Below are 230,686 nucleotides of genomic sequence, written 5' to 3'. Positions count from 1 at the left end.
AATCAGCAATAAATTTTTCACCTTCGGCTGATAAGTTACGATGTAGATCAACAACTAAGCTACCTTTAATATTACGAATATCATAAGGTTTTTTTAATTCGATTACCTGTACTCTTCCCTCTTTATTTAATGAATTAACATCGAAATTAGAAATAGCAAAGAGCACCAATCGTTGTGATTCTTGACGAATAATCGCTGTAAAAAATAGCCATGCAAAACTTAACAGCCAGCCGTAAAAAACAATACTACGAGAATATTCAATACGAACCATAAACATAATAGTTATAGCAATACCAAATACGCTAAGTAAAACGGGGAGAATATAAAACTTCCGTTCAACTAATAGATAGCTAGTAATACGTGGGAGTGTCATTGCTGTCGCTAAATAACAAATTCCAACCATCCACATTGAATTGATTACACTTTCTCGCCCATTAATAGGGGCGACAAACAACTGCAATACTACCAGAACAAAAATAATTCCTATGCTATGGCAAAGATAAGAATTTGATAATAACTTTTTCATAATAAAACTTTATCTACTCTAAGTTATACTGAATAACTCATATAGGGTTATTTTGATTTTTTAAATCCCAAATATGCATAAAAACAAAAATAATATAAGCTTTGTGCAACACTTAATTTTTCAATTTCTCGATATAATCGCCATTGATATTTAGCTGCATTTTTTTTATTGGAAGACACACTATTAGGCTGTATCGCTAAATAATCAGCAAGAATATCATCCAGTCCCCAAGCATAATCAACTTTTTTCAATATCTTTAACCACAATCCTAGATCCTGTCTCTTTGATATATTAGGCATATAAACTTTACCTAATTTATCAGCATCATAAATAGCAGTTAAACAACCTATACGATTACTCTTCAGCATATCAATATATGATACTTGTAATTTTGGATGATATGCACTGAGTATATTACCCATTGAATCAATTCGATTATATGCGGTATATGATAGTGCAATATTTTTTTCTTTCATAAATGAAATTTGTTTTGTTAACTTTTCAGAGTGCCACAGATCATCACTATCTAAAAATGCTATATATTGCCCTTTTGCTTTTTCTATAGCAATATTTCTTACAATAGCGGGTCCTGCATTCCAATTTTGTTTAATAAGTTGTATACGTGAATCTATACTCATATACTCTTCAATAATCTGACAAGAATTATCCGTTGAATTATCATCAACAATAATCATTTCCCAATCAATTAGTGTCTGATTAATAACTGATTTTATTGTTTTTCTAATCGTCAATGCAGAATTATAAGATGGTGTAATAATCGATACTAAAGGTTTTATGGGCATATTAATTCTCAACTAATGTCATCTAAATATAAGTTAGACAAATGATTTTATTACATTCTTTATTGCATTTTTTTTATAAATTATTTTTATCTTCTTTATACAAAATAGAACATATAATAAATTACCTCTAATTAAACCATTGGCAGCCTTGAACATTTCTAACTTTGTTTTAAGCTTCATTGGCGTAGAGTAAAAATCTTGTCCTGATGAAATAAGAGGATGATAAGTACACACCTTGCGTGTCTTTATAATTTCCTTGCCCTTATCCAACAAATTACACGCAAAAATATACTCCTCACCAGAAACGTATTTAGCACCTAACCCAAAATTTTCATTAAATCTAATGCCATTAAGTAGATCTACTTTTATAATCATATCAATTGAAGAAATAGATGCTGCAGATATTTTATTTATATTTTGTTCTTTATTACCGGGAAGATATTCAATTTCTTCATGAGAATGTGACACAACCAACATCGATAATTTAGGATGTTTTTTCAAATAATCTTCAACATAAATCAAAGCAGAATCATGAATTCCAACATCATCATCCATAATCCATAAATATTCAGCATTTGTATTTTCAATCGCTAAATTCCGGCTTTTTGATAAACCAACAGTATTAGATTTTATATAACGAACATTTTTAGGTAATGTTTGTATGTAATCACTATAATCTACATCATTTGAAATCTGATGTATTATAAGATAATTAAAATCATCTCGAAACTTAGGATTGTAAATGCCATCATTTAACGTTGATATAGCGACTTCAATATTTAGTGTTGAGTCTAACATTATAACGCCTCCCAGCACTTAACATACTTATCTGAAACTTGTTCCCAAGTTAATAATTTATTATCAATATCTTTTCTTTCTTTTGCATTATATTGCAATATAATTGCTTCTTCTAATTGTTGTTTATTATCGACAACTATATAACCATTAGATAATGTGATAAATTCATTGATACCGACTAGATTAGAGGTAATAACATAACATTGAAAATTTATAGCATCTGCGACAGCTAAAGAAAAAGATTCGAATTCACTATATTGAATAAATATTTTCGATTTCGACAATGAATCAAATACTATGTCTTTATTACAAAAACCAAAGTCTTTAACAAAAGAAAAACTATTTATTTTACTTGAGTCAATTCCATGCTCTCCAAAAAGATTAACTTTGATATTTAAATCATGTTTGTCATTTATTTCTTTAATTACTTCACAAACTTCAAAATGTCTTTTTTCTTTACGACCACCACCTATAAGTGTAATTAAATTTTCTTGTTTTAATATAGTTGATTTGGCTGTAAAGTTAACACCATTGGGTATTACAATTACTTTTTTATTTATTTTTGCTTTTTCTGCCAACAAGTTTGATACTGGCATAATCTTATTTGCACATCTCTGTTGTATTAATTCAAAAATTCTTCGATGTGATGCTACTTTTCTAAATTGTGACTCCATGCTAAGGCTACCATGCATAGTCATTGATGCTTTTTTTCCACATAATAGTGAAAATAGCATAAGCATCACTCCAAGAAATGATACTCCAGAAACATGAACAACATCTATATTATGAATTTTCTTTACAATAGAAAAACTTATTTTTGTCGTGGATTGAAGAAACTCTACTTGATTACTTTGGTTTGACTTTTCAATACTATTTCTAACATTAATATCAACAGTACTTGGCCCATTACCTTTAATAAAATCACCAATATAAAGCACTTTCATTAGTTCTTTAGACTCCGCTTAATTAATACATATGCAGTAGCCAAAATTAGCCTTATTGATTTACTTAGCGGATATTTCACCAAAACTTTATATATGTTTTTTATGGTAAAAATTGCAGCAAAATGGAAGGCTGTTTGTTTTAAAATCTCCGTAGTTAACATATCAAATTTAAGATTTGTATCAATTAAATCAAAAACACCCAATGGACTATTTTTTAGTAACTTTTGATATGAATCACTCAAGCCATTAGGCAAATATTCACCGGAAACTACCTCATAATTAAAACAATTAGCCTTTTCCATATAAAATATTTTATTAAAAACAACTGATTCAGTAACAAACTTCTCATTCTGATGCTCAGGAAACTGATATTTTATTAATATATCTCTTTTAAATACAAATAAACGATCTCCACGAATACCTAAAAATTCGTCTAATGTATAAAGCTTTTTTTTGAAATCAGACGATTGAGTGATAGCATGTTTGAAAATTGATATTGACGAATAACTATTTTTTATAATTATATCTAAACCATTAGGTAATAAATAATCATCACTATCAATAATTGTTATATATTCACCACGAGCATGAGAAAAACCAACATTTAAGGCTGTATGCTTTCCTCCATTTTCTTTTTTTATATATTTAATTACTAATCTATCATCAGCAATAAATTCATTAATAACGCCTTTAATATTATCAACTGAACCATCATCGACAATAATCCATTCTGTTTTTAATAATAATTCTTTATCATTATCCACAATACTTTCGTACAATACTTTTATTTCTTTTTCTCTATTATATACAGGTGTTATTATTGAAATAAACATTTAATACCTTTTAATTCTTTAACATATTGAATAGGATTAAATATTAACATATAAGCTTTAGACTGCGTTATAAATAACATTCTAGATTCTTTAAATATAATTAGTGATAAATAATTTGCAATTAAATATGCAACAAATGAAGATCCAACAGCACCAATAATACCAAATGTAGGAATAGTATATAAATTCAACCCTATATTAACTATCGCAGCTAGAATAGTTTTTACTATTTCAACCTTATAGAATTCATTTGCATACAGATATCTTGATGTAAATGCACCAGAGAAAATAAACAATGAACACCAAATATGGAATGATAATACTAAGCTAATATTATTATTTTCCCCATATAATGATGATGTCAAATATGGTGCAATTAACATTGTTATAAATGAACCAATGATACAAAATATAGTTACTGTCGTAATGGCTATTTTAATAAATTGAAGTTTATCATTATTAGTTAACTTTACTATTTTCGGATAGAATGTATTAGCTAGAATGCCTGCTAAAATAAATATTGATGTAGATAATCTTGTCGCTGCAGAGAATTCGCCAGTCGCTGTATTACCAATAAAGTATTTAATCATCAATACATCAGTTTGAGTAAATAACATAACACTTAATGTCGATAAAATTAAACTTACACCAACTTTAGAATATTCCTTACATTTATTTTTATTAATGGAAAAAACATATGAAGCCTTAAAAAGGTATTTATTTACAAACCATGAAACCACAAATTGAATAACATAATATATAGCATAAATAAACAATACATATTCTTTATTTTTAATTAAATCTAAATAAACACTAATAACTGGTATAAAAATCAAAAAACTAATGACGACTGCAATAGTTCTATACTTGGATTCGACTAAAGCTGAATAATTCCAATAAAAAGATTTTGATAATATAATAAAAAAATTAGCTATCAAAATTGATGTTATTGCATTTTTAATAATAATATCACTATTATCAAACACAATTAATGATGTTATCATAACAAAAACAAATCCTATAAGCTGGATTATTATTCCAGAATATATATACTCACCCGTTTTATTTTTATTATTAACAATATCTTTTATTACAATAACATCAATTCCAAGAATGAATATTGATATTATAATCGTTACCATATTTAATGTATAAGCCCATTGACCATAATTACTAATACCTAATGTTTGTACATAATATGATGCCATCCATATTTGAAAAACAAGCATAGCCACCCTATCAAAAAGAATAACACCAATATTTAACAAATACTTTTTCATTATTTTATTAGTTACCTTGTGTTAGATATGGTAATTCTTCCGTTAATCTATTTGCAATTAATATAATTAAATCAAAAATATTAGAACGAATTGGCTTAAAAGACATAAAGTTAAGATCGCTACCAAGTAGAGTTACATTATAAAACAAATATAACGCTGGAACTAAATTAATCAGAACAATAGAAATAAGTATTACATACTTTAATTTGAAATTTATATTGCTACTCAAAATAGGATATAATAACAATCCAGGGAAAGCACACATAAATAATGCAAATCGATTCGACATTGCAGGTATGTTTATAAAAACCCAAAAAAGAAGAAAGCTAATGACGCCAAAGAAAATTAGGAACAAACTATTTTTCTCTTTATTTATCTTATGTCTAAACATATATAACAAGATAAATATAATAACTATTTGACTATTATATATGATTATTTGAGATATATTTAATTTTGAAAAACTGACATTTGAGTTAATCAACTTACTTATAATATAGTGATAAAAACCAAGCTCATATGCCGTCAATAATCCGATAAATAATATTGGTGTAATTAAGTATAATACTTTTTTAAATCTTTTCGCATTTATAATAACAATTAAACTTATAGGTATTACAGCTGATGTATGAGATATAATACTAAGAAAACCATATATGATACTTTTCTTATTAAATTTAACTATCATCATAAAAACAAATAACATTGAAATCATTTGCCTTATAAAATATGAATTAGCTTGAACAAAACCATAACTGAAAAATATGCAAAAAAACAACAATAGATAAAATTCATTTGTCATTTTTTTACAAACAATCATTAAAAGAGTAAAAATTAATGCATATATTGAAACTAAAAAAGCAAATTGATTACCTTGTGTTATAAAATACACAACTTTCATTAAGATAAGAATAAAAAACTCAATACCTTTACCAAAACGTGTATAATGAAAAATATCTATAGTATTTATATTATTATATATATGAAGATATTCAGATAAATCACCAAATGGTTGTAATGTCGCATAGAAAAGAACACTAAATATAATTATAACTATTGATGCAATTTTTAGCTCTAATTTGGAAAAAAAGGGACTAAAAACACATATAGCAGCAACACCTAAAAGTGGACTTAAACTAAAAAAAACTAAGAACAATATGAATACAAAAACATCCACTTTCATCAGACTACTGCTAACATTCATGATATTACTACTTATTTATTAAATTCGCTTTTTATTAACACCAAAGAAAAGCCAAAAAATAGCCCAACTACAGAACTAATAATGATTATTAATTTATTTTTTCCATAATTAGCCTTACTAACAGATTGCTCTGACATTATTGATATTTTATAAAAATCCAACTTATTTGATATGACAACTTTATCTAAGGATTTAATATTTTCTGTTACATAAGATATTTCTGGTGATATTAAGCTCAAATCTTTTATGTTTTTTAATATCTCTAATTTTTCAGATAGCACCCTACTACCAAAATAAAAATCAGAATCATTACTTGAAGGAATAGGATTAATAAGTCCTATTTTCTCTGCAATTTTAAGATTATATTCCACATTTTTCTTTTCAATATTTATTTTTACTTTTGCTCGTTCTTCTAATCTATTAAGTTTAACAATTTCTCTTATTTTATTTTCATCTAATATATGATTTAAGGTAGTTATGATACTTTTATTAGCTACTTCTTTGCTATATTCAATATACTTATTAAGTAAATTAGATATTTGTTTTTTGTTTTCACTATTAATAATTATTTTATATTGCTCATTATTATTAATAACCTTAATTACAATTTTCTTAATCTTATCTTTTGATGATGTAGAATTTATCATATTAATAAAATCTACTTGGTTATCAGTTGACTCAATCGTTTCAATATACTCTTTAGCTATATTCTTATTGCTAAAGAGTAATTTAATTTCATTCGATGTTTTCTTATTTGTCGCTATATTATCAAGTAATATTTGTGTGTTCTTTGGAAGGAAATAATTTTTATTAATGCTAACTTCTGTTGCTGTCGTCCATAGCAACGTACTACGATAAGAATAGAAAATAGCGAATGATATAAATAGTATTGACATTATAAAAATTGTTAATCGCCCTCTCCAAAGGGTTTTAATTAACTCTGCACGACTATTATTTATACTATCGATTGTATTCATGAGGCAGATATAGATCCTTTATCCAAAAACGCTACCGCCCTTGGGATATGCTATAAACCCACAAAGCAGTTGTTCTAATTTTTAAACTTACTCATAACAACACGTTATAACATGTTGTTATGCCATTAATTTATCGCTATATTGCTGCACTAATAGCCAATCACTTGGGCTTAATTCACTTTTTGCATCCAATAAGCTTTGTTTTACTTTCTGCTGTATTTGTGCAATATCATCAATACCTTGCTGTTCACAATCAGCAGCGGCAAGTGATATATGCCCACGTAAATAGCCGCCTGCAAATAATTCATCATCCGTTGCAGTATCGATATTGTCATCAATAAGCTGTAATAGTTTATGTTCGTAATCGTGGATCATGTTCTATCCTTGCTGTTAGGTATAATCAGTTAATGGAATCGGCTTAGGAAAATCAGCAGCTGTTAATGGTGCAATACCATAAAAATCACGGAAGGCATCAGAAAGCATTTTAGCTCGTTCAGGAATACCGTTTGTTAAATAACTGATAACTTTATCGCGTACTTTTAAAGTAAAACCAACTCTATCTGGCTCACAGTTACCACTTAAATTATCGCAACTTACCTGATATTTGAACCCACAGCTGGCAGATAAAATCCACTCTATTGCTTGTGGATTAATCTCAACAACCTCAAATGCAGCTTGTACTTCAGCGCTACGTCCGTCGGGTTGATACCAATAACCATAGTCTTCCAATAACCGTCGTGCTTCACCAGCAATACACCAGTGCCCTAATTCATGCATTGCAGAGGCATAATAACCACGCGCAAAGATAATTTGATGATGAATGCGTTCCTCTGAGGCAGGAAGATAGATAGGCTCATCGCCACCTAATAATAGCTCAGTATTTAAACGTTCTAGAAATACCGAGTTAAACAAACGAATAAGATCGTTATAGTCATGATTTATATGTTTTTTCATCTAATTCTATTTAATATGTCATTATGGTTTAACGCTCAAAGTATATAGGTTTTCATAACCAAGCGCGACTTATCACTACCTTTTATGCGGTATAGTCATTATTTTTATAAATACTATAAATATTATTTTTACATGAGCTCAATTCATCTCTAAATTAATTCTTTTCATTAGAAGTTGAGAACCGTCACTATTACAATGCCCTATCTTCATGATTAACAACGGCCATCACAGTTATTATGCTACTTTCTATCTTATACATTATCGGTATTACTGCAGAAGCAATGACGGGCGCACTCGCCGCGGGTAAACGTCACATGGATTGGTTCGGTGTTATGTTAGTCGCAAGTGCTACCGCTATCGGTGGTGGTACTGTAAGAGATATTTTACTCGGTCATTACCCTTTAGGCTGGGTCGCACACCCACAGTATTTAGTCATTACTTGTCTTGCAGGCTTATTAACAACTGTTTTAGGCAAATGGGTAGTACGTTTTCACAAGATTTTCATCATTCTTGATGCCATTGGCTTAATTGTATTTAGTATTATCGGCTGCCAAGTGGCGATCACGATGGGCTTATCACCAATTATCTGTGTTGTCGCTGCGGTAGTAACGGGGGTTTTTGGTGGCTTACTTCGCGATATGATCACTCGTCGCAAACCAATGGTATTACATAAAGAGCTTTATGCGTCAGTCTCTTTTCTTGCGGGTATTATGTATGTCACCATGTTGCACTTTAACGTACCAGCAGACATTACAACGTTGACAACACTAGTCGTCGGTTTTGGTTTACGTATGGCGGCAGTGTTCTTTAGCTGGAGCTTACCTGTATTTAAGTTCGAAGAAGCGTAAAGCAGGGAAAGCAGGGAAAGCAGGGAAAGCAGGGAAAGCAGGGAAAGCAGGGAAAGCAGGGAAAGCAGGGAAAGCAGGGAAAGCAGGGAAAGCAGGGAAAGCAGGGAAAGCAGGGAAAGCAGGGAAAGCAGGGAAAGCAGGGAAAGCAGGGAAAGCAGGGAAAGCAGGGAAAGCAGGGAAAGTGTATTTTAGTTATTGAATAATAACAACAATAACTAAAAATCAGCCATAAATTCTCATTATTCTCTTCTTTCCTGATTCCCTAGATCCTCGAACCTCGTTCCTAAAAACCTCGTCCCTTGCTTCCCCTCGAAACCTCTATCTATATCTTTGGCGTTGTTGTTACAACATCTGCATTTTGACCACGGTGACGTAACAAATGATCCATAAGAGTGATCGCTAACATCGCTTCAGCAATCGGCACCGCACGAATACCAACACATGGATCATGACGACCTTTAGTGATAACTTCGGCTGACTCACCCTGCTTAGTGATTGTTTCACCTGGAACGCTGATACTTGAAGTCGGTTTTAGAGCAATATGCGCAATAACATCTTGTCCTGATGAGATACCACCAAGAATGCCACCAGCATGGTTAGTTTTAAACCCTTGTAATGTCATAGCATCACGGTGCTCACTGCCCCGTTGTTCAACCACATCAAAACCATCACCAATTTCCACCCCTTTAACGGCATTAATACTCATCAGTGAATGAGCAATATCCGCATCTAAGCGATCAAATACTGGTTCGCCTAAACCTACTGGCACATTACGAGCAACCACGGTAATTTTAGCGCCAATCGAATCACCGTCTTTTTTAAGGTGACGGATCAGTTCATCAAAGGCATCAACTTTATCTACATCAGGGCAGAAAAAGGCATTTTGTTCTATTTGTTGCCAATCAACCTTCTCTATTTTTACATCACCCATCTGGGATAAGTAAGCACATACTTCTATACCATGCACTTGTTTAAGGTATTTCTTAGCAACAGCACCCGCAGCAACTCGCATTGCTGTTTCACGTGCAGATGAACGACCACCACCACGGTAATCACGTACACCATATTTTTGATGATAAGTGTAATCAGCGTGACCGGGACGAAATAAATCTTGAATATTAGAGTAATCTTTTGAGCGTTGATCGGTATTTTCAATTAATAAGCCAATTGAAGTACCTGTAGTTTGACCTTCAAAGACGCCGGATAAAATTTTAACTTCATCCGCTTCACGACGTTGAGTGGTGTATTTTGAGGTGCCAGGACGACGACGATCAAGATCGTGTTGCATGTCTGCTTCGGTGAGCGCTAATCCTGGTGGGCAACCATCAATAATACACCCTAATGCTACCCCATGACTTTCGCCAAAGGTGGTAACGCGAAACAATTGTCCTATGGAATTTCCGGCCATGACTTCCCCTGTGAGATATCTATGCTTACATGCATTTTTAATTATGGTGATTAATACATACTGCAAAGATGTGATTTGAAAAGCAAGGAATAAAGTAGGGGCGAGGTTTCGAGGAAGAGCAGTAGCAAGGGAAATAAGGGACGAGGAAGAGCAGTAGCGAGATCATTAGTGCCAGAATGACTTTACCTATTATTCGTCATCTCGGAAGTTGAGGTACCAAACTATCCGTGATCTAATCACCGCGTGATTGAGCCTTAAAGAAGTCTGTGGAAATTAGGTAAAAGCGAGGTTTTGAGGGGTGAGGTTTCGAGTTTCGAGGAAGAGCAGTAACGAGATCCATTATCGCGAACTCGAAACTCGCGACGAATATACTCGTAATCTCGTCCCTTACTCCCCTTCCACAAAAAAAACGACAGGCTTTCACCTATCGCTTTTTATTTTTTATATTTTATTAATCTCGGCACTCGAAATCTAGCTTCAGCTCTTCCTCGTCCCTGCTCTTCCTCGCCCCTAAAGACCCCTACGCTACCACTAACACTTTATCCGCTTTTGCTTTACGGAATTTCTTCAGTGATACCGCTACCAGTGCTGTAACTACCATACCTGTTGCCATACATACTAATGCAAGCAATGGCTTATTCATCGCACCTAGTAATGCAACCACTGGACCACCGTGAGCTACGCTGTTAGTGATACCAAACGAGAATGCCATTACTGCTGCAACCATGCTGCCTAATACGTTTGCTGGAATAACAGAGATTGGATCTTGCGCTGCAAATGGAATCGCACCTTCAGAGATACCGACTAAGCCCATTGCACCCGCCGCTTTACCTGCTTCAATTTCTGATTGCTCAAAGATATTGAGTTTACGACCAATTATCGTTGCTAGACCCATACCCAGCGGTGCTACAGGAATCGCACATGCCATCGCACCCATAAATTGTGTTTGGCCATTGGCTATCATGCCAACAGAGAACAAGAATGCCACTTTGTTAAATGGACCGCCCATATCAAAGCCAGCCATACCACCTAATACAATACCCAGTAAGATTACGTTACCTGTACTCATTTCAGTTAGTACGGTGTTCATGGTATGCATTAGACCTGCAATTGGCGCACCAATAACAAAGATAAACGCACTTGCAATGAATAATGTACCTGTAATCGGTGCAATAAGAATTGGCACTAATGGTTGTAATAACTTGTGATATTTACGTGTTGCAACCCAACGTACAAAGTAACCCACTAATAGACCTGCAATGATGGCACCGATAAAACCTGTACCGGCATCTGCACCATAAAATGAGCCGTTATTCGCAATCCAGCCACCAATGAAACCCGGAGCTAATGCAGGACGATCACCAATCGCATACGCTATGTAACCTGCAAGCACTGGAATCATTAATGTAAAGGCGACCACACCGACATCGAGTACTTTTTGCCACATACTACCGACAGGGATCTGCATTCCCGCATCCGTTGGCTGTCCACCAATCGCTAATGCCAACGCAATTAACAAACCACCAGTAACAACAAACGGGATCATGTGTGATACGCCGTTCATTAAGAAACGGTATAAATCAGAACGGGCTTTAGAAACTTTACTTTCACCGTCATCTAAGCCATCGCCATTAGCATCAAATGGTTTCGCAACTAATGCTTGTTGAATAACGCCTTTACCATCTTTAATTGGTGCTTTTACGCCAGTCTTAATTAATTTCTTACCCGCAAAACGATCCATATCGACTTGCTTATCACAACTAACAATGATCGCTTCTGCACGGGCAATTTCTTCAGCGGTTGGTGAATTTTTAACACCAATAGAGCCGTTAGTTTCAACTTTGATTTCGTAACCTAATTCAGCCGCCGCTTTTTCTAATGCTTCTGCTGCAAGGTAAGTATGCGCAACGCCAGCTGGACAGCCAGTCACCCCAATCAATAAGCCTTTATCTTGTGGTAATGTTGCTACCGCTTGTTTTTCAGCAAGCAACAATGCCAATGCATCAGCTGGTGTTTTAGCCGCTAGGAAGGCGTCAATAAAACCATCTTCAATCAATTTTGATGACAACTCAGCCAATACTTCAATATGGTGATTATCACCACCATCAGGAGAAGCAATCATGAAAAATAGTTTTGATGGCAAGCCGTCTTCTGCACCGTATTCAATACCTGTACGGCTAACACCAATCGCAACCGCAGGTTTAATAACGGCCGCACTCTTAGCGTGTGGTAGCGCAACACCGTCTTCAAAACCTGTGTTACCTAATTCTTCACGTGCTTGAATGTCTGCTAAAAATTGGGTTTTATCCGCAACGCGACCTTGTTGAACTAAAATATCTGCCATTTCAGCAAACACTTCATCTTTAGTGGTCGCTTTAAGGTTGATGTTAATCAACTGCTCATTGATGAGGGTGGTAATCATATTCTATCCCCGATAATTTTATTATGGGCTCGATGACATTGTATTGGTCATCAGCATGGCAATATTGTCGGTTTTTTAATGGGGATAAAGTAGAGTACAAAACAGGCTTTAACTGGAAATTTGTAACATTAAACTATCAGTGTGAGCTATCACTCATAATTTTTACCATATATAAAACAAGTTGAACCGCATTTAAAAATTAATTATTTCAATCACTTAAATTTATTATTCTATGTGAATATTTCAAAAAATGATTATCAAATTATTTTTATAACTATCTAAATGAGGCTTTACTTAGTGTGGATATTGGATTTTTTAGTGCGATAGATCACAGAAAGAGTGAGGGAAACAAGGGACGAGGTTTCGAGGAAGAGCTAAAGATGGCGAATGTCGAGATGTTAGTGATGAGTAAGAGCAGTCGCGAGATCATTAGTGGCGAGAATGACTTAGCCCAATATTCGTCATCTCGGAAGTTGAGGCACGAAGCTATTTGGGATCTCTTTAACACGTACTTGAGCTTCAAAGACACCAGTGGAAACTAGGTAAAAACGAGGTTTTGAGGGGCGAGGAACAGCAAGAGCAAGAGCTGTTACACTGAGTTTAAGACACTCTCACCTCGTCCCTGCTTTTTCCTCGCCCCTTTAAATCCCTGCTCTTCCCTATAACCCTTTAGTTATACGCACGCGCAAACATACCATCACAATGCGCTGAATATGCCTTTGCATAAGCAGGAATAAACACTGACTGACCTTTTTCAAGCGTCAATGTTTCACCATTTTGATGCGTCACTGTTAGCGGTGCATCAATCGCAAATAAAATTTCAGCACTGGTATTTTGTAATGCAATATCATTAACTTGCTTATAAACGCTAAATTTAAAATCAGGCACTGGGATCTGATAATCTAAACCACCAGCAACCATTGTTGGCGCCAGTAATAATTCATTCGCCGCCATGCTCTTAAATTCTGTATTAGCGACTAACTCTGGTACATCCATAAATTTCGGCGTCAAACCTGCACGTAGCACATTGTCTGAGTTAGCCATGATCTCAAGGCCAGTTCCTTTAATGTAGGCATGTGGAGTACATGCACTTAGGAACATCGCCTCGCCTGGTTGTAATGTTAATACGTTCAACATTAATGGAACAAACAGACCGATATCACCAGGGTATTGTTCAGATAAATCAATCAATAACGCAAATAATGGCTGATCTTTATGTTCATGACAGAACGCTAAAAGTCCATTAACAGCAGACTCTTTACGCTCACCTTCAAGCGATAGCATCGCTTCAAAGAAATCTCGTAAACCTGCATCCGTTTGATTAGCTGCAAAAGTATTAACCAGATCACTGATCACATCGAGATTGATTGTGGTAAATAATTCAACGATTTCAGCTAACTCACGGAAACCATTCATTGCTTGATAAGGTGTTAACGCAAACACTAGCTCAGGTTTATGGTTAGGATCTTTGTAGTTACGGTTAGCGGCATTACGCGCAATACCGATTTTTTCTTCTTTTGCATAGCCTATTTCAGCTTGATGCTTACTTGGGTGAACTTGCACTGATAACGCTTTTTCAGCTGCTAACACTTTAAATAAGTATGGTAACTCAGCAAATTTAGCTTGAGTTTCTGCACCAATAATTGCGTCAGGATCGGTGGCAATAAAATCAGCTAAGCGTACTGCTTCACCATTAACCGTGATTACTGAGCAACCATTAGCATGGGCACCCATCCACATTTCAGCTTGTGGCTTTTGATCTAGATTTGGAATAGCAAACAGTTGCTCAATTGATGTTACACTGCCCCAAGCATAATCTTGGATCACGTTATCCATCTTAAAAAAGACAGTGCGGGTAGAGTCAGTCATTGTCAGGTCCTATTCTTATTATTGCTCACGATATTTATGGTATGGCATCAACCATTATTATTGACGTCATACGCTAACTGACAGCACTATAACAAAACTTAATCGGTTTATTCAGCACAAACTAATAATCCTGCTACCACCATTCCAAACATGAAGTGAATACCATGGATAATGTTTTCTTTAATTTAATTGATTCTGTGTTGACGGAACGGGAAAGTTTTAATCGAATTTGGTTTGCTGGCGGTAAAACTCAACCACCACAATTTAGCTATCAGGTAAATTTTCCACGCCTCGAATTGGTACTAAAAGGCGAATATATTAACCAACTCGATGATGGTGATAATGGCATCTGTCAAATTAGTCTAATGGGGGGTGATGCTATCTATATTCCGCCCAACAGTTGGAACCAACCAAGTTGGAATACTGAATGTTCGGTGTTGAGCCTGCTGTTTGGTAAGCGTCAATTGGGCTTTAGTCTGGTCAGTAAAACCAAGGATAGCCCCAAGTTTTATGATGTTCAAAAACACTCGATTCAAGCATGGACAGGACACGCAGTTGATCCCATTTTAACAGCACTGAATATGTTAGCGACAGAACACCAACAGCAGCCAATGGATGAGCATTTATTACAAGCTTTACTCAGCTACACCCAAAATATGCTCCATGTTCCATTGCACCAATCAAAAAATCGTACTGAAGATCTGTATCAAGGGATCTGTATTTATATTCAAGAAAATTTTCACCGCGCCATTAGCCGTGACACAATTGCCAATCGATTTAACATTACACCCAATCACCTATCGCGTTTATTTCGTCAACAAGGTCATATGCGACTCGCGGATTATATTTGTTGGGTACGAATTGAACGTGCCAAATTTATGTTACGCCAATACCCGTTTCGATTAACTGAAATTGCTAGCCGCTGCGGGTTTGTCGATGTGAATTATTTTTGTCGTGTATTTAAAAACAAAACGGGTCGTACGCCATCAGAATACCGAGGTGTTACCTAACGTTGCTATCTTAACGCTTCAATAATTAATGCTTTTAGTTCTTGAGGCTGTTGGGCTAATGTTAGTGCAGTACAATAATCTTCGTTTAATAAACATTTTGAAAACTGCGCAAAGGCCATGATCACGACTTTCTGAGGTGGCTTGGGCAAGATCATCGCAACCGCACGGCTAATATTACCTCGTGACGATCCCCAATCAATAGCCTGAGGGTGACACACTATCGCCATTGCTGGTTTTGCGATCATTTCATGCATCACATGTGGCAAGGCAATACCCGGCCCCATAACAGTGGCAGAAACATTTTCTCGAGCCAATAGTGCTTGTTTTAATGCGGGCTGTTGTTCAGAAGTGATCGCCTGTTGCGCCACCAGCATCTGGCTTAATTGCGTAATGGTGTCTATTTTATGATTCTCACCGCCATCAGTCCAACCAATACTGGTTAATGGCAAACTGATCTTAAATGGTACGGATGGAGTGTATTGTGTCAGCGATAGTGCATATTGAGCAATAAAATCAGTTAACACTAAATTCGCTAATTCAGCATCGCTACCATTGATAATTAATTGGCATAACGCATGGGGTTTATTCGCCAACGATAGCATTTTTAATGGCTGTGATACTGGCGCGCGCGTCAATTGACTCACATTAAATAATTCAACTTGTGATTGAAAATAACCCGTCAGTTTTTTCAGTTGGTTAAGTTGGTAAGAAGGCAAACCTGCTGCGCCGCAATAGAAGGTGATCCGTCGCTCTAACATCCGTTATCCCTGCCGTGTTATGACCTGTATTATTAGTATGAAAATTATTGACACAATTGCTGGCAACGTTCAATCACTGCGGTTGCATCAACTAAGACTTCTTCTATCGTCACACAATGAATACGGCTACCGGTAAAACGCGCCCGTTGTTCAACTTCAATATCCGAGGCAATTAAGACAATATTTGCAGCTGCGATATCTTTGGCGGTTAAAAAGTTCTCAATCCCCATTGCACCTTGGGTTTCGACTTGAATCTTGATTCCCATCTGATGCGCGGTTTTGTTAAGTACATCCGCAGCCATATAGGTGTGAGCGATACCCGTTGGACAGGCTGTTACCGCGACAATTTTCATTTTTAATCCTTAAGTAAATAGTGGGGAGGTTTCGAGGGGCGAGGAGAAAAAGAGGCGAGAAGAAAAAGGGACGAGGAAAGAGCAGTGGCGAGTGGCGAGTGGCGAGTGGCGAGTGGCGAAAAATAATGTTCAAAAAAACGAGGAAAGTTAAGCGGTTATTATTGGCTTCACTTTTCCTCGTTTCTGTTTTGTCTCAAGCTCTACGCTCTTCCTCGATACTCGAAACCTCGTCCCTGCTCTTCCCTATCTTTTGCTCTTCCTCAAGACTCGAAAACTCGTCCCTGCTCTTTCCTATCTTCTACTCTTCGCGCTTTGATTTCCACTTCTTAATACCATTGCTCTTACCGCCAAAACTTGGCTTAGTATCACGGCTTGGTGCAGAAGTACGCGCTGGACGATCGTCATTATTACGACGAGCTGCATCACTACGACCGCCACGGCTTTCATTACGACTATGACGATCTTCGTTGGTGCGACTGCTACGGTTAGCACCATCGGGACGACGATTAAACTCACCAGTACCACGGTAAGTTTTAAACTGCTTCTCAGCGGCATGTTTTTCATTACGTGCTTCTTGCGCACGGTGATCATACAACTTCGCATCTGTTGCTTTAGCAATCGTACGACCTTCAGCATCGGTTTTTGATGCTTCTTCAGTGCCGCTTGATTGTGAAATTAACTGTTGAATTTCAGTAATTTCAGCTTCAGTTAAATAACGCCATTTACCGTTTGGTAAGCCATCAATAGTGATGTTCATGATGCGTACGCGACGAAGTTTATACACTTCATAACCTAACGCTTCACACATACGACGAATTTGACGGTTTAAGCCTTGTGTTAAAACGATACGGAATGAGAAATTCGTTTCTTTCGTCACTTTACATGGCAAAGTAACCGTATCTAGAATCTCAACCCCTGATGACATTTTTTCAATAAATTCAGGCGTGATCGGCTGGTCTACACGAACAACGTATTCTTTCTCATGCGAGTTACCTGCACGCAGAATTTTATTAACGATATCACCGTCATTGGTTAAGAAAATAAGACCATCAGACGGCTTATCTAAACGACCAATAGGGAAAATACGCTTACGGTGACCAATGAAGTCAATCACGTTACCTTCAATATGGCGTTCAGTAGTACAGGTGATACCTGTTGGCTTATTAAGTGCAATGTAAATTGGACGTTCTTTACTACGTAGTGGTTTATCATCAACCAATACTTCGTCTTTATCCATTACACGCATACCCATTTCAGGCGCAGTGCCATTGATGGTTACACGTCCCTGATCAATCAGCTTGTCCGCCTCACGGCGTGAGCAATAGCCAGTATCACTGATAAATTTATTAAGTCGAACCCCTTTCGGGCTCTGTTGGTCAGTAGAATGTTGTGACATGTTTTTCTTCTATAAAGGGCTTTAGGTCGATCAGGGCAATAAACCACTTAATTGTAGTTTACTTGCTCGATAGTTGTTATGGAGAGGAGTTTAACTGATTGTCGATTAAAGAGGTAGTTTTGATGTAAAGCTCTTAAGTAAAGGACAAAGGGCGTTGATGTTCTGGCACCAAATATAAATATATTCAGCATCCTCGACACTTTGCCCTCGTCCTTCGTCCCTAAATACGCTTACTTCGGTAAATCACCGTGACTAATACGACCAACATAATCATGCTGCAATTCTTTTTCTAATTGCGCTTCAATATAGCCTGGTGATTTAGTTTTAGCTGATAACAGACGGTACATCGCTGGAATCACTAATAATGTTACCAAGGTAGCAAATGCCATTCCAAAGAACACTACCGTACCCACAGCGATACGACTCTCAGCCCCCGCCCCCATTGATAAAATCAGTGGTAAGGCGCCAAACAAGGTTGTAAACGCGGTCATTAAAATAGGTCGTAAACGACGTACAGACGCATCAACAATTGCTTGTTCAAACTCAATGCCTTTGTCACGTAACTGGTTAGCAAATTCAACGATCAAAATACCGTTTTTAGTCACCATACCAATCAACATGATCATCCCGATTTGACTATAAATATTGAGCCCTTGCCCCATTATCCATAATCCAGCCAGACCACCAAAAATACCCATTGGTACAGTTAGCATCACCACCAGCGGGTTAATAAAGCTTTCAAACTGCGCCGCGAGCACTAAATAAGCAACCAATAACGCTAATCCAAACACCATTGCAATACTGCTTTGGTTATCTCTAAAGTCTTGTGATTCGCCAGCATAATCAATCGAAATATCTGACGGTAAATTATCAATCACTTGTTGATCAAGGAAATCAAGCGCTTCACCAAGAGTATAACCATCAGAAAGACTCGCTTTTAAGGTGATCGATTTCTGTTTTTGGTTATGACTTAACTTCTGTGCTGATGCTACTTCATCAATAGACGCAACAGTATCTAAGGTAACGAGCTTGCCATTTTTTGCGCGTAGGTAAATCTGACTAAGATCGGTCGAGCTATTAAAGCTATTTTCGTCACCGCGAAGATAAACATCATATTCTTCACCACGCTCAACAAAGGTTGTTTCACTGCGACCGCCAAGCATTACTTCTAATGTTTCTGCGATTTCAGTGACGGGAATGCCTAATTCAGCCGCACGCTCACGATTAACATTAACCAATAGCTCAGGTGTTGTTTCTGCATAGTCTAAATCAACCCCTTCCATTAATGGACTATCTTCAGCAAGATGTTGTAGCTTTGTCGCCCACTTAAATAGTTCTTGGTAATCAGCGCCACCTAATACAAATTGTACTGGTTCTGATGATCCACCGCCAAAACCTGGCATCATCGGCATCACTCGCACATCAGGAATACCCGCCAGCGTTTTACTGATCATGCCCAGTGCTTGTTGTGCTCCGACTGAACGATCATTCCAATCTTCTAATTGCATGATCACAAAGCCCGTTTGATCCCCCGCGCGCCCACCAAATGCAGGTGATTGAATACTGACAGATTTCAATACTCCTTTACCTAACAATGGTAATAAACGTGCTTCCACTTGATCCATATTACCAATCATACGGTTATAACTGGTACCTTCAGCGCCTTTCACAAACGCAAACAACACTCCGCGATCTTCTTGTGGTGCAAGTTGAGCGGGAATTACCTTCATTAATCCGCCACTGGCAGCAATACAACCTAAAACCACTAATGGTGCAATAAACCGTTTTTTCACTGCCACGGTAACAATTCGACGATAACCGTTTTCTAATTTATCAAATTGACGATCAATCCATAGGTTGAACCGATTGGGCTTCACATTGACTTGCAATAACTTACTGCACATCACTGGCGTTAACGTTAATGCAATTAATGATGAGAAAATCACTGACATCGCCAGTAATACGGAGAACTCAGTAAATAGTCGCCCAACCATTCCTTCCATAAAAGAAATCGGTAAGAATACCATTACTAATACTGCGGTCGTTGCCACCACCGCAAAACCAACTTCTCGAGTGCCTTTATAAGCGGCTAATAAGGGTGATTCTCCGCGTTGTAAATGGTGAAAAACGTTTTCCACCACCACAATCGCATCATCAACCACCAATCCAATCGCTAAAATTAACGCCATTAGGGTTAATAAGTTAATTGAAAAGCCAAAGAAATAAGCAGTAATAAAGGCTGAAATTAAAGATACAGGTACCGTAACCGCAGGAATTAACGTTGCTCGAACTTGGCCAATAAAGATATATAGCACCAGAATAACCAGTGCGCCAGTGACTAATAGCGTGCTGTAAACTTCATTAATCGAACGTTCAATGAACACAGTGGCATCATAATCCACCGTCAACGACGCGCCTTGCGGTAAAAACTGCTGCATCTTAGCAACTTCAGCGCGCACTTCTTTAGCGACATCAAGCGGATTAGCATCGGACATAGTCACAATGCCGAGACTTAAATTAACGGCACCATTACTTTTAAAGGTCGAATTTTCATTTTCAGCACCAATCGTCACCTCTGCCACATCTTTTAAATAAATCGGTGTGCCAGCTTCTGTGGTACGAATAACGAGATATTTAAAATCATCAACGGTTTGGTAAAGTCGCGCAGTACGCACCGACATTACCGTTTGGTCATTACGTACTTCACCACCGGGTAATTCTACGTTTTCATCATTTAATGCGTTGACAATATCTTTGGTAGTAACACCGCGTCCTGCCATTAATACCGGTTGTAATTTTACATACATTACCTTGTACAATGCGCCACTCAGGCTCACTGAACTGACGCCATTTAACAGGCTAAAACGATCTTCTAAAACGCGCTGAGCGTAATCGGTTAATTGAGTACGATCCATTTCAGATGACGACAAATTAATGTAGATCGCGGGTTCACCCGAACCATTATCTTTTGACACAATCGGATCATTGGCATCATCAGGAAGACGACGTTGCGCGCGAGCAACCGCATCTCGAATATCACTGACACCTTCGGTAAGATCCCAGTCCATATTAAATTCAACCGTGATCCGCGACATACCATTACGGGTAACAGAGGTAATATTATCAATACCACTGATCCCTGAAAGTTCATCTTCTATCGGGGTGGTGACTTGGCTTTCCATTACCGTTGCTGATGTACCGTCATAAGTGGTCATGATGGTCACAACCGGACTTTCAACATCCGGCATTTCACGAACAGCCAGTTTAGAGAATGAAACAATACCAAACACACACAACAGCAAACTTAATACAATGGCGACAACAGGCCGTTTTACTGAAATATCCGATAACCACATTAGCTCGCTACTCCAGTCGTTGGAGTAATGTCTTTAATTGTTATTCCATCACGCATATTCACCAGTCCTTGTACAACAATACGCTCGCCTGTCTTTAAGCCTTTTTTAATGACCACATTATTATCAATACGCTCACCCAACTCAACCAAGGTGCGGTGTACTTTTTGTTGTGAATCAACAAGGTAAACATAACGTTTAGTGCCTGAATATTCTAACGCTTGAACCGGAATAATCGCTTGTTGCTGCGGAATGAAATCAAGCTCTGCTGCAAGTAGCATTCCAGGCTTTAGCGCGTGATCGCTATTTTCAAACACAACGCGTACTTTAATATTTAAAGAGTCGGCTTGAACACGAGAATCAATGGCTTGAATTTCACCACTAAAGGCACGATCACCCCATGCTTGGCTTTTTGCGGTAACTTTAATTCCGACCTTTAAAAAAGAGATATATTGCTCTGGAACTTCAATATCCAAACGCATAGAGGAAAGGTCATCAAAATTAAATAATGCACCGCCAGCGGCGACCATGTGGCCAGGGCTAAAATCATATAACCCAACAGTGCCATTGAATGGGGCACGTATAGCATGATCATTAAGATTAGCTAAAGCGGCTTTTAAACGAGCATTTGCAATACTGGCGCTGGCAGATTGAGCATCGATTTCAGTTTTAGTGATAGCACCACGAGATAATAACCGTTGAAATTCAGTTAATTTACGTTTTTCATCATTACGATATGCCAAGGCTTCATCATAAGCAGCAACGGCTTTATCATTATCAAGTTGAATTAATAATTGCCCTTTGGTTACCGTACTATTTACAGGAACCACAATCGTTTTTATTTTAGCCGAGACTTCCGCCGCAACATTAACCGCATGTTCAGCCTTTAACTTACCCACTAATGATAGTGATTGAGCAACCGCTAAAGAGTTAACTTCTCCGGTTGTTACCGACACAACACGTGATGATTGCGCCGACTGAGATTTATCTTGCGCAGCATGTGATGTCCCTTGAAAGTAAAAGTAACTCCCCGATAATGCGGCGGTGACTAATACGGCTACGGCTATCTTTTTCATTTATTAAAAACCATCATAAAAATCCTAGTCGAATAATATCTGAACTAAAGGTCGAGTAACGTCAAGAAATGTAAAGTTAAGCAAAAATTAGCTTACTGATGAAAAATCCAGCAAGCACTCGATGATATTGATAAAAAAGGTTTACAGCGCTGAAATGTTTGTTATTATCCGCCCCGCACTTGTGGTGGGGTTCCCGAGTGGCCAAAGGGAGCAGATTGTAAATCTGCCGGCACTGCCTTCGAAGGTTCGAATCCTTCCCCCACCACCATTAATTTTGAAGAATTGTTTTATAACAGTTTTTCGATGGTTAAAGTGGCCTTTAATCATCATAGTAACGAATAACTATTGCGACTCAAAATAGAGTAGCAAGCAACATCCCGTGGTGGGATTCCCGAGTGGCCAAAGGGAGCAGATTGTAAATCTGCCGGCACTGCCTTCGAAGGTTCGAATCCTTCTCCCACCACCATCATTTTGAAAAGTTGTTGATAATAACTTTTCGGTTATTGAAGTGGCCTTTAATAACCATAGCTTCAACAAATTATTGTAATACCCCGTGGTGGGGTTCCCGAGTGGCCAAAGGGAGCAGATTGTAAATCTGCCGGCACTGCCTTCGAAGGTTCGAATCCTTCCCCCACCACCATCATTTTGAAAGGTTGTTTAATAACAGCACTTCAGTGATTAAAGTTAAGCTTTAATCACCATAGCAACATCCCGTGGTGGGATTCCCGAGTGGCCAAAGGGAGCAGATTGTAAATCTGCCGGCACTGCCTTCGAAGGTTCGAATCCTTCTCCCACCACCATCATTTTGAAAGGTTGTTTTATAACAGCATTTCAGTGGTTAAAGTTGGTCTTTAATCACCATAGCAATACCCCGTGGTGGGATTCCCGAGTGGCCAAAGGGAGCAGATTGTAAATCTGCCGGCACTGCCTTCGAAGGTTCGAATCCTTCTCCCACCACCATCATTTTGAAAAGTTGTTGATAATAACTTTTCGGTTATTGAAGTGGCCTTTAATAACCACTGCTTCAACAAATTATTGTAATACCCCGTGGTGGGATTCCCGAGTGGCCAAAGGGAGCAGATTGTAAATCTGCCGGCACTGCCTTCGAAGGTTCGAATCCTTCTCCCACCACCATCATTCAGCCAGTTGCTTAGCAGCTGGCTTTTTCATATCAAAAAAATAACACCATATAAACATCAACAAATTAGACTAACTTATTTTATATGTGCAATACTGCATATGGTTGTCTGGTTTATATATGGATTGTTATGACAGAAGCTTCTACTTACACCAATATTGATTGGGCACAAGTTAAGGTACTGATTATTGATGATCAGCTATCTTCTGCATTACTCATTCAAAATATTCTCCACAGCATCGATCTTACTGCGATTGATATTGCAACTAACAGTGTCAATGCGATTCGACTTTGTAAAACCACCGCTTATGATCTAATCCTGCTTGATTTTCATCTTGATCCACAACTCAGTGGTAGTGAACTTCTTACCGTAATGAGAAAAAATAACTATATCAGTGCCTATTGCGGCATTATCTTTATCTCAGGCGATCGCACCCCTGAAGTTATCGTGACCTCGATTAGCCTAGATGCTGATAGTTTTCTCAGTAAACCATTAAATATTGGACAATTAAAACAACGTATCATAACGGTTTATCAAGCATGCTTAATTCGCAAACCAATTTATATCGCAATAACAAACAATCAAACATCAACAGCCATATTCTTATGTCGACAGTTATTACAACAGCATGGTCATAATCTTGAAATTGAAATCCTATTGCTTGATTTATTAATCAGCCAACAAGACTGGTTACCCGCTCAGCAATTATTAAGCCTATTTAGTGAGCGTAGCCAACACCACAAACTGGGATTACTTCAAGCCCAATTAATGCATAAGCAAGGCGATACCATTGCGGCTATTCAACGGCTACAAACACTGATTAAACAAGTGCCCTTATTTGTCGAAGCCTATGACGAACTCGCACTGTTATTGCACCAGCAACAACAGCCATGTGAAGCAAAAGCCATTGCCTACCAAGCCCTAATGCTTACGCCAAGTATCAGCCAACGTTCATTAATGGCTGCTCAATTAGCCGTTTGTACTAATGATCTCTCTTTATTTATTAAAACAGGAAAAACATTCGTTACTCACTTACCTATTATTAATCAAGATTGGATCATTTACTTTGCCCAATTTACAGCTTTATTTGAACAACTTCATAGTCAGCAATTATCACCACTGTCGCAACGAAAACTTCTTAAACAATTAAAAAATATCCATCGTTTAGCACAGCAACGATTAACCTCAAGCCAAAAAAAACACCTTGCAGCATTTTGTCATATAACCCTGGCAAGATTTGCTGTAACCAATAACCAACCATTAAAAGCAAAACGCCGTTTATTGCATGGCCTAAAGATATATTTTGGTCAAATGTCACAGGCACCCGCGGCCATTATGGTTGATGCATTGCCTTTATTGGTGTATTTCGGAGAGACTCGATTAATTAAAGAAATATATCAAGTATTAATGACGCGTAGTGTATTAGATGAACATAGCCATCATCGTCTTAGCCAACTGCAACGTAATAAATTTATTATTGAAAACATTCGTCTGTTAGTTGATCAACTGGCAACCGCAAAAGCGACAATATCACCAGACCCTCAACGCGCTTACCATATCTATCACACCATTTTGCGTGATTATCCTTATAATACAGAAGCACATTTAGGGCGCATGAATAGCTTACTTGTGCTGCAACAAATACATCATCCAGAAATTGATATCAGCTTACAACAAATTAAAAAGATGCCACTCGCTTCACCATTACAAGAATGGTTCATTCAATTACAGCAATTGTATCTTGATAAACACAGTGTGGTTTACCCTTAACTTTCACCATCACTATTATCACTTGGTGCACCTTGTCTGTATTTATCATTCCGATGTTCTTGATCGCTATTCTCTTGATCCTGACGCTCTGTTGTTGTCGCTTCAGGTTCCGCACCAAACATACGCTTTATAAAATCGAACATACTCTACTCCATGACTATAGCGTCAAAACAACGCTGGGGTTAATAAACAAGTTAGCACAGTCATTACTCGGCATAAGCCCAAACGAATGTGACAACGATAACACCATCTACTTAGTGACATGTCAGCGGATTATTTAAAAACAATAACTTGTCATAAATGATATATTTCCTTTTAGCATAGACCCGCATCTTCGTTATACCCAAATAAACTTACACTACAGGTATGATCGCTTCTGATTGAATGGATCATATATCGAAGTGATAGTGCAATGTGCTAATATCAGTAACCAATAATCATTCGCAGTTATGGACACTAAATATGAAAGTTATTTCTTTTAATATCAATGGGCTACGTGCTCGATTACATCAACTACAAGCTATTATCGATAAACACCAGCCTGATGTTATCGGTTTACAAGAAATTAAAGTTCATGACGAAGCTTTTCCGTTAGCGGATGTTGAAGCAATGGGCTACAAAGTCTACTTTCATGGTCAAAAAGCCCATTACGGCGTTGCAATGTTATGTAAACAAGAACCGATTAGTGTTCAGAAAGGGTTTCCAACTGACGACGATGAAGCGCAACGTCGAATGATCATGGCGACGTTTAAACAAGAAGATGGCAGCAATATAACGGTAATGAACGGCTATTTCCCTCAAGGCGATAACGTTAAGCATGAAACCAAATTTCCGGCAAAAGAGAAGTTTTACGCTGATCTAATGAACTACCTTAATACCGCGCACACCAATGATGAACAACTCATCGTGATGGGTGACATTAATATTAGCCCTATCGATTTAGACATAGGTATCGGCCCCGTCAACGCTAAACGTTGGCTAAAAACAGGCAAATGTTCATTCCAGCCAATTGAACGCCAATGGTTACAAACACTATTAGATTGGGGTTTTATTGATACTTTCCGTCAACTTCACCCAGCAGTAGATGATCAATTCTCATGGTTTGATTATCGTTCAAAAGGCTTTGTTGATAATCGAGGCCTGCGTATTGATGTGATTCTAGCAACGCCAACATTAGCGAACCGTTGTACCGAAGCCGGTATTGATTACGAATTACGTGGAATTGAAAAGCCTTCTGATCACGCTCCAATTTGGTCAACTTTCAGCAATTGATATGCGCATTAAGCTTCAATAATCACCATCACCAAAACAAATAATCACAGCTGAAGCCGACTATCTTATTGGTAGCGGCTTTTGTCTGTTTTGCATATATATTCACCAAAATACTGGCACCATACCTTTACAGTATCGATTTAAACTATATTGATGAATATTATCCATCGACAAGATGAATATAAAAAAAGTTGAATCAATATTTTTTAAACGGCATAAATACGTTAAAAAAAAACAGACAAAATCATAACTTATTGATTTTAAATGATGCTTTATTTTGTGATCATGGTTAGAAAATTATGAAATTAAATTACATTAAAATTTTTTTTAGTTTTATCAAAAAAATTATACCGTTACAATTCAAATGATTACATTATTTTGCAGTGTCACAATATGTCTAATTTTGTTATAAATTTTCACCGCAATGATCCAGATCAAATTTATGATTCACAACCTTTGCTATTATTCTGGCAGCCAAATTTAAACCATTAAAGAGCACTCCTGTGAAAATGGAAACGAATCCTTTTGACTCACTGATGCCACCAGCTATGGCACATAAAGCCGAAGAAGTCGGTGTTTATAAAGCGACAAAACACCCGTTACAGTCATTCTTTTTAGCGATAACTGCAGGTGTCTTTATCTCAATTGCTTTTGTATTTTATACAACAGTAACTACTGGCGCTGGTGATATGCCTTGGGGTATGTCTAAATTTGTCGGTGGTTTAGCTTTTAGTTTAGGTTTAATCCTAGTAGTTATATGCGGTGGCGAGTTATTTACCTCTTCTGTATTAACCACTGTTGCTCGTGCAAGCGGTCGCATTACTACTGGTCAGTTAATGAAAAACTGGGGCATTGTTTACCTCGGTAACTTTGTTGGTGCAATTTTCTTTGTTGCCTGTATTTGGATTGCAGAACAACACCTTGGCGCGAATGGCCAATGGGGTATTAACGCAATGAAGATCGCCCAACATAAACTTCATCATGATTTTGGACAAGCTGTTGTTTTAGGTATGTTATGTAACCTAATGGTTTGTCTTGCAACATGGATGACTTTCTCATGCCGTAGTGCTACTGATAAAGTTATGGTAATGTTGCTACCCGTTGCAATGTTTGTTGCATGTGGTTTTGAGCACTGTATTGCAAATATGTTTATGATTCCTATGGGTATTGTAATTCATGCTTTCTCTGGTCCTGAATTTTGGGCTATGACAGGTGTCGATCCTGCACAATTTGCAGACTTGAACATTCATAATTTTGTTGTTAACAATCTAATCCCAGTGACCATTGGTAATATCATTGGTGGTGGTGTATTAGTTGGTCTAACATATTGGATTATTCATCGTCGTCCAGAACTTAACGGCAATAGCCATCACTAAGTTTTGACGCGGTAACATTTATTTTTTTCTACTGAATAGTATAGGTAGGTATACAATGGCAGAGCAATTTGCTGCATGGGAAGGCTTCACAGCTGGTGATTGGCAGAACGAAGTAAACGTTCGTGACTTTATCCAAAAGAACTACACTCCTTTCGAGGGTGACGGCTCTTTCCTAGAAACAGAAGCGACTCCAGCTACAGCTAAGCTTTGGGAAGCTGTAATGGTAGGCATCAAACAGGAAAACGCGACTCACGCACCTGTTGATTTCGATACTGACGTTGTTTCTACTATCACTGCACACGACGCTGGTTACATCGACCAAGAACTTGAAACTATCGTAGGTCTTCAAACTGACGCGCCTCTTAAGCGTGGTTTGATCCCTAACGGTGGTATCCGCATGATCGAAAACTCATGCAAAGTATACGGTCGTGAACTAGATCCTACTATCAAGAAGGTTTACTCAGAGCTTCGTAAAACACACAACCAAGGTGTTTTCGATATCTACACTCCTTCTATCATCAAGTGTCGTAAGTCTGGTGTTCTAACTGGTCTTCCTGATGCATACGGCCGTGGTCGTATCATTGGTGACTACCGTCGTATCGCACTTTACGGTATCGACAAGCTAATGGCTGACAAGCTAGCTCAATTCAAATCTCTAGAAGAAATGTTTGAGAATGGCGAAGATCTTCAAATGACTATGCAACGTCGTGAAGAGATCTGTGAACAGCACCGTGCTCTTGGTCAAATCAAGACTATGGCTGCTAAATACGGTTGTGATATCTCTCTTCCTGCTGCTACTGCACAAGAAGCTATCCAGTGGACTTACTTCGGCTACCTAGCTGCTGTTAAATCACAAAACGGTGCTGCAATGTCTCTAGGTCGTACTTCGACTTTCCTAGACATCTTCATCGAGCGTGATATCGCTGATGGTAAGATCACTGAAGCACAAGCTCAAGAAATGATCGACCACTTCGTAATGAAGCTACGTATGGTTCGTTTCCTACGTACTCCTGAATACGATGAGTTGTTCTCTGGTGACCCAATCTGGGCAACAGAATCAATGGGTGGTATGGGTCTTGACGGTCGTACACTAGTTACACGTTCAAACTTCCGTTTCCTAAACAGCCTATACACAATGGGTCCTTCTCCAGAGCCAAACATCACTGTTCTTTGGTCTGAGCAACTACCTGTAGGCTTCAAGAAGTTCTGTGCGAAGGTATCTATCGATACTTCTTCTATCCAGTACGAAAACGATGACCTAATGCGTCCAGACATGAACTCTGACGATTACGCAATCGCTTGTTGTGTATCTCCAATGGTTGTTGGTAAGCAAATGCAGTTCTTCGGTGCTCGTGCTAACCTTGCTAAGACTATGCTTTACGCAATCAACGGCGGTGTGGATGAGAAGCTTAAGATCCAAGTAGGTCCTAAGACTGATAAAGTAACTGCTGAAGTTCTTGACTACACAGATACTATGGATCGTCTAGATCACTTCATGGATTGGTTAGCAACGACTTACGTTTCTGCGCTAAACGCTATTCACTGGAGCCACGACAAGTACAGCTACGAAGCATCGCTAATGGCTCTACACGATCGTGACATCAAGCGTACAATGGCTTGTGGTATCGCTGGTCTTTCTGTTGCTGCTGACTCACTATCAGCTATCAAATACGCAACTGTTAAGCCTATCCGTGACGAAGATGGCATCGCTATCGATTTCGAAATCGAAGGTGACTATCCTAAGTTCGGTAACAATGACGCACGCGTTGATGACATCGCATGTGACCTTGTTGAGCGCTTCATGAACAAGATCCGTACTCACAAGATGTACCGTGATGCGATCCCTACTCAGTCTATCCTAACTATCACATCTAACGTTGTGTACGGTAAGAAGACAGGTAACACTCCAGACGGTCGTCGTGCAGGTGCTCCTTTCGCACCAGGTGCTAACCCAATGCACGGTCGTGACGAAAAAGGCGCTGTAGCTTCACTTACTTCTGTAGGTAAACTACCGTTTGCACACGCTAAAGATGGTATTTCATACACATTCTCTATCGTTCCAAACGCACTAGGTAAAGATCTTGATACTCAAGAAACTAACCTAGCTGGCCTAATGGATGGTTACTTCCACCATGAGTCAGGCATCGAAGGTGGTCAACACCTAAACGTTAACGTTCTTAACCGCGAAACTCTAGAAGACGCAGTTAAGCACCCTGAGAACTACCCACAGTTAACTATCCGTGTATCGGGTTATGCTGTGCGTTTTAACTCTCTAACTGCTGAACAGCAGGCTGACGTTATCGCTCGTACTTTCACAGCGTCTCTATAATATAGAGCATTCTGTGTAGGAAGTTCGCTTCCTAATAAAAACCGGCTTATATAGCCGGTTTTTTTATGCCCAAAATTTAAGAATAAAAACACGCTTCGTTACATTTCTTCGATTGTACCTATCACATTTTATAGATATTCTGCGCCGCCCTATTTCAAGCATTAATTTACTTCTGTATTTAAGGACATGACTTTCTGATGCGAAGATCTCAATCGGTATTGATTGTCGACGACAGTAGTATTATCCAACAAACAACCAAGCTTATTTTGGTTAATGGGCAATTCCAAAGTGCCAATATTTATTGTGCCTCAAACGCCTCTGAAGCGATTAAGTATTGCCAGCAGCAGACCTTTGATATTCTCTTTCTTGACTTTAATCTTGGCTTTGGTAGTACCGGACTACAATTACTTGAGCGTCTATATCACAATAAATTATTGCAGCATTCACCGCTGATTTTTATTTTAACTGCTGATGACTCACCCGCCGTTCTAATGGGTTTTTCTGAATACCAACCCGATGATTATTTGGTTAAGCCTTTACGATTAAATACCTTAAAGCAACGCTTAGAATATGTTTTTGAACAACGCGTCATCAATGATCGTGCTTTTGAGTGTTACTTACATTCAGGCATTGATGGTGTTGAAGAGATGTGTGCGAAATCAAATGTAACCGTCAGCACCTATTGCACTACGATTACTGCTGTTGCTAAACGCTTATTTAATCAAAAACAGCCTCATCTTAATGCTGATATTGAAACACTACTAACCCTGATTCAGCAGCATTACCACAGTCTACCAGCACAACTTTTACTGTCTCAACTGTGGTTACAGCAACAAAATTTTCAGGCTCTTAATCCATTATTAAACCAATTAAGAGACTTATATCCTGATCATTTAATGCTACTTGAATACAGTGCCTGCTCTGCATTATTACAACAAAAAATCACCCAAGGTTATGATTTTTGGTTAAAGGCACATAATGTCAGTAAAAATAACTTACATCGCTTATTTGGCCTATTATGGATTGAATGTCATTTCCATAACCACAGCGCCATGCAACAACACTTACGTGAAGCCATCTCATATCTTCGCCATTCAGTATGGGATAAACCTTGCTATCACGCGTTTATTGTTTGGCTGCAACTACAACATAGCGATAAAAAGAATTTACCAATAGAACGGCTCTGGCGCACAATTAGCCAACAAAAAACCATAACTAAACATGAACGTGCGTTTATTTACTTATTACAAGCATGGCAATATTTAGACAATGACAGCAATCTTCATGCCTATAAAAGCTATATTGCTGCGATAGAAACGATTCAACAAACAGCGCCAGAACAGCACAGTTTTGAATTTGATGCGATTGCCCTTTGTATTAGCAAACGCTTAGCCATGACTCGTCATCAAATAGACTGTTATCAACGATTACAACACAATCTACATCAGCACCAAAATGAGCCGCATTCGATTATAAAACAGATGTGGTTAGAAACAATGCAGCCAACAACTAGCCATCACACAGATGAACAATACCGTTATGCGCTTAGATTGTTAAAACAAAAATATTATATTGAGGCTGGTCAATCGATGTTGCTATTATGGCCTCAATATCGTTTTGATGATGTTTTAGCTCGGTGTTTAATTGAGTTATCTTCACGGGGTTATATAGATAATGATCCACAGCATCGACAATGGATTAGAGAAGCGAGATGGACCTTTGAATCACAAGAGTTTAAACCTGACTGGTATTTAAGATTAAAAGCGCAATATCGCTTTCTTCAACAACCATTATATTAATGTCTTGATTTGTTCTTCTAGGTAGCTCTACATGCGAAACTTTATACTGCTGCTAGTACTGATATTACCACCTTTTATACAGACCATTTATGCTAATGAATTAACGCATAAGACGACGGCTAAACCCATTTTAACTGTTGGCTATACCTCGCTTAATTGGGCACCATTATCTTTTAAACATGGCGATAAAATTGTCGGTTTGTTACCTGATTTGATGGATACTATTGCAGCAAAAGCAAACTACCAAATAAAAAGTGTCTATTTCCAAAGTTTTGATGAAATGCTCGCAGCATTTAAAAGTAACGATGTTGATCTATTGATTGGTATAGCGGCAACATTTAATCGTCAAAAATACATGGTATTTAGTGATCCTATTCTAAGCTCATCATTTGCGATGCTTAGCCGATCGCCTCTGTACACCAAAATATCAGATCTTAATGATGCTACTATTAGTGTTGAAAATGGCTTTGCTATTAAACAAAAAATAATAGATCTTCATCTTAACGGTCAAATTCTAGCAATGCCATCCAGCACCGTGGCACTTAATGCTGTTGATACAGGTCTAGCCGATGTTTATATTGGTAATAGCCTGATCCTACACCACTCACTCACAACTAATAAGCAACAACCACCACTTTATTTCTCACCGATAACTACATTGCCTTTTGAACGCTTATACATCACAGCTACACGAAATAATAGAGTCCTCATCGACAATATTAATCAAGCTTATAGTCAACTTCATCCCGCAGTCTTAACCGCAATTTATGATCGCTGGCTAACGCCAATACAAAAAAAGATGTTAAGTGATCCGCATACGGTTCATTTAACCGCAGCTGAAAATAATGCCTTACAGCAGCAGCAGAATATTCGTATCGGCTATAAATACCCTATGTCGCCAATATTGAACAAAAATGATTTTATTTTAAGTCAACTCAACGACACTTTAACCAAAATAAAAGATAAGCTTCCTATCACCACCACCATTGTTCCCATCGATAATTATCAAGATGGTAAGCAAAAACTGCTCAATAATGACATTGATATTATGGCTGCGGTAGCGATAACAAACCAACGTCATAAGGAACTGACCTTTACGACCCCTTATTCTAACGATCGGTGGGTTATGCTTGATCACATCAACCATAAAAAATTAACCTCCATTAATTCAACGGATACCATTGGTGTTCTCGCCTTTGGATTTGGAGGAAAACTTGTCAAAGAATATTACCCAACAGCGAAGATTCGCTTATTTAAAAATAAATTTGATATTCTCAACGCCGTGGTCGATGGGGAGATTAATTATGCGGTAATTTCGTTATCTACCGCGAATGTTTTATTACAAAACAATTTCTTAGGGCAATTAAAAATCATTACAAGTCGTATTGATGATTATGATCGAAAAGTTGCCTTTGCTCTGTCAAAAAATAACCTTTTACTGCGTAATATTTTAAATAAAACCATTGATTCTCTGCCACCAACGACTATTCAAAAACAATGGCATACTTTCACAATAAAAAATGATGGTATTTACAATCGATTAATCTTATTTATCATGATAATGGGCGCGGTTATTAGCTGTATTATTGGGGCCATTACCATTTGGAACCGCCGTTTAAGTAAAGAAATTAAGTACCGTAAAGCGGCAGAAGATAAATTAACTTATTTAACCAATAATTTTGATGGTGTTCTGATTCAACATCACCAAAAAAGTGATGACCCAATGGATATTGATATCCAATTTATGAGTGAAAAAATTATTGATTTTACGGGTATTTCAGCCAGTAAATTCTATTTTTTTCCACACTTATTGAAAGATCGCATCTCTATGCGAGATGATTATTCAAGCTTAGTTGCCGAAATGCGTAATGCTGTACAGCAAGGCTATTGGCGTACCGAGTTACAAATTAAAATCAATGAATTAAGTGCACCTTGTTGGATTGAACTACGTTGTCAAATTACGCCAGCAGCAATCGGTTGGCAGTGGAATAGCATCCTGATTGATATTACTCAATTAAAACAGCAACAATTAGCACTGACAATCGCCAAACAAAAATCGCAAGCAGCCACAATAGCAAAATCACGCTTTTTAGCCATGATGAGTCATGAAATTCGCACGCCAATCAGCGGCATTATTTGTTTATTAGATTTAATGAAACCTTATGCTCAACAGCCTGAACTTTATCAAATCCATAAAAATCTCACCTTTTCAGGTGAAAACCTACTTAATATTGTGAATGATGTTTTAGATTTCTCTAAGCTTGAATCAAAAAAACTAGAGATCAATCCGCAACAAAAAATAATGTATAAAATAGCCACAGTGTTAGTACAACCTCATGCTATTCATGCCGCACAGAAAGGGCTAGATTTTAAATTATGGCTTGATCCTAATATCGCCAAAAGTTTACGTTTTGATAGTTTTCGTCTTAAACAAGTGCTGAATAATTTACTTAATAATGCGATTAAATTTACGTCTCAAGGCGCTATACACCTTGATATTAATTTATTATCCCAACAAAATAACCAGCAAACTATTAGCTTTACAATCACAGATACTGGCATAGGTATTGCGGCTAAAAATATCAATAAACTCTTTCAGCCATTTGAACAAATAGAGCAAAACACCGATCGTCGCTATGATGGCACCGGATTAGGGCTATCAATTTGCCACCAACTGATCCAATTAATGAATGGAACGATTTCAGTATCAAGCCAACTTAATAAAGGCACTAGCTTTACGATCACTCTCACGTTTGATATCTGCCAAGCCGCTGAGGTTAAATCATTAAACAAGCACTGTGGCTTACTCTCGATAGTCAATGATCTTATTTTAACCAACTATTTAACAGCTTGGGGTTGTTCTATCTCGCGGTTAAATGTCACCACCAAAGAACAACTCGCAGTTGCAATATCAACCCAATGTATTGATACTATTTTTGTGCCTCAATCATGGGCAAATCAACATAATATTGATCTTAATTGGATTGCAATTAACTTACCTTCGGTTAATTGGATTACTATAACCTCTACTGATGTCATACTTACGTCCAACATTAATGCCCGTAATATTTCCCTTAGCCCGCTTTTATCTCAACAACTTTATCGTGCATTAACAGAGCCCTTTCAACCGTATAACAATGACAATCAGTCTCGCTATAATGTGCCTATAACGCTAACTCGTGAACAAGCTATCGCAGATAACCGTTATGTGTTGGTCGCAGAAGATCATCCAATTAACCAGCAGATACTCAAACAACAATTAGAGCAACTTAACTATGCGGTAGATATTGTTGATAATGGAAAACAAGCTTTAGTTGCATTAGCACAGACTAATTACAATATTTTACTCACTGATTGCCATATGCCAGAAGTCGATGGCTATGAGTTAGCCAAAATAATTCGAGAGCAAGAACAACGAACAGACGCGATAGCTTTACCTATTATCGCGATTACAGCCAACGCTCTCACTAATACCTGTCGTTTTCAAACCATGGGTTTTAGCGATTATTTAATTAAGCCATTAAAGCAACAACAGCTAAAAGATATATTAGCAAAATGGATAAAACCATTAAGCATAGACCAAAACGTCAAAAAAATGTCACAATTAACTATCGAGCCAACAATATCGTCAATAACATCAACCACACCAAAACAAGTTATTGATATAAATGAACTATTACCCATATTTGGTGACAGTGAGCTGTGTCAGTTATTGCTACAACAATACTTAGAATCTTGTTTTGACGATTTATCACAGCTTAAAACAGCAATATCACAACAAAATAATGATAGTATCTTTATGGTTAGCCATCGCATGAAAGGTGCTGCACGGATGATGGCTTTTCATCCATTAGCACAAATAACCCAGAAGCTTGAATTACACTCGCAACAAGCGCAAATAGACTCGACCGATTTACAACAAGACTACTTGCACATTGAGCAACTAATCGAACAATTATCACACCAAATTAACAGTAAATAGGATCGAAGAATGAACATATTATTGATTGAAGATCATGACTTTCAACGTCAAGTTCTTGCAACCCAATTAGCTCATCTTATCGATCCAAATCAAGACCATATACACTGTGCAACTAATGGTGTGTGCGGATTGAAGGCGGTAGCACTATATCAACCGCAGTTACTGTTTTGTGATCTCAACATGCCACAAATGGACGGCATCAGTTTTCTCGGTCATCTTGCTGAACAGCAATTCACTGGTGCAATTATTATCACTAGCGCATTAAATGCGGATGTACTTCTTAGTGTCAATAAAATGTGTAAAAACTATGGCCTTAATTTATTAGGTACATTAGCGAAACCAACCCATCTTGAGCAACTAAAACAATTATTAGCTTTAGCGGTCAATCAACAACCGTTGGGCGATGCACCAATATCAGCATTACAACTCGCACTCACAGAGCAGGATATTATTGATGCTTTTAATGCTAACTACTTAACCCCTTATTATCAGCCCATTGTTAATTTAAAAACTGGCGAATGGGTCGCTAGCGAAGCATTAATTCGATTTATTCACCCAGATTATGGCATTGTGCCTGCAAGTAATTTCATCCAGCACTTAACCCAAATAGGTAAAGACAGCCATCTCGCCTTACTCATTATCAATCATGTAATCAGCCATCAAGCTATATTTGAAGGCCGAAGAGTTGCTGTCAATATCTCAGCCAAAACCTTAGTTGAACGTAGTTTTATTAATCATGTGCTGGCATTACATAATCAATATCCACAATTGCATCACTGGCTTTATTTTGAATTAACTGAGTCAGATTTATTTGAGTCGGCAGGCAAAGCTCTAGAAGCTGCTGCTCGATTAGGCATGCATGGGTTTAATCTTTCGATTGATGATTTTGGTACGGGTTATTCATCGCTAAAACAACTCGATATCTTGCCGTTTAAGTCGCTAAAGTTAGACATTAGCTTTGTGCAGGCGATGCCAACAAATTACACCGCTAAAGTAATTATTGAGACTTGTTTATTATTAGCACATCGACTTAATTTAACAGTGATAGCTGAAGGTGTTGAAGATATTACATTGTGGTTAAAGCTACAAAAAATGGATTGTGAACTCGCGCAAGGTTATTTTATTTCACCACCGTTACCTTTTAGCCAAATTCCAATTTGGCATGATCAATGGCAACAACGAAGCCAACAATTACTCAATAATTCAGCCTCCAAAGAGATATTAACTAAAACACAAGAGAGATGAATATCACCCACTCTTATCTGATCCATGCTAATGAGGGATCCTGAGTTTTCGCTATATTCACACCTCGTTTTGTAATAAAATAACATATAAATAAAACGCAGTATGCGGAGAAATAGAACAATGTCAGTAACAGGTCGTATTCACTCTTTCGAATCTTGCGGAACCGTCGATGGCCCAGGAATTCGGTTTATTGTATTTCTGCAAGGTTGCTTAATGCGTTGCCAATATTGCCACAATCGTGATACATGGGATACCCATGACGGTCGTGAAGCGACTATTGAAGAATTAATGCATGAAGCAAGATCATACCGTCACTTCATGAATGCTTCTGGTGGTGGTGTTACCGCCTCTGGTGGTGAAGCAATGCTACAACCAGAATTTGTCCGCGATTTCTTCCGTGCTGCGCAAGCAGATGGAATTCATACTTGTCTTGATACCAATGGCTACATTCGTAAACATACCGATGTGGTTGATGAGGTATTAGATGCTACCGATCTTGTGATGCTTGATCTTAAACAGATGAATGATAGCGTTCACCAAAACTTGGTTGGTGTTTCCAATAAACGTGTGCTTGATTTTGCACGTTACCTACACCAGCGTGGTCAAAAAACATGGATCCGTTACGTAATTGTACCGGGCTACACTGATGATGAACAATCTGCACACCAATTAGGTGAGTTCATTAAAGACATGGATAATATCGAAAAAATTGAGCTGCTGCCCTACCACCAGCTTGGTGAGCACAAATGGGAAGCTCTTGGCTTTGAATACCCATTAACTGGGGTTAAGCCACCGAAAAAAGAGACAATGGAAAATATTAAAAACATTCTTGCAAGCTATGGTAAGAAAGTTATGTATTAAACAACTGTGTCATAGTTGTTAATACAAAAAAGAGCGGCTTATCTTTATCTCTAAGGAGTTAGATAAGTCGCTCTTTTCTATTTAAACTGAAAAGATAAAATAGTATTTATCGTGACAACGGTAAAATTGTGACAAGAAAAGAGATTAACAACACCATAATTAACAATGAGATTGGTACTGTATACTTCCACTTAGTTACAGGTTCTTGCATCATAACTTCCTTTGCTAAATTTACACCCTACTTGATCAGGGTCATTTTTATATGGCACATACTTTAAATGCAGAGCAAAAAACAACCAATAACTAATAATGAAATAATACATTCCATTATCAATAAAAACTAAAAACATCACCTCTTTATCTTCCACTAAATAGCAATAGCCCCTATAAAAAAACCATAAAAGGATATTTATCCATGATAAAATTATGGTATAAACCAAAAGCAAACGTTTGCGTTAATGCAAAAAGACAGATTTGCAGTTAAAAAAGCGTTCAATATCAGCATTAATATTACTCTATCTGCCTATGAGGAAATAAGCTCTCATGAAAAGTGACATCGAAATTTGCCGAGAAACGCGACTCACTCCCATTGATCGCATCGCCTTCAATGCCGGCATTGAAGCACAAGATCTTACGCCTCAAGGCAGCTTAAAAGCGAAAGTAAAACCCGCTATTTTAAAACGGTTAAGCAACAAACCTGAAGGTAAGCTCATTTTAGTAACGGCTATTACTCCAACCCCACTCGGTGAGGGTAAAACAGTAACAACCATTGGTTTAGCACAAGGGTTAGCTAAAATTAAGCGCTCAGTATTTGCCTGTATTCGCCAACCATCAATGGGGCCAGTATTTGGTATTAAAGGCGGAGCGGCAGGAGGCGGTTATAGCCAAGTAGCACCAATGGAAAAGCTCAACCTACACTTAACGGGGGATATTCATGCCGTAACCGCAGCGCATAATCTTGCAGCAGCAGCATTAGATGCTCGTCTATACCATGAATCACGCTTAGGCTACGACGGTTTTACTGCACATACGGATTTACCCGCCCTACGGATTGATATTAATAATATTAGCTGGAAGCGAGTAATGGATCATAATGATCGTGCATTACGTATGATTACAGTTGGTCAAAATGAGCCAGGGAAAACCATTAATGGCCTTGAACGCCACGATGGATTTGATATATCTGCCGCTTCTGAATTAATGGCAATTTTAGCCCTTGCCACAGATTTAGCCGATATGCGTCAACGTATCGGAAAAATCGTGGTTGCTTATAACCTTGACGGTGAGCCTGTTACAACAGAAGATCTACACGTTGCAGGCGCAATGGCTGTCACTATGTGTGAAGCGATTGAACCGACGTTAATGCAAACCTTAGAAGGGGTGCCAACACTTATTCATGCCGGACCTTTTGCGAATATTGCTCACGGTAATTCTTCGATTATTGCCGATAAAATCGCATTAAAATTAAGTGAATTTACGGTGACTGAAGGCGGCTTTGGCTCTGATATGGGATTTGAAAAAGCCTGTAATATTAAAGCACAACAAGCACAGCGTGGTCCTGATTGCGCAGTCGTTGTTGCAACTTTGCGTGGCCTAAAAGCAAACTCAGGACTCTATGATTTACAGCCAGGGCAATCATTACCTGATAGTATTTTTGAACCGGATAGTACAGCTTTATTAGCTGGTTTTGAAAATTTACGTTGGCATATTAATAATGCCGCCAAATACGGTGTGCCCGTTGTAGTGGCGATTAATCGTTTTCCACAAGATACTGATCAAGAACTTGAACAATTAAAACAACTGATTTTAACCACAACCTTTAATGTACATGTTGATGTTGCACTCAGTGAAGCTTTTGCCAAAGGTGGAAACGGTGCAGTTGAACTCGCCCATGCGGTGGTTAACGCTTGTAAAACACCAGCAAACTTCACACCACTGTATCGCTTGAATCAAACCATTGAAGAGAAATTAATGGCAGTGGCTGAAATTGGGTATGGCGCGAAAAATCTTGAGCTATCACCTTTAGCCACACAACAGTTAGCTAAGTTAAAAGCGCAAGGGTTTAATGATTTAGCGATCTGTATGGCAAAAACACCTTTATCTATTACTACAGATCCTCATATTAAAGGTGCACCAACAGATTTTACGGTTCCAGTAAGAGAGCTAAAATTATGTGCAGGAGCTGGGTTTATCTATGCTTTATGCGGTAATGTCATGACCATGCCTGGTTTACCTGAAAAACCTGCATTTATGAATCTTGATCTTGATGCTGATGGCAATATTATTGGCCTAAGCTAAAGCCATACCATTAAATACTCAGGTATCGGTGATCATCATGGTTACCGATACCCAGCCTCACATTGGCCACCAATTCAATTGCAATCCTATTTAACGATTAAATAAACCTACAAAAATAGTGGTTTTTAATTAAAATCAATTAGATATGTTTTTTATCAACATATCAATTGGATAACATTCGTTAACAAAAAATAATCCTATTCGTGGTGTCAGATCATTTTATTTTACACTCAACCTGCTAATCTCACGCTCATAACAAATATTCCTTGTGCTCACTATCGCGATAAAATCACAACTGAGTGAGTGCAATCTATAAAAAATTTGAGGCTTACTACAATGGAAATGACTAACGCTCAACGTCTAATTCTATCGAATCAATATTACATCATGTCAAAACTTGCACCTGAAAATGCTGACAAATACCGTCGTTTACAAATGATCATTGAACGTGGTTACTGTTTACAGATGCGTGAGCTTAACAAAGACTTTGGTGAAGTTTCTGAAGATGAATGTAAACAAGTTCTTGAAATTATGGAAATGTACCATGCTCTACAAGAATCATTTAATTTAGAAGATTGCCGTTGTGATGGTGCTAAAGACATTGACCAGCGTCGACTACAATTTTTAGGCTTTGATGTAATTACTGAAGCTAAGTTAGTTAATTATGTTCGCTTTCTTACCAATGATGAAGGCCTATACCCACAGTTTCCTAAAAATGAACACCAGTTCAATAGTCATGTACCAATGCTAGACAAATACCTACGCATGCTGACTATTTGGCGCGCATGTCCACGCCATTACCACTTATCTTGCAGTGAAATCCAACAAATCATTACTGCATAAGTTTGATAAGCATTCACAATAAAACCGAGTTAATCAACTCGGTTTTTGTTTTTATTCTCATACAATGATAATAAAACACAAAACTGAAACGTGATCCATTGTTTACGATAACACCACTCTCTCACACTAATAACAGCCGTTGTTTTGTTATAAAAACTATTAGTGATCATTTCTGTCGCTGACGTATAATTACGTCTACTTCTTCACGCTATTAATACGTAATCTAGCAAGGTTACATTTATTAGTAATATGCCATTTAAATTTGAATAGATAATAACAATGATTAGCTATGTAAAAAATAATACCATTGGTAATCGTCTGACCTCTGCCATTATATTAATGGCATTCTTAACGATCAGTGTCAGTGTTATTGCCGCATTAACATGGCAAAAATTAAGTCAACAAATAGGCACTATTGCTAATGATAATATGCCAACTTTACGATCAAGTTATCGTTTAGAGCGCAGTACGGCAGAATTACAAGCCGCATTAACAGCATTAGACATGAATACTAATCCGTTAAAACATAAAGCGATTAAAAAAAATATTGTCTCTATTTTAACGGCGATTAGACAATCAATAGATAATATTTCAAGTTTATATTACTACCCCAAAATAAAATCGGGTCAGCAACTATTAGTTGCTAATATCGATAGCTATATCGCATTATTACAGCAGCGAAATACCCAGCGATTAGCATTAAAACAAATAGAAAATACCATTAAATGGCTACATCAAGATTTAATTGATGAGTTACAACCACTGCGACTAGAAATCGAGTGGCAAATGATGCGATTACTGAATAGCCCTCAGAAATTACCGCAAGATCATGATACTAATATCAAAAATATCATGGCTGAGTTTTCTGTTATTCAAACCATTACCGTCAATGTCAATGAATTACATCAACTGATAGAAGACAGCATTCTTCACCGTCAACATAATGACATCAATACCGCTTTTGATGCTATTGCTCAAAAAATATTACAACTCAATAAAATCAGTAAGCAATTAAATAATTACCCTTCGACAATTACATACCGTCAATTACAGCAAGAATTTACACAATTAGTGACACCTAATGGCCACCTTCAAAAGCTCTTAATCTTAGATAATATAAATAGTGTAAAGATCACTCAATCTCAGCGTGATATTCGAAATCAATTAACACAACAAGAAAATATAATTCAAACACTTGTGGGTCACGCTGATAATGCACTCGCAAAATTAAATGGCAAAACAAGACATTCGATCTGGATCAGTAATTTAGTTTTATTTGGTGTGGTATTTATTACCATTATTCTTAGTGTTATTTTATCAATTTATTTAGTGGGTCGTGGCGTAGTAAAACGCTTAAACCTTCTAGGTCAAGATTTACAAGCTATTGCCAATGGTAATCTCAACGCCCATATTCAAACAACGGGCGTTGATGAAATAGGTATTTTAGGGGATAACCTGCGCTACTTCTGCCAGCAGATGCAAGAAATACAAAACTCTAATGCGCTTAATCTCATCAATAATACGCAAGCCAGCATTATTACTTGTGATCTCAATGGTGCAGTTGAATCTGTAAACCCTCAAGCATTAAAACAATTAAATTTTTGTAATGTCACCAAAAAGCATCAGGTTTGGGATCTATTTAATATCTCAACCCTAACCAAGCTACAACATTTATTTACTACCAATGGGCCATTAATGACCAATGGCGCTTATAACATGACCGTCAAATTAATTACCAAAAATGGTCAAAGCTTATATTTACGACTAGATTTCCGCACTTTTACTCAAGGCAATGATGACAAAGTTATTATTACAATGACGGATATCACCGAACAAGAAAATACTGCTCGCTGGCTTGAAAATACGGTGGCAGAGAAAACGCAATCATTAACTATTCGAAACCAACAACTGCGCGATGAGATTGAAGATCGTAAACGCATTGAAGGTGATTTAATTGAAACGCAAGATGAATTAATCCAAGCGGCAAAAATGGCCGTCGTAGGTCAAACGATGACATCACTTGCACATGAACTCAATCAACCATTGTCAGCAATTTCAACTCGAATATTTAGTGCAAAACTTGCACTTGATCATAAAAAATACGAAAATCTACCCACAAATCTGACAAAAATAGACGATCTTGTTACTCGAATGAGTAAACTGATCGTAAACTTTAGAAACTTTGCTAAAAAGCAATCAGCAACCAGGCCATTAAGCAAAGTGGATGTTCAAGATTCAATTAAACAAGCATTAATCTTGGTAGAAAGTCGCGCTAAAGTACAAAAAACAACAATGGTGAATACCATTGATCACCCTCTTTACGCACTTGCAGATCAAGTCCAGTTTGAACAAATTTTAGTTAATTTATTAGTTAATAGCTGTGATGCGGTTGCCCATTGTGAGCAACGAGAAATAACAATTATTCTACTAAATAGCCCATCTAATAAAATTCGGTTGGCTGTTTATGATAGTGGCGATGGTTTTGATGCCACGATCATTGACAAATTATTCATTCCCTTTACCACCACCAAAGATGTTGGGTTAGGCCTTGGGTTAAGTATTTGTGGTTCAATTATGACGCGACTAAAAGGTGAAATCTTCCTTGCTTCTAGTTTAACAGGTGGAGCAATGGTCGTACTGGAGTTAAATAAATATGATAAGTGATGATATTGAAGTATTGATTGTGGATGACGATCATGATGTTGTCGAAGCCTATCAAGAACTACTTGAAATAGCTGGATTTAAAGCGCAAACAGTGACAGATTCCACCTTGGTTTTAGGAATGTTAAAGCGTAATTGGCCCGGTGTTATCGTGTCGGATATGTATATGCCCGGCTTAGATGGCATGGAATTATTAGCCAAAATTCAACAGTATGATCATGAATTACCTGTAATTATTATTACAGGTCATGGTGATATTCCAATGGCTGTTGGTGCCTTGAAAAAAGGGGCGGTTGATTTCTTACAAAAACCATTACAGCCTAAAGAGTTAATTACGCTACTTGAAAAGTATTTACCTCAACGTCGCCAAATTATTGAACAACGTAACACCTTGCACACGACAACCGCAGAAGTATTATTGGGAGAAAGCCCACTCATCATTAAAATTCGCGAGCAGTTAAAAACTATCGCATTAACGACTAAAGATGTGTTAATTGAAGGTGAAAGTGGTACAGGTCGCCATACGGTTGCAAAATTACTTCATCAAAATAGCCAATTAAGTAATGGCCCTTTTGTTGAAGTCAATGCCGCAAATATTACTCGTACGCCGGATTTACAACGCAGCATGATTTCAGCTCGTAGTGGGTGCTTATGTTTATCTAACCCCCACCACATGCCCATTGAAACTCAACAGTGGTTGTGTCGTTTTTTACTTGAGCAAGAACGCCAAGGTAAAAAAGAAGTCCGCGTTATCGCTTTATTTGATGGTGATCCGACGGAATCTGTTGAAACTGAACAATTTTTACCTGAATTATTCTACTTTTTAAGTCAGGTACGATTTAACTTACCAACCTTGCGTCAACGTAGTAGTGATATCACGTTGATATTTAAACACTATATTAAGCAAAGTTGTAAGAAATTGAACAAAGCAATCCCCGCTATTGATAAAGCTTATCTGGCGATTTTAAATCGTTATGAATGGCCGGGAAATGTATTAGAACTTAAAAATGTGGCTGAATTATACGCCATAGGGATCGTAAAACTTGCAGGGCAAGAACGCTCAAAACCGTTAGATCAAATGAGTAGTCCACTTGATGATCTGGTTGATGGTTATGAAAAGCAAGTCATTGAAGATGCGTTATACCTCTTTTCAGGCCGTATCAATGAAGTGTCATCATACTTACAAATACCCCGTAAAAAATTGTATTTGAGAATGAAAAAACACGGTTTAGATAAAGCTGAATATAAAGTACGCTCAAACCAACCGCTATAAATCACAATCTATTCCCCAGAATTTGAACTATTCTGGGGAATTTTTTTATTATAATTCTAATGCCCACCGTATAAACTTCTTACGCTGTTCTTTATTTGCCTGTTGATATAGTTGTTGTAAGAGTTGATCCGTTTGTTGAGCCGTTAAATGCGTAGTATCAATCGATGTAACCGCAGTGCTTTTCGAATGTGACATCTGTTTATTTGTCACCATCGCTACGGGCACAACCGCTTCTCCCACCGACTCATTTAATAATTTATTGTAATCAGTAAATAATGGCGATCCCGTCATTGGAATAACTTTTTGCTCCAGCGCTAATTGAGAGCCATCGTCATTATATAACTTAAAATAAGGTTGCTTTGCGAAACGGTTAATTTCTTGCGGCGTATCTAATCGTGGTATTTTCACGGTTACTGTCGCTTGATCATCAAGCTTAAAACGCAATAAAACAGGTGACGAATTCACATATCCCATCGTCTGCCCTGTCGAGTGAGGATTTTCTGGACTATCAAATCGCACCAATAATTGCTGTTGCCCTGCGGGTAACGTCACCTGATGCTGAGTATTTTTTAAATAAACGGCTTTGGTTGCTAAAATTTCAACATTACTTGGTGTTTGTAAGTTTGTCTCTGCCCATGATGGTGCACTCATTGACGTAAATATAACGCCAGCAATAATTGCAGATGTTTTAATGTTCATTTATATCCCTCAACATAACTAAGCCAGCATTTTCTCTGCTGGCTTAATTGATACTTATTTATTTACGCAATAAGATTAGAACTCGTAACGTAAACCGACGTTGAAGTAATCTTCTTCAGGATTATTCCAGCCATTCCAATCGGTACCGACGATAGAGCCATCGCCTTTTTTACCATCACGGAACACATAACTACTGAATATTGATGAACGACTGGTTAACTTATACTGCGCTTCAAAGGTGGTATCTTTATATTCCGTTTCATCGCCGCCTTTATTTTCAAGTGAACGGTAACCTGCACGCAATACCCAATCGGCAGTTAAATCATAAACAGCTGTTAATTCATATACTTTATCTGTGCTGTCACCACGACCATTATTAAAGGCTAATTGGCCTTCAGAATACATCGCACCTAGCATCAAGTTATTGTAGTAATAACGCGTACCAGCACCCCAGAAAGTATAGTCTTTAGCATCACTACTAATGGTGTTATCTGACTTATCATATTGATACGCAATTACAGGTGCTAATTTACCTGCATCACCAAAATCAAAGGTGTAACGTGCGGCAGCGTTGTAGCCAGTTTTTAAATTAGAAGTGCTGTTACCAAAAATATAGGCGGTAGAAACATCAAGATTACCAAACGTGTTTTGATATTGAAGAGTGCCATCTTGACGGAAAACTTGTGTTGCAGTGGAATCAACAGCGGAAACTTGTCGAGCAATCGTAACATCAGAGGCTGAGAATACATCCGCAATATCCGTAAGCATAATTAGACCAGAGGCTACCCGTCCTCCTGTTACCTTACCGTATTGTGATGCATCAATTCCGGCCCAAACATAACGTGCGGTCAGATCTTTACTATCCGGATTAAGGTTATTCGCATATTCAGCAGCATTAACTTGGTATTCAGCCCAACCGATAACAGAGACCGTATCGTTAACAGTTTGAGATCCACCCAAACCAAAACGGCCATCAAAATTACCATCAACACCAGATTGATCAGGATTATTATCACGATCGGTTAAGTTAAATCCTAAACGGCCATAAACATCAACATGAGAACCATCATCTGCTTCATAAACAGTGGCAGCCTGCGTGACACCAGCAACCAATAATGCGGGTAATACTACTGCTAATCTTGTTTTTTTCATTTTATAACGTCCTATTATTATTTCGTATGTCCGCCTTAACTGAAGTAATGCAAACAATACGACTACATTGCTGTAATAAAAAAATCAATATCGCTAATTAAAACTATGTCTGTGGTACAAAAATAATCTCTAAAGAAAACAATCTAACGCTGTTTTTCTCGATTATTTATTCACTTTTATGACTACAATAAGCAATAATCCTGAACAATTACTGAACAGTATTTTCTTATTTCACGATAAAAATTATTAATCAACAACTGTGAAATAGATCGTTTTTTAAACAACTTTTTTTGTGACGTGTCTGCTGGTCAAATAGATGATTTAAAGGTATATGAGGGAAATATGAATAATAAATAATGCTTATTCTATATAAAATAAATATAAAGCACGTGGGAGTAGTTCAAGCTATAAATTCCGATTACACTATGCAGCTGTTTTTCAGCTTTGGTCTATTACATGTCTTATCAATGCCCTTTATGTCACTTGCCCCTTAATGTCGATGCTAACAACACATCATCAACATCTTACCGTTGTAGCAATAATCATCAGTTTGATCAGGCAAAAGAAGGCTATGTAAATTTAATGCCTGTACATCATAAAAGTTCGAAAAACCCTGGTGACAATAAAGAAATGATGCAAGCACGACGCTTATTTCTTAACACTGAACATTATCAGCCACTACGCGATGCTGTTATGGCACAGTTACGTCAGTACTTACCGCAACAAGCTACAGAACTGCTTGATATTGGCTGTGGTGAAGGTTATTACACCTCTGAATTTGTTCAATTACGCCAACAATTTCCGACTATCAACATTCATGGATTAGATATTTCTAAAGTTGCGGTTAAATATGCCGCCAAGCGTTACCATGATTGTGATTTCTGTGTGGCTTCTAGTCACCGCTTACCATTTGCCGATCACTTTTTTGATGGTGTCGTTCGTATTTATGCCCCATGTAAAGGTGAAGAGTTACATCGCGCGATTAAATCTGGTGGAATTCTTGTTGCAGTAACCCCTGCACCACGCCATCTATATCAACTAAAAGAATTAATTTATGACGGCGTTAACTTGCATGATGTGCCAGTAGAGAATATTGAAGGATTTGAGTTAGTCGTAGATCAACAATTGCATTACGACATGACATTAAGTGGTGAAGAAGCAACAGCACTAATGCAAATGACGCCTTTTGCATGGAAAACATCAGAACAAGTATGGCAACAACTGGCACAAGCCCAAAATTTCGAATGTGAAGCTGATTTCGCTATTCGTGTTTATCGTCGCCAATAGTTACATATAGTGAGATTGATTATCATTTGATATTGATAATCAATCTCAAGTTGTCTATTATTTGCCGTTTATTCTCTCGGTATAACGACAATGAAGTCATTAATTTGTTTAGGTGTTGCAAGCTTATTAATTGGTTGCGCCTCTCCCCCGTCAGCCAATAACACTCTCGCCTCCACCAGCACCGCAACCACCATGTATGATTACACTATTGCAAGTCCTCAAGGTGAGCCTCTTTCCGTCGTTCAATTAGCACAAGCGCTACGTGACGCTGATATTATTTTAGTTGGTGAATGGCATAGCCACCCCGCAGCCCATCTTTTACAAGCTCAATTATTGGCAGCACTGTACCAACAAAATCCTAAAATCACCTTATCAATGGAACAATTTACACGTGACAACCAACTGATCCTTAATGATTATTTAGCTGGTAACATCGGTGAAAAAACATTAGTCAAAGAGGCCAATGCATGGCCTAACTATGACAGCGATTACCGCCCATTAGTTGAGTTTGCAAAACAAAATAACGTAGATGTTATTGCAGCAAATGCACCAAAATCAATTGTTCGTTGTGTTGGACGTCAAGGGCCGGAATATCTTAATAAGCTTCCCCCTAATGAACGATTATGGGCCGCGCGTTCATTAACACTAGCCACAGATGCTTATCAACAAACCTTTATTGCTTCGATGCACCATGGCGATGAAGCACAAACTAAACGTCAATTTGCGGCCCAAACGACATGGGATGACACCATGGCAGAAAGTATGGTTGATTATTTAAAACAACACCCACAACAACAAATCATTCATGTTGCTGGACGGTTTCATACTGCAGAAGGATTAGGTACTGCATCACGAATTCAAGCGCGAAACCCAAAGCTTAAAATAATGATGGTGACCCCAATTTCAAATCAAGTCACATTGCATGCGAACGCACCTGATTTCACTGTAAAAATGCAGCCTTTACCACAACGGTATGTACAAAAAGATAAAATGATGGCGGCAATGACTGCCATGGGGAAAAGAAATTCTGATTTAAAATGCTATTAATATAAGTCAATAAACACAATAGCAAACGCTAGATAAAGAAGAACCCCATCGGCGGCCAAGCAGTTGGGGTTCTAAGAGAGATAACAGCTATATCTCAAGTTACTGAGCAATTATACCTTAGTAACCTGTTTATTGCCTGAATAATCATTCATTATCGAATAATATTCGCGCTATAATACGGTTATAGCATGACATTATAGTTACTGCATAATGTCATTTAAGTGTTCCTATACGAATAAGACCACAGTGAACAAGATTAGTTGCAAAAAAGAACGCGTTTACTGAATATTTTTTTATCGCACGAATTTCAGCCTTACCCCATCGCTACCCACGCCAATTTACAGTAAAATAAAACCAGAGCTCTTTTCTTTGAGCCAAATTAATTAGGAAAACAATGAAAAAAACATTTGCTTTAACTCATCCCAAGAAAGCGTCTGCGCGTGTTGTAGAAGCAATTAAACACGATGTAAAAAAATACATTCGTCGTGAGCGTAATAAAACATTACCTGCTGGTACTGATTTTTGGGATTTTGATTGCAAGTTTGGTCATACCGAGCAAGAAGCAAAAGTTATTCACGTAAAAGAAATCAACAAGTACATTGATGAAGCTGAAAAGCTAGAACTTCCATCATTATACTTAGAGATTCTGGCAAAGCCTGCAACACGTGCACCACGTCCAGATTTTGATTTCGACGAAGAATAATTGCTCATTAGCCATTATGTAATGTGCTATAGATCCAAACAAAAAAAGAGTCGCTAATGCGACTCTTTTTTATTATAACAAAACAAATGCTATTGCTTAGAACCAACGATCTAATGCATGTCGATCTAATTGCTTGAATGCTCGATTTAATACATCCGCTAATTCTTGGTAGCGTGGCTGCGATTTTTTAGGCTGCATTGCATGCCCTTCACTAACAATCTTCTGATAAATTTCGCTATACCACTTCGCGAGTGATGGCGGCAAAGTCGTTTGACTGCGTTTCCCCAGCCACCATAAGCCTTGTAATGGCATTGAAATAGCTAATAACGCAATCGCTATGGCTTGTGGCATTGCATCATAATTATGAAACGCCATTTGAGTAAGAATACTAATTGCAGCGACCGCAGGCATCACTTTTGTCGCAAATTGGGTGGCTTTAATATACCGATGCTCAGGAAAAACAGCCGCCAGCTCTTTGCGCATTGGCCATGTCGTCATGTAATGCTGACCATTCTGAAAGTGTTTCCACATTGTATGTTGAGCCATAATGCACCACTCATCAAAAAAAATTATAACATTTAAAAAAAATACACAACAAACTTGATTCAAATTAAAATATTCTAAAAATCTTTTTGTTATATTGCGTAACAATCGGTTATTCTAGACCAGCCTAGATGTAATTGTTGCTGTTAATGACCTTAACTGCAAGCTAGGCTCTGTCAAGGATGACCCAGAATTAGAGGTAACTCAATTCTATTTCTCAGGAAAGAGCGTGATTTTTCCCTCTAGTAAGACGTGTCATAAATATTCGTCTATTCTAGGGGTACTTTTTTATTCAAAAATGAATATCAACTTTCAGACAGATTATAGGTAGTCACTCTCATGTCTAAGCTGGTTTTAGTTCTAAACTGCGGTAGTTCATCTCTTAAGTTCGCAATCATTGATCCAGTATCAGGTGAAGAACATCTTTCAGGTCTAGCAGAATGTCTAGGCCTTCCTGAAGCTCGTATCAAGTGGAAACTTGATGGTAAGCACGAAGCACAACTAGGTGACGGCGCTGCTCACGAAGAAGCTCTAGCATTCATGGTTGATACTATTCTTGCTTCTAAGCCAGAACTTAAAGAATCTCTAGGCGCTATCGGTCACCGTATCGTACACGGTGGCGAGCAGTTCTCTGCATCAGCACTGATCGACGATGTTGTTCTTCAAGGTATCGTAGATGCGTCTGATTTCGCACCTCTACACAACCCTGCACACGTTGTTGGTATCGAAGCTGCTAAGCATAACTTCGCTGGCCTGAAGAACGTTGCTGTATTTGACACTGCTTTCCACCAGACTATGCCTGAAGAAGCATTCCTATACGCTATCCCTTACAACCTATACAAAGAAAACGGTATCCGTCGTTACGGCGCACACGGTACTTCTCACCGTTTCATCGCTCGTGAAACAGCGATCCTTCTTGACAAGCCTCTTGATGAACTAAACATCATCAACTGTCACCTAGGTAACGGCGCATCTGTATGTGCAATCAAAGGCGGTAAATCTGTAGATATCTCTATGGGTCTAACGCCTCTTGAAGGTCTAGTAATGGGTACTCGTTGTGGTGACCTTGACCCAGCAGTTATGTTCCACCTACACGATCGTCTAGGTATGAGCGTTGCTGAAATCAATACTATGTTCACTAAAGAGTCTGGCCTACTAGGTCTTACTGGTGTGACTTCTGACTGTCGTTTCGTTGAAGAAAACTACGGCGTTAAAGAAGAAGCAACTCGCGCAATGAACGTATTCTGTCACCGTCTTGCTAAGTACGTAGCTAGCTACGCAGCAACAATGGACGGTCGTCTAGACGCAATCGTATTCACAGGCGGCATCGGTGAGAACTCTGCACCAATCCGTGAAGAAGTACTTAAGCGTCTAGCTATCTTCGGTATCGAAGTAGACAGCGAAGCTAACCTTAAAGCTCGTTTCGGCGGCGAAGGTGTTATCACTACTGCAAACAGCCGCATTCCTGCAATGGTTGTTTCTACTAACGAAGAATTAGTAATCGCAGAAGATACAGCGCTTCTAGCTGAAATCTAATCTTACGATTATTAAAACGGCTGACTTTTTGTCAGCCGTTTTTTCATGGCATTTTGTCATATTTTACTGTGGTGCTGCTCTATGATTATTCTACTTAAATACTAAGTCGAATTGTTATTGAACAGTGCTGTATCGATTCAATAGTCAGAGGAATCTATAGTGTCTCGTACTATTATGCTTATCCCAGTTGGCGCTGGTGTTGGTCTAACAAGCGTTAGTCTTGGTGTGCTTCGTGCAATGGAACGCAAAGGCGTTCGTGTTTCATTCTTCAAGCCTATCGCGCAACCACGTCAAGGTGGCGACCAGCCTGATCTAACAACAACGATCATCCGTGCTAACAGCGATATGCAAATCGCTGAGTCATTCTCAATGGCAAGCGCAGAAGAACTTATTCGTAACGATCAAACTGACGTTCTTCTAGAAGACATCGTTGCTCGCTTTAAAGCAGCAACAGCAGATGCTGACGTAACGCTAATCGAAGGTCTAGTTGCTACTCGTAAGCACCCTTTTGCAAACCAAATTAACTTTGAAATTGCAAAAACACTAGATGCAGAAATCGTATTCGTTGTCTCTCCTGGCACTGATAACCCAGCGCAACTTAAAGAGCGTATCGAAGTAGCATGTTCTAACTTCGGCGGCATCAAGAACAAGCAAATCTCTGGTGTTATCGTTAATAAACTTAACGCACCAGTTGATGCTGAAGGCCGTACTCGCCCAGATCTTTCTGAGATTTTTGACGATGTTGAAGGCACTGTTCCTTCAAACGTTGAAATCATGCAAGTGTTCAACTCTAGCCCTATCCGTGTACTTGGTTGTGCACCTTGGAGCGCAGAGCTAATCGCTACTCGTGCAACAGATATTGCTCAGCACCTAAATGCTGACATCATCAATGCAGGTGATCTAGAAACACGTCGTATTAAGAGCATCACTTTCTGTGCACGTTCTATCCCTAATATGGTTGAGCACTTCCGTCCAGGTTCACTACTTGTGACGTCTGCTGACCGTCCTGACGTTATCGTTGCTGCATGTCTTGCTGCAATGAACGGCGTTGAGCTAGGTGCACTTCTACTAACAGGTGGTTACGACCTACCTAAACCTGTTATGGATCTATGTGAGCGCGCATTCGCAACAGGTCTTCCTGTTATGACGGCACAAGGTAACACTTGGCAGACATCGCTTAACCTACAGAGCTTCACTTTAGAAGTTCCTGCAGACGATAAAGAGCGTGTTGAGTTTGTTAACGAGTACATGGCAAGCCACATCGACGGTAACTGGATTGAATCTCTAACTGAAGGTTCAAACCGTGAGCGTCGTCTAAGCCCACCAGCATTCCGTTACCAGTTAACTGAACTTGCTCGTAAAGCAGCTAAGCGTATCGTTCTTCCTGAAGGTGATGAGCCACGTACAGTTAAAGCTGCGGCTATCTGTGCTGAGCGCGGTATCGCTGAATGTGTACTTCTAGGTAACCCTGAAGAAATTCGTCGCGTTGCTGAGCAACAAGGCGTGGTTCTTGGTGCTGGCGTAACTATCATCAACTCTGATGAAGTACGTGAAAACTACGTTGCTCGTTTAGTTGAGCTACGTGGCGCGAAAGGTATGACTGACGTTGTAGCGCGTGAGAAACTACAAGATTCAGTATTCCTAGGCACAATGATGCTTGAGAATGGCGAAGTTGACGGTCTAGTGTCTGGTGCAGTTCACACAACTGCGAACACTATCGTTCCTCCATTCCAAATCATCAAGACTGCACCTGATGCGTCTATCGTATCATCTGTATTCTTCATGCTACTACCTGACCAAGTATTGGTTTACGGTGACTGTGCGATCAACCCAGATCCAACAGCAGAGCAACTTGCTGAAATCGCTATCCAATCTGCAGATTCTGCAAAAGCATTTGGTATCGACCCTCGCGTTGCTATGATCTCATACTCTACTGGTACTTCTGGTAAAGGCGCAGACGTAGATAAAGTACGTGAAGCAACTAAACTTGCTCAAGAGAAGCGTCCTGATCTAGTGATCGACGGTCCTCTACAGTACGATGCTGCAATCATGGAAAACGTAGCGGCTTCTAAAGCGCCTAACTCTCCAGTAGCAGGTAAAGCAACTGTATTTGTATTCCCAGACCTAAACACGGGTAACACAACTTACAAAGCGGTACAGCGTTCTGCAGATCTAGTCTCTATCGGTCCAATGCTTCAGGGCATGCGTAAGCCAGTTAACGACCTTTCTCGTGGCGCACTAGTAGACGATATCGTTTACACAGTTGCACTAACTGCGATTCAGGCAGAACAAGCTAACGCTAAGTAAGTTCTTTTTTCTTACTTAAAAAACTGTTCTAACGCCCCTGCACAATAATTTTGTGCAGGGGCGTTTTTTATTGCTGGCAACAGCGGATTTAAGCCTTTATGCTAATTGTCTACTTAGGTTAAGGATGACCCAATAGCATGGATGTGCTCAATACCTTAGGGCTTTTTATCGGCTCTTTAGTTTCAAATACCCTCGCTTCACTTTCTGGTGGTGGCGCTGGTTTAATTCAATTCCCATTACTTCTTTTTCTTGGTTTACCGTTTGGTATTGCCCTTGCTACCCATAAAGTTACCAGTGTTGCTTTAGGTATTGGTGCTACCGTTAATCATCTCCGTAATGGCAACTTACCGTGGAAACTTACCCTCTACGTGATTAGCGTTGGCGCTATTGGCGTCATTATTGGGGCAAATCTCATTCTCGCCATCCCCGTTAAATTTGCCGAAGCCGCCTTAGGTGCATTGATCATTAGCCTAGGTATTTATTCTGTTACTACTAAAGATCTTGGCCAAACATCCACACCACAACGTCGGCATAGTTTAGGATTTATTATTGGCGCTATTATTTTATTTATTATCGGCATGATTAACGGCTCACTGACCGCGGGGAGTGGTTTATTTGTCACTATGTTCTTAGTGCGATGGTTTGGATTTGACTATAAACAAGCTGTCGCCATCACTTTAGTCAGCGTTGGATTATTTTGGAATGCCATCGGTGCCATTGCTATCTACCAAGCGGGGGCAACCATTTACTGGCCGTGGCTACCAGTATTATTGATTGGATCGTTACTCGGTGGCTATCTTGGTGCTCACCTTGCCCATCAACGTAGTAATCAGTTAATTAAACGTTGCTTTGAAAGCTTAACCTTTGTGATTGGTTTTAAATTATTACTCGACCTTTAATAATAACCATCGCCTCAAACAGGAATTAACATGAATAAAGCCACCATCGATATTTATTATTGTCGTCAGTGTAATTGGATGCTGCGAGCAACATGGATGACACAAGAATTACTGCATACCTTCAGTGAAGAAATCACTTCCATTAGCCTTCATCCTGATACCGGTGGACGTTTTGAAATTTTTTGTAATAAACAGCTTATTTGGGAACGTAAAGTCGATGGCGGCTTTCCTGATGCAAAACAACTTAAACAACGGATTCGTGATGAGATAGATCCCGAACGTGATTTAGGTCATATCGATAGATAATCTTGCTTTCAACAAAAAAGCGCATGCTCGATAGCTCAAGCATGCGCTTTTTATTAATGGCTAAGATGCTAATTAAGCACTGTTTGTGCCAACACCTCACCCTCAAAACTAATCACAGATAGCTGATTACCGTCTAATAAACCGTAGCTTGCAGGTAAACCGTTACGAGGAATAGCAACGGAGCCAGGATTAAAGGCGTAGTAATCCGATTTTAATTCAGCAACAGGAATATGCGTGTGGCCAGATACAATCACATCACCATTCATCAACGGTGGATGCTTATCGGCATTATAAATATGACCATGAGTTAAAAATAACCGTCGACCATCAGCTAACATCACCAAGTTATAATCTGCCATCATTGGAAAATCTAACAGCATTTGATCAACGTCGCTGTCGCAATTACCTCTTACCGCGGTAATTCGATCTGCATACTGATTTAATAATTCAGCCACTTTGATCGGATCGTACCCTTCAGGTAACGCATTGCGAGGCCCATGATTAAGAATATCACCTAATAAAATAAGATACTTAGCCCCACTTTTTTCAAAAGCAGCAATGGCTTTTTGAGCAGCAACGAAACTACCGTGAATATCTGATGCAAAAAATAATTTCATGATTAAGCTCGACCAAAAAATCGTAAATATATTGATTCAGTCTACGTGAGCTGCAATAAAAATACTATTATCACAATCAAGCCATAATGTGATCAGCCAGTATCACTTATACTGTGAAAGTAATTGGCAATAATAATATTCATTGCAGCACAAACTTGCTTACAGCATCAGTTAATTTAATATAGTACATCGATAACCGCGAGGAATAACACTATGAAAATCTTAGTGACGGGCGCGACAGGGCTCATCGGTAAAGCACTGCTTCCCCATTTAAATCATGATGAAATTACGGTTATTAGCCGTGATCCCGCTCGCGCTTATCAACAATTAGGTCATCATATTAACGCGCTTGATTTACTTGAGTCATTACCTAGCCTTGATCAATTCGATGCTGTTATTAATCTTGCGGGTGAACCAATCATTGGCAAGCGTTGGAGTGCTCAACAAAAACATGTTATTGAAGACAGCCGCTGGAATATCACCCAACAACTGGTTGATAAAATAAAAGCCAGTGATAACCCTCCTCATACATTTATTAGTGGCTCGGCTGTTGGTATCTACGGTAATCAGCACGATCAAATCATTGATGAAACATTTAATATTACACCTAATAATACTGATTTTTCCCAGCAAGTTTGCTCTCAGTGGGAACAAATAGCCCTTGAAGCACAATCTGATAAAACGCGTGTATGCTTATTAAGAACGGGGATCGTACTTGCTAAACAAGGCGGTGCATTGGCGAAAATGTTATTACCTTATCAATTTGGTGTTGGTGGTCCTATTGGCGATGGTCAGCAATATTTCCCATGGATCCAACTACAAGATATGGTGCGAGGAATTTTATTTTTACTTAATAATAATGATGCTCAAGGTCCGTATAATATGACCGCTCCCAACCCGGTCACTAATCGTGTTTTCAGTGCTACCCTTGCCAACACCTTACATCGCCCACATTTATTGTTTACCCCTGCTTGGGTATTAAAATGTGCCCTTGGAGAGTCTTCACAACTGCTATTAGACGGTCAACGCGCATTACCGAACAAATTACTGGCTGCAGGGTTTAACTTTACCTTCCCTGATATTGAGCAAGCGTTAAAGCAGACGTTGGGGGATTAATTAAGTGTATTTGCACAATAAAAGCAGACTAGAATAACAGCCCTGTAGAGTAATAACCCTGTAATAAATTCATCAGATATTAGGCCTAAATATCTTGCTATAATTATCCCCACCCAATAACATGTATAATAAATACAACATTGGAGTTTGTTATGTTAGATCTCACCAATCTTACTGTTATTAAATCTCTTATATTTTTAACTATTGAATCTATCGCTTTAATTTTAATGGTTTCACTACCTATTTTATTAACATCAGCACTGATCATTAAAAATATTCGATCTTTTTTTAATCCAAACAAATAATGATCTGGCTATAGTTAAAATATAGATAACGTTGCCTTAATCATCGTAACGGTAACAACAATTTATTAATCTGCGACCATGACACCAAATACACCAATGCTATCGCTAGCAGTGGCAACCCTAACCACATTAGCGGATGTAAACTAAACGGCAGTTCAAACCCTTTAACCACCAGCAAACCGACCACAAACTCTGCGCCTATCGCAGCAATCATACCGGCTAACACAGCAATAATGCCGTACTCAAACCACAGAGTAGCGGCAATACGCTTTCGGCTGGCACCTAAAGTTCGGTATAACTGAATTTCGGTTTGGCGCTCTGAAATACTCAACCGCAACAACGTCATGATCAACAGTAAGCCGCTGACAACACCTAGCCCAGCTAACACAGTCAACGACCAACTCACTTGCGCCAACAAGCCTTGAATACGGGTTGCCATCATCCGTAAATCAAGCACACTCACAGTAGGATATTGACTGGCTAACGTATTTAATAATCCATTTTGTTGCTTACCAACCCGAAAACTGACTAATCCCGTTGCAGGAAATGACTGCAACACATCCGGCGTAAAAATAAAGTAAAAATTGGGCTTCATATTGCGCCATTCAACATGTCGAATGCTGTTAACGGTGGCGTTAAATTCCAACCCGCCAACGGTAAATACCAACTTATCACCCAACTGAATATTCAATCGTTTGGCAATTCCAGATTCAACTGAAACACCGTCCGCTTTACCCCATTGCCCTTTGGTAACCACATTATGGCTTGGTAGTGTTTTCGCCCACGTAAAATTAAGTTCACGCTTTAAAGCAGGATCAACACTTTCATCATCTGCCTTTCGATTTAGCTCATTACTTATCTCAGTATTATTTTCAGCTTGATCAGTCGCCGTTTCATTTGATGTAGCGTAAAAACGTTGATCGTTAATTGCGACTAACCGACCTCGCGTTACTGGATAGCCTTGCGAACGGGTTAGATTAGCTTTATCTAAATCGGCTAAATAGCTTTGCTGTTGCTCAGGGGCGATATTGAGTGCAAACACATTCGGCGCATTCGCAGGTAGGGTATTTTGCCAATCCGCGAGTAATTCATTACGTAATAATCCAATCACCGCCAATAACATTAATGAGCAAGTTAACGCCACCAGTTGAGTCGCAGTTTTGGTTTTACTGCGATTCACACGGCTTAACGCTAAACTATAAGTTGCACCTAATTTCACTCGTTGTAATAACGCGATAGCAGTCACACCAATACCCGCTAAAACCAACAACAACCCCACGATACCTAACAGGGTTAACCACACTAAAAAATTAGTGCCAATCCACACGATAGCCGCTAACACAGGAGGCAATAACAGTAACCATGCCAAACGACTAGAAGTGGGGGCTATTGTCGATACTTGTACTGAATTGATCGCGGAGGTTTGAACTAACCGTGACAGCGGGATCCCTAACGCTGGTAGTGCAATTAACAATGCCAACAATAAACTGATCGCAAAAGGCGCAATTCCCATCGCAGGTAGCTGATCGGGTAATAAGTTTTGCAGGGGATAACGCAGCAACCACTCAAGTCCTAATCCGAGCATTAAACCAACAATGATCGCAACCACAAACACGAGGCCGATCTGAGTTAATAGCCAGCGCCATAAAAAACCTTGGGTCGCACCAAGACTTTTCATCATCGCCACCGCCGTCTTACGCGTTGCCGCATAGTGTTGGCAAGTTAGCACTAATGTGGCAGCAGCCATTAATACCACCAGCACCAATGTGAGCGATAAATATTGCCGCGCACGTTCAATAAAATCACCACTGCGTCCAGCATCATTTTCAGTTAGCCACCGTTGGCTTGGAGTTAAGATTAATAGCTGACGAATATCATCTAATACTTGATTGGAACCAGAGAAATAATAACGATAGCTGATGCGACTGCCGGGCTGCACACCACCGACAGCTTCAATATCTTGTTGATGAATAAACACCGTCGGCATTTGGCTAAACGGATTAAACGATAATTCAGGATCTTGGGTAATACGGCCACTAACGGTTAACTCAGCATCACCCAGCATGAGTACATCACCAATTTTCACGTTTAACAGCGAAAATAAACGCTCAGTTAGCCATAATTGCTGCGGTTTTACATGGTGTTCTAATAACGCGGTATCTGCACTTTGTAAGTTAAGTTCACCCCGTAATGGAAAGCCTGAGTCGACAGCTTTAACACTCACCAACTGCATGCCGTTATCACTAAATGCCATAGTACCAAAACGGATTTGCTGAGCGACTTTTACCGCATCGGTTGATAATGCTTTAAGCTGCGAAAGATCAATCGGCTGTGAAGAAACAAGCACACTATCAGCCGTTAATGCAGATCGTCCTTGATCAACAATGATCGCTTCCACTCGGCTCACTAATGCTGATAACGCAAACACACACGCGATAATTAAACTCAACGCTAAAGTGACTAACCATAATTGACCTTGGCGAATTTCACGCCATGCCCAACGCACAATAAATGTTCGATTATTAGCAGCAACAGCAGTATTAAACATCGCGATCGTCCTTATTTAATGGCTCATTATCAGTCCTATTTTGCACTTGATTTAATATGCCATTATCTAATCGCAGTAGTCGATCGCACCGTGCGGCTAAGGCATCATCATGAGTCACTAATATCAGGGTAGTACCGTTGTCTCGATTAAGCTCAAACAATAACTCAATCACCATTGCAGCCGTTTGTTGATCTAAATTTCCTGTTGGCTCATCGGCAAACAAAATTTTAGGGTTGATCATAAACGCGCGTGCTAATGCTACCCGTTGTTGCTCGCCACCTGATAATTGGCTCGGTATATGAGTCTCTCGTCCTTGTAAACCAACAACAGCTAATAGTTGTTTAGCACGTTCAATATCGAGCGCTTTATTTTGAATCAAACATGGCAGAGTAACGTTTTCTAACGCATTTAAGGTCGGCAATAATAAGAAGTTTTGAAACACAAACCCAATCGATTCACTGCGCAGCTGTGCCCGTTGTTCATCATCTAAGCGCGTTAGATTATGACCTAATAGTTCAATCTCACCGGCAGTTGGCACATCTAACCCTGCCAGCAACGTCATTAGGGTCGATTTTCCTGCACCTGATACACCCACTAACGCAATTGACTCGCCTTGCTCGACCTCAAGCGAAACATCCTGCAAAATGGTCATTGGCGACAAGGCTGTCGTAACCTGTTTAGAAACAGCGTGTACTTTTATTACGGAGATTGACATGATACGAATCCTTTCATTATTAATGCTGTTATTTTCATCGACAGCATTTAGTCAAACGCTATTAGTCTTGGGTGATAGCTTAAGTGCGGGTTATCAAATGCCAACCAATAAAAGCTGGCCTGTACTACTACCTGAAATATTAGCCCAACAATCCCAACCAACGACAATTATCAATGCCAGTATCTCAGGCGATACCAGTGGTAATGGGTTAGCACGACTGCCGCAACTGCTTAAGCAATACCAACCTGACATAGTATTAATCGAATTAGGTGCAAACGATGGTTTACGCGGTTTTGATCCTAAAATACTACGCAATAATCTCGATCAGATGATCACTTTAATTAAAGAAATGGGATCACAGCCGTTATTAATGCAAATCGAAATTCCACCTAATTATGGTAAGCGTTATAACATGTTATTTCGTAATACTTACCCAGAGTTAAGCCAATCATTGAACGTACCACTGTTGCCTTTTTTCCTTATTGACATCATTGTTAAACCTCAACTGATGATGAAAGATGGTCTTCATCCAACAGCGGAAGCACAACCGCTTATCGCCCAATTTATGGCAAAGCAACTTCAACCGTATCTTAATCAGGAAAGTTCACAATGACGACTTCTATCTTAATTACTGGCTGTAGTTCTGGTATTGGCTACTACTGCGCCGCCGAGCTCAATAAATTAGGCTATAACGTCATCGCCAGTTGTCGCCAACAACGCGATGTAGAACGATTAAATAGCCAAGGTATTCCTTGTATTCAACTGGATCTTCGTTGTTCTGAATCGATTGATCGCGGATTAAAACAAGCATTAGTTTTAGCAAATGGTCAACTAGATGTGTTATTTAACAATGCGGCTTATGGCCAACCAGGAGCATTAGAAGATTTATCTACAGAGGCATTGCGCGCTCAGTTTGAAACTAACTTCTTTGGCTGGCATCAACTAACTCGTGCAGTAATCCCGTTGATGCTACAACAAGGCCACGGCAAAATTATTCAAAACAGTTCAGTATTAGGTTTAGTTGCGATGAAATACCGCGGCGCCTATAACGCCAGTAAATTTGCCATTGAAGGTTATACTGATACGCTTCGATTAGAATTAGCGAACACCCCCATAAAAATTGCCTTAATAGAACCGGGACCTATTGAAAGTCATTTTCGTCAAAATGCTAAATCTCAATTTGAACAACACATTGATATTAATCATTCTCGTCATCATGATGCTTATCAACAAACATTACATAGATTAGGCACGACAACCCCAAATAATAAGTTCACTTTAAGCCCCGATGCCGTATTTAAGCAAGTGTTGGCTATAATTAACAGTAAGCGCCCAAAAGCACGTTACTATGTTACTCAACCAACATATATTTTTGGCTTTCTTCGTCGTATATTACCGACAAAATGGTTAGATAAACTGCTAATAAAGAGTAATTAATTAAATATAAGCCATAATAACAAGGTTTATTATGGCTGATTTTAATTTATTGAATTCAGATAAAATGGTGACAAAAACAACAATCAAAAAATAAACAAAGAAAAATACATCACATTTCCGTGCTTAAAGTTAAACAAATAACCTTTATACCAACATTCTTCTCTATCAATGACAAAATCTATAATAACGTCATATTAGTGTCACAATAAAACGCTACAGTAAGCGCAAGTCAAAAAACTTATATCATCAAAATTGTCTTATCTGAGGTGTAGTATGTCGTTGCGCCAAATTAATCTTATCTGTCTCTGTATCACACTCGCGGTTATGCTTACCTTTAATAATTAATGTCATTTAATGCTCTTTTCTTGATTCGTCTCGATTCATCCCCATATATTTGATATAGCCTTTCAAATAGCCAACGGATATCAGCACATGTATCAAAATGTCGCTCTTGAATTAAACGAACAGAATCTTCAGCAAATCATCGATCAATCAATACAAACACCGGTGGTGATCAGTTTTTGGGCGCCTTCAATGCCAGAAACGCTAGAAGTAAATGCAATCCTTGAAAAAATTGCCCGTGAATACCAAGGACAATTTACGCTAGCAACGGTGAACTGTGAGACTCAACAGATGGTTGCTTCTCAATTTGGTGTACGTGGATTACCTACTGTCGCTCTATTTAAGGGGGGCCAACCTACTGATGGCTCAGCGGGTCCACAAACAGAACAAAGTTTACGTGAAATGCTAACCCGTCATTTACCAACCCCCGAAGAATTACAACTGCAACACGCATTAGCGTTAGTAAAAAGTGAAGATTACAATCAAGCACTCGCATTACTACGTCAGTTAGCACAAAAATTTCCTAAAAATAGTGTGATTGAGCTGGCGATTGCTGAATGCTTAGTGGCTGCGGGATTATTTGATGAAGCAGAGTTAATTCTTGAAACCATTCCGATGCAAGATCAAGATGCACAATATAAAGGACTACTTGCCAAGCTTGAATTACATAAACAAGCGGGTAACTCGCCTGAAATACAATTATTAGAAGAAAAATTAGCGGCAAACCCAAGTGATGCCAATATTGCTTTTGAGCTTGCGGTTCAATACAGCCAAGTAAACCGTAATGAAGAAGCATTAGCACTCTTATTAAATATTCTTCGTAGCGATCTTAATTTTGCTGACGGTAATGCTAAAAAGACCATGATGGATATTTTAGCGGCACTCGGACAAGGCAACCCGATTGCAGGAACTTATCGTCGTCAACTGTATTCTTTACTATATTAAGTGATAGACCAATAAAAAGGCCCGTCAGCGTCATGCTTACGGGCCTTTTTTATTCAGCAAATTAAACCTAACTGCTAACGTGCATTCGTTTTTTCAAACACTAAAAATTTATTGCCTGAGTCAATAACCAAAGTATTATTAATAACTTCAATACTGGTCGCACTACGTAATACATTCAACATATTTTCTTCCTGAGTAACAAGTTCAGGTAAGCAAATTCTACGGGTGACACTAGGTAAAGTAAAACTACCATCCGCCGCAATTAGGCGTCCTTTAAATTGATTACAACCTGTAAAACCAGACACTTTCATATCAGCATTAATATCTAATTTAGGTTTATGCTTTGTTACACCAGGGATACATACGCCACCCTTTAGTGTCCATTCCCCTACAAGTTGAGTTGATTTATTCATTTGTTGATTAGAAAAACAACCGGTCAATGAAATGGCTAATAGTATTAATAAACAAAATTTACTTTTTTTCATCATCGCTCTATAACTCAATCTTAATCTCAATAGACTGCTTTTTCATTTAGAAACAAGCTATTGAGATAACAATCGCATAAAACAATGCCGATGATCTCTCATCGGCATTAATATTCAAACTATACAGCCTGTACTATCGTCTTAATTACTTAAGGATGATTTGTACTGAACGCTGAACGTAGTTAGTGCTGTCAGCTGAGTTAGTTTGGATTGGGTTGCTGTTAGCTACGTGAGAAACAGTTAGGCGAGATGCGCTAATACCGTTTGCTTCTAGGAAGCTAGCAACGTTCGCTGCACGTTCTGCAGAGATTTTTTCGTTGATTGCTTGGCTACCAACTTTATCAGTACGACCGATAATTTGAGCGTTAACTTCTGGGTTAGCTTGCATAGTTGCAACAACTTCGCCTAGGTTGTAACGGCCGTAGTCGTTTAACTTAGTTTGACCATTTTGGTATGGAAGAACGTAAGAAGAACGAGTTGGGATTTGTGCTTCAACAGCAACTTCTTTAACAACTTCTACATTGTTAGTAACAATTACAGGTGTTGCAGGTTGACCAAACTTGTATGTCATACCCCAGTACGCTTGAGTTAGATCAGCGTGACCTTGTGAAGTACGTAGGTTTTGGTAGTAATCAGCACCGATTTGAGTAGATAGTGCGTTAGTGATCTGGTAAGACAGACCTAAACCACCAGTTGCTGAGAAGCTATCAGAGTGCATGTGGAATGCATTGTCAGCAAAATTCTTGTCATTTGCATAGATGTAAGTACCACCTACTTTAGCAAATGCAGATAGTTTTTGTGTAAGAGGTAGATTACCTTTAATACCTACAGTTGCAAGGTTTAGGTCAGAGTTACCTAAGTCATGCATGAAGTCGTAGCTAGCATATACACCAACATATTGGTTGAAGTCGTAACCAGCATCTAATTTAGCACTTGGAGCATTAGTTTGGCCGCCAAATGCTTGAGAGTCTGCGCTACCTACGTAACCCATACCTAGTGCACCACCAACCCAGAAGCCGTGGCCTTGACCAGCGTACCAGTGACCAGTTGCAGCTGATTGAGTTAGAGCAGTGTTATTTGTAGCCGTTGCTGGTGCATCAGCAGCCATTGCAGATGTAGCAACGCCTAGAGATAAAGCTGCTACTACAGCTAGAGATAGAGATTTCAATTTCATGTTTAACTCCATTGGTTAAATGCTTTAAAACTTTCTAATTGTCTGTCCATATAAGTGCGTACTATCTATTTTTTTAAGCGTGTATCGCAGGACAGTCTTTGTTAGGAACCCCACCATTTTGTGACTGAGTTGGCATTAAGGCAAATAATAAAAAATGATGTTCACAATTAATTGTTGTTTTTTCACACGTGTCAAAAAAATGACTTCTGAAAAATAAATCTTTCAGAAATAATTTAGATAAATGAAAATAACGTTTTTTTTAAACGATTTAATTCATATAAAAAAAGATAAAAATAACACAAGCAACCAATATAACCATTTACAAACAATGACTTACAGACAAAACACCACATAAGCGTCACTTAAAAAAAAATATGAAAAATATACTTTTTTATACTATAGATAATGTAATAAATAATCATATATCGCTATTTAAGGTGCAAATTATCCTTTATCATCTCTTCCATAAATATTTTTTTTTGTTAGCATTTGCTTTGAAAATAAAGATCCGAGATGTGTAATAGACTTTTTCATGGTCGAAATAGAAGAACTAACTCCCTTGTTACGCTTTTATCTCTACCAAAAAATGATGATTTTATGTCGCTATAAAAACCAGGCGCTTCGATACTGAAAGCAATAACAATAAAAAGCAGTAGTCATATAAAACATACGCTGCGCAAAACAGATACTAAGATAGGTAGTTAGAGCCATGATCATATATAAATACGGTAAGGATGTTTTTGAACCGCAAAAAAGCGCTTATACCAACCAAGAAGCCACCACTAAACTAAGTGCTAGCGAAACAAAAATCCTCCAATTTTTAATTGATAACAGTGGCGAAATTATCAGTAGAGAAAAACTACTTGAAATTGGTTGGCCAGATAAGGTTGTGGTACCAAACTCATTGAATGTTGCTATTGCTAACTTACGCAAAGCATTTAAGAGCAAAAATGAAATTATCATTACGATTAAAGGTGCGGGTTTTACTATCGCGAATAACACTTTTATTCAGCAACAGTTTCAACCTGAAGTTGTTATCGATAATGAGCAACATCAAACAGAACAATTACAACCAGCCGATAACCTTACTGAAAATAATGCGGCAGGTACTGAAACAAATAACACTAAAACACCGTCAAAGAACAACGCATTTCCTACCATGGCAAAAATAGGTTATAGCGTTTGTTTAACGGTTATGTTTGCTTGGATTATGCTTTGGGCCAGTAGTTGGCAATCACCGCCTTGCGTTACCGTTAATAATCAAAAGATTTGTGGTAATATTGAATTGCTCAATCTACAAAAGTTGCCACAAAACTTGAGTGGTAAAAATACGGTTTACATTGATACCACTGGAAAAATGTATGAAAAAATTTAAATATATTGTCATAGCATTATTACTTCTAATGCTATACCCCGTTATTAACGGTATGGGGTGTGACTTTAACTATAAATACGTAAATTCCAATCACGAACAATTTGGCAGCTGTAAATTCGGCCAATACACATTAATTGACTATCCTAATCCTAAACAAGATAACGGCTACACGGTATTAAAAGGACTCTATTTTTATGCCTTTGGTAATGCGGCAGTATTAGTCGTTGATACAGAAGATCACACGAAAAAAATCACCGATGCTGCAATTGAAAGCCTCAATTGGACTCATGAACGTTTTTGGCATCAATTTAATCTCAAACGATTAGATAAAAATACAATGGTCAGCTATAGCTCATCACCTAAAAAAGCACTACATGTCATTCCTTATGATGGTACCTTATCTATGACTGATAGTGATCACTAACAAACTAACGGCTAAATAATCATTATTTAGCCGTTTTTCGTTAGGCTTTCCAAAATCGGGCAATGCGCACTTTTGTCTCCCGGACACTGATCCGTTAATGCCGCCAATGTTAATTTAATTTGCTTTAACTCTTCAATTTTATGATCAATTTCTATCAATTTTTGCAGTGCTTTTTGCTTAACATCTCGACTATGACGATCTGGATTTGTCGATAAAGCCAATAACTGCTGGCATTCCTCTAATGAAAAACCAATCATTCGTGAACGTTTAATTAATAACAATTCAGCAATGTGACTTTCATTATAATAACGGTAACCATTGGAGCCACGAGGCGCAGCACTGATCACCCCTTTACTTTCATAAAAACGAATCGTTTTTGCCGTCAATCCTGTTTGTTTAGCTACATCACTGATACTCATCATCACTTATTCCCTCTATATAGTTAAACAACTCTTGACATTATAGTTACTGGAAGGATTATGCTAGGTGCATTATTTCATCTAAGCATAAAAAGGCGAGCACATGAATACAATAACTCTTCCTCTTGCCAATGTAAGTTGTATGCATTGCGTCAATAAAATTCGTGATGCTATCAGCCTATTACCTAACATCCAACTCATTGATATAGATACTGAACAACTAACAGTATCTGTAGACAGCTCTTTACCTAATTTGTTCGATGCTATTTCAGCATTAGGCTACCAAGTCGGCTTCCATTATCAATTGCCTCTTACAGGGTTATCTTGTGGACGCTGTGTGGCAAAAATAGAACAAGCCTTAACCGCACGTCATGACATTGCACACTTTAATATTACTAAACAGTTAGCAGATGTTTATGGTGCAATCAGTGAGCAAGCACTAACAAACATAATTGTCGAATTAGGCTATCAAGTCGTAACACATTCAGCGGCACAACATTATGATTTCACATTAAATGGCCTTTCTTGTGGTAAATGTGTGGCTAAATTAACCACAGCATTAACTCAAGACAATATTGAAATTATTACACTAGATAAAAATGCACTCAGTGTAATAACGTCATTAACTGCTGACGATATTATCGCCATTGTGACCACAACCGGCTATCAAGCAACATTACATACTGATATTGAACCAATAACTGAGACCGATACAGTGATCGCCCCTGAGCCTGAGCCTATTATCGCACCTCAAGACAATGCAACTCAATTACTGCTATCAGGGTTAACTTGTGCCAGTTGTGTTGCATCAGTAGAGAAAGCCATTAAAGCGGTTGATGGGGTTAGTAATGTTAACGTTAACCTTGCTGAGCGTACGGCTTTAATTTACGGCCAAGCACCGTTACAAGCAATTATACAGGCTATTGAAAGTGCAGGTTATGGCGCAGAAGAGAGTGAAGATGACCAAACCCGCCGAATTCGTCAACAACAGCAAAATCAACAAACATTTAAAACCCATATCCGTAATGCTACAGCCTCTCTTGCATTAGGTGTGCCGTTAATGGCATGGGGGATATTTGGCGGAAGTATGGTGATTAACTCAACGACCAGCCAGATAAGTTGGGGCATTATCGGTTTGATCACTTTGGCGTTATTAGTTACAGCAGGTAAAGACTTCTATATCAATAGTTGGAAAGCTTTCCTACATCACCGTGCCACCATGGATACCCTTGTTGCGCTAGGTACAGGTGCTGCATGGCTATTTTCAATGACAGTTGTTCTTGCTCCTAATTTATTCCCATTGGCTGCTCGTCACGTGTATTTTGAAGCATCAGCAATGATAATTGGTCTAATCACTATTGGTCATGCATTAGAAGCGCGTGCTCGTAGTCGTACATCAAAAGCGTTAGAACGTTTAATCGATCTTCAACCTCAAACCGCAATTGTGGTTGAAAATGGTCAAGAAATAGAACGTCCTCTAAGTGCCGTTATTGCAGGAATGACATTACGTTTAAAACCTGGGGCCAAAGTTGCAGTTGATGGTCTTGTTGTTGAAGGAACAAGCTATCTTGACGAATCAATGCTGACAGGAGAGCCTCTTGCGGTGCATAAAAAAGCGGGGGATCACGTTCGCGCAGGGACAATTAATCAGCAAGGCAGTTTACTTTTTAAAGCAGAACATATTGGCAGTGACACCATGCTGGCACGTATTATTCAATTAGTCCGCCAAGCACAAAGCAGTAAACCCGCACTGGCACGATTAGCAGATACTATCTCAAGTGTCTTTGTACCAAGTGTTATGATCATTGCCATAATAACCGCCATGGCTTGGTATTATTTTGGTCCACAACCCGCATCTGTATATATGCTTGTTGCCGCAACAACGGTACTTATTATTGCCTGTCCATGTGCATTAGGCTTAGCAACACCAATGTCAGTAACCGTTGGTGTTGGCCGTGCAGCAGAGCTGGGTATTCTTATTAAAGATGCCGAAGCGATGCAACAAGCTGCAAGTATTGATACCGTGGTATTAGATAAAACGGGTACATTAACCGAGGGTAAACCACAAGTTGTTGATTATAAAATTTATAATACACTAACTCGTGAGCAGCTAATTCAATTGGCTGCAAGCTTAGAGCAAGGATCTGAGCACCCACTTGCCAATGCTATTGTTAAATCAGCACAGCAACAACAGTTACAATTGTACCCACACAGTGACTTCATGACGTATTCAGGATTGGGTGTTTCCGGCACAGTAGATCAACACCAACTACTGTTAGGTAATGCTAAATTCATGGTTCAAAATGCTATTACGATTACCCATGCTGAAATGGATTTTGATTTCATCGCTAATCAAGGTGCAACACCTGTCTATCTTGCACAGAATGGTGCTTTAGCTGGCATTATTGGTATTAGTGATCCATTACGTAAAGATTCATTGTCCGCTGTTAAACGGATGCAAAAAATGGGTCTTAAAGTCGTTATGTTAACAGGTGACAGTGTTAAAACTGCCAAAGTTATTGCCAATAAACTCGGTATCACTGACGTCGTTGCTGAAGTATTACCAGATGGTAAAGCGGCACAAATCACCTTATTACAACAACAAGGTCGACGCGTAGTTATGGTGGGTGATGGTATTAATGATGCGCCAGCTCTAGCATTGGCTGAAGTTGGTATTGCAATGGGTAGTGGTACTGATGTTGCGATTGAAAGTGCGCAATTTACCTTAATGCGTCATTCACTACACGGTGTTGCTGATGCATTAGAGTTATCAAAAGCAACACTACGAAATATCAAAGAAAATTTATTTGGTGCCTTTGTTTACAATACATTAGGCATTCCAATTGCTGCTGGTGTGTTATTCCCTCTTACAGGAACACTGCTTAGCCCTGTTATTGCAGGTGCAGCGATGGCGTTGTCATCCATTACCGTAGTAAGTAATGCTAACCGGTTACGTTTATTTAAGCCAAGCCGACAAGATCAGGAGAAATAATATGTGTTTATTATTAGGCGTTGCCGCAATTGGATTTATTGTCTGGTGGTTCTGGCTTAATCCACGTTCTCGTAATTCAAAATAATACGAGTCCAATAATTAGATAATCATATTAAGGCTACTTCGGTAGCCTTTTTTGATCTCGTTTTCTATCAATCTTTGGTATAACTTAATCAATGTTTCTTAATCGGTGGTACGCATGTTCAAATCTCTCTTATCAAAGGCATTATTAGTGCTGCCTTTTATTGCTCAACCTATACTTGCCGACCCTATTGTATGGAAAATTTATGACCAACAACGTGAATTTTATGTCCTAGGCTCAATTCATGCGGGTAAAGAGGCAATGTTCCCTCTGCCTGATATATTTCTTGAGCAATGGCAACAAGCTGATGCCTTAATTGTAGAAGCTAATATACTACAACAATCACCAGTTACGCCCACACTATCCCCGCCCTTTACGCACCAAGCATTACCTGAACCAGTCCTCAAAAAATTAAAAAAAATCACGACTACATTGAACATTCCATTTGAAGCATTATTGCAACAACCACCGTGGTTAACGGCCGTAACGCTACAGTTAGCTCTAGCTAATAAGCTCGACCTTAAATCAGACTATGGTATTGATTATGTATTGTTGCAGCGTGCTCAACAGCAACATCTTCCTATTCTAGAATTAGAAAGTGTTAGCCAGCAATTCAATATGCTTGAAAACCTGCCTGAGAATGGTGCACCAATGCTGATAGAAACCATCAATGAATGGGATAGAACCCAGTCATCATTACGTTGTTTGGTTAAAGTATGGCAACATGGAGACAGTGAAAAACTTGAGCAACTTTTCCAAGAGAGCCAAATTGATCCAACTACTGATGATGCTTTAATTTTTGATCGTAACAAGCGTTGGGCTGAAACACTTGCACACACCGCCCCCTATCAATCAGGAAAATTTATGATTGTGGTTGGTGCCTTTCATTTAATTGGCGATCAAGGACTGCCTAATCTAATGAAACAGCAAGGCTTTAAGGTTGAGAAAATCACCTCAAGTACAGAAGCCAATTGCAACTAAAGTGGGATTTCTTAATAGTAGTCGGTGAAGAGCTAGATTCTAATATTGGTGAACCCCCGACCCTCTGGTTATCCAAACTACTATCCATTTTATATAGACGAAAAAAAACCTGAATCTTTCGATTCAGGTTTATTAATAGTGGTCGGTGAAGAGCTAGATTCTAATATCAGTGAACCCCCGACCCTCTGGTTATCCAAACTACTATCCATTTTATATAGACGAAAAAAAATCTGAATCTTTCGACTCAGGTTTCTTAATAGTGGTCGGTGAAGAGCTAGATTCTAATATCAGTGAACCCCCGCCCCTCTGGTCCGCCACACCTAACATCAGAGATGCGCTATCAAACTGTGCTATTCACTATTACCACACACTACAGACGAAAAAAAACCTGAATCTTTCGATTCAGGTTTCTTAATAGTGGTCGGTGAAGTGCTAGGTTCTAATATCAGTGAACCCCCGACCCTCTGGTCCGCTACACCTAACATCAGAGATGCGCTACCAAACTGCACTATTCACTATTACCACACACTATAGACGAAAAAAAACCTGAATCTTTCGATTCAGGTTTCTTAATGGTGGTCGGTGAAGAGCTAGATTCTAATATCAGTGAACCCCCGCCCCTCTGATCCGCTACACCTAACATCAGAGATGCGCTACCAAACTGCACTATTCACCACTTTCTACAGGCGAAAAAAAACCTGAATCTTTCGATTCAGGTTTCTTAATAGTGGTCGGTGAAGAGCTAGATTCTAATATCAGGGAACCCCCGCCCCTCAGGTCCACCACACCTAACATCAGAGATGCGCTACCAAACTGCACTATTCACTATTACCACACACTATAGACGAAAAAAAACCTGAATCTTTCGATTCAGGTTTCTTAATGGTGGTCGGTGAAGAGGGATTCGAACCCCCGACCCTCTGGTCCCAAACCAGATGCGCTACCAAACTGCGCTATTCACCGACTAATTCTTTTCTAGGAACGCTGCTAGAAGGGTCAACCCTCTGGTCCGCTATTCCTAACATCAGAGATGCGCTATAAAACTGCGCTATTCACCGACTTTGTTTAGGCTTATAAGGCCAAGGTCTCTAATAAAAGATAACCTGAAAATGGGGTGGCTAACGAGGCTTGAACTCGCGACAACCGGAATCACAATCCGGGACTCTACCAACTGAGCTATAGCCACCATTGTAAGTGGTCGGTGAAGAGGGATTCGAACCCCCGACCCTCTGGTCCCAAACCAGATGCGCTACCAAACTGCGCTATTCACCGACAATAATAATGGTTTAACAAACCACTATTATTTAAATAGTGGTCGGTGAAGAGGGATTCGAACCCCCGACCCTCTGGTCCCAAACCAGATGCGCTACCAAACTGCGCTATTCACCGACAATAATAATGGTTTAACAAACCACTATTATTTAAATAGTGGTCGGTGAAGAGGGATTCGAACCCCCGACCCTCTGGTCCCAAACCAGATGCGCTACCAAACTGCGCTATTCACCGACAATAATAATGGTTTTAACAAACCACTACTTTTAAATAGTGGTCGGTGAAGAGGGATTCGAACCCCCGACCCTCTGGTCCCAAACCAGATGCGCTACCAAACTGCGCTATTCACCGACAATAATAATGGTTTAACAAACCACTACTTTTAAATAGTGGTCGGTGAAGAGGGATTCGAACCCCCGACCCTCTGGTCCCAAACCAGATGCGCTACCAAACTGCGCTATTCACCGACTTAATTCTGTATGCTTGTAAACAAGCGGGCTTTAAAAGCCAAATGCTGACAGGAGATCAACATCTTATAATATGGGGTGGCTAACGAGGCTTGAACTCGCGACAACCGGAATCACAATCCGGGACTCTACCAACTGAGCTATAGCCACCATTGTAGTGGTCGGTGAAGAGGGATTCGAACCCCCGACCCTCTGGTCCCAAACCAGATGCGCTACCAAACTGCGCTATTCACCGACTAATTTTTATTAAGAATGCAGCTAGAAGATTAACCCTCTGGTCCGCTATTCCTAACATCAGAGATGCACTATCAAACAGTGCTATTCACCGACTTTTCAACGCGCTATGCGTTGTTGAGGTCGCTTATAATACTCGCCATTTTTATTTTAGCAACCCCTATACGGTATTTTTTTTGTAACTAAAAAATATGCTTACTAATCCAGCTATTTTAAGAGGTAACAATGACTTATTCTGTATAAAATACAATCAACTATCCACTTTTGCAGTAATTCCAAAGTCTTAATGATAAATATCATTACATGACATAGTTGATATTAAATGAATTTAAGTGCTTAAACCCTTAAATAACTACCTTTATCTTTCTTAATATATTCACTTTTGTTTCAATTAAGCGCAGGTATACTAAAATTATTGCTTAATTATAGTGAGCCTATTATGTCTAATAATGAATTAGATCTCTTTAAAGAGATGATGGCCGATGTAGCGCCGATAAAACAAGATACAATTTTAATCCAACAAAAATACCAAGTGTCTGAAGCTCAACTTGCTCGACGTCTTGCGGCACAAACACTGGCAAATGGTAATATTGATTATCTCTCGCTTGATAACGCTAATATGGTCAAACCTGATGACATGATTGAGTTTAAACGTGATGGGGTTCAATTAGCTGTATTTAAGAAAATGCGACAAGGTAAATATGACATTCATGCCCGTCTAGATCTTCACAAAAAGACCTTATCTCAAGCTCGAGATGAAATACTGGCTTTTTTAAAACAATCCCAACGTTTAGATATTCGCACGGTTATGATTGTTCATGGCAAAGGAGAACGAAGTAATCCTCCTGCATTAATGAAAAGTTTTGTCACCACTTGGCTAGAACAAATTTCTGATGTGCTTTGTTTTCACTCCGCATTGCGCCAGCATGGTGGAACGGGGGCACTTTACGTAATGATCAAGAAAAGTGCAGAAAAGAAACAACAAACCCGCGATCGACATCTAAACCATCGAGACGCCTAATAAAATATAACCAAGGACAATGATTAACAAGTTACTGATAAAAAAAGAAAATACAACTACTTCGATAAAAAAGACACCATTAGCCAAAGAGTAAGATAAATATACCCTAGGGTTAAATTGTTTTGAATTTAATTATCATACAATTTAAGTAAAGTCGCCGCCCTAGGAGATTATTCATGAATTCAGAAATACGCCCAATGCTGCTAATGCTAGTGTCTACATTTAGCTTATCAGTAACAGGATTGTTAGCTAAATGGCTAACCCACAGCTTTGACCCTGCATGGCTATGTTTTTTTCGACTCTTATTCCCTGCGATTCTGGCCTTTTGGTTAATGGTGATCACCCAATGGTCACAACCCAATAAACAAGCGTGGAGTGGTTTAATCGTTCGCGGTATTTGTATTACAGGTAGCCAACTTTGTTTTCTGGCCTCAATTAAACACCTTAGCCTTGTTGAAGCCGTTGTTTTATTTGGTACCAGTCCTTTATTTGTTCCAATTTTAGAACGTATCTTTTTTAAAACACCGATCAAGCGCCTGATTATTATCAATTTAGGTATTACGTTTACTGGCTTACTTTTTATTGCGGGTAACCTGGAACAAATGAAATTTGGTGGCAGTTTATTATTAGGTTTAGCGGGCGGTATTTTTAATGCCGGCTCACAAGTGGCGATGTACCGATCAAGTAAAAGTAACCTAACACCTTTAGGGGTAAGTGCTTGGAGCTTTATTATTGCCTCAATATTTTTAGTACCATTCTTGATGTTCTCACCAATGACAACGGCGGTAGAGTGGCACACATTAACGGGTTGGCAGCATCCTTTATTATTACTCTTGCTATTTATGGCGGTATGTACGGTTAATACGCAAGTGTTCCGCGCCAAAGCTTACCAACTTGCAGAATCAGGTTCGCAATTAGCACCGATTATTTTTACTAATTTAATTTTCTCAGCAATTTGGCAATTCATGTTCTTTAATCACCCAATGTCATGGAACAAAATTGTGGGAGTTAGCTTAATTATATTAGCGACACTCTTAAATACTTTTGTACCCATTTGGTTACGTAACAAAAGATACCAGCCTAATTGTTAATATAAAATAGCCGAACTCAGTTCGGCTATTTTGATGTTTTGGTATAATTAAGCTAACCACACCACACGTAATGCTAATCCCAGTAAAACTATCCCTGACAGACGATCGATCATTTGTGCTTTTGTTCTTAACACTGTGAGAACGCGTGGATAAGATAAAATACTCGCAATTAATGTATACCATATTCCATCCACCAATAGTGGCGTGGCAACAATAATTACTTTTGATGAAACTTCATTACCTACCGCGACAAATTGACTAAACAGCGCTAAAAAAAATAACGCTAATTTAGGATTAAATAACGAGATCATCACCCCATCACGCGCAGCTTCAAGCAATGAGCTTGATTGTCCCTGTGCTAATTTTGCAGCAACACCGCCTTTAGAACGTAATGCATTAAGTCCTAAATAAGCTAAATACCCAGCACCAACATAACTGACACTGGTAAATAATAGGGGTGATTGATGCAGAACGACCGCTAACCCAAGTAAGGTAAGTAATGCGTAACATCCCACACCACAAGCATGAGCCCACGCACAAACAATGCCATGCCAACGTCCACCGGATAGGCTATGTTTGGCCACTACCGCTAAACTGGGTCCCGGTGACATCGCACCTAATAGACAAATGAGTAATAAAGAAAGCCAAATAGTAATAGTCATTGCTAATCTCCTTTTATCAATGAATATATCGGGATTCTTTATTACCCCAATGCGTTGTTATTGGTTAATCTTGTTTTGCGATAAGTGCAAAATGACCACTGGTTAATGCCACTAAATCTTTCGCGGCTAATTCTATTTCCAAACCACGACGCCCGGCACTAACACAAATAGTATCAAACTGCTCTGCGCTACTATCAACAAACGTCGGCAAGCGTTTTTTCTGTCCTAGCGGACTAATACCACCCACAATATAGCCTGTCACTTTTTCGGCTAATTTAGGATCTGCCATTTCTGCTTTTTTACCACCAGCGGCTTTAGCGGCTGCCTTTAGATCTAACATCCCTGCGACAGGAACCACTGCCACAGCCAAGTTTTTAGGATCACCATTTAATGCAAATAATAGTGTTTTAAAAACTCGATGAGGATCTAACCCTAAAATTTCCGCAGCTTCATGACCAAAGTTATTATTAGCAGGATCATGTTCGTATTGATGAACTTGAAATTCAATTTTATTTTTTTTTGCTAATTTAATTGCAGGTGTCATAACATTTTCTCTTACAACTTGATTAATCAAACAGTTGTAATTAGCTCCCCTTTTATTCACATCATATCCATCAAAGAAGCTAACCACATCTGTTTACCAAAACAGAACTATATACCGAGATATATTTTTTAAAAAGTATAAAAAAAAGGCGCTGAAAATTCAGCGCCGTAAAAAATAGATTTAGATAATAGTCATCACTTATTTATAAATAACCTCACCTTTTGGTGCATATTTATTAACGTCAATTGGGCTATTATGTTGTAAAAATTCTTTTAAAACTTCTGCATCAACAAATCCGGTATTGACATAACCTGAGTGATGACTAACTTTTGGATAACCATCGCCACCCGCAGCATTAAAACTTGGTACAGTAAAACGGTAAGTCTTATTCATTAATAATGGCTGACCACCAATCTTCACATCACTCACTTGCCCCTTAGCAATCGTCATACTAATGCCATAAAATTGCGCGTAAGCACCTGAATCAATAGGCTTAGTTGCGACAACATTTAAATAGTCTAAAACTTCTTTTCCTGACATATCAATATAAGACACAATATTGCCAAAAGGTTGTACTGTCAGCACATCTTTATAGGTAATGTCACCAGCATTAATTGAATCACGTACACCACCGGAATTCATCACCGCAAAATCAGCTTTCGCACGTTGCATGTGTGAAGCAGCAATTAAGCGACCTAAATTAGTCTGCTTAAAACGCACCACATTACGATCACCTTCTAACTTACCGTTAGACTCTGCAATTTTAACCGTTAGTTGTTCTTGACCTTTTTCTTGAAATGGCGTTAAAAACGATAGTACTTCTGGATTTTGTTGAATTTCATTTTGAATAAACACCCGTTTTTGAGTGCCATCTTCTAATTTGATTTTTTTCTTTAAATTCACAGGAATTAAATCATAACTAATTAGATTTAATTCACCATTTTGAAATTCAAAATCAGCACGCCCAACGTATTTGCCCCATTCATGAGCTTGGACTATCCATGTACCATTTTGTTGATCAGGCGTACATTTATCACCTGGCTTAAAGTTGTTATTGGTTTTATTTGGCCCTTCCATACAAACAGGTTCTTGTGAGTGGCCACCAACAATCATATCAAGATCGCCATCATCCACATAACGCGCCAGTGCAACATCACCAGGCGCATTAATACCGCGTTGACCATCTTCATAGTGACCCATATGAGTCGCAGCAATGATAACGTCTGGCTTTTCATTTTGTTCAAGCTCAGCGATCACACGCTTAGCTTCAGCTTTTGGATCTCGAAATTCAATAGCACCGATATATTCTGGATTACCAATTTTTGCAGTATCTTCAGTCGTTAATCCAATAACCGCAATTTTGATCCCTTGTTGTTCAAAAATCTGATATGGCTTAAATAAACGTTCACCCGTTTTTTTATCGTAAATATTAGCCGATAACATCGGGAATTTAGCCCATTGTTGCTGTTTACGTAAAACATCAAGTGGGTTATCAAATTCATGGTTACCTAATGCCATCGCATCATAACCTAACATGTTCATGCCTTTAAAATCAGGCTCTGCATCTTGTAAATCTGATTCTGGCACGCCAGTATTAATATCACCACCTGAAAGCAATAATGTAGTGCCACCTTCAGCTTTTACCTCTGCACGAATATTATCTAACAACGTTTTACGTGCCGCCATTCCATACTCACCATTTTGGTTTTGCCAAAAACGGCCATGGTTATCATTAGTATGCAAAATAGTAATGCGATAGGTTTTATCTGCATTCCATTTTGTCGCAGTATCAGCTGTCGATGTCGCACACCCAGACAGTACAGCAAGTAGCGCAGCAGTTAATGCAGTTTTAGCAAATAGACGTTGTTTCATGTTATCCACCTTAACGATTTTAATCATCGATGCCATCATTTTGGATAGCAAAAAACAACTAAAATTGATGCAAAAATAATCGTGTTATTTGATTAAATAGTAATAATAAATAACAGCTTAAAAATAATTGCGCTCAGTGTAAGTGAATCAAAAATAACCACGTCTATAGCGTCACTATTTTGCAATCAAGATCACTGTTACAACATTCAAAACCAATAGTGGATCACAAACCATAAAAAAAGCTCGGACACTGCCGAGCTTTTTTAAAAAATATTGAGCAAATTTAGCCTCTAAAATTTGTCATTTAAGCCTAAAATACTTTTTCAAATTTAGTCGCTGAACGGCGAATAAAAATAGCAACCAACGCTGAAATGGCTAAAAAGAAACAATAGTAAGAATGAGACACTATTTCTAATGGTGATAACTTAAATACCGAACCTAACAATAGGGCTTGCGCACCATAAGGTAACACCCCTTGTATTACACAAGAGAAAATATCCAACAGGCTCGCAGAACGACGTGGAGTAACGCCATTTTCTTTGGCAAGCTCACGAGCTACACCACCAGATACAATAATTGCTACGGTATTATTTGCAGTACAACAGTTAGTTAAACTGACTAAGCTCGCAATGCCTAACTCACTTGCGCGTGAATTTTCTGAAAGACTATGCTTTGAACTAAACTTACCAATCACACGACTAATCAGTTGGGTTAAAAATGCTAAGCCACCTTGCTGACGCATTAATTCACTCACACCACCAATCAACATTGAAAGTAAGAAAATTTCCTGCATGTTGCCAAAACCACTATAAATATCTTTACCAAATGTAGTTAGGCTATAACTATCAATCGAGAATAAGCCAACACCACCAGCAAGCACAATGCCCAAACTCAGCACAACGAATACATTCACCCCAGAAATAGCAAGGATTAAAATGGTGATATAAGGTAAGACCTTAAGCCATTCAATAGGGTTAGCAGCAGGTAGGGTCGTCACTGAGCTACTGAAAGCAAACAACACCATCGTCACTATCGCTGCGGGTAAGGCGATCTTAATATTTTCACGAAACTTATCTTTCATCTGACAACCTTGAGAACGGGTTGCAGCAATCGTCGTATCTGAAATAATCGATAAATTATCACCAAACATTGCACCACTAAGAACAACACCAGCCGTTAATGCTACATCCATTCCAGCCGCTTGAGCGATACCTAATGCCACAGGTGCCACTGCAGCAATAGTGCCCATAGACGTACCCATTGAGGTAGCAATAAACGCTGAAATAACAAAAATACCCGGTAAAATCATACTCGCAGGCAATATTGCCATACCTAAGTTTACCGTTGCATCAACACCACCAGAAGCCTTAGCAACCGCCGCAAAAGCACCCGCTAATAAATAAATCATGCACATTGCAATAATATCGCTATGACCAACGCCACGGATAAATTGTTCTATTGCTTTATTTAATTTTTCTTTGCTCAGCAAAATAGCCACTATTACGGCAGGTAATGCCGCAACGGGTGAAGGCAATTGATAAAATGCGAAGTCGACACCTTGATAAGTAAGGTAACTACCGACACCGATAAATAAGGATAAAAAGATCCCCAATGGCAGCAATGCCAATGCTGAAGGTGTAATTGCTGCTGGTTTAGTTGTGTTTGACATGCTGATAATGAATATCTATTTTAGAATTTCCCTTAGGTTAATGGGATGTGTCATCACTGTCAACATCTAGACGTCTAAACATCCATATGCGCAATAATAACTCTCCGTAAAAAACCGTCAAAAAAACATTTACGCCAATATTTTGACTGTATTCCCCGTCATTAGCGCCAATAAAAAGTCATAAAATATCAACATCTTACCCCATTTAAAATAAAATATTTAATCATAACTGAATCAATTGTAATGCCAGTTAGAATTTGCTCTCATAGGGTATATTTTTACTCATGAGATGAACTAATGCAGTTTTCACTCAAACAAAAACTGATCATTGCTAGCGTATCTGCGGTGATAATAATGGCAACAGCATTAACATGGTTGGCTGCCAAGCAACTCGATAATGAGACTCACGCCAGTACCTCAGAGCGTGCTCATAGTATTGCCTCTACAGCAACAATAGGTATTGCCGACTGGATGAATATTCGCCGTGCAATTACACAATCATTCGATAAATATTATGATCAACCCAATAGTGTGATGTTTTTAGAGCAAGCACGTAAAAGCGGTGGCTTTGATGATATTTATTTTGGTGCCATAGATGGCGCCATGGAGCGATCACATCCTGAACGTAATCGTGCTGACTACGATCCACGTACTCGACCTTGGTATCGCGATGCACAAACAGCGGGCAAACAAATCATTACCACCGCTTATAAAGATGCGATTACTAATGCTTTATTAGTCACGATAGCTCAGCCATTACAAGCTAAAGGCCAAATGGTGGGCGTTGTGGGTGCTGATGTTCTCATCGATCAATTAATCAATGATGTTATTAGCCTTGATGTTGGTGATAATGCTTTTGCCATGTTAATCAATAAACAAGATGGCACTTTTCTCGCTCACCCGAATAAGCAACTATTACTCAAACCATTAGCGCAATACAGTAACCAATTAACATTAGCCAATATTGAACAGCAGGTTGCAACGAACAAATCCCAAAGCTTAACTATAAATGGCCACCAGAAAGTATTCTATTTTTCTAATGTACCGAATACCGACTGGATTTTAGCGTTAGAAATGGATCGAGCAACAGAAGAAGCCAATTACTATTCAGCGTTACAGCAGTTAATTATTACTGCAATCGTTATTACACTATTAGTGATCGCAGCCTTAACAGTATTAGTTAATTTCCTCTTTCGCGATCTTAATCGAGTATCAGCAGCCTTAGCAGAAATTGCGAGTGGTGAAGGTGATTTAACCCGTCGTCTTGAACCTCATAGCAATGATGAAGTGGGTCAACTAGCACATAACTTCAACTTATTTGTGAGTAACCTCCATAGCATGCTGACGCGTTTAAGTCTCGTATCTAGCACCTTAAACCAACAGTCACATATTACAGCTTCTCAAGCAGAAGAACGCAGTACTCGTATTCAATTTCAACAAGATGAAATTAATATGGTGGCGACTGCAATTAATGAGATGGCAGCTGCTACCCATGAAATTGCATCAAATGCAGAAAATACTGCTCGCACCTCAGAAGAAACGGTGATTGCTTCAGGCCATGGCAGCGTCCAAGTTAACCAAAGCCAACAATCAATCGCGAGTCTTGCCCAAGAAGTAGAAACGGCAACGGGTGTGATCAGCGCATTAAACAGCCATGCACAAAGTATTAATACCATTCTTTCTACAATTCAAGGTATTGCAGAGCAAACCAACTTATTAGCCCTGAATGCAGCTATCGAAGCGGCACGTGCGGGTGAACAAGGACGAGGATTTGCTGTTGTTGCTGATGAAGTTAGAGTATTGAGTCAACGTACCCATGCTTCCACTCAAGAAATTCAGCAGATGATCGAAACGCTGCAGCAAACCACCAGCCAAGCGGTGGGAATCATGGATGATAGCCGTCATTTAGCAGAAACCAGTGTTGATGATGCTAATTCGGCCTCTGCAAGCTTGTCTCAAATCACGACAGCTGTAAATAATATCAGTGATATGGCAACACAAATTGCTTCTGCGGCAGAAGAGCAATCATCGGTGACATCTGAAATTACTCGTAACACTGAGGGAATTCGTGATGTATCAAATGAATTAGCAATAGAAGCTAATGAAGCAGCAAAACAAGCTGCTGAGTTATCAACATTGTCACATGAACTGCAACAAGAAATTAATCGATTTAAACTGTAATTATTCGCTATCCAGTTAATGACCAACAATAAAGGCTTGCCTACCCTGCTGCTAGTTGAAACTAGAAACAGAGTAGCAAGCCTTTATTTTTATGCTTTAGGTCGCTACCATTTTACTTAACCATATTAAATACAATCGCACCAACCGCTAAACACCCCATCAATAAGATGAAATACGTGCTTATTTTGCCGCGATATATTTTTAAGCTTTCAATGTGATATACCGCCAGCATAGGCATTAAAAATAGAATCATCGCAATCACTGGCCCAGACAGCGCTTCCATCATACCTAAAATACTTGGGTTCATTACCGCTGCAAACCAAATGCTGATAAACATCACAACAATGCCGATCTTATCAATGGTCTTTAATGATAAAGAAGTCTGCTTAGCAACTAAGCCATTAAAACTCTCACGAGCCCCCATGAAATGCCCTAAGAACGATGATGTAATTGCAATAAAAGCAATTAATGGCCCTAAAATCATAATAAAAGGGCTGTCTTCAACATTGGCTAAATACGATAACACTGACACATTATCCACTTTCGCTTGCTGAAGTTGTGCTGGCGTTAAGCTCAGTACACATGAAAAAACAAAAAACAGTACAAACGCAATTAACATCACTGACGTACGTTTTAGAATTGTTTCTGATTTGGTATGTGCTTGTTTACCATATTGACGGCGCTGAGCATTAACAAAACCGGAGACCACTGGCGTATAGCTAAAAGCAAAAACAACCACGGGAACAGCTAACCATAACGACGCACTCAAATCACCAATACTTTGATGAAAGCTAAAATCAGGCATATGCCAACTTGGGATCAAATAAATTGAAATGCCCGCTAAAATAAGTGCCAAAGGGTAAACAATCATACTAAATACTCGTAGCATGGTTTTTTCACCTGCAAGCATAATAGCGATCATACCAAACACTAACCCACCGGATAGCAAAACGCGTGACGGTGGAGCCATATTAAGTTGGTGCACCATAAAGCTATCAACCGTATTGGTTAAGCCGACACCGTATATAAGTAATATAGGAAAGATAGACAGAAAATAAAGCAGTGAGATTAAGCGTCCATAACGCTGGCCGAAATGCTCTTCAACCACATCAGTAAAATCTGCATCTTTTTGGGTAGATGATAAAACAAACCGAGCCAACCCGCGATGAGCCCAAAATGTCATAGGCCCTGCCAATAATGCCATGATCACTAATGACCAAAAACCACCAGAACCAATATTAATCGGCAAAAATAAAATGCCAGCACCAACGGAGGTCCCAAATAAGCTTAACATCCAACTGGTGTCATGCTTAGTCCAACGAGACGAAACGGTTGCGGCTTCAGATGCGGAAAGATCTTGTGATATTGACACGGTAACTCACTACGACTTAATAAAACTGGCCATCAGTATGAAACGAGCATCGACAAGACTCAAAAAAAGAGTGACACAGATCACCCTAAAATAACAGAGTTCAATATCCTACAGTCACTAATAAAGCAACAATAAGCAATATATTAAACTGCTTTTATGGTTAAATTTTAGAATAAACAACCAAAATTTTCAATTAAACAATTTTTTCAACATCGCGTGATTTTTACACAAAAAAACCCTATGAACAGAATTCATAGGGCCAAAAAGCTATCTCTAATAGATAATTAGTTCACTTCGATTGGTGCAAAACTTTTAATTAAATCATCTAATTGTTTAATTTGCGCAAGGAAAGGCTCAAGCTTATCAAGTGGGAAAGCAGATGGACCATCACAACGTGCAGAATCTGGCGTTGGGTGTGCTTCCATAAATAAACCAGCAATACCTGTCGCGATACCTGAACGCGCAAGATCAATGGTTTGCTCACGACGACCACCTGACGCAGCGCCTAGAGGATCGCGACATTGAAGTGCGTGCGTTACATCAAAAATAATTGGACTACCTTTTGATGCTTTTTTCATTACATCAAAGCCTAACATATCAACCACAAGGTTATCATAACCATGCAATACGCCACGCTCACATAGAATCACATTGTGGTTATCGCACTCAGCAAACTTCTCGACAATGTTACCTACTTGGCCAGGACTCATAAACTGTGGTTTTTTCACATTGATCACGGCACCGGTTTTTGCCATTGCTTCAACAAGATCAGTCTGGCGAGCAAGAAAAGCAGGTAGCTGAATCACATCAACTACATCAGCAACAACTTGTGCTTGTTCTTTTTCATGAATATCAGTAATGATTTTCACACCAAAAGTGTCTTTTAGTTCTTGGAAGATTTTTAAACCTTCTTCTAAGCCAGGACCACGGTACGAATGTACAGATGAGCGGTTAGCTTTATCAAAAGACGCTTTAAATACGAAAGGAATACCCAATTTGTTGGTTACTTCTACGTAGTGCTCACAAATTTCCATCGCTAAATCACGCGACTCTAGCACATTCATACCACCAAAAAGGACGAATGGCTTATCGTTAGCAACATCAATATCACCAACACGAACAATTTTTTGTTGCATCATATTTATCTTCTCATCTAGTGCAAGGTAAGAGGCTCTTCATATAGAGCATCAACTTGAAGTTTAAGTAAATCAGCAGCAGGATCTTCAGGGCATTGCTCAATAAAATAAGAATAATCTACCGCAGCCGCATGAAGACAATCAAGTTGCTGGTAAATATAGCCCCGATCACGAATTTCGTGTGGATCGCCTGGATTTAATACGAGTGCTAAATCACTGCAACGTAACGCATCAGTAAATTGTTCTTCTCGTAATAACGCACTTTTCATTACCGTTAACCAGCGCGATAAAATAACGTTATTTTGTTGTTCATCAAGATACTCAGATTTAAATTCAGCAAAAGGACCACGATGACCAATCAACCAACTCCGTAAAATATGGGTGCTAACAAATTCACCATCAAAAGGATTGATGTATTGAATATCATCTTTCGACCACACAACTTTCAATAAAAATTGAGTTGGAAAACCAACGTTTTCAACAGGTAATTCTAGCTGCTTAGCCAGATACAACAAAATTGCCCCTAAACTAACTGGGATCCCTTTGCGTCGTTCTAATACTTTATCTAAAAATGCATTTTCTGATGAGAAATACTGCTGAAGATCGCCTTGAAATCCCCACTCACGATAAAACAGTCGTAATAACCCATCTAAACGTAAACGAGGGTTAACCTCCCCCATTAGCATTTGTTCAGCTTCTTGTGCTAACTGTGTCAAGCGCAGCTGTACCCATGTTGTTGGGAAATCAGCCTCGACTTCAGCCATGAAAGCAATCGCGCCATCAACCAACGGCATCTGATTAAGCTCTTGTTCATTAAATGGCATCATGATTTTACCTGCATTAGCCTAAGATAGGTGTTTTAGTGATCGCTAATTGTGCCGCTAGCACTAGCCAGCCAATTGCGCCTAAAAAGGCAAACGTCTTAAAGACTTTATTCTTTCCATGATGAAGAGTGAAATAACCTAATGCTATATAAGCAAGAACACAGGTTAATTTTTCTGTTAGCCAGCCATTACCAGCGGTAAAAGGCATAAAGCCAGTAATAAAAATTAATGCCACACCAGACGCTAACATGATCGTATCAATGATATGGGGAGTAATCTTAAAGAATTTTTTCTGTATCATTGATGAGTTTGCCATCACCATTATATAGCGTGCGACAAACAATAAGACACTTAACGCAATTGCAGTAAGGTGGATGTGTTTCATTGCCATATACATCATTGTTAATGATCTCCTTGCCAGCAACCCATCGTAACACGATCGAGCCCAGCATAATCCTGACATGTTGATACCTGCACATAGCCTAATTGCTCAAGAATCGTTCGAACGGCTGCGCCTTGTTCAAAACCATGTTCCATGAGTAACCAACCGTCAGGCAATAAATATTGGCGTCCATATTGGCTAATAATACGAATATCAGCGAGTCCGTTATCACTAGCGACTAACGCACTTTTAGGTTCAAAGCGTACATCACCTTCAATCAGATGTGGATCCGCTTCATCTATATAAGGCGGATTACTGACAATGACGGCAAATTGAGGCTGTTGTTCAAGTGGGGAATACCAACTACCGCATAAAAAACGGCTATTGGTAATATCTAATCTGTGGCTATTTTCAGTGGCTAATGCGACGGCTTCGGGGCGTAAATCAATTCCAGTAACGGCAATATCCGCTCGTTCAGATGCGATAGCTAAGGCTATGGCGCCTGTTCCGGTCCCTAAATCTAGTACCTGACATTGATGCGTTGGAATTTTCTCTAACGCGAGTTCAACCAATCTTTCAGTATCAGGACGGGGAATTAATGTCGACGGAGCCACTTTTAATGACAATGACCAAAACTCACGTTCGCCGACAATATAAGCAATCGGCTCACCCGCTATTCGACGGGCTAATAACGCTGAAAATATGTCAAATTGCGTATCATCAAGCTGCTTTTCAGGCCATGTTAACAAGTAACTACGTGGTTTATCGAGTACATGACATAACAAAACGGCACTGTCTAACTGCGGGCTATTAGAGCCCGCAGTCGTAAGTTGTGCACTGGTCTGTTGTAATAAACATTCAATGCTGCGTGGCATTAGTTTTGCTCAGCCATTGCAGCAAGCTGATCGGCTTGGTATTCAGTAAATACAGGTTGGATCAATGCGTCTAAGTCACCTTCCATCACTTCATTTAAACGGTAAAGTGTTAGCGTAATACGGTGATCAGAAACACGACCTTGTGGGTAGTTATAAGTACGAATACGGTCAGAACGATCACCTGAGCCTAACAAGTTACGACGCGTACTTGCTTCTGCTTCATGACGACGTTCCTCTTCCGCTTTAATAATACGCGCAGCAAGAACAGACATTGCTTTCGCTTTGTTCTTATGTTGTGAACGTTCATCTTGACACTCAACCACAATACCTGTTGGTAAGTGAGTAATACGAATTGCAGAATCGGTGGTGTTAACGTGCTGACCACCTGCGCCAGATGAGCGGAAAGTATCGATTCTTAAATCACCTGCATTAATATCAGGAATTTCAGCTTCTGGAATTTCAGGTAAAATTGCGATAGTACAAGCAGAGGTATGTACACGGCCTTGAGATTCAGTTGCTGGTACACGTTGTACACGGTGGCCGCCTGACTCAAATTTTAATACGCCATAAGCGCCATCGCCGTTTACTTTAGCAATCATCTCTTTGTAACCGCCTTGCTCTGAACGGTTTTCATTGATGATCTCCATACGCCAGCCGCGACGCTCAGCATATTTACTGTACATACGGAACAAGTCACCCGCGAAAATACCTGCTTCATCGCCACCAGCACCTGCGCGAATTTCAACGAAACAGTTACGATCATCATTAGGATCTTTAGGAATCAATAATAGTTGTAACTCATCCGCTAAACGTTCAATTTCAGCTTTCGCGTCTTTGATTTCTTCTAGTGCCATTTCGCGCATTTCAGCGTCATCTTCTTGCGCCATTTCTTCAGCGGCTTCAAGATCATCTTTCGCTTGTTGGTACGCTTGGAAACACTTGGTCACTTCTTCAAGCTGAGAATACTCTTTTGATAGTGCGCGGAATCGGTTTTGATCACTAAGAACACCGGGATCACCCAGTAAATGTTGAACTTCTTCGTAACGTTCAACCAGCGTTTCTAATTTAACTAAAATTGATTGCTTCATAATCTTCTAATTAGGGTGCGGAGTGAAGGCCTAGGCCATCAACTACTAATCGTTATAGGAATCCAGCCCAAGTGCTTCACGGATCACAACCAATTTGTCAGATTCACCATCTTTGGCGACCTGTTGCATGGCTTTCGTCGGGGCATGGATAAGCTTATTGGTTAATTTATTACTCAATTCTACCAAGGCTCTTTCAGGATCGGTGCCATTGGCGATTGCTTGTAAGCTGCGTTGTAACAGCTCATTTTTTATTGCTTCTGCGTATTGGCGATAATCACGAATACTATCCACCGCTTCCAGTGAACGTAGCCACTGTAAAAAGGCAATACTTTCTTCAGCTATTATCGCCTCAGCTTGAATCGCAGCCACTTTACGTTGCTCACGATTTTTCTCGACAATCGAATGCAGATCATCAACAGAATATAAATAGACGTCATTAAGATCGCCCACCTGTGATTCAATATCACGTGGTACGGCGATATCAACAAAGAGCATTGGCTGATTGCGACGTTGCTTCAACGCGACTTCGACCATGCCTTTACCGACAATGGGTAATGGGCTTGCCGTTGAGCTAATCACAATATCAGCACAATGAAGGTGATTGGGAATATCTTCTAAACCAATCACTTCAGCACCAAATTCTCGCGCTAGATTAGCAGCACGCTCACGGGTTCTATTGGCAACAATTAAACGGTTACAGCCTTGTTCAACTGCATGACGAGCAACCAACTCAATGGTCTCTCCTGCTCCGATGAGCAACATCGTCACACCTGATAAAGCTTCAAAAATTTGTCTAGCCAACGAACATGCAGCATAGGCGACAGACACCGCATTACCACCGATATCGGTTTCAGTGCGTACTCGCTTTGCGACAGTAAACGTTTTTTGAAACAATTTTTCTAAGGTACCAACCACAGTTCCATTGTCTTTTGATTCCGAATAAGACTGCTTCACCTGTCCTAGGATTTGCGGTTCGCCTAATACTAACGAATCTAAGCCACACGCCACACGCATTAAATGTCGCGCCGCAGCTTGTTGTTCATGAAAATACAGGCTTGGCATCAATTCTTCGGCTGTGATCTGATGAAATTTGGTCAACCAGTCAATAATCACACCCGGTCCTGACTGTGATAATTCACAGTAAACTTCGGTACGGTTGCATGTCGATACAATAACCGCACTTGATACCTCAGGATGGTTTTTAAGCTCCTGCAGTGCCAAAGACAGTTTTTCAGGAGAAAAAGCTACCTTCTCACGCAAATCAACAGAAGCTGTTTTGTGGTTGATTCCTAATGCAAGCAAGGTCATGGAAACAGTATACCCACTTTGGCAGTGAAAAAATCTAAGGTGCAGATTTTACTTGATGCCATGTCGTAATAAAAGGCAACAGACGTAATCAATCCATAATGACACCATTTTTATCGTTTTTTAGCCACCTTATTAGCTTCGTTAGGGGGTATAATTTGGTATTCGATTAAATTATCGCTATTGTTTTGACTCATTTTGATAGAGATCCCCTACGATGATATTGCGTAATCTTGTTAAAAATATTACTTTCACGTCGGTAACCCCGCCACTCAAAAATGTGGTTACAGCACATCAAAAAAAATGGCTTAGTGCATTTTTCGCTTTATCGCTATCACTGCTTGCAGGTTGTGCCCAGCAACCGACAGTAACGCATAAAGCCGATTGGCCCCTCCATCAAGCCCAATTAAAACAACTCACCAATTATCATGCTCAAGGTGTCTTTGGTTATATTAGCCCACAACAACGGGTGACGCTGTCCTTTAATTGGCAAAACCAACCTGATGATTATCAACTTATTTTAACCAAAATGTATAAAACGATCCTTAAGTTGGATGCTCGTCCTAATGCGGTGACGCTGACCGATCCTGATGGTAAAACCTACCATGGAACCAATGCAGCACAACTCGTACAACAGCTCACAGGCATTAGCTTACCACTCCAACAAATGCAAGATTGGCTAATCGGTTTACCCACAGGAGCCGATCATTACCTACTCAATAAAAATGACCAAGTCGCCTTTTTAACCAAAAAAATAGCGGGTCGAACTTGGGAGATGCATTACAGTACTTATGACAATACTCAAGTACCCTCACTGCCAACACTAATGACCTTAAAGCAAGGAAATTTAACCATAAAAATAAAAGTCTCCCAATGGAAAACAGCGTAATAACCTTGGTTTATTCATATTTTAAATTTACGTAATAATGAGTTATTTTCATGAACCACAACGCCAAATTTGATATTGCCACTCAGTGGCCAGCACCTGCAAAACTTAACCTTTTTCTTTATATTACAGGTCAGCGAGACAACGGTTATCATGACTTGCAAACATTATTTCAGTTTGTTGATTATGGCGACACATTAACCATAACAGCCCGTCAAGATAGTGAAATAACCCTAACACCCACCATTACAGGTGTTGCCACCGAAGATAATTTAATTTATCGCGCAGCCATTGCTTTGCGCCAAGCCGCGCAAGTAAATTTTGGAGCAGAGATTCACATTGATAAAATTTTGCCTATGGGTGGCGGTTTAGGTGGTGGTTCATCCAATGCCGCAACAACCTTAGTCGCATTGAATTTTTTATGGCAAACACACCTCTCCGTTGATGAACTTGCCGCTATCGGCTTAAAACTAGGGGCTGATGTGCCTGTTTTTGTTCGAGGTCATAGTGCATTCGCAGAAGGAATTGGTGAAAAATTACAACCTGCATTACCACAAGAAAAATGGTACCTCATCGCTAAACCCGATATTAGCATCGCAACTGCTGAAATTTTCAACCATCCGCAACTACCACGTAATACAAAAAAACGCAGCTTAGATGCCCTGTTACGTGGGGTTTACGAAAACGATTGCGAAAAAATTGTAAGAAGTCTTAATCCCGAGGTTGATCAGGCGCTTTCATGGCTGTTAGAATATGCACCGTCAAGATTAACTGGTACTGGCGCTTGTGTGTTTGCTGAATGTGACTCCGAGCAAAATGCCAATGATATTTTGAATAATTTACCTGACTGGCTCCAGGGATTTGTCGCAAAAGGTGTTAACGTATCTCCTTTGATGACAACGCTAGCCACATATTCTATGGATTGTCAGTAATTACAACTTGGACGCAACCTGAGGTTTACACCGTGCCTGATATGAAGCTGTTTGCTGGTAACGCTACACCAGAACTAGCCCAACGCATCGCTGATCGTCTTTATATTTCATTAGGAGACGCAACGGTTGACCGTTTCTCCGATGGTGAAGTATGTGTGCAAATTAATGAAAACGTGCGTGGTAGCGACGTATTCATTATTCAATCAACTTGTGCACCAACTAACGACAACCTAATGGAACTGGTTGTTATGATCGATGCATTACGTCGTGCTTCTGCAGGTCGTATTACTGCTGTGATTCCATACTTCGGTTATGCGCGTCAAGATCGTCGTGTACGTTCTGCTCGTGTACCAATCACTGCCAAAGTTGTTGCTGACTTCCTTTCTAATGTAGGTGTTGACCGCGTACTAACGGTTGATCTACACGCTGAACAAATCCAAGGTTTCTTCGACGTTCCTGTCGATAACGTATTTGGTAGCCCTGTGCTGCTAGAAGATATGTTAGCGAAAGACCTACAAGATCCAGTGGTTGTTTCTCCTGATATCGGTGGTGTTGTACGTGCGCGCGCGATTGCAAAACTATTAGATGATACTGATATTGCTATCATCGATAAGCGTCGTCCACGTGCTAACGTTTCTCAAGTTATGCACCTAATCGGTGATGTTGAAGGTCGCGATTGTATTATCGTTGACGACATGATCGATACTGGCGGTACATTATGTAAAGCGGCTGAAGCACTAAAAGAACGCGGTGCTAAACGTGTATTTGCATACGCGACCCACCCTGTATTCTCGGGTAGTGCGCTACAAAACATCACTGAATCTGTCATTGATGAAATCATTGTGACTGACTCAATTCCACTAACAAAAGAAATTGCTGCAACAGGTAAAGTATCAGTACTTACGCTGTCAGGCATGCTAGCTGAAGCGATTCGTCGTATCAGCAACGAAGAATCAATTTCTGCGATGTTTGAGCACTAATCACGTTCGATTAGAATGAGATTTATCTCAGCTAAATTCTTAGCTAAATAAAAACCAACGCCTCGCTTTTGCGGGGCGTTTTATTTTTTATTGACTGCTGAAAAACCCGATCACCGCAGAGTCGTATCAATTTCACTTGATTTAGTATAATATAGCGCGCGTTTTGAACCCGACTATTGCTCGGTTTAGCCATTACAGTGGTCATCACAAAACGCTATCACTACTGCTATATGACAAGAGAGACAAGCGTGAGTAATAATATTCGGTTACTTGTCGGCCTGGCAAACCCTGGCCAAGAGTATGCACAAACCCGCCATAATGCTGGTGCATGGGTCGTTGAAGAACTAGCTCGAGTCCATAACGTTACCCTACGTCAAGATCCAAAATATTTTGGTCTAACAGGCAGGATCATAACTAATGGTCAAGATCTTCGCTTGTTGATCCCAACCACATTCATGAATTTATCGGGTAAGTCTGTTGCTGCGCTTGCTAATTTTTTCCAAATTAAACCGGAAGAAATTTTAGTGGCGCATGATGAACTTGACTTACCTCCTGGTGTTGCCAAGTTTAAAAAAGGCGGTGGTCACGGTGGTCATAATGGCCTACGTGATATCATTAGCAAAATGGGCAATAACAAAGATTTCTATCGTCTAAGGATTGCCATTGGCCACCCTGGCGATAAAAATAAAGTCGCTGGTTATGTGCTAGGAAAGGCACCGGCCAAAGATCAAGAACTTATTAATGCAGCTGTTGACGAATCAGTGCGCTGTATTGATGTGCTTCTAAAAGACGGCCTCAGTAAGGCACAAAATCGTCTTCATTCATTCAAGGCAGAATAGCACACTGGTAACAGTACTGTTTTGTCGTTATAGACTCACCATTGAGTACTATAGTTGAGTTGTTACAGAATAATCACCAAAAGGGTTACAAGCCATGGGTTTTAAATGCGGTATCGTAGGTCTACCAAACGTTGGTAAGTCAACACTGTTCAATGCCTTAACAAAAGCAGGCATCGAGGCAGCTAACTTCCCATTCTGTACTATCGAGCCAAACACAGGTGTTGTACCTGTGCCAGATCCTCGCATGGATGCATTAGCAGTATTCGTTAAACCAGAACGTATTCTGCCAACCACAATGGAATTTGTAGACATCGCAGGCCTTGTTGCTGGCGCATCTAAAGGTGAAGGTCTTGGTAACAAGTTCTTAGCTAACATTCGTGAAACTGATGCTATTGGTCACGTTGTTCGTTGTTTTGAAAATGAGAACATCGTTCACGTTGCTGGCCGTATTGACCCTCTTGAAGATATCGATATCATCAACCTTGAATTAGCAATGGCTGACCTTGATACCTGTGAGCGCGCTATTTTCCGTGTCGCTAAGCGAGCTAAAGGCGGTGATAACGATGCTAAAACTGAGATCAAAGTACTAGAAAAAATGCTGCCAATATTAACTGACGGCGAAATGCTACGTTCAATGGAACTAAGCAAAGAAGAAAAAGCAGCAATAGATTACCTGCACTTCTTAACGCTAAAGCCAACCATGTACATTGCTAATGTTAATGATGACGGTTTTGAAAATAACCCATTCCTAGACAAAGTTATTGAGCGTGCTGCAACAGAAAACGCGATTGTTGTGCCTATCTGTGCGGCAATGGAATCTGAAATCGCAGAACTTGACGATGAAGATCGTGAAGAGTTCTTGGCTGACATGGGTATCGAAGAACCTGGTCTTAACCGTGTTATTCGTTCTGGTTATGAACTACTATCACTACAAACCTACTTCACGGCTGGTGTTAAAGAAGTGCGTGCTTGGACTATCCCTGTTGGCGCTACTGCACCAAAAGCTGCGGGTGTTATCCACACAGACTTTGAAAAAGGTTTTATTCGTGCTGAAGTTATCGGCTACGATGATTACATCGAATGCGGCGGCGAATCAGCAGCAAAAGATGCGGGTAAATGGCGTCTAGAAGGTAAAGATTACATCGTTAAAGATGGTGATGTAGTACATTTCCGCTTCAATGTATAATCGTTTCTATTCAATTATTATTGATATAACGATGAATTGATGAATAAGCCAGCATTATGCTGGCTTATTTTTTATCACCTCAAGCCTAAAAATAAATCAGCGCTAGGTCACAATTTTAATTATTGTTAGCTGACAATTCATATATCAGTTTGTGATTCGCCCAGTTCGCCCAAATAACCGACGAACAAACGAATTTTCGCTGTTTTTCAAAAAAAACTATTGACGGTTTTAGCTGGTATGAGCATAATGCGCCCCGTTCCCAACGAAGCGGCTCACTAAGAGCAGTGGCTGTTGGAAGCAAAATGGCTACGTAGCTCAGTTGGTTAGAGCACATCACTCATAATGATGGGGTCACAGGTTCGAATCCCGTCGTAGCCACCATTTCAATTTTATTATAAGATTGAAAGTCAATGCTTGTTCATTGATAAAATGCGGAAGTGGCGGAATTGGTAGACGCACTAGATTTAGGTTCTAGCGCCGTAAGGTGTGAGAGTTCAAGTCTCTCCTTCCGCACCATTCTCTCAATAGAGTTGAGAGATAGCTTGAAAAAGCACACTGTAGGTCTATCGCCAAGCGGTAAGGCAACGGCTTTTGATGCCGTCATACCCTGGTTCGAATCCAGGTAGACCTGCCACTCTTTAAGAGTATTGATTTATTTCAGTATTCTATGTTGGCTACGTAGCTCAGTTGGTTAGAGCACATCACTCATAATGATGGGGTCACAGGTTCGAATCCCGTCGTAGCCACCATTTATTCTTCAACTAAGTATTTACCTATACTTAATTGAAAAATACAATCAGAGACAACAGTTATTTATAACTGACAATATGCGGAAGTGGCGGAATTGGTAGACGCACTAGATTTAGGTTCTAGCGCCGCAAGGTGTGAGAGTTCAAGTCTCTCCTTCCGCACCATTCTCTCTGATTTAAAAGTCTTGTTACTACCCAACAAGCAACGCTTATGTATTTAAGCACTGTAGGTCTATCGCCAAGCGGTAAGGCAACGGCTTTTGATGCCGTCATACCCTGGTTCGAATCCAGGTAGACCTGCCATATTTAGATTAATTGTTGCGACAGTTAATCATTGCGGAAGTGGCGGAATTGGTAGACGCACTAGATTTAGGTTCTAGCGCCGTAAGGTGTGAGAGTTCAAGTCTCTCCTTCCGCACCATTATTCTTCATCTTAACTACGGTTAATGTGAAAAATACGATCAGAGATACAACAGTTATTCGTAACTGACAATATGCGGAAGTGGCGGAATTGGTAGACGCACTAGATTTAGGTTCTAGCGCCGCAAGGTGTGAGAGTTCAAGTCTCTCCTTCCGCACCATTCTCTCTGATTTAAAAAGTCTTGTTACTACTCAACAAGCAACGCTTATGTATTTAAGCACTGTAGGTCTATCGCCAAGCGGTAAGGCAACGGCTTTTGATGCCGTCATACCCTGGTTCGAATCCAGGTAGACCTGCCATTATTTAAAAGTATTGATTGGCTATATTTGTTATAAATTATAGTTGTTCAGTATTTTAAATCGGCTACGTAGCTCAGTTGGTTAGAGCACATCACTCATAATGATGGGGTCACAGGTTCGAATCCCGTCGTAGCCACCATTTCAATTTTATTATAAGATTGAAAATCAATGCTTGTTCATTGATAAAATGCGGAAGTGGCGGAATTGGTAGACGCACTAGATTTAGGTTCTAGCGCCGTAAGGTGTGAGAGTTCAAGTCTCTCCTTCCGCACCATTCTCTCAATAGAGTTGAGAGATAGCTTGAAAAAGCACACTGTAGGTCTATCGCCAAGCGGTAAGGCAACGGCTTTTGATGCCGTCATACCCTGGTTCGAATCCAGGTAGACCTGCCACTCTTTAAGAGTATTGATTTATTTCAGTATTCTATGCTGGCTACGTAGCTCAGTTGGTTAGAGCACATCACTCATAATGATGGGGTCACAGGTTCGAATCCCGTTGTAGCCACCATTTATTCTTCAACTAAGTATTTACCTATACTTAATTGAAAAATACAATCAGAGACAACAGTTATTTATAACTGACAATATGCGGAAGTGGCGGAATTGGTAGACGCACTAGATTTAGGTTCTAGCGCCGCAAGGTGTGAGAGTTCAAGTCTCTCCTTCCGCACCATTCTCTCTGATTTAAAAGTCTTGTTACTACCCAACAAGCAAAGCTTATGTATTTAAGCACTGTAGGTCTATCGCCAAGCGGTAAGGCAACGGCTTTTGATGCCGTCATACCCTGGTTCGAATCCAGGTAGACCTGCCATATTTAGATTAATTGTTGCGACAGTTAATCATTGCGGAAGTGGCGGAATTGGTAGACGCACTAGATTTAGGTTCTAGCGCCGTAAGGTGTGAGAGTTCAAGTCTCTCCTTCCGCACCATTATTCTTCATCTTAACTACGGTTAATGTGAAAAATACGATCAGAGATACAACAGTTATTTATAACTGACAATATGCGGAAGTGGCGGAATTGGTAGACGCACTAGATTTAGGTTCTAGCGCCGCAAGGTGTGAGAGTTCAAGTCTCTCCTTCCGCACCATTCTCTCTGATTTAAAAAGTCTTGTTACTACCCAACAAGCAACGCTTATGTATTTAAGCACTGTAGGTCTATCGCCAAGCGGTAAGGCAACGGCTTTTGATGCCGTCATTCCCTGGTTCGAATCCAGGTAGACCTGCCATATTTAGATTAATTGTTGCGACAGTTAATCATTGCGGAAGTGGCGGAATTGGTAGACGCACTAGATTTAGGTTCTAGCGCCGTAAGGTGTGAGAGTTCAAGTCTCTCCTTCCGCACCATTATTCTTCATCTTAACTACGGTTAATGTGAAAAATACGATCAGAGATACAACAGTTATTCGTAACTGACAATATGCGGAAGTGGCGGAATTGGTAGACGCACTAGATTTAGGTTCTAGCGCCGCAAGGTGTGAGAGTTCAAGTCTCTCCTTCCGCACCATTCTCTCTAGTTTGTGAAAGTCTTATGAAAATAAGCACTGTAGGTCTATCGCCAAGCGGTAAGGCAACGGCTTTTGATGCCGTCATACCCTGGTTCGAATCCAGGTAGACCTGCCATATTTAGATTAATTGTTGCGACAGTTAATCATTGCGGAAGTGGCGGAATTGGTAGACGCACTAGATTTAGGTTCTAGCGCCGTAAGGTGTGAGAGTTCAAGTCTCTCCTTCCGCACCATTATTCTTTAAATCGACTTTTTACCAATTACTGATTTAAACAATACACTAGAGAAATACGGTTATTTATAACTGACAATATGCGGAAGTGGCGGAATTGGTAGACGCACTAGATTTAGGTTCTAGCGCCGCAAGGTGTGAGAGTTCAAGTCTCTCCTTCCGCACCATTCTCTCTAGTTTGTGAAAGTCTTATGAAAATAAGCACTGTAGGTCTATCGCCAAGCGGTAAGGCAACGGCTTTTGATGCCGTCATACCCTGGTTCGAATCCAGGTAGACCTGCCATATTTAGATTAATTGTTGCGACAGTTAATCATTGCGGAAGTGGCGGAATTGGTAGACGCACTAGATTTAGGTTCTAGCGCCGTAAGGTGTGAGAGTTCAAGTCTCTCCTTCCGCACCATTATTCTTTAAATCGACTTTTTACCAATTACTGATTTAAACAATACACTAGAGAAATACGGTTATTTATAACTGACAATATGCGGAAGTGGCGGAATTGGTAGACGCACTAGATTTAGGTTCTAGCGCCGCAAGGTGTGAGAGTTCAAGTCTCTCCTTCCGCACCATTCTCTCTAGTTTGTGAAAGTCTTATGAAAATAAGCACTGTAGGTCTATCGCCAAGCGGTAAGGCAACGGCTTTTGATGCCGTCATACCCTGGTTCGAATCCAGGTAGACCTGCCACTCTTTAAGAGTATTGATTCATTTCAGTATTCTATGTTGGCTACGTAGCTCAGTTGGTTAGAGCACATCACTCATAATGATGGGGTCACAGGTTCGAATCCCGTCGTAGCCACCATTTATTTTCTGATGACAGTTAAGAATAAAAATTTGCGGAAGTGGCGGAATTGGTAGACGCACTAGATTTAGGTTCTAGCGCCGTAAGGTGTGAGAGTTCAAGTCTCTCCTTCCGCACCATATTAGAGACCTACTCTTTGAGTAGGTTTTCTTTTATCTGCAATATAGTGATCATCTCTATTGATGACGACGGCAAATAAAAGAATAAATAAAAAGCCGAGTAATTAATTTTACTCGGCTTTTTGTTTTTATTTTCGTTACAAAAGACATTCAATACTATCGTTATATCCCCATTGCATACTTCAATACGTGTTTTTTTATCACACCAGTATGATCAGCAGCCCGTAATCCAACATTACGCAGTAACTTTAATGGCCCAATATTATTACTAAACGTGCTGTAGAAAAAATCCATTCCAGTTTGCATAATCAAATTATCAGGCCGACGACAACGTTCATAATTAGCCAGAACGTGAGGTTGTTGCCACTCACCACCAGCTTGGCTGATTTTATCGATTAAACAAGCAACATCTTTAAAGCCCAAATTAACCCCTTGCCCAGCTAATGGATTAATGGTGTGGGCTGCATCACCTAATAACACCACATTGGGTTTATAGTATGTTTGTGCATGACGACGAGTTAAGGGAAAGCTACCATGATTAAGCACGGTAAACTCGCCTAATTCACTCGGGAACGTTGCCATGATCTCTGCCTGTAATTGCGCGGCAGGCATTGCTGATAATTGACGAATTCGAGCAGGAGAGTCATACCAAACAAGTGATCCTTGATGGCCTGGCAAAGGTAAAAATGACCGCGGCCCCGCGGGGGTGAACTGCTGCCAAGTAATATCCTGTTGTGGCAAAGCCGTCGTGATATTAATTAGCATACAATGTTGACGATAATCCCATGCGGTAATACCAATATTTACTTGCTGGCGTACTTGAGAGTTAGCGCCATCAGCACCAATCAGTAAACCACAATTAAGCAGTGAGCCATCGTCTAATTCAATCTGATAACCATCATCAATCGCAGTTGCTGCCACCATGGTTGCTGGACACAATAAAGTAATATTGTCGTATTGTTCAAACTGTTGCCATAGCGCTAATTGAAGTACACGGTTTTCAACAATATAACCCAATTGCTGCAGATGCATCTCATCGGCATTAAACCGCGTGCGACACTCAGAATGTTCCCACGTTTCAAGACGCTTAAAGGGACATAAACGCATCGCCATTACAGATTGCCATGCGCCTAATTGTTCTAATAGGGCAACTGAACGTGGAGAAATAGCCGAAACACGTAAATCCATCGCTTGGGCTAACATAAAGGGCTGTGGTGCATAGCCTTCAATTACAGCCACATCTAGCCCTTGTTGCGCTAAACCAATCGCGGTAGCAGCCCCCACCATACCGCCGCCGGCAACAATGACATCATATTGTTCCATATCTTTACCTACCTATTATGCCCAAGCTTATTATTTGGTTATAATCTTTCAAACCATTGTGTTAGATGATTGTATAAGAAAATACGGTTATTGGGATACTACCATAATGTATTCATCGCTAATCGCCCATTAGCGACTCCCTCTCATCGCTGACAGGAATCCAACCACCATGCTGGCAGGCTTTAAACGTTTTACTATTAAACTTATTTTAAGCGCGTTAATTGTGCCTATTGTGCTAATCATTATTTTTAAATTTATCAACCCACCGTTTTGGGGCTGGGAAATTAGCCGTACTCTATTCCCACCACAAGGTTATCCAAAGCAAACACATCATCAATGGGTTAATTTGGATAAGATTTCAAAAAATATGCAATTAGCAGTGATAGCCTCAGAAGATCAAACCTTTCCAGAACATCATGGTATCGATCTTAGTGCCACTTTATCTGTACTTGAACACAGTGGTAAAAACGGCCCTAGCCGAGGAGCCAGTACCATTACTCAACAAACCGCTAAGAATGTGTTTTTATTTCCCAGCCATTCTTTCATTCGTAAAGGCATCGAATTGTATTTTGCATTATGGATGGAGGTTATTTGGGGCAAAGATCGTATTTTAGAAACCTACTTAAACGTCATTGAATTTGGTCCAGGGATCTATGGTGTTCAAGCGGCTAGTGAGCATTTTTTCCATATTCCAGCGAGTCGACTTAGCGCTCAGCAAGCAGCACAACTAGCCGCAGTATTACCTAATCCGTATAAAATAAAAGCCAGTCCAATGAGTAATTATGTCTATCAACGAACATTATGGATCCGTAAACAAATGCGTCAACTAGGTATGGTTACGCTAAATAAGGTCTATGATGAACAATCACTTTTTAAATCTTTTAATCTCTATCGCTAGTCAATTCCAAAAGACCACACTTTTTTCAGGGTGGTGATGATCTAGTCAGACCGAGTTTAAAGCAGTACAATACGCGGCTTGCTACAGGGCATTACCTTTTACATACGGTAATGCGGCCTGTCAGCCCGTAATCTGAATGTAATGAATCAACACTACGAGCGAAGAGAGATGGCGAAGAAACTGCTGATTAAAACCTGGGGCTGCCAGATGAACGAATACGATTCATCAAAAATGGCCGATCTTCTTAATGCTGCTAATGGCTTCGAGTTAACAGAAATCCCAGAAGAAGCAGATGTTCTGCTACTTAATACCTGTTCGATCCGTGAAAAAGCACAAGAAAAAGTTTTCCACCAGCTAGGCCGTTGGAAAAAACTAAAAGATAAAAAACCTGATCTAGTGATCGGCGTTGGTGGCTGTGTAGCGACTCAAGAAGGCGATTCTATTCGCAAACGCGCACCTTACGTTGATGTTATCTTTGGTCCACAAACCCTACACCGTTTGCCAGAGATGATTAAACGTTCTCAATCAAATGAAAAAACCGTGATGGACATTTCATTCCCTGAGATTGAAAAGTTCGATAGTTTGCCTGAGCCTCGTGCAGACGGCGCAACAGCATTTGTGTCTATCATGGAAGGCTGTTCTAAATACTGTACGTATTGTGTAGTGCCTTACACCCGTGGCGAAGAAGTTAGCCGTCCAATTGATGACGTGTTATTTGAAATTGCTCAACTGGCAGATCAAGGTGTACGTGAAGTTAACCTACTTGGCCAAAACGTGAATGCATTCCGTGGTCCAACACATGATGGTGAACTTGCCAGCTTTGCTGAACTTCTACGTTTAGTAGCGGCGATTGACGGTATTGACCGTGTACGTTACACAACCAGTCACCCGATTGAATTTACTGACGACATTATTGACGTTTATAAAGATACCCCTGAGCTGGTTAACTACTTACACCTACCAGTACAAAGTGGTTCAGATCGTATTCTAACAATGATGAAGCGTCCTCATACGGTACTTGAATATAAGTCAAAAATTCGTAAGTTACGTAAAGTACGCCCAGATATCACCATGAGCTCAGACTTTATTGTCGCGTTCCCAGGTGAATCTGATCAAGATTTCGAAGATACCATGAAACTGATTCGTGATATCGATTTTGATATTAGTTACAGCTTTATCTTCTCACCTCGCCCTGGTACGCCAGCAGCAGATTACCCATGTGATCTGACTGAAGAAGTGAAGAAAGAGCGTCTGTACGCCCTACAGCAACAACTAAATAGTCAAGCTATGCGCCATGCTCGTCAAATGCTTGGCACAGAGCAACGTATTTTAGTTGAAGGTCCATCGCGTAAAAATGTGATGGAACTACGCGGTCGTACTGAAAACAACCGTATTGTAAACTTTGAAGGCTCTGCTGAGTTAATTGGTCAATTTGTTGATGTAAAAATCATCGATGTATTTACTAACTCATTACGTGGCGAACTTGTTCGTACTGAAGCAGAAATGGATCTTCGCGTTGCAATGTCACCAGCAGCAATGATGGCAAAAACGCGCCGTGAAGATGATTTAGGTGTAGGCGTATATACTCCAGAATAACTGTCGTTCACTGCCGTCAAATCACGCGCAGTAATCACTATTATTCAAAGTAAGTCGCATGCCCTGAAAATATGGTCGCCTACATTTAGGCGACCTCAATGAGAGGCAAACCTTGAGCAAGATAATTACTGTAGAATTTGATCTGGAACCAGCTGATAATCAGCGTCTTTCCAGCCTTTGTGGTCCTTTCGACGACAACATCAAACAACTAGAACGTCGTTTAGGTGTTGAAATCAATCATCGCAGCAACCACTTTAGCGTCGTGGGTCAACCACACACTGCTGATATTGCCACCAATATCATTAAAGATTTATACGTTGATACGGCTCCCGTACATAACAACATTCCAGATATTGAACCCGACCATATTCATCTGGCGATCAAAGCTTCTGGCGTCCTAGAACAAACCGTAGAAACAAGTATTCCTTTTGGTAAAGAAGTCCATATAAAAACCAAAAAAGGGATCATAAAACCACGTACACCCAACCAAGCCCAATACATTGCCAATATCGTAACCCATGATATTACCTTTGGTGTTGGCCCTGCGGGTACTGGTAAGACCTACCTTGCTGTTGCCGCCGCCGTTGATGCGCTTGAGCGCCAAGAAGTGCGCCGTATTCTGCTAACTCGTCCCGCGGTTGAGGCTGGTGAAAAGTTAGGCTTCCTACCAGGTGATTTAAGCCAGAAAGTCGACCCATACCTACGCCCACTTTATGATGCTTTATTTGAAATGCTCGGTTTTGAACGGGTAGAAAAACTGATTGAGCGTAATGTGATTGAAGTCGCACCATTGGCTTATATGCGTGGTCGAACACTGAACGATGCCTTTATTATTTTAGATGAAAGCCAAAATACTACTGTTGAACAAATGAAAATGTTCTTAACTCGTATTGGCTTTAATTCTCGCGCCGTGATCACCGGCGATGTCACTCAAATCGATTTACCGCGTGGCGCACGTTCAGGTTTACGTCATGCGGTTGAAGTATTATCGAATGTTGAAGATATTAGCTTTAACTTTTTCTTAGCCAATGACGTTGTGCGCCACCCTGTTGTAGCTCGCATTGTTCAAGCTTATGAAGTTTGGGAAAGTGAAGATCAAAAACAACGTAAACAAGCAGAACAACGTCGTCGTACAGAACAAGACGCCAAAGACGCCGCCTTATTCGCCGTTGCGACTGCCGCTAAAATTGAATCACAAAAGAGTAACTAATGGCGATTTATCTTGATCTACAACTTGCAACAGCAGACGAAACTGGATTACCGACTGAAGCTGAATTTCAACAATGGCTAAATGCCGCAGTCACCCCATTTCAGGCCGATGCTGAAGTTACTATTCGATTAGTTGACGAGCAAGAAAGTCATGCACTCAACCTTGAGTACCGTGGCAAAGATCGACCAACAAACGTACTTTCATTTCCATTTGAAGCGCCACCTGAAATCGAAATGAATTTACTTGGCGATTTAATTATTTGTCGTCAAGTTGTCGAAGCGGAAGCCATTGAGCAACAAAAACCGCTTAATGCACATTGGGCACATATGGTTGTACACGGCAGTCTGCATCTGCTAGGTTATGATCATATCGAAGATGATGAAGCAGAAGAAATGGAAGCATTAGAGACTGAAATAATGCAAAACATGGATTTTGTCGACCCTTACATTTCTGAAAAGTAGTAACATACCAACGAATATTCCGCGGCTTACTAAACCAAGCCGCATTTCCGTGGCAATGTCCACTTAGTTGATAAAGTAAATAATGAACGAAGATAACTCTCCAACAACTGAAGGTCCGAGTAGAAAATCCTTCTTTGAACGTATTGGCCAATTTTTCCAAGGCGAACCACAAAACCGTGAAGAATTAGTTGAAGTATTCCGTGATTCGGAAGAAAACGATTTGATAGACCATGACACTCGAGACATGCTTGAAGGTGTAATGGAAATTGCTGAAATGCGTGTACGTGACATTATGATCCCACGTTCACAAATGACAACTATCGAGCGTTCTCAGAAGCTAGAAGATCTTATTGATTTAATTGTTGAAGCTCAGCACTCTCGCTACCCTGTTATCAGTGATGATAAAGACCATGTTGAAGGCATTCTATTAGCCAAAGACTTACTGCGTTATTTATTGCCTGATAGTGAACCTTTTGATATCGACAAAGTATTACGTCCTGCCGTTGTAGTGCCAGAAAGTAAGCGCGTTGATCGACTATTAAAAGAATTCCGCGAAGAGCGTTACCACATGGCAATTGTGGTTGATGAGTTTGGTGGTGTATCTGGTGTTATCACTATTGAAGACATTCTTGAGCAAATTGTTGGCGAAATCGAAGATGAATTCGACGACGAAGAAGAGCAAGAAGTTCGTCAATTAAGTAAGCATACTTACGCGGTCAAAGCCCTAACAACCATTGAAGATTTCAATGAACTGTTCCATACCTCATTTTGTGACGAAGAAGTCGATACTGTCGGCGGCTTAGTTATGATGAGTTTTGGTCACCTGCCATCACGCGGTGAAGTTGTTGAAGTTAATGGTTATTCTTTTAAAGTGACCTCGTCTGATAACCGCCGTGTTATCCAGTTACAAGTAACTGTACCGGACGAAGCATTTCAACCTACCATTACTCCGTAAATGATGACAAAAAAAACACTCATCTCATTGGGACAGTTGCTTGCAGCTGTCCCTGCGGGTGCGATTGCAACCTTGTCTTTTGCTCCTTATGACTACGCATTTATCGCCCCATTAACACTGATTCTGTTTTTCCTTTTATTACAGAAACAATCTCCTAAACGTTCAGCACTGATTGGCTTTTTTTATGGTCTAGGCATGTTTGGTACCGGTATCAGCTGGGTACATGTCAGCATTGATACCTTTGGTGGTATGCCTAAAATTGCCAGCATGCTCTTAATGTTTTTATTAATTAGCTATTTAGCGTTATATCCAGCGTTATTTGGCTATTTATTTAATCGCTTTAACCGCCAACGTCCTTTGCACCAATTACTGCTATCTGGCCCTGTTATTTGGTTGGTACTTGACTGGATCCGTGGTTGGCTCTTTACTGGCTTTCCTTGGCTATGGATGGGATACAGCCAGCTTAATACGCCATTGGCACACTTCGCACCCATTTTTGGTGTCGAAGGGATCACCCTCGCATTAGTGCTCATCTCGGGATCGATTACTGCGACCCTCTACTACCGTAACTGGCGTCCATTCATGGTTGCGGTGTTAGTGGTAATATTAGCCGTATTAGCGGGTATTCCGCAGTGGGTAAAACCCGATCCTAAGCACAGTGTCAGCGTTGCTTTAATTCAAGGTAATATTTCACAAGAAGAAAAGTGGTTACCTAGTCATCGCTGGCCAACCTTGATGAAATACATGGATCTCACCCGTGATAATTGGGGTTCAGATTTAATTATATGGCCAGAAGCTGCTATTCCAGCGCTTGAAGAAGATATTCCGACCTTCTTGCAGAATCTTGATGCTGCAGCACGTGCCAATAACAGCACGGTGATTACAGGTATTTTAGATCAAAAAGCCGATGGTGAGTTTTTCAATAATATATTGACACTGGGTGTCGATGCAGATGGGCCGTATAACTACAATACAGCCACGCGTTATACTAAGCATCATCTGTTACCTTTTGGTGAATTTGTACCGTTTGCGAGCATTCTACGTCCATTAGCACCGTTCTTTAACCTACCGATGTCATCATTTAGTCGTGGCGCTTATATTCAACCAAATATTCAAGCGCATGGTTATTCAATTGCACCGGCTTTGTGTTATGAGATTGCGTTTGGTGAGCAAATTCGTGAAAACATCACCAAAAAAACCGAGTTACTGCTCACGCTTTCTAATGATGCTTGGTTTGGGCGCTCAATCGGGCCCTTCCAACATATGGAAATAGCCCAAATGCGGGCGCTTGAGTTTGGTAAGCCGTTATTACGTGGCACAAATACTGGTATTACTGCCGTGGTTGACCATAATGGTCACATCACCAAAGAATTACCACAATTTGTAACAGGTGTTTTAAAAGATAAAGTGATCCCAACCATTGGAATGACACCGTATACCACTTTAGGCAGCTGGCCATTATACGGTTACTGTTTATGGGCGTTAGCGTTATCTTGGCTACTTGTTCGACGTAAACGCGGACATTTCCGTGACTTACCTCCAACGGAAACAGAATAAACTATAAGGTGAAGCTAATAACTTCACCTTTTTTTTTACGGTTAGTTTATTGTACTTTCATTGGCTAATAACAACCGCAATTCCGCAGACATTAACCACCCGCGGCGAGATAAGGAACGATAGATGAAAACGACACATAAAATTTTTACAACTTTGTGTTCATTATTAATGTTGATAATCTCAACACAAGCACTTGCTCAAGAACAACAAAATGACACCAAAGACGCATTAGCTCTTTTTTACAAATCCCCACAAACACAACCTTTTTTCCATTCTGCTTATGGGTATGCCGTGTTTCCATCGGTAGGTAAAGGGGGCTTTTGGATTGGTGGTGCTTATGGTTCTGGCGTAGTATTTAAAGCCAATCAAGCAATGGGATTTGCTAAGCTTTATCAAGTGTCTATCGGACTCCAATTTGGTGGCCAAGCCTTTAGTGAAATTTTATTCTTCCAAGATAAACGCGCTTACGATCGTTTTATTGATGGTGGATTAGAATTAGATGCTCAAGCGTCAGCGGTTGCCTTAACAGAAGGTGCCTCAGCTAAAATAGGTACCGCAGGTGCAGGAATGAATGCCGGTAGTGACTACATGACCCAAAGCTACATTAATGGTGTTGCTATCTTCACCCGCGCTAAAGGTGGCGCGATGATTGAAGCATCATTAGCAGGTCAAAAGTTCACTTACGAGCCAATGACAGCCGCAACTCGCCAAATCAAAGGCTACAATGATGTTCTGCCAACATTTAACAAGGAATATAAGCAGTCACCTACTGTGCCTCAACCACAACGATCACAACCGATGCAAAAGCCAGCCGATACGATTAAACCGGCAAACTCTGCTGTTGTCGTTGATATCATTGAAAAACCAGACTATTAATTAAATAGCTAGGTCTTGAGCAATAAAAAACGCAGCCCTATATGGCTGCGTTTTAGTTCATTTTAAAATAACGTTTCGAGTTAGTTATGGATTTAAAGGCAAACGCGTGAAATGCTTGCAGCCACACTTCACACATGGTGCAATGCGCGTTACATGAGTGATCATTTCTGTATGGCCACATTGTTCACACACAAGATTACCCAAACCAACAAGCTCACCCGCCTGATAAACACCTTTATGCTGAATATCATCCATCACTTCAATCCACTCTAATTGTGTTTTATCTGTGATCTCTGCTAAATTTTTCCAAATACTTTCACTGACTAACTTATAAAATGGACTTTCACTGAAAGGCTCTGAGCTATTTTTCACTTCTTCCGTAAAAGTTTTTAGATCGCTTTTGACATAAGCTTCAACTAATGACAATTCATCTTTAGTCATATCGCTGGCCGCTTTACCATAAAGCTCGGTCGTTTTAAGATCACTTTTGATGTACGCTTCGATCAATGCAAGCTCATCTTTGGTCATATCACTGGCAGCTTTACCGTAAAGCTCAGTTATTCTAAAAAACTTCTTTAGCTCTTCTGGACTATGCTTAAGCGCTTCAGTTACTTTTTCTAATACCGCTTCATAATGCTTTTGTTGCTGAGTCATGGGATTAATCCTCCGCCAATGTGCGAAATAATTACGTAATTACGGCCAAATGTAAGATTAAGGTCGCCGAATCGCTATCAGCTATTGTTGACACCTTTACCTTTGGTTATCCTATGTCGATTACAATGAATGTGTTTGTATTAAACTCACAAAATTCTGGATGTCATCGATGCAAGAACAATATCGTCCACAGGACATTGAACAAAAAGTTCAAGAACATTGGGATAACAATAAGACCTTTGTTGTTAGTGAAGACCCTAATAAAGAAAAATTCTACTGTCTCTCCATGTTCCCGTACCCAAGTGGTCGCTTGCACATGGGTCACGTGCGTAACTACACTATCGGTGATGTTATCTCTCGCTACCAGCGCTTACAAGGCAAAAATGTTATGCAGCCAATTGGTTGGGATGCATTTGGCCTGCCAGCAGAGAACGCAGCAGTAAAAAATAACACTGCACCTGCGCCTTGGACATACGAAAACATCGAGTACATGAAGAACCAACTTAAACTATTAGGTTTTGGTTACGATTGGAGCCGTGAATTCGCAACCTGTACTCCTGAGTACTACCGTTGGGAACAAGAGTTCTTCACTAAACTGTATAACAAAGGCCTAGTTTACAAGAAGACATCTTCTGTGAACTGGTGTCCTAACGACCAAACTGTACTTGCGAATGAGCAAGTAGAAGACGGTTGTTGCTGGCGTTGTGATACCCCTGTTGAACAAAAAGAGATTCCACAGTGGTTCATTAAAATTACTGAGTACGCACAAGAGCTACTTGACGATCTTGATACCCTTGATGGTTGGCCTGAAATGGTGAAAACCATGCAGCGTAACTGGATCGGCCGTTCTGAAGGTGTTGAATTAACGTTTAACGTTAAAGGTCAAAACGATTTAGAAGTTTACACCACCCGTCCAGATACCCTAATGGGTGTGACATTTGTTAGCATTGCTGCAGGTCACCCTCTGGCTGCAAAAGCGGCTGAGAACAACCCAGCCCTAGCAACATTTATCGATGAGTGCCGTAACACCAAAGTTGCTGAAGCTGAACTGGCAACAATGGAAAAGAAAGGCATGGATACCGGCTTTACTGCTATCCACCCATTAGATGGTCGTGAAGTACCTGTCTACGTTGCTAACTTCGTATTAATGGATTACGGCACAGGTGCTGTAATGGCGGTTCCAGCTCACGATCAACGTGACTTTGAATTTGCAACCAAATACAACATCGACATCATGGCAGTTATTAAGCCAGAAGACGGTAGCGAATTTGATATCTCTGAAGCTGCATTCACTGACAAAGGTATGTTGTTTAATTCTGGTGAATTTGACGGCCTAAACTTCCAACAAGCGTTTGATGCCATTGCAGCAAAACTTGAAACGGAAGGTAAAGGTAAGAAGACGGTTAACTTCCGTCTTCGTGACTGGGGTGTTTCACGTCAGCGTTACTGGGGTGCACCAATCCCAATGGTAACGACTGAAGATGGTCAAGTACATCCTGTTGCTGCCGATCAACTACCGGTTATTCTTCCAGAAGACGTGGTAATGGATGGCGTAACAAGCCCTATCAAAGCGGATCTAGAGTGGGCTAAAACTACCTTTAACGGCGAACCAGCACTACGTGAAACAGATACCTTTGACACCTTTATGGAGTCATCTTGGTACTACGCACGTTACTGTTCACCACAAGCAGATGATATTTTAGATCCTGCGAAGGCGAATTACTGGCTACCTGTTGATCAATATGTTGGTGGTATTGAACACGCTTGTATGCACCTATTGTACTCACGTTTCTTCCACAAATTGCTACGTGATGCAGGTTACGTAACCTCTGACGAACCGTTTAAGCAACTACTATGTCAAGGCATGGTATTAGCAGATGCGTTCTTCTACACCACAGATAAAGGTGGTAAAGAGTGGGTTGCGCCAACAGATGTAACAGTTGAACGTGATGGCAAAGGCCGTATCACAACAGCGGTTGATTCTAAAGGCCATAATGTTGAACACTCAGGCATGATCAAAATGTCTAAGTCTAAAAACAACGGTATTGACCCACAAGAAATGGTAGACAAATACGGTGCAGATACCGTACGTCTATTTATGATGTTCGCATCACCGGCTGATATGACGCTGGAATGGCAAGAATCTGGCGTTGAAGGTGCAAACCGCTTCCTTAAACGTGTATGGAAACTTGTGCGTGAGCATGCTGAAAAAGGTGAAGCTGAATCAGTAGATACAGCAGCACTAAACAGCGATCAAAAAGCACTTCGCCGTGACATTCATAAAACCATTGCTAAAGTAAGTGATGATATTGGTCGTCGTCAGACATTCAATACCGCCATTGCTGCAATCATGGAATTAATGAACAAGTTAGCGAAAGCGCCACAAGAATCAGCACAAGATCGTGCTATTCTTGATGAAGCACTAAAAGCTATTGTTACTATGCTTTACCCAATGACACCGCATATCTGTTTTGAAATGTGGCAAGCACTGGGTCAAACAGACATTGACCATGCAGTATGGCCACAAGCTGATGCAGCAGCATTAGTTGAAGATGAAAAACTGATCATTGTACAAGTTAACGGTAAACTACGTGCTAAGTTAACGGTAGCGGCAGACGCAACCAAAGAGCAGGTAGAAGCGTTAGCAATGGCTGATGATGGCGTAACTCGCTTCACTGATGGCAACACAGTACGTAAAGTTATTTATGTACCAGGTAAACTGCTAAACATCGTAGCAAACTAATCAAGGTTACTTTGTTTTGTTAGCAAGCCTAATAAAGACAAGTGCCTTAAAGATCCCCGCTTCTGCGGGGATCTTTATAATTATGGTCATATTTAATTTTGCGCCCAGCGCACCTTCTTTTCTTTCAAGGAGCTGACTTTCGTGAAAAGTTTTTTCTCGGCCAACAGCCTAACTCGACTACTTATCATCACTCTTCTCGCGCTTACAACAGCTTCTTGCGGCTTTCATCTTCGTGGTAACTACATGCTACCAGAAGGCATTGCCAAGCTATCGTTAACCAGTTTTGACCCCTACGGCCAATTAACCCGTATGGTAAAATACCAATTTAAACTGCATGGTATTGAAGAAGTAAAACCAGCAGCAACCGTACCAAATCTTAATATCACCAGTGAATCAACTGGCGACAGTACGTTATCGCTATATCAAAATAACGGTAAAGCAGAATACGATTTAACGTTAACGGTTAACTACACTGTGACAATTCCTAATCAAGGCATTGAACAGTTTAGTACTAAAGTCACCCGTACTTTCCTAGATAACCCACTTTCAGCACTTGCAAAATCAGTAGAACGTGATGAATTAGTCAATGTGATGCGTGAACAAGCAGCACAACAAATCATGCGTAAACTGGCGCGTCTGACCACAGTGTTTAATAAAATGGAAGAAGACAAACTCAACGCTGAATTAGACCAAATATTGCATAATCAAAAAGTATCGATTAAAGATGGTAGTACAACCACTATCACCACAACACCTGCGATAATACATAAAAAACAAGATAATAACGCCCGATGAGAGTCTACCCTGAACAACTGACGCAGCAGCTAACAAAAGGCCTGCGTCAGGCTTATTTGTTGTTTGGTAATGAACTATTATTAAAACAAGAAGCGGGCGATAACATAAAGCATATCGCCCATCAACAAGGCTTTCTTGAACGACATAGTTTTACTATCGATAATAGTCTCGATTGGAATGCAGTATTAGATTGCTGCAATGCCATGAGCTTATTTTCAGCACAACAAATTATCGAGCTTGAAATTGCTGAAACTGGATTAAATACCAATCAATCTAAAGCATTACTCGAAGTGATAACGGCGCTAAATCCTGATATTTTATTGATCCTTACCGGTCCTAGAATCAATAAAAAACAAGAAAGCACCAAATGGTTTAAAGCGCTGGATAATATCGGCCTGTATGTGCCTTGCAATACACCAGACCCACGTCAAATGCCGCGTTTTATTCAAGGTCGTTGTCAGTTATTAGGTTTAAAGCCCGATCACGAATCGGTACAAATGCTCGCGCAATGGCATGAGGGTAATTTACTGGCGCTATCGCAAAGTTTGCATAAATTAGTACTATTGTATCCCGATGGCATTCTCACCATCGTACGATTACAAGAAGCATTAAGTCGCCATAATCACTACACGCCATTTCAATTAATTGATGCTTTATTAGCCGGGCAAGCGAAACGAAGCCAACGCATATTGCGTCAATTACAAGCGGAAGGTGTTGAAGCGACTATTTTATTGCGAACATTACAGCGAGAATTAACTCAACTGTATAAAATGCAAGAAATGGGTAAAAAAGGTACGCCACTCAATCTCATCTTTGAACAATTTAGAGTGTGGCAAAACCGCCGTGAAATGTATATTGGGGCGTTACATCGACTGTCTCTAACAACCTTAGTAACGATTATTCATCAACTAACGTTAGTAGAAATTCAAGTCAAAACCGACTATGACACCCAACCATGGTCGGCCTTGAGTTGCTTATGTGCAGAGATGTGCGGTATTCCAACCCACTTACAACCACGAGATTAATATCAATACAGGTCAAAATTGCGACTTTTTGCCAGTTTGAAGCAAATCACTCAACAAACATGCGAAAAAATACCGTCTGAACCTTGTCCGCTTATCGCTGTCTGATAAGAGCATGGTATACTGCGGCACAATTCATGGTCAGTATGTCTATTTGACATTATAGATGCTAGTTATAGCGTCATTCGGCCACTACTATACTAACACTCAAGTGAGGGAATCCCTTTGCAGGTTCAAGAACTACACGATTTCATTGTTGATAAAATTGACGACATTAAAGCACAAGATATCGTAACTATTGATGTTCGCGGTAAATCAAGCATCACCGATTTTATGGTTATTTGTACTGGTACATCTAACCGTCACGTGGCATCTGTTGCTGATCACGTAAATAAAGAATCTAAGCTTGTTGATTTTCCTCCTTTCGGCATCAGTGGCGAAAAAGAAGGTCAATGGGTTATTGTTGATATGGGCGATGTTATGCTTCATATCATGCAAGAAGATGCTCGTGAGCTTTACCAACTGGAGAAGCTTTGGAGCTAATTGACCATGAAGCTTCAACTGATTGCTGTTGGTACTAAAATGCCAAAATGGGTTGAGGAAGGCTATAAAGAATATAGCCGCCGCTTCCCAAAAGATATGCCTCTGGAATTGATTGAAATTTCAGCGGGAAAGCGTGGCAAAAACGCTGATATTCCTCGCATTCTACAAAAAGAAGGCGAAGCCATGTTAGCTGCAGTTGCTAAGGGCAACCGAATTGTTACTCTGGATATTCCCGGTAAACGCTGGGATACAGGACAATTGGCACAACAATTGGATGCATGGAAACTAGACGGACGCGATGTATCAATTTTGATCGGCGGACCTGAAGGACTTTCTCCTGCATGTAAAGCAGCGGCAGAACAAAGCTGGTCATTATCACCATTGACTTTACCACACCCATTGGTGCGCGTGGTAATGGCAGAAAGCTTATACCGTGCATGGAGTGTCACGGCTAACCATCCGTACCACAGGGAATAATCATAAATGAGACAAAAGCGAACCCAGATCCGCGATCATCGCGCTGAGTCGGCATTATTTTTTCGTCGAGCTCTTGTCTCATTTATTGGTATCGCAATACTTGTAGGCCTGCTGCTGTTTAATCTGTTCCATATTCAGGTTGAGCAACATCAGGACTATCAAACCCGCTCAAATGATAATCGCATTAAAATTGTCCCTGTCACCCCTAATCGCGGCCTAATTTACGACCGTAATGGCGTGATCTTAGCGGAAAACAGACCCATTTATAGTCTTGAGATCACCCTAGAAAAAGTCTCTGAACTCGATCAGACTTTTGCCGATCTTAAACAGATCATGGGCATCACTGACGAAGATATTGCCAACTTCCAAAAAGAGCGCCGTCGTACTCGCCGCTTTAAGTCTGTGCCTATTCTTGATCACCTCAATGAAAAGCAAGTTGCACTGTTTTCTGTTAATCAGCATCGCTTGCCTGGTGTAGAAGTAAAAGCACACTTAAAACGCTATTATCCTTACGGTGATACCCTCACCCACGTTTTAGGTTATGTTGCTAAAATTAACGATCGTGACCTTAAAAAACTGGATAAAGAAGGTAAGTTAAGTAATTACAAAGCAACCCGCGACATGGGTAAACTCGGTATCGAGCGTTACTACGAAGAACTATTACATGGTACCTCTGGCTATCAAGAAGTTGAAGTCAACAGCCGCGGTCGTGTTATTCGTACCCTTAAATATATTCCGCCTATTCCAGGTAAAGATATCAAGATCAACATTGATATTAAACTTCAGCAATATGTTCAGAACTTACTTATTGAGCATAAAGTTGATCCTGTTACAGGCAAAGAGATCATTAAACATAAACGTGGCTCAATTGTTGTATTAGACCCTAAAGATGATGCAATTTTAGCCATGGTATCAAGCCCTAGTTACGATCCAAATTTGTTTGTTCGCGGTATCTCAAGTAAAAAATACAACGCCTTGCTCAATAATCCAGATCGTCCATTGGTGAACCGCGTTACGCTGGGTATTTATCCACCCGCATCAACGGTCAAGCCACTGATTGCCGTTGCCGCATTAACCGAAGGGGTGATCACACCCAATACCACCCGTAACGATCCCGGTTGGTGGCAAATCCCTAATTCAACCAGCCGTAAATTCCGTGACTGGTTACGTTGGGGACATGGGCGTGTCAATATTTACAAAGCAATTGAAGAGTCAGTAGATACTTACTTCTATCAAGTTGCTTACGATCTGGGTATTGATCGTCTTTCAACCTGGATGAATAAATTTGGTTATGGCGAATACACAGGCATTGATATTCACGAAGAAAGTAGAGCCAATATGCCAACCCGTGAATGGAAACAAACACGCCACAAACGTCCATGGTATCAAGGTGACACTATTCCTGTGGGCATAGGTCAAGGTTATTGGACGGCAACACCATTACAGATAGCCAAAGCCACATCGGTGTTAGTAAATAGCGGTGTAGTACATCGTCCGCACCTGCTGAAAAATATTATTGATGATAAAGTCGAAGCACCGGCTAAATTTGAAAACTTTCCACCTATCACAGGTGTAGATCCTAAAACATGGGAAATTGCGCGAGAAGGTATGCACCGTGTCCTTTATGGTCACCGAGGTACTGCGCGTAAAGCCTTTTACAACACCCCTTATCAAGCAGGGGGTAAATCAGGATCTGCACAGGTGTTTGGTTTAGCTGAAAACCAAAAATATAACGCTGATGAGTTAGAAGAGCATTTACGTGACCACGCCCTATTTACTGCATTTGCACCGTTTGATAAACCGCAAGTGGTGGTCTCAATGGTATTAGAAAATGCCGGCGGTGGCTCAAGTAATGGTGGTCCAATAGCTCGACAAATATTTGACCATATGCTGATAGAGCCACCAGCCACGGTTCCTTTACAATTAGCGGCACCAACACAAGCTACTGCGGAAGTACGTTAATGAGCATCATGGCAACAACAGGGTCAAAGCCAAGTATAAGTGACCGCTTACATATTGATATCCCCTTGCTATTGGGATTATTAGCCATCATGAGTTTCTCATTGGTGATCATGTACAGTGCCAGTGGTCAAAGCATGCCGATGATGGAACGCCAAGCAATGCGAATGCTGCTGTCACTTGGAGTCATGTTTGTTCTTGCCCAAATTGCACCACGCCGTTATGAAGCATGGGCCCCTTATTTATTTGGTCTTGGACTGATACTGCTCATTAGCGTACTTTCTTTTGGTGAAGTATCTAAAGGCGCACAACGCTGGCTTAACTTAGGCTTTATTCGATTTCAACCATCAGAATTAATCAAACTTGCAGTGCCATTAATGGTGGCACGGTTTATTGGTAACCGTCCGCTCCCGCCCACGTTTACCCATATTTTTGTTGCACTGGTATTAATTTTCACACCAACGATTTTAATTGCCAAACAACCTGACCTTGGCACTTCAATTTTGATTGCCGCATCAGGGATATTTGTTCTGTTTCTGTCAGGAATTAGCTGGCGAGTGATAATTGGTGCATTGGTATTACTCGGTGCCTTTATTCCTGTGTTATGGTTCTTCCTAATGCATGACTACCAACGTACTCGCGTAATGACCTTATTTAATCCCGAATCTGATCCTTTAGGAGCGGGATACCATATAATCCAATCAAAAATAGCTATTGGTTCAGGAGGAATCACTGGTAAAGGCTGGCTTCATGGTACTCAATCACAATTAGAATTTGTTCCTGAACGTAATACTGACTTCATTTTTGCGGTGATCGCCGAAGAATGGGGATTAGCCGGTGTTATCGGTTTACTCGCAATGTATCTGTTTGTATTGGGGCGAGGATTATTACTTGCAAGCCGTGCTCAGACCGCGTTTGGGCGTATGATGGCAGGCAGTATTGTACTTAGTTTTTTTGTTTATATTTTTGTTAATATCGGAATGGTAAGTGGACTATTACCTGTTGTAGGTGTTCCTCTTCCCTTAGTCAGTTATGGTGGTACCTCAATGGTTACTCTCATGGCTGGTTTTGGTATTCTGATGTCTATCCACACTCATAGAAAAATGTTGTCTAAGGCGACCTAATAAATGCGTTCACTATTTGTAGTTTTTTTCCTAATCCTTGCTGGGTGTAGTTCTTCGCCTGAACAAACTCAACAGCCACAAACAAAACCGGATACAACCGCTAAACCTGTTAAAGTGATTAAAATCGTCAAAGTCACCAAACCAAACACTGATGATCCTAACGCTGGACGCTATTCTCTTAAGGATGATCGCGCACCGACAGTCATACCTGATTTTTCAAAAGTAAAATTAGTCACCCCTCATTACGAAGCTTATAGTCGAGGTGGTAATAAAGACTACACTTTACGCGGTAAACGCTACCATATTATTAAGAATCCTAAAGGGTATACCGAAACTGGATTTGCTTCATGGTATGGCGAAAAATTCCATGGCCATAAAACAGCCAATGGTGAAGTGTATAATATGTTTGCGATGACAGCCGCACACAAAACTCTGCCATTACCAAGCTTTGTCCGTGTCACAAATACCTTAAATCATAAATCAGTAATTGTTCGCGTGAACGATCGCGGTCCATTCCATGATGGCCGTATTATTGATTTAAGTATGGCAGCCGCTTCTAAATTAGGCGTGATCAGCTATGGTACTGCTCCGGTAAAAATTGAAGTGCTTACCATTCCGAAGCCATCAACCACTGCCGAAATTAAGAAAGCGCCAATTCCAATTCAATATTTTATTCAATTAGCCGCGGTGAATACCCAACAAAAAGCGGATCAGATGCAACGTGAAGTAAAAAAACGCTACAGCACCAGTGTTGATATTGAAAAAATTGCGAACCGAGCTGTTTTCCGCATTCGATTAGGGCCATTTTTAGATCATAAAGATGCTGATTTATTGCTCGCTCAGGTGAAGAATAAACATTATCCGCAAGCATTCATGATCACTGAAAAACGATAACTGAACCTTATTGTTATTTTATAATCATACTTATTGCCTATAGTTTTTTATTAAAATCATAAAACTATAGGCTTTTTATGGCCTCACCCTATAACAATAGCCTCAATGTTGAGCTTAATCCCCTAATGTCAGAACTTTGGAAACTTCCGTTCAGGCACTGATTGCCAATGTGTTATCTGTTATAGTGAGCCCACTTTTTAGCCACAGATTAATTAAAGTTAAATATATCATGAAGAAAACAGCTGTGCTTTTCCGTTCTGTAGCCATCTCCGCCACTCTGCTGGCTTCAGCTACTGTTGCTGCATCACCAGCAGTAGTACCTGAAGCTCCACAAATTGCGGCTAAAGGTTATGTTCTTATTGACTACAACTCAGGCAAAATCATTGCTGGTCATAACCAAAATGAAAAATTAGCGCCTGCAAGCCTAACAAAAATCATGACCAGCTATGTGATTGGTCAAGAAATTAAAAATGGCAATATCTCTCCCAACGATAATGTCGTTATCAGTAAAAATGCTTGGGCGAAGAACTTCCCTGGCTCTTCTAAGATGTTCTTAGAAGTGGGTAAAACCGTAAAAGTATCTGATCTTAACCGCGGTATTATTGTTGATTCAGGTAATGATGCCTGTGTTGCAATGGCTGAACATGTTGCAGGTTCACAGCAAGCATTCGTTGAGTTAATGAATAGCTGGGCAAAAAATCTGAAGATGAAATCGACTCACTTTACTAATGTTCATGGTTTAGATAATCCAGACTTGTACACAACCCCTTATGATCTTTCTATTCTTACACGTGCGCTTATTCATGATTTACCCAATGAATTTAAGATCTACGATGAAAAATCATTTACTTATAACGGTATCACGCAATACAACCGTAATGGTTTATTGTGGGATCAAAGCATGCACGTTGATGGTCTAAAAACAGGCCATACTAATAATGCAGGTTACAGTTTGGTAAGTACTGCCACTGAAGGCAACATGCGTCTTATTTCAGTGGTAATGGGAACGGCAAGTAAACATGCGCGTCTTGCTGAAAGTAAGAAACTATTAACCTATGGTTTCCGTTTCTTCACAACCTTAACGCCATATAAGAAAGATCAAACATTTGTGACTGAAAAAGTCTGGATGGGTGATACAGATAAAGTCGATCTTGGTGTTAATGAAAATACTTACGTTACGATTCCACGTAGCCAAGCAAAAGATTTAAAAGCAAGCTTCGTGTTAACTAAAGAATTAAAAGCGCCAATTCAAAAAGGCGAAGTAATGGGTACGCTTTATTACCGTCTAGGTGATACTGATATTGCTCAATACCCTTTAGTGGCACTTACTGAAGTAAAACAAGGCAACTTTTTTAGCCGCTTAGTTGATTATGTAACAATGCTGGTACAAAGCTGGTTCTAAAGCTTAATTGCAAGCAAAAACACTCATAAAAGAAGCGGCCAATGGCGGCTTCTTTTGCTTTTCAAGCTTGCATACACATTTTCCAATAACCAAGATAATCACAACCTTGTTTTCCAACTACTGACGCATTAAGATGCCTGCATATTACCGTGATTTGTGATCTATACCACGGTGTAAAGCCAGAGAAACCTGAACCTTGGAGTTCTATTATGCAAGATTTAAATAAAGAGCAACCAAAACTTAAAGATCTACTTGAATTCCCTTGTAGCTTTGCCTTTAAAGTTATGGGTGAGAATAAGCCAGAATTGGCTGATCGTGTTGTTGAAGTTATTCAAAAAACAATCCCTGGTGATTACGTTCCAACGACAAAGCCAAGCAGTAAAGGGACTTATACCGCAGTCTCTGTAACGGTTAATGCTACTAATATTGAACAGATTGAAACACTATATAAAGAACTTGGCGCGATCGATATCGTGCGTGTTGTTCTATAATAGCAAGTCAGATGGCGGCTTCTTATAAGTCGCCATTCTTTTTTATCCCCCCCCCCTTCTTTTTACGCATTTCTTGCTATTTTTCCTCTATTTTCACTTCACCACATAACTCTTAAAACTATTAATAAGCCCTGAATAACGGGTTAATCATGCATCTTTGAACAGTTTAGGTATAATGGTCTGGTTCACAGCCAGTAAATGGCGCTTTGCGTTATATCAATAAATAGGCACAAATTTGCAAAAATCTCTTATTATTAGAAATATGGGCCGTTGTGATTACCAAACCACCTTTGATGCTATGCATCAATTCACCAATGACCGCACTGATAACTCAGTCGATGAAGTATGGTTGGTTGAACATCACCCCGTCTTTACTCAAGGTCAAGCTGGCAAGGAAGAACATCTACTCAACACAGGTGAAATTCCCGTCGTCCAAAGTGATCGTGGAGGTCAGGTGACATATCATGGTCCAGGTCAGCAAGTTGCTTATATATTGATTAACTTACGCAGAAAAAAACTCAGTGTTCGTGACCTAGTCAGCCACATCGAAAACACAATTATAAATACACTATCTCAATTTGGGATTACATCTAATGCTCGCCCTGATGCACCAGGTGTCTATGTCGACAATCGCAAGATATGTTCATTAGGATTACGCATCAGACGCGGCTGCTCTTTTCATGGTCTGGCACTTAATATAAATATGGATTTGGCCCCATTCCAACGTATCAACCCTTGTGGCTACGCTGGAATGGAAATGACGCAAACAGCATCATTAAACGGCCCGAGTGAACTGATGGAAGTTCAGCCGGTACTCATTGAAGAATTAACAAAATTACTCGACTACTCACAAGTCGAGTGGATGACGGAAAGCAATCAACTATGAGCAAACCAATTAAAATTGAACAAGGCGTTAAATACCGTGATGCAGATAAAATGGCATTAATTCCGGTACGTAATGTAGCCCAAGAAGAAGCACCCAAAGACGTGTTACGTAAGCCTTCATGGATGAAAATAAAACTGCCATCTGACAGTAAGCGCATTCAAGAAATAAAATCAGCCCTACGCAAAAATAACCTGCATTCTGTTTGTGAAGAAGCATCATGCCCAAATTTGGCTGAGTGTTTTAACCATGGCACCGCTACCTTTATGATTTTAGGTGCCATTTGTACACGCCGTTGCCCGTTTTGTGATGTTGCCCATGGTCGTCCATTAGCACCTAATGCTGAAGAGCCAAGTCATTTAGCTCAAACCATTGCGGATATGAAATTACGCTATGTGGTTGTAACATCTGTAGACCGTGATGATCTTCGTGATGGTGGCGCACAACATTTTGTTGATTGTATTAATGCCATTAGAGCTAAAAGCCCACAAATTCATATTGAAACCCTAGTGCCTGATTTCCGTGGTCGTATGGATCGCGCACTGGATATTTTTCAAGATACAGCGCCAGATGTATTTAACCATAACCTAGAAACTGCACCACGCTTATACCGTAAGGCACGTCCTGGAGCAAACTATCAATGGTCATTGGATTTATTAAAGAAATTTAAAGAAATCCACCCAACAGTACCAACAAAATCAGGCGTTATGATGGGACTGGGTGAAACCAAAGAAGAAATAATTCAAGTTCTAAAAGATTTGCGCGCTCATGGCGTTACTATGCTAACCCTTGGTCAATACCTTGCACCAAGTCGTCATCACTTACCGGTTGAACGTTACGTGCCGCCTGAAGAGTTTGACGAGCTAAAACAAATTGCACTTGATCTTGGTTTTACACATGCGGCTTGTGGTCCATTTGTACGTTCGTCTTACCATGCCGACTTACAAGCTCAAGGTGTCGAAATTAAATAATGAATTAATTCGTTCATTAATTTCCATAAAAAAACCGCTTTAGTCTGCACTAAAGCGGTTTTTTAACAACTAAACCACAAGGTTAATTATTTAGCAAAAGCAGCGCCAAATACAGGAGCAATAGAATCTAATACAGAAACTGTTACTGGCTTACCTTCGTTATCAGTAATGTTCAATGATGTACGATTACCTAGATCACCAACTAAAATACGATATTTGTCATTGGTTAAATTCATCGGCTTCGTACCTAACTGAGTCCAAAACGCATCATCAGGTTGACGGTATTTAACTTCAATTAGACCTTGTGAACGATTACGATCTTCAATAGTAAAGCCTAACTGTTGTAGCATTGCAGGTAAGCGTTCCCACATATCTTCATACGACGCACGCGCAATAATAATCGGTAAACCACTACGATCGGTTCCCATTACTACTGGAATGTTTTTCAATTGCTCAGCTGCCGCTAAACGCGCTTGCTCACGAGCCATATTGTCGTACTTAGACATCACTAAATTGGTCATTAAAATGCTGTAGCGACGCTTATTATCTGTACTAACTGGTTTCACATCACCATTTTCACGCCAATCAGTTAGCGTAATACGGTAGCTATTAATGTTAGGCGTTTTTTCTATCGTGTAACGGCTACTGATCTTGGTATCTTCGTCATCATTAGTCCAAGAAACCCAATCAGTATCAATACGATCAGCGCTTTGTTTTATAATACCGACATTATTATCTGTGATCAGCTTTTGTGTCACACGCCAGATCTTCATCAGATCATTTGACGATGGCATAAACAAGGTTACGCCTTGTTGATCAATCGCAGAAGTGACTCCTGGAATCAATTCTAGCACTTGTAGTGGTGGACGAATATCAACCTTAGTGCCCACTTCGCCTTTATAAACCTGTTGCGGGATCGCATAGTTAGTATTACTAAAGGGTTGAGCCCCTGCCGGCAACGTCCAACTCTCAAGCGATGGCGTATTAAGATAATTAAAATCTTGCGCTGCCTGTCGACGACTATCCGTACCACTAGAACATGCGGTAATCGTTGTCACTACGACGGCGGCTAATGCTAGCCGGTATTTATAATTCATTTATGCTCCTGCGCTCCTAGATTGTTACAACCACGAATGAATAACTACGTATTATAATACGTTAGCATCAATAAGTGCTTGTTTAACAACAGGCTGCTGTGATTCGCTTAAAACAGTAAGCGGAAGTCGTAAGTTATCGTGTTCAATTAACCCCATTTGATGAGCAGCCCACTTAACGGGAATCGGGTTAGCTTCAACAAACAGTTTGGTGTGTAACGGCATTAAACGTTGATTGATCTCTTGAGCCGCATCAATGTTACCTTCTAAAGCAAGGTTAAACATTGTCGCCATTTCTGCTGCAACAATATTTGCAGTAACAGAAATAACGCCATGACCACCTTCAGCAACAAAATCAACCGCAGTTGCATCATCACCGCTTAGTTGGATAAAATCTGCGCCACAAAGTTCCCGTGTTTTTTTAACGCGAGTAATATCACCGGTTGCGTCTTTAATACCAATAATGTTGTCAAGTTTTGCTAAACGAGCAACAGTTTCAGGCAATAAATCAACCGCAGTACGACCCGGTACATTATATAAGATTTGTGGTATATCCGTCGATTCAGCAATGGCTTTATAGTGTTGGTATAAACCTTCTTGGGTTGGTTTATTATAGTATGGTGTCACACTTAAACAGGCAGCAATTCCCGTACCAGAAAACAGTTTAGTAATGGTTATTGCTTCATGGGTTGCATTTGCACCCGTACCTGCAATAACAGGAATACGCCCATCAACATACTCTAATGTTTTTAAAACAACTTTAATGTGTTCGTCAACGGTTAGTGTTGTTGATTCACCTGTTGTTCCCACGGCAATAATTGCAGTTGTACCTGCTGCAATGTGGTAATCGACCAATTTCTTAAGGCCGATATAATCAACTTCGCCTGAAGGATCAAATGGTGTTAATAGTGCTACCATGCTTCCTGAAAACATGTCTGTCTCCCCTGTTTTATATATCGTAACAATTCTAAACTAACAACATTAACAACCAATCATTAAAAATGGTTACGGTATATAGCTAGTTAATAAGTCATGGTACTTTTGCATGGCTATAAACTCAAGCAAAGGGTGACTGAAAACCGTTAACTGACGCGCTTTATCGTATTCATGTTAAGCCCATCAGCAATGTTTTACGTATCTTATCCCTAAAAATGTTTTTTTTGAGTCATTATTATTGTTAACCCTACAATTATAATAAAAAATTTTGTGATTATTGATGGTGAATTGCACTCATTGGAATAATGAGTCTGTGCTAACATGCTAGTAATGATCACGAAAATATGGCGCTAAATATGGAACATTACCTCGTAATAACAGCTGTAGGTACTGACCGCCCAGGTATCACCGATGAGATAACCCATCTTGTCGCAAACAGTGGCTGTAATATCATTGATAGTCGAATTGCTCTTTTTGGCTCAGAATTCACCCTGATTATGTTACTTTCAGGCAATAGCAATGCGATCTCAAGAATCGAGTCTACATTGCCCCTTAAAGGCCAAGAACACGACTTAATCACGGTAATGAAACGCACCAATAAACATATTTCTCGTTTCTTTCCATACACGGCTGATTTTCATATTGAAGCAAAAGATAGCCCAGGGTTGATTAAGCATTTCACGCATTTTATTGCGAGTCGCAAGATTGATATTTCAACCCTGAGTGCCAATACGATTGAAAATGGCCATGATGATATCGACAATAAATTAGTCCTTCAAATCAGTACTAATTTACCTGAAGATTGTAATTTAATGAGTCTACAAGAAGAATATGAAGCACTCTGTAAGCAGCTCAATGCTCACGGCACAGTCAACTTTATAGGTCATCACTGATATTATTCTCTTTCAACAGTCCACCATAACAACACATTTAAATTTGTGTTTATAACTTATTAATAAGGACCGCTGCATGAATACATTAACACCGGGAATGCTCGCCCCCGCTTTTACCTTACTTAACCAAGATAACCAGCCCATCAGTTTACGTGACTTTGCGGGTAAGAAAGTATTGGCTTATTTCTATCCTAAAGCAATGACACCTGGCTGTACGGTTCAAGCTTGTGGCTTACGTGATAGCAAAGCCGAACTCGATGCACATAACGTGGTTGTTTTAGGCATCAGTATTGATCCCGTTAAGCGGTTACCTAAATTTATTGAACGAGACAATCTTAACTTCACCTTATTATCAGATGAAGATCATGCAGTGGCTGATCAATTTGGTGTTTGGGGTGAGAAAAAGTTCATGGGTAAAGTGTACGATGGTTTGCACCGCATCAGCTTCTTAATTGATGAGCATGGCAAAATTGAGCACGTATTTAATAAATTTAAAACCAAAGATCATCATCAAGTAGTGTTGGATTACCTTAATCAGTAATATTGTTATAACGCTCCTTAAATAAAAAAGGCCAATCAAGGCCTTTTTTATTTATGGTTATTTGTATCAAGCCGTTTTAATAACTCACTGGTGGGACAGTTTCTTTCATTACTAATGCGCCCCACACAGCTTTGACTAAAGTTGCTAATGGAATCGCAAAGAAGACGCCCCAGAATCCCCACAGACCACCAAACACCAACACTGCAACTATAATTGCCACAGGGTGTAAATTAACCGCCTCAGAAAACAGCACGGGGACTAAAACATTACCATCTAATGCTTGAACAATACCGTATGCTGCAAGTAACCACCAGAACTCAGGTGTCCATCCCCATTGGAATAAACCAACCATCGCAACAGGTATTGTAACGGCAGCGGCACCGATATAAGGAATTAAAACGGATAAGCCGACTAACACACCAAGTAAGGCTGCATATTGAAGCCCCATCACCATAAACACGATATAACTGGCGATACCAACAATAAAAATTTCAATCACTTTGCCACGAATATAATTAGAGATTTGCTGATTCATCTCAGCACTCACTTTACTCGCTAAACGACGATTACTCGGTAAAACGTCAATAAATGAACGTAAAATCGTGTCTTTATCTTTCAATAAAAAGAATATTAATAATGGCACTAAAATCAAATAGACACCAAGAGTAGCTAAGCTCACTAATGAAGAAAGAGATCCTTTAACGACACTGCCGCCAACGGCTAATACTTTTTCACGTAAAGTATCGGTTAATACTGTCACTTGGTGTGGCTGTACAAAATCAGGATAACGTTCAGGTAAACTTGAGACATAAACCTGTAAATCATTAAACATTTTTGGTACATCAGCACTTAAATTGGTAATTTGATGCCAGATAGTGGGTACTAAACCAAATAAAGCCAATACCATTAATCCAGCAAAGATAATCAGCACGATAGCAACGGAAATTGTTCGCGGTAAGCCCCATTGAGTAAGGCGAGCAACAGGTGATTCAAGCAGATACGCTAACACAATCGCAACCAACAATGGCGTGATTAACCCACCAAAGAAATACAAGGTTAAAAAAGCACCGGCTAAAATGATCATTAAACTCACAGCATGAGGATCAGAGAATCGGCGCTGATACCAATTTTTAAACATATGCAGCATGAAAATTACAGTCCTTTTTTCACAATAATAACCAGCTGATAGGTATTTTCAGCCTGTATATCAAGAATAAATCCATTGTTTTTTAAATAACGAATAATATCCATTTGAGTGCCGTCGGCTAAAACCTTAATTTCAAGTTTCTGGGTCGACAATAAATCGCGACATTCTCGCTTTACCATCAATAATGCTAATGGACAACGGTGAGCCATGAGATCAAGTGTTAGGATTTCCATTCCAATTGCGTGACAGTGATTATCCATTATCGTATTGTAACCTTAACCGCAAGGAATAAGCGAGATAACCACAAGACGAAATATAACAATAGCGAACCTAAGCTAAAATTCGCTGTCATAACAACGCAGAAGGTTATCGATAATTACCCCGTTATCCCATATTAATCGACATGGTGGTTGTATTACTTATATGTTCCAATTTGCTAAAGCACCAACTTATCTCTTACTGTCAGCCTTGCTAACAACAAGCTTGCCAGCTATAGCGAATAATGCCTCTTTGCCTGATATTGGTACCACAGCAGCATCAACCCTCACTATTGATAAAGAAATTGAATATGGTGAGATGTACATGCGTATGATGCGTGCCAGTCGTCCTATTATTAATGACCCCGTATTAACAGAGTATATTCAAGATCTTGGGCATAAATTAGCCGCTAATGCTGACGGTGTTAAAACCCCATTTAATTTTTTCTTAATTAAAAATTATGAGATCAATGCCTTCGCACTCTTTGGTGGCAATATTGGTATTCACTCAGGATTATTTTTACATGCCAAAACTGAAAGTGAACTCGCCTCAGTTATCGCACATGAAATTGCTCACGTCACCCAACGTCACCTTGCACGTTCATTAGAAGATCAAGCGAAAAAAAATCCAGCAACAATGGCAGCAATGCTAGGCTCGCTACTATTAACAATTGCAGCACCAGAAGCAGGAATAGCAGCACTCCATGCAACCACTGCCATCTCAATGCAAGGTATGTTAAATCACACCCGTAGTAATGAAAAAGAAGCGGATCGCATTGGCATATCCACCCTCGCTAAGGCTGGATTTAATCCACAAGCCATGCCACATTTTTTTGAACGGTTAGCTGAACAATACCGCTATACCACTAAACTACCAGCAATGTTACTCAGCCACCCATTACCTGAATCACGTATAACTGACAGTCGCTTACGTGCTAATAACTATTCAGTGGTAAGATTACCGCCTTCAGAACGCTACCTATTAGCAAAATCACGAATGGTGGCTCGCTATGTCGGTTTTAGCCAAACATCAGCCTTAAACTGGTTTAACGCTGAACTTAAAAAGACGCCAGTTAATCAACGTAAAGAACTGAACTATGGTAAAGGATTGGTTTATCTTGATAGTGGTCAATACGCTAAAGCCCAGCAATTATTATTGCCACTCCTTGCAGCTGAGCCAAATAATGCTTTTTACATAGATGCCGTTACAGATTTAAATCTCTACCAAAAACACTATGACAAAGCGATAAACCGTTTAGAAAGTGCCTTACAATATCAACCAGAAAGTAGCGTATTACAGTTAAATTTAGCTAATGCCTTATTTGAAGCTCAACGTTATCAACAAAGCATTAAAATATTGAACCGCTATAGCTATCAACATCCCAATGATATTAATGGCTGGGCATTATTAGCGCAAAATTATGCTAAACAGAATCAACGAGATGGTGAATTAGCAGCGATGGGAGAATTAGCAGCATTACGAGCTCAATGGGGGCTAGCAATTAGCAACTACACTCAAGCGGCGCAACGAGCAAAACTAGGCTCTCTTGATCAAGCACGTTATGATGCACGATTGGATCAACTTCGCCTTCAACAAGCCAAATTTGAAGCTTTACGTTCTTCTTTTTAGTGGCTCTTTTTATTTATAAGGAATTTATTATGACCATCACTATTTATCACAATCCACGTTGTTCAAAAAGCCGCGAAACATTAGCCATACTGACAGAGCAAGGTATCACTCCCACAGTAATTCATTACTTAGATACACCACTGACAATTGAACAACTTCAACAGCTTTACCGCCAACTTGGCTATAACAATGTCCGTAAAATGATGCGTACTAAAGAACAACAATATAAAGAACAACAACTCGATGTGGAAACACTCACGGATCACACTTTATTTGAAGCAATAGTGTCATGCCCTAAATTACTTGAACGTCCGATTGTGGTTAACAGTGACAATGATAAAGCAGCAATGGGCCGTCCACCTGAGCATGTATTGAGTATTTTATAATGACTAAAATCTTAGTGCTCTATTACAGTCTTCATGGCAATACGCGTCAATTAGCACGTCATATTGGCCGTGGTATTGAGCAAATAACAGATTGTGAAGCAGTACTAAGAACCGTGGCTGACATTTCAACAGCAGCCACATCACAGCTAACAACAGCGTCAGACCCCATTGTCAGTCATGATGATCTCAAGCAGTGTGCAGCCATGGCGATGGGAAGTCCGGTTAGATTTGGCAATATGGCAGCGCCACTCAAGCACTTTTTAGACAGTACCAGTGCTGAATGGCTATCAGGTACATTAATTGGTAAGCCTGCCTGTGTGTTTACCTCATCGTCATCATTACACGGGGGACAAGAAACAACGCTACAATCTATGATGTTACCGTTGTTACATCATGGAATGCTAATTGTTGGTATTCCCTACTCTGAACCGTTATTACATACAACGCACCATGGAGGTACACCTTATGGCGCATCGCATGTTAATAACGGCACAAATAAACAATTACACCCAGATGAAATAGCACTTGCTCAAGCCATTGGACGGCGTTTAGCAACCACAGCATGTAAATTAAACGGCTAAGAAAAGGAATCTTCATGCCCAAAATGCAACGATTGACCTATTTCTGTCGTCAAACTGCATTATTCAGTCATTGTAGTTTGATTATTTTTATTGGCCTATGGCAATTATTGTTATCGCCTCATCCTCAATTATCAGCCCTCATCATTACCGCATTATGGGTCATCCCCTTATTATTCCCCTTACTCGGAATGCTGGCAGCAAAACCTTATACCCATGCGTGGGCAAATTTTATTTTACTGTTTTATGTTCTGCATGCCGTTACGCTTATCACCCTCAATGATGGAGAACAAGGATTAGCTATCATCGAGTTGATTATTGTTAGTGTTTGCTTTGTTAGTAACATTCTGTTTGCACGTTTACGCGCTAAAGAGCTAGGCATAAAATTAAAACGATTATCACTAGTTGAGCGTGAAGAGCGAACCCGTTATAACGATTAATTAACTGCCGTCACCGCTAAAAATATCAAAAAAAGCCTCGGTATCATTACCGAGGCTTAGATTTAACGATCACGCTATTGTTATAATGCGACGCTATCAGCTATTCCAATAATAAATATTTTGTGGTGTTACTGTTAATACGCTCACTGCAGGCACAGAAGACGGTGTAGTTGCCGCTGTCGAAGTTGCTGTTACTGGTGTTGATACCGCAGGGTCAGCCGCAAAAGCTACACCAGATTGAGTTTGACGAATTTGATCATCGTGGCTAATTTCTTGATGGAACGCCTGCTCAGAACCTTGAAGATTCAATTGAAAAATAACACTATTGCCTTTAATTCTCATGGCATTCGCGCTGTGCACTGTCGTTAAACCATTGAGCATTTTTTCTAATGCAAAAAAGTTTTCTGTTGAGTGAATATTATCAACTTCAATATTAATATTCCCCCCCGCTGCGCCACCTAAAACAACGGCATATTTCTTAGCTAGATAATCAGTCACTTGATTAATCATCTTAGTTGACGTCTGCGCTAATGTACCCGATGTTGTGCCACTAATCGGTTGTGTCTCTGTCGTTGCTATTTTGCTTGGCTGTTGTGGGTAAAACTGCCAATTTAAGCTAACATTTCCGTCAGGCTGTTGTTGTGCTTTAACCAGCAATAATCCATCAGCATTATAATGTGCGCTAGCAGAGGCAATAGGATCAATAAAATCACCCCATAAATCTGACGCATTGACCGCTGTTGCATCAGTCATGTCACCAACAGGGAACGTTAATGGTAAACCTCGACTGTCCGCCGCTTGTTTGGTGTCGTTCACCAACCCATTAGTTGATTGATCCCACAAAATATTACGTTGTTGACCATCGCTATCAACCATCCATACTAAAATATTTGGACGTTGATCTTTCCAAATACTTGCTTTTGATTTAATCAGCAATTGCTTAATTTGGTGTTTATCAAAACTTAAATCAATGGCCCGCTGACCATTCACTTGGCTGTAACCAAACTGACTAATATAGTGACCACTGTTAGTAATCGCGGTTTTAATTGCTGCGTTATCAAGAACATCAGTATTACCTGATATTTTCACCAACACATTCGCTAATCCTTGTTCGCGAGCAGCTTGATCTGCTTGTTGATCATTCCCAATCAAAGTAACTTGGGTTTGATAAAGATCATTCACCGTCACAGCTTGTACTGGCAAAGCCAATACGGCTAAAAATAATAATGCAAATCGCAACATAGTAAGACTCATGGTTAACTCAAAAAAATAGACCTATTAAAGCAGACAACAGGTTTCACCATTGGTGCCGTATCATAGCGCAGAGTGTGAATAATTCACTCGACAAATTCGAGAATATGATTCTATAACTCACATTTTAAACTGCCTAATAACTCTTCCCATGCAAAGAAAACGCCATTCGTTCTAAATTCACACAATCATAAGCATTTTTTATCTTTCATTCATCTAGGTTATCGTTTGCTTCCATGCTAGGATCACGCGATTTTTTTTTACTCAGAGATGAATATCATGATGCAGGTTCTTCAAGGTGCGCAAATGTTATTTGTAGCATTTGGAGCATTAGTTCTGGTTCCGTTATTAACTGGACTTGATCCTAATGTTGCCTTATTTGGCGCAGGTGCTGGCACACTATTATTTCAGATCGTCACTAAACGTTCTGTTCCCATTTTTTTAGCCTCATCTTTCGCCTTTATTGCTCCAATGATGTATGGCATTCAAACATGGGGCGTTGCAAGCACTATGGGCGGATTAATGATGGCAGGTGTCGTGTATGTCATTATGGGATGCATTATTAAAATTAGAGGGGTCGGCTTTATACACCGTCTATTACCTCCCGTTGTTGTGGGCCCGGTCATCATGGTAATTGGTCTAGGCTTAGCTCCTGCTGCTGTCAATATGGCGGTAGGTAAAACGGGTGGCGGTGACGTACAGCTTGTCGCTCATGATGTTGCATTATGGATTTCTGCTATTTCTCTGATTGTAACAATCAGTTTAAGTGTGTTTGCTAAAGGGATTTTAAAATTAGTACCAATTGTCGGAGGTATCACAGCCGGTTACATTACCAGTCTTGGCTTTGGCGTTGTTGATTTCACACCAGTTATTCAAGCAAGTTGGCTGGCAATGCCAAATTTCACTTTTCCAGAATTTAATCTTAATGCCGTACTATTTATGATTCCCGTAGCGATTGCACCGGCGGTAGAACATGTCGGTGATATGCTCGCAATATCCAACGTAACCGGTAAAGATTATCTTAAAAAGCCCGGGCTTCACCGTACAATGGCTGGTGATGGTATAGCAACGATTGCAGCATCATTAATGGGCGCACCACCAAACACAACCTATTCAGAAGTGACTGGTGCCGTTATGTTAACCAAAGCCTTTAATCCTGTGATTATGACATGGGCAGCGGTTACGGCCATTGTATTAGCGTTTGTCGGAAAACTGGGCGCTATATTGCAAACAATTCCAGTGCCTGTGATGGGCGGTATTATGATTTTATTATTTGGCTCAATCGCAACGGTTGGTCTTAATACTTTAATTACTCATCAAGTTAATCTTCATAAACCAAGAAACTTAGTTATTGTTGCAGTAACACTTGTATTTGGTATTGGTGGCATGGCATTTGGTATTGGTGAATTTAGTCTTCAAGGCATTAGCCTTTGTGGCATAGTCGCTATTTTATTAAACCTGATTTTACCGCATGATTTAGGTGAAGATGCAACCAGTATGCAAGTGGAAGATACTGAGCATCTGTAATGACTGTCGTTATTATTTATAATTTATTACCCTAAATAAAAAACCGGACATATCAGTCCGGTTTTTTTATATCAGCGATAATCAATACTAAAATTATTTAGTACCAAAGATTTTATCACCAGCATCGCCAAGACCAGGAACAATATATCCCTTGTCATTTAGCTTCTCATCAATAGCCGCAGTGTATAGCTCTACATCTGGGTGTGCTTTTTCTAGTGCTGCAATACCTTCAGGTGCCGCAACAAGTACCAATACCTTAAATTGAGTACAACCATGTTCTTTTAATAGATCAAGCGTTGCAATCATTGAACCGCCAGTTGCTAGCATTGGATCAACAACAAGTGCAATACGCTCATCAATGTTTGAGGCTAATTTATTAAAGTAAGGTACAGGCTCTAGTGTTTCTTCATCACGGTAGATACCAACAACACTAATACGTGCACTTGGCATATGCTCTAATACACCGTCCATCATGCCTAAACCCGCACGAAGAATTGGCACTACAGTCACTTTTTTACCTTTTAGTTGATCGATTTCTACTGGGCCATTCCAGCCTTCAATCATCACTTTTTCTGTTTCGAAGTCTGAAGTCGCTTCATACGTTAGTAGGCTGCCAACTTCGGTGGCCAATTCACGAAAACGCTTAGTGCTAATATCACCTTCACGCATAAGACCAATCTTATGTTTAACCAGTGGGTGTTTCACCTCAACGACTTTCATCTCGACTCCTGGGAACTAAATTATAAAAAAATAAAAAAATCGCAGCATTATATACCAAGCCAATCGATTGCCGATAGTCTCAAATGCGTAATTGATTAAAATTTAATTGCTACAACAATTTGACGCAAACGTTTGCTCTACTATGAGGACTGCTGGTATTATACGCTGGTTTTTTACTTTAATACGTTTGAGGGATCATCTGTGAGCAACAAAAACTCTTCTCTTAGTTACAAAGATGCTGGTGTTGATATTGATGCTGGTAATGCGTTAGTTGACCGTATTAAAGGCGTAGTTAAACGTACTCATCGCCCTGAAGTTATGGGTGGTATTGGCGGTTTTGGTGCTTTATGTTCCCTACCTACAAAGTACAAAGAGCCTGTTTTAGTGTCTGGTACTGATGGCGTCGGTACTAAACTTCGCCTTGCTATGGATCTAAAACAGCACGATACCATTGGTATTGATTTAGTCGCTATGTGTGTTAACGATCTGATTGTACAAGGCGCTGAGCCTCTATTTTTTCTAGATTATTACGCTACCGGTAAACTTGATATTGATACAGCTGCAAGTGTTGTTACTGGTATTGGTGAAGGCTGTATTCAATCAGGCTGTGCACTTATTGGTGGTGAAACGGCTGAAATGCCTGGCATGTATCACGGTGAAGATTACGACGTTGCCGGCTTTTGTGTGGGTGTCGTTGAAAAAGCAGACATTATTGACGGCTCTAAAGTTAGTGCAGGTGATGCCCTAATTGCTGTTGGCTCTAGCGGTCCACACTCAAACGGTTATTCATTAGTACGTAAGATTCTAGAAGTATCTCAAGCAGATCTTAATCAAGAACTTGACGGTAAAACACTGTCTGAGCACTTATTAACTCCAACTAAAATTTATGTAAAATCAGCATTAAAGATGATTGAAAATTGCGATATCCACGCTATTTCTCATATCACTGGTGGTGGTTTCTGGGAAAATATTCCTCGTGTATTACCACAGGGAACCAAAGCCGTTATTGATGGTAATAGCTGGCAGTGGCCGGCGATTTTTAACTGGCTACAACAAGCAGGCAATGTCGATACCTATGAAATGTATCGTACCTTCAACTGTGGTGTCGGTTTAGTGATTGCATTACCACAAGCACAAGCTGCACTTGCTATTGAAATTTTACAGGCAGAAGGCGAAAACGCATGGTTGCTTGGTAACATTGCTACGGCTACCGCGGGTGAAGAGCAAGTAGAGATTAACTAAAGCTATGCATAATATCGTTGTCTTAATCTCAGGAAATGGCAGTAATTTACAAGCGATTATTGATAGTTGCACTAATGGCATCATCAAAAATGGCCGTATTGCTGCTGTGATCTCAAATAAAGCCGATGCTTATGGCCTTAAGCGAGCCCAATTTGCCAACATAGAAACTGCTTCTATCGCGGCAACGGATTACGCCAACCGCCAAGATTATGATCAAGCTTTAATTGAAAAAATTGATGCTTATCAGCCTGATGTGATTGTGTTAGCCGGGTTTATGCGGATTTTATCTGCGAGTTTCGTCAACCACTATCAAGGAAGAATGCTTAATATTCATCCTTCCTTGTTACCTAAATATACGGGATTAAACACCCACCAGCGCGCCATAGATGCGGGGGATCGCGAACATGGCACCAGTGTCCATTTCGTTACCGAAGAGCTTGATGGTGGCCCCGTTATTTTACAGGCAAAAGTCCCCATTTTTACAACAGACAGTGTCGACGATGTTATTGAGCGTGTGCAACAACAAGAACATAATATCTATCCATTAGTTATTCAATGGCTGCTAACTCAGCGATTATTAATGCAAAATGGGGCCGCGGTGTTAGATGGTAATCAACTACCACCACAAGGTTACGCTGCACAATAATCATTATTTGATGCTCACAAAAAAGGCGATCTTATTAAGATCGCCTTTTTATTATTACTGATAAATCAGATCAATTGGGTTTAGCACGCATTAACGTCTGCTGCGACGGCATGATAAACCGTCTCGCCAAAATGGAATACGCGAAATTCACCACGTACCATCTTCTGCCAGCTTTCATCATTCGTTAGAGGCTGAGTTGCAATCACTGTCACTACATCATTCGCCGTTGTTTCACGTTGAAAATCAATCGTTACATCTTCATCAATTAATGATGCTTTACCAAACGGGGCGCGACGAGTGATCCAATGTAAGTTATTGGTACAATAACTCAGAACATAGTCACCATTACTCAGTAGCATGTTGTACACACCCAATTGGCGTAATGTGTCACAACACTCTGCAAAATAACTAAAAACAGGGGTCATATCTTCCGGCAATACCGGAAAACGAATTTCTAACTGGTTCATTAGCCAACAGAAAGCAATTTCACTGTCAGTATCACCCACTGCTTGATTACGGCCAGTAACTAATTGCTCATAACCTGTCAATTGACCATTATGAGCAAAAGTCCAATAATTACCCCAAACTTCACGTGTAAAAGGATGAGTGTTTTCTAAATTTACCCCACCACGATTAGCTTGACGAATATGACTTACAACGGCACGACTTTTTATTGGGTATTGTTGTACCAATTCAGCAATACGTGATTTACAGCTTGGATTGGGATCTTTAAAGGTTCGAAATCCTTTACCTTCATAAAAAGTGATCCCCCACCCATCACGGTGTGGTCCTGTATTACCACCACGCTGCATTAAACCAGTAAAGCTAAAACAAATATCTGTTGGCACATTGGCACTCATGCCTAATAATTCACACATTTTTATTTCTGCTCTTTACGCTGAATCATGCTCATTTAAAGATCAATAATCGTTAGTATGATGGGATATATATCCCCCAATCGACGATTATTTTTCCATTTCTTTTTCAACTAACATAATTAAAATATGAATAATTTTAATATGAATTTCTTGAATGCGATCGGCATAGCCAAAATGTGGCACTCGAATTTCAACATCAGCAAGTCCTGCCATTTTGCCACCATCTTTACCGGTTAAGGCGATAGTTTTCATTCCCTTAGCTTGCGCTGCTGCAATTGCTTTTAGAATATTGGCAGAGTTACCTGACGTTGATAACCCAAATAACACATCGCCTTTAGCGCCAACCGCTTCTAAATAGCGAGAAAATACATATTCATAACCAAAATCATTACTGACACAAGATAGGTGGCTTGGATCGGAGATTGCAATCCCAGGATAACCTGGACGATCGTCTCGATAGCGACCGGTTAATTCTTCTGCAAAATGCATCGCATCACAATGAGAACCACCATTACCGCATGACAATACTTTACCACCTTGCTTAAATGAATCAGCTAACAATTTAGCTGCTGCTTCAATATCAGCCAAGTTTTTGTCGTCATTTAAAAAACGGTTAAGGACGTCAGCGGCATCAGTCAATTCGCTGCGGATCAGATCTTTATACATAAGCTGCTCTCTCAATGTTTTCTATTAAATACAAATCAAGCGAGCAATATGCTCGCTTGATGGTGTAATACATCATTAATCGCAGTTTACATACAAATAACTTACAGTGTCGACTCTTGATCTGATGCTTTGTCAGAATTAATCACTAAAGTTTGCTGTAATTGCGTAATTGAATGTACTAAATGAAGATTTGTTAGTTCAAATACACCTGCATGCTCCAATTTACGTTCAACATGCGGTAGTACCCCTAGCAAATATACAGGTAAAGTAGATAACCGATCCAATGCAGATTCAAAAGCATGAATAGCCGTGATATCAATAGTTGATACATCACTAAAATCAAGCACAACTGCACGGGTTTCCATTGTTGCATGCTCAATCACAGAAAATGCTTTTTCACTCGCAGCAAAGAATAACGGTCCATTAATATCGTACACCACCACATCATCACCGAAATTAAGGTGTGGATGTTTCGCATCAGTAATAGTAACGGTAGTTAAGCTTGCGATACGTTGAATAAACAATACGCCAGCTAATAACAAACCAACAATTACCGCCACCACCATATCAAATGCAACAGTCAGAATAAAACAAGTCATTAAAACAGCGACATCACGGCGAGGTGCTACTTTCAATGTATGCACAAAGTGTGGTGCCTCTGACATGTTCCATGCCACCATAATAAGTAGACCGGCTAAAGCACTCATTGGAACATAAGACAGTAAAGGCGCTAAAGCTATCATTGCGGCTAAAACAAAAATCGCATGAATAATACCAGAGATCGGAGAAAAAGCGCCTGAACGAATATTAGTCGCTGTACGAGCAATAGCTGCCGTCGCTGGAATACCACCAAAGAATGGCACAACCATGTTCGCAATACCTTGACCCACTAATTCCGCATTAGGATTATGTTTAGTACTGGTCATACCGTCAGCAACAACAGCACACAATAACGATTCAATACAACCTAAAATTGCAATAGTTAACGCTGAAGGCATTAGCTCAATCATTGTTGCCCAATTGAAGGTATCTGATTTCCATAACGGTAAAAATTGTGGTGCTTCTTGAGGAATACCGTGACCAACAATATTGCCAATGGTGTAGCTGAATTTCTCACCAAGTAACGTAACATGTTCAAGGCTAAAGTGATTTAAAGCTAGCGCTAAAAGTGTACCCACAAATAAAGAAACTAAATGAGGTGGAACGCGGGTTTTTAGTTTAGCCCAAACAATAAAGGTCATGATCGTAATAATGCCAACCAATGCGTCAGCATAATTCGTGGTTGATATGGCATGTGAATAAGCCATTACTTTTTCAGGAAAATGAATCGGGCTACCTAAAACATGTAAACCCAAAAGATCTTTTAACTGTAAAAAGGCAATAACAAAGCCAATCCCTGCGGTAAAACCTGTTGTTACCGGATAAGGTACATATGCCACTAACTGCCCAAGTCGAAATACGCCCATCAACAATAAGATAACCCCAGACATCATGGTCGCAAGCATTAAGCCTGATAAACCGTATTTCTGTGTTATTGGTAATAGGATTACCACAAATGCAGCTGTTGGTCCGGTAATGTTAAACCGTGAACCACCCAATAACGCCGCTAAGAAACCAGCCACGATAACAGTATACAAACCATGTTGAGGAGGAACACCTACCGCAATTGATAATGCCATACCTAATGGAATAGCCACAATACCAACAGTAACACCTGATACTAAATCGGCACGAAGCTTGGAAAGGGAATATCCCTGTTTCCACGATTGAGAGAGAGCTTGAAAAATCAACACAACAAAACCCCTGTGCTTATTGCACATAATAAAATAGGCATTGATGTCAACCCGAAAAGAGGGTCCGGCGGGCAACTGTCAGTCGGAAATCGGGAAAGGCAACAAACGGAAATACCGCTCACTTATCACTTGTGTAAAAAACACACAGTCGCAATAACGTGAACGGTATCACAATAGTGCTATATGTTAACGCTTCACTAATAATTCGCAAGTGAAAATAAAATCACCAATGATCTCGATCAAGGCGAGTAAAACCGCAGTATTGGTGTTTTTTATGATCTCATTACCGATCAATTATCAAATTAAATATTTTACATTTCTTTAAAAAATAACTTACAATCAGTCATAAGTGGTTAGACCTCTTACCTTGATTATTAAGGCTGCCATACTCTAAAAAACTATCGTGCAATATTGCGCTAAAAAGATGACTCAATCACGGGCCTTTTCTGAATGCAATACACTGTGCTGCTATATGATTACGGAGAATCGCTATGCTGACATTTATATACTTAATTAGCTTTATCTGTGTGTTTGGCATCCTCGCCTACCACCGTATCTCTCGTCTTATTTTTACCGCTATCATTGCCGCATTGTTAGTATTAGGTACCCTAATAAATGTTACAGGAATTATTAGCTGGTTAACGTTTGCTGTGATTGCCTTACCATTAAATATCCCCCAATTACGTAAAAAATTTATCACTCAATCAGCACTTCAATATTTTAAAAATGTTATGCCTCAAATGTCACAGACTGAAAAAGAAGCAATTGACGCTGGTACAGTATGGTGGGAAGCCGATCTTTTTAGTGGTAACCCCGATTGGAATAAACTTCATGCTATTCAATCTCCAACCCTAACACCTGCAGAACAAGCCTTTTTAGATGGGCCAGTGAATGATATTTGCCGCATGGTGAATGATTTCCATATCACTCATGATCTTGCTGATCTACCGCCTGAAGTGTGGCAGCAACTTAAGCAGCATAAATTTTTTGCAATGATCATTAAAAAAAATTATGGCGGGTTAGAATTTTCAGCTTATGCGCAATCACTGGTCTTACAGAAATTAACCGGCGTATCCTCGGTCTTATCTTCAACGGTTGGTGTGCCAAACTCTTTAGGCCCCGGAGAGTTATTACAGCACTATGGTACTGATGAACAAAAAAATTATTACTTACCACGCCTAGCTGCGGGTGATGAAATCCCTTGTTTTGCTCTCACTAGCCCAGAAGCAGGATCAGACGCTGGTTCGATTCCTGATTTTGGTATCGTCAAAAAAGGGATATGGCAAGGTGAAGAAATACTGGGCATGGAACTAACATGGAATAAGCGCTATATCACCTTAGCCCCAGTCGCCACTGTATTAGGCTTAGCCTTTAAATTATTCGATCCCGACCATCTACTTGGCGATAAAAAAGATATTGGTATCACCTGTGCCTTAATTCCAACCAATATTGATGGTATTAAAATTGGCCGTCGACATTTTCCATTAAATATTCCCTTCCAAAATGGTCCAACCCAAGGCGATAAAATCTTCGTTCCAATTGACTTTATTATTGGTGGTCAAACTATGGCTGGCCAAGGATGGAAAATGCTTGTTGAATGCTTATCTGTTGGACGAGGAATTACCTTACCGTCAAACACCACTGGCGGTTTAAAAACAGCGGCAATGGCAACCGGAGCCTATGCCCGTATTCGTCGTCAATTTAAATTACCCATCGGTAAAATGGAAGGTATTGAAGAACCCTTAGCACGGATCGTCGGTAATGCTTATGTGCTTGATGCTGCGACAACATTAACCGTTACTGGTATCGATTTAGGCGAAAAACCCGCGGTGATTTCAGCCATCGTTAAATACCATTGCACCCACCGTAGCCAAAAGAGCATTATTGATGCCATGGATATTGTCGGAGGAAAAGGGATTTGCATGGGACCGAGTAACTTCCTTGCGCGAAATTATCAAGGTGCTCCCATTGCAGTTACCGTTGAAGGGGCCAATATATTAACCCGTTCAATGATCATTTTTGGCCAAGGGGCGATTCGTTGTCACCCTTATGTACTTGATGAGATCAATGCTGCTTATATTGACGATCAGCAGCAAGCACTTAGTCAATTTGATAAAGCGGTATTTAATCATATTGGGTTTGTGTTGAGTAATATAGCCCGTAGTTTTTGGCTGGGCTTAACCGATGGTCGAGGCTCATCAGCTCCCCACAAAGATGCAACCTCTCGCTATTATCAACAAATGAATCGCTATAGTGCGAACCTTGCATTATTAGCCGATATCTCAATGGCAACACTGGGTGGATCACTTAAACGTAAAGAGCGTTTATCGGCCCGTCTTGGAGATGTATTAAGTCAATTATACTTAGCCTCCGCCACACTAAAACGCTATACCGATGAAGGCCGACAAGCGGAAGACATTGTGCTAGTACACTGGGGCTTACAAGATGCACTTTATCAAGCAGAAGTCGCCATTGATCATTTCTTAGCTAACTTTCCTAATAAAGTCATTGCGCAAGGATTACGGTTTATTATGTTACCAACAGGGTTACGTCGCCGCCAACCGAGTGATGAATTAGATCACCAGCTAGCACGCGTAATTCAAACCCCATCAGCCACACGAGATCGTATTGGTCGTGGCCAATTTTTAGAAGCAACAACAAATAATGCGGTTGGAATGATGGAGGTTGCTCTACTTGATATTCTTGCCGCAGAGCCAATTTATGATCGTATCTGTCAAGCCGCGAAGACACCGTTACCGTTCATGCAATTAGGCAAGGTTGCAGCAATAGGATTAGAACTCGGCGTGATCACCACCGAGGAAGCGCAATTACTTCACCGAGCAGAAGCAGGACGCTTAGACACCATCAATGTTGATGACTTTGATCCAGCACAATTAGCAATTAACCCGCTTCAAACCACCCCATCAATTAATAGTGCAGCATAAATAAGCGCATCATTGTGATGTTCAAAGGCAAAAACCACTGAACATCACATACTTATTTAGGCACAATTAAATCACTCTGAACAGCACGTTTACGTCGCCACATCAATAACACCACCAGCACACTTATAACGATGACAATATTGGTAATAACAACCCACAATAACCGTTGTTGCTGTTCATTCTGAATAGTTAGTTGCTGTTTTGCCTGTTGCTGCGCTAAAGAAGCACTAAAATCAACCGCGACAGCGGCAACTTGGGTATAGTTTTGTTGGGATAAACGAAACACTAACTCTCGCTGAGTCAATGAGTCAGTCACATACGCCCAACCTCGCCACCATGCTTTACCTATTTGAGCATCATTAGGCCATGTAAGAACTAAATGTGACTGTTGATGGTGGGAGCTTCGTTGAATAATTCTCGGCTTTTGCTGGGGTTGTTTAACCACCAGATAAGCAGCCAATGATCCTGCAAGCGTTTGATCGGCTTTAGCCTCAATATTAACGCTATGCGAGGTTAATGGTTGATGGCTTTGTACAAATGAGGTCGTGATAGGTGCAGGATAAACAAGCACAGTTTGCTCAACTGCACGTTTAAATACCCCATTAGTTGATGCTATTTCAACACGGTATTTACCCGGTTCAACATTCACATTAAGTGCCACAGTAAAAATACCATCACCCGCAACTTCATCATACTCTTGGCCATCATCGGCAAATTGCCCCACCTCAATTGGTGCCGGCTCATTTGACTCATTCAACTCATTCAACTCATTCAACTCATTCAACTCATTCAACTCATTCAACTCATTCGATAATATGGACGTCAGCGGATAAAAAACCACCTTTAACTGCACGCGATCTAAAAAATCACGTAACAGTAATGGCTGTTTATTTTGCGTTAGCTGTGCACTAAATTTTAATACTTCTGTTTGATACAACTGTGCGGGTAACGGTTCAGCCTGTAATTGAATATTTGAGATGAATCTAATGCCATTATTTATCGACACTTTCCCTAAGGCTTGCCATGGCCCCGCCATCGGATGAGTTATAGAAATAATATCCATCCCTTTATCGGTATACCATGACATCGTTTTTGCGTGGCGATCAGCATAATATTTACGTCCATCAGGGGCGACTAACACCACTGACTGGCTCGGTTGCTCACGAGTGACAACAAACGTTATTTGCTCTATCTCAGGATCAACACGAAAGCGATTATCAAGCCACGTTAATCTCGCTTCTGCTTGCGCCCAAGCACTTGCTATTAATATCCAAGTACAGAGCGGAACATAGAAAATAAGTAGCCATAATCGCCGCAACATACTGCCTCTAAAGACGCCAAATAACGTCAGCCTTCTTACCAATCAGATCAAGCCTATCTTGATGTGCTGTTAGTTCATCGGCCGTTGCATGAATAACCTTTAATTCTTTTCGACCACTAGCCAAACGTCGAATACTGGTTTCCGTTGTAGAGTCATCGTTACCACTGCTTAAACGTAATGATGTTTGACCACCGGTCATCATCAAATAAACGTCAGCTAGAATCTCGGCATCGAGTAATGCGCCGTGCATCGTACGATGTGAGTTATCAATACCATAACGCGAACATAAAATATCAAGGTTATTTCGTTTACCCGGAAACAGCCTTTTCGCCATTTCGAGGGTATCGGTTACTCGACAAATATCTTCTATTTTTGCGATTGATGCGCCCATCTTATGGAATTCATAATCCATAAAACCGGTATCAAACGATGCGTTATGTGCGACAAGCTCAGCGCCATCAATGAAATCCATAAACTCTTGGTGAATATCTGCATACACAGGTTTATCACGTAAAAATTCATCCGTAATACCGTGGACAGCTATCGCCTCTGGATCGATTTTTCGATCAGGTTTGATATAAACATGGAACGTATTACCAGTTAATTTACGGTTAATGATCTCTACCGCACCAATTTCGACAATACCGTGGCCTTCATAATGAGGGCCCGTCATGTTCATACCCGTTGTTTCTGTATCAAATACAATAATGCGTTGGTTTGTGGCTTTCATAGTAGTTAATGTGTCAGACTTAAGTTTTTATCTAAGGCAAAACTACCCACTATGATGAAGCAGGTAGAAATTTTCACCGATGGATCGTGTTTAGGTAATCCTGGTCCCGGCGGTTATGGCACAGTATTAAGATACAAACAACACGAAAAAGAGCTTAGTGGTGGCTATTTAATGACCACCAACAACCGCATGGAACTGCTTGCCGCTATTATGGGACTCGCCAGTTTAAAACAACCATGCCTTGTTGATCTTACCACTGACAGTCAATATGTGCGTCAAGGAATTACGCAATGGATACATAATTGGAAAAAAAGAGGTTGGCAAACAGCAGATAAAAAGCCCGTCAAAAATGCCGATCTTTGGCAACAGCTTGATCAAGAAACCCAGCGCCATCAAGTTCAATGGCATTGGGTTAAAGGTCATGCCGGACATCCAGAAAATGAACGTTGTGATGTTTTAGCGCGTACGGGTGCAGAAAATCCAACGCAAGCTGATAACGGTTATCAGCCAAATTAAACTAAAGCTTACGAACGCGAAGAGGTTTTAGTACATGTTTTTTCAACCTGAGTTCGACAATTAATTCGCAGCGGTGCTAATTGTCGACGTAATTTCCAGGTTGGTTTAATCAGCTTTAATGGACAAGTCCGTTTACGTGCCACAATAAAATATAAACTACCCACCGCAGATAACGGTTCCGATAAAACATGTTCAAGCCATGCTGCACAAGCAAGGTGCCGAGTAGCGGGGACTATCGCAAACGTTTCTTGATACACCACTTCATAGTTGAGTAACCGTAACCAATCATTAATTCGAAACGGTAAATACATCTTACCCGTCCACGGTGCTTGACGGCGATTCCATGGTAATAACCCTCGTAACCCTAATAGGCTCAATGGGTTATTACCACTTAATACTAAGTAGCCATCATCAACCATCACGCGATCGATCTCACGTAATAAGCCATGAGGATCTGCCGCATAATCTAATTGATGCATTAATAAACATGCATCAAATGATTTTTCAATAAAGGGTAATTCTAAAGCATCTGCCACAATTGTGCGTTGAGGGCTGAATTTATCAACACAAATTTGATGTTGAATATTACAATGGCTACTGGTCAGCTCTGCACTGAGGCCACCAAGCTTTAACATGTGATAGCCGAATAATTTAGGGCACCACTCATCAAGTCGTGTCTGTAATAATTCTGCTACCCATTCACCATTGATCACATTCGACCATGTATAAGGAACTTCAATGTGTGTTACTGTACGCGCTGGCTTCATAAGATACTGCTCAACACCTGATAGGGCTGGAGACAAAATTCATGTTAACTGTTAAAAGCATACCCGCATTTAAAGACAATTACATCTGGCTGATTCAAAACCCAGACAATCATTGTGTCGTTGTTGATCCTGGGGATGCCACGCCGGTTCTTGAGGCAATCGAAAAAGACAATTTAATTCTAGATGCAATCCTCATCACTCACCATCATCATGATCATGTCGGTGGTATTAGTGAATTAAAACGTCGATTCCCTGCTACCAAAGTCGTTGGCCCCAATGATGAACCTATTCCCGGTATCACTCGCCCAGTAGAAGATGGCGATCAAGTTGATATCTTTGGCGAACGTTTTATGGTGCTGAGTGTACCCGGGCACACTTTAGGTCATGTCGCTTATGTTGGTGATGAAAAACTGTTTTGTGGCGATACATTATTCTCAGCTGGCTGTGGTCGTATCTTTGAAGGTACACCCGCACAAATGTTTAATTCCTTGCAAAAAATAGCCTCATTACCCGATGAAACTAACATCTATTGTGCTCACGAATACACCGCTGGTAATCTTGCTTTTGCCTTAGTTGCAGAACAAGATAATGCGCACTTACAACGCTACCGTGATCAAGTGAATCGTCTGCGCGCCAATGGCCAAAGCACTTTACCTACCACTCTAAGTAATGAAAAACTTATTAACCCATTTTTACGTTGTGACCAGCCAAGTATTAAACGCTCAGTTGCTGATAAAGCGTACGATAACTCAGATATTGAGACATTTGCGGCACTTCGACGTTGGAAAGACGAGTTTTAACGTTTCTCCCCTTGTAACCAAGGTGGTTGGGCAAGTATTATCACCAACCATTTTGGCTACAAACGACTGTCATGAAATTCAAAATTCTTTTAGCAAGTGTGCTTGTTATCGCAGGTTGTCAGACAACAAAAGAGACAACGCAGGCCGATACTAACCAACCAAAAACTGTCGTTGAGCAACCTACTAACACTCCAGTTGAAACTGTAGTGCCGATTGTTCCTGTCATCAAAGAAACACAACCTGTTGTGGCACACCTAACGCCTCAACAGCAGCAAGATGTGTGGAATCGCATTGCGATGCAGATCACCACTAAAATCCCTAATAACAAACGTGTTCAATATTACCGTAACTGGTATTTAAAGAACCCGCGTAACCTTGAAATTATTGCTCAACGTGATCAACCTTTCCTGTACTACATCACGGAACAAGTTGAAAAACGAGGTATGCCGCTAGAACTGGCTCTTTTACCTATTGTAGAAAGTTCATTTGATCCACATGCATACTCAAGTATGGCAGCAGCAGGCCTATGGCAAATTATTCCCGACACCGGTCGCCGTTTTGGCTTAAAACAAAATAGTTGGTATGACGGCCGCCGTGATGTGGTTAAATCCACCACCGCAGCACTTAATTTACTTGAGTATTTAAATAAGAAATTTGATGGTAACTGGCAACAAGCATTAGCGGCTTATAATACTGGCGAAGGCCGTGTTTTTAGTGCTATCCGTAAAAACAAAGCCGCAGGTAAACCAACCGACTATTGGGCGCTTGATTTACCCAATGAAACCAGCAGTTATGTGCCTAAACTGTATGCGGTTGCTGATATTATCATGCACCCTAAAAAATACGGTTTTCACATCGAACCCATCCGTAATAAGCCCGTTATCGCTATCGTAAAACCTGGCGTACAAATGGATCTTACCATTGCGGCAGAATTTGCAGGTATCAGTACCAGCGAATTAAAAGATCTTAACCCAGCCTACCGTCGTGGTGTTACAGCACCAAATGGTCTTAATCATCTGTTATTACCAATCAACACGGTTAGTCGTTTTAAGCGAGAATTAGCCCAGAATCGTAACGCTAGCATGATGACACACCATCACCGTGTAAAATCAGGTGAAAGCCTAGGATTAATTGCAAAGCGCTACCACAGCAGCATTAAAGCAATTCAAAAAGTGAATAAGCTTAAAACTACTAATATTCGTATTGGCCAATCACTGACTATTCCAACATCGCCAATTTCATTGGTTAACCGCCAGCACCGTGCCGCTGTCCATGTGGAGGCGCAGCATTATGTCGTGCAGTCAGGTGATAACTTATGGAACATTGCTCGTAAGCACAAAACTAGCGTAGCAAAACTTAAACAACTGAACAGCTTAAGTAAAAATGCGGTGCTACATAAAGGACAACGTTTAAAAGTATCAACAGTTAGCACATCAAAGAAAACCGTCGCTAATCACAAAACTATCCATTATAAAGTACGAAAAGGGGATAGTTTAAGTGTCATCGCTCAACGTTATGATGTTTCTGTTGCTGAGATTAAAAAATGGAATAATCTGGCTAACAATAAATATATTAAGCAAGGTCAAAAACTTAAGTTAGTGATTGATCGTCGTAAGGTAAAAGCATGACGCCATCTAAAAATCCAATTGTCGCTGTTATCGATCTTTTTCGTTCACCAATAGAATGCTTTGCTGCTATCTATGAAAGACCGAAATGGGCAATTTTACCCTATTTAATGATTATTCTTGGATCATTCATTTTGTGGGGCAGCTACTTTAACCATGTCGATATGCCGTGGCTGCAACAAACAATACAAGCGCAACTAGGCAATCTTGGTGACAATGCACAACAAGCTTGGTTAACGCGAGAAGTATTACTTGCAGGTGAAGTATTTAGTGATATCACCGGCCGAACAGCGGTGATTTTTGTACTGGCGTTATGGTTAAAATTAGCCACTAAAAGTAGCCGTCATCAGCACAGCTATGGAAAATGGCTTGCAGCGGCATGTTTTATTATGTTGCCATCGTTTATCGGTGACATTGCGAGCTATATTAATATTGTGTTTAACACCAATACTATGTTGCCGAATGCCGCTGACTTAAATAGTATTAATGGTCTTTTAAAATTACCATTAAACAATCGCTGGGCTGCACTAGCGACTACCATGCCGTTATTAGCACCATGGTATATCGCTTTAACTTACGCCGCAGTCAGTGCATGGACAGATCTGGATCGTGCAAAAGCCATTATTGTCGCAGTGCTGCCTTGGGTGTTAACACTGATTGTATGGCCTTTGCTAATTATTTCAGCTTAGTGCATTACTGAGTGAGTTAATTTAAACGTTACTAACAATGGACTATGATCAGAAGCATCCGTTTTTGGTGCTTCTGATTTCACCAACTGCAAATCACGATAATAAAGATGATCCAGCGGCTTACCTAGCACTCGAACTCGCTGATCATTATGGTACTGCACCTCTTTTAGCCCCAGCGAATGTGCAAAAGATCTAACCACTTTAATCCGCGCTTTACGCCACGTATTAAAATCTCCCGCTAATATAATTGGCCCTTGGTGCTGTTCTAATACTGTTTTTAAACTGTCTAATTGCTGCTGATATTCATTTAAGCCAATGGCAAAATTAACCCCGTGAAGATTAACCACCGCCAGCGTTTGACCGTCAGATAGTGTAAATTGCGATAATAACGCAGATTTAGGCAAGCGTAACCATGGTTCCATTGCCAAATAAGCACATGTTTGACGTGAAGATACACGCGATAAATTCATTACACCTGCGGGCGTATCAAGAAAGCGAAACGCATTTGCCATTCTTACCTGCCAATGGTTCGCATCTAAATAATTTTTCAGATCAGTGTTTAAACTCGCTTCTTGCAATAACACCAAATCACTTTTCTGAGTAAACCCTTCTAATGCTTGACGCCAATTAGGACGTTGTTGCTTATAGATATTCCATACTGCAACGGTCAGTACGCCATTATTATCGAGCGGTGGCGCAATTTCACTTTCAATACAACGATAAGTGAAATGTGGGGCAAAAACTTCATTGGTCACTTCAGGTTGCATTGTTACATCAAACGATGAATTAAATGCCCCTAACCCCAACGCGCCAGCCACGACACCTAAACCAGCAACCACTTTTGTTTTTGTTCTGCGAGCCATAATAGCGCCTACATAGACAACTTAGCCCATTAGATTAATGGGCTAATGTCATTATAAAATTAAAAAGAATAAAATCAGAAAAGAATAGCGGTAGCCTAATAATATTGACCATTATCGTAATAAGCTGTAGGTGTCAGCGCGGTAAAAATAACAGCAACATCTTGATTTTTATCGTCAACCGCAGTCCTTATAGCTGCAGTAATCACTGCAGCAACATTATCTTGAACCTCTTGACCACGATCAAACCAAAACACTTCAATAAACGGATAAGCATCAGACACTTCACCATCAAAGATAAATGAAGCAGGAATATGCTCTAATGTAAAATCTTCACGAGGGCATGCCATTAATGGCTGTAAATCATCAACTAACGCTGTTGATAGCAGCTTTACGGTATCAAATGCAATCGCACGAAAACGAAGATGTGGCATAAAAACTCCCAAAAATTGACTATTTACTCTACTACATTACCACTTAATAATGTTCAACCTCTGTTTTTTATTGTTAATAATCTTTTTCGAGGTATTCCGTTAACATCATGATGGTAAATAAAGTGTCGATTTAGCCCTATTTTTTTAGTGAATAAAAATTGAAAGACCATAGTTATAATACGCAGTCATCACACTTAATAAGTGCCTTTTAATACATCAATTATAAACCTTTACTATTTGGGGTAACAGTCCATTGTAGCAACCTCAACCCTCGAGTTTACAGTTATAAATTGCTTAAATATGACCAAAACTAGGGTATTCAATCAGTTAACGCTTGGAAATTTTCGGTATGGCGAATCCGCTGCTCTGCCAGTTACGGCCACACCTAATCTACTACAATAATGCAGACGTAAAAAAGCCCCGACATTACTGTCGAGGCTTTCTTTAATATGGCAGGGGTGGAGAGATTCGAACTCCCAACACGCGCTGATTTTCGGAATAGCGAATCCGCTGCTCTGCCAGTTACGGCCACACCTAATCTACTACAATAATGCAGACGTAAAAAAGCCCCGACATTACTGTCGAGGCTTTCTTTAATATGGCAGGGGTTGAGAGATTTGAACTTCACAACACGCGCTGATTTTCGGTATAGCGGAATCCGCTGCTCTACCAGTTGGAGCTACACCTAAATTATATTGACGTAAAAAATCCTCACATTGCTGTCGAGGCTTTCTTTAATATGGCAGGGGTGGAGAGATTTGAACTCCCAACACGCGCTGATTTTCGGTATAGCGGAATCCGCTGATCTGCCAGTTGGAGCTACACCTAAATTATATTGACGTAAAAAAGCCCCGACATTGCTGTCGAGGCTTTCTTTAAGATGGCAGGGGTGGAGAGATTCGAACTCCCAACACGCGCTGATTTTCGGTATGGAGAATCCGCTGCTCTGCCAATTAACGCTACAAGCATAAATCATAGATGGTAAAAAGGCTCATACCTTTCGATATGAGCCTTTTTTAAGATGGCAGGGGTGGAGAGATTCGAACTCCCAACACGCGGATTTGGAATCCGCTGCTCTGCCAGTTGGAGCTACACCCCTGTAGTTATTTTAAAGACTTAACTCTGTCTTAAATAAATGGCGGAGTGGACGGGACTCGAACCCGCGACCCCCGGCGTGACAGGCCGGTATTCTAACCAACTGAACTACCACTCCGCAGTGTCTATTCAGCATAAATGCAACTTGTTGTCTCTACCTTTATAAAAGATAAAAACGAAATTGAAGCCTGGCGATGTCCTACTCTCACATGGGGAGACCCCACACTACCATCGGCGCTATTACGTTTCACTACTGAGTTCGGCATGGGATCAGGTGGGTCCATAACGCTATGGTCGCCAAGCAAATTCTGGTTTATTTATTGTCTTATGACAATAAATAGCAATCTGGGAAAATCTAACTAGTTGTTCTCAACACGCATTCAAGCGTTTGTAGAGTCCGTCTCTTCTCTTATGAGAAGGAAAACCCCTTGGGTGTTGTATGGTTAAGCCTCACGGGCAATTAGTATCAGTTAGCTCAATGCCTCGCAGCACTTACACACCTGACCTATCAACGTTGTAGTCTTCAACAACCCTTTAGAGACCTTAAAGGTCTAGGGATGACTCATCTTGAGGCTCGCTTCCCGCTTAGATGCTTTCAGCGGTTATCGATTCCGAACTTAGCTACCGGGCAATGCATCTGGCGATACAACCCGAACACCAGCGGTTCGTCCACTCCGGTCCTCTCGTACTAGGAGCAGCCCCTCTCAATCATCCAACGCCCACGGCAGATAGGGACCGAACTGTCTCACGACGTTCTAAACCCAGCTCGCGTACCACTTTAAATGGCGAACAGCCATACCCTTGGGACCGACTTCAGCCCCAGGATGTGATGAGCCGACATCGAGGTGCCAAACACCGCCGTCGATATGAACTCTTGGGCGGTATCAGCCTGTTATCCCCGGAGTACCTTTTATCCGTTGAGCGATGGCCCTTCCATTCAGAACCACCGGATCACTATGACCTGCTTTCGCACCTGCTCGAATTGTCATTCTCGCAGTCAAGCGGGCTTATGCCATTGCACTAACCTCACGATGTCCGACCGTGATTAGCCCACCTTCGTGCTCCTCCGTTACTCTTTGGGAGGAGACCGCCCCAGTCAAACTACCCACCAGGTACTGTCCGTAACCCCGATAAGGGGTCAACGTTAGAACATCAAGCATACAAGGGTGGTATTTCAAGATTGACTCCACAACCACTGGCGCGGTTGCTTCAACGTCTCCCACCTATCCTACACATGTAGGGTCAATGTTCAGTGCCAAGCTATAGTAAAGGTTCACGGGGTCTTTCCGTCTAGCCGCGGGTACACAGCATCTTCACTGCGATTTCAATTTCACTGAGTCTCGGGTGGAGACAGCGTGGCCATCATTACGCCATTCGTGCAGGTCGGAACTTACCCGACAAGGAATTTCGCTACCTTAGGACCGTTATAGTTACGGCCGCCGTTTACCGGGGCTTCGATCAAGAGCTTCGACGCTCTTAATAAAAAGAGCACCTAACCCCATCAATTAACCTTCCGGCACCGGGCAGGCGTCACACCGTATACGTCATCTTTCGATTTTGCACAGTGCTGTGTTTTTAATAAACAGTTGCAGCCACCTGGTATCTGCGACTCCCGGCAGCTTAGAGAGCAAGTCTCATCACCGCTAGGAGCGTACCTTCTCCCGAAGTTACGGTACCATTTTGCCTAGTTCCTTCACCCGAGTTCTCTCAAGCGCCTTGGTATTCTCTACCTGATCACCTGTGTCGGTTTGGGGTACGATTTCTTATAATCTGAAGCTTAGAAGCTTTTCCCGGAAGCATGGCATCAATGACTTCACTACCGTAGTAGCTCGACATCGTATCTCAGCCTTAAGATGAACCGGATTTGCCTAATTCATCAGCCTACATACTTGGACCTGGACAACCGTCGCCAGGCTCACCTAGCCTTCTCCGTCCCTCCATCGCAATTATAAGAAGTACGGGAATATTAACCCGTTTCCCATCGACTACGCCTTTCGGCCTCGCCTTAGGGGTCGACTTACCCTGCCCCGATTAACGTTGGACAGGAACCCTTGATCTTCCGGCGAGGGAGTTTTTCACTCCCTTTATCGTTACTCATGTCAGCATTCGCACTTCTGATACCTCCAGCACACTTTACAATGCACCTTCAACGGCTTACAGAACGCTCCCCTACCCAATATGAACAAGTTCATATTGCCGCAGCTTCGGTGTATAGCTTAGCCCCGTTAAATCTTCCGCGCAGGCCGACTCGACCAGTGAGCTATTACGCTTTCTTTAAATGATGGCTGCTTCTAAGCCAACATCCTGGCTGTCTGAGCCTTCCCACATCGTTTCCCACTTAGCTATAACTTTGGGACCTTAGCTGGCGGTCTGGGTTGTTTCCCTCTTCACGACGGACGTTAGCACCCGCCGTGTGTCTCCCGGATATTACTTACTGGTATTCGGAGTTTGCAAAGGGTTGGTAAGTCGGGATGACCCCCTAGCCTTAACAGTGCTCTACCCCCAGTAGTATTCGTCCGAGGCGCTACCTAAATAGCTTTCGGGGAGAACCAGCTATCTCCGAGTTTGATTGGCCTTTCACCCCTAGCCACAAGTCATCCGCTAATTTTTCAACATTAGTCGGTTCGGTCCTCCAGTAAGTGTTACCTCACCTTCAACCTGCCCATGGCTAGATCACTCGGTTTCGGGTCTAATCCTAGCAACTATGACGCCCAGTTAAGACTCGGTTTCCCTACGGCTCCCCAAAACGGTTAACCTTGCTACTAAAATTAAGTCGCTGACCCATTATACAAAAGGTACGCAGTCACCCAACAAGTGGGCTCCTACTGCTTGTACGTACACGGTTTCAGGTTCTATTTCACTCCCCTCACAGGGGTTCTTTTCGCCTTTCCCTCACGGTACTGGTTCACTATCGGTCAGTCAGGAGTATTTAGCCTTGGAGGATGGTCCCCCCATGTTCAAACAGGATATCACGTGTCCCGTCCTACTCGATTTCACTAATAATGCATTTTTGGTTACGGGGCTATCACCCTGTATCGCGGAACTTTCCAGAACCTTCACCTAACGCAGAACTAGCTTAAGGGCTAATCCGGTTTCGCTCGCCGCTACTACCGGAATCTCGGTTGATTTCTCTTCCTCGGGGTACTTAGATGTTTCAGTTCCCCCGGTTTGCCTCATTAACCTATGTATTCAGTTAATGATACTTGCTTATGCAAGTGGGTTTCCCCATTCGGAAATCCCAGACTCAAGAGGCTTTTACTGCCTAATCTGGGCTTATCGCAAGTTAATACGTCCTTCATCGCCTCTGACTGCCAAGGCATCCACCGTGTACGCTTAGTCACTTAACCATACAACCCCAAGAGGTCTTGTATGTTCAAACAACCAAGGTTTGCGTTTAATACTCCGATCAAGAAAATATTAAACATTGGTTTTTCGCCGGACTCATTTATTTGTCTTCACTTTAAAAAGTGAAAGCAAACACAGACACTTGAATGTGTATGTTTTGAGAACTCGTTTTTATTCAAAGAATAAAAACATTTTTTAAAATCAATCTTTCGATTGAATTTACTAGTCAGCTTTCCAGATTGTTAAAGAGCATGCAATTATCTAACGATAACCACTTTCTAATGATTTTCAACGACAACAATACGGACTTAACAAAGGTATTCTTCATTAAATCTGCGATTCCGTGCAGAAAATTCTTAGAGAGTGGTGGGCGATACCGGGCTCGAACCAGTGACCCCCTCCTTGTAAGGGAGGTGCTCTCCCAACTGAGCTAATCGCCCACGATAGTATCTTATTTATTTTCACTTTAAAAAGTGAAAGCAAATAATATTTCCTTCGTGGAAAGGAAATGGTGGGTCGTGCAGGATTCGAACCTGCGACCAATTGATTAAAAGTCAACTGCTCTACCAACTGAGCTAACGACCCAATTTTCACTGTCTCTTTTTTATAAAAAGAAGAGAAGTGGCGTCCCGTAGGGGAGTCGAACCCCTGTTACCGCCGTGAAAGGGCGGTGTCCTAGGCCTCTAGACGAACGGGACAATGTTCATAACGTAAGTTGTTGGGCAACTTACGTCGGCTCTTTTACATTTCGACCAAGCAATCTGTGTGGACACTGCATAAAACAGTATAAGTCTTTAGGTAAGGAGGTGATCCAGCCCCAGGTTCCCCTAGGGCTACCTTGTTACGACTTCACCCCAGTCATGAACCACACCGTGGTAAACGCCCTCCCGAAGGTTAAGCTATCTACTTCTGGTGCAGCCCACTCCCATGGTGTGACGGGCGGTGTGTACAAGGCCCGGGAACGTATTCACCGTGACATTCTGATTCACGATTACTAGCGATTCCGACTTCATGGAGTCGAGTTGCAGACTCCAATCCGGACTACGACGTACTTTGTGGGATTCGCTCACTATCGCTAGCTTGCAGCCCTCTGTATACGCCATTGTAGCACGTGTGTAGCCCTACTCGTAAGGGCCATGATGACTTGACGTCGTCCCCACCTTCCTCCGGTTTATCACCGGCAGTCTCCCTGGAGTTCCCGCCATTACGTGCTGGCAAACAAGGATAAGGGTTGCGCTCGTTGCGGGACTTAACCCAACATTTCACAACACGAGCTGACGACAGCCATGCAGCACCTGTCTCAGAGTTCCCGAAGGCACTAAGCTATCTCTAGCGAATTCTCTGGATGTCAAGAGTAGGTAAGGTTCTTCGCGTTGCATCGAATTAAACCACATGCTCCACCGCTTGTGCGGGCCCCCGTCAATTCATTTGAGTTTTAATCTTGCGACCGTACTCCCCAGGCGGTCTACTTAACGCGTTAGCTCCGAAAGCCACGGCTCAAGGCCACAACCTTCAAGTAGACATCGTTTACGGCGTGGACTACCAGGGTATCTAATCCTGTTTGCTCCCCACGCTTTCGCATCTGAGCGTCAGTCTTTGTCCAGGGGGCCGCCTTCGCCACCGGTATTCCTTCAGATCTCTACGCATTTCACCGCTACACCTGAAATTCTACCCCCCTCTACAAGACTCTAGTCTGCCAGTTCAAAATGCTGTTCCGAGGTTGAGCCCCGGGCTTTCACATCTTGCTTAACAGACCGCCTGCATGCGCTTTACGCCCAGTAATTCCGATTAACGCTCGCACCCTCCGTATTACCGCGGCTGCTGGCACGGAGTTAGCCGGTGCTTCTTCTGTTGCTAACGTCAAACAGCCAAGCTATTAACTTAACTGCCTTCCTCACAACTGAAAGTACTTTACAACCCGAAGGCCTTCTTCATACACGCGGCATGGCTGCATCAGGGTTTCCCCCATTGTGCAATATTCCCCACTGCTGCCTCCCGTAGGAGTCTGGACCGTGTCTCAGTTCCAGTGTGGCTGATCATCCTCTCAGACCAGCTAGGGATCGTCGCCTTGGTGAGCCATTACCCCACCAACTAGCTAATCCCACCTGGGCTAATCCTGACGCGAGAGGCCCGAAGGTCCCCCTCTTTGCTCCGAAGAGATTATGCGGTATTAGCTATCGTTTCCAATAGTTATCCCCCACATCAGGGTATATTCCCAGGCATTACTCACCCGTCCGCCGCTCGTCAGCAAAGAAAGCAAGCTTTCTTTCTGTTACCGCTCGACTTGCATGTGTTAGGCCTGCCGCCAGCGTTCAATCTGAGCCATGATCAAACTCTTCAATTAAAGTTTTGTTGTCTCTTTCGAGACGGCTCAATGAATACTGACTTCAAAACTACCTTAGTAATTTTAAAGCTATTATCGTTCCAACAGAACGATAATGAATTGACTGTGCCAAAACAATTTACGTTATTTTGTATTGGTCACTCAGTTCATTGATAAATCTTTCGACTTAACTATTCAACGAGTGCCCACACAGATTGCATGGTCAAATTGTTAAAGAACAATACTGACTTTCGGTAACCGCTTGCGCCGTTGCCCGTGTCAGTGAGGTCGCATTATAGGAGAATTTTTAAAACTGACAATAGTTTTTTTACATCAAAATAATCAACCGCTTTTTTTTTATACAAAAATTTATATTTCATCCATTTTTTAATCAAAAATTAATAATGGCTTCATTTAATTTTGTATTTAAATCGTATAGTGATGGCGAAATGAGCGTTAAAAAAGCAGATAAAATGATTATAAAAACTAGAAGCAAAGAAACAACACGTGGAGATTTACAATAAACGGGAATAATGACAAAAAGATAAGGTGCAAAACTTTATTGATAATCCATAAAATAAAAGCAGTAGATCACCTACTGCTTTATAACATGAACAATTACGCGTTTTCAGCGAGCCATGCTGGTACATTCTTAACGCTGTCTAAAACAGCATCTGCTAGAGCTTCACCTTCTTCAGTGATCGCTTTACCTGTACGTACTAATACTTTAAAAGCAACATCTGCCGCTATCGCTGCTTTCATATCATCGGCTTTATCACCAATCATTACTGATTTTGACATATCAATATTCAAGTGACTTTGCGCCGAGATAAACATGCCTGGATTTGGTTTACGACAATCACAATCTTGTAAATATTCACCTTTGCCTTCCGTTGCGTGGTGTGGGCAATAGTAAATACCGTCAAATTCAATATCTTGATCTTCGAAATTCCAATCCATCCATTCAGTCAAAGAAATAAACTCATCTTCGCTGAAGATACCACGAGCAATACCAGATTGATTAGTAACTAAAACAAGTAAGTAACCCATTTCTTTGAATTTTTTACATGCATCAAAAACACCATCAATGTATTCAAAATCATCAACAGTATGTACATAGCCGTGATCAACGTTTATTACGCCATCACGATCAATAAAGACAGCTGGTTTGGCCAAAAGAAAGCCCTCAACAATTAGATATTGGTTTGATTATGTCACGAGTTGGTATTGAAAAGTATTAGTTATCACATCCACAAGACTGATTAGCCATGAACAGAGTACTGTAATAAACCCACAACCATTTAGACGTCTAGACGTAAAAATAGCTATTGACTTAAAAAGCGATTGGAAATAGCATCAACTTAACAGCAGTTGATATATTTTAACTGATACAACCAATTATTAACAATAAATGCAATATAGCACTATTTGCACATAATGGATTGCATCTAATTAATCAGGAAGTTCAATGATAGAAATAAAACAAGTCAATAAAGTGTTCTATCAAGGTGAGAAAGCAATCAATGCGCTAAAAGATATTAATCTCAGCATAGAACAGGGAACAATTTTCGGTGTGATTGGCTCATCAGGAGCAGGAAAGAGTACGCTCATTCGATGTGTGAATTTATTAGAAAAGCCAACAACAGGTAATGTTATTGTTGATGGTATTGATTTAACCACCCTCTCATCTAATGAATTAACTTTAGCTCGTCGTAAAATTGGGATGATTTTTCAGCATTTTAATTTGCTTTCATCACGCACCGTTTATACCAACATTGCATTACCACTTGAGCTTGCTGGTCTTTCAACACTCGAAATAAATACCAAGGTTACTCAGTTACTGTCATTAGTTGGTCTAGAAGATAAACGTAATAGCTATCCATCAAACTTAAGTGGTGGTCAAAAACAACGGGTAGCTATCGCACGAGCTTTAGCCTCTGATCCCAAAGTTTTATTGTGTGATGAAGCCACCAGCGCACTTGATCCCGCAACAACGCAATCAATACTGGCTTTATTACGTAAAATTAATCAGCAACTTAACTTAACTATTTTATTGATTACTCATGAAATGGATGTGGTTAAACGTATCTGTCATCAAGTTGCGATTATTGGTGGTGGTGAATTGGTCGAACAAGGCCTTGTCGGTGATATTTTTGCACACCCGAAAACTGAATTAGCTAAAGCGTTTATTCGCTCAACGTTAGATTTATCGATTCCTGAAGATTATCAATTAAGAATGACACCAACCTCGGTAAAAGGAAGTTATCCCCTTATTAGGCTGGAATTTACTGGAGACTCTGTTGATGCGCCGTTAATTAGCCAAGTTGCACGCGAGTTTAATCTTGATATCAGTATTCTTAGTTCAAATATGGATTATGCCGGCGGAGTTAAGTTTGGATTAATGCTTGCCGAGTTCTTTGGTACTCAAACTGCCATTGATAACGCTATTAGGTTTTTACGTGATCACAAATTAAATGTTGAGGTACTAGGATATGTCGCTTGATGCAATAACAACATGGTGGCAGAGCAATCAGCGCCTAACTGAATTACTTATCGAAGCATTGGGACAAACCTTAACCATGGTGTTAGTGTCCGGTTTCATTGGCTTTGTTATTGGTATTCCTCTTGGTGTCACATTACACCTCACCAAAAAAAATGGTTTATGGCAAAACCCCGTTTTAAATAAAATTCTAGGTATTGTGGTTAATATTGGCCGTTCAATCCCTTTTATTATTCTGTTAGTTGCCATTATTCCTTTTACACGATTTGTAGTTGGCAGTTCTATTGGTACCGCTGCCGCCATTGTGCCACTAACAGTCGGTGCAATTCCCTTCATCGCGCGTTTAGTTGAAGGGGCGTTATTAGAAATTCCAACAGGACTAATAGAAGCAGCACAAGCTATGGGTGCAACACCAATGCAGATTATAGCTAAAGTATTATTACCCGAAGCTTTACCCGGCATTATTAATGCGATCACCATTACTTTAGTGACTTTAATTAGTTATTCCGCCATGGCGGGGACCGTAGGTGGCGGAGGGTTGGGTGATGTTGGTATTCGCTATGGTTATCAGCGTTTTGATGGCACCGTCATGGCTATCACCGTCATTATGCTTGTTATTTTAGTCCAACTTATTCAATCAATTGGTGATCACTTAGTGAAACGTGTCGATCACCGTTAGTAACAAAAGATTATTTATATCATCAAGGAAAGCCCATTTAAGGAGTAATACTATGGCGTTCAATCTTAAACACCTTTTTGCCATTGCCGGCGTTGCTGCAGCTATCACATTAACAGGCTGTAGTGAGCAAGAAACCCCCATTGATAACAGTAAAGTAAAAATTGGTGTCATGGCGGGAGCTGAAGAACAAGTAGCAGAAGTTGCTGCTAAACAAGCAAAAGATAAATATGGGCTTGATGTTGAATTAGTTACTTTTACAGATTATGTATCACCTAATGCAGCATTAGCAGAGGGCTCTATTGACGCTAATGCTTTTCAACATAAGCCATATTTAGATCAACAAATTAAAGATCGTGGTTATAAATTTGCGATTGCTGGCAATACATTTGTATACCCTATTGCTGGCTATTCAAATAAAATAAAATCACTGGATGAATTAAAAGATGGAGATCAAATTGCAGTACCCAATGATCCCACTAACCTTGGCCGTTCTTTATTATTATTACAACAACAAGGACTAATTACACTAAAACCAAATACAGGCTTAACCGCAACAGTATTAGATATTGTGAATAATCCTAAAAATCTTAAAATCGTAGAATTAGAAGCCGCTCAATTGCCACGTTCTTTAGATGATGTTGCATTAGCCGTAATTAATAATACTTACGCTAGTAGCTTAAACTTAACACCTGAAAAAGATGGTATTTTCGTAGAAGATAAACAGTCACCTTACGTTAATATTATTGTCGCTCGTGAAGATAACGTTAATGCTGAAAATGTACAAAAGTTCATTCAAGCTTATCAATCAGATGAAGTTTATAATTCAGCTCAGACTATCTTTAAAGGTGGCGCTGTTAAAGGCTGGTAATCACACCAATTAGCAACACATCATTTAAGAGCAGGCCTTAGTGCCTGCTTTTTATGTTATATTGATTCATTATCTTCAGCTTAACATTGGCTTAATTTGATGGCTTATAGCATTGAACCTATCGGTATCGTCCACTCTCCTTATAAAGAAAAGTTTGCAGTCCCTCGTCAACCAGGACTCGTCCCCAGTGCTCGCTGTGAAGTTATTTTACAAGGTGAAGCTAATTCCCTAGAAGCGGTGCGTGGCATCGAACAATTTAGCCATGTATGGTTATTATTTTTATTTGACCAAAATTTGAAGGCAGGTTGGCGGCCAACAGTACGTCCTCCACGTCTTGGCGGTAATGAACGAATTGGTGTTTTTGCAAGTCGCGCCACTTTTCGTCCCAATGGTATTGGAATGTCAGCCGTTAAATTAAAAGGAATACGACATCATAATGGCCAAGTAATCATTGATGTAGGAGGAACCGACTTAGTTGACGGTACGCCGATTGTTGATATTAAGCCTTATATTCCCTACTCAGACAGTTTACCCAATGCCTTAGGTGGTTTTGCCTCTGAACAACCACCAATATTCGATGTTCAGTTTAGCGAGCATGCTCAACAACAATTACGTGGCAAACAAGCCGATTATCATCGCGCCGTGATCACTGAAGTCTTAGCCCAAGATCCACGCCCAGCCTATAAAAAAGGCAAAACTGACAATAAAGTTTATGCGGTAAATTTATTTAATTTTAACATTCATTTTATGGTGACTGAGCCCATTGTTACGGTAATTAGTATCGATACTATTAATCAATAATAGATCTTATGTAGTTATCTTTGGCGAATAGCGCCGAGACTGGTAATATAACGGGCTATCGTCATGATACTGACGGGTGGAACATCAGTTCCTTCTCTTTCCTTTTATCAATAACGGATACCATCAATGCGTACCAGTAAATATCTTCTTTCTACCCTGAAGGAGACTCCAAACGACGCAGAAGTCATTAGTCACCAACTAATGCTACGTGCAGGCATGATCCGTAAGTTAGCTTCAGGTCTATATACCTGGCTACCTACAGGTCTGCGTGTGCTGCGTAAAGTCGAAAACATCGTTCGCCAAGAAATCGACAATGCAGGCGCAATCGAAACCTTGATGCCCGTTGTTCAGCCGTTTGAACTATGGGAAGAGACAGGCCGCTCTGAAAAGATGGGTCCTGAACTACTTCGCTTTACTGACCGTCATTTCCGTCCGTTTGTACTAAGCCCAACCGCAGAAGAAGTGATCACTAGTCTTGTACGTAACGAAGTAAGCTCATACAAGCAACTGCCACTTAACCTATACCAAATTCAGACGAAATTCCGTGATGAACGTCGCCCACGTTTTGGCGTAATGCGTGCACGTGAATTCTGCATGATGGATGCTTACAGCTTTGATATCGATAAAGACGGCTTACAAAAGTCTTTCGATACTATGCATGCTGCTTACTGTAAAGCTTTTGACCGTATGGGTCTTGAATACCGTCCAGTATTAGCTGACTCAGGCGCAATCGGTGGTAATGGTTCTCAAGAGTTCCACGTACTAGCCGAAAGCGGCGAAGACTTAATCGCATTCTCTACTGAATCTGATTACGCTGCTAACATCGAAAAAGCAGAAGCTATTGCACCTGCTGTTGAGCGTGCTGAACCAACACAAGCAATGACCATTATTGATACGCCAAATGCAAAAACTATTGCAGAATTGGTTGAACAACACGGCATTGCTATCGAAAAAACAGTGAAGACGTTATTCGTTAAAGCTTCTGATGAAATCGACGCACCTATCGTGGCATTGATCATCCGTGGTGACCACGAACTTAACGAAATCAAAGCAGAAAACCTTGCAGAAGTTGCATCTCCATTAGAGATGGCGACGGAAGAAGAAATGCGTGAGCTTATCGGTGCTGGTGCTGGTTCTCTAGGTCCTGTGGGCCTTGAACTACCGTTTATCGTTGATCACAGTGTTGCGGTAATGAGTGACTTTGCTGCTGGTGCTAACGTTGACGGTAAACACAACATCGGTATCAACTGGAGTCGTGACGTTGAACTTGGCCGTGTTGATGATCTACGTAACGTCGTTGAAGGCGATCCAAGCCCATGTGGCCAAGGTACGTTGATGCTAAAACGTGGTATCGAAGTCGGTCATATCTTCCAGTTAGGTACTACTTACTCTGATAAGATGAACTGTAGCGTACTTGATTCGAACGGTAAGAGTTCAATTCTAGAAATGGGTTGTTACGGTATCGGTGTATCACGTGTTGTAGCATCAGCTATCGAACAAAACAATGATAAATACGGCATCATCTGGCCTGACGCTCTAGCACCTTTCCAAGTGGCTATCGTACCAATGAACATGCATAAATCAGAGCGCGTTCAGGAAGCCGCAGAGAAGCTATACGCCGATCTTACTGCAATGGGTATCGAAGTATTATTTGATGATCGTAAAGAACGTCCAGGTGTGATGTTCTCTGACATGGAATTAATCGGTATTCCTCACACTATCGTAATTGGCGATCGTAGCCTTGAAAATGGTGAGATGGAATATAAGAACCGCCGTACAGGTACTAAAGAAGCAGTGATTGCTGCTGATGTTATGGACTTTCTTAAGCAAAAAATGGCTTAATTAACAACCATATAAATTTAAAAAAGCTGCCCATTTAGGCAGCTTTTTTTATAGCTAAATTATCACAAATATTTTTTATCTCTTTCACGGCTATGATAATATTCAACTCAATAATCGCTTAAGTATATTCACATAACATTCGTCACTCTGATCTTATGTGAATATTTTTAGGCAAAGGAAAGACCATGCAAGTTTATCAATGTTGTGAGCTAATTCGAATGACTTACTCTCAAATTGGCAGTGGTGATCAAGGCTATATTCCCACGGCAATTAAGTGTGCAATTAAAACATTGGATGATATTGCCGCTAATACTGAATTACCATTAGACGTACGTGAACGTGCAGCTTTTGCCGCCGCCAACTTATTGATCAGTGATCACGAGGACTAAACAATGGATTTATCAAAATTTGAAACTATGGATACTGTGATGTTGATGAGTATCGTCAACATGAAGATCCGCGATGAATTTAATACCCTCGATGATTTAGTCAAATTTTTTGATATCGATCGTGAACAATTAATTGCAAAATTAGCCACCGGTGGCTTTGATTTCTTACCTGAAGTACAGCAGTTTCGTTAACGTTGACTTATAAACATCAAATAAAAAAACGGCACTCATCAGTGCCGTTTTTTATACTTATTAAATAACATTTCTTTGGTGTAATGACTCAATTAACCTTGGAATATCGGCAGTACATCAGCCATCGCTAATAAATGGAAACACGCAGTTAATACGCCAAAGATTATTACCGCATAAACAGTAATATTGCCACCAGGTACAACAAACCCTTGTTGCTCAGGTTGACGCTGACGCAGTTTTTTAGCTAACAATGCTGGAATAATACAAGTCCAAATCGTCGCAGCAGCACCCGCTAAACCAATCGCCGCTACAAATCCAAACGGAGCAAATAATGAGAACACCAGTGGTGGAATAAAAGTCACCGCCCATGTTTTAAAGCGGCCTTGCTTAGTGTCTTCAAAACCAAAGAAATCCGCCAGATAATCAAATACCCCTAAACCAACACCAATAAATGATGATACAACAGCGGCAATCGAGAAAATATTTAAAGCTTGCTTAACACTGTTAGAGCTCACAACGCTACCCAATGCAGTCATTAACGCATCAACACTACCACCAGCGGCGACAATAGGGCCGAATTGTGTACGCGGTAAATTACCAAAAATACACACCACCCAAATCACATAAAACGTTAATGCAATCAAGGTACCGCCTAAAATAGCGTTTTTAGCACGATTTTCATCACGGTAATAATCACGCATGGTGCTTACTGAATGATGATAACCAAAAGAAGTTAATGCTACGGGTAAAATAGCGAGAGCATAAGGAGAAAGGCTGGTTTGAGAATCGATACTATCAAGCAATGTTGGTAACTGAATATTAGTCGCCAAACCTGAAATACCAATAATAAAACTGATCGCCATAAAAATGATCAACAGCACCGAAATACGATCAACGGCGCGAGTTGAATGAAGCACAAAAACAGACGATGCAATCACAAATAACACTGACGCTAATTTAGCATTGATATCGAATATACCGCCAAAAATCATACCTGATGAAGAAATATAAGCATAAAGCAAAATACCACCAACAAAATACAACGAGAGGTTATTGATCGCATTCACTTTACTTTTCAATACATCTTTTGTAATGGTGTTAAATGACACTTTAAAATCATAATGCTTTAAGGCTTCAAGTAATAACCAACCAGATAATGTCATCATCACCATCGTTACTGAGATCGCAAGTACAGTCCATAATGTCCATGCGCCAGCACCTGCACTTGGCAATCCAAGCATGCCTGCACCTACGCACACACTAGCAATAATGCATGCACCTCCAAGTGTCGATGGTTTACTCATGTTCTATCCTTTATTAGCATCTATTTTGTATCAGTGAACTAGTACAATAATATGCCTCTAATATTTTAGCAACAAAAGAATATCGTTCTGAATAAATATTTATTTAACAACCGCATATGTTAAACAAATTAACATATGCGGTTTTGTTATAAAAAGAGTCCATCAAGGAATTATGAACGTTGCCATATAAACTGCACCGTTGTGATTGCTGTTACTGGAGCAATAAACTCATCGACAACAAATACCCCAGCCATCGCAACTAATTGCTCACCATAAAATAGCATTGGTGTACGGCGACGTAACCAACTCGGCACCTGATATTCTTGGAGTAATTTTTTAAACTTACGCTTACCGCTGCGGCCTTGTGGTTTTATCTCTGGGCCTAAATAATCAAACCGAATAGAGACCACTTCATCTGCATAAGGTAAACGTAATCCTGCTTGGGCTTGTTGCTGCAAACACACACACCCTAATGCTTGTGGTAATTGGCATGGTTGGTTAATTATCACTTCATGCTGCCAATCACTAATGTCTGGCCATTGTTCTAACAGATATAACTGCTGTTGGTAACGACGCACTTGATACTGTTGCCAACACACTTGTGGATTAGCATCGACTTTGGCTTGGACTAAATTAAACCAAATTTGTTCAAGCTGTGCCAATGATGGCATGATCACAGCCTGTTGTTTTAACCATTGTCGAATCAAAGCCATTCCTAAACGAGCACTGATATTTTCCGCAATATATAAACTACCATCAGCTTTTAGTGCTTGTTGGAGCTGATAACTTAATAACTCTTCTAATAAAGCTTCTTGTTCACCACATAAATGCGCACTACGACTGACCGCTTTACGAATTCCCGGCCAGCGATCATTTAGCAATGGTGTTATTTGATGGCGAATAAAATTGCGATCGTAACGTTGATCTAAATTACTTTCATCTTCCACCCATTGTAATTGATGTTGTTTACCATAAGCTTCAATATCTGCACGACGAATGGTTAATAACGGCCGTAAATGTTGTCCGGTTGCAAATGAGGTTAACACTGGCATTGCTGCCAAACCCGCAGGTCCACTCCCCCGCTTTAAGGCTAATAATACCGTTTCAATTTGATCATCAGCATGTTGCGCTGTTAGCAAACTATCACCTGCAGATATATGACGAGATAATGCTTTATAACGTGCATCTCGCGCCGCTTGTTCGACACTGGCACCACCGCCTAATTCACAAACTACGCGCTCAATATCACAATCAATACCACTTGCTAACGCCCATGAAACACATTGTTGCGCCCAACGATCTGCATTGGAACTCAGTCCATGATGAACATAGACAGCATGAGCATGATAATCAGGATATTCCTTAATAAATCGAGCCAGTAAATCCAACATTACACGAGAATCTAACCCACCACTTAACGCTAATACTAACCGTTTTGTTTGAGGTGGATTGACAAATATTTGATGGCAAAAATGAGAATACAACATTGGCTTATATCTTTTAAAAACAGACTATCTAGTCTATACCAGCAGTACACCAACCGACACTCACAAACAGCATTGGCTAACATAAAAAGATAAAAAAAGGCCAGCATTATGCTGACCTTCTTAAAGCGTAAAAATAACAACGATTAACAGTAACCGTAACTCATTAGACGCTGGTAACGACGTTCAAGTAGTTCTTCAGTATCTAACTGATCTAACTCTTCTAATGTCGCTTTAATTTGTGCTTTTAACGTATTTGCCATTAATGGCATGTTACGGTGTGCGCCACCTAATGGCTCTTCGATAATATTATCGATTAGCTCAAGCTCTTTTAAACGAGGTGCTGTTAGACCCATCGCTTCAGCAGCTTGTGGTGCTTTATCAGCATCACGCCATAAAATTGAAGCACAACCTTCAGGTGAAATCACTGAATAGGTTGAGTATTGCAACATGTTAACGCAATCACCCACACCAATCGCTAACGCACCACCAGAACCGCCTTCACCAACCACATTACAAATAACAGGCACAGTCAGGCCAGCCATTACTTTGAGGTTCATTGCGATTGCTTCTGATTGGCCACGTTCTTCGGCACCAACACCTGGGTATGCACCCGCAGTATCGATGAAAGTAACAATCGGCATTTTAAAACGCTCTGCCATTTTCATTAGGCGTAACGCTTTACGATAGCCTTCTGGTTTTGGCATGCCAAAGTTACGTTTAACTTTTTCAGTCGTACCACGTCCTTTTTGATGACCAATAACCATAATTGGACGACCATCAATACGCGCAATACCGCCCACTAACGCTTTATCGTCAGCAAAAGCACGATCACCGGCTAATTCATCAAACTCTTCGAACATGTGCTCGACATAATCAAAAGTATATGGGCGCTGAGGATGGCGTGCGAGTTGCGCAACCTGCCAGGCACCAAGATCACCAAAGATTTTCTTAGTTAATTCGAGGCTTTTCTTTTCTAGTTGCTCAATTTCTTTTTCAAGATCAACCGAGTTAGACTCATCACGGCGTGATACATCACGTAGTGCTTCAATCTTTGCTTCTAATTCTGCAATCGGTTGTTCAAACTCGAGGAAGTTCAGGCTCATACCACTTAAAATCCTTTTGCTTATTTTAATGATAGGGTTTGGTTATACCCTACCACAAATAACAAGCTAACTTAATTAAACTCAAGCTCGACCTGTTTATCACCTAAGAGCATTTTTAAATCCGACAATAATTTATCGGCAGGCGTTACGCGCCACTCTGTTCCTAAGGTAAACTTGGCCCGAGCATTCGAGCGCTGATAATACATATGAACAGGAACAGTACCTGCTCTATGCGGTTCCAACACTTGGCTGAAACGGGAAAAAAATTGTTCGTCGATTTGCTCTTCGGTTACCGAAATAGCGACACCACGAAGATGTTTTTCTCGTGCTTCTGAAATATCGAGCACTTCACGAGCTGACATTCTAAGGCCACCATTGAAATCATCAAAGCTGACCTGTCCAGATACGACCACTATTTTGTCTTTTTCGAGCAAATCTATGTAACGATCGAGGGCATCGGTGAATAACATCACCTCCATACGACCCGAACGATCATCTAATGTCATTAAACCAATACGGCTACCACGCTTGGTTGTCATCACCCGAGCAGCGATCACAAGTCCTGCAACAGACGCTACTTTATCACGTCCTGTTTGCTGCGCATCTTTTAAACGCCAGGTGGTGTAATGTTTTAATTCAGAGATGTAAGCATTAATTGGGTGACCTGTTAAGTATAACCCTAATGTTTCACGCTCACCTTCAAGCCAAACGCTTTCAGGCGCTTCGGCAATATTAGCATAGGCATGTTCAACTTCTTCTGGGGCTTCAGTTAAAACACCAAACAGATCTTCTTGACCCGACTCTTGCGCTTTATGATATTGACTCGCCGCTTTAATCGCATCATCAAGTGTTGCTAACATTGCAGCACGGTTTGGCCCTAATCGATCCAATGCACCCGATTTAATCAGCTTCTCAAGCACACGCTTATTGACCTTTTTAGTGTCAATACGGGCACAGAAATCAAATAAATCTTTAAAGTGGCCGTCTTTTTCGCGGGCACTAATAATATTTTCAATCGGGCCTTCACCGACACCTTTAACCGCGCCAATACCATAAACGACTGCGCCTTCATCATCAACATTGAAGCGGTACAGACCTTTATTCACATCTGGCGGCAATAATTTAAGATTCATGCGGTGACATTCATCAACCAAGCTAATGATCTTATCAGTATTATCCATATCAGCCGTCATTACCGCGGCCATAAACTCGGCTGGGTAATGGGCTTTTAACCACAATGTTTGATACGACACTAACGCATAAGCAGCAGAGTGTGATTTGTTAAAACCATAACCGGCAAATTTCTCTACCAAGTCAAAGATCTTCATCGACAATTCGCCATCAACCCCGTTGTCGATAGCACCTTGCTCAAATACGGCACGCTGTTTCGCCATTTCCGATGGTTTTTTCTTACCCATCGCACGACGTAGCATGTCGGCACCACCAAGAGTGTAACCTGCTAGAACCTGTGCGATCTGCATTACCTGTTCTTGATACAGAATAATGCCGTAGGTAGGATCAAGAATTTCTTTTAGCGATTCGTGTTGCCATTTTTCATCCGGGTACGATACTGCTTCTCGACCATGCTTACGGTCAATAAAGTTATCTACCATGCCTGATTGTAACGGACCGGGACGGAAAAGTGCCACCAAGGCGATCATATCTTCAAAACAGTCAGGCTGTAGACGTTTGATCAGATCTTTCATACCGCGAGATTCGAGCTGGAATACAGCGGTTGATTCAGAGCGTTGCAACATATCAAATGACTTTTTATCCGCCATAGGAATTGCAGCAATATTAACCGGCTCTAATCCTTGCTCGACACGACGTGGGTTGATCATCCCTAACGCCCAATCAATGATGGTTAATGTCCGTAAACCCAAGAAGTCGAACTTCACTAAGCCCGCGGTTTCTACATCATTTTTATCAAATTGGGTGACGGGGTTATTACCCTCTGCATCACAATATAATGGTGCAAAATCAGTGATGGTTGTCGGTGAAATAACCACACCACCAGCGTGTTTACCTGCGTTACGTGTTACACCTTCTAAAATGCGACACATATCAATCAGATCACGAATTTCTTCATCTGCTTCATACGATTGGCCTAATTGAGGCTCAACTTCAAACGCTTTTTCGAGCGTCATTCCAGGTTCTGCTGGAATTAATTTAGAAAGACGATCGACAAAACCATACGGATGACCAAGCACACGACCCACATCACGAATAACCGCTTTAGCAGCCATAGTACCGAAAGTAATGATCTGTGATACCGCATTACGGCCATACATTTCAGCAACGTGATCAATCACTAAATCACGTTTATCCATACAAAAGTCGATATCGAAATCGGGCATGGAAACACGTTCGGGGTTAAGAAAACGTTCGAACAGTAAGTCAAATTCTAGCGGATCCAAGTCAGTGATTTTTAACGCGTAAGCCACTAATGAACCAGCACCTGACCCTCGACCAGGACCTACAGGAACATCGTTATCTTTTGACCACTGAATAAATTCCATTACGATCAAGAAGTAACCAGGGAAACCCATTTGGTTGACAACTTTCAATTCGATTTCTAAGCGTTCATCATATTCAGGGCGACGTTGGGCGCGAACCGCGGGATCAGGAAATAGAAATTCAAGTCGCTCTTCAAGACCTTGTTGGGATTTAGTCACCAAGAAGTCTTCGATACTCATGTCACCAGTAGGGAAATTCGGCAGGAAATATTCCCCTAAACGTACTGTCACATTACAGCGTTTGGCGATTTCTACCGAGTTTTGCAGTGCTTCAGGGATATCAGCAAACAACTCGCACATCTCATCTTCGCTGCGCAAATATTGCTGTTCACTGTAAAGCTTAGGTCGATTAGGATCGACCATGGTGTAACCATCATGGATAGCAACGCGAATCTCATGAGCATCAAATTGGTCAGCGGTCAATAATCGTACATCATTGGTAGCAACCACAGGCAAATCATATTTTTCAGCAAGTTCAATGGCGAAATGCAGGTAAGCATCTTCATCAACACGACCTGTTCGCACCAATTCTAAATAATAATTATCAGGAAAATATGTTTGATAAAAAGCAACACAAGTATCCGTCAGCTGTTGATTGCCTTTTAGTAATGCACGTCCAACATCGCCCGTTCTTCCACCGGATAAAATGATTAACCCTTCACAGTGTTTAATTAGCCATTCTTTATCAATCACAGGTTGATGCTGAACATGGCCACGCTGATACGCTTCTGAAATTAATAATGTTAGATTTTTATAACCTTCATTATTGGCCGCTAAAATAGTGAGTTCAAATAGCTCATCGCCCATTTCTTGGCTTTGGACTTTAAAATCAGCACCAATAATCGGCTTCATACCTGCATCATGGGCAGCAAAATAAAACTTCACCAAACCACAGAGGTTAGTGAAATCAGTTAAAGCCAGTGCTGGCATGCCAAGTTCAGTCGCGCGCTTAACGATAGGTTTCACTTTCGCCAAGCCATCGATCATTGAATAATCACTATGAACTCGAAGGTGGATAAAACGGGGTTCTGCCATGACAACCTAATTCATTACATTACTTAATTAACAAAAATTATACCCGATCGAGTAGTCATTCGCCGTATAAAAAAAGGCGATACCAAATGGTTCGCCTTTTTATCACGCAATCACAAAGACTTAATCAAGCCCTAGTACGCGCTTAACAGGTTTAAAACTTTTTCGATGCTGGTCAATCGCGCCATATTGTTCTAATGCTGCAAAATGGGCTTTGGTTGGATAACCTTTATGCTTAGCAAAGCCATATTGTGGAAACTCTGCATCGAGGATTTCCATTTCACGATCACGTGTTACTTTGGCAATAATTGACGCCGCACTGATTTCAGCCACCCGTAAGTCGCCCTTCACCACCGCTTGTGCAGCCATAGGTAACGCTGGTGTTTTATTACCATCAATCAGTACAAAATCAGGCTGAATATGTAGCCCAGCTACAGCGCGTTGCATAGCAACCATTGTCGCTTGCAAAATATTCAACTGATCAATTTCGTCTGCTTCACAACGGCCAAGTGACCATGCCAATGCCTTTTGCTTGATTTCATCAAACAGTAAATTACGTTTTTTCTCGCTCAATTTTTTAGAATCAGTTAATCCCACAATCGGATTATTAGGATCTAAAATCACTGCTGCTGTCACGACCGCGCCCACTAATGGACCACGACCAACTTCATCTACTCCCGCAATACAGTTGGCTTGCGGATAGACAAAAGGAGGGAAATCTTGTTTTTCAGCCATAATAACTATGCCTTATCGATTAATGCTAACACGGCTTTTGCTGCTTGCTCATCAGCATTACAACGAATGGTTTTATGCATGCTTTCAAACTGCGCCATTAATGCACTCATGTCACCATAAAGGATATTATCAACTTCATGGAATAACTTCTCTGGCGTGCAATCATCTTGAAGTAGTTCGGTCACTAATTCACGATCGGCCATGATGTTAGGTAATGAAACATACTTCGTTTTTAGCATTCGCTTGGCAATCCACGCAGTGAGTGGCTTCACTTTATAGCCAACCACCATTGGGCGCTTCACGAGCATACACTCTAATGCCACCGTACCTGATGCGAGTAACACCGCATCCGCCGCTATCATGACATTTCGAGCAGTATCATCCACTAATTCAAAATCTAATTCAGGCGCAGTCGCTTGCCATGCTTGTTCAAATTGAGCACGACGTTTTTCATTCACCAATGCAACCACAAACCCTAGCTCAGGATGTTTTGCTTTGAGCTTTTGGCAAGTTTGAATAAAAGGCTCTGCAAGCATGGCCATTTCACTGCCACGACTACCAGGAAGCACGGCTAACCAACGTTTAGTTGGATCTAAACCAAGTAATTCACGCGCTGCAACTTGATCGGTTTGCAATGGAATCGTATCGGCCATGGTATGACCAACAAACTGACATGGCACATTAAATTTATCGTAAAATGCTTTTTCAAATGGCAGAAAAGCCAGCACTAAATTCGTTGCCGCTTCAATTTTAAAGATTCGCTTTTGACGCCATGCCCACACAGATGGACTAACATAGTGCACCGTTTTAATGCCACGATCTTTTAAGTCTTTCTCAAGTCGTAAATTAAAATCTGGCGCATCAATACCGACAAACACATCTGGCGGATTAGCACTGAAATATTTGACTAATTCAGCTTTAACTTTGAATAACCGCGGTAGTCGTCCAAGAACCTCAACGATCCCCATCACGGCTAACTCTTCCATATCAAACAGTGCTTCACAGCCTTGAGCTTGCATGCGAGGCCCCGCAATACCCACAAATTCAGCATCGGGATATTGGGCTTTTACGGCTTGAATAAAACCGGCACCTAAAATATCGCCGGAGATTTCTCCGGCGACAATAGCTATTCGAAGAGGCTTCGTCATTAGCGAATAATACCGCGTTCTGAGTTATCAAGTAATTCAGAAAAACGTGCAACTGACGGCCAATCTTTTGCCATTTCAGCAAGCACTGGTTTCACTTCAGCCAGTGTTTTTCCTGAACGATAAATTTCTTTATAAGCGCGACGAATAGCGTGTAATTCTGGCTTTTCAAACCCATTACGCTGCAAGCCAACAATGTTTAAACCAAACGGTTTAGCGTGGTTACCTTGAGCTAATACATACGGCGGTACATCTTGTACCACGGCAGAACAACCACCAACGTAGCTGTAAGCACCCACAGTACAGAATGGATGAATCGCAGATAATGCCATTACACCTGCATAATCACCCACCGTAACATGACCACCTAAAATGGAGTTGTTACCAATGTGGGTATGATCGCCAACAACCACATCATGCGCAATGTGAGCATTAACACATAATAAATTGTCGTTACCAACAACTGTCACACCTTTATCTTGTGTGGTGCCACGGTGAATCTGAACGCTTTCACGGATCACATTACGATCACCAATTTCTAAGCGTGTCGCTTCACCACTGAACTTCTTGTCTTGGCACTCTTCACCGACAATTGCAAACGGGAAAATACGGTTATCTTTACCAATAACTGTTGGCCCTTTAATGACGACATGAGACATCACCTCAGTGCCTTCACCAATTTCAACCCCAGTTGCAATATAGGTAAATGGACCAACTGTAACGTTAGCGCCAATGATTACCCCATCTTCAATCACTGCCGATGGGTGAATTTTCGCACTGTCATGAATCATGAGAATACTCGTCTCGCACACTTAAGTTCTGCTGAACATACCGTTTCGCCATCAACTTTAGCGATACCATTAAATAACGCGATACCACGACGTTCTTTAATAAATTCAACTTCAAGAATCATTTGATCACCAGGTACTACTGGCTTGCGAAACTTTGCTTTATCAATGCTAGCAAAGTAGTACAGTTCATTTTCTGCTGGCGCACCAAAGGTTTTAAACGCTAATAAACCTGTTGCTTGTGCCATTGCTTCTAAAATCAACACACCAGGAAATACTGGCATATTAGGGAAGTGACCCGTAAATTGTGGCTCATTGACAGAAACATTTTTAATAGCGGTTAAGGTTTTACCTTCATCATAATTGGTTACACGATCAATCATAAGAAATGGGTAACGATGAGGAAGAAGTGCCTGAATTTCGGTGATGTTTAACGTCTTATTTTCGGTCGTCAAAACTAAATTCCTGTCTTAAAAAGATATAAAAAATATGCGATGAAAATGCAAAACGGCCTACACAAGGCAGGCCAGTCAATGCTGATAAAAAATTATTCGTCGTTGGCTTTAAGTTGTTTTTCAACTGCCTTTAGACGTTTATTCATATCATCAATGCGATGAACCCGGGTAGCTGTTCGACGCCACTCTTTGTTAGGTTGCAGCGGAATACCTGAAGAATACATACCTTTATCTTCAATACTACGCATGACCATTCCCATACCGGTAATGGTTACGCCATCAGCAATCTTGATATGACCATTGAGTACAGAAGCGCCACCAATAATACAATATTTACCAATTGTAGTACTGCCAGCCACAATAGTACCACCCGCCATTGCTGTACCATAGCCGATCTGCACGTTATGGGCGATTTGCATTTGGTTATCAATAATCACATTGTCAGCAATAATAGTATCTTCTAGTGCACCACGGTCAATAGTAGTACAAGCACCAATTTCAACGCGATCGCCAATGCGTACCGAACCTAACTGAGGGATCTTAACCCACTCACCTTTATCATTCGCATAACCGAAACCATCAGCACCAATAACGGTACTTGATTGCACAAGACATTGTGAACCTAGCACTACATCATGATAGATAGTGACATTTGCCCACAACTTAGTGTTGTTACCAATAATGGCATTTTTACCGATAAAACAACCCGCACCAATTTGAACGTTATCGCCCAATTGTACGCCAGCTTCGATCACAGCATTGTGGCCAATAGCAACATTACTACCAACCGTAGCTGTTGGATCAATATAAGCTGAAGCAGCAATATCAGTCGCCGCAACAGGTGTTGTATCAAGAAGTTGAGCCACTAACGCATAGCTAAGATAAGGATCTTTTACGACGAGCTTATTGCCTTTGAAAAATTCGACATCCGCTTCTCGTAGCATTACTGCATCCGCTTGACACTCAGTAAGCTGTTGACGGTACTTGCTATCAGAAAGGAACGTGATTTGCCCTGTAGTAGCCTTGCCCATCGCAGCTATTGAGTGAATTTCAGTTGTGTCATCGCCATGGAGCTCTGCACCTAATTTATCCGCTAATTCAGCAAGAGTAATTACAGCCATTTTATCCTATCTCTCTTGTAACAACAGCCACCTAGAGGTGGCTGTTAGATCAAAAGTTGCAGCTGAATTCGCCAGCTACAACGTTTACCACAGGGTTACTGCTTTATTTTACTGCTGCAATAACTTTAGATGATAAGTCATCGCTCTTACTTGCAAACAATACTGCTTGTGCATCTAGCACAACATTGTAACCATTTTTCTTCGCTACAGTGTCGATCGCTGTACGGATTTTCTTAACAAGCTTTTGCTCTTCTTCCATACCACGACGACGTTGATCTTCAGCTAACGCTTTTGCTTTTAGCTTATAATCAGAATCAAGGGCTGCAAGTTGACGTTGAATGTCAGTACGTTGTGTTGGCGTCATTAGTTCACCATCACGCTTCATCTTTTCGATTTTGGTTTTCATTTTACCTTCAATCGAACGTAAAGCTGCCACACGGCCGCTGAATTCTTTTTGCAATTTCTCTTGTACTTTATAACGTGTAGCTAACTCAGACATAGCCTGACCTGTAGACACGTAACCAATTTTTTGTGCAGCTTCTGCCGCATTAGCGTACATAGATGAAGATAAAATTACTAAACCTAAACTTGCTGCTTTAATCCACTGTTTCAAAAGACTCTCCTTAAAAATTAGAATGACTGACCAATGGTGAATGTGAAGAACTCTTCATCATCCCCTTCATATTTCTTGATTGGTTTCGCAACCGAGAATACAAGTGGACCCATTGGGGACATCCACTGTAATGCAGCACCGTACGACGCTCGAATCATACCGGGATCTGAATAATCTGGTAATGAACTCGCGTTAGTATAATCAGGGTGGAATTCAGTATCCCACACCGAACCAGCATCAACGAAGAAGCTCGTACGTACTTGGTTTTTAACTTCTTGTGAAGCAAATGGTGTTGGAACAATTAATTCCATACTTGCTAGAGCAATAGCATTACCACCTGTAGACTCATCACTAACAACACCTTGTTGGTTGTTACCTTGGCCTTCACCATACACAGCTTTAGGGCCCACAGTATTAGAACGGAAACCACGAATAGTTGTAAAACCACCCGCATAATAGTTTTCGTAGAATGGCATTAGCTGATCGCTGCCATTATCTGTTTTACCGTAACCATTGCCGTAACCCAACTTACCACGAAGTAATAAGGTGTAGTCTTGTTTTTCTGTTAATGGAATGTACTGGCGAACATCATATTGCGTCTTGAAGTACTGTGAATCCGACCCCGGAATGGTCATCTTAAATGATGCATTCTGGTAATTACCTGATGTTGGGAAATAACCACGGTTTAAATGGTTACGCGTCCAAGAAATACTCCAGCTGAAGTCATCAAGTTCAATCGCATTATCACTGTTTTCATCAAAGCCATGGATCTTCTTAAATTGTTCGATCTGATAGTAATCTTGAATATTAGAGATCTTGTTATGATCATAACCCAAGCTAAAATCAAAGTAGTTCAATTCATTAAATGGGAAGCCCCATGTTAAACTTGCACCGTAGCTTTGGTTGGTGTAATCCGAGATATTAGCATCTGATGCTTCAAACTCGTTGTAGTAAATCTTACCACCAAGACTAACGTTGTTAATCGTGAAGTACGGATCTTTGTATTCAAGGCTAATGTTCTTAGAGTAATCATTAGTCATTGCATTAATGCCAAATAAATTACCTGTACCCAAGAAGTTTTTCTGGGTTAAACCCGCCTGGAAACTAATACCTGATTCAGTACCGTAACCCACACCGAAATTGACACTACCAGAGTTCGCTTCTTTAACTTTGTACTTCACATCAACCTGATCATCAGAACCAGGAACACGGACAGTTTGTACATCAACATTTTCAAAGAAACCAGTACGGTTTAAACGTTGCTTACCCGTTTCAATTGATTTAGCGTTGAGCCATGAACCTTCCATTTGGCGCATTTCACGACGTAATACTTCATCTTTAGTGGTGTTATTACCACTAAATTCAATATTTCGCACATATACACGCTTACCTTGTTCAACATTAACGATCAAGGATACTTGATGTGCAGCATCATCAAACTCAGGCATGATGGTCACTTTAGGGTAAGCATAACCTGCTTTACCTAAGTCACGCTTAACAGCTTCTTCTAATGCTGTTACTTCAGCACCATTATAGACACTGCCTGCTTTAAAGGTTACTAACTTATCAAACTCAGCAACACGGCCACTAACATCACCTTGGAACTTAACGTTTTTAACCTTGTATTGCTCACCTTCATGAATTTTTAAAGTAATGTACACGCCTTTTTTATCAGGAGAGATTGCAACATGCGTTGATTCTAAGCGGTACTTTAAATAACCATTATTGAGATACTGTGAGCGTAATGTTTCTAAGTCGCCTTGCAGAACTTGTTTTTGATACTTTTCATTCGCCATAAAGTCCCACCAAGGCACACTGTCCTTAAGCTTGAACTTACCGACCAAATCAGCATCACTGAAAACATGATTACCAAGGATATTGATCTGCTTAATTTTAGCGGATACACCCTCAGTGAAAACGAATTTAATATCAACACGGTTACGAGGCAAAGGCGTCACAACAGCTTCTACAGTAGCGTTATATTTACCCACACTGTAGTAGAAATCTTCTAGACCTTTATCAATCTTAGATAATGTTGTTCTATCTAGCGCTTCACCAACACGTAAACCTGATGCTTCAAGATTTTCTTTTAATTGCTCATCTTTGATAGCTTTATTGCCAGCAAAAGTAATATCAGCAATCGTTGGACGCTCTTTTACATCAACCAATAACGTATTACCGTCTCGATAGACCTTAATATCTTCAAAGTTGCCGGAAGAATAAAGAGATTTGATTAATGCTGAAATATCCTGTGGATCAACAGTATCACCAACGCGAACAGGCATCTTTAACAATGCTGCCCCCATAGTGACTCGCTGAAGACCTTCAAAACGAATGTTATCAACTACAAATTTATTTTCCGCGCTATGCGCAACGCTACTTGTCAAAAGCAGCGATGCGACTAACAGTTTTTTAATCGCCATTACTGTACTGATTATTCCTTGCTAAATACGCATTTATTAAAGTCGGGTAAAATCATTGAATAGCGCAACCGCCATTAACGCAACCAAAATGGCTGATCCCACTCTATAGCCAATATCCTGAATTCGTTCAGATACAGGACGACGAGTTACCGCCTCGATAGCAAAGAACATTAAATGTCCGCCATCAAGCACAGGTAAAGGTAATAGGTTTACAATGCCTAGGTTAACACTGATCAAGGCTAAGAAACCGAGGAAATAGACTAAGCCAAATTCGGCTGTCATTCCGGCTCCCTTAGCGATAGATATCGGTCCACTAAGGTTTTTCATTGCAACATCACCAGTCACAAGCTTAGTGACCATATCAAACGTTAGTGACACTAATTGACCGGTTTTTTCGGTCGCTTTGATCGCCGCATCAATTGGACCAAACTGTAAATTAACTTTGTACGATGCTGGCCAAGGTTCAATACTTGGTGCCAATCCTACATAGCCAACTTCTTTACCATCAGCTTCAACTTTTACACGAGGTGTCAATGATAACATCACTGGTTCCCCATCACGTAAAACTTCAACTTGTAGCGTTTTGCCTGGATGACTACGAACAGCATCAACAAATTGCTGCCACTGCGTTACTGATTTATCATCAACAGCGACAATCTTATCATTTAATTCAAATCCTGCATCAATTGCTGCACTATTATCAACAAGTTGTGAAACAGTTAGCGTAATTGGCGGTGTAAATGGCGAAATACCTAATGTCGTCAACACGCGCTGGGATTCAGGATCAAAAGACCAGTCAGTTAAATCAAGTGTACGTGAAACCACAACCGAACTGTCAGGCTCTTGTGCAGTTATCACAACTTGCTTATCTCCAATTTGAGAAATTAATGCCATATTGGCAGATTCCCAATCAGATGTTTCGAGTCCAGAAACTGATTTTAGTTCCATTCCTGGAATAATTCCCGCTTTCGCCGCAATAGATTGTGGCGCAACTTCACCGATAACAGGCTTTAAAGCAGGCACGCCAATCAGGTACACCACCCAATAAGCAAAGATAGCAAACACAAAATTTGCCATTGGACCTGCCGCAACAATAGCACTTCGTTGCCAAATTTTCTTATTATTAAACGCCATATGACGTTTCTCAGGCGGAACCTCGGCTACCCGCTCATCAAGCATTTTCACGTAACCACCCAGTGGTATCAGTGCTAATGTGTATTCTGTACCATCTTTACCGACGCGATTAAATAAAGCTTTACCAAAGCCAATAGAAAAGCGTTCAACATAGACACCACAACGACGAGCGACCCAAAAATGGCCAAACTCGTGAACGGCGATCAGAATACCAAGAGCAACTAAAAAAGCGCTTAAATTACGGATAAATTCAATCATGCAAATTCCTTCGCAATAATGTCTAAAGCAAGCTCACGCGCTTGTTTATCGAGCACCATTACGGCATCAATATCATTAGGTTCAGTTAATACTGCGGTGTCTAACACTAACTTGTTTACTTTCGCAATATCAGTAAAAAGAATTTCATTGGCTAAAAAGGCAGCAACAGCAATTTCATTGGCCGCATTTAAGGTGGTGGTTGCTGCTTGACCTTTATAGCAAGCATCAATAGCCAGTTTCAAACATGGATAGCGATCAAAATCAGGGGCCATGAAAGTAAACTCACCGATCTGACTAAAATCAAGTGGTGCCACGCTAGATTCAATCCGTTGTGGGTATGCCATTGCACATGCAATTGGCGTGCACATATCAGGTAATCCCATCTGTGCGATGACTGAACCGTCTTTATATTGCACCATTGAGTGGATCACTGATTGTGGGTGAATAATCACCTGCATTTGTTCGCGACTGGCATTGAATAACCATCGCGCTTCAATGTATTCCAAGCCTTTATTCATCATGGTTGCAGAATCAACCGAAATTTTAGGTCCCATAGACCAATTCGGATGTGCAATCGCCATTGCCGGTGTAACAGCATCTAATGTATTGATATCAGTATAGCGGAACGGACCACCGGAACCGGTTAATAATACCTTACTAACGCCATGAGCCGCTAAATCACAACGTCCCATACGGCGTTGAATTTCAGCAGGTAATGCTTGAAAAATAGCATTATGTTCGCTATCAACGGGCAATAATTCTGCCCCGTATTTTTCACAGGCATCAATAAACATCTGCCCGGTCATAACCAATGCTTCTTTATTGGCTAATAAAATGCGCTTACCTTTTTTAACCGCAGCCATAGTAGGTAATAAACCTGCAGCACCAACGATGGCAGCCATAACCGTATCAACTTCATCTAATGCTGCGACGTGACAAATAGCGTCATCACCACCAGAGACTTGAATGTTGAACCCTGCTTGCACCACTAAGTTGTTAAGTTGTTCAGCGGCAGTTACAGATGCCATTGCCGCATATTTCGGTCGCCATTGTTGACACAGTTCAAACATTTTGTCGACATTAGAACCCGCAGCTAATGCGGTAACTTCAAAAGAATCAAGGTTTTGAGCGACTACCGCTAAGGTACTACTGCCAATCGAGCCCGTAGCACCAAGAATCGTTAACTTACGCATAAAATCACTTACAGTTACAAAAAAGGCAGCGAAATAGCTGCCTTTAGAAAAGATGGCTGTTATTAATTATATTAGCCACAGATAGAGTAATGCAAATACAGGTATCGCCGCCGTTAAGCTGTCAATACGATCCAGTATTCCACCATGTCCCGGTAAAATATTACCGCTATCTTTTATGCCGGAAACACGCTTGAACATACTTTCAACTAAGTCGCCTAATACCGAAATAATCACAGTAACAATAGCAATAAAGAACAGTTGGCCTAATGATGTGAACTCAATCGACAATAAATGCGATCCTAGCCAAGTAATAAATATTGCTAAACAAGCGCCACCAATTAAACCTTCAATGGTTTTATTTGGGCTAACTGCCGGCGCCATCTTATGCTTACCAAAGCGCTTGCCAGAGAAATAAGCGCCAGTATCGGCTGCCCACACTAATAAGCACACAAGTAAAACTAAGCAAGCACCGTGATACGGATTATTGTCATAATTCACGGCTCGGAGCATTAAAATACTCCAAAAAAAAGGCAATAATGTGAGCAAACCAAAAATTTGCTTTAGAAATGGTTTTTTAGACCAAAAATCCGCACTTTTGGGATAACTGATCGCCAATGCAGATGCGACAAGCCACCACAACCCACCAATAAGCAATATAGTACGATAAATACCACCGGGATGAGAGAGTGACGCAGGATCTGTGGGTAATAGTGCAATACTTGCTACCAACGTAACACTCGGTAAAATCATTGCTTTAATACGCGATGATGCGTTAACAAACTGCGTCCACTCCCAAAAACCGACTAAGGTTATTGCAGCCATCGCAATAATAAAAGCGGGTAACGGCAGAAAAAAAATCCCTGCAATGACGAGTGGCGCGAGGATTAACGCGGTAATAATTCGTTGCTTAAGCAAGCTGCGTCCTCTTTTATAGGAAATATAATATTCAGTATTGGGCGATGCCCGTTACTTAAACAATAACGCCAACACACGACATTGTGCATTGGCGAAAATAATGTTTTTTATTTTAACAAAGCTTGTATCTGCTCGCCAGTACAACCAAAGCGGCGCTCACGATTTACAAACCATGCCACAGCATTTACCAAACTTTGTTCATCAAAATCTGGCCAATGCTGTTCAGTGAAATACAATTCAGCATAAGCCGTTTGCCACAGCATAAAATTACTAATGCGGCATTCACCACTAGTACGAATTAATAGATCAACATCCGGTAAGCCTTGAGTCACTAACCCCTGCGCTAAATCTTGTTCAGTCAGAGATTCAATGTCAAGTTGTTGTTCTACTACTCGCTGCATCATTTGCTTAGTCGCTTGGAGAATATCCCATTGACCACCATAGTTAGCAGCGACATTTAACACTAGCCCAGTGTTACCTTCAGTTAACAACTCTGCTGCAGCTATTTTTTTCTGCAATCGAGCACTGAAGCGACTTTTGTCTCCGATGATACATAATCGAATATTATTTTTATGTAGCCTTTTTACTTCACGACCTAAAACAGTCATGAATAATTCCATCAGTAGTGAGACTTCATCCTCTGGACGACGCCAGTTTTCACTGCTGAAAGCAAACAATGTAACAACTTTAATTCCGAGTCGATTTGCAGTAGAAACAGTCCTACGTACCGCCTCTACACCAGCCTTATGGCCAAATACTCGCGCTTTACCTTTGGCTTTAGCCCAACGACCATTACCATCCATGATCACAGCGATATGCTGGGGGAGATAATCAGCTGAAGGAACAGCGTCTATTGAAGGTTGTGCCATATTTATCCCTCAAAAAAAAGCGCCGTGCTGCCGCACAGCGCCTTAACTTTGTCAGCTAAATTAAGACAATGTCTTAAACTTCCATTAGCTCTTTTTCTTTCACTTCAAGAACAGCTTCGATGTTCTTGATAGCTTCATCTGTTAGTTTCTGAATTTCATCTTGTGCACGACGATCATCATCTTCAGAGATATCTTTATCTTTTAGTAAAGATTTAACTGTTGCGTTTGCATCACGACGAATATTACGTACCGCAACACGGCCTTGTTCAGCTTCAGCGCGTACAATCTTAACAAGATCGCGACGACGTTCTTCTGTTAGCGGTGGTAATGGAACGCGAATAACAGTACCGGCTGACATTGGGTTTAGACCCAAATCAGACATCATGATCGCTTTTTCAACTTTTGCTGATAGCTCACGATCAAATACAGTAATCGCTAATGTACGTGAATCTTCAGCAACCACGTTAGCAACTTGCTTTAGCGGTGTACTTGCGCCGTAATACTCAACATAAATAGTATCAAGTAGGCTTGGATGTGCACGGCCAGTACGAATTTTAACCAATTGACCTTTCAGTGCATCAACACTTTTTTCCATGCGCGTTTGCGCGTCTTGTTTGATTTCGTTAATCACGATAAATACCTTAAATTATGCTGTCATCATAGCGCTGAGCGTCAGCGCCATATTAATCAATTTACAAGGCTTAAGCGTTAGTGATCAGCGTACCTTCTTGCTCACCCATAACGACACGGCGTAATGCGCCTGGCTTATTCATGTTAAATACACGAATTGGCATGTTATGGTCACGAGCAAGGGTAAATGCAGCTAAATCCATTACCTTAAGTTCTTTTTCAAGTACGTCTTGGTAGCTCAGCTGTTCACAAAGCGTTGCATCTGGATTTTTAACTGGATCATCCGTAAACACGCCTTCAACTTTTGTTGCTTTCAATACTACATCAGCTTCGATTTCGATACCACGAAGACATGCAGCAGAATCTGTTGTGAAGAACGGATTACCGGTACCTGCAGAGAAAATAACAACGCGGCCTTGACGTAACTGACTGATTGCATCAGCCCAGTTATAATTATCACATACGCCGTTTAGAGGAATAGCAGACATTACTCGCGCGTTCACATAGGCACGGTGCAGCGCATCACGCATTGCTAAGCCGTTCATTACCGTTGCTAGCATACCCATGTGGTCGCCCACAACTCGGTTCATACCTGCTTCAGCCAGGCCAGCGCCACGGAATAGGTTACCGCCACCGATTACAAGGCCGACTTGAACACCTAATTCAACGAGTTCTTTTACTTCTTGTGCCATGCGGTCAAGAACTTGAGCGTCAATACCAAATCCTTCTTTACCTTGCAGTGCTTCACCACTTAGTTTTAAAAGAATACGTTGATAAGTTGGTTTAGGGTTTGTGGTCATGTTTTTTTTACCTTCCAGGCTGATTTTAAGATATAGAGTTGTAAAAAGACCGCAACCTCGGTTGCGGTCTTTGATATTCTGATTAAAAAGGATTAACCTTTTTGAACAGCTGCTACTTCTTCAGCAAAGCTCATTTCTTGAGCTTTCTCGATACCTTCACCAACTTCTAGACGTACGAAGTCAGTTACTGTAGCGCCTGTTTCTTTCAAGATGTCGCCAACAGTTTTCTTAGGTTCCATGATGAAAGCTTGGCCAGTTAGAGAAACTTCGCCAGTGAACTTCTTCATGCGGCCTTCAACCATCTTCTCAGCGATAGCTTGTGGCTTGCCTTCGTTCATAGCGATTTCAACTTGAACTGCGCGCTCTTTTGCAACAACTTCAGCTGGTACGTCAGTTGGGTTAACGTATTCAGGGTTAGATGCAGCAACGTGCATTGCAATGTGCTTAAGTGTTTCTTCGTCGCCGTTACCAGCAACAACTACTGCGATACGAGTACCGTGAGTGTAAGCAGAAACCTTATCGCCAGCGATGTATGCTACGCGACGGATAGAGATGTTTTCGCCGATCTTAGCTACTAGCTCGATACGTGCTTCTTCAAATTGTGCTTGAAGTTCTTCAACTGTTGCGTGGCTAGCAAGTGCTGCATCAGCAACAGAGTTAGCGAATGCAAGGAAGCTACCATCTTTAGCAACGAAGTCAGTCTGGCAGTTTACTTCAACAAGTGCTGCTTTACCGTCAGCATCTTTGATGATGATAGTACCTTCAGCTGCTACGTTACCTGCTTTTTTAGCAGCTTTAGCAGCACCGCTCTTACGCATGTTTTCGATTGCTAGCTCAATATCAGCGTTAGCTTCTACTAGTGCTTTCTTACAATCCATCATACCTGCGCCAGTACGTTCACGCAGTTCTTTAACTAGGGCAGCTGTAACTGTTGCCATGTGATAATCCTCAGATTTGAATTCGTTGAGTAAAAATCAGGGGCCATTATCGGCCCCTGGTAACCATTCTTAGTTTACGCAAGGTAACTTAAGATGCTTATGTAAAGCAGCAGGCTATTAAGCTTCAGCTACGAAACCGTCTTCTTCTGCTTGAACAGCGATATCTTGGTTACGAGCTTCTTTAACAGTTTGAGCTACAGCACCAGTGTAAAGCTGAATCGCGCGGATTGCGTCATCGTTACCTGGGATAACGAAATCAACGCCGTCTGGATCAGAGTTAGTATCAACAACAGCAAATACTGGGATACCTAGGTTGTTAGCTTCTTTGATTGCGATGTGCTCACAGTCAGCGCCGATTACGAACATTGCGTCTGGTAGGCCGCCCATGTTCTTAATACCACCTAGTGATTTCTCAAGCTTTTCCATTTCACGAGTACGCATAAGCGCTTCTTTCTTGGTTAGCTTTTCGAAAGTACCATCAATAGATTGAGCTTCAAGATCTTTAAGACGCTTGATTGATTGACGAACAGTTTTCCAGTTAGTCAACATACCACCCAACCAACGGTTGTTTACGTAGTACTGGTCACAGCTAATTGCTGCTTCTTTGATTGATTCGCTAGCTGCGCGCTTAGTACCAACGAAAAGAACTTTACCTTTACGTGCAGCAATTTTTTCAATTTCAGCTAGTGCTGCATTGAACATTGGTACAGTTTTTTCTAGGTTGATGATGTGTACACGGTTACGAGCGCCGAAAATGAATGGCTTCATTTTTGGGTTCCAGTAACGAGTTTGGTGACCAAAGTGTACACCAGCCTGAAGCATGTCGCGCATTGATACAGTTGCCATTGAATAATCCTCTATGGGGTTAGGCGTCCACATATCCCATCTTAAAACCGACCCGATAACAGCGTATTGCTGTTGTTACCTACAATAAGTAACTGAGCACCCCGGCAGATGTGTCGATATGTGTGAATAATAAATAAAGTATGTGTAATCCAATCAAGTTGCACCATCACTCGCAATGACCTCACCACTAAGGTTAAATAATTGCTTATAACAGATACAAAATCACTGTTTACGGCGCGCTTTATACCATAGAACGACTAATAAAATCCAGTCAAAATTGGACATGAGAACTAATCTTATCTTTCCTTTAACCCCTTGCGGCTGGTAATATAGTCCCACACAGAAACATACAGATTGAGACGATTTTATGAGCATTAAGATCAAAACGGCTGAAGAAATTGAAAAAATGCGTGTTGCTGGCCGCTTGGCTGCAGACGTATTAGAAATGATCGAACCGCATGTAAAGGCAGGTGTGACGACAGAAGAGCTAGACCAAATCTGTCATGACTACATCACACAAGTTCAACAAGCTATTCCGGCACCGTTGAACTACCACGGCTTTCCTAAATCTGTGTGTACCTCTATTAACCACGTTGTTTGCCACGGCATTCCTGCATCAGCAGATGAAATTGTTGTAGAAGCTAACGGCAAATATAACAAGCCCGCAATATTGAAAGATGGCGACATCATTAATATTGACGTGACAGTGATTAAAGATGGTTACCATGGTGATACTTCAAAGATGTTTGAAGTAGGTGAAGTATCTCTTGAAGACAAACGCCTTTGTCGTGTTGCTCAAGAAAGCCTTTATCTGGCTATCAAAAAAGTAAAACCGGGTGCGAAAATTGGCGATCTAGGTACTGCCATTCAAAAATTCATCAAAGCGGGTAGCAGCCGTTTTTCTATCGTTAAAGATTACTGTGGTCATGGTATTGGTAACGAATTCCATGAAGAGCCACAAGTGGTTCACTACAAAAATAGTGATCGCACAGTAATGAAAGAAGGCATGTGTTTTACTATCGAACCGATGATCAACGCAGGTAAATTCAGCTGTGAATCAGACGAGCAAGATGGTTGGACGGTGTACACAGTTGATGGTAAAAAATCAGCACAGTGGGAACATACCTTATTAGTAACTAAAGATGGTTGTGAAATCTTAACACTACGTAAAGAAGAAACATTGCCACGTTTAATGCATAACGCATAATTCGTTATCTGCATTAGCACCGTTGCTAAAATAAAAAAAACCGACCTTCTGCGTCGGTTTTTTTATATCTAGCGATACAGTTCATGATTCGAAATGGTTATAGTAAATACAAGACATCCTTACCGCACGGACAGCAATGACAGATCTTTTAGCGACGCAACTTTCTGATTACCTCGACGATGCCATTACTCTCGACAGCTTACGTAGTGCACTCACCCATTTTGCTGAAGAGCAAAAATCGCAATTTAAACAACAAAAATCCATTGTTGATTTAGTCACAGAACGCAGTCATTTCATTGATCAATTATTAATTCGATTGTGGCGTTTTTATGGGTTTGAACAACAACCTGACTTAGCATTAATCGCTGTAGGTGGTTATGGTCGTGGAGAATTGCATCCATTATCTGATGTTGACCTATTAATATTAAGTCAACAGCCATTAGCGGAAGACGTTGCGACCAATGTCAGTGCTCTAATAACATTACTATGGGATTTACGTTTAGAAGTCGGCCAAAGTGTACGTACCGTTGAAGAATGTATTGCCGTTGGTAAAGACGATCTGACTGTCGCCACTAATTTAACTGAATCACGGTTTTTATGTGGTAACCAACAAACATTCCACCAATTAACCGTGGCAATTAATTCACCTTCCTTTTGGCCAAGTGAAACATTTTATCAGGCCAAAGTTGAAGAACAACGCATTCGCCATGCTCGTTATCACGACACCACCTATAATCTTGAACCTGACATCAAATCAAGTCCTGGTGGCTTACGTGATATCCATACCCTTAGCTGGGTTGCACGACGTCATTTTGGAGCCACCAGCTTATTAGAAATGAGTCATCATGGTTTTTTAACCGATGCTGAATACCGAGAGCTAGTTGAATGCCAAAATGCATTGTGGCGAATTCGATTTGCCCTTCATATAGAGCTGCGTCGTTATGATAATCGTCTCACCTTTGATCACCAAACCTCAGTAGCAGAAAACCTCGATTATCATGGTGAAGGTAATCAAGCAGTCGAAATGATGATGAAAGCATTTTATCGCATTTTACGCCGTGTGGCTGAACTCAATAAAATGTTATTACAGCTGTTTGATGAAGCAATCATTAAACCAGACTCTCGCCTTGCGCCCATTGTACTCAATGATGATTTTCAATTACGAGGCAATTTAATCGAAGCCACCAAACCGGCCTTATTTCAAGCGCGACCAGAAACCATTCTCGATATGTTTCTTCATATTGCACAAAATTCTGATATTGAAGGTATTGCCGCGCCTACCCTACGTCAATTACGCACCGCTAGACGCCGACTCAACCGCTTTTTGATTGACATTCCTGCGGCTCGTGAAAAATTTATGGAGTTAGTACGCCAGCCCAATGCGCTTCAAAAAGCATTTCAATTAATGCATCGTCACGGCGTTATTGCGGCCTATTTGCCACAATGGAGTCACATTGTAGGCCAAATGCAATTTGATTTATTTCATGTGTATACCGTTGATGAACACAGCATTCGTGTTATTAAAAATCTGCATAAATTTAACGATCCTAATCAACATTCACAGCACCCGATTTGTTGTGAGGTTTATCCGCGTTTAATTAAAAAAGAAATCTTAATCTTGGCTGCGATCTTTCACGACATAGCTAAAGGACGTGGCGGTGATCACTCCGAATTAGGTGCGGTAGATGCTTATGATTTTTGTATCGAACACGGGCTGTCTCACCCTGATGCTGAAACGGTTTCATGGCTGGTGCAAAAACACTTATTAATGTCAGTCACCGCTCAACGACGTGATATTTATGATCCAGAAGTCGTGGCCGAGTTCGCTAAACAAGTGGGTGATGAAGAGCATTTAGATTACTTGGTATGCTTAACCGTTGCTGATATTTGTGCCACCAACCAAGATCTATGGAATAGTTGGAAACGTACTCTATTGGCAGAATTGTACTACTCGACCCAAAAAACATTACGCCGTGGGCTAGAAAAAACCCCAGACATGCGTGATCGTATTCGTCACAATCAACAACTCGCATCGGCAATATTACGCGGAAAAGGTTTTATGCCACGTGATATTGAAGTGCTATGGCGTCGCTTTAAAGCTGATTACTTTCTACGTCATACACATAAACAGTTGGCATGGCATGCACAAGCATTATTAACACACAATGGTGATAAACCAATTATCTTGATGAGTAAAAAAGCCACCCGTGGCGGCACTGAAGTATTTATCTACAGCAAAGATAAAGCCAAACTGTTCGCAATTGTGGTCTCTGAGCTAGATAAGAAAAATTTAAGTATTCATGATGCTCAGATAATGAATAGTAAGGATGGTTATACGCTAGATACTTTTATGGTACTTGATCCTAACGGCAAAGCGATTAATGAAAACCGCCATGTGGGTATTATTCGTAATTTAACCAAAGCCCTTACCGCGATGAAATCTGAGCGTAAAATTCGCCGAGCACCACGCAAATTACTCCATTTTAATGTACCGACCAAAGTTGAATTTTTATCAACCAAAACTGGACGCAAAACTATGATGGAGTTAGTCGCATTAGATATGCCTGGATTATTAGCAAAGATCGGCGCTGTATTTGCAGATCTTAATGTGAGTTTACAAGCCGCTAAAATCACCACTATCGGTGAGCGAGCAGAAGACTTTTTTATTATTGTTAATGAAACGGGTGGACGCTTAACCAAACAACAACAGCAGTTATTACGTGAAACATTAATTACGACTATCAATAAACATGCGTAAATCACACGACCATGTTGAGATATAAGATTAATACCCCGTTAATGACTAACGGGGTAACTCTCGATTGCAATGTCAACAATCAGTTTTATTTCAATAATATAGTTACGCCGCAGCTTGATCTGCACTCGCTACAAATTGTGTAAACCATGCATCTGCAACATCTAACGGCTCAAAATGCACCCCAGCATCAATATCTAATCGAGGTTGAACTGATGCCGAATTGAGCTCAGTTAATAACGTATCAAATTGACGTCCTGCCCCACAAAAACGATCTTCCCCATAACTAGAATCACCTAAAGCAATGACACCATAACGTTGCTTGGGCAGTAGAGGGAATTGATCCTTCAGCGCGACATATAACGGTAATAGATTTTCTGGAATCTCACCTTGACCGGTAGTCGACGTTATCACTAACACAGTATCAGCATCATAGGCCATGAAATCATCGAGTGTTGAGTCAAAGAAAATCTCAACGGGCACCGAGGTTAATTTTGCGGCTAATGCTTCTGCTAACTCTTCTGCTCCGCCATATACAGAGCCTACAAATATGCCTAACTTATTCATTGTCCGCTCTCCTTTGCTGTCAGACGTCCTCAATAAGGGACTATTACCAATCTGGCAATTACACTAAAGAAAAGCAAGTGCTGACGTAAATTTAAGCTGATAAGTTTGCGCTATCGCCCATTCACCACCATTGAACGCTATTTTATATTATGCATTTAACAGTAATGACGGTGACCAATTAAATGTCGTCATAACACGTTGCCAAACATCATCAACATCAGCGCGAATATCTAGTGCAGCACCTGTTAATGGATGAATAAATTGTAATCGTGATGCGTGCAGCATCAAACGATGACAATCAAGATTTTCACGGAACATACGATTGTGCTTACCATCGCCATAGTTAACATCACCAATCATATGATGGTCTAAGTGATGCATATGACGGCGTAATTGGTGTTTACGTCCGGTTTCTGGTTGCAGTTCAATTAAGCTATAACGACTGGTCGCATAACGCCCTACTGCAATATCAGTTTCGACTGTCGCTAATGGCGCATAAGCGGTAACGGCCGCTTGAGGCTCTTTGTCTTCGGTCGCTTTTTTATCTGCAATTTTATCTAGCATCACTTTAAGCGGATAATCCAGCACTGCCGCTTCTTTTACCCAGCCTCTCACTACCGCATGATAAGTTTTATGCATTTCTCGACCAGCAAAGACTGGCATCATCAATGCTGCAACCTCACTGGATAAGCCAAATAAAAGTACCCCAGATGTTGGCCTATCTAAACGATGCAATGGAAACACATGCTGCCCAATTTGATCGCGCAATGTTTGCACCACAAATACAGTTTCGTGGCTATCTAACCAAGAACGATGCACCAACATACCTGCAGGTTTATTTACTGCAATTAACGCATCATCTTGATATAAAATTTCCAGTTCCATTATGCTCACTTAATGTTTAAATAATTGATCAATTTCACGTGTTGTTGCCACAATATCTAGTACACCGACTTGGTTTTTCATTGCTTCTTCTACATAAGGTGAAATAGCAAATTGGGTCGGCAATGGTAAGCGTTGCACGATTAAATAACGTAATTTAGGAATAAAAATCCATTGAAGCCACTGATGACAATCTAAAGTATCAATCGCAAAAGGTTCTGTACTCGCTAATGCTTGTGGCTCAGGAGCAACCTCTTGCCAATATTGGTGCTGTTGTAGAATATTTTCTAATTGAGTGAGTAATTGCTGACTTTGATGATATTTATCCATCATAACTCCTCTTTTATTGATAATAAAAACGGCGCAGGATAGCATTTTGGCCCAACAGCCCCAACTATATTATGGTGATTAGCGATCTATTCACAGGTATGCTGACTTAATACGATTACTTAAACTAACAAGCTAAATTGAAGGAGCTTTATTTATTATGTCCATGGAAACCTTTCATACTTTAACCCAATTGCTTGATAACGCAGGTTGTCGTTACAATATTTTTGATTTAGGTCGTCGAGTGAATGAAATTGATAACGACCAATTTAAAGCAGTTGAAGAGAATCGTCAGCCTTATCCATGGCCACTTCAGCAGCATGCCCATATTGCCATTTCATTTTGGCAACATCAGCAACCACCTTGGGTGTGGTTTTTACGCTTACCATTGGATGAACGTGGGCTACTAAAACAAGCGGCGGTTGGTGATTTTATTAAATATGTCATTGAAGCTATGGGCGCAAGTTTAAACAGTACCCCTACCGAAGATGAACAACAAAAGCTTGCCAACAACCCTTATACGTTTAAGCCCAATGATGACAAGATGGCGATATTTAATGCGCAATTACGAGTATTACTTAACCTACCGCCTAGCCAATACTATGCCGATGCACAAGCTTACTTATCAGGCCAACAAGATTGGTTACAATGGCAACATGTAGGTCTACAAGGCTTAGCTGATATCTGTGCTCGTATGTCACAACACAATAACGCAACCTCGTTACGTAAAGCGTTAAACCATCTTCCAATGACGCCACTGTATGCATTACTAGGTTGCCTTGAGCATTGCCCTATTCCTGCACCGTTAGCACAACGTATAACGGAACGCTTAACGCTAGAATGCCAACAACAGCAACCCGATTTATTTTTGATATCAGCGTTAGTACGTGCCCTTGCAGGTAGTGCACCACAACAATTACAGCAAACCCTAACGACTATTTTGCATCAACCATCGTTATGTCACCGCGAGGTACTTATTGCTATCGCTGGTCGTTGTTGGAGTGGTTTTACTGATATAAATATCGCCTCATTATTTTTATTACGTTTAGCTGAAACCCAAGATCAGACATTGTTTAATCAACTATTTACTGATTTAGTCATGCAACCATTATTACGTGGAATCATGTTGCAGATACTTCATGGTCAAGCGGATCCAGCACTGATCAATGCTATTCAAAAATTACAACAGCATGCTAAAAATCACTAATCGCATTCACCGTTTATAAAGGCTTTTTACTCTATGAATAACCTGTTTGGTATTTTAATTATTGCTATTATCGGCGTCTTATTTTGGCAACAACGACGCCAAACTGAATTAGCGCAGTATTACATTGAGCAGCGTTGTAAAAATATGGGCTTGCAGATGATCAGCTTTGCGAGAGGTGAGCAAAAGCTCAAAGATCATCATGGAGAATGGGGCTGGCGAACAGTATTTGTGTTTGAGTTTTCAACTGATGGTATGGATATCTATCAAGGTTATATTGAAATGAAACGTTTACGTGCGAGTTATTTTTATGTGCCGCCGCACCGTATTCCTGAAGGCTGCGATTATTAACTTTTTCTCGCGCCAAAAAGAATGGGCGCGACAATAAATATTGTCACGCCCTTAGATATTACTTTTGTAGCAATCCAGCTACTGTCGTGCTCCCTGCTATCAATCCTTGATATACAAATCCCCAGGTAAATCTTAACTTCATCCTAGAAGTCATTCTTCGGTAATCCCTGACCCATCAGTATATCCGCTACTGACTCTCTCTCCGTGAAGGAGGTGTCTGAAGTGGTCAAGTAAAATTGGCCACTGATTTGTATTCATTATTAAATCGGCGTTCTGATTCATTAGGCGTCAAGCCACCGTTATATTGATGGGGCCTGACTTGGTTGTAATATCGGATAATATATTCAGTGATCGCCACTTTAGCTTCATTCGATGAGCGATAACCCGCAGTTGGCATCCACTCTGTTTTAAAACTTCTAAAAAATCGTTCCATTGGGGCGTTATCCCAACAATTTCCACGTCGACTCATACTTTGTGTAATTTGATACCGCCAAAGTAATCGGCGATATTGTTTACTTGTGTAATGACAGCCTTGATCTGAATGAAACATAACACTTTTAGGCGCCCCTCGAACTTCATAAGCCATCGAAAGGGCTTTACCTGTTAGATCTGTATTGGGTGAGCCTGACGTTGCCCAACCAATCACTTTACGGGCAAATAAATCAATCACAACAGCAAGGTACAACCAACGTTGTCCTGACCAAATATATGTCACGTCGCCACACCAAACCTGATTAGGCTCAGTAACTGCAAACTGGCGATCTAATGTATTGGGAATATTTAAATGTTCATTTTCTACTTTTTTATAACGATGTTTTTTAACCTGACAACTGACTAATCCTAGTTGTTTCATGATGTTAGTTGCCTTATATCGACTTAACGGCACGCCTTTAGTCGTAACGATACCTGCAATTGTTCTGGCTCCAGCAGAGCCACTACTGGCACGATGTGCAGCCTTCACTTCACTAGATAATAGCACTTGCTCTTTTGACTGCGTTTTAGGCCGTTTAGTCCAATATTTATAGCTACTGCGATGAATATCAAAGACATGACAAAGGATAGATACAGGATAATAAGCTTTTAATTCATCAACTAATATGAAGTTTTGAATGAGTCCGAGGCCAAAAGAGCGGTTGCTTTTTTTAGTATTTCTTTCTCCATTTCAATCCGTTTAATCTTCTTCTCTAATTCACGAATTTTAAGCTGATCAGGCGTCATTGGTGTTGCTTTCGGTGTCATTCCACCACGTTCATCTTTCAGCTGTCGAACCCACTTATCCATTGTTGATTTACCAACATTCATTGCTTCCGCAGCTTCTTTTACAGAGTAGCCTTGGTCTAAAACGAGTTGTGCTGATTCTAATCGAAATTCAGGTGTAAAATTAGGGCGTATTCTTTTAGTCATAGTGTCACCTATTAAATTATGAGGTGATGATATCACCTCTAACTAGGTGGCCAAATTAACTATGCCACTTCATATATGTATTTACACGCATAAAAAGCATTGTTTAGGTTGCATATATGTAGGTTGAGTATTTTTTTGCTTTGTGTGGTTGATTAGAATTGTGAATCATAGTGATGAAATGTTTTTGTTGTTGGCGTGAAATGTATGCATGGGTTGATGTTGTTAATATTATTGCGTAGGAAATTATGTAAAAATGAAATTCAATAGATTGATTTTAGGGAACAACCAGTGAAATTTTTTTTCCAGCGTAATGAAACGGACTCAGAAGTTAGAATTGAATTGAAAACCGCGTCGTTTTATTTATTAGTCGCGATGATTGTGGGTTGGATGGCGATCAGTTTTATTTTGCAGTCAAATGAGGCGGGTTCAGTATTTTTACCGATTTTAATTGGTTTTATGATGTTGCGCTTCTTTGCTTTGGTTAAAGTACAAAAAGAAGTATTAGTGGCGATGCGAGATAAGCGCTTAACTACTCAGGGAAGTAAATTCTCATTTGCGAATCCCTTTATTTATATTATTAAGAAAAAGCCACAACTCGAGACTGAAGCATAATTAAAAACGGCCGCGATGCTATTTGTTATACCAATATATAGCAGCATTGCGGCCGTTGGCGATCATTGAGTAGCAGACATTAATTAGTTATTGCTGTGCAGTTCGCTGTTTAGTTCAATTGCTGTTTTATTGGTTAAACATTCAATTTGGCCTGTCATTGAGTTACGACGGAACAAGAGATCTGCTTTACCTGCAAGATCGCGTGCTTTGGCTGTTTCAACAGCTTTACCGTCAGCATCAAGCATTTGTACTTTTGAACCAGCAGTAACATATAAGCCTGATTCAATAGTGCAACGATCACCCAGAGGGAAACCAAGGCCAGCGTTGGCACCTAAAAGGCTATTTTCACCAATGGATACCACGACTTTACCGCCGCCTGATAGTGTACCCATAATTGAAGCGCCACCACCGATGTCAGAGCCATTACCCACCATAACACCTGCAGAAATACGCCCTTCAACCATGCTTACGCCTGTTGTACCAGCATTGAAGTTAATGAAGCCTTCATGCATAACAGTGGTGCCTTCACCCACATGTGCACCTAAGCGAACACGGGATGTATCAGCAATACGTACGCCTGTTGGTACGATGTAGTCCACCATTTTAGGAAACTTATCTACGCAATCAACAGTGATAGTTTCGCCATTAAGACGCGCATCCATTTGGCGCTCAGCAAGTTCTGGTAAGTCGATAGGACCTTGGTTTGTCCATGCAATGTTGTGTAATAAACCAAAGATGCCATCAAGAACTAAACCGTGTGGTTTCACTAAACGGTGAGAAATAAGTTGTAGTTTTAAGAAACCTTCAGCAACAGATACTGGTGAGATGTCTGTTTTAAGCATAACCATAACCAGTGACTGTGAAGACAATGTTGCTTTAGCTGCAAATTGTGCGCTTACTTCATCATTAGCATCTTCAAAGGCAGATGCAATTGCAGCACATTGCTCAGGTGTAACCTCAATCGCTTGGTTACCACCGTGATAATCTACGATAGCTGCAATGTCTTTTACAAGTTGTTCAGATGGATGTAGCGTTGGGGTAGGGAAAAACGCTTCTATAATTTTTCCATCTCGGTTTTTAGTTGCAGTACCTAGGGCAAGTGAAAAGCTAGACATGATTACCTGTTCTCCATTTCAAATAAAATAATACGATGCGGTAATTAAAATAATGCGATCATCAATAACTAAAGTCAGTGATTGCCTATTGAGTTAATCGATGATTTACCGCTAATTTATCTATCATAAAGACAGTTACAAAAATAAAGAAGAGCTGAACTGATAATCAGAGCAAAATGATAGTTTATTGACGAAAAACGGACATAATACAATTCATTTTGAAACTTTTATTTGTTCACAATGACGCAGAGAAAAGTGGGGGGGGGAGAATATAAAGAATAAAAAAAACCTCCATTAGGAGGCTTTCGACGACAAACTGAATAATCGAAAAATTATGCGGCGTCTTGCTGCTGCTCATCGGCAACAACTTCAGGTTTTACAGCTTTTGCTTTTGGTGCTGGTTTGGCTTTTTTTGCGCCTAAAGCAACCAAGACTTGTTCACGCTTTTGCGCTAAGAACATAGATAGTTCTTCTTGTTTTGCTTCATCTTCAAATAAGTCACTTTCACTTAATAAAGCAAACATATCATCTGCCATATCAAGCATTTTGTCATATGCGTCGGCTTCGGATTTAGAGGTAAAAGTCATCTTTTCTTCCCCGTTGCGCTCTACTACATATTTGACGATAACTGCCATGGTCATCCTCTCCTAAAATTTATTTACTGGTCGCTTATACAGTAGTATGGTGAGTGAGTCTAGTGCTAAGCGTGTGAATGTGATGACTCGAGAAAAATTTAACCAGATTTATCATCGTGCTGCTGAAAGAAAGGGCGGTGAATTAAATTTAGAACAATTATTAACAACCCCATTGAATAATGAGCAATTAAAATTAATTCCTGATCACCGTTGGTTAGCTGAATTTACGCAAAAAGTGTTTCAGTGTGGTATTCGTTGGCAAGTTGTGCGTAATAAGTGGCCTGCCTTTGAGCAAGCATTTTTTGAGTTTGATATTGAAAAAATGGGCTTGATGCCAACTGAAATGTGGGAGCGAAAAGCCCAAGATGCTTCTATTATTCGAGATTTAAAAAAGGTCATGACGATCCCTGAAAATGCCAATATGATCCATCGGGCGGCATTGGAATATGGTTCATTTTCTACCATGGTTGCCGATTGGCCTGAGCAGGACATTGTTGGATTATGGCTATATTTAAAGAAAAATGGTTGTCGTTTAGGCGGTAAGACTGGGGCGTATAGTTTGCGTGGTTTGGGTAAAGATAGTTTTTTATTTACTCAAGATGTGGAAGCTTATTTACGTCATACCGATATTATTGATGGCGGCCGTGATACGTTAAAATCATTACGCGCAGCGCAGAATGCATTTAATCATTGGCAACAACAATCAGGCCGATCATTAACGCAGATCAGCCAAATTATTGCTTTTAGTGTGGGTGATAATCGCGTTTAATCAAGTTGCCACTGTTGGCAAAATGTCAAAAATAGCTTTAATAATGGGCTTTGATATTTTTCTTGATGATACAGCATCCAATATTGACGGCTCATATCAAGGGGGATCGTTAGTATGGCGACGCGTTGTTCTTCAACCGCATGTATGATTGCTCGTTGAGAGATACAGGTAATACCTAAATCGGCACTGACGCAATTGATGATAGCTTCAGTAGTATTTAATTCAAATGACGTGGTCCATTTATCTAGTCGTGGTGAAATACGATTTAGAAAAAATTCACGCGTGCCTGATCCTATCTCTCTTAATACCCATTCTGAATTTTCGAGATCTGATAGCTGTAAATTTTCAATCTGTGTTAATGGATGTTGTGGGTGACAGGCAATCACCATTTGATCACTGAGCCACGGTTGAACAACAAGATCTGAGTGTTGTACTTTGCCTTCAACTAAACCCACATCTAATTCAAATTCTGTCAGCTTATGACAGATTTGAGCGGTGTTTGAGATAAATAATGTTTGATCTCGATGTTGGGTTTCAAGTCTAAAATCGCGTAATAAAAAGGGGGTTACTTGATTACCTACGGTATCACTTGATCCTACTTTTAATTGACCAGTTAATGGACCCGCTTGATCAAATAAATTTTCAATCGCATTTGAACGAGCTAAAAGTTCATCAGCAAGAGGTAATAGTCGTTTTCCTTGTTCATTGATTATTAAACGATTGTTGTTGCGATCAAACAGTTTATGATCTAACTGTTTTTCCAATTCAGAGAGCGCCATACTAACAGCAGGCTTTGATAAAAATAATTTTTCTGCAGCGGCGGTAATTGTTTTTTCTTGCGCTACAGTCACAAAAACTTTGAGTTGTTTTAACGCTATATTCATCATTACCTCATTAAAAGACGTAAGGCGAATCATGTCCGTCTTATTGTTAAACCAATCTTAACACTGTTTTAAATATATTCAATTATTATAAACATTGGTAAACGGGTATACTGCAAGCAACAAAACAATAATTCGCTATTGCTATCATTTAAGCGGAGTAAAAATATGATTGCAGCAACAAAACGAAAACTCGCTGGTGCGCCAACACCAATGGCTGGGTTAGCATTAGGTATTGGCAGTATTTTATGGTGTTGGGAAAATGGTGCCCAACTTCATGGTTATGGACAGATTACCGGCGCGGTGATTGCCGCAGGGATGCTACTCATTTTAATGGCTAAATTTTTAGTGCATCCAAAACTATTGTGGGGTGATTTATCTCATCACGTTGTTGGTAGTGTCGTACCCACATTTGCGATGGCATTAATGGTGGTATCAAAAGCCGTCAGTGTTTATGGCTCGATCACTGTTGGTGTATATATTTGGCTATTTGCGGTTGGATTACATGTTATTTTCTTAGCATTATTCCTTTTTCACCGTGCGCGTGATTTCCATTTACACCATATGGTACCGAGTTGGTTCGTGCCGCCGATTGGTATTATTGTTGCTGATGTGTCATTTCCTGGTGTGGCAGCATTACACCCACTTGCCTATGTATTATTGATGTTTGGTATGCTTGCTTATGCTGTGATGTTACCAATGATGATCTACCGATTTATGTTCCGTGATGAAGTGCCTGATGGCGCTAAACCAACCATTGCGATTATGGCAGCGCCTGCAAGTCTATCTTTGGCGGGTTACCTAACAATTACCGCTACACCGTCACCAGTGATCGTGGCGATGTTAGGTGGTATTGCGGTGCTAATGACTGCGGTGATCTACTTAGCCTTTTTCCGATTATTACGCTTAGAGTTTAGCCCAGGTTATGCCGCCTTTACTTTCCCTATGGCGATTGGTGCGACGGCCTTATTTAAAACCGCTGCTTGGATGAAGAGTTATGGCTTTGATGCTCACTATGTCGCTCAAGTTCATGGTTTAGCTACAATTGAATTATATGTTGCAAGTATCATTATTGGTTATGTAGCCATTCGCTATTTAGCTTTTTATCGACCAGTGAGTCGATTATTCCAACGCAGTGAAATCTGTCCACACAACATTTGATAGCAATGGTGCAGTAATTTCACGAATGTGTTGTTGTACCCATAAATGTTGAGTGTGTTGCCCAGTCAATTTGGCTGGGCTTTTTTATTGGTGTTTATACAACGTATTGATATTAATTGTGGTGCTTTTTGGCGTTTTTAAGCTGTATTTATTTACAGTATCTCAGTGATGGTAGACAATTTGGTTATCTATTTTTCTGCTGTGGAATATCTGCGTGTTCACTGTCTATCATTCAAATCAGCTTGATCTGCTTAAATCATTACTCGTTGAATTGATCCGCTTACAGCCGTTAGCGAATCCGTTTGAAAAAGAGCAAATTCTGGTACAAAGTCCAGGTATGTCACAATGGTTAAAAATGGAATTAGCGACCTCGTTTGGGGTGGCGGCAAATATAGAATTTCCATTACCTGCGACTTTTATTTGGAAAATGTTTACTCAAGTTTTGGCTGATGTGCCCGAGCGAAGTGCATTTAATAAAGAAGCGATGACATGGAAATTAATGCAGGTATTGCCACAACAATTTGATCAACCTGAATTTGAACCATTACAGCGTTATTTAGAAAACGATAATGACTCGCTAAAGTGTTACCAACTGTCTGAAAAAATAGCCGATATTTTTGACCAATATTTAGTGTATCGCCCCGAATGGATCCAGCAATGGGAAGCGGGCGAAACCGTCACAGAGCTTAATGATGAGCACCCGTGGCAACCGATCTTATGGCAAGCGCTTTACGATCAAACCTTAGCCTTAGAACAATCACCGTATCATCGTGCTAATTTGTACGATCACTTTATTGAAACGCTGAACAATTATTCTGGTAATGAAGGTAAGGCGGCGTTACTGGCGGCGGGATTACCGCAACGATTGTTTGTGTTTGGTATTTCTTCCTTACCACCACGTTATCTCGATGCGTTAGCTGCTATTGGTGAACATATTGATGTCCATTTAATGTTTACTAACCCGTGTAAATATTATTGGGGTGATATTCGCGATCGTAAACATCTGGCACGTTTAGCGGCGAGACAACGAGTACAGCTACAAAATATCGCCACTGCTGATGATGTTGAGGCGTTATTGTCAGTGCTTAAAGACAACGATCAAAATAATTATGACGATGACATGCACAATGATGTTGTTGGTAATAGCTTATTAGCATCGATGGGGAAACTTGGGCGAGATAATATTTATTTGTTATCGGCAATGGAAGTCAATGAAGTCGACGCAGGTTTTGTTGATATTGAAGCAGATACGTTGTTACATGCTATTCAAGCAGATATTTTAAACCTTCAAGATCGTCAAGACGATACTCAACTCGATTCCAGCGAGCACAAATTCCCGATTGCTACTGATGATCAGTCTATTACCATTCACGCTTGTCATAGCCCAATGCGTGAAGTGGAAGTACTGCATGATAAATTGCTAGCGATGTTTGAAGCCAATCCAACCCTAAAGCCGCGTGATGTGATTGTGATGGTGGCTGATATCAATGCTTACAGTGCCGCAATTCAATCGGTATTTGGTAATGCGCCGGGTAATCGTTACATTCCTTTCTCTATTTCTGACCGTACGGCAGAGCAAGAAAATCCTATTTTATTGGCATTTTTACGTTTACTTACCTTACCTGATAGCCGCTGTCATGCCTCTGAATTATTAGAACTGTTAGAAGTACCAGCGGTGATGGAAAAGTTTGGTTTTGATAGTATTAGCTTTGAAAAAATCAAACAATGGATTGAAGAAGCAGGTATTCGATGGGGGCTTGATCAACACACAGCCAGTCAATTTGATTTACCTGAACAGCTGCAAAATACATGGCTATTTGGTATTCAGCGAATGCTATTAGGTTATGCAATGCCACATGATACTGGGCTGTTTGCAGGGATCTCTGCTTATGAACAAGTACAAGGGTTAGATGCTGAATTAGCAGGACAATTAGCAGGATTCATCGATAGCTTAATTGAATATCGTTACGCGTTGGCACAAGCACAAACCGTTAATCAATGGGCGGAGTTATTACATCAGCTACTGGATGATTTTTTTGTAGTTGAGCTGGAAGGTGAGTTAATTTTAAAATCGATTCGCGATAACTTGCAGCGGTTGCATCAGCAATTGCAAGATGCGGGTTATCAAGGGCAAATCACGCCAGCGGTATTGACACAATACTTGCAAGATAAGCTCTCTGGTGAGCGCGTTAGTCAACGTTTCTTAGCTGGACAAGTTAATTTCTGTACCCTGATGCCAATGCGCTCAATTCCTTTTAATGTGGTGTGTTTATTAGGAATGAACGATGGGGCTTACCCGCGTAATATAGCTCCTGAAGGGTTTGATCTTATGAATGGCCGCACTAAGGCTGGAGATCGTTCTCGTCGAGATGATGACCGTTACTTATTTTTAGAAGCCTTGTTATCCGCTCAACAAACATTATATATCAGCTATGTTGGACGTTCGATTCAAGACAATGCCCCAAAAGTACCATCAGTGTTAGTCAGTGAGCTGGTGGAGTATTGTCAGCAAGGCTATTGCTGCGCGGGCGATCAACCGTTAGCGGTAGATGTTTCTGCAAACAATATCAAACAACAGTTAATTCAACATCACCCGTTAGTGCCGTTTAGCCCCAGTGCGTTTATTGGCGATCACGCCAGTTTTGCGATTGAATGGTTACCTGCGGCTAACCGTGATGGGCAAGCAAGTGCGCCATTTCAACTTGATGCGTTAGTTGCTGAACCGATGGCTGATGATCAGGTTTTAGTTCTAGAGTTAGCAGAATTACAACGTTTTTGGCGTTTACCAGTACGTTATTTCTTTAACCGTCGTCTTAAAGTGTATTTTGAAGCGCCAATGGGGTTATTAGAAGATGATGAGCCGTTTGTTCTTAACGGGTTGGAAAGCTATTTAATTCGCGATCAGTTATTGGAATTATTATTAGATGCCAAGTTAAAAAATGATGATCTTGATGTCATTTATCATCAGTTTGCCGCTGAACAACGGGCTGCGGGTACTTTACCAGTGGCGGCATTTGGTGATCTTGATTTAGCGGCTAGTCGCCAAGCGGTGGCGAATTTAACTGATGTGATTGAGCCATTAATTCATGCACCATTAGCGGATCAAGAAGTGGCGATCACGGTGCAGGTAGCTCAGCATAATGTTGTTTTACAAGGCTGGCTCAAGCAGCGTTATCAGTCAGGTCTTTTACGTTACCGTACTGGCAAAATTCGTCCACAAGATCTGCTAACGGCTTGGCTTGATCATTTATGTTTGGCTATATCGGTGCCTGAAACTCAACAGGTTACCCATATCATTGGTACTGATAAGCAGTTTGAATTACAAATTATTGAACCGCAGCAAGCGCTAGCTTATTTACAGCAGTTGATTGAACTGTATTACCAAGGTTTAAATCAACCGTTAGCCTATTTTCCTAAAACTGCGATGGCAGCCATACAAGCCCATATTGGCCGTGATGGTAGTTGGAAGAGTGATGAAGAAACCGAACAAAAAGCCCTGACAAAAATGGCTGAATGTTTTAACGATGGTTACTTGTTTGCAGGGGAAGGTAGTGATGATTATATTCAGCGAGTATGGCCGCAGTGGAATGATGATGTGGCACAAGAAGCGAATCAATTAGCGGCATTGGTGTTACAAGCTGTGGTGGTGAACAGTAAAGAAATTAAGCCAGAATAATGCGGTAGTGAAGTAGTGTGGCCGCCAGCAAATCATTGTTAGTTGTAGGGTGTTCGCTGTGCGGCCACAGGTCCAGAGGTGACCAAGTTTCTGGCGCTGATACTAACTAACCACCGTCGTATAAACCGTGAGTAAGTTCTCACAATATAGGAACACAACAGAATATTAGGTGCCAATATTTACTTATAAGTGTTGGGTCACATAATAACGAGCCAAATTACTGACATTGAAAACTATCAGGCTAGTGCTGTTGTTACATATAGCAACCATGGGATGAGTAACATAATGGCGACTGAAGTACTAACAACGGATGACGTACTAACGAATATTCTGCAACCAATGACGTTTCCATTGCATGGTACGCGTTTGATCGAAGCATCAGCAGGAACGGGTAAGACCTTTACCATCGCAAGTTTGTATTTACGGCTATTGTTAGCGCATGGTAGTGAGGCGACGCGTCATCAACAGCAATTGACCGTAGATCAAATTTTGGTGGTAACTTTCACAGAAGCGGCGACGGCAGAATTACGTGATCGTATTCGTGCCCGTATTCATGATGCGCGGTTAGCGTTTAGTCGTGGTGTTAGCCACGATCCTGTTATTGCGCCGTTATTAAATGAATATCCAGATCATAAATTAGCCGCAACCCTACTCTTACAAGCCGAACGGCAGATGGATGAAGCCGCGATTTATACTATCCATGGTTTTTGTCAACGAATGCTGACTCAAAATGCGTTTGAATCAGGCAGTCGATTTAATAATGAATTTGTGACTGATGAAAGCCAATTAAAAAAGTTGGTGGTTGCAGATTATTGGCGTAGTAATTTTTATCACTTGCCGCCAGCTCTGGCGCATGAGGTTCGTGAAATTTGGTCTGCACCAACTAAATTATTAAAAGAAATTGGCAATAGTTTAACTGGTGCGCCAGTGCGATTATCCGTGGTGGCGATGACTGAATCGTTAGAACAATTACACCAGCAAAATATTGTGCGGATTGATGAAGTAAAAGCGTTGTGGCGTCAGCATCAAGCAGATATTGAAGCTTTAATTGCTAATTCTGGTATCAATAAACGCAGTTATACCAAAAAAAGTTTACCCAATTGGATTGAGCAAGTCAGTGCATGGGCTGCGCAACCTACTGTTGGTTATGAACTGCCTGATAATTTGATTCGCTTCCATCAGCAGACATTAATTGAAAAAACGGCCAAAGGTGATGCGCCTGAGCATGCGGTTTTTAATGTTATTGCTGAACTGTTAGATAATCCGGCTAACTTGCGTGAGCCACTATTAGCCCATGCAATTGAGCATTGTCGTCAATTATTGGCTGACGCTAAAGCGCGTAAAGGGTGGTTATCATTTGATGACTTGCTGACGCAGTTAGGCGCTGCAATTGATAATGATGTTGATGATCTACTCGCGAGTAAAATTCGAGCCCAATATCCGGTGGCGATGATTGATGAATTCCAAGATACCGATCCATTGCAATACGGTATTTTTAGTGATATTTACCGCCATCATCCTGAATGTGGCTTGTTTATGATCGGTGATCCTAAGCAGGCTATTTATGCCTTTCGTGGCGCCGATATTTTTACGTATATTCAAGCCCGTCGCCAAGTTACTGATCACTATACATTAGCGACTAACTGGCGCTCGACAGCTAATATGATTGCTGCGGTTAATAGCGTGTTTCAACAGCCAGATAGTCCGTTTATTTATGATCAAGATATTGAATTCTTAGCGGTTGATCATAGTCCTAAAGCAGCTCAACGTAGCTGGTGGTTAAATGGTGAAGCACAACATGCATTGACGTTTTGGTTACAAGATAGCCCTGACGGTAAGCCAATAACTAAAGGTAATTATCAAGCGACAATGGCCGCAGCTACAGCGGCACAAATTCAACATATTCTGACTCAATCACAACAGCACCAAGCGTACTTTTTAGATGGTGAACAGCAACATGCGATTGCTGCGGGTAATATTGCGGTATTAGTACGTACTGGTACTGAAGGGCACTTAGTGCGTGAAGCATTATCCAAACAAGGCATTGCCAGTGTTTATTTGTCTAACCGTGATAGTGTTTTTTCAACCTCAGAAGCAGCCGATATTCAACGGTTATTGCAAGCGGTATTAACCCCTGAAGATGATCGTATATTACGTGCAGCATTGGCTTCAGGATTATTTGCACGTACTGCGATTGAACTCGATCAACTCAATAATGATGAGAATGAATGGGAAATTGCGGTTAATAGTTTTAAGCAATATCGTCAGCAGTGGCAAAAACGCGGTGTAATGCCAATGTTGCGCAGTGTGATGGCGAAAAATCAAATTGCGGAGCGCTTATTAGCCGAAGATGGCGGTGAACGTAAATTGACTGATTTGCTGCATATTGGTGAGTTATTGCAACAGGCAAGTCAGACGCTAGACAGTGATTATGCTCTATTGCGCTGGCTAGCTGAACATGTAGCAGAACCAAACGGTAATGCTGATGATCAAGTGATGCGGTTAGAATCAGAACGTAATTTGGTGCAGATTGTTACCATTCACAAATCAAAAGGTTTGGAATACGACTTAGTCTTTATGCCGTTTGTGTGCAGTTACCGTGAAGTTGATAGCAAAGGCGAAGTTAAATATCACGATGAAGTGGATAACATCACGGTACTCGATATTGCGAAACAAGCGCCAGCAATAGAAAAAGCTGATCAAGAACGATTAGCTGAAGATCTACGCCTAATTTATGTGGCATTAACCCGTGCAGTTTATGGGTGTTATGTCGGTATGGCACCAATTCGTAATGGTCGTAGCACCAAAGAACCAACGGGGTTGCATCGCTCGGCAATGGGGCATTTAGTGCAGAATGGCCAAGCTGGTGGTGTGGCAGCACTTGAATTAGCCTTAGCTAAGCTCTGTGAAGCCCAAATTGCAATTACGGTCGCTGAGCCGCCACAGCTTGCTGATGTTCAATGGCAGCCTCAAGATGAAGTAACTGAGGCCTTGATTAAACGCCCATTTTCAACCTCATTGGAACGTAATTGGTGGATGACCAGTTATTCTAATTTAGTCAAACAAGGCCATCAAACCGCCCATGATAGTAGTTTAGATTTGCCTGGATTTGATATTGATTCGGTGCAAAATGTCACCGAAGAGAGTGATGATGGCGAGTTAGAATTAGAGCCACAATATTCTATTTATACTTTTCCACGTGGTGCGCGCCCTGGTACTTTTTTACATACTGTGTTTGAAGAAATTGACTTTACTGCTGCGGTTGATTGTCCTGAAACGGTCGCGAAACTAACCGAATTACTGCAACTAGACAATTATGAATTAGCGTGGTTACCTGTGCTGCAGCAGTTAATTCAGGATGTATTAACTTGTGCGCTTGATGGCGATACGTTGCGGTTGGCGGATAAAACAGCGTCGCAACGATTAACGGAAATGGAATTTTTATTGCCGATTGAGATTCTACAAGCAGTGGCACTTAATAAGATCATTGCAAAACATGATCCGCTATCAGCTAAAGCCGGAGAGTTAGGCTTTGCATCTGTAAGTGGAATGCTAAAAGGCTTTATTGATTTGGTGTTTGAGCATCAAGGTAAATATTATGTTTTAGACTGGAAATCAAATTATCTTGGTGATGATCCGCAAGTGTATCGTGGTGAGCAACTACAAACCGCGATGCGTGAACACCGTTATGATTTGCAATATCAAATCTATGCGTTGGCATTGCAGCGTTTTCTGCGCAGTCGTATACCTAATTACAGCTATGAGACCCATTTTGGTGGGGTGTATTACTTGTTTTTACGCGGCATTCAAGCGGGGAGTGACAGTGGTATTTTTTATGCGCGCCCAAGTGAACAATTACTTGATGATTTGGATTTATTGATGAAAGGAGCGCTACCGCATGCTTAAGCGTTTACAAAAGCTCACTCAACAGGGTGGATTACGGCAGCTTGATTATCAGTTTGCTAAATTTGTGGCGTTACACAGTCCACAATCGCAACAGGATTTGGCGGCACTAATGGCTGCGTTAGTGAGTTATGAATTAGGTAAAGGCCATGTGTGTATTCAATTAGATCAATTGCGCGAGCAGCACTTATTTGGTTTATCCAGCCGATTATCGGTAGCGTTAGTTGATGGCTTACCTGAATTAACCCAATGGGCGTCATTATTAGCGCAATTTGATGTGGTAGCGAATGTTCAATCACAAGGCTTACAAGCGAGTCCTTTGGTGTTTGATCATGGTCGTTTATACCTTAATCGTTATTGGCAATTTGAACAAACTGTTGCAACACGGATAGTGGAAATGGCGACTAATCAAGGTCAAGTAAGTGATGATACGCAGTGGCAAGGCCAACAACTGAGCCTGATGCATCAAGCGTTAAATGATTTATTTCAGCCAAGTTATGGTCATTTATATCACGCTTTGCAAGGTGTCACTGATAGCCAGCAACGCCAACAACTAACCTGTGATTTTTTGAATATTGTCAAGCCACTGCAGCTTGATTGGATGGCGATTGATAGCGTATTACAACAAGCGCAGCAAATAACAGATTTACAGCCATTAGACAGTTTAGTGCCAACGACGAGCTGCTTAAATTGGCAAAAAGTGGCTGCAGCAATGGCATTAACGCGTCAGTTTGCAGTGATCTCTGGCGGGCCGGGTACAGGTAAAACTACCACTGTAGCTAAATTATTGGCGGCGTTAGTGATGCAAGCTAATGGTGAACATAAACCGAATATTATGTTGGTGGCACCGACAGGTAAAGCCGCAGCTCGATTAACGGAATCGATTGGTTCGGCCATCAAATCATTGGCTGTACCACAGGTGATTAAAGATTTAATCCCAACTCAATCAAGTACATTACACCGTTTACTGGGTTCGATCCCAAATCGGGTTGAGTTTAGGCATCATAAAGATAACCCGTTGCACCTTGATGTGCTGGTTGTTGATGAAGCTTCTATGGTCGATTTACCGATGATGGCGCGATTATTAGACGCGATGCCACAAGGGGCTAAATTAATTTTATTGGGTGACCGAGATCAATTAGCCTCTGTTGAAGCGGGAGCAGTGTTAGGCGATATCTGTTCTTTTTCAACCCAAGGCTACAGTGCCCAGCAAGGATTGCTATTAAGTCAGCTAACAGGATTTGATCTACACTCAAATAATATTGGTTTAAGTGTGGTGACAGACTGTTTGTGCATGCTACAAAAGAGTTACCGTTTCCATGCATTATCTGGTATTGGTCAGTTAGCTAAAGCGATAAATCAAGGTAAACCAGCACTGGTAAATAAAGTTTGGCAACAAGGGTTTAAAGATATTCACCATTATCCATTAGGTGGTGAAACGTACGTTGCTATGATTAATCAAGTAGTGACGTTTTATCTTGATTATCTTGATGCAATAAAAAGCGATAAAACACCCGCTGAAGTATTAAAAGCATTTGCGAATGTCAGATTGTTATGTGCCTTACGTGAAGGTGACTTTGGTGTGGTCGGTTTAAATCAACGGATTGAAAAAGAATTGACCCATCGAGGTCGAATTTCACCCAATGATGAAACATGGTATGTCGGTCGTCCGATTATGATCACCCGTAATGATCACGCATTAGGATTATTCAACGGTGACATTGGCATGACGATGCTAGAGCCAGAAATAGATCCTGATAGTGGACGACGTCGATTACGGGTTTATTTTGAAATGCCTGACGGTACTATTCGCGGTATTTTACCGAGTCGTATTCCTGAACATGAAGTGGTGTATGCGATGACGATCCATAAATCACAAGGATCGGAATTTGATGATACGTTAATGGTGTTACCTGCGGAGTACACACCTATTTTAACCCGTGAATTAATTTATACCGGTATTACCCGTGCCAAGTCGCGTTTGTACCTGTACGCACCAATGGACATTATTACTAAAAGTGTCCAAGTTCGAACTGAACGTGCCAGTGGGTTAGCACAATTATTAGTGTAATGTTATTGGTTATCTTTGAGCGAACAATGCCAGTATTAATGCTGGCATTGTATTTTTTAGCGTGACATTATTTTTTGAATTGATCCAACAACCAATAACTATGAGGATCGGCTGGGGTAACATGTGGTCCGGTCATAATGAAGGTTGAGACAATATTAATTAATACGACAATGACGGCGAGATAACAGGCTAATTTACCGATATTCTTAATACGGTGATTGGCGGTGTTTTTTTCTTGTCGCCAAAGACATAACAATACGGCTACCCCGACAATTGTCATAACAAAAATAACAAAAGCCCATGTGTAATAATGCATACCGAGTAAGGGGCTTCCATAGCCAGGATCATTTGGCAATAAGTGGAGTGACACTTGACGTAGTGCTGCTATTGCACCAAATAATGCACCCAATAAAATAATACCGTAATGGGGCTGTTGAGGACCAAAACGAATATTCAGCATAAAGCCAAACATCACCATCATAAACCCTATGCGTTGTAACAGACATAAAGGGCACGGTAATTCATGAAAGACTAATTGAATAATTGAGCCCATTGCAAGAATAGCGGTGATCCCAAGTAAACCTAAAATATTGAGTCGATTAATAAGTTGATTGTTCATAGAATACTTAAATTGAGATCGGCAGAGTGTATACAATGTGATGCTTTAGCAAAATAGAGCCAGCAATGAATGTTAGTGCAAACATGGCATAACTCAGTTTTCTTTTGCCTTTAAGTGCAGTTAACATTGTTATTAATATGAGACAGAACACAAAAATACACAGCATGAATATTAATAGCCCTTTTTTGAATAAAAATACAGTTATTGTAGTATACCTTATGCGTATTTGTTGGCGACAGACTTATATTTAAAGTAAAAATAAAATAATAAAAAACGCCAGCATATTGAGACATAAGCTGGCGTTGGTAAGTGTGTTTTTATATTAGTTAATTAAATAACCAATAGCTAACAGGGTTATCTGGACATTGGTAAGGACCACATTCAATAAATGTCGATGCCACGTTAACGACAACAGCAAAAATAGCCAGTAAGCATACAAACTTACCAAATCTACTCATTTTATAATCAGTGTTATTCCAGCTTTTATTCCATAGTAGCTGTAATACAGCAACACCTACGATGGTAAGACAAAAGATAATAAATGCCCAAGTATAATAATGAATACCAAATATCGGACTACCAAATCCTGGCGTACCTGGAATGACGTGTAATGACACTTGACGTAATGCTGTCGCAGCACCAAAGAGTGCGCCGATGATTAATACGCCATAGTGGCGTTGTTGGGGCCCATAAATGACGTTAAGCATAAAACCAAACATCACCATCATGAAGCCTAAGCGTTGTAATAAACATAGGGGACACGGTAATTCATTGAGTACAACTTGAAGTACAGATCCCATTAATAAAACGAAGGTGATTCCTAATAGGCCTAACGTATTGAGTAGTGCAACATTTTTATTATTCATGCATCCCCCTTAAAGTAAAATAGACAAGGGATCTGTTGCATGGTGATGGAACCAATACAGTCCCAAAACAACAGTGATAGCGAAAATAATATAACTGGCACTTTTTTTTCCTGTAAACGCGCAGAGCATTGCAACGAGTACAAGTAGAAATAATAAACTCATCATAAGAAATTATTTAACCTTTCTTTTGTATGTTATGTATAGTAATTATTGTTGTTACATTTAGGTGACCAACTTTAAAACTACCACACATTACTGAATAGTGAATTAACACTTTGTTACAAATTTGAGGTTTATTAATTTATATTTGTTATGAGTATTTTAGATCGGCGTTGATAATTATAGAGATCTTTTTTTATTACAGGTAATTGTTCGATGTCGCATTCATAAAATCCTTGTTCACGAAACCAATGTACACTGCGGGTGGTAAGGACAAATATTTTATCAATGCCAGTATCGCGAGCTTGTTGACATAATTTATTGAGTAATAACACGCCTCGGTCACCGTCTCTAAAATCAGGATGAATCGCAACACAAGCCATTTCGGCCATTTTTTCATCAGGATAAGGGTAAAGAGCGGCACAACCAATAATAAGATTATCAAGTTCAATGACGGTAAAAAGGGTAATTTCACGTTCTAGTTGTTCACGAGAACGGCGAACTAAAATGCCTTCAGCTTCTAATGGTTGAATCAAATCTAGAATTCCACCAATATCATTAATGTTAGCGCGACGTATTTTCTCTGCGTTTGACATCACAATCTGAGTGCCAATTCCGTCAAGTGAAAACAGTTCCTGAATGAGTGCCCCATCTTGTTTATAGCTCAATAAGTGGCTGCGAGGTACGCCAGCATGACAAGCAGTAATTGCACCTCGAAGAAAGCGACCTGTACCTGATTGTTGTTCATCATGATCGATCAGTTGTTGTAATACCTGTTCTGCGTCATGCGGTAATAACTCTGAAATAATGTCATTGTTGTTATCAATAACCCCTTGCTCTGAACAAAAGCCAATTAATTTATCAGCCCGTAATCGAATCGCTACCTGAGTGGCAATTTCTTCTGAGGTGAGGTTAAAACATTCGCCTGTCACCGAACTGGCGATAGGGCCAAGTAATACAATCGATCCTTGTTCTAATTGGCTGGTTATGGCGTTGTTATTGATTCGGCGTATTTTACCACTATGACAAAAATCAATGCCGTCATCGATTCCCAGTGGTTGCGCAATAATGAAGTTACCACTGATAACATTGATTTGAGATCCCGCCATCGGGGTATTATTGAGACCCATTGAAAAGCGAGCGGTGATATCCAGTTGAAGTTGCCCAGCGGCCTGTTTCGCTATCTCTAGACTGTGTGCATCAGTGATTCTGATCCCTTTGTGATAAGGACTATCATAATGTTGCTGCTCTAAGAGGGTGGTTATTTGTGGTCGAGCGCCATACACCATTACAATATGAATACCTAAACTGTGTAGTAATGCTATATCGTTAACTATGTTGGCAAAGTTGGGATCAGCAATGGCTTCACCCCCAACCATGATCACCATGGTTTTTCCTACGTGGGCATTTAAGTAAGGGGCTGACTGACGAAATCCTTTCACTAAAGGGGTCTTACGTGTATTCACAAGCGATATCCATATCAATGTTTAATTTATAACCAATAAATTAAATCAATTATGTGGTTTGCGCAGCATTTAAATGTGATTTTTCCGAAATTAGTAATAATCATTATCTGTGCTTAAATATTCATATCAGCTATTACGGGGATTTATGTGTAATCGCTTATTATGTGAGTTGTAGTTTGGTTGTGAAGGGCATTTTTAAAAGCGTAGTCACTATTTTATTTATATGAAGAACAAGCATTTATTAGATGATAATTACGATGTTATTGGACGGGAGTTTAACGCTTACAGTATATTTCATTCTTTCAATGGAACTTTTGTTCGCCACTCTTAGTCTTAGATCTTTTGATAGCGTTATGTCATTTGTCTGTAGATTCTTTTAAATAATTACTTATTTTTAGATGGTGTTTGTTAGTATTGGCATCCGTTTACTGCTTTTATGAAAGTAAGCGAGTTATCACTTTTACATTTTTATAAAACTTTTATAGGCTTATCTATCGTGTTACGTAAAGCAACAGTTGCAATGATTCTTTTTAGCTTGGTGGGGTGTTCATCTCCAGAGAGTACAACAACGGAAAAACCGAGCTTAGCGACAGCTGGTAATCCGTTAGCACATCAATATTTAGGTCAGCATTTTGATCATGTGTTAAATAAAGTTTCACAGGTTGAATCAACTAAAGCACATGATTACAGTACGTTTGCTCCACAAGCTAAAATGGTAACTTCGCGTTCATCGTCAATGGCGCGTAAATTTGAGCCACTGTATAACCAAGTAGAAAATTGGGCTAAGCATAGTGGTAACCCAAGCACATTAGCTAAATATGGCATTCAGGCCGCACAAATGGGTGGTGCTAATGGTGAAGGCAATGTGATGTTTACGGGCTATTATTCGCCAGTGATTGAATTACGCCATAAACCAACCAGTGTTTTCCGTTACCCAATTTATGCAATGCCAACGTGTAAAGGCCGCTGTCCTTCACGTGAACAAATCTATGATGGTGCACTAGCCGGTAAAGGGTTAGTGCTGGGCTACAGTAAATCCATGCTTGATGTATTTATGATGGAAGTACAAGGCAGCGGTTTTGTTCATTTTGAAGATAATAACCAGCTGCAATATTTTGGTTATACAGGTAAAAATGGCCACCGTTACGTCAGTATTGGCCGTGTGTTAATTGACCGTGGTGAAGTGCCTAAATCAAAGATGTCACTGCAAGCGATTCAAAACTGGGTCGCTAACCATAGTGAAAGTGAAGTACGTGAACTATTAGAGCAAAATCCATCTTATGTTTTTTTCTCCCCACGTAAAACATTAGATGTTAAAGGCAGTGCAGGTATTCCGTTATTAGCCAATGCAGCTGTTGCGGCTGATCGTAAATACATTCCTATGGGATCAGTATTATTAGCAGAAGTACCACAGCTAGACGCAAAAGGTAACTGGACAGGTAAGCATGTATTACGCTTATTATTAGCACTTGATACTGGCGGTGCTGTGAAGAAAAATCACTTGGATTTATATCATGGAATGGGGGCAAAAGCGGGTACTGATGCTGGTCACTATAAGCATTTTGGTCGTGTTTGGCGTTTAGGTCTGAAAGGAACAGCAACTCAAGATCCGTGGTTAATGCCAAGATAAGAGCGATAGTTAAAGAGATCGCCACGGTGATCTCTTTGCTCTGACTGGACAATTGTTTTGAGAGTGCGTATAAAAACGCACTCTTTGTTTATCCACCTCAAGCAGTGTAGAACCAGTATGCGTGAATTAGATACCCCAGCATCCGATAGTTATAACCAACGTTTTGGCGGCACTCGTCGTTTATATGGCAACAGTGAAGTTGAAATCCTTCGTGCTGCACATGTGTGTGTGGTTGGTATTGGTGGTGTTGGCTCATGGGCTGCAGAAGCGTTAGCGCGATCTGGTGTTGGTGAGCTAACTTTAATTGATATGGACGATGTCTGTGTAACTAATATCAATCGTCAAATTCATGCGCTGACTGGCACTATTGGTCAAAGCAAAATTGAAGTAATGGCCGCGCGTATTCAATTAATTAACCCAGACTGTAAAGTTAATTTAATTGATGATTTTATTAGTCCTGAAAACCAAGCGCAGTATTTATCAAAAGAATTTGATTATGTATTGGATGCGATTGATAGCCTTAAAGCAAAAGCCGCATTATTGGCATATTGTAAAAGTAATAAAATTAAAGTTATTACCATTGGTGGCGCTGGTGGACAAACAGATCCTACTCAAATTCAAGTCACTGATTTAACTAAAACGATTCAAGATCCATTGGCTAGAAAATTACGTGAAACATTGCGTCACCACCATAACTTCACTAAAAATGCTAAGCGTAAATTTGGGATTGATTGTGTTTATTCCACTGAGCATTTGAAATATCCCCAAGCTGATGGTTCTGTGTGTGCGATAAAAGCGACGGCTGAAGGGCCTAAACGTATGGATTGTGCCAGTGGTTTTGGTGCTGCAACTGTTGTAACGGCAAGTTTTGGTTTTGTTGCTGTGGCGCATATTATTAAGAAATTGATTGAAAAACATCGTCAATAATATGTCGTCTCTACGATAATAAAGACAAAAAAGCGGATCATCATTGGAATCCGCTTTTTTGTATCTAACTGGCAAGAAGAGGCGTTAAGTCGGTGGAATATTAGTGCGCAAGTTGTTTTATTTGTTCGACAATCGCTTTTAAACCATTGCCGCGTGAAGGGCTTAGGTGGGTAATTAGACCTAAGTTATCAAAGTAGGTATCGATATCAAAAGCGTTAATTTCTGCCGCTGTTTTACCATCATAAGCGGCTAATACTAAAGTAATTAAGCCTCGTACAATACGTGCATCTGAATCAGCGATAAAGTAATAGTGTTCATCAACAACTTGATGATGTAACCACACTTGTGATTCACAACCGCTGATTTTAAGTTGATCTTGCTTATAGCTGTCATCCAGTTGTGGCAGTTTCTTACCAAGTTGAATAACGTTACGGTAGCGATCTTCCCATCCCGTTGCGATTTGCATTTGGGCAATAATATCAGTGGTGGTGATCTCAGAGCCAAAAGGGTGCTGAGGAAGCGTCATAGTGGTGGTCATGTTGTTTTCCTTGGCTGTAACTATAATAAATCACAGGCTTTATGTAGCGCTGCAATAAATCGCGCGACATCTTGTTGATCATTATAAAGGGCTAATGATACTCGTAATGTTCCTGTTAAGCCTAGCGCATCTAACATTGGATGAGCACAATGGTGGCCAGCACGCAGGGCAATATGCTGTTGGTCAAGTAATGTGGCTATATCTTGATGATGAACCCCATCGACAATAAAAGAAAATAAGCTTGCGTGAGGCTGAAGGCCAATAATACGTAGCCCGTCAATATCCTGAATACCGTCTAAGGCTTGTTGACGTAAATCGGCAATGTGTTGTTCTGCGCCTTGACGGTCAATACTTTGTAACCAGTCAATGGCTGCTGCAAGCGCTAAGCTACCAGCAACATTGGGGGTACCCGCTTCAAATTTCCCCGGTAAACCCGCATAGCTAGTGCCATTAAATGAGACTTTATCGACCATTTTTCCACCTCCATGCCAGGGTGGCATCGCTTCAAGTAGTGCTTGTTTACCATAAAGTGCTCCAATACCTGCTGGCGCATAAATTTTGTGCCCTGAGAAGACATAGAAATCGGCATCAAGTGCTTGCACATCCACAGGTTCATGTGCAATCCCTTGCGCTCCATCAACAACGACTACTGCACCATACTGGTGAGCTGCTGCTATCATTGATTCAATTGGATTGCGAGTACCGGTAACATTCGTGATATGAGCAACAGCAACAATTTTGGTTTTATTCGACAATAAACGCAGATAAGCATCAATATCTAATGTGCAATCCTGACGCATTGGAATTTTAATGACGTTAGCGCCGGTTTGTTCTGCGACCATTTGCCAAGGCACGATATTGGCATGGTGTTCAAGTTCACTGACTAAAATCTCATCTCCTGCTTGTAAATGAGTGCGAGCGTAGGTTTGTGCAATAAGATTTAAAGCTTCAGTTGCACCACGCGTCCAGATGATTTCTTTTGGGCTGGCTGCACCAATAAAGTGTTGCACTGTGGCACGTGCTTGTTCAAAAGCGAAGGTTGCATTGGCGGTTAAGCTATGGCTACCACGATGGACATTGGCATTATAACCACGGTAATAATGAGTTAGCGTATCGATAACAATCGCAGGTTTTTGAGCCGTGGCTGCGCTGTCTAAATAAACCGCTCGCGGTGCGACATCTGAATGTTGCAAGGCTGGAAATTGGGTTTGAATTTGTTTGATATCGAATGGTATGGTCATAGCTAGTCACATTACAGAAATTTGAATTATCGATGATGCTAATAAATGCGAGGAAGAGCAAGTGTTGCGGTGATTTTAAACCAATAAAAAAATAGCACTGCGTTGGGGCGCAGTGCTAACAATTACTTTGACGCATAAGTCAAAATACAGGAAGTAAAGAGGTAGATAACTACCGATCCGGCAGGATCCGGACAATATGCAAACACAACATCGTAATGTCAATTCAGCGGTTAGCCAGAGGGCAAAACACAAAATGTTCATTGACACTACGGAACGAATGATAGGGTTTATATAGCACTTAAACAATGGACAATTTATAATGTTTGAGATGAAAAAAACTAATGCATTAGAGAGCCTCGAAAAGTATGTCAAGACGTTTACCGCCACTTAATTCATTGAAGGTATTTGAAGCTGCCGCAAGGCATTTAAGTTTCACACGTGCAGCTGAAGAACTGTTTGTTACTCAAGCCGCAGTTAGCCATCAAATTAAAGCCTTAGAGGAATTTTTAGGGTTAAAGTTATTCCGTCGTCGCAATCGTTCATTGCTGCTAACTGAAGAAGGGCAAAGCTATTTTCTTGATATTAAAGATATCTTTTCATCCATTTCAGATGCGACTGATAAGGTCTTAGAAAGAGGCTCTAAAGGTGCATTAACCATTAGTTTACCTCCTAGTTTTGCTATTCAATGGCTAGTGCCAAGATTAACCGATTTTAATGAGCAACACCCTGAAATAGACGTCCGTATAAAAGCGGTTGATCTTGACGAAGGTTCATTAACTGATGATGTTGATGTAGCAATTTATTACGGTAGAGGTAATTGGTCGGGGTTACGTGCGGATAAACTGTATCAAGAATTTATGATGCCAGTATGCTCACCGATGTTATTAGTTGGTAGCAAACCATTACGTACTATCGATGATTTAAAACTACACACACTTTTACATGATACTTCTCGTAAAGAGTGGAAGAACTATGTGCGTCATTATGATGTGAAAGACGTTAATGTTAACCAAGGGCCGATATTTAGTCATTCGACCATGGTATTGCAAGCAGCAGCTCACGGCCAAGGTATTGCATTAGGCAATAATGTATTGGCGCAACCGGAATTAGAAGCAGGACGATTAGTGTGTCCGTTTGATGAAATTCTGGTGAGTAAAAATGCATTTTATTTTGTGTGTCAGGAAAAACAAGCAGACACTGGTCGTATTCAAATTTTCCGCGATTGGATTTTAAATAAAGCCCGCAAAGAGCAAGAGGATATGCCTGATGTCATTGAAGAAGTGTGAATATCTACTTGATGGCCCTGATGCTGAACATGCTATAGCGACATTTTTATTTGCTCATGGTGCAGGTGCTGGAATGGATCATGCCTTCATGACGACGGTTGCACAGGGGTTAGCGGCACATAATATTCAAGTAGTGCGGTTTAATTTTCCTTATATGATCAAACGTGTAGAGGATGGTAAAAAGCGTCCGCCAGATCGCCAACCTAAATTATTACTCGATTTTCAAACCCATATCGAACAGTTTGATAATGGCAAGTTAGTCATTGGTGGTAAATCAATGGGAGGACGAATGGCGAGTTTGATGGTGACGGATATTGCAGCCCAAACACCTCTAGTTAATAACTGTGCGGCGAAAGTTCGCGGTGTTGCTTGTCTTGGATTTCCTTTCCATCCGCCTGCAAAGCCTGAAAATTATCGCGGTGATCATCTTGCAACCACCACGATCCCTACTCTTATTTTACAAGGTGAACGCGATACCTTTGGGGGGCGTAGTGAAGTCGAGCAGTGGCCTTTTTCCGCTCAAGTGCATTATCAATTTTTAGCTGATGGTGATCACGGCTTTAAACCACGTAAAGCATCAGGTCATACTGAAGCTGAAAATATTACTATTGCAATCGAAGCCTTAGCGGCCTTTATTAAAAATTGTGTTGATAGTGAAGTAGCATAGTTAGAGGTGTACTCATGACGGTTGAATTAACCGCGAAACAGCGTCAACAATCACGATTAATGCTGATGTTTGCTGCTTGCAGTGGTGTAGTAATGGTGGCTTTAGGAGCCTTTGCTGCTCATGGATTAAGCTACCGCTTAGCACCGCACTTACTCGATGTGTTTAAAGTTGGGGTTCAATATCAAGCGTGGCATACCTTAGCATTATTAGGTTGTGGAATATTGTCACGCTTTTTGCCATCAAAAGCGTTATCATACGCGGCGCTGTTTTTTGTCATCGGTATAATTTGCTTTAGCGGCAGTTTATATGCCTTGGCTTTAACTGGCATTAAATGGTTTGGTTCCATCACCCCGATGGGCGGAATATGTTTTATTATTGGCTGGGTGATGCTTGCAATAGCCACCTGGCGTTCAGCTTGAGGGTTCCAACGTGAATCAAGTTTTATTGTACTGTCGTCCTGGCTTTGAAAAAGAATGTGCCGGAGAGGTTCAAGACAAAGCAAATACGCTGGAATTGTTTGGTTTCCCTCGGGTGAAAAACAATTCAGGTTATGTGTTATTTGAGTTTTACCAAGCAGGTGATGCAAATAAATTCATTCAATTGCAGCCATTTTCGCAATTGATTTTTGCTCGTCAAATGTTTGCAACATCAGCAATGCTAACAGGTTTACCAACAGAAGATCGTATTTCACCTATTTTAGATGCCATTAGTGAAGACTTCCCTATTTGTGGTGATTTACGTATTGAAACCCCTGATACTAATGAAGCGAAAGAACTGTTGAAGTTCTGCCGTAAATTTACGGTGCCACTACGTCAAGCAATGCGTAAGCGTAATATTTTATACGTTAAAGATAACCACAAAAAGCCAGTATTACACGTGTGCTTTATTGCCCCTGGTTGTTGTTTTGTTGGTTATTCTTACCCACAAAATAACTCACAGTTCTTTATGGGTATTCCTCGTCTGAAATTCCCTGCAGATGCGCCAAGCCGTTCAACGTTGAAATTAGAAGAAGCATTTCACGTGTTTATTCCTCGTGAGGAGTGGGATGAGCGTTTAGCGCCGGGTATGTGGAGTGTTGACTTAGGAGCCTGTCCTGGTGGTTGGACGTATCAATTAGTGAAGCGTTCAATGTTTGTTCATGCGATTGATAACGGTACTATGGCGCAAAGCTTAATGGATACCGGTCAAGTTAAATATCATGCAGTTGATGGTTTTAAATATGAGCCTGCACGTAAGAATATTACGTGGATTGTATGTGACATGATTGAAAAACCCGCTCGTGTAGCGCACCTTATTGGCGAATGGTTAATCAAAGCATGGGCCAAAGAAGCTATTTTTAACCTTAAGCTGCCAATGAAAGGTCGTTATGACGAAGTGCTACAAGATATTGAAAATCTAAAAGTACTGCTGATTAAAAACGGCGTGAAGTTTAAGCTGCAAGCGAAACATTTGTATCATGACCGTGAAGAAATTACGGTGCATATTCAACGCTTAGATAATCGCTCTGCATATTAATTTGCAGGTAGTGTAGCGAATGATTATTAACGCCATCCTTTTGAGGGTGGCGTTTTTTTTAGCACTAGTATTTATACATTATTAATTCTGAGTGGCATCGTGATAACGAATATCTTGTAAATTAAAGCCAAGTTCTAAATCAGTCTTTAGGCTTGCCACTGCTTTGGATGCACGAGCTGTCTCTTCATTACCGGTGATTTTTTTTTGCCATTTAGGGGCAAGATCAGTAGCAGTGAGAATCGCGTCAAGATTAGGGTAGAGGCTTAATAACTCCACTGCCGCTTTAGGACCAATACCGGCAATGCCTGGGATTTTACTGGAACTAATGCCTGCTAATCCCCAATAGTCAGTTAATAACTGTGGCTTAACACCATATTCTTTTTCAATAAAAGGGCTATCAAGCCAGCGTTGTTGAAAATAATCACGAATACGTAACGTCGGTTGTAGTAACTGACAATAGCCTTTGTCAGTTGAAACAATAGTGACCTGTTCACTGCGAGAGGCGACTTTTAATGCCAAGGTTGCCACTAAATCATCGGCTTCATCACCATCAGATAATAGTGAATCAATGCCCATTGTCATAAATGCATCTTGAATGCTATCCATACCCGCTAATAATTCTGGTGGCATCGGTTTACGACCTTCTTTGTAGTGTGGCAGTAATTCTGCTCGCCAACCTCGGTCATCACTATTATGGTCAAACACTGCCACAATATGGCTCGGTTCCGTGCTATTAATTATTTTCTGTAATGCCTGACAACATACTCTTGCGGTGTTGTCGACATCGGGTTGCCCCGGTTGCGCGGCATGAACACGGCGAATAAGGTTTAATGCATCAATAATAACAAGGTGAATAGCCATAAATAAATTCTATGTAGATGAATAAAAGGAGCACTAAGGCTCCTTATTGTACGCAAAACTGTAATCAAATAACGATATTATTTTGACTGTTCGTGGCTATTAACGATTTCATAACACGGCTCATATTTACTGCCGGGCAATTTCATGCGTTGTTGTTCCACAAAATTTTTGAGGAGTTTATCCATGCGTTGCATTAGGACTTTATCGCCGTCAATTTTAAAGCGACCATAACGTTCGATTTCATGAATGCCTTCTTCTTTGACATTTCCCGCCACGATACCTGAGAATGCTCGACGTAAATTAGCCGCCAGTTTTTCTTTCGGTTGATCCATGTGTAAATCTAAACTAGCCATGGCTTTATGTGTTGGTGCAAATGGCATTTGGAAATCTTCAGGGATTGTCAGTGACCAGTTAAAGCAATAAGCATCACCAGTGGCTAAACGGTGTTCTTTTACGCGTGCCATTGACGCTTTCATTACTTGTGCAACTTCAGCAGGATCACCAATAATAATTTGATAATGTCGGGTTGCAGCTTCGCCTAACGTGTCACGAATAAAATCATCTAGGGTACGGAAATAAGCTTCACTTTCTTTGGGACCTGTAAGAATCAATGGTAGCGGTTGTTCTGCATTATCGGGATGCATCAAAATCCCTAAAATATAGAGCAATTCTTCTGCAGTACCAGCTCCTCCTGGGAAAATAATGATGCCATGGCCCACGCGAACAAAGGCTTCTAAACGTTTTTCTATGTCGGGTAAAATAACCAGTTCGTTGACAATTGGGTTTGGTGGCTCTGCGGCAATAATTGACGGTTCAGTTAAACCAATAAAACGGCTGCCAGAGTAACGTTGTTTAGCGTGACCAATAGCAGCACCTTTCATTGGTCCTTCCATTGCGCCCGGTCCACAACCAGTACAAACATTAAGTTCACGCAAGCCTAGTTCATTGCCGACTTCACGAGTGTATTGGTATTCAATTGGATTAATTGAGTGGCCGCCCCAGCACACGATAATATTGGGATCTTCACCAGCATGTAGGGTACGAGCATTGCGTAACAGACTAAATACGAAATCGGTAATATGGGGGGCGCTAGCAAGATCAATATCATTTCGACGTGCGATGTGCATATCGACATAAATGATATCGCGTAACACTGAAAACATGTGTTCTTGAATGCCACGAATAATACGACCATCAACAAAAGCATGTTCTGGTGGGTTCACAAGTTCGATTTTAATCCCACGTTCACGACGTAATAAATTAATCGCAAAATCGAGGTGTTTCTCAAGCAATTCTTTGGAATTATCAGTATGACTGCCCGAGTTTAAAACCGCGAGTGAGCAGTTACGATATAAGCGATATAAATCACTGGATGCTGTTGCTTTTAGACTGTCGGCTTCTATTTGTGATAATAGATTCATAGCGCCGATAGGGCTGATATGCGTAATCATAATAACCTCCCTGGTAATGATGAAACAGCATGTTCATTTATTAAGACAAGGCAGAAGGCAAGGTGTATTCACTACAGGACTGGTGCAAAAATCAAATAAAGAACAGTAAGATAAATTATTTTATATTATTACCATACACAGTGATTTTATCTTTGACCAGTAAATGATAGTAATAATATAAGTACCCAGTAATGAAATGGATACGATAATTGGGGAGGGTTAATCTTGATGAATAATGCTATTACTGCGCTGAACTTGGCTGTGACGAAGGGCGGTTTCAATACGCTGAATGACATTTTTAGGCGTGTCATGATTGTTGAAAAACGAAGAGCACATAGACACTGACATCGTAATACTCTGACTTTTAAAATGCAGTGGTAATTGAGTAATAGCGGTTCGAATATCATTCATTAATTGCTGACACTGTTGTTGATCAATATCGGTCATTAGTAAAACGAAGGCATCTTCATTAAAGCGCGCAATAAAATCTGTCGAATTTAATTGTTGGCTAATAGTTTGCGCGATAATTTTAAGCGCTTTATCACCCGCATGATGGCCATAATCATTATTTAACTGGGTAAAGTTATCGATATCAATCAGCACTAAAAGTAATGGATTTTGATAGCGCAACCAACGTTGATATTCATGTTCAATACGATCATTAAACGCACTACGATTGTAAGTTAAGGTTAATTTATCTCGAAAAATATTTTGTTCTTGTTGGCTTAATCGTTGGTGATAACTATACGTTTGTTGTTGTAATTGCTGCACTTTATTATCGTTATGGTTTAACTGTTCAATTAACGCTTGTTCTCGCTGTTCTAGTTGGCTATTACGTAGTGCTAATTGTTGTAATTCATGGGTAATATTTGCCCATGATGAAGAGTTGATTGCTGGTGAGTTGTTAATCTTAAGCTCTTGATTAATATTTGAGACAATCGTTGATATGCCGCTATTAAAATCACGTCGATGTTGATGTAGCACAGAAAAAGAACTAGCTGTTTGGGCTGTATTTTTTTGGAGTGAGGCTAAATCACTATTTAGGGTGTTTAGAAATCGTTGTGATGCGTAACGCTCGTTATGGGTACCTGAAACAATAAGACGTAAAACTTGGACTAATAAAGCCAAGAGTGCAGATTGATCGACGCCTTGTACCAATTGATTACGAATAGCAAATAGCTGCTGTCCTTGCTCATTAGTAAAGTCTATTTCGGTGATAAGTTGTTGTAATTCTGCTACCAACTCAACACTAAAATGGTGCAGATTATCTTTAGATAACGAAGACTTATTATTCGCTGTTATTAATTTGATAGTGCGTTCATAGAGTTCAAGTAAGCGAACTATACGTTGATGATTATCTAATAATGTTGATGGTTGTTGGTTGAACAGATGATCTAAATCTTGCTGTAATGATGCGGGTAAATTAGGGTGTTGTAATAGGGTATGACCGCGTTGATTAATCTGTTGTTGTAAATGGTTATTTTGATGTTGGATCATATCGGCTTGTTGAATAACAAGTCGTTCAACAATCGCTAATCGAGGGATAAGACGACTAATCTCTAAAGGCTGTTCAAGATCATGGGTTATGGATTGCAATGTGTGGTCGAGTTCATTATCAAGACCTCGACAAGCAATAGTTAAACGAGTAATCAGACGTTTTAATATCACAATTTCACGCCGCGATTTTAGGTTAGAATCACGGTAAGAAAGTTGAGCGTGGTCTAATTGTTGTTTTAGAATGTTAACTTCAGCAACAATTTCACTGATATCTGTCATTGGTTATGCATCTGTGTTAATACACTTAAAAGTTATTTAATTCATGATGTTACTATCATTTTAAAAATATGCTATCAAAAATAAAATACAATAGTTAGTGATATTTTACAAAGTTATGAGTCATTTATATATTTAATTGATATCTTTGTTAGGATTGTGATCGTAGTTCCAGATTACGTCACTATTGGTTGAACTGCGGACTTTTACTAATCCTTTTTCTATTCCTTCAACACAAGAACGACGAATATTATCGCTCACAAAACTGGCCGCTGGCGCTGCATCAATGGCAGATAAGTGAACCCAGTGACTCCCTGGTTTTTTATGATTGAGGCTAATGCCGGCATCAACAGCCATCAGTAAAATATCAATTAATTCTTGGTCATTAATCGCGGTATATGAGCGTGGTAAAAATGGGTATTCTGCCATGCCAATTTGTAACGAATTTTCGATATTTAATGGCTGCGTATAATTATCAATTAACTGTTGGATTGAGTCGGCAAGTTGTCTCGGATCACAGCTCAAGCGTGCATTGGGCTCGATATATAAGAACATCGCGTCAGAAAAATGATAAATACGCGCAGGCTCTAATACTTGCAGTTGTAAATAATTACCAAATTCTTTTTCTGCTGCAAGTCCTTGCTGATAGCCTTTCTCTAACGAAATATGTTTTAAAAATGAAACTTCAAATAAGGCAAACCGTAGTCGATCGCTTAACGGCTCATTAATAATTTCACCAAGGTGCCATTGTTCAAAGTTAGCACTACTTTGTTGAAGCGAGTTAGCGAGTCGTGCGTTAAGCATGCGTAGATTACGTAAACCACTACGAGGGTGAGTATAGTAATCGGTGGTTAATTTGGTGAGTTGCTGTTTTAATTGTTTATTAATATGTTGGCGACGCCACAGTAGCAATAACATAATCACTAACCCTCCCATAAGGGCTAAAGATATCTGCTGTTGTTTATAGAGTGCGTTTTTATTAATGAATTGCTCACGTTCCATTTCTTCAAGTTTTAGTGAACGCTCCATCATTTTTTGTTGTTGCTTAAAGACTTCAGTATTACTTTTGGTCGCGTTTTTTTGTTTGCCTACATACAGTTGTTCGTAACGGCGTTGACTGAGTAAAGCGTTGTAATAGTCATTTTGTTTTTCAAACGCTTTTGACAATATTGATTCACCCATTAATTGCAAATTTGTTGCACCAATACGACTGGCTGAAATTAATCCAGCTTGCAATGAAGTAATGGCATCGTCGAGGGCGCCTTTTTCGAGTTCTAATTGCCCTTGTAGAATTTGGCTTTCGGCCACAATATTTTCATTACCACCTTGAAGAGCAAGGTTACGCGCCTGAACAATATATTGCTCTGTTTTAGAGTAGTTATATAAATGCAAATAAACCCGCGCAATGTTCAGGCGTAAACTGGCAGAACGGACATCGTGTTTAAGCTGATTCTCTTGGTCGAGGGCATTAAAATAATGTACTAAAGCAAGGTTATAGCGCCCTTGTTGCTCATAGATAGAAGCAATTAAGGTGAGTGTTTTAGCCAATTGTTGAGTTTGTTTATAGCGTTCAAAAAACTCACCCGCTTGTGTGGCATGTTCTAATGCTTTATCAAACACGTGGCGTTCTTCAAACAGTTGTGCTAATTCGTAATTGGCGCGTGCGATTTGGGGTTGATCTTCATGTTCTACGGCGAGCCAATAACCACTTAATAAGCGATCAAGTGCCATATCATAGTGATGATGGCGTAAGTAATGCTGACCTAATGTAAGTTGATAATTAATGGTTTCGTCTTTATCGTCAAATGCGGCTAGATATCCTTTTGCTTTGATAAATAGTTTTTCTGCCGCTTCATCATTGCCTAAGCTGGATTCAATTCGAGCACGCAACATCAGTGATTGATACTTTAACTCGTGCACTTGGCTGGTGAGTTTTATTGGCGGTGAGTGCTTGATCTCAACACTGAGCGTATTCAGTATTTTTAGTGCTGTTGCACTGTTACTTAAATTAACCCAGTAAAATTGAGCCAATAAAATACGACTTTCAAAGACACTGAACATAAATTTATTGTTAAGGGCTTTTTTTTCAGCTTTTTTAATAACGCTAATGGCTTGTTCTGGTCGTTGTAGCAGAGATAACGCCTGCGCCTGGAGTTGTAGTGCATTAATGGTGTTAAGAGGGGTGCGTGTTGAATGATCCGCTTCACCGTTAAGATGAACCCGTGATGGATCTTGAGGTTGGCTAAGACGTCGTGTCTCAAGATAGTTTTGGGTGATAGTGAGCGTTCGCTCAGGTTGATTAACTAATAAATTGTGTGCTTCAGTAAGGATTGGTGAGCTGTATAGTTTTGCTTGAAGATCAAATGACAATGTTAGTAATACTAACCCAGAAAGAAATAGGCCACGAAAATTCATATAATCTCAAAGCAGCAGAATAACACACAAGATGGTATTGATTTTACTGAGTTAATATATCAAGTCCAGCAAAGTAAAGGTTTTTGCCGGACTTAATGTTGAATTCGTCGTTAGGATCTAATTACTGACGTGCGAGACGGAAATTATCACTTGGCGTTTTGCCCATGTTAGTACGGTATGGATTAATATCTAAACCACCACGACGGGTATAACGTGCATAAACAGTTAATAATTCAGGCTGACAGAAACGCATAATATCGTTAAAAATACGCTCAACACATTGTTCGTGGAATTCATTATGATTACGGAATGACACAATGTAACGCAGTAATTTTTCACGGTCGATACGGTTGCCTTTATAAGCAATACGTACACTACCCCAATCAGGCTGATTAGTGATTAAGCAGTTTGATTTTAGTAGGTGACTATGAACAATTTCTTCTACAACATCGTTGTTATTAGCGGCACCTTCAAGATATTCTGGCTTAAAAGCATAGTCGTTAATTTCAATGTCTTGATCGTCAATACACTCACCAAAGAAATTAACAATAGGTTGCTCATTAAAATCAGTGAGGGGCTGAATGGTGACATCAACATCTTCGCCAGCACAACGCGATAAATCAATTTGCAGAGTATCTGCAATATCTTGCCAGCTATCAAAACGAGTTTGATTAAAACTGTTAAGGTATAGTTTGAAGGATTTTGATTCGATAAGATTAGGGCTTGATGCAGGTAAACGTACTTCACCAATCGCAACTTGTGGTAAGCCTTTATTATTGAGCCAAGATAATTCGTATAATGTCCAAATATCATAGCCAGTAAATGGCAGTGCATCATCGCTGATATTAATATCGGTACGGTTTAAGCTTCTTGGCACAGGTTGCAGTAATGATGGATCATATTGATCTTTATACTCAGTCTTTTTGCCAAGGGTTAAACCTGCTAATTCTTTAGCGTCTTTATATTTACTCATACTGTCTATGACACTCTTGGATTAGAATAGATGTCCGTCGAAACGGCTTAAACCTAAAGTTTACTGAATCTTTTATGAGGTTGCGAATGAATCATCCTGTTACCTGCGCTTTATCTGATTTTTCTGCTCGTTATTTACAAGCATGGTGTGATGCAGATCGCGGTTTTCCCGAAAGTGAACATTTAGTGGGTCTTATCTCACCCTGTGTTATTGCAGATGATGGCCAAAATGTAACTTGGAAACCCATTCAACGTCAGCCTATTATTGGTTTAGATGGTGTTGAAAAAGGCATGGATTTATTACTCCATAGCGATATCAATGCTTTTTATGGATCGCAATTTAGTGGTGATATGGGCGCAATGTTTGGTGATTTATCGTTAGATTTATTACAAGCATTTAATGACGATGATATTGAACGTTTACAACAAAATATTCTTGGACATTTGGTGACTCAACGTCGAATGAAGCTGAAACCCACGGTATTTATTGCAGTAGTCGATGATGAATCACAAGTCATTTCTATTTGTAATATGACCGGCCAAGTGGTGTTAGAAACATTGGGTAAAGATACCCGTCAAGTGTTAGCAAATGATGTAGTGATGTTCTTACAGCAATTGCAGCCATTAGTCGTCGAGGTGTAACACGTGTTTGTTGTTGAGTTACAATTTGAATGTTTTGATAACACAACGTTATCGCAAGTAGATGTCGCTATTAATGGCTTAATGGATGCATTACGCTATAACGGTCAAGTACTTGGACGTGAATTTCCTGTTGTTATTGATGATGGCATCTTTCGCGTTCGCGTTGTGTGCCCGGAGAAAGAAAGTCTTCATTCTCGATTTAATAGCCCGCAAGTCAATCAATGTTATGAGCAATTAACAAATGCGTGTTTGCTCGCGCCTAAAATAAAAATACTAGGGGTTGATCTTAATTCAGATTCAGTCGCTGAAAGCTTTTCTCCATCATGGCAAGTGCTTTATACCACTTATGTTCATAGTTGTTCGCCGCTACGTAGTGGCGATACGTTATTGCCGATTCCGTTATATCAAACAGGGGCAACGACGGATGATGATTATAAAGCGATCATTAAATGGCAGACTGAATGGCAAGCTTTTGATGAAATTCAAATGGCCATTAAAAGCCCAACGGCGGTGGCAATGGCATTGGCTGAAATTGGTGATGTAGACAGTGAATTGTTTGTGCGTGGGCGTGATTTATGTCGTCATATTGAAGCGACCACCGAGGTGCCAACGTATTATTATCAATACCGTGTTGGCGGTGAAAGCAAAGCGGCTGAATTAACACGTCGATGTCCAAGTTGTGGTGGTGAATGGCGAGTTCCAGAAGCATTGCATGGCTTGTTCCACTTTAAATGTGACCGGTGCCGAATTGTGTCTAATATGTCGTGGAATTTTCAGTAATAATTAAAAAAGCACCTTTAATTAGGTGCTTTTTTATTATTAGCGATCAGCTTCTAAGCGCGCTAAACGTGTTGAAAGTGTCAGTACTTGCTGTTCAAGTTGTTCAAGGCGTTGCTCGGTTGTTAATACCTGCTGTTGCTTTTCTATATGCGGCACTTTGGCATTTTTTTGCCAAGCTTGTAACGCCTTTATGATGATTGGAATTGGTAATGGTGTGGTGAGACGAGCTTTAATTAATGCTGTCGATGGTTGTTTATTTTCAGCGACTAAGCTTGCTATCACCTGTTCTATTTCTTGAGTGATGGTTGACATCATGGTTCCTTGATAAATATTGCGCTTATTTTCGAAGTAACGTATCTAGTTGGTCAATCACTTCACTCCAATCGGCATCTTGTTGTTGAGCTTCATTAATAAATTGTTGTTGAGCGAGAGTAAAAAAGGCGGCATCAGCTAATTTTTGTGAGGGCGCTAATGAATGTGTGCATAAAAAATGCTCAATAAATTCGGTTGAGTTATCTAAGCCTAATTGACTGAATAAATTAGCCAAATTATGGTTGAATGCTTCCATCTCTATTCCTTATTTAGCAAGGTATTCTCTCTGTGTGAGTATAGTGGATATCTGTGTAAATAGTCACCTTAGTCAAAGAGCTAATGCTGTTGTAAGAGATCTCTCACAAAGCCGTGAGATATTGAGTGTGTTATTAGCATATATTACTGTGTGTTAATAATTATGTTATTGATATTTAGTTGTTATTTTATTTTTAGTTAGTGTTGGATGAAAATAAAGATCAAAAAGTTTTTAAGCACTGATTGTGAATAATAAAGAAAAGCGTAATCTTAATGGTGTCGAAAGGAACTGACACCACGGAACAGGAAAGCGCCACGGATACAGGCTGTCTCAGGATGAGATATTGGTAAACTAGGATGGTTTATCAAACATGGAATGTGAAGGGAACACCTCTAGGATTGAGGCATAAAGGATCACTTCAGGATGAAGTAAAGGACACCTCCAGGAAGGAGATGAGAGTCAGAACAGGATGTGCTGACGGGTTAGGATAGCCAAGGAACAGCTTCAGGATGAAGTATAAAGGACAATGCTGATGGAACACAGCAGTCAAGGGATGGATGCAAGGAGCAACACAGTAACTGGATTGCTGCAAGTAAGACCTAAGGGCGCGACGAAAGTCGTGCCCTCTCTTTTTTTTGGAAGAAAAATAATCTAATCAGTTATCGTGATAGATTTGTTTTGATTATTTAAGACCGACTTGTTTTTATTCGCACCTCGCACCTCGCACCTCGCACCTCGCACCTCGCACCTCGCACCTCGCACCTCGCACCTCGCACCTCGCACCTCGCACCTCGCACCTCTATCTATTTGTATAATAACAATATATTACTTCATGTAAAAAAGTATGATAAATAATGAATGGTTTTTATCTATTGGCTGTGTGCGAGATCTCTTACAAATATGTGGGAGATAAGCATGCTATTAATGCATACATAATCACTAGTTTAATTTAAGTTGTTGTTATAATGGATTTTATTTTTCATTTTTATTTGATTGATTAGAAGGTGGTAAAAAAGATATTTTGTTCTATATAGGATTTAGTCGGTAATTCACATAGTATTAATGGTGTCGAAAGGATACGACGGAACGGAACAGGAAAGCGCCACGGACACAGGCAGTCTCAGGATGAGATATTGGTAAGCTAGGATGGTTTATCAAACATGGAATGTGAAAGGAACACTGTAGGATACGGTATTAAGGTAAACAGGATGTTTATCTGTCAGGAAGGCTAGGATAACTTCAGGACGAAGTAAGGAACACCTCTAGG

The 230,686-nt window shown here is 40.3% G+C and carries 190 protein-coding genes, 49 tRNA genes, 3 rRNA genes and 1 pseudogene (1 of these 243 cut by a window edge); 130 read left to right on the top strand and 113 right to left on the bottom strand.

Features of this window, described 5'->3' with window-relative positions; genetic code table 11:
- The 10 genes from ACJZU6_RS05785 to ACJZU6_RS05740 form a co-directional block, all read right to left on the bottom strand.
- A protein-coding gene (locus tag ACJZU6_RS05785) for a hypothetical protein (protein ID WP_408900769.1) crosses the window boundary here: on the bottom strand, positions 1–526 show its 5' portion. It extends 254 nt beyond the left edge of the window; the window shows 526 of its 780 coding nt (coding positions 1–526); the start codon lies at positions 524–526; its stop codon lies beyond the left edge, outside the window.
- Positions 527–573: 47 nt separating this feature from the next.
- Positions 574–1,329, bottom strand: coding sequence for a glycosyltransferase family 2 protein (locus ACJZU6_RS05780; protein WP_408900768.1), 756 nt, complete (start codon positions 1,327–1,329; stop codon positions 574–576).
- A 33-nt stretch (positions 1,330–1,362) separates the two neighbouring features.
- On the bottom strand, positions 1,363–2,127 hold the full coding sequence (locus tag ACJZU6_RS05775) for a glycosyltransferase family 2 protein (RefSeq protein ID WP_408900767.1): 765 nt from the start codon (positions 2,125–2,127) through the stop codon (positions 1,363–1,365).
- The gene (locus ACJZU6_RS05770) at positions 2,127–3,071 is read right to left on the bottom strand and encodes a glycosyltransferase family 4 protein (RefSeq protein ID WP_408900766.1); all 945 of its coding nucleotides are present in this window, start codon (positions 3,069–3,071) and stop codon (positions 2,127–2,129) included. Before ACJZU6_RS05770 ends, ACJZU6_RS05775 begins: the two co-directional genes overlap by 1 nt.
- Positions 3,071–3,904 (bottom strand): glycosyltransferase family 2 protein, encoded by an 834-nt coding sequence (locus ACJZU6_RS05765; protein ID WP_408900765.1) that lies wholly within the window; start codon positions 3,902–3,904, stop codon positions 3,071–3,073. The genes ACJZU6_RS05770 and ACJZU6_RS05765 overlap by 1 nt, the downstream gene beginning before the upstream one ends.
- On the bottom strand, positions 3,889–5,184 hold the full coding sequence (locus ACJZU6_RS05760) for an oligosaccharide flippase family protein (protein WP_408900764.1): 1,296 nt from the start codon (positions 5,182–5,184) through the stop codon (positions 3,889–3,891). Before ACJZU6_RS05760 ends, ACJZU6_RS05765 begins: the two co-directional genes overlap by 16 nt.
- 7 nt (positions 5,185–5,191) lie before the next feature.
- On the bottom strand, positions 5,192–6,367 hold the full coding sequence (locus ACJZU6_RS05755; RefSeq protein ID WP_408900763.1) for an EpsG family protein: 1,176 nt from the start codon (positions 6,365–6,367) through the stop codon (positions 5,192–5,194).
- Positions 6,368–6,399: 32 nt separating this feature from the next.
- Positions 6,400–7,365, bottom strand: coding sequence for a Wzz/FepE/Etk N-terminal domain-containing protein (locus ACJZU6_RS05750; protein ID WP_408900762.1), 966 nt, complete (start codon positions 7,363–7,365; stop codon positions 6,400–6,402).
- 117 nt (positions 7,366–7,482) lie between these two features.
- Entirely contained in the window at positions 7,483–7,740 is a 258-nt protein-coding gene (locus ACJZU6_RS05745) for a YfcL family protein (protein WP_080158049.1), read from the bottom strand.
- A gap of 15 nt (positions 7,741–7,755) precedes the next feature.
- The gene (locus tag ACJZU6_RS05740) at positions 7,756–8,307 is read right to left on the bottom strand and encodes an elongation factor P hydroxylase (protein WP_408900922.1); all 552 of its coding nucleotides are present in this window, start codon (positions 8,305–8,307) and stop codon (positions 7,756–7,758) included.
- A 248-nt stretch (positions 8,308–8,555) separates the two neighbouring features.
- On the opposite strand from ACJZU6_RS05740, the gene ACJZU6_RS05735 reads away from it, so the two are divergent.
- A complete protein-coding gene (locus ACJZU6_RS05735; protein ID WP_080158050.1) occupies positions 8,556–9,167 on the top strand; it encodes a trimeric intracellular cation channel family protein in 612 nt (203 codons plus the stop codon).
- A 322-nt stretch (positions 9,168–9,489) separates the two neighbouring features.
- On the opposite strand, the gene aroC is transcribed toward ACJZU6_RS05735, so the two are convergent.
- From aroC to manA, 3 genes are all read right to left on the bottom strand, one after another.
- Complete coding sequence (gene aroC, locus ACJZU6_RS05730; RefSeq protein ID WP_408900761.1) at positions 9,490–10,575, bottom strand: chorismate synthase; 1,086 nt, start codon at positions 10,573–10,575, stop codon at positions 9,490–9,492.
- 520 nt (positions 10,576–11,095) lie between these two features.
- Complete coding sequence (locus ACJZU6_RS05725; protein WP_080158052.1) at positions 11,096–12,997, bottom strand: fructose-specific PTS transporter subunit EIIC; 1,902 nt, start codon at positions 12,995–12,997, stop codon at positions 11,096–11,098.
- Positions 12,998–13,666: 669 nt separating this feature from the next.
- On the bottom strand, positions 13,667–14,866 hold the full coding sequence (gene manA / locus ACJZU6_RS05720; RefSeq protein WP_408900760.1) for a mannose-6-phosphate isomerase, class I: 1,200 nt from the start codon (positions 14,864–14,866) through the stop codon (positions 13,667–13,669).
- 164 nt (positions 14,867–15,030) lie between these two features.
- On the opposite strand from manA, the gene ACJZU6_RS05715 reads away from it, so the two are divergent.
- Entirely contained in the window at positions 15,031–15,876 is an 846-nt protein-coding gene (locus tag ACJZU6_RS05715) for a helix-turn-helix transcriptional regulator (protein WP_080158055.1), read from the top strand.
- A gap of 5 nt (positions 15,877–15,881) precedes the next feature.
- Here the strand turns inward: ACJZU6_RS05715 and ACJZU6_RS05710 are convergent, their stop codons facing one another.
- From ACJZU6_RS05710 to ACJZU6_RS05690, 5 genes are all read right to left on the bottom strand, one after another.
- A complete protein-coding gene (locus tag ACJZU6_RS05710; RefSeq protein WP_408900759.1) occupies positions 15,882–16,634 on the bottom strand; it encodes a PTS sugar transporter subunit IIA in 753 nt (250 codons plus the stop codon).
- 44 nt (positions 16,635–16,678) lie between these two features.
- On the bottom strand, positions 16,679–16,987 hold the full coding sequence (locus tag ACJZU6_RS05705; RefSeq protein WP_080158057.1) for a PTS fructose transporter subunit IIB: 309 nt from the start codon (positions 16,985–16,987) through the stop codon (positions 16,679–16,681).
- A gap of 298 nt (positions 16,988–17,285) precedes the next feature.
- Positions 17,286–18,383, bottom strand: coding sequence for a 23S rRNA pseudouridine(2604) synthase RluF (gene rluF / locus ACJZU6_RS05700; RefSeq protein WP_408900758.1), 1,098 nt, complete (start codon positions 18,381–18,383; stop codon positions 17,286–17,288).
- 230 nt (positions 18,384–18,613) lie between these two features.
- A complete protein-coding gene (locus tag ACJZU6_RS05695; protein ID WP_408900757.1) occupies positions 18,614–21,739 on the bottom strand; it encodes a multidrug efflux RND transporter permease subunit in 3,126 nt (1,041 codons plus the stop codon).
- Positions 21,739–22,812: an efflux RND transporter periplasmic adaptor subunit gene (locus ACJZU6_RS05690; RefSeq protein ID WP_107276884.1), complete on the bottom strand. Its 1,074-nt coding sequence runs from the start codon at positions 22,810–22,812 to the stop codon at positions 21,739–21,741. The genes ACJZU6_RS05695 and ACJZU6_RS05690 overlap by 1 nt, the downstream gene beginning before the upstream one ends.
- A 183-nt stretch (positions 22,813–22,995) precedes the next feature.
- Between ACJZU6_RS05690 and ACJZU6_RS05685 the strand changes: the two genes are divergently transcribed.
- The 7 genes from ACJZU6_RS05685 (at position 22,996) to ACJZU6_RS05655 (ending at position 25,721) form a co-directional block, all read left to right on the top strand.
- Positions 22,996–23,080: transfer RNA gene (locus tag ACJZU6_RS05685), tRNA-Tyr, on the top strand.
- 113 nt (positions 23,081–23,193) lie between these two features.
- Positions 23,194–23,278 (top strand) — tRNA-Tyr (locus ACJZU6_RS05680).
- 89 nt (positions 23,279–23,367) lie between these two features.
- Positions 23,368–23,452, top strand: a tRNA-Tyr gene (locus ACJZU6_RS05675).
- A gap of 75 nt (positions 23,453–23,527) precedes the next feature.
- A tRNA-Tyr gene (locus ACJZU6_RS05670) sits at positions 23,528–23,612 on the top strand.
- A 75-nt stretch (positions 23,613–23,687) separates the two neighbouring features.
- Positions 23,688–23,772: transfer RNA gene (locus ACJZU6_RS05665), tRNA-Tyr, on the top strand.
- Between the two features lie 89 nt (positions 23,773–23,861).
- Positions 23,862–23,946: transfer RNA gene (locus tag ACJZU6_RS05660), tRNA-Tyr, on the top strand.
- Between the two features lie 134 nt (positions 23,947–24,080).
- Positions 24,081–25,721: a response regulator gene (locus ACJZU6_RS05655; RefSeq protein ID WP_408900756.1), complete on the top strand. Its 1,641-nt coding sequence runs from the start codon at positions 24,081–24,083 to the stop codon at positions 25,719–25,721.
- Here the strand turns inward: ACJZU6_RS05655 and ACJZU6_RS05650 are convergent.
- On the bottom strand, positions 25,718–25,864 hold the full coding sequence (locus tag ACJZU6_RS05650) for a hypothetical protein (RefSeq protein WP_158258955.1): 147 nt from the start codon (positions 25,862–25,864) through the stop codon (positions 25,718–25,720). The genes ACJZU6_RS05655 and ACJZU6_RS05650 overlap by 4 nt on opposite strands.
- A 319-nt stretch (positions 25,865–26,183) precedes the next feature.
- Between ACJZU6_RS05650 and xthA the strand changes: the two genes are divergently transcribed.
- The 11 genes from xthA to ACJZU6_RS05595 all read left to right on the top strand — a co-directional run bounded on the left by xthA (position 26,184) and on the right by ACJZU6_RS05595 (position 45,660).
- Positions 26,184–26,993 carry an exodeoxyribonuclease III gene (gene xthA / locus ACJZU6_RS05645; protein WP_408900755.1) on the top strand — a complete coding sequence of 270 codons (810 nt, stop codon included), beginning with the start codon at positions 26,184–26,186 and terminating at the stop codon, positions 26,991–26,993.
- 509 nt (positions 26,994–27,502) lie between these two features.
- Positions 27,503–28,369 carry a formate transporter FocA gene (focA, locus tag ACJZU6_RS05640; RefSeq protein WP_080158063.1) on the top strand — a complete coding sequence of 289 codons (867 nt, stop codon included), beginning with the start codon at positions 27,503–27,505 and terminating at the stop codon, positions 28,367–28,369.
- 55 nt (positions 28,370–28,424) lie between these two features.
- On the top strand, positions 28,425–30,698 hold the full coding sequence (gene pflB, locus ACJZU6_RS05635; protein ID WP_080158064.1) for a formate C-acetyltransferase: 2,274 nt from the start codon (positions 28,425–28,427) through the stop codon (positions 30,696–30,698).
- Between the two features lie 197 nt (positions 30,699–30,895).
- Entirely contained in the window at positions 30,896–32,497 is a 1,602-nt protein-coding gene (locus ACJZU6_RS05630; protein ID WP_408900754.1) for a response regulator, read from the top strand.
- Positions 32,498–32,528: 31 nt separating this feature from the next.
- Complete coding sequence (locus tag ACJZU6_RS05625; RefSeq protein ID WP_408900753.1) at positions 32,529–36,479, top strand: ATP-binding protein; 3,951 nt, start codon at positions 32,529–32,531, stop codon at positions 36,477–36,479.
- Positions 36,480–36,488: 9 nt separating this feature from the next.
- The gene (locus tag ACJZU6_RS05620) at positions 36,489–37,724 is read left to right on the top strand and encodes an EAL domain-containing protein (RefSeq protein WP_080158067.1); all 1,236 of its coding nucleotides are present in this window, start codon (positions 36,489–36,491) and stop codon (positions 37,722–37,724) included.
- 120 nt (positions 37,725–37,844) lie between these two features.
- Positions 37,845–38,585, top strand: a complete 741-nt coding sequence (pflA, locus tag ACJZU6_RS05615) for a pyruvate formate lyase 1-activating protein (protein ID WP_080158068.1) — start codon at positions 37,845–37,847, stop codon at positions 38,583–38,585.
- A gap of 543 nt (positions 38,586–39,128) precedes the next feature.
- Positions 39,129–40,883 (top strand): formate--tetrahydrofolate ligase, encoded by a 1,755-nt coding sequence (locus ACJZU6_RS05610; protein ID WP_107276879.1) that lies wholly within the window; start codon positions 39,129–39,131, stop codon positions 40,881–40,883.
- Positions 40,884–41,219: 336 nt separating this feature from the next.
- A complete protein-coding gene (locus ACJZU6_RS05605) occupies positions 41,220–41,726 on the top strand; it encodes a YfbU family protein (protein WP_080158070.1) in 507 nt (168 codons plus the stop codon).
- A 279-nt stretch (positions 41,727–42,005) separates the two neighbouring features.
- Positions 42,006–44,390: an ATP-binding protein gene (locus tag ACJZU6_RS05600; RefSeq protein WP_408900752.1), complete on the top strand. Its 2,385-nt coding sequence runs from the start codon at positions 42,006–42,008 to the stop codon at positions 44,388–44,390.
- Positions 44,380–45,660, top strand: coding sequence for a sigma-54 dependent transcriptional regulator (locus ACJZU6_RS05595; RefSeq protein ID WP_080158072.1), 1,281 nt, complete (start codon positions 44,380–44,382; stop codon positions 45,658–45,660). The genes ACJZU6_RS05600 and ACJZU6_RS05595 overlap by 11 nt, the downstream gene beginning before the upstream one ends.
- 48 nt (positions 45,661–45,708) lie before the next feature.
- Here the strand turns inward: ACJZU6_RS05595 and ACJZU6_RS05590 are convergent, their stop codons facing one another.
- Complete coding sequence (locus ACJZU6_RS05590; protein WP_080158073.1) at positions 45,709–46,359, bottom strand: DUF2057 family protein; 651 nt, start codon at positions 46,357–46,359, stop codon at positions 45,709–45,711.
- Between the two features lie 75 nt (positions 46,360–46,434).
- Positions 46,435–47,511, bottom strand: coding sequence for a porin (locus tag ACJZU6_RS05585; protein WP_080158074.1), 1,077 nt, complete (start codon positions 47,509–47,511; stop codon positions 46,435–46,437).
- A 456-nt stretch (positions 47,512–47,967) separates the two neighbouring features.
- Here ACJZU6_RS05585 and rlmA point away from each other — a divergent pair, with 456 nt between their 5' ends.
- The 3 genes from rlmA to ACJZU6_RS05570 all read left to right on the top strand — a co-directional run bounded on the left by rlmA (position 47,968) and on the right by ACJZU6_RS05570 (position 50,548).
- Positions 47,968–48,798 carry a 23S rRNA (guanine(745)-N(1))-methyltransferase gene (gene rlmA, locus ACJZU6_RS05580; protein WP_080158075.1) on the top strand — a complete coding sequence of 277 codons (831 nt, stop codon included), beginning with the start codon at positions 47,968–47,970 and terminating at the stop codon, positions 48,796–48,798.
- A gap of 90 nt (positions 48,799–48,888) precedes the next feature.
- Positions 48,889–49,845, top strand: a complete 957-nt coding sequence (locus ACJZU6_RS05575) for a ChaN family lipoprotein (RefSeq protein ID WP_080158076.1) — start codon at positions 48,889–48,891, stop codon at positions 49,843–49,845.
- A 394-nt stretch (positions 49,846–50,239) separates the two neighbouring features.
- Positions 50,240–50,548: a DUF6172 family protein gene (locus ACJZU6_RS05570; protein ID WP_080158077.1), complete on the top strand. Its 309-nt coding sequence runs from the start codon at positions 50,240–50,242 to the stop codon at positions 50,546–50,548.
- 96 nt (positions 50,549–50,644) lie between these two features.
- On the opposite strand, the gene yfbV is transcribed toward ACJZU6_RS05570, so the two are convergent.
- Positions 50,645–51,094 carry a terminus macrodomain insulation protein YfbV gene (yfbV, locus tag ACJZU6_RS05565; RefSeq protein ID WP_045038210.1) on the bottom strand — a complete coding sequence of 150 codons (450 nt, stop codon included), beginning with the start codon at positions 51,092–51,094 and terminating at the stop codon, positions 50,645–50,647.
- A 336-nt stretch (positions 51,095–51,430) separates the two neighbouring features.
- Between yfbV and ACJZU6_RS05560 the strand changes: the two genes are divergently transcribed.
- From ACJZU6_RS05560 to ACJZU6_RS05545, 4 genes are all read left to right on the top strand, one after another.
- Positions 51,431–52,627 (top strand): acetate kinase, encoded by a 1,197-nt coding sequence (locus tag ACJZU6_RS05560; RefSeq protein WP_080158078.1) that lies wholly within the window; start codon positions 51,431–51,433, stop codon positions 52,625–52,627.
- Positions 52,628–52,786: 159 nt separating this feature from the next.
- Positions 52,787–54,934 (top strand): phosphate acetyltransferase, encoded by a 2,148-nt coding sequence (gene pta / locus ACJZU6_RS05555; protein ID WP_199190809.1) that lies wholly within the window; start codon positions 52,787–52,789, stop codon positions 54,932–54,934.
- A gap of 137 nt (positions 54,935–55,071) precedes the next feature.
- On the top strand, positions 55,072–55,833 hold the full coding sequence (locus tag ACJZU6_RS05550) for a sulfite exporter TauE/SafE family protein (RefSeq protein ID WP_408900751.1): 762 nt from the start codon (positions 55,072–55,074) through the stop codon (positions 55,831–55,833).
- 30 nt (positions 55,834–55,863) lie between these two features.
- Complete coding sequence (locus ACJZU6_RS05545; RefSeq protein ID WP_080158080.1) at positions 55,864–56,139, top strand: SelT/SelW/SelH family protein; 276 nt, start codon at positions 55,864–55,866, stop codon at positions 56,137–56,139.
- A 68-nt stretch (positions 56,140–56,207) separates the two neighbouring features.
- Here the strand turns inward: ACJZU6_RS05545 and yfcE are convergent, their stop codons facing one another.
- Positions 56,208–56,756, bottom strand: coding sequence for a phosphodiesterase (gene yfcE / locus ACJZU6_RS05540; RefSeq protein WP_107276876.1), 549 nt, complete (start codon positions 56,754–56,756; stop codon positions 56,208–56,210).
- Between the two features lie 213 nt (positions 56,757–56,969).
- Between yfcE and ACJZU6_RS05535 the strand changes: the two genes are divergently transcribed.
- Positions 56,970–57,872, top strand: coding sequence for a TIGR01777 family oxidoreductase (locus ACJZU6_RS05535; protein WP_408900750.1), 903 nt, complete (start codon positions 56,970–56,972; stop codon positions 57,870–57,872).
- Positions 57,873–58,217: 345 nt separating this feature from the next.
- Here the strand turns inward: ACJZU6_RS05535 and ACJZU6_RS05530 are convergent, their stop codons facing one another.
- On the bottom strand, positions 58,218–60,725 hold the full coding sequence (locus ACJZU6_RS05530; protein WP_408900749.1) for an ABC transporter permease: 2,508 nt from the start codon (positions 60,723–60,725) through the stop codon (positions 58,218–58,220).
- Positions 60,718–61,338, bottom strand: a pseudogene (locus ACJZU6_RS05525) (ABC transporter ATP-binding protein); the annotation flags it as partial. The gene ACJZU6_RS05530 and the pseudogene ACJZU6_RS05525, both read right to left, overlap by 8 nt.
- A gap of 100 nt (positions 61,339–61,438) precedes the next feature.
- Between ACJZU6_RS05525 and ACJZU6_RS05520 the strand changes: the two are divergent.
- The 3 genes from ACJZU6_RS05520 (at position 61,439) to ACJZU6_RS05510 (ending at position 64,164) form a co-directional block, all read left to right on the top strand.
- Entirely contained in the window at positions 61,439–62,053 is a 615-nt protein-coding gene (locus ACJZU6_RS05520) for an arylesterase (RefSeq protein WP_408900748.1), read from the top strand.
- Entirely contained in the window at positions 62,050–62,877 is an 828-nt protein-coding gene (locus ACJZU6_RS05515; RefSeq protein ID WP_080158086.1) for an SDR family oxidoreductase, read from the top strand. The genes ACJZU6_RS05520 and ACJZU6_RS05515 overlap by 4 nt, the downstream gene beginning before the upstream one ends.
- Before the next feature lie 432 nt (positions 62,878–63,309).
- Complete coding sequence (locus tag ACJZU6_RS05510; RefSeq protein ID WP_080158087.1) at positions 63,310–64,164, top strand: co-chaperone YbbN; 855 nt, start codon at positions 63,310–63,312, stop codon at positions 64,162–64,164.
- A 74-nt stretch (positions 64,165–64,238) separates the two neighbouring features.
- On the opposite strand, the gene ACJZU6_RS05505 is transcribed toward ACJZU6_RS05510, so the two are convergent.
- The gene (locus ACJZU6_RS05505) at positions 64,239–64,652 is read right to left on the bottom strand and encodes an META domain-containing protein (protein ID WP_408900747.1); all 414 of its coding nucleotides are present in this window, start codon (positions 64,650–64,652) and stop codon (positions 64,239–64,241) included.
- 142 nt (positions 64,653–64,794) lie between these two features.
- Positions 64,795–65,823 (bottom strand): OmpA family protein, encoded by a 1,029-nt coding sequence (locus ACJZU6_RS05500; protein ID WP_408900746.1) that lies wholly within the window; start codon positions 65,821–65,823, stop codon positions 64,795–64,797.
- Positions 65,824–66,532: 709 nt separating this feature from the next.
- On the opposite strand from ACJZU6_RS05500, the gene ACJZU6_RS05495 reads away from it, so the two are divergent.
- A complete protein-coding gene (locus tag ACJZU6_RS05495; RefSeq protein WP_080158090.1) occupies positions 66,533–67,198 on the top strand; it encodes a winged helix-turn-helix domain-containing protein in 666 nt (221 codons plus the stop codon).
- Entirely contained in the window at positions 67,185–67,622 is a 438-nt protein-coding gene (locus ACJZU6_RS05490; protein ID WP_408900745.1) for a hypothetical protein, read from the top strand. Before ACJZU6_RS05495 ends, ACJZU6_RS05490 begins: the two co-directional genes overlap by 14 nt.
- 26 nt (positions 67,623–67,648) lie before the next feature.
- Here ACJZU6_RS05490 and cueR read toward each other — a convergent pair whose 3' ends face one another.
- Positions 67,649–68,041 (bottom strand): Cu(I)-responsive transcriptional regulator, encoded by a 393-nt coding sequence (gene cueR, locus ACJZU6_RS05485; protein ID WP_158258957.1) that lies wholly within the window; start codon positions 68,039–68,041, stop codon positions 67,649–67,651.
- 103 nt (positions 68,042–68,144) lie between these two features.
- Between cueR and ACJZU6_RS05480 the strand changes: the two genes are divergently transcribed.
- Positions 68,145–71,033, top strand: coding sequence for a copper-translocating P-type ATPase (locus tag ACJZU6_RS05480; RefSeq protein ID WP_408900744.1), 2,889 nt, complete (start codon positions 68,145–68,147; stop codon positions 71,031–71,033).
- Positions 71,034–71,232: 199 nt separating this feature from the next.
- Positions 71,233–72,096: a TraB/GumN family protein gene (locus ACJZU6_RS05475; protein WP_107276868.1), complete on the top strand. Its 864-nt coding sequence runs from the start codon at positions 71,233–71,235 to the stop codon at positions 72,094–72,096.
- A gap of 886 nt (positions 72,097–72,982) precedes the next feature.
- Here ACJZU6_RS05475 and ACJZU6_RS05470 read toward each other — a convergent pair.
- The 9 genes from ACJZU6_RS05470 to ACJZU6_RS05430 form a co-directional block, all read right to left on the bottom strand.
- Positions 72,983–73,059: transfer RNA gene (locus ACJZU6_RS05470), tRNA-Pro, on the bottom strand.
- A 147-nt stretch (positions 73,060–73,206) separates the two neighbouring features.
- Positions 73,207–73,282: transfer RNA gene (locus ACJZU6_RS05465), tRNA-His, on the bottom strand.
- Between the two features lie 9 nt (positions 73,283–73,291).
- Positions 73,292–73,368 (bottom strand) — tRNA-Pro (locus ACJZU6_RS05460).
- Between the two features lie 40 nt (positions 73,369–73,408).
- Positions 73,409–73,485 (bottom strand) — tRNA-Pro (locus tag ACJZU6_RS05455).
- Between the two features lie 40 nt (positions 73,486–73,525).
- Positions 73,526–73,602, bottom strand: a tRNA-Pro gene (locus ACJZU6_RS05450).
- 40 nt (positions 73,603–73,642) lie between these two features.
- Positions 73,643–73,719, bottom strand: a tRNA-Pro gene (locus ACJZU6_RS05445).
- Positions 73,720–73,758: 39 nt separating this feature from the next.
- Positions 73,759–73,835: transfer RNA gene (locus ACJZU6_RS05440), tRNA-Pro, on the bottom strand.
- Between the two features lie 74 nt (positions 73,836–73,909).
- Positions 73,910–73,985, bottom strand: a tRNA-His gene (locus tag ACJZU6_RS05435).
- Positions 73,986–73,993: 8 nt separating this feature from the next.
- A tRNA-Pro gene (locus ACJZU6_RS05430) sits at positions 73,994–74,070 on the bottom strand.
- Between the two features lie 438 nt (positions 74,071–74,508).
- Between ACJZU6_RS05430 and smrA the strand changes: the two genes are divergently transcribed.
- Together smrA and ACJZU6_RS05420 are read left to right on the top strand one after the other, a co-directional pair.
- Complete coding sequence (smrA, locus tag ACJZU6_RS05425) at positions 74,509–75,090, top strand: DNA endonuclease SmrA (RefSeq protein ID WP_080158094.1); 582 nt, start codon at positions 74,509–74,511, stop codon at positions 75,088–75,090.
- Positions 75,091–75,266: 176 nt separating this feature from the next.
- Complete coding sequence (locus ACJZU6_RS05420; protein WP_080158095.1) at positions 75,267–76,181, top strand: DMT family transporter; 915 nt, start codon at positions 75,267–75,269, stop codon at positions 76,179–76,181.
- A 47-nt stretch (positions 76,182–76,228) separates the two neighbouring features.
- On the opposite strand, the gene ACJZU6_RS05415 is transcribed toward ACJZU6_RS05420, so the two are convergent.
- From ACJZU6_RS05415 to ACJZU6_RS05400, 4 genes are all read right to left on the bottom strand, one after another.
- Positions 76,229–76,843, bottom strand: coding sequence for a LysE family translocator (locus ACJZU6_RS05415; RefSeq protein ID WP_408900743.1), 615 nt, complete (start codon positions 76,841–76,843; stop codon positions 76,229–76,231).
- 64 nt (positions 76,844–76,907) lie between these two features.
- Positions 76,908–77,387, bottom strand: a complete 480-nt coding sequence (ybaK, locus tag ACJZU6_RS05410; RefSeq protein WP_408900921.1) for a Cys-tRNA(Pro) deacylase — start codon at positions 77,385–77,387, stop codon at positions 76,908–76,910.
- Between the two features lie 198 nt (positions 77,388–77,585).
- Complete coding sequence (ushA, locus tag ACJZU6_RS05405) at positions 77,586–79,259, bottom strand: bifunctional UDP-sugar hydrolase/5'-nucleotidase UshA (RefSeq protein WP_408900742.1); 1,674 nt, start codon at positions 79,257–79,259, stop codon at positions 77,586–77,588.
- A 310-nt stretch (positions 79,260–79,569) separates the two neighbouring features.
- Complete coding sequence (locus tag ACJZU6_RS05400; RefSeq protein ID WP_408900741.1) at positions 79,570–80,928, bottom strand: Na+/H+ antiporter NhaC family protein; 1,359 nt, start codon at positions 80,926–80,928, stop codon at positions 79,570–79,572.
- Positions 80,929–81,225: 297 nt separating this feature from the next.
- Between ACJZU6_RS05400 and ACJZU6_RS05395 the strand changes: the two genes are divergently transcribed.
- Positions 81,226–83,109 (top strand): methyl-accepting chemotaxis protein, encoded by a 1,884-nt coding sequence (locus ACJZU6_RS05395; RefSeq protein WP_408900740.1) that lies wholly within the window; start codon positions 81,226–81,228, stop codon positions 83,107–83,109.
- A gap of 112 nt (positions 83,110–83,221) precedes the next feature.
- Here the strand turns inward: ACJZU6_RS05395 and ACJZU6_RS05390 are convergent, their stop codons facing one another.
- From ACJZU6_RS05390 to hemA, 7 genes are all read right to left on the bottom strand, one after another.
- Positions 83,222–84,481, bottom strand: a complete 1,260-nt coding sequence (locus tag ACJZU6_RS05390) for an HAAAP family serine/threonine permease (RefSeq protein WP_080158100.1) — start codon at positions 84,479–84,481, stop codon at positions 83,222–83,224.
- A 284-nt stretch (positions 84,482–84,765) separates the two neighbouring features.
- On the bottom strand, positions 84,766–85,620 hold the full coding sequence (gene kdsA / locus ACJZU6_RS05385; protein ID WP_199190808.1) for a 3-deoxy-8-phosphooctulonate synthase: 855 nt from the start codon (positions 85,618–85,620) through the stop codon (positions 84,766–84,768).
- 14 nt (positions 85,621–85,634) lie between these two features.
- Positions 85,635–86,444, bottom strand: a complete 810-nt coding sequence (locus ACJZU6_RS05380) for a SirB1 family protein (protein ID WP_162841605.1) — start codon at positions 86,442–86,444, stop codon at positions 85,635–85,637.
- Between the two features lie 13 nt (positions 86,445–86,457).
- Positions 86,458–86,838: a SirB2 family protein gene (locus tag ACJZU6_RS05375; protein WP_080158172.1), complete on the bottom strand. Its 381-nt coding sequence runs from the start codon at positions 86,836–86,838 to the stop codon at positions 86,458–86,460.
- Positions 86,839–86,843: 5 nt separating this feature from the next.
- Positions 86,844–87,698, bottom strand: coding sequence for a peptide chain release factor N(5)-glutamine methyltransferase (gene prmC / locus ACJZU6_RS05370; RefSeq protein WP_408900739.1), 855 nt, complete (start codon positions 87,696–87,698; stop codon positions 86,844–86,846).
- Positions 87,698–88,786, bottom strand: coding sequence for a peptide chain release factor 1 (gene prfA / locus ACJZU6_RS05365; protein ID WP_080158103.1), 1,089 nt, complete (start codon positions 88,784–88,786; stop codon positions 87,698–87,700). The genes prmC and prfA overlap by 1 nt, the downstream gene beginning before the upstream one ends.
- A 45-nt stretch (positions 88,787–88,831) precedes the next feature.
- On the bottom strand, positions 88,832–90,094 hold the full coding sequence (gene hemA / locus ACJZU6_RS05360; RefSeq protein ID WP_080158104.1) for a glutamyl-tRNA reductase: 1,263 nt from the start codon (positions 90,092–90,094) through the stop codon (positions 88,832–88,834).
- A gap of 214 nt (positions 90,095–90,308) precedes the next feature.
- Here hemA and lolB point away from each other — a divergent pair, with 214 nt between their 5' ends.
- From lolB to ACJZU6_RS05190, 34 genes are all read left to right on the top strand, one after another.
- A complete protein-coding gene (lolB, locus tag ACJZU6_RS05355; RefSeq protein ID WP_408900738.1) occupies positions 90,309–90,980 on the top strand; it encodes a lipoprotein insertase outer membrane protein LolB in 672 nt (223 codons plus the stop codon).
- 50 nt (positions 90,981–91,030) lie between these two features.
- Complete coding sequence (ispE, locus tag ACJZU6_RS05350) at positions 91,031–91,909, top strand: 4-(cytidine 5'-diphospho)-2-C-methyl-D-erythritol kinase (protein ID WP_080158106.1); 879 nt, start codon at positions 91,031–91,033, stop codon at positions 91,907–91,909.
- Positions 91,910–91,941: 32 nt separating this feature from the next.
- On the top strand, positions 91,942–92,889 hold the full coding sequence (locus ACJZU6_RS05345; RefSeq protein WP_036793517.1) for a ribose-phosphate pyrophosphokinase: 948 nt from the start codon (positions 91,942–91,944) through the stop codon (positions 92,887–92,889).
- Between the two features lie 248 nt (positions 92,890–93,137).
- Positions 93,138–93,728 carry an aminoacyl-tRNA hydrolase gene (pth, locus tag ACJZU6_RS05340; RefSeq protein ID WP_408900737.1) on the top strand — a complete coding sequence of 197 codons (591 nt, stop codon included), beginning with the start codon at positions 93,138–93,140 and terminating at the stop codon, positions 93,726–93,728.
- A gap of 94 nt (positions 93,729–93,822) precedes the next feature.
- On the top strand, positions 93,823–94,914 hold the full coding sequence (gene ychF / locus ACJZU6_RS05335; protein WP_408900736.1) for a redox-regulated ATPase YchF: 1,092 nt from the start codon (positions 93,823–93,825) through the stop codon (positions 94,912–94,914).
- A gap of 304 nt (positions 94,915–95,218) precedes the next feature.
- Positions 95,219–95,295: transfer RNA gene (locus ACJZU6_RS05330), tRNA-Met, on the top strand.
- A gap of 50 nt (positions 95,296–95,345) precedes the next feature.
- A tRNA-Leu gene (locus ACJZU6_RS05325) sits at positions 95,346–95,430 on the top strand.
- Positions 95,431–95,473: 43 nt separating this feature from the next.
- Positions 95,474–95,548 (top strand) — tRNA-Gln (locus ACJZU6_RS05320).
- A 38-nt stretch (positions 95,549–95,586) separates the two neighbouring features.
- A tRNA-Met gene (locus ACJZU6_RS05315) sits at positions 95,587–95,663 on the top strand.
- Between the two features lie 80 nt (positions 95,664–95,743).
- A tRNA-Leu gene (locus ACJZU6_RS05310) sits at positions 95,744–95,828 on the top strand.
- Positions 95,829–95,891: 63 nt separating this feature from the next.
- Positions 95,892–95,966 (top strand) — tRNA-Gln (locus ACJZU6_RS05305).
- Positions 95,967–95,999: 33 nt separating this feature from the next.
- Positions 96,000–96,084: transfer RNA gene (locus ACJZU6_RS05300), tRNA-Leu, on the top strand.
- A 75-nt stretch (positions 96,085–96,159) separates the two neighbouring features.
- Positions 96,160–96,244, top strand: a tRNA-Leu gene (locus ACJZU6_RS05295).
- Between the two features lie 64 nt (positions 96,245–96,308).
- A tRNA-Gln gene (locus tag ACJZU6_RS05290) sits at positions 96,309–96,383 on the top strand.
- 62 nt (positions 96,384–96,445) lie between these two features.
- A tRNA-Met gene (locus ACJZU6_RS05285) sits at positions 96,446–96,522 on the top strand.
- A 50-nt stretch (positions 96,523–96,572) separates the two neighbouring features.
- A tRNA-Leu gene (locus ACJZU6_RS05280) sits at positions 96,573–96,657 on the top strand.
- A gap of 43 nt (positions 96,658–96,700) precedes the next feature.
- Positions 96,701–96,775, top strand: a tRNA-Gln gene (locus ACJZU6_RS05275).
- Positions 96,776–96,813: 38 nt separating this feature from the next.
- Positions 96,814–96,890, top strand: a tRNA-Met gene (locus ACJZU6_RS05270).
- Between the two features lie 80 nt (positions 96,891–96,970).
- Positions 96,971–97,055: transfer RNA gene (locus ACJZU6_RS05265), tRNA-Leu, on the top strand.
- Between the two features lie 63 nt (positions 97,056–97,118).
- A tRNA-Gln gene (locus ACJZU6_RS05260) sits at positions 97,119–97,193 on the top strand.
- 33 nt (positions 97,194–97,226) lie between these two features.
- A tRNA-Leu gene (locus ACJZU6_RS05255) sits at positions 97,227–97,311 on the top strand.
- Between the two features lie 75 nt (positions 97,312–97,386).
- Positions 97,387–97,471: transfer RNA gene (locus ACJZU6_RS05250), tRNA-Leu, on the top strand.
- A 64-nt stretch (positions 97,472–97,535) separates the two neighbouring features.
- Positions 97,536–97,610: transfer RNA gene (locus ACJZU6_RS05245), tRNA-Gln, on the top strand.
- Positions 97,611–97,643: 33 nt separating this feature from the next.
- A tRNA-Leu gene (locus ACJZU6_RS05240) sits at positions 97,644–97,728 on the top strand.
- Between the two features lie 75 nt (positions 97,729–97,803).
- Positions 97,804–97,888, top strand: a tRNA-Leu gene (locus ACJZU6_RS05235).
- A gap of 41 nt (positions 97,889–97,929) precedes the next feature.
- Positions 97,930–98,004, top strand: a tRNA-Gln gene (locus ACJZU6_RS05230).
- 33 nt (positions 98,005–98,037) lie between these two features.
- Positions 98,038–98,122: transfer RNA gene (locus ACJZU6_RS05225), tRNA-Leu, on the top strand.
- A gap of 81 nt (positions 98,123–98,203) precedes the next feature.
- Positions 98,204–98,288: transfer RNA gene (locus ACJZU6_RS05220), tRNA-Leu, on the top strand.
- A 41-nt stretch (positions 98,289–98,329) separates the two neighbouring features.
- Positions 98,330–98,404 (top strand) — tRNA-Gln (locus ACJZU6_RS05215).
- Between the two features lie 33 nt (positions 98,405–98,437).
- Positions 98,438–98,522: transfer RNA gene (locus tag ACJZU6_RS05210), tRNA-Leu, on the top strand.
- 81 nt (positions 98,523–98,603) lie between these two features.
- Positions 98,604–98,688 (top strand) — tRNA-Leu (locus tag ACJZU6_RS05205).
- A gap of 41 nt (positions 98,689–98,729) precedes the next feature.
- Positions 98,730–98,804: transfer RNA gene (locus ACJZU6_RS05200), tRNA-Gln, on the top strand.
- A gap of 38 nt (positions 98,805–98,842) precedes the next feature.
- Positions 98,843–98,919 (top strand) — tRNA-Met (locus tag ACJZU6_RS05195).
- Between the two features lie 34 nt (positions 98,920–98,953).
- Positions 98,954–99,038, top strand: a tRNA-Leu gene (locus tag ACJZU6_RS05190).
- A 162-nt stretch (positions 99,039–99,200) separates the two neighbouring features.
- Here the strand turns inward: ACJZU6_RS05190 and ACJZU6_RS05185 are convergent.
- Positions 99,201–100,361 carry a 2-octaprenyl-3-methyl-6-methoxy-1,4-benzoquinol hydroxylase gene (locus ACJZU6_RS05185; RefSeq protein ID WP_107277088.1) on the bottom strand — a complete coding sequence of 387 codons (1,161 nt, stop codon included), beginning with the start codon at positions 100,359–100,361 and terminating at the stop codon, positions 99,201–99,203.
- Positions 100,362–100,530: 169 nt separating this feature from the next.
- Here ACJZU6_RS05185 and mtgA point away from each other — a divergent pair, with 169 nt between their 5' ends.
- From mtgA to ACJZU6_RS05150, 7 genes are all read left to right on the top strand, one after another.
- Positions 100,531–101,259: a monofunctional biosynthetic peptidoglycan transglycosylase gene (gene mtgA, locus ACJZU6_RS05180; protein ID WP_080158110.1), complete on the top strand. Its 729-nt coding sequence runs from the start codon at positions 100,531–100,533 to the stop codon at positions 101,257–101,259.
- 168 nt (positions 101,260–101,427) lie between these two features.
- Positions 101,428–102,855 carry a tRNA (N6-isopentenyl adenosine(37)-C2)-methylthiotransferase MiaB gene (miaB, locus tag ACJZU6_RS05175; RefSeq protein WP_080158111.1) on the top strand — a complete coding sequence of 476 codons (1,428 nt, stop codon included), beginning with the start codon at positions 101,428–101,430 and terminating at the stop codon, positions 102,853–102,855.
- 112 nt (positions 102,856–102,967) lie between these two features.
- Positions 102,968–104,065, top strand: a complete 1,098-nt coding sequence (locus ACJZU6_RS05170; protein WP_080158112.1) for a PhoH family protein — start codon at positions 102,968–102,970, stop codon at positions 104,063–104,065.
- Positions 104,065–104,526, top strand: a complete 462-nt coding sequence (ybeY, locus tag ACJZU6_RS05165; protein WP_327780213.1) for an rRNA maturation RNase YbeY — start codon at positions 104,065–104,067, stop codon at positions 104,524–104,526. Before ACJZU6_RS05170 ends, ybeY begins: the two co-directional genes overlap by 1 nt.
- Positions 104,527–104,608: 82 nt before the next feature.
- Positions 104,609–105,481, top strand: a complete 873-nt coding sequence (gene corC, locus ACJZU6_RS05160; protein ID WP_080158114.1) for a CNNM family magnesium/cobalt transport protein CorC — start codon at positions 104,609–104,611, stop codon at positions 105,479–105,481.
- Positions 105,482–105,484: 3 nt separating this feature from the next.
- The gene (gene lnt, locus ACJZU6_RS05155; protein WP_408900920.1) at positions 105,485–107,038 is read left to right on the top strand and encodes an apolipoprotein N-acyltransferase; all 1,554 of its coding nucleotides are present in this window, start codon (positions 105,485–105,487) and stop codon (positions 107,036–107,038) included.
- Positions 107,039–107,161: 123 nt separating this feature from the next.
- Positions 107,162–107,914 carry a lipid-binding SYLF domain-containing protein gene (locus ACJZU6_RS05150; RefSeq protein WP_080158115.1) on the top strand — a complete coding sequence of 251 codons (753 nt, stop codon included), beginning with the start codon at positions 107,162–107,164 and terminating at the stop codon, positions 107,912–107,914.
- Between the two features lie 84 nt (positions 107,915–107,998).
- On the opposite strand, the gene ACJZU6_RS05145 is transcribed toward ACJZU6_RS05150, so the two are convergent.
- Positions 107,999–108,568 (bottom strand): zinc ribbon-containing protein, encoded by a 570-nt coding sequence (locus tag ACJZU6_RS05145; protein WP_107277086.1) that lies wholly within the window; start codon positions 108,566–108,568, stop codon positions 107,999–108,001.
- Between the two features lie 169 nt (positions 108,569–108,737).
- On the opposite strand from ACJZU6_RS05145, the gene leuS reads away from it, so the two are divergent.
- From leuS to lipA, 12 genes are all read left to right on the top strand, one after another.
- A complete protein-coding gene (leuS, locus tag ACJZU6_RS05140) occupies positions 108,738–111,311 on the top strand; it encodes a leucine--tRNA ligase (protein ID WP_327780210.1) in 2,574 nt (857 codons plus the stop codon).
- A 141-nt stretch (positions 111,312–111,452) separates the two neighbouring features.
- On the top strand, positions 111,453–112,106 hold the full coding sequence (gene lptE / locus ACJZU6_RS05135) for an LPS assembly lipoprotein LptE (protein WP_408900735.1): 654 nt from the start codon (positions 111,453–111,455) through the stop codon (positions 112,104–112,106).
- Entirely contained in the window at positions 112,103–113,131 is a 1,029-nt protein-coding gene (gene holA, locus ACJZU6_RS05130) for a DNA polymerase III subunit delta (RefSeq protein WP_408900734.1), read from the top strand. Before lptE ends, holA begins: the two co-directional genes overlap by 4 nt.
- A gap of 222 nt (positions 113,132–113,353) precedes the next feature.
- Positions 113,354–113,671 carry a ribosome silencing factor gene (gene rsfS, locus ACJZU6_RS05125; RefSeq protein ID WP_107277083.1) on the top strand — a complete coding sequence of 106 codons (318 nt, stop codon included), beginning with the start codon at positions 113,354–113,356 and terminating at the stop codon, positions 113,669–113,671.
- 6 nt (positions 113,672–113,677) lie between these two features.
- Positions 113,678–114,148, top strand: coding sequence for a 23S rRNA (pseudouridine(1915)-N(3))-methyltransferase RlmH (rlmH, locus tag ACJZU6_RS05120; RefSeq protein ID WP_061000179.1), 471 nt, complete (start codon positions 113,678–113,680; stop codon positions 114,146–114,148).
- A gap of 6 nt (positions 114,149–114,154) precedes the next feature.
- Positions 114,155–116,110 (top strand): penicillin-binding protein 2, encoded by a 1,956-nt coding sequence (gene mrdA, locus ACJZU6_RS05115; protein ID WP_080158121.1) that lies wholly within the window; start codon positions 114,155–114,157, stop codon positions 116,108–116,110.
- Complete coding sequence (rodA, locus tag ACJZU6_RS05110) at positions 116,110–117,231, top strand: rod shape-determining protein RodA (RefSeq protein WP_408900733.1); 1,122 nt, start codon at positions 116,110–116,112, stop codon at positions 117,229–117,231. Before mrdA ends, rodA begins: the two co-directional genes overlap by 1 nt.
- 3 nt (positions 117,232–117,234) lie before the next feature.
- Entirely contained in the window at positions 117,235–118,125 is an 891-nt protein-coding gene (locus ACJZU6_RS05105) for a septal ring lytic transglycosylase RlpA family protein (RefSeq protein WP_080158123.1), read from the top strand.
- A 229-nt stretch (positions 118,126–118,354) separates the two neighbouring features.
- Positions 118,355–119,527, top strand: a complete 1,173-nt coding sequence (locus tag ACJZU6_RS05100) for a serine hydrolase (RefSeq protein ID WP_080158124.1) — start codon at positions 118,355–118,357, stop codon at positions 119,525–119,527.
- Between the two features lie 209 nt (positions 119,528–119,736).
- The gene (gene ybeD / locus ACJZU6_RS05095) at positions 119,737–120,018 is read left to right on the top strand and encodes a DUF493 family protein YbeD (RefSeq protein ID WP_061000189.1); all 282 of its coding nucleotides are present in this window, start codon (positions 119,737–119,739) and stop codon (positions 120,016–120,018) included.
- 235 nt (positions 120,019–120,253) lie between these two features.
- Positions 120,254–120,904, top strand: coding sequence for a lipoyl(octanoyl) transferase LipB (lipB, locus tag ACJZU6_RS05090; protein WP_080158125.1), 651 nt, complete (start codon positions 120,254–120,256; stop codon positions 120,902–120,904).
- Positions 120,901–121,872, top strand: a complete 972-nt coding sequence (lipA, locus tag ACJZU6_RS05085; RefSeq protein ID WP_080158126.1) for a lipoyl synthase — start codon at positions 120,901–120,903, stop codon at positions 121,870–121,872. The genes lipB and lipA overlap by 4 nt, the downstream gene beginning before the upstream one ends.
- 86 nt (positions 121,873–121,958) lie before the next feature.
- Here the strand turns inward: lipA and bamC are convergent, their stop codons facing one another.
- Together bamC and dapA are read right to left on the bottom strand one after the other, a co-directional pair.
- A complete protein-coding gene (bamC, locus tag ACJZU6_RS05080) occupies positions 121,959–122,969 on the bottom strand; it encodes an outer membrane protein assembly factor BamC (protein ID WP_080158127.1) in 1,011 nt (336 codons plus the stop codon).
- Positions 122,970–123,020: 51 nt separating this feature from the next.
- The gene (dapA, locus tag ACJZU6_RS05075) at positions 123,021–123,899 is read right to left on the bottom strand and encodes a 4-hydroxy-tetrahydrodipicolinate synthase (RefSeq protein ID WP_080158128.1); all 879 of its coding nucleotides are present in this window, start codon (positions 123,897–123,899) and stop codon (positions 123,021–123,023) included.
- Between the two features lie 359 nt (positions 123,900–124,258).
- Between dapA and ACJZU6_RS05070 the strand changes: the two genes are divergently transcribed.
- Both ACJZU6_RS05070 and bcp read left to right on the top strand, forming a co-directional pair.
- Positions 124,259–124,795, top strand: a complete 537-nt coding sequence (locus tag ACJZU6_RS05070) for an ACT domain-containing protein (RefSeq protein WP_080158129.1) — start codon at positions 124,259–124,261, stop codon at positions 124,793–124,795.
- A gap of 76 nt (positions 124,796–124,871) precedes the next feature.
- Positions 124,872–125,336: a thioredoxin-dependent thiol peroxidase gene (bcp, locus tag ACJZU6_RS05065; protein WP_080158130.1), complete on the top strand. Its 465-nt coding sequence runs from the start codon at positions 124,872–124,874 to the stop codon at positions 125,334–125,336.
- 76 nt (positions 125,337–125,412) lie between these two features.
- Here bcp and ACJZU6_RS05060 read toward each other — a convergent pair whose 3' ends face one another.
- Both ACJZU6_RS05060 and ACJZU6_RS05055 read right to left on the bottom strand, forming a co-directional pair.
- Positions 125,413–126,483: an AI-2E family transporter gene (locus ACJZU6_RS05060; protein ID WP_080158131.1), complete on the bottom strand. Its 1,071-nt coding sequence runs from the start codon at positions 126,481–126,483 to the stop codon at positions 125,413–125,415.
- A gap of 5 nt (positions 126,484–126,488) precedes the next feature.
- The gene (locus tag ACJZU6_RS05055; RefSeq protein ID WP_235865941.1) at positions 126,489–126,743 is read right to left on the bottom strand and encodes a sulfurtransferase TusA family protein; all 255 of its coding nucleotides are present in this window, start codon (positions 126,741–126,743) and stop codon (positions 126,489–126,491) included.
- A gap of 163 nt (positions 126,744–126,906) precedes the next feature.
- On the opposite strand from ACJZU6_RS05055, the gene ACJZU6_RS05050 reads away from it, so the two are divergent.
- The 4 genes from ACJZU6_RS05050 to ACJZU6_RS05035 are packed head-to-tail and all read left to right on the top strand — an operon-like array spanning position 126,907 to position 129,774.
- Complete coding sequence (locus ACJZU6_RS05050) at positions 126,907–128,370, top strand: M48 family metalloprotease (protein ID WP_408900732.1); 1,464 nt, start codon at positions 126,907–126,909, stop codon at positions 128,368–128,370.
- A gap of 29 nt (positions 128,371–128,399) precedes the next feature.
- A complete protein-coding gene (gene arsC, locus ACJZU6_RS05045; RefSeq protein WP_408900731.1) occupies positions 128,400–128,756 on the top strand; it encodes an arsenate reductase (glutaredoxin) in 357 nt (118 codons plus the stop codon).
- Positions 128,756–129,337: an NAD(P)H:quinone oxidoreductase gene (wrbA, locus tag ACJZU6_RS05040; RefSeq protein ID WP_408900730.1), complete on the top strand. Its 582-nt coding sequence runs from the start codon at positions 128,756–128,758 to the stop codon at positions 129,335–129,337. Before arsC ends, wrbA begins: the two co-directional genes overlap by 1 nt.
- A gap of 14 nt (positions 129,338–129,351) precedes the next feature.
- Positions 129,352–129,774 (top strand): DUF2069 domain-containing protein, encoded by a 423-nt coding sequence (locus ACJZU6_RS05035; protein WP_107277075.1) that lies wholly within the window; start codon positions 129,352–129,354, stop codon positions 129,772–129,774.
- Positions 129,775–129,870: 96 nt separating this feature from the next.
- Here ACJZU6_RS05035 and ACJZU6_RS05030 read toward each other — a convergent pair whose 3' ends face one another.
- Positions 129,871–131,028, bottom strand: a complete 1,158-nt coding sequence (locus ACJZU6_RS05030) for a DUF2066 domain-containing protein (protein ID WP_408900729.1) — start codon at positions 131,026–131,028, stop codon at positions 129,871–129,873.
- Positions 131,029–131,304: 276 nt separating this feature from the next.
- Here ACJZU6_RS05030 and ACJZU6_RS05025 point away from each other — a divergent pair, with 276 nt between their 5' ends.
- Positions 131,305–132,552: a uracil-xanthine permease family protein gene (locus ACJZU6_RS05025; RefSeq protein ID WP_080158137.1), complete on the top strand. Its 1,248-nt coding sequence runs from the start codon at positions 131,305–131,307 to the stop codon at positions 132,550–132,552.
- A gap of 93 nt (positions 132,553–132,645) precedes the next feature.
- On the opposite strand, the gene upp is transcribed toward ACJZU6_RS05025, so the two are convergent.
- Positions 132,646–133,272 (bottom strand): uracil phosphoribosyltransferase, encoded by a 627-nt coding sequence (gene upp, locus ACJZU6_RS05020; protein ID WP_061000219.1) that lies wholly within the window; start codon positions 133,270–133,272, stop codon positions 132,646–132,648.
- A gap of 201 nt (positions 133,273–133,473) precedes the next feature.
- Between upp and purM the strand changes: the two genes are divergently transcribed.
- Positions 133,474–134,514 carry a phosphoribosylformylglycinamidine cyclo-ligase gene (purM, locus tag ACJZU6_RS05015; protein WP_408900728.1) on the top strand — a complete coding sequence of 347 codons (1,041 nt, stop codon included), beginning with the start codon at positions 133,474–133,476 and terminating at the stop codon, positions 134,512–134,514.
- Positions 134,515–134,518: 4 nt separating this feature from the next.
- Positions 134,519–135,160, top strand: a complete 642-nt coding sequence (purN, locus tag ACJZU6_RS05010) for a phosphoribosylglycinamide formyltransferase (RefSeq protein ID WP_408900727.1) — start codon at positions 134,519–134,521, stop codon at positions 135,158–135,160.
- An 80-nt stretch (positions 135,161–135,240) separates the two neighbouring features.
- Here purN and ACJZU6_RS05005 read toward each other — a convergent pair whose 3' ends face one another.
- The 3 genes from ACJZU6_RS05005 to dauA all read right to left on the bottom strand — a co-directional run bounded on the left by ACJZU6_RS05005 (position 135,241) and on the right by dauA (position 138,497).
- Positions 135,241–136,038, bottom strand: a complete 798-nt coding sequence (locus tag ACJZU6_RS05005) for a class II glutamine amidotransferase (protein WP_408900726.1) — start codon at positions 136,036–136,038, stop codon at positions 135,241–135,243.
- Positions 136,039–136,125: 87 nt separating this feature from the next.
- Positions 136,126–136,704, bottom strand: a complete 579-nt coding sequence (gene lpcA, locus ACJZU6_RS05000; RefSeq protein WP_107277071.1) for a D-sedoheptulose 7-phosphate isomerase — start codon at positions 136,702–136,704, stop codon at positions 136,126–136,128.
- A 101-nt stretch (positions 136,705–136,805) separates the two neighbouring features.
- The gene (dauA, locus tag ACJZU6_RS04995) at positions 136,806–138,497 is read right to left on the bottom strand and encodes a C4-dicarboxylic acid transporter DauA (RefSeq protein WP_235865952.1); all 1,692 of its coding nucleotides are present in this window, start codon (positions 138,495–138,497) and stop codon (positions 136,806–136,808) included.
- A gap of 491 nt (positions 138,498–138,988) precedes the next feature.
- Here dauA and fadE point away from each other — a divergent pair, with 491 nt between their 5' ends.
- On the top strand, positions 138,989–141,442 hold the full coding sequence (gene fadE, locus ACJZU6_RS04990) for an acyl-CoA dehydrogenase FadE (RefSeq protein WP_408900725.1): 2,454 nt from the start codon (positions 138,989–138,991) through the stop codon (positions 141,440–141,442).
- A 52-nt stretch (positions 141,443–141,494) separates the two neighbouring features.
- On the opposite strand, the gene ACJZU6_RS04985 is transcribed toward fadE, so the two are convergent.
- The gene (locus tag ACJZU6_RS04985) at positions 141,495–142,763 is read right to left on the bottom strand and encodes a TIGR03503 family protein (protein ID WP_408900724.1); all 1,269 of its coding nucleotides are present in this window, start codon (positions 142,761–142,763) and stop codon (positions 141,495–141,497) included.
- A gap of 7 nt (positions 142,764–142,770) precedes the next feature.
- Positions 142,771–143,493 carry a DNA polymerase III subunit epsilon gene (dnaQ, locus tag ACJZU6_RS04980; protein WP_408900723.1) on the bottom strand — a complete coding sequence of 241 codons (723 nt, stop codon included), beginning with the start codon at positions 143,491–143,493 and terminating at the stop codon, positions 142,771–142,773.
- 51 nt (positions 143,494–143,544) lie between these two features.
- Between dnaQ and rnhA the strand changes: the two genes are divergently transcribed.
- A complete protein-coding gene (rnhA, locus tag ACJZU6_RS04975) occupies positions 143,545–144,009 on the top strand; it encodes a ribonuclease HI (RefSeq protein WP_327770194.1) in 465 nt (154 codons plus the stop codon).
- Between the two features lie 8 nt (positions 144,010–144,017).
- Here rnhA and ACJZU6_RS04970 read toward each other — a convergent pair whose 3' ends face one another.
- Positions 144,018–144,776: a class I SAM-dependent methyltransferase gene (locus ACJZU6_RS04970; protein WP_408900722.1), complete on the bottom strand. Its 759-nt coding sequence runs from the start codon at positions 144,774–144,776 to the stop codon at positions 144,018–144,020.
- A gap of 41 nt (positions 144,777–144,817) precedes the next feature.
- On the opposite strand from ACJZU6_RS04970, the gene gloB reads away from it, so the two are divergent.
- The 3 genes from gloB (at position 144,818) to ACJZU6_RS04955 (ending at position 147,890) form a co-directional block, all read left to right on the top strand.
- Positions 144,818–145,576 (top strand): hydroxyacylglutathione hydrolase, encoded by a 759-nt coding sequence (gloB, locus tag ACJZU6_RS04965; RefSeq protein ID WP_107277067.1) that lies wholly within the window; start codon positions 144,818–144,820, stop codon positions 145,574–145,576.
- A gap of 71 nt (positions 145,577–145,647) precedes the next feature.
- Positions 145,648–147,204 (top strand): LysM peptidoglycan-binding domain-containing protein, encoded by a 1,557-nt coding sequence (locus tag ACJZU6_RS04960; protein WP_408900721.1) that lies wholly within the window; start codon positions 145,648–145,650, stop codon positions 147,202–147,204.
- Positions 147,201–147,890 carry a Yip1 family protein gene (locus tag ACJZU6_RS04955; protein WP_408900720.1) on the top strand — a complete coding sequence of 230 codons (690 nt, stop codon included), beginning with the start codon at positions 147,201–147,203 and terminating at the stop codon, positions 147,888–147,890. Before ACJZU6_RS04960 ends, ACJZU6_RS04955 begins: the two co-directional genes overlap by 4 nt.
- On the opposite strand, the gene ACJZU6_RS04950 is transcribed toward ACJZU6_RS04955, so the two are convergent.
- From ACJZU6_RS04950 to gmhB, 11 genes are all read right to left on the bottom strand, one after another.
- Complete coding sequence (locus tag ACJZU6_RS04950) at positions 147,887–148,753, bottom strand: endonuclease/exonuclease/phosphatase family protein (protein WP_080158150.1); 867 nt, start codon at positions 148,751–148,753, stop codon at positions 147,887–147,889. The two genes, ACJZU6_RS04955 and ACJZU6_RS04950, sit on opposite strands and share 4 nt — an antisense overlap.
- Before the next feature lie 95 nt (positions 148,754–148,848).
- Positions 148,849–149,184, bottom strand: coding sequence for a DUF1904 domain-containing protein (locus tag ACJZU6_RS04945; protein WP_408900719.1), 336 nt, complete (start codon positions 149,182–149,184; stop codon positions 148,849–148,851).
- Between the two features lie 1,022 nt (positions 149,185–150,206).
- Positions 150,207–150,283: transfer RNA gene (locus tag ACJZU6_RS04940), tRNA-Trp, on the bottom strand.
- A gap of 37 nt (positions 150,284–150,320) precedes the next feature.
- Positions 150,321–150,397, bottom strand: a tRNA-Asp gene (locus tag ACJZU6_RS04935).
- Between the two features lie 68 nt (positions 150,398–150,465).
- Positions 150,466–150,581 (bottom strand): 5S ribosomal RNA (gene rrf, locus ACJZU6_RS04930).
- Between the two features lie 137 nt (positions 150,582–150,718).
- Positions 150,719–153,626 (bottom strand): 23S ribosomal RNA (locus ACJZU6_RS04925).
- A 362-nt stretch (positions 153,627–153,988) separates the two neighbouring features.
- Positions 153,989–154,064 (bottom strand) — tRNA-Val (locus ACJZU6_RS04920).
- Positions 154,065–154,133: 69 nt separating this feature from the next.
- Positions 154,134–154,209: transfer RNA gene (locus ACJZU6_RS04915), tRNA-Lys, on the bottom strand.
- Between the two features lie 37 nt (positions 154,210–154,246).
- Positions 154,247–154,322, bottom strand: a tRNA-Glu gene (locus tag ACJZU6_RS04910).
- 101 nt (positions 154,323–154,423) lie between these two features.
- A 16S ribosomal RNA gene (locus tag ACJZU6_RS04905) occupies positions 154,424–155,968 on the bottom strand.
- Together the 16S, 23S and 5S rRNA genes with 5 tRNA genes alongside form the textbook arrangement of a ribosomal RNA operon.
- Before the next feature lie 597 nt (positions 155,969–156,565).
- The gene (gene gmhB, locus ACJZU6_RS04900) at positions 156,566–157,123 is read right to left on the bottom strand and encodes a D-glycero-beta-D-manno-heptose 1,7-bisphosphate 7-phosphatase (protein ID WP_408900718.1); all 558 of its coding nucleotides are present in this window, start codon (positions 157,121–157,123) and stop codon (positions 156,566–156,568) included.
- Positions 157,124–157,415: 292 nt separating this feature from the next.
- Between gmhB and metN the strand changes: the two genes are divergently transcribed.
- From metN to ACJZU6_RS04865, 7 genes are all read left to right on the top strand, one after another.
- Positions 157,416–158,450, top strand: coding sequence for a methionine ABC transporter ATP-binding protein MetN (gene metN / locus ACJZU6_RS04895; RefSeq protein ID WP_408900717.1), 1,035 nt, complete (start codon positions 157,416–157,418; stop codon positions 158,448–158,450).
- Entirely contained in the window at positions 158,440–159,126 is a 687-nt protein-coding gene (locus ACJZU6_RS04890; RefSeq protein ID WP_080159018.1) for a methionine ABC transporter permease, read from the top strand. The genes metN and ACJZU6_RS04890 overlap by 11 nt, the downstream gene beginning before the upstream one ends.
- A gap of 52 nt (positions 159,127–159,178) precedes the next feature.
- Positions 159,179–159,994, top strand: coding sequence for a MetQ/NlpA family lipoprotein (locus tag ACJZU6_RS04885; RefSeq protein WP_080159017.1), 816 nt, complete (start codon positions 159,179–159,181; stop codon positions 159,992–159,994).
- Between the two features lie 99 nt (positions 159,995–160,093).
- A complete protein-coding gene (gene tsaA / locus ACJZU6_RS04880) occupies positions 160,094–160,795 on the top strand; it encodes a tRNA (N6-threonylcarbamoyladenosine(37)-N6)-methyltransferase TrmO (RefSeq protein ID WP_408900716.1) in 702 nt (233 codons plus the stop codon).
- Between the two features lie 126 nt (positions 160,796–160,921).
- The gene (locus ACJZU6_RS04875) at positions 160,922–162,637 is read left to right on the top strand and encodes a proline--tRNA ligase (protein ID WP_408900715.1); all 1,716 of its coding nucleotides are present in this window, start codon (positions 160,922–160,924) and stop codon (positions 162,635–162,637) included.
- 185 nt (positions 162,638–162,822) lie between these two features.
- Entirely contained in the window at positions 162,823–163,026 is a 204-nt protein-coding gene (locus tag ACJZU6_RS04870) for a YaeP family protein (RefSeq protein ID WP_080159014.1), read from the top strand.
- A gap of 3 nt (positions 163,027–163,029) precedes the next feature.
- Positions 163,030–163,218 carry a DUF4250 domain-containing protein gene (locus ACJZU6_RS04865; RefSeq protein WP_080159013.1) on the top strand — a complete coding sequence of 63 codons (189 nt, stop codon included), beginning with the start codon at positions 163,030–163,032 and terminating at the stop codon, positions 163,216–163,218.
- Between the two features lie 92 nt (positions 163,219–163,310).
- Here the strand turns inward: ACJZU6_RS04865 and ACJZU6_RS04860 are convergent, their stop codons facing one another.
- From ACJZU6_RS04860 to rpsB, 19 genes are all read right to left on the bottom strand, one after another.
- Entirely contained in the window at positions 163,311–164,522 is a 1,212-nt protein-coding gene (locus ACJZU6_RS04860; protein WP_408900714.1) for an aromatic amino acid transport family protein, read from the bottom strand.
- A gap of 170 nt (positions 164,523–164,692) precedes the next feature.
- Entirely contained in the window at positions 164,693–166,009 is a 1,317-nt protein-coding gene (gene tilS, locus ACJZU6_RS04855) for a tRNA lysidine(34) synthetase TilS (RefSeq protein ID WP_408900713.1), read from the bottom strand.
- A 143-nt stretch (positions 166,010–166,152) separates the two neighbouring features.
- The gene (gene accA, locus ACJZU6_RS04850; RefSeq protein WP_080159010.1) at positions 166,153–167,112 is read right to left on the bottom strand and encodes an acetyl-CoA carboxylase carboxyl transferase subunit alpha; all 960 of its coding nucleotides are present in this window, start codon (positions 167,110–167,112) and stop codon (positions 166,153–166,155) included.
- Positions 167,113–167,183: 71 nt separating this feature from the next.
- Positions 167,184–170,663, bottom strand: a complete 3,480-nt coding sequence (gene dnaE / locus ACJZU6_RS04845) for a DNA polymerase III subunit alpha (protein WP_408900712.1) — start codon at positions 170,661–170,663, stop codon at positions 167,184–167,186.
- A gap of 120 nt (positions 170,664–170,783) precedes the next feature.
- The gene (gene rnhB / locus ACJZU6_RS04840; protein ID WP_080159008.1) at positions 170,784–171,395 is read right to left on the bottom strand and encodes a ribonuclease HII; all 612 of its coding nucleotides are present in this window, start codon (positions 171,393–171,395) and stop codon (positions 170,784–170,786) included.
- Between the two features lie 5 nt (positions 171,396–171,400).
- Positions 171,401–172,543, bottom strand: coding sequence for a lipid-A-disaccharide synthase (lpxB, locus tag ACJZU6_RS04835; protein ID WP_080159007.1), 1,143 nt, complete (start codon positions 172,541–172,543; stop codon positions 171,401–171,403).
- Positions 172,543–173,331, bottom strand: a complete 789-nt coding sequence (lpxA, locus tag ACJZU6_RS04830; RefSeq protein WP_080159006.1) for an acyl-ACP--UDP-N-acetylglucosamine O-acyltransferase — start codon at positions 173,329–173,331, stop codon at positions 172,543–172,545. Before lpxA ends, lpxB begins: the two co-directional genes overlap by 1 nt.
- Entirely contained in the window at positions 173,328–173,783 is a 456-nt protein-coding gene (gene fabZ, locus ACJZU6_RS04825; protein ID WP_045037461.1) for a 3-hydroxyacyl-ACP dehydratase FabZ, read from the bottom strand. The genes lpxA and fabZ overlap by 4 nt, the downstream gene beginning before the upstream one ends.
- A gap of 92 nt (positions 173,784–173,875) precedes the next feature.
- The gene (lpxD, locus tag ACJZU6_RS04820; RefSeq protein WP_080159005.1) at positions 173,876–174,904 is read right to left on the bottom strand and encodes a UDP-3-O-(3-hydroxymyristoyl)glucosamine N-acyltransferase; all 1,029 of its coding nucleotides are present in this window, start codon (positions 174,902–174,904) and stop codon (positions 173,876–173,878) included.
- Between the two features lie 103 nt (positions 174,905–175,007).
- A complete protein-coding gene (locus tag ACJZU6_RS04815; RefSeq protein ID WP_080159004.1) occupies positions 175,008–175,517 on the bottom strand; it encodes an OmpH family outer membrane protein in 510 nt (169 codons plus the stop codon).
- Positions 175,518–175,534: 17 nt separating this feature from the next.
- A complete protein-coding gene (gene bamA / locus ACJZU6_RS04810; protein WP_080159003.1) occupies positions 175,535–177,940 on the bottom strand; it encodes an outer membrane protein assembly factor BamA in 2,406 nt (801 codons plus the stop codon).
- Between the two features lie 36 nt (positions 177,941–177,976).
- Positions 177,977–179,332, bottom strand: coding sequence for a sigma E protease regulator RseP (gene rseP, locus ACJZU6_RS04805; RefSeq protein ID WP_080159002.1), 1,356 nt, complete (start codon positions 179,330–179,332; stop codon positions 177,977–177,979).
- Positions 179,329–180,525: a 1-deoxy-D-xylulose-5-phosphate reductoisomerase gene (ispC, locus tag ACJZU6_RS04800; protein ID WP_408900711.1), complete on the bottom strand. Its 1,197-nt coding sequence runs from the start codon at positions 180,523–180,525 to the stop codon at positions 179,329–179,331. The genes rseP and ispC overlap by 4 nt, the downstream gene beginning before the upstream one ends.
- Positions 180,526–180,591: 66 nt before the next feature.
- On the bottom strand, positions 180,592–181,440 hold the full coding sequence (locus ACJZU6_RS04795; RefSeq protein ID WP_080159000.1) for a phosphatidate cytidylyltransferase: 849 nt from the start codon (positions 181,438–181,440) through the stop codon (positions 180,592–180,594).
- A gap of 107 nt (positions 181,441–181,547) precedes the next feature.
- Positions 181,548–182,309, bottom strand: coding sequence for an isoprenyl transferase (locus tag ACJZU6_RS04790; protein WP_408900710.1), 762 nt, complete (start codon positions 182,307–182,309; stop codon positions 181,548–181,550).
- A 73-nt stretch (positions 182,310–182,382) separates the two neighbouring features.
- A complete protein-coding gene (gene frr, locus ACJZU6_RS04785) occupies positions 182,383–182,940 on the bottom strand; it encodes a ribosome recycling factor (protein ID WP_036793412.1) in 558 nt (185 codons plus the stop codon).
- Positions 182,941–183,010: 70 nt separating this feature from the next.
- On the bottom strand, positions 183,011–183,739 hold the full coding sequence (gene pyrH, locus ACJZU6_RS04780; protein ID WP_036793410.1) for a UMP kinase: 729 nt from the start codon (positions 183,737–183,739) through the stop codon (positions 183,011–183,013).
- Positions 183,740–183,831: 92 nt separating this feature from the next.
- A complete protein-coding gene (gene tsf, locus ACJZU6_RS04775) occupies positions 183,832–184,677 on the bottom strand; it encodes a translation elongation factor Ts (protein WP_408900709.1) in 846 nt (281 codons plus the stop codon).
- A gap of 117 nt (positions 184,678–184,794) precedes the next feature.
- Entirely contained in the window at positions 184,795–185,523 is a 729-nt protein-coding gene (gene rpsB, locus ACJZU6_RS04770) for a 30S ribosomal protein S2 (protein WP_080158997.1), read from the bottom strand.
- A 367-nt stretch (positions 185,524–185,890) separates the two neighbouring features.
- On the opposite strand from rpsB, the gene map reads away from it, so the two are divergent.
- Positions 185,891–186,730, top strand: coding sequence for a type I methionyl aminopeptidase (map, locus tag ACJZU6_RS04765; protein WP_080158996.1), 840 nt, complete (start codon positions 185,891–185,893; stop codon positions 186,728–186,730).
- Positions 186,731–186,866: 136 nt separating this feature from the next.
- A complete protein-coding gene (gene glnD / locus ACJZU6_RS04760) occupies positions 186,867–189,488 on the top strand; it encodes a bifunctional uridylyltransferase/uridylyl-removing protein GlnD (RefSeq protein ID WP_080158995.1) in 2,622 nt (873 codons plus the stop codon).
- A 102-nt stretch (positions 189,489–189,590) separates the two neighbouring features.
- Here the strand turns inward: glnD and ACJZU6_RS04755 are convergent, their stop codons facing one another.
- The 3 genes from ACJZU6_RS04755 to ACJZU6_RS04745 all read right to left on the bottom strand — a co-directional run bounded on the left by ACJZU6_RS04755 (position 189,591) and on the right by ACJZU6_RS04745 (position 191,264).
- Positions 189,591–190,052, bottom strand: coding sequence for a flavodoxin (locus tag ACJZU6_RS04755; RefSeq protein ID WP_408900708.1), 462 nt, complete (start codon positions 190,050–190,052; stop codon positions 189,591–189,593).
- A 147-nt stretch (positions 190,053–190,199) separates the two neighbouring features.
- Positions 190,200–190,937 carry a tRNA pseudouridine(65) synthase TruC gene (gene truC, locus ACJZU6_RS04750; protein ID WP_080158993.1) on the bottom strand — a complete coding sequence of 246 codons (738 nt, stop codon included), beginning with the start codon at positions 190,935–190,937 and terminating at the stop codon, positions 190,200–190,202.
- A 9-nt stretch (positions 190,938–190,946) separates the two neighbouring features.
- Positions 190,947–191,264, bottom strand: coding sequence for a YqcC family protein (locus tag ACJZU6_RS04745; protein ID WP_080158992.1), 318 nt, complete (start codon positions 191,262–191,264; stop codon positions 190,947–190,949).
- Positions 191,265–191,421: 157 nt separating this feature from the next.
- Between ACJZU6_RS04745 and ACJZU6_RS04740 the strand changes: the two genes are divergently transcribed.
- Both ACJZU6_RS04740 and ACJZU6_RS04735 read left to right on the top strand, forming a co-directional pair.
- A complete protein-coding gene (locus tag ACJZU6_RS04740; RefSeq protein WP_080158991.1) occupies positions 191,422–192,468 on the top strand; it encodes a DUF3549 family protein in 1,047 nt (348 codons plus the stop codon).
- 33 nt (positions 192,469–192,501) lie between these two features.
- A complete protein-coding gene (locus ACJZU6_RS04735) occupies positions 192,502–192,816 on the top strand; it encodes a DUF3301 domain-containing protein (RefSeq protein WP_080158990.1) in 315 nt (104 codons plus the stop codon).
- Positions 192,817–193,042: 226 nt separating this feature from the next.
- On the opposite strand, the gene ACJZU6_RS04730 is transcribed toward ACJZU6_RS04735, so the two are convergent.
- A protein-coding gene (locus ACJZU6_RS04730; protein WP_408900069.1) for an IS3 family transposase occupies positions 193,043–194,220 on the bottom strand; the annotation gives its coding sequence in 2 pieces (ribosomal slippage) (positions 193,043–193,962 and positions 193,962–194,220; 1,179 coding nt in all).
- 288 nt (positions 194,221–194,508) lie between these two features.
- On the opposite strand from ACJZU6_RS04730, the gene ACJZU6_RS04725 reads away from it, so the two are divergent.
- Positions 194,509–194,832, top strand: a complete 324-nt coding sequence (locus ACJZU6_RS04725; RefSeq protein WP_235865974.1) for a hypothetical protein — start codon at positions 194,509–194,511, stop codon at positions 194,830–194,832.
- Between the two features lie 83 nt (positions 194,833–194,915).
- Here ACJZU6_RS04725 and dapD read toward each other — a convergent pair whose 3' ends face one another.
- Both dapD and ACJZU6_RS04715 read right to left on the bottom strand, forming a co-directional pair.
- Complete coding sequence (gene dapD / locus ACJZU6_RS04720) at positions 194,916–195,947, bottom strand: 2,3,4,5-tetrahydropyridine-2,6-dicarboxylate N-succinyltransferase (protein WP_408900707.1); 1,032 nt, start codon at positions 195,945–195,947, stop codon at positions 194,916–194,918.
- Between the two features lie 332 nt (positions 195,948–196,279).
- Positions 196,280–196,582: a YebG family protein gene (locus ACJZU6_RS04715; protein WP_065167310.1), complete on the bottom strand. Its 303-nt coding sequence runs from the start codon at positions 196,580–196,582 to the stop codon at positions 196,280–196,282.
- A gap of 82 nt (positions 196,583–196,664) precedes the next feature.
- Here ACJZU6_RS04715 and ACJZU6_RS04710 point away from each other — a divergent pair, with 82 nt between their 5' ends.
- Positions 196,665–197,351, top strand: a complete 687-nt coding sequence (locus tag ACJZU6_RS04710; RefSeq protein ID WP_080158967.1) for a DNA-3-methyladenine glycosylase I — start codon at positions 196,665–196,667, stop codon at positions 197,349–197,351.
- Here ACJZU6_RS04710 and ACJZU6_RS04705 read toward each other — a convergent pair.
- Entirely contained in the window at positions 197,348–198,235 is an 888-nt protein-coding gene (locus ACJZU6_RS04705) for a LysR substrate-binding domain-containing protein (protein WP_408900919.1), read from the bottom strand. The genes ACJZU6_RS04710 and ACJZU6_RS04705 overlap by 4 nt on opposite strands.
- Positions 198,236–198,400: 165 nt before the next feature.
- Here ACJZU6_RS04705 and ACJZU6_RS04700 point away from each other — a divergent pair, with 165 nt between their 5' ends.
- From ACJZU6_RS04700 to recD, 4 genes are all read left to right on the top strand, one after another.
- Positions 198,401–199,393, top strand: a complete 993-nt coding sequence (locus ACJZU6_RS04700; protein WP_080158969.1) for a TDT family transporter — start codon at positions 198,401–198,403, stop codon at positions 199,391–199,393.
- Positions 199,394–199,607: 214 nt separating this feature from the next.
- Positions 199,608–203,069: an exodeoxyribonuclease V subunit gamma gene (recC, locus tag ACJZU6_RS04695; RefSeq protein WP_080158970.1), complete on the top strand. Its 3,462-nt coding sequence runs from the start codon at positions 199,608–199,610 to the stop codon at positions 203,067–203,069.
- Between the two features lie 285 nt (positions 203,070–203,354).
- Positions 203,355–206,975, top strand: a complete 3,621-nt coding sequence (recB, locus tag ACJZU6_RS04690) for an exodeoxyribonuclease V subunit beta (protein ID WP_408900706.1) — start codon at positions 203,355–203,357, stop codon at positions 206,973–206,975.
- The gene (gene recD / locus ACJZU6_RS04685; RefSeq protein WP_080158972.1) at positions 206,968–209,043 is read left to right on the top strand and encodes an exodeoxyribonuclease V subunit alpha; all 2,076 of its coding nucleotides are present in this window, start codon (positions 206,968–206,970) and stop codon (positions 209,041–209,043) included. The genes recB and recD overlap by 8 nt, the downstream gene beginning before the upstream one ends.
- 67 nt (positions 209,044–209,110) lie before the next feature.
- On the opposite strand, the gene ACJZU6_RS04680 is transcribed toward recD, so the two are convergent.
- From ACJZU6_RS04680 to argA, 5 genes are all read right to left on the bottom strand, one after another.
- On the bottom strand, positions 209,111–209,662 hold the full coding sequence (locus ACJZU6_RS04680) for a disulfide bond formation protein B (protein WP_080158973.1): 552 nt from the start codon (positions 209,660–209,662) through the stop codon (positions 209,111–209,113).
- Between the two features lie 7 nt (positions 209,663–209,669).
- A complete protein-coding gene (locus tag ACJZU6_RS04675) occupies positions 209,670–209,828 on the bottom strand; it encodes a DUF5993 family protein (RefSeq protein ID WP_369925927.1) in 159 nt (52 codons plus the stop codon).
- A 160-nt stretch (positions 209,829–209,988) separates the two neighbouring features.
- Entirely contained in the window at positions 209,989–210,528 is a 540-nt protein-coding gene (locus tag ACJZU6_RS04670) for a disulfide bond formation protein B (RefSeq protein ID WP_080158974.1), read from the bottom strand.
- A 9-nt stretch (positions 210,529–210,537) separates the two neighbouring features.
- Positions 210,538–210,693 carry a DUF5993 family protein gene (locus ACJZU6_RS04665; RefSeq protein ID WP_162841611.1) on the bottom strand — a complete coding sequence of 52 codons (156 nt, stop codon included), beginning with the start codon at positions 210,691–210,693 and terminating at the stop codon, positions 210,538–210,540.
- A gap of 131 nt (positions 210,694–210,824) precedes the next feature.
- Positions 210,825–212,153 (bottom strand): amino-acid N-acetyltransferase, encoded by a 1,329-nt coding sequence (gene argA, locus ACJZU6_RS04660; RefSeq protein WP_107276836.1) that lies wholly within the window; start codon positions 212,151–212,153, stop codon positions 210,825–210,827.
- Between the two features lie 436 nt (positions 212,154–212,589).
- On the opposite strand from argA, the gene mltA reads away from it, so the two are divergent.
- Together mltA and tcdA are read left to right on the top strand one after the other, a co-directional pair.
- A complete protein-coding gene (gene mltA / locus ACJZU6_RS04655; protein ID WP_408900705.1) occupies positions 212,590–213,783 on the top strand; it encodes a murein transglycosylase A in 1,194 nt (397 codons plus the stop codon).
- A gap of 117 nt (positions 213,784–213,900) precedes the next feature.
- Positions 213,901–214,710: a tRNA cyclic N6-threonylcarbamoyladenosine(37) synthase TcdA gene (tcdA, locus tag ACJZU6_RS04650; RefSeq protein ID WP_080158975.1), complete on the top strand. Its 810-nt coding sequence runs from the start codon at positions 213,901–213,903 to the stop codon at positions 214,708–214,710.
- A gap of 100 nt (positions 214,711–214,810) precedes the next feature.
- Here tcdA and csdE read toward each other — a convergent pair whose 3' ends face one another.
- Together csdE and csdA are read right to left on the bottom strand one after the other, a co-directional pair.
- Positions 214,811–215,248, bottom strand: coding sequence for a cysteine desulfurase sulfur acceptor subunit CsdE (gene csdE, locus ACJZU6_RS04645; protein ID WP_235865975.1), 438 nt, complete (start codon positions 215,246–215,248; stop codon positions 214,811–214,813).
- A gap of 20 nt (positions 215,249–215,268) precedes the next feature.
- The gene (csdA, locus tag ACJZU6_RS04640; RefSeq protein WP_080158976.1) at positions 215,269–216,489 is read right to left on the bottom strand and encodes a cysteine desulfurase CsdA; all 1,221 of its coding nucleotides are present in this window, start codon (positions 216,487–216,489) and stop codon (positions 215,269–215,271) included.
- 365 nt (positions 216,490–216,854) lie between these two features.
- On the opposite strand from csdA, the gene ACJZU6_RS04635 reads away from it, so the two are divergent.
- Genes ACJZU6_RS04635 through rlmM form a run of 4 tightly spaced genes read left to right on the top strand, consistent with a single transcriptional unit; the run spans position 216,855 to position 219,957 of the window.
- Positions 216,855–217,775 carry a transcriptional regulator GcvA gene (locus tag ACJZU6_RS04635; protein ID WP_080158977.1) on the top strand — a complete coding sequence of 307 codons (921 nt, stop codon included), beginning with the start codon at positions 216,855–216,857 and terminating at the stop codon, positions 217,773–217,775.
- On the top strand, positions 217,756–218,442 hold the full coding sequence (locus ACJZU6_RS04630; RefSeq protein WP_408900704.1) for an alpha/beta family hydrolase: 687 nt from the start codon (positions 217,756–217,758) through the stop codon (positions 218,440–218,442). The genes ACJZU6_RS04635 and ACJZU6_RS04630 overlap by 20 nt, the downstream gene beginning before the upstream one ends.
- A gap of 14 nt (positions 218,443–218,456) precedes the next feature.
- Positions 218,457–218,861 (top strand): DUF423 domain-containing protein, encoded by a 405-nt coding sequence (locus tag ACJZU6_RS04625; RefSeq protein ID WP_408900703.1) that lies wholly within the window; start codon positions 218,457–218,459, stop codon positions 218,859–218,861.
- A 10-nt stretch (positions 218,862–218,871) separates the two neighbouring features.
- Positions 218,872–219,957 carry a 23S rRNA (cytidine(2498)-2'-O)-methyltransferase RlmM gene (gene rlmM, locus ACJZU6_RS04620; RefSeq protein WP_080158980.1) on the top strand — a complete coding sequence of 362 codons (1,086 nt, stop codon included), beginning with the start codon at positions 218,872–218,874 and terminating at the stop codon, positions 219,955–219,957.
- An 81-nt stretch (positions 219,958–220,038) separates the two neighbouring features.
- Here the strand turns inward: rlmM and xni are convergent, their stop codons facing one another.
- The 5 genes from xni to queF form a co-directional block, all read right to left on the bottom strand.
- The gene (gene xni / locus ACJZU6_RS04615; RefSeq protein ID WP_408900702.1) at positions 220,039–220,818 is read right to left on the bottom strand and encodes a flap endonuclease Xni; all 780 of its coding nucleotides are present in this window, start codon (positions 220,816–220,818) and stop codon (positions 220,039–220,041) included.
- Positions 220,819–220,895: 77 nt separating this feature from the next.
- Complete coding sequence (ppnN, locus tag ACJZU6_RS04610; protein WP_080158982.1) at positions 220,896–222,269, bottom strand: nucleotide 5'-monophosphate nucleosidase PpnN; 1,374 nt, start codon at positions 222,267–222,269, stop codon at positions 220,896–220,898.
- A gap of 219 nt (positions 222,270–222,488) precedes the next feature.
- Positions 222,489–224,045 carry a GGDEF domain-containing protein gene (locus ACJZU6_RS04605; protein ID WP_080158983.1) on the bottom strand — a complete coding sequence of 519 codons (1,557 nt, stop codon included), beginning with the start codon at positions 224,043–224,045 and terminating at the stop codon, positions 222,489–222,491.
- 132 nt (positions 224,046–224,177) lie between these two features.
- Positions 224,178–226,457, bottom strand: coding sequence for a tetratricopeptide repeat protein (locus ACJZU6_RS04600; RefSeq protein ID WP_408900701.1), 2,280 nt, complete (start codon positions 226,455–226,457; stop codon positions 224,178–224,180).
- Between the two features lie 121 nt (positions 226,458–226,578).
- Positions 226,579–227,430, bottom strand: coding sequence for an NADPH-dependent 7-cyano-7-deazaguanine reductase QueF (gene queF / locus ACJZU6_RS04595; protein WP_080158985.1), 852 nt, complete (start codon positions 227,428–227,430; stop codon positions 226,579–226,581).
- Positions 227,431–227,516: 86 nt separating this feature from the next.
- Here queF and syd point away from each other — a divergent pair, with 86 nt between their 5' ends.
- A complete protein-coding gene (gene syd, locus ACJZU6_RS04590) occupies positions 227,517–228,071 on the top strand; it encodes a SecY-interacting protein (protein WP_080158986.1) in 555 nt (184 codons plus the stop codon).
- Positions 228,072–228,074: 3 nt separating this feature from the next.
- Positions 228,075–228,851, top strand: coding sequence for a Zn-ribbon-containing protein (locus ACJZU6_RS04585; RefSeq protein ID WP_080158987.1), 777 nt, complete (start codon positions 228,075–228,077; stop codon positions 228,849–228,851).
- Between the two features lie 39 nt (positions 228,852–228,890).
- On the opposite strand, the gene ACJZU6_RS04580 is transcribed toward ACJZU6_RS04585, so the two are convergent.
- Together ACJZU6_RS04580 and ACJZU6_RS04575 are read right to left on the bottom strand one after the other, a co-directional pair.
- Positions 228,891–229,166 carry a hypothetical protein gene (locus tag ACJZU6_RS04580; RefSeq protein WP_369925939.1) on the bottom strand — a complete coding sequence of 92 codons (276 nt, stop codon included), beginning with the start codon at positions 229,164–229,166 and terminating at the stop codon, positions 228,891–228,893.
- Positions 229,167–229,188: 22 nt separating this feature from the next.
- Positions 229,189–229,419 (bottom strand): DUF2789 family protein, encoded by a 231-nt coding sequence (locus tag ACJZU6_RS04575; RefSeq protein WP_080158989.1) that lies wholly within the window; start codon positions 229,417–229,419, stop codon positions 229,189–229,191.
- Positions 229,420–230,686 lie beyond the last annotated feature (1,267 nt).

Source organism: Photobacterium piscicola (assembly GCF_046058925.1).
In the GTDB taxonomy this organism is placed as follows: domain Bacteria; phylum Pseudomonadota; class Gammaproteobacteria; order Enterobacterales; family Vibrionaceae; genus Photobacterium; species Photobacterium piscicola.
This window is presented reverse-complemented; position numbering and strand designations above follow the sequence as displayed.

Bases quoted from the DNA above. Each gene is read 5' to 3' on its own strand.
- ACJZU6_RS05780 (WP_408900768.1), bottom strand. From the start codon at position 1,329: ATGCCCATAAAACCTTTAGTATCGATTATTACACCATCTTATAATTCT.
- ACJZU6_RS05775 (WP_408900767.1), bottom strand. From the start codon at position 2,127: ATGTTAGACTCAACACTAAATATTGAAGTCGCTATATCAACGTTAAAT.
- ACJZU6_RS05770 (WP_408900766.1), bottom strand. From the start codon at position 3,071: ATGAAAGTGCTTTATATTGGTGATTTTATTAAAGGTAATGGGCCAAGT.
- ACJZU6_RS05765 (WP_408900765.1), bottom strand. From the start codon at position 3,904: ATGTTTATTTCAATAATAACACCTGTATATAATAGAGAAAAAGAAATA.
- ACJZU6_RS05760 (WP_408900764.1), bottom strand. From the start codon at position 5,184: ATGAAAAAGTATTTGTTAAATATTGGTGTTATTCTTTTTGATAGGGTG.
- ACJZU6_RS05755 (WP_408900763.1), bottom strand. From the start codon at position 6,367: ATGAAAGTGGATGTTTTTGTATTCATATTGTTCTTAGTTTTTTTTAGT.
- ACJZU6_RS05750 (WP_408900762.1), bottom strand. From the start codon at position 7,365: ATGAATACAATCGATAGTATAAATAATAGTCGTGCAGAGTTAATTAAA.
- ACJZU6_RS05745 (WP_080158049.1), bottom strand. From the start codon at position 7,740: ATGATCCACGATTACGAACATAAACTATTACAGCTTATTGATGACAAT.
- ACJZU6_RS05735 (WP_080158050.1), top strand. From the start codon at position 8,556: ATGCTACTTTCTATCTTATACATTATCGGTATTACTGCAGAAGCAATG.
- aroC (WP_408900761.1), bottom strand. From the start codon at position 10,575: ATGGCCGGAAATTCCATAGGACAATTGTTTCGCGTTACCACCTTTGGC.
- ACJZU6_RS05725 (WP_080158052.1), bottom strand. From the start codon at position 12,997: ATGATTACCACCCTCATCAATGAGCAGTTGATTAACATCAACCTTAAA.
- manA (WP_408900760.1), bottom strand. From the start codon at position 14,866: ATGACTGACTCTACCCGCACTGTCTTTTTTAAGATGGATAACGTGATC.
- ACJZU6_RS05715 (WP_080158055.1), top strand. From the start codon at position 15,031: ATGGATAATGTTTTCTTTAATTTAATTGATTCTGTGTTGACGGAACGG.
- ACJZU6_RS05710 (WP_408900759.1), bottom strand. From the start codon at position 16,634: ATGTTAGAGCGACGGATCACCTTCTATTGCGGCGCAGCAGGTTTGCCT.
- ACJZU6_RS05705 (WP_080158057.1), bottom strand. From the start codon at position 16,987: ATGAAAATTGTCGCGGTAACAGCCTGTCCAACGGGTATCGCTCACACC.
- rluF (WP_408900758.1), bottom strand. From the start codon at position 18,383: ATGTCACAACATTCTACTGACCAACAGAGCCCGAAAGGGGTTCGACTT.
- ACJZU6_RS05695 (WP_408900757.1), bottom strand. From the start codon at position 21,739: ATGTGGTTATCGGATATTTCAGTAAAACGGCCTGTTGTCGCCATTGTA.
- ACJZU6_RS05690 (WP_107276884.1), bottom strand. From the start codon at position 22,812: ATGAAAAAGATAGCCGTAGCCGTATTAGTCACCGCCGCATTATCGGGG.
- ACJZU6_RS05655 (WP_408900756.1), top strand. From the start codon at position 24,081: ATGACAGAAGCTTCTACTTACACCAATATTGATTGGGCACAAGTTAAG.
- ACJZU6_RS05650 (WP_158258955.1), bottom strand. From the start codon at position 25,864: ATGTTCGATTTTATAAAGCGTATGTTTGGTGCGGAACCTGAAGCGACA.
- xthA (WP_408900755.1), top strand. From the start codon at position 26,184: ATGAAAGTTATTTCTTTTAATATCAATGGGCTACGTGCTCGATTACAT.
- focA (WP_080158063.1), top strand. From the start codon at position 27,503: ATGGAAACGAATCCTTTTGACTCACTGATGCCACCAGCTATGGCACAT.
- pflB (WP_080158064.1), top strand. From the start codon at position 28,425: ATGGCAGAGCAATTTGCTGCATGGGAAGGCTTCACAGCTGGTGATTGG.
- ACJZU6_RS05630 (WP_408900754.1), top strand. From the start codon at position 30,896: ATGCGAAGATCTCAATCGGTATTGATTGTCGACGACAGTAGTATTATC.
- ACJZU6_RS05625 (WP_408900753.1), top strand. From the start codon at position 32,529: ATGCGAAACTTTATACTGCTGCTAGTACTGATATTACCACCTTTTATA.
- ACJZU6_RS05620 (WP_080158067.1), top strand. From the start codon at position 36,489: ATGAACATATTATTGATTGAAGATCATGACTTTCAACGTCAAGTTCTT.
- pflA (WP_080158068.1), top strand. From the start codon at position 37,845: ATGTCAGTAACAGGTCGTATTCACTCTTTCGAATCTTGCGGAACCGTC.
- ACJZU6_RS05610 (WP_107276879.1), top strand. From the start codon at position 39,129: ATGAAAAGTGACATCGAAATTTGCCGAGAAACGCGACTCACTCCCATT.
- ACJZU6_RS05605 (WP_080158070.1), top strand. From the start codon at position 41,220: ATGGAAATGACTAACGCTCAACGTCTAATTCTATCGAATCAATATTAC.
- ACJZU6_RS05600 (WP_408900752.1), top strand. From the start codon at position 42,006: ATGATTAGCTATGTAAAAAATAATACCATTGGTAATCGTCTGACCTCT.
- ACJZU6_RS05595 (WP_080158072.1), top strand. From the start codon at position 44,380: ATGATAAGTGATGATATTGAAGTATTGATTGTGGATGACGATCATGAT.
- ACJZU6_RS05590 (WP_080158073.1), bottom strand. From the start codon at position 46,359: ATGAACATTAAAACATCTGCAATTATTGCTGGCGTTATATTTACGTCA.
- ACJZU6_RS05585 (WP_080158074.1), bottom strand. From the start codon at position 47,511: ATGAAAAAAACAAGATTAGCAGTAGTATTACCCGCATTATTGGTTGCT.
- rlmA (WP_080158075.1), top strand. From the start codon at position 47,968: ATGTCTTATCAATGCCCTTTATGTCACTTGCCCCTTAATGTCGATGCT.
- ACJZU6_RS05575 (WP_080158076.1), top strand. From the start codon at position 48,889: ATGAAGTCATTAATTTGTTTAGGTGTTGCAAGCTTATTAATTGGTTGC.
- ACJZU6_RS05570 (WP_080158077.1), top strand. From the start codon at position 50,240: ATGAAAAAAACATTTGCTTTAACTCATCCCAAGAAAGCGTCTGCGCGT.
- yfbV (WP_045038210.1), bottom strand. From the start codon at position 51,094: ATGGCTCAACATACAATGTGGAAACACTTTCAGAATGGTCAGCATTAC.
- ACJZU6_RS05560 (WP_080158078.1), top strand. From the start codon at position 51,431: ATGTCTAAGCTGGTTTTAGTTCTAAACTGCGGTAGTTCATCTCTTAAG.
- ACJZU6_RS05550 (WP_408900751.1), top strand. From the start codon at position 55,072: ATGGATGTGCTCAATACCTTAGGGCTTTTTATCGGCTCTTTAGTTTCA.
- ACJZU6_RS05545 (WP_080158080.1), top strand. From the start codon at position 55,864: ATGAATAAAGCCACCATCGATATTTATTATTGTCGTCAGTGTAATTGG.
- yfcE (WP_107276876.1), bottom strand. From the start codon at position 56,756: ATGAAATTATTTTTTGCATCAGATATTCACGGTAGTTTCGTTGCTGCT.
- ACJZU6_RS05535 (WP_408900750.1), top strand. From the start codon at position 56,970: ATGAAAATCTTAGTGACGGGCGCGACAGGGCTCATCGGTAAAGCACTG.
- ACJZU6_RS05530 (WP_408900749.1), bottom strand. From the start codon at position 60,725: ATGTTTAATACTGCTGTTGCTGCTAATAATCGAACATTTATTGTGCGT.
- ACJZU6_RS05520 (WP_408900748.1), top strand. From the start codon at position 61,439: ATGATACGAATCCTTTCATTATTAATGCTGTTATTTTCATCGACAGCA.
- ACJZU6_RS05515 (WP_080158086.1), top strand. From the start codon at position 62,050: ATGACGACTTCTATCTTAATTACTGGCTGTAGTTCTGGTATTGGCTAC.
- ACJZU6_RS05510 (WP_080158087.1), top strand. From the start codon at position 63,310: ATGTATCAAAATGTCGCTCTTGAATTAAACGAACAGAATCTTCAGCAA.
- ACJZU6_RS05505 (WP_408900747.1), bottom strand. From the start codon at position 64,652: ATGATGAAAAAAAGTAAATTTTGTTTATTAATACTATTAGCCATTTCA.
- ACJZU6_RS05500 (WP_408900746.1), bottom strand. From the start codon at position 65,823: ATGAAATTGAAATCTCTATCTCTAGCTGTAGTAGCAGCTTTATCTCTA.
- ACJZU6_RS05495 (WP_080158090.1), top strand. From the start codon at position 66,533: ATGATCATATATAAATACGGTAAGGATGTTTTTGAACCGCAAAAAAGC.
- ACJZU6_RS05490 (WP_408900745.1), top strand. From the start codon at position 67,185: ATGAAAAAATTTAAATATATTGTCATAGCATTATTACTTCTAATGCTA.
- cueR (WP_158258957.1), bottom strand. From the start codon at position 68,041: ATGAGTATCAGTGATGTAGCTAAACAAACAGGATTGACGGCAAAAACG.
- ACJZU6_RS05480 (WP_408900744.1), top strand. From the start codon at position 68,145: ATGAATACAATAACTCTTCCTCTTGCCAATGTAAGTTGTATGCATTGC.
- ACJZU6_RS05475 (WP_107276868.1), top strand. From the start codon at position 71,233: ATGTTCAAATCTCTCTTATCAAAGGCATTATTAGTGCTGCCTTTTATT.
- smrA (WP_080158094.1), top strand. From the start codon at position 74,509: ATGTCTAATAATGAATTAGATCTCTTTAAAGAGATGATGGCCGATGTA.
- ACJZU6_RS05420 (WP_080158095.1), top strand. From the start codon at position 75,267: ATGAATTCAGAAATACGCCCAATGCTGCTAATGCTAGTGTCTACATTT.
- ACJZU6_RS05415 (WP_408900743.1), bottom strand. From the start codon at position 76,843: ATGACTATTACTATTTGGCTTTCTTTATTACTCATTTGTCTATTAGGT.
- ybaK (WP_408900921.1), bottom strand. From the start codon at position 77,387: ATGACACCTGCAATTAAATTAGCAAAAAAAAATAAAATTGAATTTCAA.
- ushA (WP_408900742.1), bottom strand. From the start codon at position 79,259: ATGAAACAACGTCTATTTGCTAAAACTGCATTAACTGCTGCGCTACTT.
- ACJZU6_RS05400 (WP_408900741.1), bottom strand. From the start codon at position 80,928: ATGTCAAACACAACTAAACCAGCAGCAATTACACCTTCAGCATTGGCA.
- ACJZU6_RS05395 (WP_408900740.1), top strand. From the start codon at position 81,226: ATGCAGTTTTCACTCAAACAAAAACTGATCATTGCTAGCGTATCTGCG.
- kdsA (WP_199190808.1), bottom strand. From the start codon at position 85,620: ATGATGCAACAAAAAATTGTTCGTGTTGGTGATATTGATGTTGCTAAC.
- ACJZU6_RS05380 (WP_162841605.1), bottom strand. From the start codon at position 86,444: ATGATGCCATTTAATGAACAAGAGCTTAATCAGATGCCGTTGGTTGAT.
- ACJZU6_RS05375 (WP_080158172.1), bottom strand. From the start codon at position 86,838: ATGTATATGGCAATGAAACACATCCACCTTACTGCAATTGCGTTAAGT.
- prmC (WP_408900739.1), bottom strand. From the start codon at position 87,698: ATGCCACGCAGCATTGAATGTTTATTACAACAGACCAGTGCACAACTT.
- prfA (WP_080158103.1), bottom strand. From the start codon at position 88,786: ATGAAGCAATCAATTTTAGTTAAATTAGAAACGCTGGTTGAACGTTAC.
- hemA (WP_080158104.1), bottom strand. From the start codon at position 90,094: ATGACCTTGCTTGCATTAGGAATCAACCACAAAACAGCTTCTGTTGAT.
- lolB (WP_408900738.1), top strand. From the start codon at position 90,309: ATGATATTGCGTAATCTTGTTAAAAATATTACTTTCACGTCGGTAACC.
- ispE (WP_080158106.1), top strand. From the start codon at position 91,031: ATGAACCACAACGCCAAATTTGATATTGCCACTCAGTGGCCAGCACCT.
- ychF (WP_408900736.1), top strand. From the start codon at position 93,823: ATGGGTTTTAAATGCGGTATCGTAGGTCTACCAAACGTTGGTAAGTCA.
- ACJZU6_RS05185 (WP_107277088.1), bottom strand. From the start codon at position 100,361: ATGGAACAATATGATGTCATTGTTGCCGGCGGCGGTATGGTGGGGGCT.
- mtgA (WP_080158110.1), top strand. From the start codon at position 100,531: ATGCTGGCAGGCTTTAAACGTTTTACTATTAAACTTATTTTAAGCGCG.
- miaB (WP_080158111.1), top strand. From the start codon at position 101,428: ATGGCGAAGAAACTGCTGATTAAAACCTGGGGCTGCCAGATGAACGAA.
- ybeY (WP_327780213.1), top strand. From the start codon at position 104,065: ATGGCGATTTATCTTGATCTACAACTTGCAACAGCAGACGAAACTGGA.
- corC (WP_080158114.1), top strand. From the start codon at position 104,609: ATGAACGAAGATAACTCTCCAACAACTGAAGGTCCGAGTAGAAAATCC.
- lnt (WP_408900920.1), top strand. From the start codon at position 105,485: ATGACAAAAAAAACACTCATCTCATTGGGACAGTTGCTTGCAGCTGTC.
- ACJZU6_RS05150 (WP_080158115.1), top strand. From the start codon at position 107,162: ATGAAAACGACACATAAAATTTTTACAACTTTGTGTTCATTATTAATG.
- ACJZU6_RS05145 (WP_107277086.1), bottom strand. From the start codon at position 108,568: ATGACTCAGCAACAAAAGCATTATGAAGCGGTATTAGAAAAAGTAACT.
- leuS (WP_327780210.1), top strand. From the start codon at position 108,738: ATGCAAGAACAATATCGTCCACAGGACATTGAACAAAAAGTTCAAGAA.
- holA (WP_408900734.1), top strand. From the start codon at position 112,103: ATGAGAGTCTACCCTGAACAACTGACGCAGCAGCTAACAAAAGGCCTG.
- rlmH (WP_061000179.1), top strand. From the start codon at position 113,678: ATGAAGCTTCAACTGATTGCTGTTGGTACTAAAATGCCAAAATGGGTT.
- mrdA (WP_080158121.1), top strand. From the start codon at position 114,155: ATGAGACAAAAGCGAACCCAGATCCGCGATCATCGCGCTGAGTCGGCA.
- rodA (WP_408900733.1), top strand. From the start codon at position 116,110: ATGAGCATCATGGCAACAACAGGGTCAAAGCCAAGTATAAGTGACCGC.
- ACJZU6_RS05105 (WP_080158123.1), top strand. From the start codon at position 117,235: ATGCGTTCACTATTTGTAGTTTTTTTCCTAATCCTTGCTGGGTGTAGT.
- ACJZU6_RS05100 (WP_080158124.1), top strand. From the start codon at position 118,355: ATGAAGAAAACAGCTGTGCTTTTCCGTTCTGTAGCCATCTCCGCCACT.
- ybeD (WP_061000189.1), top strand. From the start codon at position 119,737: ATGCAAGATTTAAATAAAGAGCAACCAAAACTTAAAGATCTACTTGAA.
- lipA (WP_080158126.1), top strand. From the start codon at position 120,901: ATGAGCAAACCAATTAAAATTGAACAAGGCGTTAAATACCGTGATGCA.
- bamC (WP_080158127.1), bottom strand. From the start codon at position 122,969: ATGAATTATAAATACCGGCTAGCATTAGCCGCCGTCGTAGTGACAACG.
- dapA (WP_080158128.1), bottom strand. From the start codon at position 123,899: ATGTTTTCAGGAAGCATGGTAGCACTATTAACACCATTTGATCCTTCA.
- ACJZU6_RS05070 (WP_080158129.1), top strand. From the start codon at position 124,259: ATGGAACATTACCTCGTAATAACAGCTGTAGGTACTGACCGCCCAGGT.
- bcp (WP_080158130.1), top strand. From the start codon at position 124,872: ATGAATACATTAACACCGGGAATGCTCGCCCCCGCTTTTACCTTACTT.
- ACJZU6_RS05060 (WP_080158131.1), bottom strand. From the start codon at position 126,483: ATGCTGCATATGTTTAAAAATTGGTATCAGCGCCGATTCTCTGATCCT.
- ACJZU6_RS05055 (WP_235865941.1), bottom strand. From the start codon at position 126,743: ATGGATAATCACTGTCACGCAATTGGAATGGAAATCCTAACACTTGAT.
- ACJZU6_RS05050 (WP_408900732.1), top strand. From the start codon at position 126,907: ATGTTCCAATTTGCTAAAGCACCAACTTATCTCTTACTGTCAGCCTTG.
- arsC (WP_408900731.1), top strand. From the start codon at position 128,400: ATGACCATCACTATTTATCACAATCCACGTTGTTCAAAAAGCCGCGAA.
- wrbA (WP_408900730.1), top strand. From the start codon at position 128,756: ATGACTAAAATCTTAGTGCTCTATTACAGTCTTCATGGCAATACGCGT.
- ACJZU6_RS05035 (WP_107277075.1), top strand. From the start codon at position 129,352: ATGCCCAAAATGCAACGATTGACCTATTTCTGTCGTCAAACTGCATTA.
- ACJZU6_RS05030 (WP_408900729.1), bottom strand. From the start codon at position 131,028: ATGAGTCTTACTATGTTGCGATTTGCATTATTATTTTTAGCCGTATTG.
- ACJZU6_RS05025 (WP_080158137.1), top strand. From the start codon at position 131,305: ATGATGCAGGTTCTTCAAGGTGCGCAAATGTTATTTGTAGCATTTGGA.
- upp (WP_061000219.1), bottom strand. From the start codon at position 133,272: ATGAAAGTCGTTGAGGTGAAACACCCACTGGTTAAACATAAGATTGGT.
- purN (WP_408900727.1), top strand. From the start codon at position 134,519: ATGCATAATATCGTTGTCTTAATCTCAGGAAATGGCAGTAATTTACAA.
- ACJZU6_RS05005 (WP_408900726.1), bottom strand. From the start codon at position 136,038: ATGTGTGAATTATTAGGCATGAGTGCCAATGTGCCAACAGATATTTGT.
- lpcA (WP_107277071.1), bottom strand. From the start codon at position 136,704: ATGTATAAAGATCTGATCCGCAGCGAATTGACTGATGCCGCTGACGTC.
- fadE (WP_408900725.1), top strand. From the start codon at position 138,989: ATGCTGACATTTATATACTTAATTAGCTTTATCTGTGTGTTTGGCATC.
- ACJZU6_RS04985 (WP_408900724.1), bottom strand. From the start codon at position 142,763: ATGTTGCGGCGATTATGGCTACTTATTTTCTATGTTCCGCTCTGTACT.
- dnaQ (WP_408900723.1), bottom strand. From the start codon at position 143,493: ATGAAAGCCACAAACCAACGCATTATTGTATTTGATACAGAAACAACG.
- rnhA (WP_327770194.1), top strand. From the start codon at position 143,545: ATGATGAAGCAGGTAGAAATTTTCACCGATGGATCGTGTTTAGGTAAT.
- ACJZU6_RS04970 (WP_408900722.1), bottom strand. From the start codon at position 144,776: ATGAAGCCAGCGCGTACAGTAACACACATTGAAGTTCCTTATACATGG.
- gloB (WP_107277067.1), top strand. From the start codon at position 144,818: ATGTTAACTGTTAAAAGCATACCCGCATTTAAAGACAATTACATCTGG.
- ACJZU6_RS04960 (WP_408900721.1), top strand. From the start codon at position 145,648: ATGAAATTCAAAATTCTTTTAGCAAGTGTGCTTGTTATCGCAGGTTGT.
- ACJZU6_RS04955 (WP_408900720.1), top strand. From the start codon at position 147,201: ATGACGCCATCTAAAAATCCAATTGTCGCTGTTATCGATCTTTTTCGT.
- ACJZU6_RS04950 (WP_080158150.1), bottom strand. From the start codon at position 148,753: ATGGCTCGCAGAACAAAAACAAAAGTGGTTGCTGGTTTAGGTGTCGTG.
- ACJZU6_RS04945 (WP_408900719.1), bottom strand. From the start codon at position 149,184: ATGCCACATCTTCGTTTTCGTGCGATTGCATTTGATACCGTAAAGCTG.
- metN (WP_408900717.1), top strand. From the start codon at position 157,416: ATGATAGAAATAAAACAAGTCAATAAAGTGTTCTATCAAGGTGAGAAA.
- ACJZU6_RS04890 (WP_080159018.1), top strand. From the start codon at position 158,440: ATGTCGCTTGATGCAATAACAACATGGTGGCAGAGCAATCAGCGCCTA.
- ACJZU6_RS04885 (WP_080159017.1), top strand. From the start codon at position 159,179: ATGGCGTTCAATCTTAAACACCTTTTTGCCATTGCCGGCGTTGCTGCA.
- tsaA (WP_408900716.1), top strand. From the start codon at position 160,094: ATGGCTTATAGCATTGAACCTATCGGTATCGTCCACTCTCCTTATAAA.
- ACJZU6_RS04875 (WP_408900715.1), top strand. From the start codon at position 160,922: ATGCGTACCAGTAAATATCTTCTTTCTACCCTGAAGGAGACTCCAAAC.
- ACJZU6_RS04870 (WP_080159014.1), top strand. From the start codon at position 162,823: ATGCAAGTTTATCAATGTTGTGAGCTAATTCGAATGACTTACTCTCAA.
- ACJZU6_RS04865 (WP_080159013.1), top strand. From the start codon at position 163,030: ATGGATTTATCAAAATTTGAAACTATGGATACTGTGATGTTGATGAGT.
- ACJZU6_RS04860 (WP_408900714.1), bottom strand. From the start codon at position 164,522: ATGAGTAAACCATCGACACTTGGAGGTGCATGCATTATTGCTAGTGTG.
- tilS (WP_408900713.1), bottom strand. From the start codon at position 166,009: ATGTTGTATTCTCATTTTTGCCATCAAATATTTGTCAATCCACCTCAA.
- accA (WP_080159010.1), bottom strand. From the start codon at position 167,112: ATGAGCCTGAACTTCCTCGAGTTTGAACAACCGATTGCAGAATTAGAA.
- dnaE (WP_408900712.1), bottom strand. From the start codon at position 170,663: ATGGCAGAACCCCGTTTTATCCACCTTCGAGTTCATAGTGATTATTCA.
- rnhB (WP_080159008.1), bottom strand. From the start codon at position 171,395: ATGGCTGAAAAACAAGATTTCCCTCCTTTTGTCTATCCGCAAGCCAAC.
- lpxB (WP_080159007.1), bottom strand. From the start codon at position 172,543: ATGACGAAGCCTCTTCGAATAGCTATTGTCGCCGGAGAAATCTCCGGC.
- lpxA (WP_080159006.1), bottom strand. From the start codon at position 173,331: ATGATTCATGACAGTGCGAAAATTCACCCATCGGCAGTGATTGAAGAT.
- lpxD (WP_080159005.1), bottom strand. From the start codon at position 174,904: ATGGCTGTAATTACTCTTGCTGAATTAGCGGATAAATTAGGTGCAGAG.
- bamA (WP_080159003.1), bottom strand. From the start codon at position 177,940: ATGGCGATTAAAAAACTGTTAGTCGCATCGCTGCTTTTGACAAGTAGC.
- rseP (WP_080159002.1), bottom strand. From the start codon at position 179,332: ATGATTGAATTTATCCGTAATTTAAGCGCTTTTTTAGTTGCTCTTGGT.
- ispC (WP_408900711.1), bottom strand. From the start codon at position 180,525: ATGCGTAAGTTAACGATTCTTGGTGCTACGGGCTCGATTGGCAGTAGT.
- ACJZU6_RS04790 (WP_408900710.1), bottom strand. From the start codon at position 182,309: ATGGCACAACCTTCAATAGACGCTGTTCCTTCAGCTGATTATCTCCCC.
- pyrH (WP_036793410.1), bottom strand. From the start codon at position 183,739: ATGACCACAAACCCTAAACCAACTTATCAACGTATTCTTTTAAAACTA.
- tsf (WP_408900709.1), bottom strand. From the start codon at position 184,677: ATGGCAACAGTTACAGCTGCCCTAGTTAAAGAACTGCGTGAACGTACT.
- rpsB (WP_080158997.1), bottom strand. From the start codon at position 185,523: ATGGCAACTGTATCAATGCGCGACATGCTTCAGGCTGGTGTACACTTT.
- map (WP_080158996.1), top strand. From the start codon at position 185,891: ATGAGCATTAAGATCAAAACGGCTGAAGAAATTGAAAAAATGCGTGTT.
- glnD (WP_080158995.1), top strand. From the start codon at position 186,867: ATGACAGATCTTTTAGCGACGCAACTTTCTGATTACCTCGACGATGCC.
- ACJZU6_RS04755 (WP_408900708.1), bottom strand. From the start codon at position 190,052: ATGAATAAGTTAGGCATATTTGTAGGCTCTGTATATGGCGGAGCAGAA.
- truC (WP_080158993.1), bottom strand. From the start codon at position 190,937: ATGGAACTGGAAATTTTATATCAAGATGATGCGTTAATTGCAGTAAAT.
- ACJZU6_RS04745 (WP_080158992.1), bottom strand. From the start codon at position 191,264: ATGGATAAATATCATCAAAGTCAGCAATTACTCACTCAATTAGAAAAT.
- ACJZU6_RS04740 (WP_080158991.1), top strand. From the start codon at position 191,422: ATGTCCATGGAAACCTTTCATACTTTAACCCAATTGCTTGATAACGCA.
- ACJZU6_RS04735 (WP_080158990.1), top strand. From the start codon at position 192,502: ATGAATAACCTGTTTGGTATTTTAATTATTGCTATTATCGGCGTCTTA.
- dapD (WP_408900707.1), bottom strand. From the start codon at position 195,947: ATGTCTAGCTTTTCACTTGCCCTAGGTACTGCAACTAAAAACCGAGAT.
- ACJZU6_RS04715 (WP_065167310.1), bottom strand. From the start codon at position 196,582: ATGGCAGTTATCGTCAAATATGTAGTAGAGCGCAACGGGGAAGAAAAG.
- ACJZU6_RS04710 (WP_080158967.1), top strand. From the start codon at position 196,665: ATGACTCGAGAAAAATTTAACCAGATTTATCATCGTGCTGCTGAAAGA.
- ACJZU6_RS04705 (WP_408900919.1), bottom strand. From the start codon at position 198,235: ATGAATATAGCGTTAAAACAACTCAAAGTTTTTGTGACTGTAGCGCAA.
- ACJZU6_RS04700 (WP_080158969.1), top strand. From the start codon at position 198,401: ATGATTGCAGCAACAAAACGAAAACTCGCTGGTGCGCCAACACCAATG.
- recB (WP_408900706.1), top strand. From the start codon at position 203,355: ATGGCGACTGAAGTACTAACAACGGATGACGTACTAACGAATATTCTG.
- recD (WP_080158972.1), top strand. From the start codon at position 206,968: ATGCTTAAGCGTTTACAAAAGCTCACTCAACAGGGTGGATTACGGCAG.
- ACJZU6_RS04680 (WP_080158973.1), bottom strand. From the start codon at position 209,662: ATGAACAATCAACTTATTAATCGACTCAATATTTTAGGTTTACTTGGG.
- ACJZU6_RS04675 (WP_369925927.1), bottom strand. From the start codon at position 209,828: ATGCTGTGTATTTTTGTGTTCTGTCTCATATTAATAACAATGTTAACT.
- ACJZU6_RS04670 (WP_080158974.1), bottom strand. From the start codon at position 210,528: ATGAATAATAAAAATGTTGCACTACTCAATACGTTAGGCCTATTAGGA.
- ACJZU6_RS04665 (WP_162841611.1), bottom strand. From the start codon at position 210,693: ATGATGAGTTTATTATTTCTACTTGTACTCGTTGCAATGCTCTGCGCG.
- mltA (WP_408900705.1), top strand. From the start codon at position 212,590: ATGAAAGTAAGCGAGTTATCACTTTTACATTTTTATAAAACTTTTATA.
- tcdA (WP_080158975.1), top strand. From the start codon at position 213,901: ATGCGTGAATTAGATACCCCAGCATCCGATAGTTATAACCAACGTTTT.
- csdE (WP_235865975.1), bottom strand. From the start codon at position 215,248: ATGACCACCACTATGACGCTTCCTCAGCACCCTTTTGGCTCTGAGATC.
- csdA (WP_080158976.1), bottom strand. From the start codon at position 216,489: ATGACCATACCATTCGATATCAAACAAATTCAAACCCAATTTCCAGCC.
- ACJZU6_RS04635 (WP_080158977.1), top strand. From the start codon at position 216,855: ATGTCAAGACGTTTACCGCCACTTAATTCATTGAAGGTATTTGAAGCT.
- ACJZU6_RS04630 (WP_408900704.1), top strand. From the start codon at position 217,756: ATGTCATTGAAGAAGTGTGAATATCTACTTGATGGCCCTGATGCTGAA.
- ACJZU6_RS04625 (WP_408900703.1), top strand. From the start codon at position 218,457: ATGACGGTTGAATTAACCGCGAAACAGCGTCAACAATCACGATTAATG.
- xni (WP_408900702.1), bottom strand. From the start codon at position 220,818: ATGGCTATTCACCTTGTTATTATTGATGCATTAAACCTTATTCGCCGT.
- ppnN (WP_080158982.1), bottom strand. From the start codon at position 222,269: ATGATTACGCATATCAGCCCTATCGGCGCTATGAATCTATTATCACAA.
- ACJZU6_RS04605 (WP_080158983.1), bottom strand. From the start codon at position 224,045: ATGACAGATATCAGTGAAATTGTTGCTGAAGTTAACATTCTAAAACAA.
- ACJZU6_RS04600 (WP_408900701.1), bottom strand. From the start codon at position 226,457: ATGAATTTTCGTGGCCTATTTCTTTCTGGGTTAGTATTACTAACATTG.
- queF (WP_080158985.1), bottom strand. From the start codon at position 227,430: ATGAGTAAATATAAAGACGCTAAAGAATTAGCAGGTTTAACCCTTGGC.
- syd (WP_080158986.1), top strand. From the start codon at position 227,517: ATGAATCATCCTGTTACCTGCGCTTTATCTGATTTTTCTGCTCGTTAT.
- ACJZU6_RS04580 (WP_369925939.1), bottom strand. From the start codon at position 229,166: ATGATGTCAACCATCACTCAAGAAATAGAACAGGTGATAGCAAGCTTA.
- ACJZU6_RS04575 (WP_080158989.1), bottom strand. From the start codon at position 229,419: ATGGAAGCATTCAACCATAATTTGGCTAATTTATTCAGTCAATTAGGC.